164 protein-coding genes, 4 tRNA genes and 1 riboswitch (2 of these 169 running past the window's edge) are annotated in these 230,686 nt (G+C 56.8%); of the genes, 55 read left to right on the top strand and 113 right to left on the bottom strand.

Going from position 1 to position 230,686, the window contains the following annotated elements:
- From zntB to lpxL, 6 genes are all read right to left on the bottom strand, one after another.
- On the bottom strand, window positions 1-137 hold the start of the coding sequence (gene zntB / locus LC059_RS02020) for a zinc transporter ZntB (protein WP_226702161.1). 832 nt of this gene lie to the left of the window's left edge; the window shows 137 of its 969 coding nt (coding positions 1-137); the start codon lies at window positions 135-137; its stop codon lies off the left edge, out of view.
- A gap of 13 nt (window positions 138-150) precedes the next feature.
- On the bottom strand, window positions 151-1,026 hold the full coding sequence (locus LC059_RS02015) for a D-hexose-6-phosphate mutarotase (protein WP_226702160.1): 876 nt from the start codon (window positions 1,024-1,026) through the stop codon (window positions 151-153).
- 68 nt (window positions 1,027-1,094) lie between these two features.
- Entirely contained in the window at window positions 1,095-1,868 is a 774-nt protein-coding gene (locus LC059_RS02010) for an MBL fold metallo-hydrolase (protein WP_226702159.1), read from the bottom strand.
- Window positions 1,869-1,886: 18 nt separating this feature from the next.
- A complete protein-coding gene (bamC, locus tag LC059_RS02005; protein WP_226702158.1) occupies window positions 1,887-3,059 on the bottom strand; it encodes an outer membrane protein assembly factor BamC in 1,173 nt (390 codons plus the stop codon).
- A 117-nt stretch (window positions 3,060-3,176) separates the two neighbouring features.
- Window positions 3,177-4,052: a 4-hydroxy-tetrahydrodipicolinate synthase gene (dapA, locus tag LC059_RS02000; protein ID WP_226702157.1), complete on the bottom strand. Its 876-nt coding sequence runs from the start codon at window positions 4,050-4,052 to the stop codon at window positions 3,177-3,179.
- Between the two features lie 137 nt (window positions 4,053-4,189).
- Window positions 4,190-5,215 carry an LpxL/LpxP family Kdo(2)-lipid IV(A) lauroyl/palmitoleoyl acyltransferase gene (lpxL, locus tag LC059_RS01995; RefSeq protein WP_226702156.1) on the bottom strand — a complete coding sequence of 342 codons (1,026 nt, stop codon included), beginning with the start codon at window positions 5,213-5,215 and terminating at the stop codon, window positions 4,190-4,192.
- A gap of 277 nt (window positions 5,216-5,492) precedes the next feature.
- Between lpxL and LC059_RS01990 the strand changes: the two genes are divergently transcribed.
- Genes LC059_RS01990 through LC059_RS01980 form a run of 3 tightly spaced genes read left to right on the top strand, consistent with a single transcriptional unit; the run spans window position 5,493 to window position 8,986 of the window.
- On the top strand, window positions 5,493-7,118 hold the full coding sequence (locus LC059_RS01990; RefSeq protein WP_226702155.1) for a CoA transferase: 1,626 nt from the start codon (window positions 5,493-5,495) through the stop codon (window positions 7,116-7,118).
- A 3-nt stretch (window positions 7,119-7,121) separates the two neighbouring features.
- Window positions 7,122-8,441, top strand: coding sequence for a carbohydrate porin (locus tag LC059_RS01985; RefSeq protein ID WP_226702154.1), 1,320 nt, complete (start codon window positions 7,122-7,124; stop codon window positions 8,439-8,441).
- A 20-nt stretch (window positions 8,442-8,461) separates the two neighbouring features.
- Complete coding sequence (locus tag LC059_RS01980; RefSeq protein ID WP_226702153.1) at window positions 8,462-8,986, top strand: hypothetical protein; 525 nt, start codon at window positions 8,462-8,464, stop codon at window positions 8,984-8,986.
- 84 nt (window positions 8,987-9,070) lie between these two features.
- Here the strand turns inward: LC059_RS01980 and LC059_RS01975 are convergent, their stop codons facing one another.
- The 3 genes from LC059_RS01975 to fabV all read right to left on the bottom strand — a co-directional run bounded on the left by LC059_RS01975 (window position 9,071) and on the right by fabV (window position 11,805).
- Entirely contained in the window at window positions 9,071-9,301 is a 231-nt protein-coding gene (locus LC059_RS01975; protein ID WP_226702152.1) for a DUF2789 domain-containing protein, read from the bottom strand.
- 166 nt (window positions 9,302-9,467) lie between these two features.
- Complete coding sequence (locus LC059_RS01970) at window positions 9,468-10,511, bottom strand: NADP(H)-dependent aldo-keto reductase (protein ID WP_226702151.1); 1,044 nt, start codon at window positions 10,509-10,511, stop codon at window positions 9,468-9,470.
- 115 nt (window positions 10,512-10,626) lie between these two features.
- Window positions 10,627-11,805, bottom strand: coding sequence for an enoyl-ACP reductase FabV (gene fabV / locus LC059_RS01965; RefSeq protein WP_226702150.1), 1,179 nt, complete (start codon window positions 11,803-11,805; stop codon window positions 10,627-10,629).
- Window positions 11,806-12,248: 443 nt separating this feature from the next.
- Here fabV and LC059_RS01960 point away from each other — a divergent pair, with 443 nt between their 5' ends.
- The gene (locus tag LC059_RS01960; protein ID WP_226702149.1) at window positions 12,249-12,662 is read left to right on the top strand and encodes an acyl-CoA thioesterase; all 414 of its coding nucleotides are present in this window, start codon (window positions 12,249-12,251) and stop codon (window positions 12,660-12,662) included.
- Window positions 12,663-12,748: 86 nt separating this feature from the next.
- On the opposite strand, the gene LC059_RS01955 is transcribed toward LC059_RS01960, so the two are convergent.
- Window positions 12,749-13,606: a universal stress protein gene (locus LC059_RS01955; protein ID WP_226702148.1), complete on the bottom strand. Its 858-nt coding sequence runs from the start codon at window positions 13,604-13,606 to the stop codon at window positions 12,749-12,751.
- Between the two features lie 199 nt (window positions 13,607-13,805).
- Window positions 13,806-15,314, bottom strand: a complete 1,509-nt coding sequence (locus LC059_RS01950) for a SulP family inorganic anion transporter (RefSeq protein ID WP_413231529.1) — start codon at window positions 15,312-15,314, stop codon at window positions 13,806-13,808.
- Between the two features lie 553 nt (window positions 15,315-15,867).
- Between LC059_RS01950 and LC059_RS01945 the strand changes: the two genes are divergently transcribed.
- From LC059_RS01945 to LC059_RS01920, 6 genes are all read left to right on the top strand, one after another.
- Window positions 15,868-17,148: an efflux RND transporter periplasmic adaptor subunit gene (locus LC059_RS01945; RefSeq protein ID WP_226702147.1), complete on the top strand. Its 1,281-nt coding sequence runs from the start codon at window positions 15,868-15,870 to the stop codon at window positions 17,146-17,148.
- A gap of 76 nt (window positions 17,149-17,224) precedes the next feature.
- Window positions 17,225-17,926, top strand: coding sequence for an ABC transporter ATP-binding protein (locus LC059_RS01940; protein ID WP_226702146.1), 702 nt, complete (start codon window positions 17,225-17,227; stop codon window positions 17,924-17,926).
- An 11-nt stretch (window positions 17,927-17,937) separates the two neighbouring features.
- Window positions 17,938-19,251, top strand: coding sequence for an ABC transporter permease (locus LC059_RS01935; protein WP_226702145.1), 1,314 nt, complete (start codon window positions 17,938-17,940; stop codon window positions 19,249-19,251).
- Window positions 19,252-19,278: 27 nt separating this feature from the next.
- Window positions 19,279-20,490 carry an ABC transporter permease gene (locus LC059_RS01930; RefSeq protein WP_226702144.1) on the top strand — a complete coding sequence of 404 codons (1,212 nt, stop codon included), beginning with the start codon at window positions 19,279-19,281 and terminating at the stop codon, window positions 20,488-20,490.
- 73 nt (window positions 20,491-20,563) lie between these two features.
- Window positions 20,564-21,910 (top strand): sigma-54-dependent transcriptional regulator, encoded by a 1,347-nt coding sequence (locus LC059_RS01925; protein ID WP_226702143.1) that lies wholly within the window; start codon window positions 20,564-20,566, stop codon window positions 21,908-21,910.
- The gene (locus tag LC059_RS01920; RefSeq protein WP_226702142.1) at window positions 21,910-23,241 is read left to right on the top strand and encodes a sensor histidine kinase; all 1,332 of its coding nucleotides are present in this window, start codon (window positions 21,910-21,912) and stop codon (window positions 23,239-23,241) included. Before LC059_RS01925 ends, LC059_RS01920 begins: the two co-directional genes overlap by 1 nt.
- Window positions 23,242-23,266: 25 nt before the next feature.
- Here the strand turns inward: LC059_RS01920 and LC059_RS01915 are convergent, their stop codons facing one another.
- The 7 genes from LC059_RS01915 to LC059_RS01885 all read right to left on the bottom strand — a co-directional run bounded on the left by LC059_RS01915 (window position 23,267) and on the right by LC059_RS01885 (window position 32,684).
- Window positions 23,267-23,674 carry a hypothetical protein gene (locus tag LC059_RS01915; RefSeq protein WP_226702141.1) on the bottom strand — a complete coding sequence of 136 codons (408 nt, stop codon included), beginning with the start codon at window positions 23,672-23,674 and terminating at the stop codon, window positions 23,267-23,269.
- Between the two features lie 105 nt (window positions 23,675-23,779).
- Window positions 23,780-24,040: a hypothetical protein gene (locus LC059_RS01910; RefSeq protein ID WP_226702140.1), complete on the bottom strand. Its 261-nt coding sequence runs from the start codon at window positions 24,038-24,040 to the stop codon at window positions 23,780-23,782.
- Window positions 24,041-24,099: 59 nt separating this feature from the next.
- Window positions 24,100-24,369 (bottom strand): hypothetical protein, encoded by a 270-nt coding sequence (locus LC059_RS01905; protein WP_226702139.1) that lies wholly within the window; start codon window positions 24,367-24,369, stop codon window positions 24,100-24,102.
- A 318-nt stretch (window positions 24,370-24,687) separates the two neighbouring features.
- Window positions 24,688-26,322: a dihydrolipoyllysine-residue acetyltransferase gene (gene aceF / locus LC059_RS01900; protein WP_226702138.1), complete on the bottom strand. Its 1,635-nt coding sequence runs from the start codon at window positions 26,320-26,322 to the stop codon at window positions 24,688-24,690.
- A gap of 27 nt (window positions 26,323-26,349) precedes the next feature.
- Window positions 26,350-29,019: a pyruvate dehydrogenase (acetyl-transferring), homodimeric type gene (aceE, locus tag LC059_RS01895; protein WP_226702137.1), complete on the bottom strand. Its 2,670-nt coding sequence runs from the start codon at window positions 29,017-29,019 to the stop codon at window positions 26,350-26,352.
- A gap of 651 nt (window positions 29,020-29,670) precedes the next feature.
- Window positions 29,671-30,270 (bottom strand): class GN sortase, encoded by a 600-nt coding sequence (locus LC059_RS01890; protein WP_226702136.1) that lies wholly within the window; start codon window positions 30,268-30,270, stop codon window positions 29,671-29,673.
- A complete protein-coding gene (locus LC059_RS01885) occupies window positions 30,270-32,684 on the bottom strand; it encodes a marine proteobacterial sortase target protein (RefSeq protein ID WP_226702135.1) in 2,415 nt (804 codons plus the stop codon). Before LC059_RS01885 ends, LC059_RS01890 begins: the two co-directional genes overlap by 1 nt.
- 231 nt (window positions 32,685-32,915) lie before the next feature.
- Here LC059_RS01885 and LC059_RS01880 point away from each other — a divergent pair, with 231 nt between their 5' ends.
- On the top strand, window positions 32,916-34,367 hold the full coding sequence (locus LC059_RS01880) for a DUF1254 domain-containing protein (RefSeq protein WP_226702134.1): 1,452 nt from the start codon (window positions 32,916-32,918) through the stop codon (window positions 34,365-34,367).
- A gap of 65 nt (window positions 34,368-34,432) precedes the next feature.
- Here the strand turns inward: LC059_RS01880 and LC059_RS01875 are convergent, their stop codons facing one another.
- Together LC059_RS01875 and sbcB are read right to left on the bottom strand one after the other, a co-directional pair.
- On the bottom strand, window positions 34,433-35,449 hold the full coding sequence (locus tag LC059_RS01875) for an aspartate carbamoyltransferase (RefSeq protein ID WP_226702133.1): 1,017 nt from the start codon (window positions 35,447-35,449) through the stop codon (window positions 34,433-34,435).
- 116 nt (window positions 35,450-35,565) lie between these two features.
- Entirely contained in the window at window positions 35,566-37,017 is a 1,452-nt protein-coding gene (sbcB, locus tag LC059_RS01870; protein ID WP_226702132.1) for an exodeoxyribonuclease I, read from the bottom strand.
- A gap of 143 nt (window positions 37,018-37,160) precedes the next feature.
- On the opposite strand from sbcB, the gene argS reads away from it, so the two are divergent.
- Window positions 37,161-38,897, top strand: coding sequence for an arginine--tRNA ligase (argS, locus tag LC059_RS01865; protein ID WP_226702131.1), 1,737 nt, complete (start codon window positions 37,161-37,163; stop codon window positions 38,895-38,897).
- A gap of 28 nt (window positions 38,898-38,925) precedes the next feature.
- Here argS and LC059_RS01860 read toward each other — a convergent pair whose 3' ends face one another.
- Both LC059_RS01860 and LC059_RS01855 read right to left on the bottom strand, forming a co-directional pair.
- Entirely contained in the window at window positions 38,926-39,144 is a 219-nt protein-coding gene (locus LC059_RS01860; protein WP_226702130.1) for a DUF2007 domain-containing protein, read from the bottom strand.
- A 236-nt stretch (window positions 39,145-39,380) separates the two neighbouring features.
- A complete protein-coding gene (locus LC059_RS01855) occupies window positions 39,381-41,150 on the bottom strand; it encodes a diguanylate cyclase domain-containing protein (protein WP_226702129.1) in 1,770 nt (589 codons plus the stop codon).
- 446 nt (window positions 41,151-41,596) lie between these two features.
- Between LC059_RS01855 and gcvP the strand changes: the two genes are divergently transcribed.
- Window positions 41,597-44,488: an aminomethyl-transferring glycine dehydrogenase gene (gene gcvP / locus LC059_RS01850; RefSeq protein WP_226702128.1), complete on the top strand. Its 2,892-nt coding sequence runs from the start codon at window positions 41,597-41,599 to the stop codon at window positions 44,486-44,488.
- A gap of 65 nt (window positions 44,489-44,553) precedes the next feature.
- Here gcvP and LC059_RS01845 read toward each other — a convergent pair whose 3' ends face one another.
- The 4 genes from LC059_RS01845 to purU form a co-directional block, all read right to left on the bottom strand.
- Window positions 44,554-45,288: an MHYT domain-containing protein gene (locus tag LC059_RS01845; protein WP_226702127.1), complete on the bottom strand. Its 735-nt coding sequence runs from the start codon at window positions 45,286-45,288 to the stop codon at window positions 44,554-44,556.
- Window positions 45,289-45,379: 91 nt separating this feature from the next.
- The gene (locus LC059_RS01840) at window positions 45,380-46,270 is read right to left on the bottom strand and encodes a hypothetical protein (RefSeq protein ID WP_226702126.1); all 891 of its coding nucleotides are present in this window, start codon (window positions 46,268-46,270) and stop codon (window positions 45,380-45,382) included.
- Between the two features lie 144 nt (window positions 46,271-46,414).
- Window positions 46,415-46,819, bottom strand: a complete 405-nt coding sequence (locus tag LC059_RS01835) for a hypothetical protein (RefSeq protein ID WP_226702125.1) — start codon at window positions 46,817-46,819, stop codon at window positions 46,415-46,417.
- An 18-nt stretch (window positions 46,820-46,837) separates the two neighbouring features.
- Entirely contained in the window at window positions 46,838-47,674 is an 837-nt protein-coding gene (gene purU / locus LC059_RS01830) for a formyltetrahydrofolate deformylase (RefSeq protein WP_226702124.1), read from the bottom strand.
- Between the two features lie 121 nt (window positions 47,675-47,795).
- Between purU and pepQ the strand changes: the two genes are divergently transcribed.
- From pepQ to LC059_RS01815, 3 genes are all read left to right on the top strand, one after another.
- Window positions 47,796-49,100 carry a Xaa-Pro dipeptidase gene (gene pepQ / locus LC059_RS01825; RefSeq protein ID WP_226702123.1) on the top strand — a complete coding sequence of 435 codons (1,305 nt, stop codon included), beginning with the start codon at window positions 47,796-47,798 and terminating at the stop codon, window positions 49,098-49,100.
- Between the two features lie 185 nt (window positions 49,101-49,285).
- Complete coding sequence (locus LC059_RS01820) at window positions 49,286-51,199, top strand: acyltransferase family protein (protein ID WP_226702122.1); 1,914 nt, start codon at window positions 49,286-49,288, stop codon at window positions 51,197-51,199.
- A gap of 331 nt (window positions 51,200-51,530) precedes the next feature.
- Window positions 51,531-53,576, top strand: a complete 2,046-nt coding sequence (locus LC059_RS01815) for an amidohydrolase family protein (protein WP_226702121.1) — start codon at window positions 51,531-51,533, stop codon at window positions 53,574-53,576.
- 142 nt (window positions 53,577-53,718) lie between these two features.
- On the opposite strand, the gene metE is transcribed toward LC059_RS01815, so the two are convergent.
- Complete coding sequence (gene metE / locus LC059_RS01810) at window positions 53,719-55,953, bottom strand: 5-methyltetrahydropteroyltriglutamate--homocysteine S-methyltransferase (RefSeq protein WP_226702120.1); 2,235 nt, start codon at window positions 55,951-55,953, stop codon at window positions 53,719-53,721.
- Window positions 55,954-56,082: 129 nt separating this feature from the next.
- Between metE and LC059_RS01805 the strand changes: the two genes are divergently transcribed.
- Both LC059_RS01805 and LC059_RS01800 read left to right on the top strand, forming a co-directional pair.
- Window positions 56,083-57,027 (top strand): LysR family transcriptional regulator, encoded by a 945-nt coding sequence (locus LC059_RS01805; protein ID WP_226702119.1) that lies wholly within the window; start codon window positions 56,083-56,085, stop codon window positions 57,025-57,027.
- 34 nt (window positions 57,028-57,061) lie between these two features.
- Window positions 57,062-57,610 carry a cytochrome b gene (locus tag LC059_RS01800; RefSeq protein WP_226702118.1) on the top strand — a complete coding sequence of 183 codons (549 nt, stop codon included), beginning with the start codon at window positions 57,062-57,064 and terminating at the stop codon, window positions 57,608-57,610.
- A 69-nt stretch (window positions 57,611-57,679) separates the two neighbouring features.
- Here LC059_RS01800 and LC059_RS01795 read toward each other — a convergent pair whose 3' ends face one another.
- The 5 genes from LC059_RS01795 to LC059_RS01775 form a co-directional block, all read right to left on the bottom strand.
- The gene (locus LC059_RS01795; RefSeq protein ID WP_226702117.1) at window positions 57,680-59,437 is read right to left on the bottom strand and encodes a DEAD/DEAH box helicase; all 1,758 of its coding nucleotides are present in this window, start codon (window positions 59,435-59,437) and stop codon (window positions 57,680-57,682) included.
- Between the two features lie 290 nt (window positions 59,438-59,727).
- Entirely contained in the window at window positions 59,728-60,978 is a 1,251-nt protein-coding gene (locus tag LC059_RS01790; RefSeq protein ID WP_226702116.1) for a capsule biosynthesis protein, read from the bottom strand.
- A 214-nt stretch (window positions 60,979-61,192) separates the two neighbouring features.
- Entirely contained in the window at window positions 61,193-62,191 is a 999-nt protein-coding gene (locus LC059_RS01785; RefSeq protein ID WP_226702115.1) for a phytanoyl-CoA dioxygenase family protein, read from the bottom strand.
- Between the two features lie 60 nt (window positions 62,192-62,251).
- Complete coding sequence (locus LC059_RS01780; RefSeq protein WP_226702114.1) at window positions 62,252-64,330, bottom strand: capsular polysaccharide biosynthesis protein; 2,079 nt, start codon at window positions 64,328-64,330, stop codon at window positions 62,252-62,254.
- The gene (locus LC059_RS01775) at window positions 64,321-65,316 is read right to left on the bottom strand and encodes a glycosyltransferase family 1 protein (protein WP_226702113.1); all 996 of its coding nucleotides are present in this window, start codon (window positions 65,314-65,316) and stop codon (window positions 64,321-64,323) included. Before LC059_RS01775 ends, LC059_RS01780 begins: the two co-directional genes overlap by 10 nt.
- A gap of 380 nt (window positions 65,317-65,696) precedes the next feature.
- Between LC059_RS01775 and LC059_RS01770 the strand changes: the two genes are divergently transcribed.
- The 4 genes from LC059_RS01770 (at window position 65,697) to LC059_RS01755 (ending at window position 68,641) form a co-directional block, all read left to right on the top strand.
- The gene (locus LC059_RS01770; RefSeq protein WP_226702112.1) at window positions 65,697-66,584 is read left to right on the top strand and encodes a hypothetical protein; all 888 of its coding nucleotides are present in this window, start codon (window positions 65,697-65,699) and stop codon (window positions 66,582-66,584) included.
- Window positions 66,585-66,621: 37 nt separating this feature from the next.
- Window positions 66,622-67,800: a hypothetical protein gene (locus tag LC059_RS01765; RefSeq protein WP_226702111.1), complete on the top strand. Its 1,179-nt coding sequence runs from the start codon at window positions 66,622-66,624 to the stop codon at window positions 67,798-67,800.
- Window positions 67,801-68,007: 207 nt separating this feature from the next.
- Window positions 68,008-68,343, top strand: coding sequence for a type II toxin-antitoxin system RelE/ParE family toxin (locus tag LC059_RS01760; protein WP_226702110.1), 336 nt, complete (start codon window positions 68,008-68,010; stop codon window positions 68,341-68,343).
- Entirely contained in the window at window positions 68,333-68,641 is a 309-nt protein-coding gene (locus LC059_RS01755; RefSeq protein WP_226702109.1) for an addiction module antidote protein, read from the top strand. Before LC059_RS01760 ends, LC059_RS01755 begins: the two co-directional genes overlap by 11 nt.
- Window positions 68,642-68,651: 10 nt before the next feature.
- Here LC059_RS01755 and LC059_RS01750 read toward each other — a convergent pair whose 3' ends face one another.
- The 19 genes from LC059_RS01750 to gltX all read right to left on the bottom strand — a co-directional run bounded on the left by LC059_RS01750 (window position 68,652) and on the right by gltX (window position 94,177).
- Complete coding sequence (locus tag LC059_RS01750; protein WP_226702108.1) at window positions 68,652-70,385, bottom strand: SLC13 family permease; 1,734 nt, start codon at window positions 70,383-70,385, stop codon at window positions 68,652-68,654.
- A gap of 43 nt (window positions 70,386-70,428) precedes the next feature.
- The gene (locus LC059_RS01745; protein ID WP_226702107.1) at window positions 70,429-72,708 is read right to left on the bottom strand and encodes a glycosyltransferase family 2 protein; all 2,280 of its coding nucleotides are present in this window, start codon (window positions 72,706-72,708) and stop codon (window positions 70,429-70,431) included.
- Window positions 72,709-72,791: 83 nt separating this feature from the next.
- Window positions 72,792-74,096: a hypothetical protein gene (locus LC059_RS01740; protein ID WP_226702106.1), complete on the bottom strand. Its 1,305-nt coding sequence runs from the start codon at window positions 74,094-74,096 to the stop codon at window positions 72,792-72,794.
- 815 nt (window positions 74,097-74,911) lie between these two features.
- A complete protein-coding gene (locus tag LC059_RS01735; RefSeq protein WP_226702105.1) occupies window positions 74,912-75,601 on the bottom strand; it encodes an alpha/beta fold hydrolase in 690 nt (229 codons plus the stop codon).
- A gap of 13 nt (window positions 75,602-75,614) precedes the next feature.
- On the bottom strand, window positions 75,615-76,475 hold the full coding sequence (locus LC059_RS01730; protein WP_226702104.1) for a WcbI family polysaccharide biosynthesis putative acetyltransferase: 861 nt from the start codon (window positions 76,473-76,475) through the stop codon (window positions 75,615-75,617).
- Between the two features lie 46 nt (window positions 76,476-76,521).
- On the bottom strand, window positions 76,522-77,214 hold the full coding sequence (locus LC059_RS01725; RefSeq protein ID WP_226702103.1) for a sulfotransferase family 2 domain-containing protein: 693 nt from the start codon (window positions 77,212-77,214) through the stop codon (window positions 76,522-76,524).
- Window positions 77,214-78,215 carry a hypothetical protein gene (locus LC059_RS01720; protein ID WP_226702102.1) on the bottom strand — a complete coding sequence of 334 codons (1,002 nt, stop codon included), beginning with the start codon at window positions 78,213-78,215 and terminating at the stop codon, window positions 77,214-77,216. Before LC059_RS01720 ends, LC059_RS01725 begins: the two co-directional genes overlap by 1 nt.
- 28 nt (window positions 78,216-78,243) lie before the next feature.
- Window positions 78,244-82,497, bottom strand: coding sequence for a glycosyltransferase (locus LC059_RS18030; protein ID WP_226702101.1), 4,254 nt, complete (start codon window positions 82,495-82,497; stop codon window positions 78,244-78,246).
- Window positions 82,498-82,639: 142 nt separating this feature from the next.
- Window positions 82,640-83,746, bottom strand: coding sequence for a dTDP-glucose 4,6-dehydratase (gene rfbB, locus LC059_RS01710; protein WP_226702100.1), 1,107 nt, complete (start codon window positions 83,744-83,746; stop codon window positions 82,640-82,642).
- Window positions 83,747-83,853: 107 nt separating this feature from the next.
- Window positions 83,854-84,723 carry a dTDP-4-dehydrorhamnose reductase gene (gene rfbD / locus LC059_RS01705; protein WP_226702099.1) on the bottom strand — a complete coding sequence of 290 codons (870 nt, stop codon included), beginning with the start codon at window positions 84,721-84,723 and terminating at the stop codon, window positions 83,854-83,856.
- Window positions 84,724-84,734: 11 nt separating this feature from the next.
- Entirely contained in the window at window positions 84,735-85,283 is a 549-nt protein-coding gene (rfbC, locus tag LC059_RS01700) for a dTDP-4-dehydrorhamnose 3,5-epimerase (RefSeq protein ID WP_226702098.1), read from the bottom strand.
- Window positions 85,284-85,386: 103 nt separating this feature from the next.
- Window positions 85,387-86,301 carry a glucose-1-phosphate thymidylyltransferase RfbA gene (gene rfbA, locus LC059_RS01695; protein ID WP_181254005.1) on the bottom strand — a complete coding sequence of 305 codons (915 nt, stop codon included), beginning with the start codon at window positions 86,299-86,301 and terminating at the stop codon, window positions 85,387-85,389.
- A gap of 150 nt (window positions 86,302-86,451) precedes the next feature.
- On the bottom strand, window positions 86,452-88,083 hold the full coding sequence (locus tag LC059_RS01690) for an SLBB domain-containing protein (RefSeq protein WP_226702097.1): 1,632 nt from the start codon (window positions 88,081-88,083) through the stop codon (window positions 86,452-86,454).
- 33 nt (window positions 88,084-88,116) lie between these two features.
- Window positions 88,117-89,319, bottom strand: coding sequence for a hypothetical protein (locus tag LC059_RS01685; RefSeq protein WP_226702096.1), 1,203 nt, complete (start codon window positions 89,317-89,319; stop codon window positions 88,117-88,119).
- A 5-nt stretch (window positions 89,320-89,324) separates the two neighbouring features.
- Entirely contained in the window at window positions 89,325-90,020 is a 696-nt protein-coding gene (locus LC059_RS01680; protein WP_226702095.1) for an ABC transporter ATP-binding protein, read from the bottom strand.
- Window positions 90,017-90,808 carry an ABC transporter permease gene (locus LC059_RS01675; RefSeq protein ID WP_226702094.1) on the bottom strand — a complete coding sequence of 264 codons (792 nt, stop codon included), beginning with the start codon at window positions 90,806-90,808 and terminating at the stop codon, window positions 90,017-90,019. The genes LC059_RS01680 and LC059_RS01675 overlap by 4 nt, the downstream gene beginning before the upstream one ends.
- A gap of 463 nt (window positions 90,809-91,271) precedes the next feature.
- Window positions 91,272-91,347 (bottom strand) — tRNA-Ala (locus LC059_RS01670).
- Between the two features lie 184 nt (window positions 91,348-91,531).
- The gene (galU, locus tag LC059_RS01665) at window positions 91,532-92,443 is read right to left on the bottom strand and encodes a UTP--glucose-1-phosphate uridylyltransferase GalU (protein ID WP_226702093.1); all 912 of its coding nucleotides are present in this window, start codon (window positions 92,441-92,443) and stop codon (window positions 91,532-91,534) included.
- Window positions 92,444-92,701: 258 nt separating this feature from the next.
- A complete protein-coding gene (gltX, locus tag LC059_RS01660) occupies window positions 92,702-94,177 on the bottom strand; it encodes a glutamate--tRNA ligase (protein ID WP_226702092.1) in 1,476 nt (491 codons plus the stop codon).
- A gap of 260 nt (window positions 94,178-94,437) precedes the next feature.
- Between gltX and LC059_RS01655 the strand changes: the two genes are divergently transcribed.
- The 5 genes from LC059_RS01655 to LC059_RS01635 all read left to right on the top strand — a co-directional run bounded on the left by LC059_RS01655 (window position 94,438) and on the right by LC059_RS01635 (window position 98,973).
- Window positions 94,438-95,130, top strand: a complete 693-nt coding sequence (locus LC059_RS01655; protein ID WP_226702091.1) for a glycerophosphodiester phosphodiesterase family protein — start codon at window positions 94,438-94,440, stop codon at window positions 95,128-95,130.
- Window positions 95,114-96,322, top strand: coding sequence for a glycerol-3-phosphate dehydrogenase/oxidase (locus LC059_RS01650; protein WP_226702090.1), 1,209 nt, complete (start codon window positions 95,114-95,116; stop codon window positions 96,320-96,322). The genes LC059_RS01655 and LC059_RS01650 overlap by 17 nt, the downstream gene beginning before the upstream one ends.
- Before the next feature lie 151 nt (window positions 96,323-96,473).
- A complete protein-coding gene (dusA, locus tag LC059_RS01645; RefSeq protein ID WP_226703165.1) occupies window positions 96,474-97,469 on the top strand; it encodes a tRNA dihydrouridine(20/20a) synthase DusA in 996 nt (331 codons plus the stop codon).
- Between the two features lie 72 nt (window positions 97,470-97,541).
- A complete protein-coding gene (gene tal / locus LC059_RS01640; protein WP_226702089.1) occupies window positions 97,542-98,486 on the top strand; it encodes a transaldolase in 945 nt (314 codons plus the stop codon).
- 25 nt (window positions 98,487-98,511) lie between these two features.
- Window positions 98,512-98,973 (top strand): TerB family tellurite resistance protein, encoded by a 462-nt coding sequence (locus LC059_RS01635; protein WP_226702088.1) that lies wholly within the window; start codon window positions 98,512-98,514, stop codon window positions 98,971-98,973.
- A gap of 40 nt (window positions 98,974-99,013) precedes the next feature.
- Here LC059_RS01635 and LC059_RS01630 read toward each other — a convergent pair whose 3' ends face one another.
- The 7 genes from LC059_RS01630 to hrpA all read right to left on the bottom strand — a co-directional run bounded on the left by LC059_RS01630 (window position 99,014) and on the right by hrpA (window position 108,697).
- Entirely contained in the window at window positions 99,014-99,562 is a 549-nt protein-coding gene (locus LC059_RS01630) for an STAS domain-containing protein (RefSeq protein WP_226702087.1), read from the bottom strand.
- A gap of 367 nt (window positions 99,563-99,929) precedes the next feature.
- Window positions 99,930-101,138 carry a PP2C family protein-serine/threonine phosphatase gene (locus LC059_RS01625; protein WP_226702086.1) on the bottom strand — a complete coding sequence of 403 codons (1,209 nt, stop codon included), beginning with the start codon at window positions 101,136-101,138 and terminating at the stop codon, window positions 99,930-99,932.
- The gene (locus LC059_RS01620) at window positions 101,122-102,108 is read right to left on the bottom strand and encodes a VacJ family lipoprotein (RefSeq protein ID WP_226702085.1); all 987 of its coding nucleotides are present in this window, start codon (window positions 102,106-102,108) and stop codon (window positions 101,122-101,124) included. The genes LC059_RS01625 and LC059_RS01620 overlap by 17 nt, the downstream gene beginning before the upstream one ends.
- 136 nt (window positions 102,109-102,244) lie before the next feature.
- Window positions 102,245-103,048, bottom strand: a complete 804-nt coding sequence (locus tag LC059_RS01615) for a DUF2063 domain-containing protein (protein ID WP_226702084.1) — start codon at window positions 103,046-103,048, stop codon at window positions 102,245-102,247.
- A gap of 43 nt (window positions 103,049-103,091) precedes the next feature.
- Complete coding sequence (locus tag LC059_RS01610; RefSeq protein ID WP_226702083.1) at window positions 103,092-103,976, bottom strand: DUF692 domain-containing protein; 885 nt, start codon at window positions 103,974-103,976, stop codon at window positions 103,092-103,094.
- 93 nt (window positions 103,977-104,069) lie between these two features.
- Window positions 104,070-104,399: a hypothetical protein gene (locus LC059_RS01605; RefSeq protein ID WP_226702082.1), complete on the bottom strand. Its 330-nt coding sequence runs from the start codon at window positions 104,397-104,399 to the stop codon at window positions 104,070-104,072.
- A gap of 398 nt (window positions 104,400-104,797) precedes the next feature.
- A complete protein-coding gene (hrpA, locus tag LC059_RS01600; RefSeq protein WP_226702081.1) occupies window positions 104,798-108,697 on the bottom strand; it encodes an ATP-dependent RNA helicase HrpA in 3,900 nt (1,299 codons plus the stop codon).
- Between the two features lie 156 nt (window positions 108,698-108,853).
- Between hrpA and LC059_RS01595 the strand changes: the two genes are divergently transcribed.
- Entirely contained in the window at window positions 108,854-110,335 is a 1,482-nt protein-coding gene (locus LC059_RS01595; protein WP_226702080.1) for a peptide MFS transporter, read from the top strand.
- A gap of 179 nt (window positions 110,336-110,514) precedes the next feature.
- Here the strand turns inward: LC059_RS01595 and LC059_RS01590 are convergent, their stop codons facing one another.
- The 10 genes from LC059_RS01590 to dnaX form a co-directional block, all read right to left on the bottom strand.
- Entirely contained in the window at window positions 110,515-111,696 is a 1,182-nt protein-coding gene (locus LC059_RS01590; RefSeq protein ID WP_226702079.1) for a vWA domain-containing protein, read from the bottom strand.
- Window positions 111,697-111,769: 73 nt separating this feature from the next.
- Window positions 111,770-112,615 (bottom strand): AAA family ATPase, encoded by an 846-nt coding sequence (locus LC059_RS01585; protein ID WP_226702078.1) that lies wholly within the window; start codon window positions 112,613-112,615, stop codon window positions 111,770-111,772.
- Between the two features lie 197 nt (window positions 112,616-112,812).
- Complete coding sequence (locus tag LC059_RS01580) at window positions 112,813-113,493, bottom strand: YEATS-associated helix-containing protein (protein WP_078084697.1); 681 nt, start codon at window positions 113,491-113,493, stop codon at window positions 112,813-112,815.
- A gap of 302 nt (window positions 113,494-113,795) precedes the next feature.
- Window positions 113,796-114,161: a hypothetical protein gene (locus LC059_RS01575; protein ID WP_226702077.1), complete on the bottom strand. Its 366-nt coding sequence runs from the start codon at window positions 114,159-114,161 to the stop codon at window positions 113,796-113,798.
- A 111-nt stretch (window positions 114,162-114,272) separates the two neighbouring features.
- A complete protein-coding gene (locus tag LC059_RS01570) occupies window positions 114,273-114,725 on the bottom strand; it encodes a YcgN family cysteine cluster protein (RefSeq protein ID WP_226702076.1) in 453 nt (150 codons plus the stop codon).
- A 9-nt stretch (window positions 114,726-114,734) separates the two neighbouring features.
- Complete coding sequence (locus LC059_RS01565; protein ID WP_226702075.1) at window positions 114,735-115,025, bottom strand: YcgL domain-containing protein; 291 nt, start codon at window positions 115,023-115,025, stop codon at window positions 114,735-114,737.
- The gene (rnd, locus tag LC059_RS01560; protein ID WP_226702074.1) at window positions 115,025-116,161 is read right to left on the bottom strand and encodes a ribonuclease D; all 1,137 of its coding nucleotides are present in this window, start codon (window positions 116,159-116,161) and stop codon (window positions 115,025-115,027) included. The genes LC059_RS01565 and rnd overlap by 1 nt, the downstream gene beginning before the upstream one ends.
- Entirely contained in the window at window positions 116,161-116,763 is a 603-nt protein-coding gene (gene recR / locus LC059_RS01555; protein WP_226702073.1) for a recombination mediator RecR, read from the bottom strand. Before recR ends, rnd begins: the two co-directional genes overlap by 1 nt.
- 87 nt (window positions 116,764-116,850) lie before the next feature.
- A complete protein-coding gene (locus tag LC059_RS01550) occupies window positions 116,851-117,201 on the bottom strand; it encodes a YbaB/EbfC family nucleoid-associated protein (protein ID WP_226702072.1) in 351 nt (116 codons plus the stop codon).
- An 81-nt stretch (window positions 117,202-117,282) separates the two neighbouring features.
- A complete protein-coding gene (gene dnaX / locus LC059_RS01545) occupies window positions 117,283-119,463 on the bottom strand; it encodes a DNA polymerase III subunit gamma/tau (RefSeq protein ID WP_226702071.1) in 2,181 nt (726 codons plus the stop codon).
- Window positions 119,464-119,797: 334 nt separating this feature from the next.
- Between dnaX and LC059_RS01540 the strand changes: the two genes are divergently transcribed.
- The 11 genes from LC059_RS01540 (at window position 119,798) to LC059_RS01490 (ending at window position 143,245) form a co-directional block, all read left to right on the top strand.
- A complete protein-coding gene (locus LC059_RS01540) occupies window positions 119,798-120,325 on the top strand; it encodes an RNA polymerase sigma factor (RefSeq protein WP_226702070.1) in 528 nt (175 codons plus the stop codon).
- 447 nt (window positions 120,326-120,772) lie between these two features.
- Window positions 120,773-121,852 carry a FecR family protein gene (locus LC059_RS01535; protein WP_226702069.1) on the top strand — a complete coding sequence of 360 codons (1,080 nt, stop codon included), beginning with the start codon at window positions 120,773-120,775 and terminating at the stop codon, window positions 121,850-121,852.
- A gap of 136 nt (window positions 121,853-121,988) precedes the next feature.
- Window positions 121,989-124,886 carry a TonB-dependent receptor gene (locus LC059_RS01530; protein ID WP_226702068.1) on the top strand — a complete coding sequence of 966 codons (2,898 nt, stop codon included), beginning with the start codon at window positions 121,989-121,991 and terminating at the stop codon, window positions 124,884-124,886.
- A gap of 335 nt (window positions 124,887-125,221) precedes the next feature.
- Entirely contained in the window at window positions 125,222-128,083 is a 2,862-nt protein-coding gene (locus tag LC059_RS01525; protein WP_226702067.1) for a TonB-dependent receptor plug domain-containing protein, read from the top strand.
- A gap of 261 nt (window positions 128,084-128,344) precedes the next feature.
- Window positions 128,345-131,431, top strand: coding sequence for a TonB-dependent receptor domain-containing protein (locus tag LC059_RS01520; protein ID WP_226702066.1), 3,087 nt, complete (start codon window positions 128,345-128,347; stop codon window positions 131,429-131,431).
- Window positions 131,432-131,881: 450 nt separating this feature from the next.
- Window positions 131,882-134,839 (top strand): TonB-dependent receptor domain-containing protein, encoded by a 2,958-nt coding sequence (locus LC059_RS01515; protein WP_226702065.1) that lies wholly within the window; start codon window positions 131,882-131,884, stop codon window positions 134,837-134,839.
- Window positions 134,840-135,058: 219 nt separating this feature from the next.
- Complete coding sequence (locus LC059_RS01510; protein ID WP_226702064.1) at window positions 135,059-136,534, top strand: sulfotransferase; 1,476 nt, start codon at window positions 135,059-135,061, stop codon at window positions 136,532-136,534.
- A 78-nt stretch (window positions 136,535-136,612) separates the two neighbouring features.
- Window positions 136,613-138,580 (top strand): alpha/beta hydrolase family protein, encoded by a 1,968-nt coding sequence (locus LC059_RS01505; RefSeq protein ID WP_226702063.1) that lies wholly within the window; start codon window positions 136,613-136,615, stop codon window positions 138,578-138,580.
- A 73-nt stretch (window positions 138,581-138,653) separates the two neighbouring features.
- Window positions 138,654-139,217: a flavodoxin family protein gene (locus LC059_RS01500; protein ID WP_226702062.1), complete on the top strand. Its 564-nt coding sequence runs from the start codon at window positions 138,654-138,656 to the stop codon at window positions 139,215-139,217.
- 60 nt (window positions 139,218-139,277) lie between these two features.
- On the top strand, window positions 139,278-139,862 hold the full coding sequence (locus tag LC059_RS01495; protein WP_226702061.1) for a MarC family protein: 585 nt from the start codon (window positions 139,278-139,280) through the stop codon (window positions 139,860-139,862).
- Window positions 139,863-140,311: 449 nt separating this feature from the next.
- Complete coding sequence (locus tag LC059_RS01490) at window positions 140,312-143,245, top strand: TonB-dependent receptor domain-containing protein (protein WP_226702060.1); 2,934 nt, start codon at window positions 140,312-140,314, stop codon at window positions 143,243-143,245.
- A gap of 115 nt (window positions 143,246-143,360) precedes the next feature.
- On the opposite strand, the gene LC059_RS01485 is transcribed toward LC059_RS01490, so the two are convergent.
- Window positions 143,361-144,587 (bottom strand): tetratricopeptide repeat protein, encoded by a 1,227-nt coding sequence (locus LC059_RS01485; protein ID WP_226702059.1) that lies wholly within the window; start codon window positions 144,585-144,587, stop codon window positions 143,361-143,363.
- A gap of 87 nt (window positions 144,588-144,674) precedes the next feature.
- Window positions 144,675-145,838 (bottom strand): tetratricopeptide repeat protein, encoded by a 1,164-nt coding sequence (locus LC059_RS01480; RefSeq protein WP_226702058.1) that lies wholly within the window; start codon window positions 145,836-145,838, stop codon window positions 144,675-144,677.
- Between the two features lie 243 nt (window positions 145,839-146,081).
- Between LC059_RS01480 and LC059_RS01475 the strand changes: the two genes are divergently transcribed.
- Complete coding sequence (locus tag LC059_RS01475) at window positions 146,082-147,623, top strand: peptide MFS transporter (protein WP_226702057.1); 1,542 nt, start codon at window positions 146,082-146,084, stop codon at window positions 147,621-147,623.
- A gap of 157 nt (window positions 147,624-147,780) precedes the next feature.
- Here LC059_RS01475 and LC059_RS01470 read toward each other — a convergent pair whose 3' ends face one another.
- The 10 genes from LC059_RS01470 to LC059_RS01425 all read right to left on the bottom strand — a co-directional run bounded on the left by LC059_RS01470 (window position 147,781) and on the right by LC059_RS01425 (window position 158,384).
- Window positions 147,781-148,605, bottom strand: a complete 825-nt coding sequence (locus LC059_RS01470; protein ID WP_226702056.1) for a sulfite exporter TauE/SafE family protein — start codon at window positions 148,603-148,605, stop codon at window positions 147,781-147,783.
- Window positions 148,606-148,712: 107 nt separating this feature from the next.
- Window positions 148,713-150,830, bottom strand: a complete 2,118-nt coding sequence (pnp, locus tag LC059_RS01465; protein ID WP_226702055.1) for a polyribonucleotide nucleotidyltransferase — start codon at window positions 150,828-150,830, stop codon at window positions 148,713-148,715.
- 227 nt (window positions 150,831-151,057) lie between these two features.
- Window positions 151,058-151,327, bottom strand: coding sequence for a 30S ribosomal protein S15 (gene rpsO, locus LC059_RS01460; RefSeq protein ID WP_226702054.1), 270 nt, complete (start codon window positions 151,325-151,327; stop codon window positions 151,058-151,060).
- Between the two features lie 108 nt (window positions 151,328-151,435).
- Entirely contained in the window at window positions 151,436-152,386 is a 951-nt protein-coding gene (gene truB / locus LC059_RS01455) for a tRNA pseudouridine(55) synthase TruB (protein WP_226702053.1), read from the bottom strand.
- Window positions 152,386-152,793 (bottom strand): 30S ribosome-binding factor RbfA, encoded by a 408-nt coding sequence (gene rbfA, locus LC059_RS01450; protein WP_226702052.1) that lies wholly within the window; start codon window positions 152,791-152,793, stop codon window positions 152,386-152,388. Before rbfA ends, truB begins: the two co-directional genes overlap by 1 nt.
- A 116-nt stretch (window positions 152,794-152,909) precedes the next feature.
- On the bottom strand, window positions 152,910-155,735 hold the full coding sequence (infB, locus tag LC059_RS01445; protein ID WP_226702051.1) for a translation initiation factor IF-2: 2,826 nt from the start codon (window positions 155,733-155,735) through the stop codon (window positions 152,910-152,912).
- Between the two features lie 139 nt (window positions 155,736-155,874).
- Complete coding sequence (gene nusA / locus LC059_RS01440; RefSeq protein WP_226702050.1) at window positions 155,875-157,377, bottom strand: transcription termination factor NusA; 1,503 nt, start codon at window positions 157,375-157,377, stop codon at window positions 155,875-155,877.
- Window positions 157,378-157,469: 92 nt separating this feature from the next.
- Window positions 157,470-157,943 (bottom strand): ribosome maturation factor RimP, encoded by a 474-nt coding sequence (gene rimP / locus LC059_RS01435; RefSeq protein WP_226702049.1) that lies wholly within the window; start codon window positions 157,941-157,943, stop codon window positions 157,470-157,472.
- Window positions 157,944-158,178: 235 nt separating this feature from the next.
- Window positions 158,179-158,255: transfer RNA gene (locus LC059_RS01430), tRNA-Met, on the bottom strand.
- A 52-nt stretch (window positions 158,256-158,307) separates the two neighbouring features.
- Window positions 158,308-158,384 (bottom strand) — tRNA-Met (locus LC059_RS01425).
- Between the two features lie 387 nt (window positions 158,385-158,771).
- Here LC059_RS01425 and LC059_RS01420 point away from each other — a divergent pair.
- Window positions 158,772-160,871, top strand: coding sequence for a TonB-dependent receptor (locus LC059_RS01420; protein ID WP_226702048.1), 2,100 nt, complete (start codon window positions 158,772-158,774; stop codon window positions 160,869-160,871).
- Between the two features lie 12 nt (window positions 160,872-160,883).
- Window positions 160,884-162,047, top strand: a complete 1,164-nt coding sequence (locus LC059_RS01415; RefSeq protein ID WP_226702047.1) for a PepSY-associated TM helix domain-containing protein — start codon at window positions 160,884-160,886, stop codon at window positions 162,045-162,047.
- Window positions 162,048-162,147: 100 nt separating this feature from the next.
- Here LC059_RS01415 and LC059_RS01410 read toward each other — a convergent pair whose 3' ends face one another.
- From LC059_RS01410 to LC059_RS01320, 19 genes are all read right to left on the bottom strand, one after another.
- Window positions 162,148-167,334, bottom strand: coding sequence for an OmpA family protein (locus tag LC059_RS01410; protein WP_226702046.1), 5,187 nt, complete (start codon window positions 167,332-167,334; stop codon window positions 162,148-162,150).
- Complete coding sequence (locus LC059_RS01405; RefSeq protein WP_226702045.1) at window positions 167,334-179,174, bottom strand: DUF11 domain-containing protein; 11,841 nt, start codon at window positions 179,172-179,174, stop codon at window positions 167,334-167,336. The genes LC059_RS01410 and LC059_RS01405 overlap by 1 nt, the downstream gene beginning before the upstream one ends.
- A 315-nt stretch (window positions 179,175-179,489) precedes the next feature.
- Entirely contained in the window at window positions 179,490-180,869 is a 1,380-nt protein-coding gene (locus LC059_RS01400) for a TonB family protein (RefSeq protein WP_226702044.1), read from the bottom strand.
- Between the two features lie 9 nt (window positions 180,870-180,878).
- Entirely contained in the window at window positions 180,879-181,454 is a 576-nt protein-coding gene (locus LC059_RS01395) for an ExbD/TolR family protein (protein WP_226702043.1), read from the bottom strand.
- On the bottom strand, window positions 181,451-182,062 hold the full coding sequence (locus LC059_RS01390; RefSeq protein WP_226702042.1) for an ExbD/TolR family protein: 612 nt from the start codon (window positions 182,060-182,062) through the stop codon (window positions 181,451-181,453). Before LC059_RS01390 ends, LC059_RS01395 begins: the two co-directional genes overlap by 4 nt.
- The gene (locus LC059_RS01385; RefSeq protein ID WP_413231527.1) at window positions 182,062-182,841 is read right to left on the bottom strand and encodes a MotA/TolQ/ExbB proton channel family protein; all 780 of its coding nucleotides are present in this window, start codon (window positions 182,839-182,841) and stop codon (window positions 182,062-182,064) included. Before LC059_RS01385 ends, LC059_RS01390 begins: the two co-directional genes overlap by 1 nt.
- A gap of 254 nt (window positions 182,842-183,095) precedes the next feature.
- A complete protein-coding gene (locus tag LC059_RS01380; protein ID WP_226702041.1) occupies window positions 183,096-183,416 on the bottom strand; it encodes a hypothetical protein in 321 nt (106 codons plus the stop codon).
- Window positions 183,416-184,003 carry a tetratricopeptide repeat protein gene (locus tag LC059_RS01375; RefSeq protein ID WP_226702040.1) on the bottom strand — a complete coding sequence of 196 codons (588 nt, stop codon included), beginning with the start codon at window positions 184,001-184,003 and terminating at the stop codon, window positions 183,416-183,418. Before LC059_RS01375 ends, LC059_RS01380 begins: the two co-directional genes overlap by 1 nt.
- Window positions 184,000-187,230: a tetratricopeptide repeat protein gene (locus LC059_RS01370; RefSeq protein ID WP_226702039.1), complete on the bottom strand. Its 3,231-nt coding sequence runs from the start codon at window positions 187,228-187,230 to the stop codon at window positions 184,000-184,002. Before LC059_RS01370 ends, LC059_RS01375 begins: the two co-directional genes overlap by 4 nt.
- The gene (locus LC059_RS01365) at window positions 187,223-189,340 is read right to left on the bottom strand and encodes a tetratricopeptide repeat protein (RefSeq protein ID WP_226702038.1); all 2,118 of its coding nucleotides are present in this window, start codon (window positions 189,338-189,340) and stop codon (window positions 187,223-187,225) included. The genes LC059_RS01370 and LC059_RS01365 overlap by 8 nt, the downstream gene beginning before the upstream one ends.
- A gap of 2 nt (window positions 189,341-189,342) precedes the next feature.
- The gene (locus tag LC059_RS01360; protein WP_226702037.1) at window positions 189,343-189,861 is read right to left on the bottom strand and encodes a hypothetical protein; all 519 of its coding nucleotides are present in this window, start codon (window positions 189,859-189,861) and stop codon (window positions 189,343-189,345) included.
- A 374-nt stretch (window positions 189,862-190,235) separates the two neighbouring features.
- Entirely contained in the window at window positions 190,236-190,793 is a 558-nt protein-coding gene (locus LC059_RS01355) for a molybdenum cofactor biosynthesis protein MoaE (protein WP_226702036.1), read from the bottom strand.
- A complete protein-coding gene (gene moaD / locus LC059_RS01350; protein ID WP_226702035.1) occupies window positions 190,750-190,998 on the bottom strand; it encodes a molybdopterin synthase sulfur carrier subunit in 249 nt (82 codons plus the stop codon). The genes LC059_RS01355 and moaD overlap by 44 nt, the downstream gene beginning before the upstream one ends.
- Window positions 190,995-191,486, bottom strand: coding sequence for a cyclic pyranopterin monophosphate synthase MoaC (gene moaC / locus LC059_RS01345; protein WP_226702034.1), 492 nt, complete (start codon window positions 191,484-191,486; stop codon window positions 190,995-190,997). Before moaC ends, moaD begins: the two co-directional genes overlap by 4 nt.
- Before the next feature lie 33 nt (window positions 191,487-191,519).
- A complete protein-coding gene (moaB, locus tag LC059_RS01340; RefSeq protein WP_226702033.1) occupies window positions 191,520-192,035 on the bottom strand; it encodes a molybdenum cofactor biosynthesis protein B in 516 nt (171 codons plus the stop codon).
- Window positions 192,036-192,216: 181 nt separating this feature from the next.
- Window positions 192,217-193,200 (bottom strand): GTP 3',8-cyclase MoaA, encoded by a 984-nt coding sequence (moaA, locus tag LC059_RS01335; RefSeq protein ID WP_226702032.1) that lies wholly within the window; start codon window positions 193,198-193,200, stop codon window positions 192,217-192,219.
- Window positions 193,185-193,323, bottom strand: a riboswitch (molybdenum cofactor riboswitch). Its footprint overlaps the gene before it by 16 nt.
- Before the next feature lie 191 nt (window positions 193,324-193,514).
- Window positions 193,515-194,990: a pyruvate kinase gene (gene pyk, locus LC059_RS01330; protein WP_226702031.1), complete on the bottom strand. Its 1,476-nt coding sequence runs from the start codon at window positions 194,988-194,990 to the stop codon at window positions 193,515-193,517.
- A gap of 109 nt (window positions 194,991-195,099) precedes the next feature.
- Entirely contained in the window at window positions 195,100-196,419 is a 1,320-nt protein-coding gene (locus LC059_RS01325; RefSeq protein ID WP_226702030.1) for a glycerate kinase, read from the bottom strand.
- A gap of 145 nt (window positions 196,420-196,564) precedes the next feature.
- A complete protein-coding gene (locus LC059_RS01320; RefSeq protein WP_264189096.1) occupies window positions 196,565-197,869 on the bottom strand; it encodes an NCS2 family permease in 1,305 nt (434 codons plus the stop codon).
- Between the two features lie 183 nt (window positions 197,870-198,052).
- On the opposite strand from LC059_RS01320, the gene LC059_RS01315 reads away from it, so the two are divergent.
- From LC059_RS01315 to LC059_RS01305, 3 genes are read left to right on the top strand one after another with little or no spacing between them, the layout of a single operon-like run.
- On the top strand, window positions 198,053-198,772 hold the full coding sequence (locus LC059_RS01315; RefSeq protein ID WP_226702029.1) for a YebC/PmpR family DNA-binding transcriptional regulator: 720 nt from the start codon (window positions 198,053-198,055) through the stop codon (window positions 198,770-198,772).
- A 12-nt stretch (window positions 198,773-198,784) separates the two neighbouring features.
- Entirely contained in the window at window positions 198,785-199,024 is a 240-nt protein-coding gene (locus tag LC059_RS18080) for a T6SS effector amidase Tae4 family protein (protein ID WP_226702028.1), read from the top strand.
- The gene (locus LC059_RS01305) at window positions 198,991-199,410 is read left to right on the top strand and encodes a hypothetical protein (RefSeq protein ID WP_226702027.1); all 420 of its coding nucleotides are present in this window, start codon (window positions 198,991-198,993) and stop codon (window positions 199,408-199,410) included. Before LC059_RS18080 ends, LC059_RS01305 begins: the two co-directional genes overlap by 34 nt.
- A 177-nt stretch (window positions 199,411-199,587) precedes the next feature.
- On the opposite strand, the gene LC059_RS01300 is transcribed toward LC059_RS01305, so the two are convergent.
- Window positions 199,588-201,765, bottom strand: coding sequence for a M3 family metallopeptidase (locus tag LC059_RS01300; protein WP_226702026.1), 2,178 nt, complete (start codon window positions 201,763-201,765; stop codon window positions 199,588-199,590).
- Window positions 201,766-202,132: 367 nt separating this feature from the next.
- On the opposite strand from LC059_RS01300, the gene LC059_RS01295 reads away from it, so the two are divergent.
- The gene (locus tag LC059_RS01295; protein ID WP_226702025.1) at window positions 202,133-202,948 is read left to right on the top strand and encodes a metallophosphoesterase; all 816 of its coding nucleotides are present in this window, start codon (window positions 202,133-202,135) and stop codon (window positions 202,946-202,948) included.
- 102 nt (window positions 202,949-203,050) lie between these two features.
- On the opposite strand, the gene LC059_RS01290 is transcribed toward LC059_RS01295, so the two are convergent.
- From LC059_RS01290 to rlmE, 7 genes are all read right to left on the bottom strand, one after another.
- Window positions 203,051-203,136, bottom strand: a tRNA-Leu gene (locus LC059_RS01290).
- A 34-nt stretch (window positions 203,137-203,170) separates the two neighbouring features.
- Window positions 203,171-203,599, bottom strand: a complete 429-nt coding sequence (secG, locus tag LC059_RS01285; RefSeq protein WP_226702024.1) for a preprotein translocase subunit SecG — start codon at window positions 203,597-203,599, stop codon at window positions 203,171-203,173.
- Window positions 203,600-203,655: 56 nt separating this feature from the next.
- A complete protein-coding gene (gene tpiA / locus LC059_RS01280) occupies window positions 203,656-204,396 on the bottom strand; it encodes a triose-phosphate isomerase (RefSeq protein WP_226702023.1) in 741 nt (246 codons plus the stop codon).
- Between the two features lie 163 nt (window positions 204,397-204,559).
- A complete protein-coding gene (gene glmM, locus LC059_RS01275; RefSeq protein ID WP_226702022.1) occupies window positions 204,560-205,915 on the bottom strand; it encodes a phosphoglucosamine mutase in 1,356 nt (451 codons plus the stop codon).
- 63 nt (window positions 205,916-205,978) lie between these two features.
- Entirely contained in the window at window positions 205,979-206,821 is an 843-nt protein-coding gene (gene folP / locus LC059_RS01270) for a dihydropteroate synthase (protein ID WP_226702021.1), read from the bottom strand.
- Between the two features lie 93 nt (window positions 206,822-206,914).
- Entirely contained in the window at window positions 206,915-208,825 is a 1,911-nt protein-coding gene (gene ftsH, locus LC059_RS01265) for an ATP-dependent zinc metalloprotease FtsH (RefSeq protein WP_226702020.1), read from the bottom strand.
- 129 nt (window positions 208,826-208,954) lie between these two features.
- On the bottom strand, window positions 208,955-209,575 hold the full coding sequence (rlmE, locus tag LC059_RS01260) for a 23S rRNA (uridine(2552)-2'-O)-methyltransferase RlmE (protein ID WP_226702019.1): 621 nt from the start codon (window positions 209,573-209,575) through the stop codon (window positions 208,955-208,957).
- A gap of 94 nt (window positions 209,576-209,669) precedes the next feature.
- Here rlmE and LC059_RS01255 point away from each other — a divergent pair, with 94 nt between their 5' ends.
- Window positions 209,670-209,975 carry a YhbY family RNA-binding protein gene (locus LC059_RS01255; protein ID WP_226702018.1) on the top strand — a complete coding sequence of 102 codons (306 nt, stop codon included), beginning with the start codon at window positions 209,670-209,672 and terminating at the stop codon, window positions 209,973-209,975.
- A gap of 100 nt (window positions 209,976-210,075) precedes the next feature.
- Here the strand turns inward: LC059_RS01255 and LC059_RS01250 are convergent, their stop codons facing one another.
- From LC059_RS01250 to LC059_RS01225, 6 genes are all read right to left on the bottom strand, one after another.
- Window positions 210,076-210,864, bottom strand: coding sequence for a rhamnogalacturonan acetylesterase (locus LC059_RS01250; RefSeq protein ID WP_226702017.1), 789 nt, complete (start codon window positions 210,862-210,864; stop codon window positions 210,076-210,078).
- A gap of 69 nt (window positions 210,865-210,933) precedes the next feature.
- Window positions 210,934-212,964, bottom strand: coding sequence for a hypothetical protein (locus LC059_RS01245; protein WP_226702016.1), 2,031 nt, complete (start codon window positions 212,962-212,964; stop codon window positions 210,934-210,936).
- Between the two features lie 179 nt (window positions 212,965-213,143).
- Window positions 213,144-214,541, bottom strand: a complete 1,398-nt coding sequence (gene pntB, locus LC059_RS01240) for a Re/Si-specific NAD(P)(+) transhydrogenase subunit beta (protein ID WP_226702015.1) — start codon at window positions 214,539-214,541, stop codon at window positions 213,144-213,146.
- Window positions 214,542-214,553: 12 nt separating this feature from the next.
- Window positions 214,554-216,095, bottom strand: a complete 1,542-nt coding sequence (locus LC059_RS01235; protein WP_226702014.1) for a Re/Si-specific NAD(P)(+) transhydrogenase subunit alpha — start codon at window positions 216,093-216,095, stop codon at window positions 214,554-214,556.
- Window positions 216,096-216,761: 666 nt separating this feature from the next.
- Window positions 216,762-217,652, bottom strand: coding sequence for a molybdate ABC transporter substrate-binding protein (gene modA / locus LC059_RS01230; RefSeq protein ID WP_226702013.1), 891 nt, complete (start codon window positions 217,650-217,652; stop codon window positions 216,762-216,764).
- A 28-nt stretch (window positions 217,653-217,680) separates the two neighbouring features.
- On the bottom strand, window positions 217,681-218,298 hold the full coding sequence (locus LC059_RS01225; protein WP_226702012.1) for a molybdenum cofactor guanylyltransferase: 618 nt from the start codon (window positions 218,296-218,298) through the stop codon (window positions 217,681-217,683).
- Window positions 218,299-218,557: 259 nt separating this feature from the next.
- Between LC059_RS01225 and LC059_RS01220 the strand changes: the two genes are divergently transcribed.
- The 8 genes from LC059_RS01220 to LC059_RS01185 all read left to right on the top strand — a co-directional run.
- Window positions 218,558-219,790: an alginate export family protein gene (locus LC059_RS01220; protein ID WP_226702011.1), complete on the top strand. Its 1,233-nt coding sequence runs from the start codon at window positions 218,558-218,560 to the stop codon at window positions 219,788-219,790.
- Between the two features lie 5 nt (window positions 219,791-219,795).
- Window positions 219,796-220,398: an ANTAR domain-containing response regulator gene (locus tag LC059_RS01215; RefSeq protein ID WP_226702010.1), complete on the top strand. Its 603-nt coding sequence runs from the start codon at window positions 219,796-219,798 to the stop codon at window positions 220,396-220,398.
- Window positions 220,399-220,452: 54 nt separating this feature from the next.
- On the top strand, window positions 220,453-221,544 hold the full coding sequence (locus LC059_RS01210; protein ID WP_226702009.1) for a CmpA/NrtA family ABC transporter substrate-binding protein: 1,092 nt from the start codon (window positions 220,453-220,455) through the stop codon (window positions 221,542-221,544).
- Window positions 221,545-221,962: 418 nt separating this feature from the next.
- Window positions 221,963-223,429 carry a NarK family nitrate/nitrite MFS transporter gene (locus LC059_RS01205; RefSeq protein WP_226702008.1) on the top strand — a complete coding sequence of 489 codons (1,467 nt, stop codon included), beginning with the start codon at window positions 221,963-221,965 and terminating at the stop codon, window positions 223,427-223,429.
- A gap of 208 nt (window positions 223,430-223,637) precedes the next feature.
- Window positions 223,638-225,359, top strand: a complete 1,722-nt coding sequence (locus tag LC059_RS01200) for a protein kinase domain-containing protein (protein WP_226702007.1) — start codon at window positions 223,638-223,640, stop codon at window positions 225,357-225,359.
- 314 nt (window positions 225,360-225,673) lie between these two features.
- Window positions 225,674-228,202: a nitrite reductase large subunit NirB gene (nirB, locus tag LC059_RS01195; RefSeq protein WP_226702006.1), complete on the top strand. Its 2,529-nt coding sequence runs from the start codon at window positions 225,674-225,676 to the stop codon at window positions 228,200-228,202.
- A 223-nt stretch (window positions 228,203-228,425) separates the two neighbouring features.
- On the top strand, window positions 228,426-228,782 hold the full coding sequence (gene nirD, locus LC059_RS01190; protein ID WP_226702005.1) for a nitrite reductase small subunit NirD: 357 nt from the start codon (window positions 228,426-228,428) through the stop codon (window positions 228,780-228,782).
- 33 nt (window positions 228,783-228,815) lie between these two features.
- A protein-coding gene (locus LC059_RS01185) for a nitrate reductase (protein WP_226702004.1) crosses the window boundary here: on the top strand, window positions 228,816-230,686 show its 5' portion. 841 nt of this gene lie beyond the right edge of the window; only the first 1,871 of its 2,712 coding nucleotides appear in the window; it begins with the start codon at window positions 228,816-228,818; its stop codon lies off the right edge, out of view.

The raw sequence follows: 230,686 nt of genomic DNA, 5'->3' as shown, positions 1-230,686 counted from the left end.
ACATCGCCGTCGGTGTAATCCATATGTACCCACAGGTGCCCCTGGACGGGCTCCCAGGCTTCCACCTCTGGCCAGGTGAGGCGACGGCCGCGGCCATTACCATCCAGCAGATATGCGTGAATAAGACCGGCGTTCATTGCAGGCCCCCGCTCAACGACTCAATTCCAGGTAAGCACCGGCGCTCTCGCCGGCGCCCAGTTGCCAGCTATCCGCGAATGCGTTGCCATGCTCCACACACACGAATCCGCTGTAATAGGGGCCGACATCTTTCAGTGTGGCGGCAAGCTCGGCGCCCGGGTTCCAGGTAATGACGGTATGGCAGTTTTCGCTGCGCGCGCGAATGGGGTTGGGGGTAACGATGGTCTGCTCCGCAGGTGCCTGCTCGAATACCCGATCCACTTCTCCGGGGAATCGCTGGGGGCCTTCGAGTCGGTCGCGGTCGAAGCCGCGGGTCTTGTCCAGGTATTCAACCCCGGAAAGCCCGTCCACCTCCACGTCGGCAACATCGGCGACCGCAAAATAGCTGTGCAGCGCCCAACTGTATTCGGCGGCCACGTCTGCGGTATTGGTCAATTCGAGATTAAAAGAGAGAGACTTGCCCAGCCCGACCTTCAGCGCACATTCGAAGCTCGCCTCGAACAGCGCATCCCCCGGGTGCTGGTAGCGAAATTCCAGCACCACGGTACCGTCCGCCCGTTCCTCGAAACTGCCCAGCTCCCACAGCTGGTTGCGTACCAGCCCGTGCTTGGGCTTGCCGGGATCAGTGCGATTTTCACCGAACCAGGGCAGGCACAGGGGTACGCCGCCGCGCACTGCCGCCCCCGGCTCAAAAACTGCCGAGGGGCTAAGCCACAGCAGTGGCGCGCGCCCCGTGGCGGTATATTCAAGTACCTGCGCCCCCTGCAGTGCGATCACCGCACGACACAAGCCGGTTTCCACCACCAGAAGGTCCAGGCCAGGTTTGCCATAGAGGGCGCCCGAGTCTGTGCGAGTGAGACAGGAGGGTAGTTGGTCGAAGGCTGCCACGAATTGAAACTCCGTTTCCCAGTTTTTCATTGAGGCCGGCAACGGACGTCGCAGCCCCGGAATGGACTCTACTCTGCCTTTTCGATCAGCAGCCAGTCAAACCCTTCCTGCTGGCAGGCAAAAATACAGTTGGCGGCACGGGCGGCGGCATCGGCGAGGGCCGCCTGTGCCAGTTCAAGACTATTGTTCTTTTCACTAATGTGAGCCACCACAAGGTGCTGCAAGCGATCGCTGCCCACCCGTTGCAGGAATCCCGCCGCCTGCTGGTTGCTCAGGTGCCCATACGCACCGCCCACCCGGCGTTTGAGCGACGGTGGATAAGGCCCCTGGGCGAGCATCTGCGGATCGTGGTTGGCTTCCAGTACCAGCGCATCACAGTCGCCATAGTGAGACTCCACGTGCGGCGTGATGGTGCCCAGATCCGTCAGTAGCCCGAGGCTGCTGCCGCGGCTGCGGAATACAAACTGCGCAGCCTCACGGGCATCGTGGGGCACGGCCACCGGTGTTACCTGAATATCCCCCACCGAAAACGGCTGATGCCCCTCGATGAGATGTACCTCTGGCAAGGTGCCAATATCCCGCGCACGCAGGGTACCCGGGGTCAGGTACACGGGTATCCGGTGTTTGCGGGCAAAAGGCCCAACGCCGCCCATGTGGTCACTGTGTTCGTGGGTAACGAGGATTGCGGAGAGATCCGCGGGAGAGACACCGAGCCGCGCCAGGCGCCGCTCGGTTTCCTTGATGGTGAAACCGCAGTCCACCAGAAGACAGCAATCACCGGAAGCGACCAGAGTGCCGTTGCCCTTACTACCACTGCCCAGGGAGGCAAATCTGATCGCCATGCTCGATAAAGTCCGCCGTCAGATCAGGTTCTGGCGGATGGCCATCAGCAACTCGGAGGCTTTGGCCCGCGACAGCGGCAAACCGCGGGTGCTGCGGATCCGTACCTCGATAGCGTTGTCCACATTGCGCAGAACCACGAGATAACCGGGAATGTTACTGTTGGGCGCGCCGCCCAGCCCCTGCATGTTCGCAAACAGCGCAGGCTCAGCGGTGGAGCTCATGTCGATATTCGCCAGTACCTGCTGCAGGCTGTAGGCATCAGCCGCTTTGGCCTGCTTGTCCTCGCCACCGGAACCCCAACCGGAGAACCAGCCGTCCTCATCGTCAGCCAGCTCACGCTCCGAGTCATAGGTGACATAGAAGACACCGATATCCGAGTCTTCCTTGTGCAGACGGTAGGCGCCGGTATTCAGCGCGTGGCTGACCGTAGCCCAGGCGCGGTTCATCGCCAGATCCAGTGCGATATAGGGTTCTTTGCCCGCAGGCTCCATGACCTGCACCTTGACCTTGCCACCGCCGATGGCCTGGGCCACCAGGGAGGCAGCGGCGCCGGTAGAGTCGGTCGCCAGCGCACTGGACATTTCATCGATCATCCAGCCCTCGCGCTCGGGACTGGAGGACTGGGCCGGCCAAATCACGGCGGCACTAGCGGGCGCCTCCATGGGCGCGGAGAGGTGGCGAACGTGAATCTCGGTAGTGTCTGGCTGCACCCCGGACTCAACCTGCAGGCGGTACTTGTCCTTGGTATCCGGGTTCTCACCAAAGGTGAGCCAGGTGGTTTCCATGGTACCCGCACCGGCATCGGACATGGCCAGTTGCAGCCCGGTGGTGCGCAGGAAATAGTGCAGTTGCGGCCAGACTTCATCCGGCGGCTGATTGACCAGTACCCAGCGGCGGTTACCCAGTTTCTGGATTTTCACCCGATCCAGGCCAACGTTGACCGACAGCGCCTGCGGGCGCGGCACCACGAATTCACCGCGGTCGACTTCGCCGCTGATCTGCGGCACTTCATAGAGTTCTTCCTGGTGCTTGGAGGTAACACCCTCCGGCATCTGCAGCGGCGGCAGGCTGTCTGCCAGCTGGTAGTCGTCACCGCGGTCGCGGAAATAACCGTCTTGGCCAAAGATGCCACAGCCACTCAGGGTGGTAACCGCAGCGCACAGCACGGCTCCGGCGGTAAAATTTCTCATTATTGGTACCTTGTCGAATCAGTCCCGATCGCAATTATTCTGATGGGGCTTTGGCCGTCTGGCCGGGGCACCCTTTCTGCAAAAGCCGCCCTCGAAAGCCGAAAAATGATTAACCTGTCAGAGCACGCCTGCACTGCGCAGCGCATCGCGCACCACACCGTGGTGCTCGGGTGACAGTACGGTGAGTGGCAGGCGAATACCGCTGTCAATGCGGCCCATTTCTTTTAGTGCCCATTTCACCGGTATGGGGTTGGACTCCACAAACAGCGTTTTGTGCAATATGTCGATACGCTGATTGATCGCACGGGCGGTTTCGGCGTCGCCGGCCAGTGCCGCTTCGCACATCTGGGCCACCGCCGCCGGCGCCACATTGGCCGTCACGCTGATATTTCCGTGACCGCCGAGCAGAATCAGCTCTACCGCTGTTGCATCGTCACCGGAGTAGACCGCAAAACCTTCCGGGGTCAGCTCAATCACTTCGCGCGCGCGCTCCAGATCGCCGGTGGCTTCCTTGATGCCCACAATGTTGCTCACCGCGGAGAGGCGTTTTACGGTTTCCGGCAGCATATCCACAGCGGTGCGTCCGGGCACATTGTAGAGGATCTGCGGGATATCGACGGCTTTCGCCACAGTTTTGAAATGCTGGTACAGCCCTTCCTGGGTCGGCTTGTTGTAGTAAGGGGTCACCAACAGGCAGGCATCTGCGCCACACTTAGCCGCAGTGGCGGTGAGTTCGATGGCTTCGGTGGTGGAATTGGCGCCGGTACCCGCGATCACAGGAATGCGACCTGCGACCTGATCGACCACACGGCGGATGACCTCAAGGTGCTCGTGCACGTCGAGCGTGGCTGACTCGCCGGTAGTGCCGACGGCCACCAAGGCGCGGGTGCCCTGCTCTATATGCCACTCCACCAGCTCATGCAGTTTGTCCCAGTCGAGGCTGCCATCTGCATACATGGGTGTGGCCAGTGCCACCATACTGCCGGAAATCATTGCAACTCCTTCTCCAGCCGGGCGGATGCCGGCCTGTACCGCCAAAAAATGAATGCGGTATGTTACTGAGCGTGCCAGTTCGATGCCAGCGCAAAAAACTCATCCTGCCACATGACACCAAACAGGTCACAAATTGATCACTTTTTGCGCTTTTTACGCCGTCTCTTGCGCGGTGGATAAAAGCTCTCCTCCCCTTCCGGGCGCGTCTTGAAACGGCGATGCACCCACATATATTGGGACGGATTCTCGCGCAAGCGCGCTTCCACAAACTGATTGACCAGCACGGCGTCTTTCAGTTCGTCACCGGAAGGGATTTCCTCAATGGGAGGGAAGACCTTCACGTGATACAGGCCTTTTTCCTCCAGTCGGGTCACCGTGTAGGGGACCACCTGGGCGCGGCCGACACGGGCAAAGCGTGAAGTCCCGGTCACGGTCGCGGCGGGAACACCGAACAGCGGGGCGAACACCCCCTGCTTGATACCGTAATCCTGGTCCGGTGCGTACCACACAGCACGCCCCTTCTGCAGGGCGCGCAACATGCCGCGCACATCCTTGCGCTGGAATACATCGGCATCTTCCCCGTGGCGCTCGCGGCCCTTGCGCTGCATATAGTCGTACACGGGGTTCTTGTGGGGGCGGTACATGCCCGCGACCGAGTGGCTCATGGAAATAAACGCCGCGCCGATTTCCAGCGTGGTGAAGTGCATCGCCATCATCACAACCCCCTGCCCGCGGCTGTGTGGCTCCTGTAGGTACTCCAGCCCTTCGATGGTAAAGCGCTTGCGCAGCCAGCGGCTGGAGCGGAACCAGGCCATGCCGGTTTCCATGATCGCAATGCCGTTGGATGCGAAATTGCGGCGCAGCAGTTGCTCGCGCTCTTGCGCGGACAGTTCGGGGAAGCATAGAGCCAGATTGCGCTCGGCAATGATCCGACGGCTGGTGGCAAAGCGCAGCATCAGCTTGCCCAAAACGCGACCGATCGCCATCTGCCAGCGGTAAGGCAGCTGTGACACAAGGGCCCAGAGGCCAAAGAGGAACCAGTTCAGCCAGTAACGGGGATGAAGCAGGGCAATACGAAAATGCGGTTTTTCCATAAATAGCGGGCAGCTGCGGTGGGAAAGCGGATACCCGGAAGCCAGAGCGCCGGGTAGAAAACGGCGCATTATAGCCGCGCCCGCCGCCTCGAGGGTACTCCCCGAGCATTAGCACCTCCACTAAGACCTCTGCGGCGCTTCCCATAGGCTTTGTCCGGCTTCCATACACCCTCCCAATGACGCCATATCCGGGCGGGAACATCGTAAAGTCTATGCAGTAGAAGCTGGTGACAGCTTTCGCAGCAACACCAGCGGTACCACCCGTTTGAGCCTAAGTTTAAGTTTAGCCTGCGGATTCGCTCTGCCGGCATGCGCTCGACCGTTAACCCGCTCAAGATGGTTCTCCATGCATAGAAGCCGCAGGCAATTCCTCCGCTCTACTGCCGGTGCTTTTCTCTCAACGGCCCTTGGCAGCCAGTTCGCCCCCTCTGCACTTGCCCGCTCCATTAGCGCAGCGCAAGACGCCAGCGCTAGTGCCGTTACCGATGACTTCGATATCGATCAGGCCTTTGCCGCATTCATGCAGGACCTCGGGCGCAGCGCCGACGATGCCGGCGGCACTGTCACCTTTACCGGCCGCGACCCGATTTTGCGCAGTCATTTCCGTATCGGTACCTGTATGGCCCTGCCGGCCATGGCGGCCGCCGTAGGTGCCGCCGCGATTTGGAAAGCGCGCACCGGCGAGAGCCAGGACTTGAAGGTCGATCTGCGCGAGTCCGTTTACAACATCAACCCAATCATCGGCATGGTGATGCAACAGCGACAGAAAATGGGCGCGCTGCCGGCCGATGATGTGATCGCCAACAGCATTACGTTCGTGCCTTCGGTCAACGGTAAGCTCTACCAAGCGCCTCTGGGTCTGGACAACCCCATGTCCTTCATACCCTTCGAGACCAAAGACGGCCGATATATGAACATTACCGGCATATATCCGCACCTTTATCATCGAGCGCTTAACGTACTGAATGCCCCGCCTGATCGTGCATCCATCATTCAAGCGGTCAAGCAATGGGATGCCGAGGCGTTGGATCAGGCACTGGCCGACGCCGGTGCTGTGGCGGGTATCCACCGCACCGCAGAAGAATGGCTGGCAACCCCCGAGGGCAAGTACCTCGCCAATAAGCCACTGATTGAAATCGTGAAGGTCGCCGATTCAGATCCGGTGCCATTCACCGAAGACCCGGAGCAGCCGCTATCGGGAATTCGCTGCCTGTCACTCACCCACGTGATTGCCGGTACCACCGCGGCGCGCACCCTCGCGGAACAGGGGGCCGAAGTTCTGCAAATCGCTCGCGATCAGTCGTTCGAACACGAGGCACTGGTAACCGATGTGAATGTGGGCATGCGTTCCGCGTGGCTCGACCTGCGCACCCCCAAAGACAAACAGACCCTGATGGCGCTGCTGCCCAAGGCGGATGTATTTATCGAGGGGTTTCGCGGCCGCTCCATCAAGAATCTTGGGTTTGCGATTGAGACAGTCGCCAAGAAACGCCCCGGTATCGTGTACCTCTCACTGCGGGGCTATAGCTGGGATGGTCCCTGGAAAGACCGCGCCGCATTCGACATGGAAGCCGTCACGGTTACCGGATACACCATGGCGGAGGGTGACGGTAAACGGCCCCAGTTTCCACCCACGTTGGTACTGAACGACTATATCGCCGGTTATCTCGGCGCCGCGGGAATCACCGAGGCGCTGCGGCGTCGCGCCGAATCCGGTGGCAGCTACCACGTGCGCATAAGCCTTGCCCGCGCTGCCATGTGGTACAAGAGCCTGGGCATGTTCCCCAGCAAAGAGTTCGATGCCAAGTCCCCCGAGCACCGCATGCAGCCGCCGGAAATCCTCACGGCCGATTCCCCTTACGGCGAGGTGCGACGCCTGGCACCACAGGTAAAGTACTCGAAAACCCCGGGGCGCTGGCGCGAGCCTTTGGTGAGTGTGCGCGGCAGCGATTTGCCACGCTGGGAGACCTGAGCCATGACAATCACCGGTATAGTGCCTATTCCTGCAACACTAATACTTGCTGCACTGCTGGCCACTACCGCGGCGCACGGCGAGCAGCAAACAGGCTCTGTTGCGGAGGAGACTCTCTACGGGCAGGCGGAAAGCGACAGCGAGAAACCGGACCTGCTCGACGGCACTCTTTCCGCAGGTGGCGACCTTGAAGAGATCGACCGCCCCAAGAGCGGCCGGCTGCGCTTCCCTACCGGGCTGCAAAACTGGCTTCAGACCAAGCAGCGCTGGCAAGAAGAAAAAGGCTTTTCCATTGGAGGCTCTTACCAGATTCTGGGGCAGAACTATTCTGACAGCGTGATTGATGAAGACAGCTCAGTGGGGCACAAGTTTACCCTCAATCTGGGCTTCGCCCTCACCAATCGCGGCCAGCCCAACGCCCTGCAATTCGATGTGGCTATCGAAGACCGGCGCCCGCTGGGCACTGAGCTTGCTCCTCTACAGGCCGGATTGGGGGCGGGCTCGATTGTGCCCACTGCCGCTACCTGGGGCGACTTCGAGCTGGGCATTACGCAGGCGTACGTTCGTCAAAATCTCGCGGAAAATCGTTTTCAGTGGACCGTGGGTAAGGTGTTCGCGCCCAACTACATCAACGCCTACCCATTTTTCGATGACAACCGCCAGTTCCTCAGCCAGACCTTTTCCACCAGTCCAACGATTGCCACCCCCCTGCGCGGCTTTGGCGCCGTCGCAGCGGCCTACCCCAGCGAACACAACAATTTCTATATCCTCTCCGGTGTCTATACGGCGCTCAGCGACGACACCGGCGTCACCGTGGATGACTTTTTCAGCAAAGACGAGCGCTTCTACCATGTGCAGCTGGGGCGCAGCGCCCTCGCGCGCAGTCCCACGCCCATTCATGCCCGCGGGCCCACGGATACGGACAACCTCAGCGTCGACATCTGGTATCGCGACGCACTGCAAGACGGCAGCCCCCGCGCCTACGGGATGGCATTTAACTGGAACCAGCTGATCGGTGAAAATCTGATGCCGTTTGTGCGCGGCGGCTGGTCGGAAGGATGGTTTGTGGACCGCAACCTGACAGTCGGCATGGGGTGGAAACCCTGCGCGGATTACTCAGACCTGTTTGGGATCGGCATCGGCTGGGCGCGCCCCGAAAATGACATCCTGCGCAGCCAGACCACAGCGGAAATTTTTTACCGCTTCCATCTCACACCGCAGTTTGCGATCACACCGGCAATTCAGGTGATCAAGGACCCATCCCTGAATCCATCAGAGTCCACGTTATGGACCGGTGGCCTGCGATTGCGCCTGGCGTTTTAAGTGACTGGGGCGAGGGCGTCATGGACGAGAAACACAAGGAATTATTAACGCTGGAGCGCGGCGCGCTGATTGCCGACATCATCGGTGGTGTCGCCGTCGTAATATCCATTATTTACCTGGCGTACCAGGTTGGCGAGAACACAGATGCACTAAAAGTACAGACATCGCAAGCTTTGCTCGAGCTACATATTCAGCGCGCAGCCTGGTATCAGGATCTCGAGCATGCAGAATTGATGCTGCAGGGAGATTCCAAGCCGTCTACCCTCTCGTCCGCTGAATGGGCAATGTATTCAAAGGACAAAGCGACCGCCTTTAATCTGTGGGAGCAGGCAAATTATGGCTACCGGCTCGGTGGTGTCGATGAGGAGCAATGGGCGAGCTGGGATCGCTACTTTGCCTATTCGCTCTGCACACCAGGGACACTCTATTTTTGGGAGATAGAACGTCACGCCTGGGGGGAACCCTTCCAGGAACACATTGACAAGCAATTGGCGAACTGCAAGCAGGCCTCTAAAAACTCTTCATCCAGAGGCAAGCCAGAGTAGTACCCAGGGCTTCTCGTGCATCGACCGCCCCCAGGCTCGCCATCACACGTCGCGGCAATTACCCAAAACGGTTTTCAACACAAGTTAGTGACGCAGCAGCGCATCCAGCTCGTCCACAACTTCACACCAGTCGGAGTCTTCCACAATCGCGTCGCGCAGAAACTTGCGCTGGCTTTCGCTCCAGAACTCGGCCCGCGCCAGCTTTTCCTCGCCCGACAGGTGGTGACGACTCAGGAAGTCCTCGATCGCCGTATCGTCGGAGCCGAGCCCCAACTGGGCAAACAGATCATTGATGGTGTGATGTCCCGTTTCCATTGCGTTTCCCCTTCTTTACGAACATTGTTCCGCTGGCGTGATATACCGCGGCCTGCATTCCAGTATAGATAAGCCGGCGCCAACCTGACTCGGTTTACGAGTCACTTTCCGGTTGCCGCTCGGCTCGTCGGCACACCATTTGGAATGCCGGCGCGAGGGGAGGAATTCAAGGGGCGGGATTGGGATTTTTGTGGTGAATCTCGCCAATCGCGGCCATTAATTCATCACTCAAGGTCAACTCCCCACTGGCTATATTGCTCTTCAATTGCCCCATGGTAGTTGCACCAATGATATTGGAGGTGACAAACGGTTGCTGGGTGACGAATGCCAGGGCCATCTGCGCCGGATCCAGGCCGAACTCCCGGGCGAGGTGCACGTACTGCTCGGTCGCACTGACCGCCCGCTCACCGGTGTAACGCTGGAAGCGCTCGAACAGTGTCAGGCGCGCGCCCTCGGGTTGAGCACCGTTCAGGTATTTTCCACTCAGGGTGCCGAACGCAAGCGGCGAATAGGCCAGGAGCCCACATTGCTCGCGAATCGCCATTTCCGCCAGGCCCACCTCAAAGGTGCGGTTGAGTAAGCTATAAGGGTTCTGGATGGAGGCCACGCGCGGCCTGTTGCCGTGGGCAGCGAGACGCAGGTAGCGGTGCAGGCCCCAGGGAGTTTCGTTGGAGAGCCCGATATGGCGAACCTTGCCGGCTTTGACCAGTTCCTCCAGCGCCGCCAGGGTTTCACTGATATCCACACCATCATCATCGCCGTGCTGATAGCCGAGCTTGCCAAAAAAGTTGGCCTGGCGCTCCGGCCAGTGCACCTGATACAGGTCGATAACGTCTGTCTTCAATCTCGCGAGGGAGTCGTCACAGGCCTTCAGGATCTGATCCCGGTCGAGTCGGGGGCCGCCACGAATGTGGCCAACACCGGAATTAGCCGCGCTGCGCCCGGTGACCTTGGTGGCCAACACCACGTCATTGCGTTTGCCAGTTTTCTGCAACCAGTTGCCGATAATTTCTTCCGTGCGCCCATAGGTGTCCGCCTTTGGCGGCACCGGGTACATTTCCGCGCAGTCAATAAAGTTGACGCCGTTGCCGGTGGCGTAATCCAGCTGCTCGAATGCCTCGGCCTCGCTGTTCTGCTCACCAAAAGTCATGGTACCCAGGCAGATTTTACTGACCATGAGTTCGGTCTTGCCGAGTTTGCGGGTTTCCATTTTCTTCTCCTGCAAAATTTGCGGCTTCATTATGCCGGTTTAACGCAAGTCTTTCAGGCACAAAACAAAAACGCCGGGCAATTGCCCGGCGTTTTATAAGTCAGCAGATCACGGCTTATTTAAAGTCCGCCTCCACCAGCGGGCTGGTTTCGGCTTCGTAATCGACACCGTTTACACCAAAGCCAAACAGCTTCAGGAAGTCGTCGCTGTAGCCTTTGTAATCGGTCAGCTCAAACAGATTTGCCTCGGTCACTTCCGGCCAAAGTTTTTCAATCTTGGCCTGGGTTTCCGGGCGCAATTCCTTGTCATCCATACGGAAGCGGTTGGTGTCGTCCAGGCGCGGGCTGTCGGTGTACAGACCTTCGGTGTAAAGGCGGTACAGCTGTTCGATACAGCCCTCGTGGGTGCCCTCTTCCTTCATCACCTTGTAGACAAGAGAGATGTACAGCGGCATGACCGGAATGGCGGAGCTGGACTGGGTGACCAGGGCTTTCAATACCGCAACGTTCGCGCTGGCACTGCCGCTGTCGCTGATAGCCTTGGCGGCACGATCCAGGTCTTCTTTGGCTTTGCCGATGGTGGCATGGCCATAGATCGGCCAGGTAAGTTTTTCACCGATGTAGGTGTAGGCGACGGTCTTGCAATCGTCCGCCAGCACGCCGGCATCGCCCAGGGCTTTCATCCACAGCTCCCAGTCTTCACCACCCATGACTTTGACCGTGGCTGCGATTTCTTCTTCATTCGCAGGGTCAACGCTGATATCAGAGATTTCCAGCTTGTCGGTGTTGAGGTTCTTGGCGGTGTAGGACTTGCCAATAGGCTTCAGCACGGAGCTGTACAGTTCACCGGTTTCCGGATCGGTACGGCGCGGCGAAGCGAGGCTGTAGATAACCAGGTCGATCTTGCCGAGATCCTGTTTGATCATGTCGATGGCCTGGGCCTTGATCTCATTGGAGAAGGCGTCGCCATTGATACTTTTGGCATACAGGCCGGCCTTGTGGGCCTCTTCCTCAAATGCGGCTGAGTTGTAGTAACCAGCAGAGGCGGTGCGCTTGTCCGTCGGCGGCTTTTCAAAGAAAACGCCAAGGGTTTTTGCACCGCAACCGAAAGCGGCGGTAATACGGGAGGCGAGGCCATAGCCGGTGGAAGCGCCGACAACCAGGACGTTCTTAGGGCCGTCTTCGATGGCGGGCTGGGATTTGATGTATTCGATCTGCTCGCGCACGTTGGCGGCACAGCCCTGCGGGTGGGCATTGGTACAGATAAATCCGCGTACTTTCGGCTTGATGATCATGCCGGGCTCTCTCCGTTGGGTGATTCTTAATTAATGGGACCGCTAAAAGCCGTCGCGAGCCGGACACCGTCAGGCGCACGGGCAGCAGGTTTTCAGTGGTACCCAGGCCGACTGACCGGCCATAAAGCCGCACATTCTAAAGGCTGTTGGGGGTAACGCCCATAGTGACAGATCACGGTTGTGGAGATTTGTGGCCAGAATTTCCGGGTTGGCGGCCAGTTTAGCCAATCATCTGCCTCTGCCACGCCCCCTCATCGTGCGCGCCGCACAAATTTCGAGCGAAATTGACTGAAATTGCAGCGCCAGTCGCTCCGAACGCCTCCGAAACCCGCGAATTTTTTGCCTTTCACTCGCTGGCACAGTTAATGCAAAACCTCCTGTGGCAGCGCGACGGAACGCGGGGCCCTCTTATTTTTTATGGAAAAGCAACGAGGTAATCTCTCATGAAGTACTACTCACGTCATTTCGTTAAACCCGGCGACCTGAACCCAGCCCAACGCCTGTTCGGCGGCCAGGCCCTGGCGTGGATAGATGAGGAAGCGGCTATTTTCGCGGGCTGCCAGATGGGCACCGCAAACATCGTGACCAAACTGATGTCAGAAATTGATTTTGTCAGCTCGGCGGTGTGTGGTGACGTGGTGGAGTTCGGGTTCGAGGTGACGGGTATTGGTCGCTCGTCGCTTACCGTGCACTGTGAAATGCGCAACAAGCAGACCCGGGAACTGATTGTGCGGGTTGAGCGGATTGTATTCGTGGCGCTGGATGCGGAGGGAAAGCCCACGCCGCACAAGAAGGCCGGTATGTCGGTGGCCGAGGCCGCCAACTCTTCTTCGGAGGTGAGCAAGCTGGCCAGCTAACTTTGCGACGCTCCGCGTAAGCAAAAAAGCCTGTGGCTCTGTCTACATTCAGAGGCACAGGCTTTTTGAATTACGGGTCGTGCGCGTTAGCGCAGCAGCAATAATGGCTGGTTGGTTCCCAGCAGCATCTTCGCGGTCACGCTGCCCAGCAGTAAATCGCGCAGTTTGTTGTGGCTAAAGGCCCCCATCACGGTGAGGTCGATATCATGTTCCTGCTGGTAGGCAATCAGCGATTCCACCGTCTTGCCCTGCAGGTTGGCACTGATCACAGAAATCCCGCCATGGCCCAGAGCCTCGGCGCCTTCCGCCAACACAGACTCGGCACCGTCCCCCACATACACCAGGTGACACGTCACCTGTTTGAACACCGGGCTGGTAGCCACCATATCCAGCGCCTTGCGGGCGGACTCACTGCCGTCATAGGCCAGCATAATTGAGCGCGGCGTCTTGAACTCCCGGTTGACCACCAGAATCGGCTTGTGCAGAGAGCGCACGATCGACTCCAGCTGTGCCCCCAGGCCCTTGTTAGACTCCGCGTGCTCCTCGCCACGGATCCCGAGCACCAACACCCGAATATGGTCCTCCAGCTCCACCAGCGACTCGATCAGGCTACCGTGTCGCTGGCAGGTAACCACCCGCTCCGCCCCCGCCTTCAAAGCCCGCTCCCGCGCACCTTCCAGCATTTGCCGCCCCTGTTCCAGAAGCAGCTTTGAACGCTGCTGCTCCAGGCTGGTCAGCTCTTCCAGCAATTCTTCCTGGCTGCCAAGCCCAATACTCCCGGACAGGTCCGCCACGGCAGGCGTGGAGACGCGTTCGATATTGTGCAGGAACTTTATGGGGGCAGACGCGCGATTGGCGATCCAGGCGGCGTAATCACAGACAGCACCACTGAAGCGGGAGCCATCGATGCAGGAGAGTACTACGGGGTCTTTCTGTTCGGTCATTTATTATTTTCTCTCGTTATCGCAGGTCACTTTCAAAGTATAGAAATCAAATGCGAAGCTCGAGTGCCGGGGGAGGGATTTCAAAAGCGTCGGCGACAGGGACGTCGCCGACGCAGCGTACAGGGATGTATTTACAGCGGTTTTGAAATCCCTCACCCGGTGCTCGAGCGCCACGGGACCTCAAAAAAGAACCCTGTACTTAGTGCCCCCCCAGCACCTTCTCAATTTCTTCCGGCTTATCGTGCACACCAAAGCGGTCAACGATCGTCGAGCTCGCCTCATTCAGGCCAATCAGCTCAACTTCGGCACCCTCTCGGCGGAACTTCACCACCGCCTTGTCCAGAGAGTACACCGCCGACACATCCCAGAAATGCGCCCGGCTCAGGTCAATCACCACCTTGTCCAGCGCCTCTTTAAAATCAAACGCCGCTACAAACTTGTCCGACGAATTGAAGAACACCTGCCCCACAACCTTGTAGGTCCGGCAATTCTGCTCCTCATCCAGCTCCGAGCTCACATACATAAAGTGGCTCACCTTGTTGGCGAAGAACAGGGAAGCCAGCAGCACACCCACAAACACGCCAAACGCCAGGTTATGGGTAAACACTACCACAATCACCGTAGACAGCATCACCAGATTGGTCGACAACGGCAGCTTGTTCAGATTGCGGATGGAACCCCAGTCAAAGGTACCGATGGAAACCATGATCATCACGGCCACCAGCGCGGCCATCGGAATCACCGCCACCCAGTCACTCAGGAATACCACCAGCGTCAACAGGCCCACGCCTGCCACCAGGGTAGACAGACGGCCGCGACCACCGGATTTCACGTTGATTACGGACTGGCCGATCATCGCACAGCCCGCCATTCCGCCGAGCATACCGGCACCGATATTGGCAATACCCTGGCCCTTGCACTCGCGGTTCTTGTCACTGTTGGTATCGGTCAGATCGTCCACGATGGTGGCGGTCATCAGGGATTCCAGCAGACCCACCACGGCGAGTCCCGCTGAATACGGGAAGATAATCTTCAGGGTCTCAAAGTTCAGCGGTACATCCGGCCACAGGAAGATCGGCAAGGTGTCCGGCAGTTCACCCATATCACCAACGGTGCGGATATCCAGCCCCATCACTACGGCGACCGCGGTCAGAACGAGAATGCATACCAGCGGAGACGGCAGGATTTTGCCCACCACCGGTACGTAGGGGAACAGGTAGATGATGCCAAGGCCCGCAGCAGTCATGGCGTAAACATGCCAGGTGACGTCGGTCAGTTCGGGAAGCTGGGCCATAAAGATAAGGATGGCCAGGGCGTTGACGAAGCCCGTGACCACGGCCCTCGAGACGAAGCTCATCAGGCTGCCGAGCTTGAGGTAGCCGGCGATGATCTGCAGCACCCCGGTTAACAGGGTGGCCGCGAGCAGGTATTGAAGCCCGTGCTCTTTGACGAGCGTCACCATCAACAGGGCCATGGCGCCGGTCGCGGCGGAGATCATGCCCGGACGGCCACCGACGAAGGCGATGACGACGGCGATACAGAAGGAGGCGTAGAGGCCTACGCGGGGGTCGACGCCGGCAATGATGGAGAAGGCGATGGCCTCGGGGATGAGGGCCAGAGCGACCACGAGGCCGGCGAGCACGTCGCGGCGGATGTTGCCAAACCAGTCGTTCCTGGTGGACGACAACAGGGTGTTGGAGAACTGCATAATCAGGGGAGCCTGTCTGGGATACTGACTTGAGAGTCTTTTTCGAGTCCGATTTTTCAGCCGTAAATCGGGGCGCGGATTCTAGCATCTTGGGGGGGCTGGCTAAAGAACACCCAAGTGGTTTAGCGCACGGATGCAGCTTCGTGGCGGCGACGCTACCGTGTGTAGCTTGGTGAGACACGCCGTATACCCATCCATGGGGGCTCGGCTGCGGCCGTCCTGGCCGCAGACGGTCTCACCAAGCTACACCCGGCATCGCCGCCTTAGCACCTGGCTCATTTACATTTTCTGACATCTCGTGTCGCACTTCCCCACTCCTGTCCGGCCCTACGGACACGGCCTGTCCGGACACTTTTTCCGGACACCTCGCCCTACATCCAAAAACTTTATAAAAATTTATTTTCCTTACTTATCAACGACTTAAGTGAGAAAACCACCTTGGCACGGCAATTGCGATAAGGCCCCTGCATCCAGAAAATCCACTTTGCATCCGGGGGATAAAACACCCGCGTCACAGTGGCAGAAGAACAGATTTCAAGAACTTGGGAACAACATGATCAGAGATACCTCCGGGCAGGACGTCCGACTCGCGCCACAGAGCCCGTGGAAGAACCCGCGCCTGTTGAAGCGCGCAGGCCTTGGCATTGGCGCCGCGGCTTTCGTGGTTTGGGGGCTGATGAGCTGGCAGAGCACCAATGCAGTGGATGCGAGCCTTTCCCTGTCGCGTATCAACATCGCGGCAGTGGAGCGCGGGGACCTGGTGCGGGATCTGGTGGTACAGGGGAAGGTGGTTGCGGCCAACAGCCCTACCCTGTTTAGCCCGGCGCAGGGGATCGTGAAGTTTGCGGTGAAGGCTGGTGATGCGGTTGAGCAGGGGCAATTGCTGGCGGAAGTGGACAGTCCGCAGTTGCAGAACCAGCTGGCCCAGGAAAGCGCCCTGTATAACAAGCTGAGCGTGGAACTGGCGCGGCAAAAGATTCAGGCGAAGCGCCAGCGTCTTGAGAATACCCAGAAGGCGGATCTCGCCAAGGTGGATCTCACTGCGGCCCAGCGGGAGCTGAAGCGCGCGGAGCTTTCCATGGAAAAGCAGATCATCTCCCAACTGGACTTTGAAAAAGCCAGTGATGACCTGGCGCGTGCGGAGCTGGAGTACAAGCAGGCGGTACAGAATGCCCAGCTGGAAAACGAAGCCCTGGCGTTTGAGACCCAGACCCTTGAGTTGCAGGTCTCCCAGCAGAAATTGCAGATGGAAGAGCTGCAGCGCAAGGTGAACGAACTGCAGATCACCTCCCCTGTCGACGGCACCATCGGCAGCCTCTCAACCACCCAACGCGCCGCTGTCGCCGCTAACGCACCATTGCTCACCGTGGTGGACCTCACCAGCTTCGAGCTGGAAGCCGCCGTACCGGAAAACTATGCCGATGACCTGGGTCTCGCCATGGCGGTGGAAATCAATATGGGTGGCAAAAAACTGCCCGGTGAAATCACGGCAATCGCCCCCGAGGTAATCGATGGCCAGGTGATTGCCCGTGTGCGTTTCACGCACCAGCAGCCGGAAAACCTTCGCCAGAACCTGCGCCTGACCGCTCGCGTTCTGCTGGAAAACCGCAGCGATGTAATCCTGGTGAAGCGCGGAGCATTCATTGACCAAACCGGAGGTCGCTTCGCCTGGAAGCTCAACGGTCAGCAGCAGGCGGTGAAGGTGCCAATCACTATCGGTGCGCTGGGGTTAAACCAGGTGGAGATTGTTTCCGGCCTGAAGGAAGGCGACCAGATTATCACTTCCTCCGCTGATGCCCTGGAAAACGCGCAGATTGTTGCACTGCAGGAATAGAAAAATACATCCGTAATAAAACTGCTCAATAATTTTCAAAAAACGATATTTAAAATCAACGACAAGGAAATTCACCATGCTGAAAATGCAAAATATTCGTAAAAGTTATCGCTCTGACACCATCGAGACTCATGCACTCAGAGATTTCAGCCTTGAAGTCAAGGAAGGCGAATTTGTTTCCGTTACCGGACCCAGTGGCTCCGGCAAAACCACCTTCCTCAATATTGCGGGCTTACTCGAAACACCGACCGGTGGTCAGTACTTGCTGGATGGACAGGAAGTGGGTGGACTATCCGACCGCGACCGCTCACACCTGCGCAATGAAAAGATCGGTTTTATCTTTCAGGGCTTCAACCTGATCCCCGACCTCAACCTGTTCGATAACATTGATGTGCCCTTGCGCTACCGCGGCTTCAATGCAAAAGAGCGCCGCCGCCGCATTGAAAAATCCCTCGAGCAGGTTGGCCTCGCTGCACGGGCCAAGCATTTGCCGGCGCAGCTCTCCGGTGGCCAGCAGCAGCGCGTGGCCATTGCCCGTGCGCTGGCCGGCGAGCCGCGTTTCCTGCTCGCGGATGAGCCCACCGGCAACCTGGATTCCCTGATGGCCCGTCAGGTGATGGAGCTGCTGGAGTTCGTCAATGAATGGGGTACCACCATCATCATGGTGACCCACGACCCCGACCTCGCCCGTCGCGCGCATCGCAATATCCAGATCGTCGATGGACAGGTATCCGACCTGCGCCAGGTTGCGCAGCACAAACAATCAGCGATCGCCTGAGGAGACCAGCCATGTTTGGATATTACGTTTCCCTCGCATTACGCAGCTTGCGGCGTACGCCGGTCCTGAGCGCGCTGATGGTCGCGGCAATCGCCGTCGGTGTCGGCGCCGCCATGACCACCCTTACCCTCAATTACATGATGTCGCGCAACGCGCTCGCCGAAAAAGACAGTGTGCTGTATGCAGTACAGCTGGATGGCTGGGATCCGCACGAAGCGGCGGACAACCCCAGTGAAATGCCCTGGCAGCTCACGTACCAGGACTCGGTGAACCTGCTGCGCTCGGACATCCCGTCGAAGCAGGTAGCGATGCACCGCTGGGGTGGACCGATTTCATTGGAAAACTCCGACGTGCGTCCCTTTAACGCGGACTCCCGTGTCACCAGCCGCGATTTTTTCGCCCTATTCGATGTCCCGTTCCTTTTCGGCGGCACCTGGTCGGAAGAAGCGGACCAGAGCCCGATTCACCAACTCGTGCTCACCAGTGAAACGAACGACAAGCTATTCGGTGGGGAAAACAGCGTAGGCCGCACCGTTAACTTCAACGGAGTACCCTTCACCGTGGTTGGTGTTACCGAGCATTGGCAGCCCAGCCCCAAGGTGCACGATCTCAACAATGGCCACTTCAACAAGTCGGCAGAAGTGTTCCTGCCATTTGGCCTGCACCGGGCATTTGAGATTTACCCCTGGGGCAACACCAACGGCTGGAAGTCGGAAGAAATCACCAGTTACGAAGACCGCCTCAACAGTGACATGGTGTGGCTGCAGTACTGGGTGCAACTGGATTCGCCCAAACAGGTAGAGGCCTACCGGGACTTCCTCACCGGTTACATCCGCGAGCAGAAGGAGCAAGGCCGCTTCCCCCGCCCGCTAAAAATTGGCCTCAGTAAGCCGTCTGAATGGCTGTTGCTCAATGAGGTGGTTGACGGCGATGACCGAATGCTGAACTGGTTGTCACTAGCCTTCCTGCTGGTGTGCCTGGTCAACGCCGTTGCATTGCTGCTGGCGAAGTTTCTGCGCAAGGCACCGGAAGCCGGTGTACGCCGGGCGCTTGGCGCCAGCCGAAATGCGGTATTTAGCCAGCACCTGGTGGAGAGCGCCTGTGTCGGATTGCTCGGCGGGCTCGCAGGCATCCTGCTGACCCTCGCCGGCTTGTCACTGATTCGACAACTGCAGATGGGTTATATGGATCGCGTCGCCTCCATGGACTGGACCATGATGCTGGCGGCGATCGGCCTCGCGGTGCTTTCCAGCTTGCTGGCGGGCTTCTACCCCGCCTGGCGTATCAGTCGGACCAATCCGTCCATCTACCTGAAAACCCAATAACACGGCGCAAGCAGAAAGGAAAATATCATGTTGGAACTGCGACCCATTCTATCGGCGCTGTGGCGCCACAAAGTCTCAGCGCTGCTGATTGCATTACAGCTTGGGCTCACTCTCGCTATCGTCAGCAATGCGCTGGTGGTAATCAGCGAACGTACCGAGCGCATCTCGCGGCCAACCGGTGTGGCCGAAAATGAGATTGTTACCTTCAACTTTATGGCGATCCCGAAGGACTACGATATGTACGACGCCTTCCGCCAGGACCTGGATATGATCCGCGCGTTGCCGGGCGTGGCCAGCGCCACCATCAGCAACCACGTGCCCCTGTCCGGCAGCGGTTCTGCCAGTGGTTTCTACACCGAGCCGAACAAAGAAACCGGCGCGATGGGATCCAACTACTACACCGTAGATGAGCACTTTGTCGACGCGCTGGGTATGAAGCTGATTGCTGGCCGCGGGTTTTACCCGGAAGAAATCATGCAAATAGACCCCAGTAGCAACGATCGACCGAAAGTCTCCGTAGTGACCCAGAAGTTTGCCGACGACCTGTTCCCGGAGAGCGATGGCAATGTGCTGGGCAAATCTTTCTTCCTTGGCGGCGACGACCATCCGATTGAGATTGTCGGTATCGTAGAACGCAACCTCGGTCCATGGCCAAATTCCTCTATCGCCGGTCGCGGTGCATTTTATCCCGCCATTACTGACCGCTGGTTTTACTATATCGTGCGCGCCGAACCGGGGCAGCGCGACGAGGTGCTGAAGCTGGTTGAAGAGAAACTGGCAGAGCGCGATGGCAACCGCGTCATCAACGCAAATACAATGGAAGAAGAAAAGGCGCAGTACTTTGCGGGTGACAACACGATGATCAAGGTGTTGAGTGGCGTTATCGTCCTGCTGACATTCATTGTGGCCCTGGGTATCGTCGGCCTTACGGTATTTTGGATTACCCAGCGCCAAAAGCAGATTGGCGTACGCCGTGCACTGGGCGCCACCCGCACAGCCATTAGCCGCTATTTCCTTCTGGAAAACCTGATGATTGCAGCCACCGGCATCGCCTTGGGTACCGCTGCGGCTCAGATATTTAATGGCTTCCTGGTGAGAGAATTCGACCAACCTGCACTGCCGGTTTCAGTCACCGTCTTCTGCGCGCTGGGATTACTTGCCGTAAGCCTCGCCGCCGCTCTGGTTCCGGCACTGCGCGCAGCCAATATCTCTCCTGCAATGGCGACACGCAGCGTTTAAAGCAGGGTACACTTGCACCTCCACCGAAACGGGCGCATGCGCCCGTTTCTCACATGCAGCCAAGACCTAAGCTATGGATAAAGTTCTTGTCATCGACGACAACACCGGCATTATCACTGCCCTGACCCTGTTGTTGTCCCTCCACGATATCCAGACCCTTTCCGCCATTACGCCACAAGCGGGCTTACAACTGCTGCGGGAAAACCCGGATATCAGTCTCGTCATCCAGGACATGAACTTCACCGCCGATACCACCTCCGGTGAAGAGGGGCGAGCGCTGTTTTTTGCCTTGCGAGAGATACAGCCCGATATCCCCGTCATCCTGCTCACCGCCTGGACCCAGCTGGAAATGGCGGTGGAACTGGTCAAGGCAGGTGCGGCGGATTACGTTGGCAAGCCTTGGGACGACAACAAACTCATCGCCACCATAAAGAACCTGTTGGAACTGCATGACTTGCAGCAACAGCAGCGTCAATCTCAAAACCGGGCGCAGCAGGCTCGCGAGCAGCTGCAGCAGCAGTTTGATCTGCAGGGAATCATCTACCGCAGCCAGAGTGTGCAGACACTGCTGGAAATGGCCACCCAGGTCGCCCACTCTGATGTGCCGGTGCTGATTACCGGCCCCAACGGTGCCGGCAAGGAGAAAGTTGCCGATATCGTCCAGGCCAACTCCAGCGTGAAAGGCGGCCCCTACATCAAGGTCAACGTTGGCGCGCTGCCAGAAGAACTGATGGAAGCCGAGCTGTTTGGGGCTGAGGCGGGAGCCTACACCGGTGCCGGTAACAAGGTGCGCCAGGGGCGCTTTGAAGCCGCCGATGGCGGCACCCTGTTTCTCGACGAAATCGGCGAGCTCTCCGCCAGTGGCCAGGTAAAATTGCTGCGGGTCCTGCAGACTGGAGAATTCCAGCGCCTGGGCAGCAGCCAGACCCGCAAAGTGCAGGTGCGAGTGATCAGTGCGACCAACAGCAACCTGCAGCAGATGATCAGTGATGGCAGCTTCCGCCAGGACCTGTTTTACCGACTGAATGTAATTGAACTGAAACTGCCACCATTAAGTGACCGCCCAGAAGATATACTGCCGCTGGCCCGTAGTTTCCTAACGACTACCGGCAAACAACTGGGCCCGCAAGCACAGCAAAGCTTGTTGCGTTACAGTTGGCCCGGCAACGTGCGCGAACTGCAGAACGTAATGCAACGGGCTGCAGTTCTGACCAGAGGCGATACTATTGAAGAGGGTACTCTGGCGCTGCCGGAAGATGCTCAACTTAAAGTGCCAGACCTAAACTTCGAACCGAGCCGCGAATTACTGGAGCAGACACTGGCCAGCTGCGATGGCATCATTGCCCAGGCCGCGCGCGAACTTGGATTAAGTCGTCAGGCCCTGTACCGTCGCCTGGATAAATACGGAATTCCCTACTGATGCCCCAAGGCCCGAGCCCGAAAACCTCCATCGAGGGAAAGCTGTTTGCCATCGTCATGCTTGCGGTGATTTTGGGTACGGGAATACCGTTTGGCCTTTTACAGCTGGGTGCTAATCCGATACTTGCATGGAGTGCCGGTATGTTGCTTGCACTCATCCTGGCCTTTGCGTTGTTGCGTCCCCTCACCCGTAACCTGAATCGCGCCCTGCAAAGTCTTGAGGGCGGCCTGTTAAATTTCCGTGACGGTGATTTTTCCATTTCCCTTGCGCTGAGGCGCAATGATCAGCTGGGACAACTGGCGGAACTCTACAATGAGGTGGGAGAAATACTGCGGCGCGAGCGGGCGCATGTTCACCAGCGCGAACTGCTGCTGGACACGGTGATCCAGAGCTCACCGCTGGCGCTGCTGTTAATCGATCACAGCGAACACATCATCTACGCCAACACCAGCGCACGCCACCTGCTACACGATGGCAAACCACTGCAGGGGCACCGGCTACAAAAGATTCTTCCTCTCTGTCCTCCGGAACTGGCACAGGCGATCGAGCAAAGACAAGACGGACTCACCAGCTACCTCGACGGTGAAAGCAGCCATACCCTGCATATCAGTAACAGCACCTTTGTGCTGAATTCACAAAAGCACCGGTTGATATTGCTGAGAGAAATGACCCGGGAGCTGACCCGGGCAGAAGTACAGGTGTGGAAAAAGGTAATCCGCCTGATTAGCCATGAACTCAACAACTCCCTCGCGCCCATCTCTTCCATGGCGCACAGCGGAAAATTGCTCTCGGAGAAAATCGATTCACAGCAGCTCGCGGGTGTTTTCGATGTGATTGCAGACCGTTGCCGGCACCTTACGGAATTTACCCAGGGTTATGCCCGTTTTGCCAAGCTTCCGCCCCCCTCTTGCGAGGAGGTAAACTGGTCAACTCTGGTGAAACACCTTCAACCACTGCACCCGTTTGCCTTAAAGGGCGAACTGCCATTGCGACCAGGCTATTTCGACCCGGCGCAAATCGAGCAGGCACTGCTGAATCTGTTGAAGAACGCCTCCGAGTCCGGCAGTAAAAAAGAGGACATCACACTGCAGGTCGAAACGGACCCGCACGGCCAGTTGCTGACCATAGCGGATCGCGGCGTCGGCATGAGCGATAAGGTACTGGAGCAGGCACTGCTCCCCTTTTACTCCACAAAACCACAAGGCGTAGGCCTTGGGCTTGCCCTGTGCCGGGAAATCGCGGATGCGCACGGCGGGCAAATCCGGCTGCACAACCGAAGTGAAGGCGGGCTGCAGGTCAGCCTGTGGCTGCCGTGGCCAGACTCCCGCTAGCAGGCACGATCCGCACACGTCCGGGTCAGGCATCCACTCCATGGCAACGCAGGCCTTCACTGTATATCCAGCACTGGCCCCCCTCGGGGCAGGGCGCATCCATCGCCACCGGCGAAGTTCCCGCGGGGCATTGGGGTATGTGACCTGCGGTGCACCAGGCGCCGGTATCCAGTTGATAGCAGACCGAATCATCCATCAGACATGCATTCGCAGTTTGCACCTGGGTATCACCGGCAAAACAATCGCGTGGGAAAGCTGGCATCAGGTTCGCCGGTAGCGGTGGCTGGTAGTAGGTGGCAGGCATTCCGGTGAGATCACACCAGAAGCCATCCAGGCTCGCGGTATTTTCCAGCCTGTCACCAGTATTGGCGCAGCCTGCCGACATGGCGACGGCAAAAGTACCCAGCAGTGAGAAGATCAGGCGCAGTTTCATATCACGTCCTCTGTGACAGATGATTCAGGTTTCCATACCCGCACCCGCTTCCCTGCCCACACCGCCGGCCGATATCCTGGCCGGGCGCTACGACGGGCTTCTCATTTACTTTTCGTAAACGATACAGCGGCGTCCGCCGGAGATTTCATAACATTGGGCGGTGGCCGGACAGATAGAACCGGGAGCCAGTTCTTCCGCATCACCGGGGCAACCATCGTAGTTTGTCTTCTGCTCCGCATGTACTGGCGCGCGGGGAATAGGTGCACTGTTAGGGTAGACCACCTGATCGCGCACGCTGCTGGTACCACAGGCAGAAAGCAGCGTCGCTGCCGCTACCAGTGAAAAAATAGTGACTCGTTTGCGCATGTGAACTCCTTAACAATCACTCCTGGTGCCAAACCAGATACGGTTGAGATTCCCGAAGCTCAATAAACCCGCATTACCGGGAAAAACCAGCAGGCGGATCCCACCTTACTGCTTTCAACATCCATTGAACATTGGCGGCTGGCCGCGGGTGGAGCCGCCGTATTCGGAAGATAGTTACCCACTTCGACAAAGTCCGCACTCTGACTCTTGTCATCGGGGTTGAAGAAGAATGGATCGTAACTGTTTTCGTTTTCATACGGTACGAAGATACAACCCTGTAAACACAGTGTGGTGCCTAACACCACAGCTGCAATCCCTGTGCGGTTCATGGCTCAACTACCTCGCAACTTGAACACTGCCTGACCACTGCCGGGAAGTCCGATCTCCCGGTTTCCATACACTCATACTTTCAGTTTAGCGCGCAGGAAGTGTTCGACGACGCTGTACACGATTTAACCAAAATTAAATGCGCGTCAATCAACGTTGCCCGCATTTTGACGACAAAGCCGGGGCGAAGGCGTATTTTTTGCCCGAAAAACGTGAAACTCTTTGCGTGATCGACGTAAAAATAATCGCGCAAAAAAAGCGCCGATGGGAACCCCATCGGCGCTTATTACGACGCTTCCTGTAGATTGAGCGTCCGCAGATTACAGCAGGAGTCGACGCACGTCGGCCAGCACGCCAGCCAGGTAGGTCAGGAAGCGACCCGCGTCACCGCCGTTCACAGCGCGATGATCGTAAGACAGCGCCAGTGGCAGCATCTTGCGCGGCACGAATTCGCTACCGTTCCACTCCGGGCGAATCGCGAGTTTGGAAACACCGAGGATGCCTACTTCCGGCGCATTCACGATCGGAGTAAAGCCGGTGCCACCAATGGCGCCGAGGCTGGAGATGGTGAAGCAGGCGCCCTGCATGTCGCGGGGCTTCAGCTTGCCGTCGCGGGCGGCAATCGCCATAGCGGTCGCTTCTTCTGCCAGCTCGTACAGGCCTTTCTTGTCCACGTCACGGATTACAGGAACCATCAGGCCTTTCGGTGTGTCCACCGCCATACCAATGTGTACATAGTCCTTCTTAACGATGTGCTCGCCATCATTGTGCAGGGACACGTTGAAGCTCGGCACTTCACGCAGCGCTGCGGCCGCCGCTTTCAGCAGGAAAGGCACCGGTGTCAGCTTCACACCGCGCTTGTCGGCTTCCGCTTTCATCGCCTTGCGGAAATCTTCCAGCTCAGTGATGTCGGCGTCGTCGAACTGGGTAACGTGGGGTACGTTCAACCAGTTGCGGGACATATTGGCCGCGGTCAGCTTGTGGATCTTGCTCATCGGCTCGGTAGTGACCGGGCCGAACTGGCTGAAATCAATCTCCGGCATTGGTGCAATACCGATACCGCCGCCAACACCACCGGTCGCGCCACTTTCCGCCTTCTTCACCTGCTCCTTGATATAGGCATACAGGTCATCCTTGGTCACACGACCACGCGGGCCAGACGGCTTGACCTTGTTCAGGGTGACACCCAGCTCGCGGCCCAGTTTGCGCACGGCGGGGCCGGCGTAAACTTCGGCGGATGGGGTGTGATCGCGCTCTACGTGCGGGTCGCGTTTCGGTGCTTCCTGTGGAGCCACAGCTTCACTGGCCGGCGCTGCGGCCGGGGCCGGAGCAGGTGCCGCAGCGGCGGGAGCGGGCGCCGCCCCGCCAGAGACGGTTTTGATCACACCGATCACATCACCGGAGGACACCTTGTCGCCTTCCTTTACGGAGATGGAGACAATGGTGCCGGAAGCGGAAGACGGTACGTCCATGGAGGCCTTGTCGCCTTCCACCACAATCAGGGCGTCGCCCTCTTCCACGCTGTCGCCAGCGGAAACGGAAATTTCAATCACGTCCACGGCATCGGCACCGCCGAGGTCGGGAACGACAATTTCTTCTTCCTTTTCTTCACCAGCGGCAGGGGCGGAGGCCTCTTCTGCAGCCGGCGCCGGTGCGGGCTCTGCCGCCGGTGCGGGGGCAGCTTCTTCTGCCGCTTCGCTACCGGCATCGTCGCCCGCGTCGGTTTCCATTTCGCCGATAACGTCGCCTTCGGAGACCTTGTCACCTTCCTTCACGGAGATGCTCAGGATCTTGCCGGCAACCGGTGCGGGGACGTCCATGGAGGCTTTGTCGCCCTCCACCACAATCAGCGCGTCCTCTTCCGCCACCGTGTCACCCACGGCAACGGCGATTTCAATTACATCTACCTGATCGGCGCCGCCGAGATCAGGCACTTTAATGACTTGTTTTGCCATGTCTTGCCTTCCTTTTTTCAGCGGGCCTTAAACCAGACGCGGGTTTACTTTTTCCGGGTCAATGTTCAGTTTCTTAATGGCGTCGGCCACTTCAGAAGCTTCGATCACACCCTGATCCGCCAAACCTTTCAGTGCAGCGATGGTCACGTAATTGCGGTTCACTTCAAAGAAGCGACGCAGCTGCTCGCGGCTGTCGGAACGGCCAAAGCCGTCGGTACCCAGTGCGATCACGTCGCCGTCGATAAACTCGCGTAGCGGCTCAACGTAGGCGCGGATATAGTCGGTGGAGATAACCACCGGCGTCTCGTTGCCCTCGAACTGCTCGCCAATCCAGGATTTGCGCGCTTCTTCGGTCGGGTGCAGCATGTTCCAGCGCGCCACGTCCTGAGCTTCACGGGAAGCTTCGGTGGCGGAGGTCAGGTTCCACACGTCGGAGGTCACACCGAACTGGTCGGCCAGAATATCTGCTGCGGCAAGCACTTCGCGCAGGATGGAGCCGGCACCCACCAGCTGCACGTGCTTCTTCGCAGCCTTGCCTTTGCCCGGCTTGCGGCAGTTGTTTTCCAGCTTGTAGATACCGCGGATGATGCCCTCTTCCACGCCCTGCGGCATTTCCGGCTGCAGGTAGTTTTCGTTCTCGATGGTGACGTAGTAGAAGATATTCTGCTGTTCTTCGTACATCTCCTTCAGACCATGGCGCATGATCACCGCCAGGTCGTAGCCGTAAGCCGGGTCGTAGCTCTTACAGTTCGGAATGGTGGCAGACAGCACGTGGCTGTGACCGTCCTGGTGCTGCAGGCCTTCACCATTCAGGGTGGTACGGCCGGCGGTGGCACCGATCAGGAAGCCGCGCGCCTGCATGTCGCCCGCCGCCCAGGCGAGGTCGCCGATGCGCTGGAAGCCGAACATGGAGTAATAGATGTAGAAAGGCACCATCGGCACGCCGTGGTTGCTGTAGGCAGTCGCCAGGGCCATCCACGCGGACATGGCGCCGGCTTCGTTGATGCCCTCTTCCAGCACCTGGCCCTTCTTGTCTTCCTTGTAATACATGATCTGGCCGTGGTCGACCGGGGTGTATTTCTGCCCCTGGGAGGAGTAGATACCCAGCTGACGGAACAGGCCTTCCATACCGAAGGTACGGGCTTCGTCCGGCACGATGGGCGCCACGTTCTGGCCCATCTTCTTGTCTTTCACCAGCACGGACAGCGCGCGTACGAACGCCATGGTGGTGGAAATTTCGCGGTCACCGGAGCCTTTGGTCAGAGCGCTGAACGCGTCCAGTTCCGGGATTTCCAGCTTGGCCACTTCGGTAGTGCGAGAAGGAACCGGGCCGCCCAGTGCCTTGCGGCGCTCGGCCATGTACTTCATTTCCGGGCTGTCTGGAGACGGGCGGTAATAAGGTACTTCTTCGATTTCCTTGTCGGTAATCGGAATCGCAAAGCGGTCGCGGAAGCGTTTCAGTGCTTCGGTGTCCATCTTCTTGACGTTGTGGGTATCCATCGCGGCTTCGCCGGCGGCGCCCAGGCCGTAGCCTTTTACGGTCTGCGCCAGGATCACGGTGGGCTTGCCCTTGCTCGCCATGGCTTCGGCGTAGGCAGCGTATACCTTGTACGGGTCGTGGCCGCCGCGGTTCAGCTTCATGATCTCTTCGTCGGAGAAGTCCTGGACCATCTCCTTGAGTTCCGGGTATTTGCCGAAGAAGTGCTCGCGGGTGTAGGCGCCACCGTTGGCCTTGAAGTTCTGCATCTCACCATCGACGGTCTCGTCCATGACTTTCTGCAGCAGGCCTTTCTCGTCTTTCTCGAACAGCGGATCCCACAGGCGACCCCAAAGGACCTTGATCACGTTCCAGCCGGCACCGCGGAATACGCCTTCCAGCTCCTGCACGATCTTGCCGTTACCACGTACCGGGCCATCCAGACGCTGCAGGTTACAGTTAACCACGAATACCAGGTTTTCCAGCTTCTCGCGGCCAGCCAGGGCAATCGCGCCCAGGGATTCCGGCTCGTCACACTCGCCGTCGCCCAGGAATGCCCACACCTTGCGGTCGCCGCGCGGGGACAGGCCACGTGCAGACAGGTAGCGCATGATGTGCGCCTGATAGATCGCTTGGATCGGGCCCAGGCCCATGGACACGGTGGGGAACTGCCAGTATTCCGGCATCAGCCAGGGGTGCGGATAGGAAGAGAGACCCTTGCCGTTCACTTCGCGGCGGAAGTTGTCCAGCTGCTCTTCATCGAAGCGGCCTTCCAGGTAGGAGCGGGCGTAGATGCCCGGCGCGCTGTGGCCCTGGAAGAAAATCAGGTCGCCGCGCTCTTCCCCTTCGTTACCGCGGAAGAAGTAGTTAAACGCTACGTCGTACAGGGTCGCAGCAGAAGAGAAGCTGGCGATGTGGCCACCCAGGCTGTCGCTGTTGGAGTTGGCGCGAACCACCATGGCCAGCGCGTTCCAGCGGATCAGGGAGCGGATACGACGCTCCATAAACAGGTCGCCCGGCATACGCTTTTCCGCTTCTGGCGGAATAGTATTGCGGTACGGGGTGGTGATGGCCGCCGGCAACTGAACGCCAGTGTTGGTGGCGCGGTCAGACAGCTGCTTGATCAGGAACGCAGCGCGCTCCTTGCCGCTGTGGCGGATGACCGCCTGCAGCGCATCCAGCCATTCCTGCGTTTCCTGAATGTCGGTTTCTTCGTGCATCAAATGCTCCTCGGCGAATATACGACGTCGAGTCGGTGTTTTTATGGTCAGAATTTTTTGCTGCGCAACAGTACCTCAAACACCGGGATTTCCCCCGGGTTCCGTGTCCACGTTCGCCAAATCGCCATCTGAAATGGCGGAAAAGCAACGAACTGTGGTCAACGTTTCCATAAAAAGCGAAAACGGGAGGGACTGCGCGACCTGAATACCGCCGGCCATAGGAGCCCGTTATGGGGCTCGTTAATACCGGCTCGACTTTGAATTCGGCGTTGAATTCTCGGCCCGTCAACTGTAGGGCGCGCGCCTTGCGGCGCACAGGGATGCCCTCAATTAACCGGCTGCAAGTGCTTAAGCGGGGGCGATTGTAGTATTACTACAAACGTTTTTCCAGACAGGACGATTAGTAACAAATAAAACCAATTTGTAAAACAATTATTTGCCAATTGATGGTTTTAGCGAAATATATAGCGGATAAAGCGGTTATTTTTGTTACATAATCGAGTCCGGAATGGCACATCTGGTCACGCTAATTGGCGTTTAAGGCACAGGGGAAACACTAAGGAAGAACAGCCGTACCAGGGGTATTTGAGACCAGCAGACTTCCGCATTGAGCAAAACCGTCCACAATCGCAGTCGTCGATCGATAACGAGTTACAACTGCACGGTCGATGCCACATCGACATAATCCGCGTACACCAGGTACCGCAGGGGGCCGCGCGCACTTACCGCATCAAACGGGTAACAGGTCACCAGTAACAGCCCTGGCACATCGGCAACGGGCAAGCGGTCCGTTTCACTGTTGACGACTTTTGCCCCCCTAATCCGGTAGAAGTGCCAGCGTCCATGTCTATCCTGCAGCTGAATCACCGTACCCTTCGTAAGAGCGCCGAGATTGCGAAAATGGGTATCCTTGTGGGCGGCGATCACTGTGGTTCGGGGCTCATCCAGATTGCCGGGTTCGCCGGAGCCCGTGAGCAGCCCCGGCCCGAATGCCAGTGCCTGGCCACTGGTTCCGTGCAATACCGTCAAAGGCTTTTCTTCCCCCAGCTTCAGCTGTGCTACCGGCCAGGTATCCGCCCAGGGCCAGGGCTTTTGCGTCTGTCCGCTGGCGAGCTGATGCTGCCATGAATCACTGATCAGGTACTGCGCCACTTCCGCCTTGAACAGCAACCAGGCACTACCACCGAGCTGCCAGAGGCCGATCGCGAAACACAGTGCAGACAGCCAGGTGGCAATTTTTGCCGGGTGCATCACCGCGACACTCCCGAACGATAGCCGTTGTTGATACAAGCGTTGCGGCGGCGCATATCCGGAATCACTGTGCGCAGCCAGCGACGCAGTGAGCGCTCGACATGGGCAACGCCCTTGCGCACAAGCCTCCAGCGAGTGAATAAAGAAGCCACCACTTGCGGGGTGCGCTGCAGCAACCGCAACAGCCCTCCGAGTGTGAGCAAAATCGCCGCGAACAGCATCTGCCCATAGACCCCCGTGGCAGTGGATGGATAAGTGAAGGACTGCATAACCTGCCCACGGGCAACAGCATTGGGTACCGGGCTCGACTTAAGGGATTCTGACTGCGGGCGCACCGGTGTTTCTTCCACTGCAACAAAGCTGGTGTAGGGGCTGGCGAGCTGATAGCCGAGTGCCAGGCCGAGGATATTCTCGCGCAATGGGTCGAGCGCTTCGGGATCGCTTAGCGGGCCGCGTTCGCGCTGCTCGTCACGCAGCGCGGCAATTTTTTCCCGCGCCCACAGGCTGCCGATACCTTTTCCGGAATCATCCACCGCAATCGCGCTCAGGGACAGGCTGCGGGAAAAGCGCTTACCGGCAAGGCGACCGCTAATGACAACTTCGCCACTGGCGCTGCTACCAAGCGCATTGCCATCGGTTCTGGCGACCAGGCGGATAGGCTCACCGCGATACAGGTCCGGCAACCGCTTGGGATAGGACTCCACTTTCACCCCCTGCGGCCATTGCACCTGCAGGTCAGTCACCAGCGGACTCTCCAGCTTTTCAAACAGCGCGCCCATTTTTGCCTGCACTTCCGCGAGATCGCCAATCTGTACAAAGCTACCGCGGCCGTACTGCGCCGCCTTGGTCATAAAGAAACTGTTGGGTGCGGAACCGATGCCCACGGTAAACAGGCGCGTCTCACCGAGGCGTTGGCGGATGAGTTCAAACAGGGCCCGCTCGTTGCCCACAGAGCCATCGGTAATAAACACGACCTGCCGCACCAGCGTGCCGGCCTGGTGATCCAGCTGTTGCGACAGAGCCTCCTTCAGCGCCGGCGCCATCTCAGTACCACCGGTGGCCTGCAGCGATTCCACCCAGCTGCGCGCGCGCTGAATATTGTCCGAAGTCGCAGCGGTTGGGCGCGGAAAGAAGCTGCGGTGGTTGCTGTTGAATTCGATGATATTGAAGCGGTCCATCTGCGTCAGGCGTGACAGTGCCAATAGCAGGCTTTCCTTGGCCTGGCGAATAGAGTTGCCTCCCATGGAGCCCGACGTATCCACCACATACACTACTTCGCGGGGCAACTTGCGCGCGGCCAGGCTCTCCTGCGGCGGCAGCAATAAGAGCTGCAAATACTGCGCACCGGGCTCAGCTGGCATTGCCGATTGCTCGGCGAACAACGCCGCGGACGGCATGGATGAGGTCTGCGGACGCCAGAAAAGCGCAAAATCCCGGTCCATGGGAGCCGCACCATGTTTCAGGCCAACCCGGTAATGATGATTTTCCTCGCGGCGGAAATTCACCTCGTGGTAGGGGCTGTGTATATCCGCAAGTGGCAGTCCCATCCCAAGGTCAACACGGATTTTCATCTGATGACTATCTTGATCACCAACTTGATGGCTCGCGATCTCTGCTAGTGGCATCATCACCGGCGAAATCTGCTCCGCGTCCGGCACTTCATTGGTGGGTAGTGACCAGCCGTGCGCATTCAGTGCAACGGATTGCGTTGAAGCGGCCGGCGCCCCCGGCATATAGCGCGGCGTGAGCGTAGTGGGCAGACGCAGGCTGAACTGGCCGCTGTCAAAACGCAGAGTCTGCAGGTAGCGAACCTCAACCGACACCTCCTCACCCGGTGCGATATTGGCAACGCGACTGGTAAACAGGTTCGGACGCTGCTGTTCCAGCAGCGCCGCACGCTTACCCTCCTCCCGCGCCTTTTTATAAACCTTCCTGGCCTCCTCCCGCTCGCGCACCTTGCCGACGATGCGGCGCTCACCGACCACAATCTCCATACCATTCACAGCGGCATTCTCCGGCAGCGGCAGCACATACACAGCCTCCTGCCATTCATTGCTGGTGTTGCGGAACTGCTGCGCGAGTACTACCTCGGCAACCAGTCCACGCACGCGGATATCCACCTCTGTCCCCAGATGAATCGCCGGAATATATCGGCCGGGCTCACCGCTGCTGAACAACAGGTCGCCACTGCCGGACTCATCCATGCTCACAGTTTCGAACTGCGCGGCATCGGCAGCTTCCAGACTCTGAGCGCGGACGCCAATGGCTGCAAACAGCACCGCGGCAGCCGTGACAATCAACAGTAACCAGCTGCCGCCACGATTTTTGCGATAGCGGCGGCGATAGTATTCATCGCTCGGAAGGATCAACAGATCGCGCTGGATACGCGGCGGGTGGAAAAAGGGACGGTTCACAGAAGCCTCCAGACCATTAAGTTCTGAAGGCATTAAATGAAAACAAGCTGGCGCGGGGCGGGCGGAATTGCGGCCCTTTCGAGATCAAAAATGGCGAAATGTGGCAACGGCTGAGAGGACGCGGAAGAGCAGTAGATGGAACGCGATAACCGCCAGACTACACTTGGCGAAATTCCGTGGCCGCAACGCCGTTGGGAAACCGTCTACGCGTAGAATATCTCGGAGGTTACGATGGATACATCGTTCACCCGTGGCACTACTAAGCTTGGCCTGATACTAGCCACGCTCCTTTCCGCATTGTGGGCCACAATCATCAGCGAGCGACCGCAGGCCGAAGATTGGCCCAGTGTCGACGAGGCTCGCAAAATTGGCGAAGAAGGCTTTATTTACGGCCTGCCAATCGTGATGAATTACTCGATCATGTACGAGTATGCCATCAACAAGAACTCCGGCCAGTTCAAGGCACCGTTCAATAACCTCAACAACGAGGCCCGGGTATTTACCTATAAGGACACCACGGTTGTCACCCCCAATAGTGACACGCCCTACTCCATGGTTTGGTTGGATTTACGCGCAGAGCCCTTGGTGATCTCCGTACCGAAAATAAACGACAAGCGTTATTACTCAGTTCAACTGAATGACGGCAATACCTTCAATTACGGCTATATCGGCAGCCGGGCGACGGGCAACGAGGCCGGCAACTACCTGATCACCGGCCCAGATTGGAAAGGAGAAAAGCCCGACAGTATCGACAAGGTATTCACTGCGGGCTCGGATTTCTCCCTCGCAATTTTCCGTACACAGCTGTTCAGCCCGGACGACATGGAAAACGTGATCAAGATCCAGGCCGGCTACAAAGTACAGCCGCTGTCTTCATTCGCTGGCATGGCAAAACCAGAGCAGGCAGCCAAAATCAACTTCCCGGCAATCGACAAGCAGTCCATGCAATCCAGCTTTTTCAAATATCTGGACTTTGCCATGCAGTTCAATGCCCCGTTTACAGACGACCGGGAAATCCGGCAGAAGCTGGCACGGATTGGGGTGGGGCCGGACAAAAAGTTCTCGTTCGATGAACTGCCTGACGACGTGCAGCAAGCCGTCATGCAGGGGGCAAAACAGGGCGAGCAGAAAGTGACCGAGGCAGTACGGAGTATTGGCACCAGAATGAACGGCTGGCAAATCAGCTCGCCCGCCGGCTCACAGTCATTTTACAGTGGCAACTGGCTGCTGCGCGCGGCCGCTGCATCCGCCGGTATTTATGGCAATGACGCCGTCGAGGCCACTTATCCCATGACCAGGACTGACAGCGAGGGAAACACTCTCGATGGCAGCAAGCACAAATACACCCTGACATTTGCCAAAGGCCAACTGCCTCCGGTCAATGCTTTCTGGTCAGTCACCATGTACGACGGCAAAAACCAGTTGCTGATCAAGAATCCGATTGACCGCTACCTGATCAACTCGCCGATGCTATCGAACATGAAGAAAAACGAGGACGGTTCGGTCACCATCTATATCCAGAAAACCTCACCGGGCACTGATCGGGAAGCCAACTGGCTGCCGGCACCAGATGGCCCTATTTACCTGGTGATGCGCCTGTACTGGCCGAAAACCGGGGATCCCTCTGTGCTGCCACCGGGAAAAGGCAGCTGGAAGCCACCGGGTATCCAGGTCGCGGACTAATCCCCCGATACCTGCATCCACAAAAAAGCCGGCAACACTGCCGGCTTTTTTGCGTTTCTCGGTTGCTAGACCTGATTGCGTCGGGTCTGCCAAGTAATCGGGCGCGCGTACTGGTCCACCTTGTCGTCGACACCAAGCAGCATCGCAAACAGTGCCATCCTCACCAGCAGGCCATTATCCGTCTGACGGAAAATCGCCAGGCTGGGGTGCTCATTCAGGTCCGAATCCAGTTCGTTGGCCTCGGCGCGGGAGTCCCGCGGCAGCGGGTGCATGATCACCGTGTTGGGTTCCGCGTGGCGAGTGAAGATGTCACGGTTCAGGCGAAAGCGGCCGCGATAGCGGTCGGCGTCGGCCTGGGATTCGAAGCGCTCCTCCTGAATGCGTGTGGAATAGACGATATCCACATGCTTGATCGACGGCTCCAGCTGATCGGTGATGGTTACCTGATGCCCGGCCTCGCGCAGTTTCTCCACCACTGCCTCAGGCATTGCCAGTTCGCCCGGGGATACCAGGACCAGTTGAACGTTCTTGAACAGGCACAGCAACTTGCACAGGGAGTGCACCGTGCGGCCGTGCTTCAAGTCACCGATCATGGCGATGCGGAAATTGTCGAGGGAGCCGCCCTTGCCCTCCAGTTCCTTGCGGATGGTGTAGAGGTCGAGCAATGCCTGGGTCGGGTGCTCATTGGCACCGTCGCCCCCATTCACGATGGGCACCCGGCTCGCGGCGGCAAATTCCGCTACGGAGCCGGCCTGCGGGTGGCGCATACAGATAATGTCGGAGTAACCGGAAAGGACCCGTGCGGTGTCATACAGGGACTCCCCCTTCGCCAGTGAACTGGCCGAGACACCCACCGTCTCGCGTACGGTGCCGCCAAGCAGGTTGAAAGCGCACCCGAAACTTACCCGGGTGCGGGTGCTGGGTTCGAAAAACATATTGCCGAGAATCGCGCCCTCGAGAACCCGGGTGACTTTCTCCCGGCGGGCGTAGGGAACCATGGTGTCTGCCACGGAAAAAATACGGTCGATGTCACCCCGTTCGAACTGGCTGACAGAAAGGATATTGGCGCCGATAAAGTCCATTGTTTCTCCACTACTTGAGCCGGGATCGCCGGCTGCTTTACCGGGCCGGTATTCTACGCGCGCGGCTGCGGGTGGAACAGTCGGAATTGAGGGGCTGGCTCCTGTGAAGACAGCGCTTACCCCATCAGCGCGTCACCCCAGGCTTCCAACTGATCCAGCAGCTCACTGCGCTCGGGGAACTCCTCCCGCATGCGCGCGATCTCCTCAAAATACGCCTCCATAGTGATGCTCGCCCCAAACGCCGGATCCGTGAGGCGCTGGTAGCGCCACTCCTCCCAGCGCTCCCGCTCTTCTTCATTCAGCGTTTCCGGGAAGTTGCGCGCCCGCAGGCGAAAGAGTAGTTCCGGCAAGCGCGAATCGGAAAACGGCACCTGACCGGCGATTGCCTCGGGGCCCCGGCTGGCCAGGGCGCTGTGCAGCTGACGGCAGATATCGCGGTCGGCGTCATTCATAAAGCCATCGTAGAGGCGCGCCTCCACATCCTTGGCCGGAAACTCACCATCCAGGAAGACCTTGTGCAGTTTCTCCGTCAGGTCCAGCCCCTTTAACGCCTGCCAGTTGGTCTCGCAGGCCGCCTTGTCTATCTGCAGGTCGGCGGCGCGCTGGTCGGACAGCATATTGGCCGGCGCCAGCACCGGGCAGCGGTTCATATGAATCAGTTTCAGGCCCGCCGGCAGCTCACCGTCTGCCAGCTTGTCGCGGGCGGTATACAGGCGCTCGCGCAGCGCCTCGGCATCCAGGTCGAGAATCGGCTGCGGGTCCATTGCCAGGTTGGCACAGATGACCGCGTTGCGATTGACCGGGTGCATGGCGAGCGGGAGAACATAGGTCAGATGGCCATGAGTGGCCGGCACCTTGCCGGAAATATGCAGCAGCGGTTTGCGGTCGCGGGGATTCAGGAGCTTGGCGACTTCCTGCTTGCGGCGCAGGTTGTATACATAGTCATACAGTTTCGGCTGCCGGTCTCGAATCAGGCGCGCCATATCAATGGTGGCGCGCACATCGGAGAGTGCATCGTGTGCGCCCTCGTGACTGATGCCGTTGGCGGCAGTGAGCTCCTCCAGGCGAAAGGAAGGAACCGTCTCTCCAGCCGGTGTTTGTCGCTGTGGCCACTCGATACCCTCGGGGCGCAGCGCATAGGTGAGCCGCACCATATCGATAATATCCCAGCGACTGTTACCGGACTTCCACTCGCGCTCGTAAGGATCCAGCAGGTTGCGGTACAGGGTATGACGGGTGACCTCGTCGTCAAATCGCAGGCTGTTGTAGCCCACTCCACAGGTGCCCGGCGCCCCCAGCTCATCGAGTATCCGCTGGATAAACTCAATCTCTGGCAAGCCCTCGGCGAATGCCTTCTGCGGCGCCAGCCCGGTCACCAGCGCCGCCATCGGCTGCGGCAGGCAATCACTGGCGGGCCTGGCGTAGATCATCAGCGGCTCGCCCACGATGTTGAGATCCTCATCGGTGCGGATACCGGCAAACTGGGAGGGCTTGTCCGCCCCCGGATTTACCCCCCAGGTTTCGTAGTCGTGCCAGTACAATGTGGTGCCCGATGCGGTGCCAGCCATGATTCCCCTCTCTATTCTTTTGATCGCGCGCCATGTTACCCCAGCTCGGTAAACTCGCGCAGGTTGCAATGCCCCCACCGCCCATTAAAATCCCGCCTTCTTCTATATTGTCCAAGACCTCCAATCCGGATCAACGCCCATCTATGAATACTCGCCAGCAGCTTAACGACATCTTCCAGGCCGCCATGACTGCCGCCGGCATCCCCGCCGAATGCAGCCCCGCCGTCGCCCCGGCCAAAAAAGCCGGCTTTGGTGACTACCAGGCCAACGGCGCCATGGCCGCCGCCAAAAAGGTGGGCAGCAACCCCCGCGAGCTGGCCGCCAAGATCGTGGACAACCTGGGCGACCAGCCGATGATCGAGAAGGTCGAGATCGCCGGCCCCGGCTTTATCAACATCCACCTGAGCGAATCCTGGCTGGCAGACACTCTCGCCGCGACCCGCGCCGACGAGCGCCTGAACATCGCCAAGGTGGAAGAGCCGCAGACCGCGGTACTGGATTACTCCCACCCCAACCTCGCCAAAGAGATGCACGTGGGCCACCTGCGCACCACCATCATCGGCGATGCCCTCGCCCGTCTGTTGGAATTCCAGGGGCACAAGGTCATCCGCCAGAATCACATGGGCGACTGGGGCACCCAGTTCGGCATGCTGCTGGCGCACTTGGCGGACAAGATGGAAGACCAGGATGCCGAGGTTGCGCTCAAGGATCTGGAAGTCTTTTATCGCGAGGCCAAAGTCCGCTTTGACGAAGAGGACGGCTTCGCCGACCGCGCCCGTGAGTACGTGGTGAAACTGCAAGGTGGCGATGCCGACTGCCTGAAGCTTTGGCAGCGCTTTATCGACATTTCCATCAGCCACGCAGAAGAGATCTACGACAAGCTGGGCGTCACCCTGCAGCGCTCCGACGTGTACGCCGAGAGCCAGTACAACGATGACCTGCCGGTGCTGGTGAAAGACCTAATTGACCGCGGTATCGCGGTAGAAGACCAGGGCGCCATCGTCGCCTTCCTGCCGGAAATGGCGGATAAAGAAGGCAACCCCAGCGTGGTAATCATTCAGAAAAAAGGTGGAGGCTACCTCTACGCCACCACGGATCTGGCCGCCATCCGCTACCGCGCCAATGTGCTGAAAGCGGACCGTATCCTGTACGTAGTTGACGCACGCCAGTCCCTGCACCTGCAGCAGGCCTTCACCGTTGCGCGCAAGGCGGGCTACCTCGCCGACGAGCAAACACTGGAACACTGTGCCTTCGGCACCATGATGGGTAACGACGGCAAGCCGTTCAAAACCCGTACCGGCGGTACGGTAAAACTGGCCGAGTTGCTGGACGAAGCGGTGGAGCGCGCCACGGCGCTGGTGGCGGCAAAGAATCCGGACCTGAGTGAGGAAGAGCAGGCCGAGATCGGTCGCGTGGTGGGTATCGGCGCGGTGAAGTACGCCGACCTCAGCAAGACCCGCACCAACGACTACGTATTTAACTGGGATGCCATGCTGGCGTTCGAAGGCAACACCGCTCCTTATCTGCAGTACGCATATACCCGCGTGCGCAGCATCTTCCGCCGTGCCGGTGTGGATCCGTCAGAACTGAAAGGTAACATCGTACTCGGCACCGACGCCGAGCGCGCGCTGGCGATCAAGCTGAATCAGTTTGGCGAGGTGCTGGACCAGGTAGCCAAAGACACTTTCCCGCACGTGCTGTGCACTTATTTGTACGAGCTGGCAAGTGCCTACATGGGCTTCTACGAGGCCTGCCCGGTACTGAAAGAAGGTGTGACAGAAGAAGAGAAGCAGAGCCGCCTGCAATTGTGTGACCTGGTTGCGCGCACGCTTGCTACCGGCCTGGGCCTGCTGGGTATCGAGACCCTTGAGAAGATGTAACAAGGGAAAAATGTAAAGACTTGCTCGATCAGGCGCTTTCCCGGGAGAGCGCCTGCTGCAAAACTTGCTGGGCGTTGGCCAATTCGGAATCGCGAATTAGCCAGAGCTCGGAGTTCCAGTCCAGCCCGCCCTGGGCAAGTTCTACCCGGGTTTTCTGGGTCAGTACGGAGTAACCCGCCGACTCCAGTAAATTGCGCAGATAACTACCGAGAAGCTGATCGTTGGTGGTGTAAATTTTGCTCGCCATGGTGCGACTGGTTAACCTTTCTAAACCGGGCTTTTGACCCGGCCTGCCCGACACTGTTGATATTACAGCGACCTCTTTTTCCTCCCGCCGACTCTTTAACCGAGGGTATGTCGGTAGAGAATTCGCGTGCAGGATTACTATTTAAAGATAGTCCACAGAGGCGGGGCGAACCGGCAAAACACGAAAAATTCGTCCAGCGCTTGAGGCAGAACGCGCCAAAACCATGGCAGCTGCGGCTAGCGCAGTTTTGACGTGACGAGTTCAAATGGCGTGCGCACTCCCTTGCTGGGGGTAACGCCGGGAATAGTGTGATTGGGAGAGGTTGTGGGCGGCTCGGAGAGGGTCGGGAGATCGGGGGTATAAAGCTGGTATTTGTTTTTGCCATGGCGTTTGGCGTGATACATCGCCATATCCGCCTTCTGCAGAATAAGTTCTAGGGTTTCAGCCGTTTCATCGATAGCGACAACCCCGATACTCATGGTCACCGCCACCAGGCTATCTTCAATTTTTACCGGCTGTGCCACGGTATTAAGCAGTTTTTCGGCAAGAATCCGGTAGGCATCCGGCTCCTTGATGTCCCGCACAAATACACAAAACTCATCGCCACCAAGCCGCGCAACGATATCCCCGCAGCGCATCACACTCAGCAAGCGACGTGCGATCACCAATAACAGTTCATCTCCGCCCTGATGCCCCAGAGTGTCATTGACCTGCTTGAAGTCGTCCAGGTCGATAAAAAACAGATACCCCCGCTCGGGCACTGACAGAGGCTGGTGCCGCGCCAGATCCAGATAGAATTCCAACTGTTCCAGCAGGCTATAGCGGTTGTCGAGGCCAGTCAGACTATCGTGCATGGCGATCTGTTCCAGCTGCGCGGTCTTGCGGCTCACCATATCATTCATGTCTTCCAGCTGGTCACAAACCGTAAGCCCGGTGTTGTCCAGCACATCCAGTTCGTCAAACTTGTCCAGCGACTTTTTCACCGGGCGGATCAACTGACGCGCATCATTGAAACGGCCATTGGTCAGCAGAGGCAACGCCTCGGCAAGACGACGCAGGCGCACGATCGGACGCCACAGGGTTCCAGCCACCGCGGCACTGAAAATCAGCGCGCCGAGTACCGAAAACAAAAGGAGTAATTTCACGGACTCGTCGATGTGCTCGACCTGGCTTGACACATCTTCGACGAAAACAAACTGCGCACCGCGATCGCCAACATCCAGGCTCATAGTGCGAATATCGAACTGGCGATTACCCATCTCATGGGCACGTGAGCGCTGCAATTCGCCGAGCGTGGACACCTCGCCCGACACCCGGGTCAGCAAAGGTAGTATCCGTTCACTGGAGGTCACTGACAGTACTTCCCGGTGCCAGCCCGTCAGGTACCGGCTGCCCGCCTGCTCCGGTGCCTTATCGCGTACCGCAGACAGGATACCGATGTCTGAACCGGTCATTTCGCGAAAGCGCCGCAGCTGGTTTACCAGCGCCCGGTCCACCTGCAGAACGTAGTCACCGCCACGAGCACGCATGGGCACCGCCAGGCTTTGCACGCAGGTGTGTTCGCAGTGCACCAGCTCCAGCGGTTGACCTCGCAACAGAACCTGGCTGACCTGCTCCGGGCTCAGCGCACTGTGCGGGGAGCCCCAGCTCAGCATGGGGTCGTTCCCAGCGTCATAAACCTTCAGCGCATGCAAGTCCCAGCTCTGCTGCAACAGCTCCCACTGCCGGTCCATCGCCTTGCGCAATTCATTCCGCGAGGAAATCCTGCCCCGAGGACTGAGCGCAATCAGCTCCGCCAGTCGCGCCAATTCCTGCTGTGACTGCTGCAGCAACCCGGATATCTGGAACTGGAAATTGAGATGGCGATGCTCGCGGCTTTTCGCCAGGAGTGACTGAAGACTGCCGCTGCCCAACAGAATAAAGAAAAGGCACATTGCCACCACAAGTAGCAGTGCAAAAAGGCAGGCCTTGAAGCGCAATGAGCTGAGTTTGGCCGTTCGCAACACGATTAAGCCCCGATCTCCTTGGGATTTGCCGTCGCCGCCTGAGGGATGTACGGGAGCCACCCGGCACCCCTTGAGGCCAGTATCACGACAGGGATCCTTCCCTCGTCATATCGTTATTCGACCAGTATGGCGCACATCTGTATTTTCGTTTGTCGAGTCCGCCGCCACACAGAATAAAATAACGCCAGACCAGGTAAAACAGGATATATGTCACATATCCGCCCCGGATGCAGCACAGATTTGACCTGTATTCGCTTCAATTGCCCGCAATCACGACGGTTGCTAAGATGCGCGCCGGCCGGGGCCAGAAGCCCCCTTTCGACGGCCTACTTTGCTATTTTTTACCGGTACTCTGTTTCTAAAGTGTCGTTTCAACGCGTTTCGACCGCAGGTTTCCACAACAGACCGCCGGCAACACATTCAGTGTTTATAGGAATCCAACCACCATGACCCAGCCTTCCCTCAAGCAGTTGGAACAGCACGACGCCTTTATCCGCCGCCACATCGGCCCGGACGCCGCGCAAACCCAGGCCATGCTCGACACCCTCGGTGTCGCCACCCTGGACGAACTGATTGAAAAGACCGTCCCCGCCGCCATTCGCAAATCCGACGAGCTGAACCTGGCGGACGCGGTAGACGAGCAGGAAGCGCTGGCGGAACTGAAAGCCCTGGCGAGCCGCAACAAGATCTTCCGTACCTTTATTGGTATGGGATACCACGACACCATCACTCCCAACGTGATCCTGCGCAATGTGCTGGAAAACCCGGGCTGGTACACCGCCTACACCCCTTACCAGCCGGAAATCGCCCAGGGCCGCCTTGAGGGCCTGTTGAACTTCCAGCAAATGATCATGGACCTCACCGGTATGGAGCTGGCCAACGCCTCCATGCTGGACGAAGGCACCGCCGCCGCGGAAGCCATGGCCATGTGCAAACGCCAGGTTAAGCGCAACAAATCCAATATCTTCTTTGTGGACGCGGACTGCCACCCCCAGACCATCGCGGTCGTACAAACCCGCGCCGAGCACTTCGGCTTCGAAGTGAAGGTGGGCAACCCGGAAACCGAGCTGCCGGAAGAATTGTTCGGCGCCCTGTTCCAGTACCCGGGCTCTACCGGTGTAGTGCGCGACCTCACTGACCTGATTGCCAAGGTACACGACGCTGGTGCCCTGGTGACCGTTGCCGCTGACCTGATGAGCCTGGTGGCACTGAAAGCTCCTGGCGACATGGGCGCAGACGTGGTTGTGGGCTGTAACCAGCGCTTTGGTATCCCCATGGGATACGGTGGCCCCCACGCCGGTTTCTTCGCCTTCCGCGAAGCCTACAAGCGCTCCGCACCGGGCCGCATCATCGGCGTATCCGTGGACAGCAAGGGCAAACGCGCCCTGCGTATGGCCATGCAGACCCGCGAGCAGCATATCCGTCGCGAGAAGGCCAACTCCAATATCTGTACCTCCCAGGTACTGCTGGCCGTGATGAGCGCCTTCTACGCGATCTATCACGGTCCCGACGGCCTGAAGACCATCGCCGCACGCATCCAGCGTCTGACCGATATCCTGGCCGCCGGCCTGAAAGAAAAAGGCCTGAGCCTGACCCACGACAGCTGGTTCGACACCCTCACCGTATCCGTGGGCGACAAGCAGTCTGCGCTGTTCGACTGCGCTATCAAGGCTGAAATCAACCTGCGTAAAGTGGGCAGTGATGCCCTCGGCGTGAGCCTGAACGAAACCACCACCCTGAAAGATGTCTCCGAACTGCTGGATATCTTTGTTGGCGGTGACCACGGCCTGGACCTGGAAAAAATCGACAGCGAGCTCGCCGCCAAGGGCGTTGCCGGCGTACCGGCCAGCCTGCAGCGCGCAACGGAATTCATGACCCACCCGGTGTTCAACACGCACCACTCGGAAACCGAGATGCTGCGTTACCTGAAGACCCTGGAGTCCAAGGACATTGCCCTGAACCACAGCATGATTCCGCTGGGTTCCTGCACCATGAAACTGAACGCCACCGCGGAAATGATCCCGGTGACCTGGCCGGAATTCGGCAAGCTGCACCCGTTTGCCCCCGCCGACCAGGCGCAAGGCTACCGCGAGATGTTCAAGCAGCTGGAAGCCATGCTGGCAGAATGTACCGGTTACGACGCCGTGAGCCTGCAGCCGAACGCCGGCTCCCAGGGTGAGTACGCGGGCCTGGTTGCGATCAAGAAATACCTGGAAGCCAAAGGCGAAGGCCAGCGCGACATCTGCCTGATCCCGGCTTCGGCCCACGGCACCAACCCCGCCTCCGCAATGATGGTGAGCATGAAGGTGGTCGTGGTTGCCTGTGACAACAAGGGCAACGTGGACGTTACCGACCTGAAGGCGAAGATCGAAGAGCACGGCGACCGCATCGCCGCGCTGATGGTCACCTACCCGTCCACCCACGGTGTTTTCGAGGAAGGCATTCGCGAGATCTGCGAACTTATCCACAACGCCGGCGGCCAGGTATACATTGACGGCGCCAACATGAACGCGCTGATTGGCGTGGCGGCACCGGGCAAGTTCGGCGGTGACGTATCCCACCTGAACCTGCACAAAACTTTCTGTATCCCCCACGGTGGTGGCGGCCCCGGTATGGGCCCGATCGCCGTTGGCGAACACCTCAAGCCCTATCTGGCCGGGCACCCGGTAACCGAAGTACCGGGCAACGATCCGGTCAACGGAACTATTTCCGCTGCGCCGTGGGGTTCCGCCAGCATTCTGCCGATCAGCTGGATGTACATCCGCATGATGGGCAAACAGGGCATGAAGCTCGCCACCGAGACCGCGATCCTGAACGCCAACTACGTGGCCAAGAAACTGAGCGAGCACTACCCGCTGCTGTACAAGGGCAGCAATGGTTTTATCGCCCACGAGTGCCTGATCGATCTGCGCCCGCTGAAGGAAACCAGCGGCATCACCGAGGAAGATATCGCCAAGCGCCTGATGGACTTCGGTTTCCACGCGCCCACCATGTCCTTCCCGGTCGCCGGCACCCTGATGATCGAGCCGACCGAATCCGAAGCGCAGGAAGAGCTGGACCGCTTCGTGGAGGCCATGGCAACCATCCGCCAGGAAGCGGAAGACGTGGCCAGCGGCAAGTACACTGCAGAGGACAACCCGCTGCACAACGCGCCGCACACCCAGGACGATGTAATGACCGATGAATGGACCCACGCCTACAGCCGCGAAGTAGCCGGTCGCCCGGCGGCGTGGCTGAAGCACCACAAGGTGTGGCCGGCGTCGAACCGTATCGACAACGTCTACGGTGACCGCAACCTAATCTGCTCCTGCCCGCCGGTTGAGAGCTATATGGACTGATTGATCAGTCTGCGAGAAACAAAAAAGCCGGAGCACTGCTCCGGCTTTTTTGTTTTACTGTTTTTTCACTGGGGAATCGCCGGGCGATTCCGGTACCAGTGATTGACCCGTAAAGTCAGACCGATAATCGCAATACTGATCGCGAGTGTCACAATGCTCAGGTGCTCACTACTCAAGGCTCCGAAAAAACCCACCTCCGGCACAATTCCCGTATGCCGGTAACTGGCCGCGGCCATGCCGGTGTAGTGCATACCACAAACCGCCACCCCCATGATCAACGCACTGCCCACCTTTTGCCAAAAGCCGTGCAGGTGGAACGCCATCCACAGGGCGGCGAAGGCGGCAACCACAGCAATCACCACGGAAATAATCAGGATATTGAGGTTGTACTCGATGCTGGCGGGCATCAGCATCGCTTCCATGCCCATGTAGTGCATACCCGCAACGCCAACCCCCATCAGAATGGAAGTCGGGAGAAGTTTGTCGATGGTGAATTTGCCGGTGCCAACAATGGCAAGACCGCCGGTGCAGGCCGCCACCGCAATCACGACAGATACAAGTGTCTCGAATACATCGTAAGACATGGGCATATGGGACTTCATCGCCATCATACCCACAAAATGCATCGACCAGATGGCGCCACCGCCCATGGCAAGGCCCGCAAACGCGATGGCGCGCCGGCGGTCTGCCTTTACCACCGCCTCCGCAATGCCCGTTACCAGTTGCAGTGCGGCGAACGAGCCGAGCACAGAAATTACATAAGAAAGGGCTACCAGCGGAAGGCTGTACTGATCGAGCATTTGGATTCCCCCTGAATCGGTCTGCGAACACATAAAATCAGGGGGTTGTTACGGGCCTAATCAGGTGACGGATCAGTTCTAGAATCTATGCTTATTCACAATTAGCTAAATCATCCTGGCAAGCATACTCTTGCATCGCCAATGCCAGCGCGTCGAACAGCGGTGCCGCCCACTCCCTACCAGCCTCGATAGAGCCCGCCCGCGCGACAATATCGATGGCCCGCGACACTTCCATGATGGTCACCGTGGGACCGTACTCCGCTGCGCGCTCAATCAGAGGGTGCCAGGCCGCGGAGGAGCCCTCCACATCCGAGTGCCCGCCCCGCACGCGCGCACCGCGGTTGCCCAGAGAAACTCGTTCGTAGAAAGGCGCGATGTGGCGCTGGATCAGATTTTCCCAGGCGGTATTGCGCGGGTTAGTGCCGGTCACCAGCATCTGTGCACCGGGCAAAGGGTTCTGGACATTGGGATTATGCGCATCTGCGGTCAACAGAACTGTCTGCACTCTTCGGTTGCCCTTGTGCAGCCCGGCAATGAAATGCTCGAACGCCTGGTAGCCGTCGAGGTTTTCCCCGAAATCGGTAATCGAAGGGGTAAAAACCACAAAACCCAGTTTGCACAGTCGCTGCGCCATTTCCGCCTGGGTGATCAGGTTCCACTGCTGACCGATGGACTGACCATCGACCATTGCACCAGGCATCATGCGGCCGGGCTTGGTGTACTGCATGGGTAGCACCGCAATGGGCCTGTCCGTATCCACCTTGATCGCGGCAACGTCGGCGTGTGTCCAGTTCTCACCCGTATAGTTGAACTGAACTCGATAGCGCCCCTCCCCCTTCGCGAAGGAAAGTGCCCGCCGTTCATCGACAATTCGAGTGGGTGGGAGAAGCTCACCACAGGCGTCGGTGTCGGAAAACGCCGAGGTCGGCAGGCTTGCAGATAGGCTGCATAACAGCGCAGCCAGGCAAAATAGGTTTTTCATGGATCCCCTTCAGCAGGTGGGACAAGTAGACTCGGCCAACAATGACCAAAGCCTAACAGTCGCGCGAATGGCGATGCCAGATGGGATTTATCGCGCCGGCCGATGGAAGATTCAACCAGAAAAACCGGTAAAAGCTATTCGCGGTTAAAGCTTGGCCGCATCGCGGCACTCGCCGCGCACCTCGCCACCGAGCTGTGACACTACGCGGTCAATGACAAAATAGCCATCGCGACAGAAGCCGGTTTCCTTTAATTTCAGCTCCAGGGCGTAATCAAAATTCAAACGCTGTCCTCGACCGGGGCGCGCCCTGTTCAGATCCTGCTGCCGCACCATGCCGCTGCGCATGTTGGGACTTTCGGTATATGGACCGCGAAGCTGTGGCGCGGCCATTTCCAGTGTGTAGGTGAAACGCTTGGAACCATTGGCTGCGATTTCGGTATGGAAGGACTCCTTCAAGCCCGGATTTGGGGCCGTCGGCTCACTGGCACAACCAGTCAAAAACAGAGCCATGGGAATCGCAAGGTAGGTCAAAGGCAAACGGTTGAGCATCTCTCCCCCCAAATAGCGTTATTTAAAAACCACGGTGCGGTTGCCATGAATAAAGACCCGCTCTTCCAGCACAAGTTGCAATGCGCGGCTCAATACCTGCTTTTCCACATCGCGCCCGGCGCTAGCCATGGATTCGGCGGAATAGCCGTGATCAACATGGATCACATCCTGTTCAATGATTGGCCCTTCATCCAGATCGTCGGTCACAAAGTGCGCAGTAGCGCCGATGATTTTTACCCCGCGCTCGAACGCCTGCTGATAGGGCTTGGCACCGATAAAGGCCGGCAGGAAGGAGTGGTGAATATTAATAATGCGCTTTTTGTAGTGGGCGACAAATTCCGGAGTGAGCACCCGCATATATTTGGCTAGGATCAGGTAATCCGGCGCGTAGCCATCCACCAGCTGCATCACCTGCTCTTCGTGCTGGGCGCGCTCCAGGTCTTCCGCCGGCAGCCAGTGAAAGGGTATATCGAACTTTTCGACTAACGGCTGCAGATCTTTGTGGTTGCCGATGACCGCGGCAATCTCAACGTCCATAGCGCCGGAATAGCATTTCATCAGGATATCGCCGAGACAGTGTGCCTCTTTGGTAACCATCAGCACCAGGCGCTTGCGCCCGCTGGCCACCAGCTTACGCTCGGCCCCCTCCGGCAACGCCATGTCCAGGTCTTCCAGCAGGGTGGCATCGTTGAAATTGCCCTCCAGGGCGGTGCGCATAAAGAAGCGGCCCTGGGCGCGATCGACGAACTCGTCGTTCTTGGTAATGTTCAACTGGTGCTTGTAACAGATGTTGGTGATCTTCGCGATCAAGCCTTTGGCGTCCGGGCAATCCGTCAGTAGTATCTTCTTTTCCATGGACCAAAATCAGACTAATTGTTCAGAAGGCTGACTATACACTATGTGCATTCGTGCACCTGCCCCGCAGGTCATTTTTCAGACAGCCTCGGGGTAAAACCGGGATAGTATCGGGAGAATTATGGACAAGCACCTTTTCAGTGAACACCTGGCCACCCTGCGCAAACGCTACGACGAGATCCTCGAGCAGTGTGGCTTCGATACCCTAAACGTATTCAGCGGCGCTCCCTCGGTACAGTTCCTAGACGACAATTACTACCCGTTCCGGGTAAACCCTCAATTCAAAGCCCTGGTACCGGTCACCGATAACCCTCATAGCTGGGTCATTTACCGCCGTGGCCAGAAGCCGAAATTGCTGTTCTATCGCCCGGTGGATTTTTGGCACTATGTCCCGCCCGCCCCCCAGACCTTCTGGAGCGACGAGTACGATATCGAACTGCTGGCAAAGCCGGACGAAGCCAAGGCCTTCCTCAGCGGTGAAAACGCAGCCTTCATCGGCGAGACAGCGAGACTGGAAGGCTGGGATATCGGCCAGCGCAATCCCCAGCACCTGATCGACCGCCTGCACTGGGACCGCGCCTACAAGACACCCTATGAATTCGAGTGCCTGCGAGAAGCCAACCGTATCGCGGTTCGTGCGCACAAGGCAGCGGAGGAAGCCTTCCGTGCGGGCGCCAGCGAGTTTGAGATCAACCTCGCCTACCTGAAATCCGCCGGTCAGGGTGAGAACACCATGCCCTACGGCAATATCGTGGGCCTGAACGAACACGGAGCCATACTCCATTACACCCACCTGTCGACAGAACAACTGCCGGAGGCCGAGCGCCGCAGCTTCCTGATCGACGCGGGGGCCGACTGCAACGGTTATTGTGCTGACATCACCCGCAGCTACGCCTATCGCGACGGGGAATTTGCAGACCTGGTCAGCGCAATGCACGAGAAAGAGCAGGAGCTGGTCGCCGGTCTCAAGCCGGGCGCCTCCTACGTCGACCTGCACCGGGACTGCCACCACAAGGTCGGCCAGTTACTGCAACAATTCGGCGTCATTAAAACCTCGCCGGAAAGTGCGGTGGAATCTGGCCTTACCGGCACCTTCATGCCCCATGGCCTGGGTCACTTCCTCGGACTCCAGGTACACGACGTCGGCGGGCACCAGACCGCACCGGAGGGCGGCACCACCCCACCCCCGAGTGAATACCCCTTCCTGCGCACCACCCGCACCATTGAGGAGAACCAGGTCTTTACCATCGAGCCCGGCCTGTACTTTATCGAGAGCCTGCTGGCGGAGCTGAAAGAATCCCAGCTCGCCGATGAAGTGAACTGGGACAAGGTGGAAAAACTGCGTCCGTTCGGCGGGGTGCGTATTGAAGACAACGCGATTGTGCACGCGAACCGCGTGGAGAACATGACGCGGGACTGCTACTGACCTGCATATTTCCCTGACCAACAAGTCAGAGCACTTTCCCCCTGGAGCGCGCGATAACCATCGTGCGCTGCCGCCTTTCTTTTTGCGCCCCCGAGAGTGTTGGCTATTTCCTAGACGACATTTGCCGTTGTCGCTAAAATCATCGCCTTTTGCCTCCCCGGCATCGCAACCGGTCCTGCAGACAAATGGCTCCCAAAAGCTTTCGATTTGATATCAACGGCCTCCGCGCCTGGGCTGTCCTTGCCGTAGTCCTGTTTCACTTTGATCCCGCATGGCTCCCGGGCGGTTTTGCCGGGGTCGATATATTTTTTGTGATTTCCGGTTTTCTAATGACCGGCATTATTTTCCGGGGCATAGAGAACGGCAGTTTCAGCCTGGCAAAGTTTTATCGCGACCGGGCCGCCCGACTCATTCCCGCCCTGTCGGTGCTGTGTGGCTTGCTTCTGATTTTCGGAGCGGTGTTTCTGTACCCCACCGACTTCGAGGTGCTGGGGAAGCACGTCTTCGCGAGTCTGGGCTTTTTCTCGAACTTGGTTTACTGGCAGGAAGCGGGTTACTTCGATGTCGCTTCACACGAAAAGTGGTTGCTGCACACCTGGTCCCTCTCCGTTGAGTGGCAGTTTTACATCCTCTACCCGCTGGCCCTGATTAGCCTCTCCCGGTTCTTGTCACTCAACAAGCTGCGATGGTTACTGTTAGTCGGAACCCTGGTGGCCTTCCTGTTCGGCTGCCTCGCAAGTTACCAGTGGACCAACGCCGCCTACTTTTTGCTGCCCACCAGGGCATGGGAAATGATGCTGGGCGGCCTTGCCTTCGCCTTCCCGGTCCGTTTTTCGCCGAAGAAAAGCATCGCGCTGGAAGTCACCGGGTTCGCGCTCATCGCTGTCTCGATTTTGGCCATCGACAGCGAAACCGCCTGGCCCGGCTACCTCGCGGCCATCCCAACTATTGGAGCCTACCTGGTCATCGTCGCCCATCGCCAGCATAGCCCGCTAACCAACAACGCGCTATTCCAGCGCATTGGCAAACACTCCTATTCCATTTACCTGTGGCACTGGCCAATCATTGTGTTCGGCCATCATTTCGACCTCGACAACTGGTGGATGGTCGGCCTTCCGCTGTCTTTTTTGTTTGGTTGGCTGAGCTACCGCTATATTGAATCCTTCAAGATCAGCGAACGCTCAAGGTTCAGACGGGCGCTGATCTCGAAACCCACCTGGTCTGTGCTCGCGCCCGGTACCCTGGGTATGCTGGTGTATGCCACCAACGGCGCCGGCGCCATGCTGCCGCAGCAAATTATCGACCTGCAGCAGATGGCAAACTCCAGCCCCTATCGCGACCGCTGCCACGTTTCCGAGTACCAGGCACCGGAGGCGTCCTGTGCCTATTTTGCGCCCAAAGTAACCTGGGCCGTACTGGGGGACAGCCACACCGTGGAACTGGCCTACGCCCTGGCGCAGGAATTGAAAAAAAACGGAGAGGGGCTCAAGCACTTCAGCTTCTCCAGCTGCCCGCCGTCCTTTGGGCAGGGGGCCGATTTCAGCCGCTGCTCTGGCTGGTATGACGAGGCCGTCGCGTACATTGCGGACAATCCGGACATTACCCATGTGGTCATCGCCCACCGCTGGTCGTTGGCGCTCTGGGGTGACAATATCGACAGCTACCCCGAGGTACCCGCCCAACAGGCTTCGTCAACCACACGGGCGATAGCGAGCGCCATCGATGAGACCGTGCGCGCGCTGTCCAAAACCAAGGAACGGGTCTTCGTGATGTACCCAGTCCCCGAGCTCGGCGACAAGGTGCACGACCTGATCTACGACGCACACAGGCAGGATGCGCCGCTTGATCGGATCCGGGGTACCACGCTGGATTACTATCAGAAGCGCAACAAATTCATCCTCGACCACTTCGACCGTGCCCGCTACCCGGAGAATGCCCGCTTCATAAAACCGGCAGACACATTTTGCGACAGCACCTATTGCTACGCGGTAAAAGACGGGCAGACACTGTATTTCGACGATGATCACCCGTCCCTGACCGGCGCGGGGATACTCGCAAAGCAAATCCTGTCGGCGGAAACACTCGTATCAAGGAACTGACAGCACCGTAGGAGCCTGCCCTCCAGGCGGACCTCAAGGAATCCCAGCTGACGGATGAGGTGAACTGGGACAAGGTGGAAATACTGCGGCCGTTCGGCGGGGTGCGTATCGAAGACAGTGCGATTGTGCACGCGGACCGCTTGGAGAACATGACGTGGGGCTGTTACTGAGCCAGTTTCCAGACGGACAAGCTCCCGTCCTCTAATGTCATAATTGGCACAATTGGTGGCGTAATTTTTTTTGCCAAATCAAATTACGCACACCAATGCTTGTTTTGCTTTTCATTTGATTTCATTCTGAGTCCGCACATAAAAACGAAAGGACTCATACCGTGAAAATCCCTACTTTTCCCGCGCTCTTCGTTGTAGCCCTTCTGGGTACCGCCACCTCCGTATACGCCGAAACCCTTGAGTATGTTTTCTACGACAAAGAAGGGATCGCCGGAAGCGAGATCATCCAGCGAGACGGCAATCAGGTTACTGGTCAACTCAAGCTTGGATGGAATAACCGCCGCCTTAATCTCGACGAAACCTTCACCATCGGCGATGGTGAAATCCCTGAAAAAATTACCATTGAAGGTATCAGCCCGTTTGGTGCCCCGGTGTCCGAGAAGTACTCGATAGACAACGGCTTGGCCAAATGGAACAGCACTGACGAAAACGGCAGTGCAAAATCATCCACGGCACAGTTTTACGTACCTAAAAATGCCACGCTGGGTCTCGACATGCAGCTGGTCAAAGTACTGCTGAAAGATGATGATCGAACAATTGACCTACTTCCCCAGGGGCAGGCCACACTAAGCGAATTGGATCAGCTTACAATCAACGAGGGGGATACGGAATTAACCCTGCGCCTGTACGCCGTATCTGGGATTTCCTTTACCCCCGAACTGGGCTGGTACGATGAGCAAGGTAACTTGTTCGCACACGATAGCGGCGGCTGGTTTGCGATACTTCGTAAAGGCTGGGACAAATCCCATCTGGAGGTACTGAAAGAACGTCAGGTAAGCGCCGCAGATAAATATCTGAAAGACCTTTCAAGTAAACATACGTTGCGCTCTGACAAACCGATATTGATCAGCAACGCCGACCTGGTCGACGTGGAGTCTGGCCGTATTCAGAAGAATAAGCACCTGCTAATAGAAAATGGCAAGATCACGCGCATCAGCAATGCGCCTATACGCATCCCCGGTATAACCCAGGTCAACGCCAGCGGTCTGACCATGATTCCCGCCCTTTGGGATATGCACGGCCACCTCTCCCTGCAAGATGGGATTTTGAATATGGCGGCGGGCGTGATCAATGTGCGGGATATTGGCAATACCCACGAAAATATCATGCGGATCGAGGAGCTTTATGAATCCGAGGCCGTGATCGGAGGTAAAGTTTTTCGCGCAGGTTTTATGGATCGTGAAAGCGAAAATGCCATGCGTCTCGGAAAAACGGCCACCAGCCTGGAACACGCCAAGGAAATCGTGGACTGGTATGCCGAACACGATTATATGCAGATCAAAACCTATAGCTCGATGGAACCGGAATGGATAGCTCCACTTGCAAAGCATATCCACGACAAAGGATTGCGCCTGTCGGGGCACATTCCTGCATTTATGACCGCTGAGGAGGCGGTAGACGCGGGGTTTGACGAGATCCAGCATATCAATATGCTGTTCCTCAACTTTATGGGGTCAATAGACACCCGTAAGAAACTTCGCTTTACCGAAGTCGGGGAACACGCACATGAGCTGAACCTCGAAAGCAAGGAAGTTGCGGCTTTTCTCGACAAGCTCTCCGATAAAGGGGTAGTGGTTGACGCCACCACCACCGTATTCAGCTCCATGCTAAAGCGAAGGGCAGGCGAAATGGATCCGGAATACGCCAGTATCGCCGATAACCTGCCGATCAACGTACGCAGACAATTTGTAGGAGCGGAGCTCGACATAAAACCCGAACACCAGCATGACTACGACCTGTCTGCCAAAGCCCTGCTGGACATGATGCGCAAACTGCACGAGCACAAGGTGCCCATGGTAGCCGGCACCGATGGCCTGCCCGGCTTCACTTTGTTGCGTGAGCTCGAGCTGTACTCCATGGCGGGTATACCCAATGCCGATGTGTTACGCACCGCAACCGTAGTTCCTGCACAAGTGGTGGGCACGCTTAATTCTAGCGGCACAATTTCTGTGGGCAAAAACGCCGACCTGGTATTGCTCGATGGTAATCCGCTGGAGGACATCACTGCGCTGCGCCGTACGGCGCTGGTTATTGAGGGGCAGAACCTCTACCGGCCGGATGCACTTTACCAGGCAATGGGGATCAAACCATTTCATGAGTCATTACCGGTCAACCTGGGAAAATCGTCCGATATCGCGGCGCAATAAGACCAATCGCGATACGGTAAAAAGGTAGCAAAGTTAATCACGCTCCTACGAGTGAGGTAGGTGCGCTTCGCTTACCGACCCTACGGGACTGTTCTGTAGGGAAGATGAAACAAGCGTAGCGCATCCACCGGTCGCGCCGTGATCAGACGATTTCGGCACGCACAGTCCGCGCCGCTTCCACCATATTCAATAACGCCGATCCCACCTCTGCCCAGTTGCGAGTTTTCAGGCCGCAGTCCGGATTGATCCACAGTTTCTCTTTTGGAATAACCTTCAGCAGCTCGCGGGTGCGCTCCACCAGCTCCTTTCGCTCCGGTACATTGGGCGAGTGGATATCGTAAATACCCGGACCGATTTCATTCGGATATCCGCCCTGCTCACCGGCAAAGGCCTGTAACAGGCGAAGGTCGGAACGGGCGGACTCGATGGTAATGACATCCGCGTCCAGCGCCACTATCGCGTCCATGATGCTGTTGAAGTTGGAATAACACATGTGGGTATGAATTTGGGTTTCCGCTTTCACCTCACTGCAGGTGTAGCGGAAGCAGCCCACTGCCCAGGCAAAGTAATCCTCATGGCCGGAAACACGCAGGGGTACGCCCTCGCGCAGTGCCGGTTCGTCGATCTGGATAATACCGATACCAGCCGCTTCCAGGTCCAGCACTTCTTCGCGCAGCGCCCTGGCGATCTGCAGGCAGCTCACAGCCCGTGGGATATCTTCGCGAGGGAAAGACCAGTTAAGGATTGTGACTGGGCCGGTGAGCATGCCTTTTACCGGCTTTTTGCTCAGGCTCTGGGCGTACTCGCTCCACTGTACAGTCATTGGGTTAGGGCGGGAGATATCGCCGGCAATAATCGGCGGTTTTACGCAGCGGGAGCCGTAGCTCTGCACCCAGCCATTTCCGGTGTGGATAAATCCATCCAGCAGCTCGCCGAAATACTCCACCATGTCATTACGCTCAGCCTCACCATGTACCAGCACATCCAGACCAAGGATTTCCTGGCGGCGGATGGCTTCGGCGATTTCCGCGCGCAAATGCGCGTCGTAATCCTGCTGAGAAATCTCCTGGTTGCGAAACAGTTTACGCACCTGGCGCAGCACATCCGTTTGCGGGAAGGAACCAATCGTAGTGGTGGGCAGAACTGGTAATTGCCAGCGCTCCTGCTGCACCGGCACGCGCTCCCGGTATTTCTGTGCGCGCCAGGTGTTGTCCAGCTCGGCGCGAACATCTGCCTCGCTGCGGCTCGGCGTTTTCTCTACTTCAGGCAATTGTTCGGCACCCGCCTCAAAAGCCTGCTTTAGAGTATTCAACTCATCCAGTTTCTGGCGGCTGTAAGCCAATTTCTGTTTGTCTGCGCCCGCCATTGTGGTTTCGGTTTCCAGGTCTACCGGGCTGTGCAGCAACGAGCAACTGGCGGAGAGCCACAGACGCCCGCCAAGTTTTTCAGATACTGGCTGTAAAACCCGTTGCCAATGCGCCAGGTCAGTGCGCCAGACATTACGGCCGTTCACCACGCCTACAGAGAGCACCTGATCGTCACGCAGTGCGGCTATTGCCGGCTCCACTTCCTGCGGTGCGCGCACTGCATCGATATGTATACCGTCTACGGGCAGGCGAAATGCCAGTTCAAGATTCTCCTCGAGCGGTGAAAAATAGCTGGCAAGCAGCAACTTGCTACCGCTGGCTTTTGCCAGAGAATCATACGTGGGCGCAAAGGCATCACGCCACTCGGAGGGTAAGTCCAGTCCAAGGATGGGCTCATCAATCTGGACCCACTGCGCGGCAGCACCGGCAAGCTGTTCCAATAGCTGTACGTAACAGGGCAGCAGTTTCGGCAGCAGATCCAATGCGTTGTCCACACCCCGTCCGAGCCACAAATAGGTCAACGGGCCGATCACCACCGGCTTGACGTTATGACCAAGGCCCTGCGCTTCTCTCACCTCCGCCAGCAACCATTCAGCATCGAGGGTAAAGGACTGTTCCGCACTGAATTCCGGCACAAGGTAGTGGTAATTGGTATCAAACCATTTGGTCATCGCACTGGCGGCTACCGGTTCGCCGGAAGGCGCGCGACCGCGGGCTAGGCGAAAGTACTGATCGAGTTTGTTTTCCGCAGCGCCATCCGCGAAACGCTCGGGCACAACACCGAACATCAGCGAGTGGGTCAGTACCTGATCGTACCAGGCAAAATCTCCCACCGTGGTCAGCGCAAGGCCTGCGGCCTGCTGCGCCTGCCAGTTCTTGCTACGCACCTGTGAGCCCGCGGCCAGCAGTGCCTGCTGGTCGATATCCCCTTTCCAATAAGCTTCCTGTGCCCGTTTCAGCTCGCGCTGCGCACCGATGCGCGGGTAGCCAAGAATATGTGTTTGCGCCATGCCCTTCCCCAAATCGTTTGCCGCCCGGCACCATCTGCACCAGGCCATGAATTTCGGGGTTGATTCTGAGGGCGTCGTGATATTCAATCAATTTCATACTTTTCACGAAAAACATGAATATAAATAAAGATGATTGAATTACGACATCTTAGGGCACTGACCACACTGCGCGAAACCGGCAGCATGGTGCGCGCCGCCGAGCGCCTGCACCTGACCCAGTCCGCCCTCTCCCACCTGTTCCGGGAAATGGAAGACCGGCACGAACAGGCACTGTTTGTACGCAAGTCCCGTCCACTGCGCTTTACCAGCGCCGGGCTGCGCCTGCTGCAGCTGGCGGATGATGTACTGCCGAGAGTAGCCGTTGCCCAGCGGGATATCGCGCGGCTTGCTTCAGGTCAGGCAGGGCGGCTGAATATCGCCATCGAGTGCCACAGCTGTTATCAGTGGTTGATGCCGACCCTCGACACCTATCGGGACGATTGGCCTGAAGTGGAGCTGGATCTATCCAGCGGCTTCCACTTCGCCCCCCTGCCAGCGCTGGTGCGCGGAGACCTCGATCTGGTGGTCACCAGCAACCCGGACGAATCCCTCAAGGGCATTCATTACGAGCCCCTGTTTAGTTTTGAAATGTGCCTGGCGGTCAACCGCAAGCACGCGCTGGCAAGCAAGAAATGGGTGGAGCCACAGGAGCTGGCAAACGAAGTGCAGATCACCTACCCGGTGGAGCGGGAGAGACTGGATATTTTTCAGTATTTTCTTGACCCTGCCGGTGTCGAGCCGGACTCCGTACGCACCGCAGAACTGACAGTAATGATGGTACAGCTGGTGGTCAGCGGACGTGGTGTGTGCGCACTCCCTAACTGGGCGCTTTACGAATATTTACAGAAAGGATTGGTACAACAGCTTAGACTGGGGAAAAATGGCCTGTGGAGTACGCTCTACGCGGCAGTGCGTGAAGAGATGCTGGATCAGGCTTTCCTACAGGATTTTTTCTCTACTGCCAGAGATACCTGCTTTGCCAACCTGAATGGCGTGCGCGCTGCCGCAGAGCAAACTCAGGCCCACAATGAATAACGTAGAAATTGAAACAATACAGGGGAATCACCCAATGACATCCACGACCGATAGCTGGAGCAAAGCCCTCAAGACACTGCACTGGCTCATTGCCTTTTTCATCCTGTTTGCCTGGGCTTCCGTGGAGTTACACGAGTTTTACGAACGCGGCGACCCCATGCGTGGCTGGTGGATGGTGTTACATTTCTCACTCGGCTTTACAGTACTATTTCTTGGGATGTTCCGTCTGTATTACCGTGCCACCCACGGTCGCCCGAGCCTCTACGGCGGCAGCTTCCAGAAGCCAATTTCGCTTCTGGTACAAAGCCTGATGTACGTAGTCATGATCGGTATGCCCCTGACCGGCCTGCTAATGCGCCAGTTTGCCGGCCGCGAAACCACTCTGTTCTGGCTGTTTGACCTGCCATCATTTGTAGAAAAGAACACCGATCTGGCCAAGCAACTGGCTTTTGTGCACAAGGAATTTTTGTGGAATGCATTGCTGGTATTGCTGGTACTGCACATTGGCGGAGCGCTGTGGCACCACCTGATCACCAAAGACAACACCCTGCGACAGATGCTGCCGTTTGGAAAAACCCGGTAAGCGAGATACCAATCTCCGGATACAAAAAAGGGCGCTGAAAAGCGCCCTTTTTTGTTTTACGGTATGGACTTAATCGCGCGGCTTCTTCGGCTTGCGCTTTTTCGCTGTAAACGGCTTGTCGCCCTTACCGCTTCCGCCCTGTTCGGAATACTTGGCAATGTTCATCGGTCGACCGTTGACCCGCACTTTCTTCAGGTGATTGAAGATTTCCTTGGGCATACCTTCCGGCAAGTCCACAGTAGTGTAGTCTGGGTAAATCTCGATGCGACCGATGTAGGAGCTATCCAGGTCCACCTCATTGGCGATGGCACCAACAACGCTGCCCGGACGTACGCCGTGGTCACGGCCTACTTCAATACGGAAGCGCTCTTTGCCTTCGTCGGGCGGACCAACGTGTTTCTGTTTATCAAACGGTTTTTTGTCTCGCTTGTTGCGCTTGCGGTCATCTCGATCGTCAAAACGGTCGCCGCGATCCTTGAACTCCTTCTGCTTTGGCTCGCGCTCGTCCAGCAACAGCGGCTGGTCGCCCTGGGCCATGGCGGCGAGGGCGGCAGCTACGTCCAGCGGATCCACCTCGTTTTCCGACAGAAACTGATCGACCAGATCGCGGAAGGGTGCCAGATCGCTGTCGCTTCCCAGAGTATCGGTAATACGCTGGCGGAATTTTTCCATACGCGACGCATTTACCGCCTTGGCGGTGGGCAGTTCGAGGCGTTCGATCGGCTTTTTGGTGGCCTTCTCGATAATCCGCAGCATACGGCGCTCACGCGGTGCCACAAACAGAATCGCATCACCCTCGCGCCCGGCGCGGCCGGTACGACCAATACGGTGGATATAGGCCTCGGTATCGTACGGGATGTCGTAGTTAATCACGTGGCTGATGCGTTTTACATCCAGGCCTCGCGCGGCCACATCGGTGGCCACCACGATATCCAGCCGGCCTTTTTTCAGCTTGTCGATCACCTGCTCGCGCAGGTTCTGCGCCATGTCACCGTTCAGCGCAGCACTGGCAAAACCGCGCGCGGCGAGTTTGTCGGCAATCTCCACAGTAGCGTTCTTGGTGCGCACGAAAATGATGGTGCCATCCACAGGCTCCGCTTCCAGAATACGGGTCAGCGCGTCCATCTTGTGCAGGCCGCCCACCGGCCAGTAACGCTGGCGGATGGTATCGGCAGTCTTGGTTTTCACCTTGATTTTCACGTCCACCGGGTTGTCCAGGTGGTCGCGTGCGATTTTGGCGATCTCGCGGGGCATGGTGGCGGAGAAGAGCGCGATCTGGCGCTCATCGGGAATCTGCTCAAGTACCCATTCCACGTCGTCGATAAAGCCCATGCGCAGCATTTCGTCGGCTTCGTCGAGAACCAGAGTCTTGAGGTTGGACAGGTCCAGGGTGCCCTTTCGCATGTGGTCCATCACCCGGCCGGGGGTGCCGACGACCAGCTGCACACCGCGCTTCAGTTGCTGGATCTGGCCGCGGTAGTCCGCGCCACCGTAGATAGGTGCAACGTGAAAACCCTTGAGGTTAGCCGCGTAGGACTGGCAGGCCTCGGCCACCTGGATGGCCAGTTCGCGGGTTGGTGCCAGCACCAGAGCCTGGGGGCGCTTGCTTTTCAGGTCGAGGCTCGCCAGCAGGGGCAAAGCAAATGCCGCTGTTTTGCCCGTTCCTGTCTGTGCCTGGCCCAGTACGTCGCGGCCTTCCAGCAGTGACGGAATCGTCTGCGCCTGGATGGGGGACGGGGTTTCGTAGCCAAGCTTGGTGACAGCGTCGAGAATTTCAGCGGGCAGGCCCAACTGGTCAAAACCAGTGGCCGTGGGAGTATCGGTCATATTGGAGTTCACTTGAATGTATCTAAAGGCCGGGCCGGGCGATGTGGCCCGCAAGGGTAACCATAGCGCACGGCAGAGGATTGCTGGGCAAGGCGAAGAAGCCCATTAATAGCACCGGCTATTTCAAGCTTATTCAACTCAGAGACAGGAGCCTGTGGCGAGGAGGTCTGTTACCCAATACATCTGATGTCCCGCTCGGGGCCGCGCATTGGCGGTGGAGACAAAAGGCTGCGCAGTCTACCAGTTTGGCGGCAGACTGCCAGTTTATTTTTTGATCGAAAGGAGACTCGTCAGGCTGCGAGGTACTCTTCCTCGTCCGCAATCTGTGGAAGCGGGCGCTCGATACCGGATACCAGCACAGGCGCCATGCGCAACCAGGCTTGCTCGACCGCATGGTCCATATCCTTGAAGAAGCTGCCGTCCAACTGGGTACGTTCGTAAAGATAGGTGCGGAACTGGCGGAAAAGTTGCGAATCCACCGGCTGAGCCGACTGCCAGAACTCGCTGAGCGCCCCCTGGTGCGTCAACCCGCGCTGATTGTAGAGCGCGCAACCAAGTGTAATGGTTGGCAACTTGTGCAGCAGTCCGGAAATACCCACCGTGCTGTTGATGGTAATCAGCCCCTTGGCGTGTTTGAACAGCGTTGGCAGGTGCAGGTCATGGCAGTAAACAATACGCCCGGACACCTTGTGCTCTCGCGCTAACCGGTTAATCAGCTTGCCGTAGTGACAAAAACCACGGTCCATCGGGTGGTGTTTGATCACCAGCAACTCGTTCTCTGCCGCGCCCTGGGCAAAGGAGCGGACGACCTCGGCAATGGAGTCTTCGATACTGTCGTAAGCGGAGTGCTCGCGGATCTGGAAATCGTCCTGGGTCTGCAGCGCGTAGAGATAAAACTCGCCGTCGTGACGCTCCACCAGTGCGTTGAGGTATTTCCGCTGGGTCAGCTTGTACAAACCCTTGCGGTAAAAACTTTTCAGCCAGCAGATACCTTCCTGCACGCAGTTGCGCGGCCGGTGATGGCGGTAGCCGGAAAACTCGCGGCGGAAGAAGCAGGAAGTGACGTAATAGGCAATGGCGAACCAAGCGCGCTGCCAGAAGGTCTGCCCGATATGCACCTTGCCGCTGCGGCCGTGCGGCTGGTAACGCTGGACCGCCTCCGGGCTCCAGTCGATGCCAGAAAAGCCATTGACACCACCCTGCTCAAGGGTGACAAAGTCCGGGCGGAGGTAACCCTCTTCAAACGCCCAGAAAGAAACCCCCTGCTCATCGCAGATGGCGCGGGCTTCGCGGTGGTAATAACGGCAGTCGCCATAGACAACCACAGCGCGGATATCGTGCTGGCGCAGGTAACCGGCAAAGTACTCCGGCCAGCCTGCCTGGCCACCGGAATAGCTCAACTGACGATCGGCCCACCCAAACAGGCGGTCCCCACCATTAAAATTGATCTTGTGTGTTTCCAGACCACGCGCGGAAAAATACCGGGCGCAACGCGCAAAGAAAGGACCATGCGGCCCCTGCAAGAATACGACCCCTGACATTAATCCCCACTTAGCCCCACGACAAAAATTGCCGCCCCCCGGGCCACTACAAGTGTGCAGGTAGCCCCTGCACCCCCAATTAAGTACTTACGACCAAATACGGCCTAAAAATAAGCAAAATACGCCAAAAAATGTGAAAGACAGCGCATAACTGGCGCAGAATCATACAGAATTACAAGTCACTTGTCTTCCTATACTGAGCCGCTAATACGCACTATCTGCTGAATTTTCCGCCAAAGTTCCTCTGCTCGCCACTGACCAGCTTGGCGCGATCCAGCTTTTGCAGAACCTTGGACCAGCCCCACTCAAATGCCCGCGCCGTGGACTCTGGCCACAGTGTAAACAGCGGATTGAACGGGTTATCCCGCGCCTGCATCCACACCGTCATGCGGTGGGATTTCTCCGCCGCTTCCCCACGTCGGTGAAAGCCATATACATTCGCCACCACCAGCGTATTCGCCGGCACATGAAACACTTTCGGCTGAAAACCCATTTCCTGCAGGTCTTCTGCGCTCACCCTGAAAGAGCCATCCCAGTACCTGGCCGGATCCCGAGCGTCGCCGCGCTTACAGGCCTCCAGGCTCTGCCGGTACTCCCACTTCAGGCGCCGCCAGCTCAGGCAGTGGGAACCGGGCACATACTCAAAGGGCCCGTTGCTGTTGTCGGTATCATCAAGGTACAGCCAGCCCTTCACGCAAGGATGAAAGGTATCTGCGTGCATATCCCGCTGCGGATCCGGGCGCGGTACTACATTGGCGTGGTTACAGAGGTTTTCCACGTAGTACAGCGGCCGTCGATTTTTGGACGAGCAGTAACGCATCAGCCGGTCGAGCCGCGGGCTTTCAACCAGCGCCCGCATTGCGGGCATCCGGCCCCGCTCGGCCCCGGTAATGAACACCCGCTGGGTCAGCGTGGTGCCCTCGACAAACTCCCGCACATTTCCTTCATAGCTTTGCAATTCACGCGCCAACTTGTCGAACTCAGCGTCAGGAAGGAAGTTATATTTGAGGATAAAGCCGTGTTTGCGGAAGTGGCGCCGGTCTTCAGCAGGTACCAGCGGTGACAGCAGCAACAGTCGGAAGCGGAACAGGCCATGGGCAAATACGACGCGCAGCACATGCAGGCCAAAGCGGTTCAGCCAGTAACTACCGATGATGGGATTGTTCTTGAAGCTTTTGCCCCAGGACACCAGCTCGAGGAGCCATTTGGGCAATAGATAGAACTTCTTTATAAATCTTGAGCTCACGTACGACGAAACCGTGATGTTGTTGGATTAGCGCCTGAAAAACCGATTGCGCACTATACGGTAAAGCGCGCGTCGCCACCCAACCTGTTCCGCATTTTTCCTTTTTTCATCCAGTATTTGCACCGCAGTTTCAACATCCACGATGTCACCACTTTGTGGATCCACATACGTCGGGTACAGAATCAGTGTCGCCGCCACCAGTTCATCCAGTGTGCGCTTACGACCACGTGCCCGCAGACAGCGGCGCACTGCGGCGAGTTCAGCCAACGCGCCCGGTGCACCTTTATTACCATCATCATCGCCACTGAGCAGGCGATCCTCGCTCAGGCCCCAGCCTGCATAAAATGGCAGGCCATAGGTCACCACCTTCACCCCGCGCAGCAACGCCTCAAACCCACTGAGAGAACACAAGGTGTGCACTTGGTCCACCCGCGCCAGCAAGGTCGGCATCGGGATATCCGTAACCATCTGGTCATACAGCTCGCCAACGTCGCCAGCCAATGCCCCCACACGCCCACCGGCCAGCACATCCGGGTGCGGCTTATAAATGATGTGCGCCTCCGGGTTTGCCCGGCGCACCTGCTCCAGCAGCTGTCGGTTACTTTTAAGCCATGGGGAGCCGTGGGCGATGGATGCATCGCTCTCCACCTGCCCCGGCACCAGAATGACAGTGCGATCTTCAGGCAGAGCGAGCTCTGACGCCTGCCCGCCCACGTTGTACTTGCTCAGCTGCCGGCTAACCAGCAGCTCCCGCAGCGCTGCCGCTCGGGCGCACAGCTCAGAATCGAATTCTGTGCTCTTCAGAATTGACTCGAGATCAGAAGGCCGCGACGCATCGTAATAAATACCCTGCCCATCCAGCACCAGGGACAGAGGGCGCACCAGGTCCGATCCCAGGCCCACCGAGCGCAGGAATCCGTCTTCCAACCGCCACAGTGGCAACCGCGCTTTTTTACAGGCCGCCACCAACGACTCTGGCAAACTGCTGGCCCAGGCCACAACCTGAGTACCCTGCGGACAATTAGCAACGGCGTCAGACTCTAACCCGGCAAACTGCATCCGCTGCGGACGCCCGAGAAAATCGGGTACAAAGCCCCGCTTCCAGGGAGAAAAACCAAGCCCCAGCCAGGGCCCGGCCACTTGCTGGCGCCTGCCCCTCTGCTCGGCAATCAGGCGGATGGTATCTTCCAGCTCACAGCGTTTGCCGGTGTAGGGATTGATATAACGGCAATAGCGCAGGTAGGCAGCGGCGAACACCTGCTCCAGTGACCGGTTTTGCCCGCGCCGCGCACAGGTCTGCGTATCCTCTGTCAGTCCCCAGCCCGCAAAGAATGGCAGCCCGAAACAATGCACCGGCTTGCCGGCCAGCAGCGCGTCAAAGCCGAACTGACTGGTGGCGACATAGACTTTGTCCACCGCATCCAATAGCGCCCAGGGAGAAATATCCTCCGACCACACACGGCAGTTATGTAAGCGCGCGGCATCCAGCAGATACCCGCGCTTCTTGCGAGCAATCACATCCGGGTGCACCTTGACCACCACCTCCGCACCGGGATTGTCGGCAATGGCCGCTTTCAACATGCGGGTAAAACTCGACGCATCGGCACCACCGTAGGTGATCGCCGCATCGCCAAAGGTCTGGTCAACGACCAGTACTCGGGGGCGCTCATCCGGCCAGATGACGGGGGTATCCGGAGCACAGTTGTATTTCGACAGGCGGTGCTCTCGCAGTAGCTCGATACCGTTGCGGGCACGCGCCAGCTCTTCGCCCGAGAAATCTGCCGCAAGGATCAGGTTCTCCAGGTCACTCGGCGCGGTCGCGTCGTAGTAAATGCCAGTGTGATCAACGATCAAGCTGTGCAGCGGTGCACCCTGCACACCCAGCCCATAGGAGCGCAGAAAGCCATCTTCCAGGCTGACAAACGGCAATCCGGTCTCGGCGGCAATCTTGCGCGCGCGTGCCGCCGTGGGCTTGCGCCCCCAGCCGGCGATATGGGTTGTTCCCTGAGCCGGACGCCAGGCAAACCAGTAGCTGGATGCCTCCAACAGGGCGTCAAGATAGGGAATCCGCTTCAGGCCGCGGACACAGTAACCGACTACAGACACGTGCGAGCCTCATTCAACATCTGCTTGCGAACACTTCGGTCCGCGGCCAGCTGCAGGATTGCGTCCGCCCAAGTCCCCTGATCCATTGGTAATAGCAAACCATTTTCCCGGTGGCGCACCACCTCCCCATACACAGGCCCGGCCGCGTATATACCCACGGCCCCGGCCAGAGTAATGTCCAGAAATTTGGTGTGGGCGCGGGCGCGGTTAAATGGGCTATTCAATAGCGGCGCCAAGCCGATACTGCGGCCGGGGCGCCGAAGCAGTGACTGATAAGAATCCCACTTCATTGGGTGCAATACCTGCACACGGGGTAACCCCTTGAATAAACGGTTAACGCTGCTGTTGCCGATCACTTCGAACACAATGCGCTCGTCTGCGGCCAATACCCGCTCAATTACCGAGCGCAGCCATTTGAGATCCGCACCGTGGGAGGCAGAGCCGTGATAGAACACGGTAATCGGCGCAGAGTCAGAGAAGTCCACATCTTCCCGCTCCAGCAACGGCAGTAATGCCGCAGGGACCTGTGGTGCCAGCAACTGCGGCTGCCACTCGGAATAACGCTGTTGAAGATACGGGGTAGACACCAGCAGCTTCGCACCCATTGCACGCAACCACGACTGATGCCGCCAGCTCAGGCGCAACAGCTTCCATTGATAGCGCAACGGCATACGGGCAAAGGAAGACCAGCTGAACAGGTCGTCGTCCATAAACAAGTGCACGCCCGCAATTTCATAGCGGCTGGCAGTAATCAGGCGGCGCCATGCATTGGGGATATAGCGGACGAACAGCACCTGGGCACCGCGAAGCGCGCCGGGTTCCGGCAGCTCCGCAAACCCGCGGCGCTCAACGGAATGGCCCTGTGCGTGCAGGAAAGGCAGCACGAAATAGTCGGAAGACGGGTTGGCGTTTTCCTCGACCACGATCCAGTGCGCTGCCTGTGCAGGGGAGGCAGCAACTATCTGCGTATTATCACTGTCTATCAATTTATTAATTCTTCGGGTCGGGCGTAAATAGGCAGCAATTATGCCAAAAGCATCCCCAAAGTGCTCTCTGCTTCGCCCCCGGATTCCATATAAATTGATACAAACAGGGCTCACAACTCAGCCGGGCTAAAGATGTGTAGGCCAACACTGACCGGTCAAACTCCAAAGTTATACTCCCAAAAGTAGAAAGTGGGCATATAACTCGCACCGCCACCTTCACGGTGAAATCAGACCGTCCAAGTTGCACGAAGGTGCCTGCTTTTCTTTCAGAAAAGACTCCAATTTGCACCCTACTCCGTTGAATCCACTCGGCCTCCCCGGTAGCATTTCCACACATATTAAATGGAATATCGCTGGCCCAAGGACGGCCCTGGAAGCCCATGCTGAAAAGACTCTTCGCCTCCCGCAAGCACCCCTACATTCCCGGCCTCAACCTCCCGGAAAAAATCGAGATCGATTTATCCGGCAGCAAGCTGACCATGTTGATGCCGCCGCATTCCAACTACCAGGGATTTGCCGGCAAAGAGCCGCCGGAACGGGTGAATATCTATGACAACGGGGAGTATGTCGATGATAGTCCGCTACCGGAATGGCAACGTGAAGGAAAGTCATACCGAAGCTTATTGAACCGCCGGTGGGAGCTTTACGGCCCGCCTTGGCGCGACAGACCATATGGCAACATCCAATTTGATGTCAGTATCTCGCGTTACGATTCCCTGCCCGAGGGCATGAGCGCGTTCAACCCCAATCACTTCGAACAGATGGCCATGCGCACTCTGTGGTTCACTGGGCCAGCACAACCCGATATGGGCAAATTCCGCTCGCCAATCAACTGGAAAATGGATACCAGAGAGTCCGGCTCCCCCTGGCTCTACTATGAATACCAGCCCGACTACTCCAACAACCCGAACCCGCCACCGGAATTTATGCACACCTACCGGGGCGGTTGCCTGCGCACCCCGCTGGACGATCACTACTACCTGAATTTCGGTTACAGCTACCTTGGCTACGCCCCGATAGAAATCTGCCTGAAACACATGAATGCGCTGACTAGCAGGGTGCTCAGTTCGGCAATCCTGGAGCTGGGGCCAACAGCAAAAAGAAAATTAGCGGAGGCCAAGCGCAAGTGGCCTAGCGCCCCGATCAACAGAAACCGCGAGCCGGAACCCTGGATTTACCCGGAATGGCGCGACGGTGACGAAGACACGGGCGAGGATCATATCGTGATCCTCAAGCCCGGCAGCCCACCACCGCCCCTGACCCCCTAATCAACTTTTCCCATTACATCAAAGACAAGGAACCGTCATGCAAGGTGAAACCAAAACATGGAAGCTGATCATCGGTCGAGACAGCCATAACGTCAGCCGTAGAGTATATATCCTGCACACCCAGCAAAAGAACTGGCAAAAGATCTTGCGCGATCAGCAAGGTAATTACTACCTGACCAGCGTCGCCAGAGCTGTTTACTCTCTCAGTGGTATTGCTGTAGGGCGTAAACTCCGAAGCGAAAAGCTGGTCTTCGATGGGGCAGCTATCCACTACGAACTGGACGGTGACGGCGATGTACTGATTATTGGCCTCGAAGTTAACAGTGACTACAAGCCAGAGCGAGGCCAACAAATCACGGGACTCTATGAGGTGCGGCGCTTAGAAAATAAAGATGGTAGCCACAAGTGGACGACTCGAGGTGAAGCGAAAACCAAGATGGCCCTATCCCACCGCTGGAACAACTCCCACTATGCCGCAGTAAGTGGCAAGTTCGACAGCAAGGAAGACGCTGGCAGTCTGCTGATCAATCACATCAGCAATGCCTACCGAGCCGGAGTAAAAGAACACGAGATTCACCGCCCAAACAACCACTACTCCCTCTACTGGCAAAACGGCAACCACAAAAGCGACCGTCAGAGAGACCATCTGGTGTCCCTGGTACAACAGGCCCTCGCAGTCGGCGCCCGGGTAAACTGGCTGGTGCATGGCGAAGGCGCAACCACCTTTGTCCGCGCTATGCAGGTGCTGGAAAACCGCCTTTCCCCCGCGCCTGTCGCACCCGCGCGAGAAAAAGAATTGCGCGAAAACCTCAAGCTGCAAAGCATCTTTTTCTCTAACCCCCGCGGCAAGGACACAGGCCGGGGAAAACTGGAAGCATTGAGTAAGAAAGTGGGCTTCGATTACCTGGACACCAACATCAATCCCGGCGATGTATTTCACAACCCGGACGCCCGCAGCGCGGCGCTCGGCAAAGGTGGAGGTTTTATCGGCGCTGTCACCCTGAGCGGTGCCGCCGGCACCCTGGGTGCCGAAGATATCCTGAAGAGTTTTGCTCAGGCCGTGAACGCCGACACCGTAGGCTGGAGTGCCGCGACACTGGTTGCGGGTTATCTGGTGGTGCGCGACAAAATAAAAGTGAACAGCGGCTACGCCCGCAACCTGCCCGGATTCTTCAGCAGCACCTTCGGGAATGGCAACCAGCGCTGGGTGGGTTGATACCACCCGACGTGGAAGATCGCACTCAATCGCACCGCGCAAATTCTGATCAGGAGGTGGCAGAAGAAGAAATGCCACTGACCACACCTTCACACCTGGAATACGCTGGCAAAGTGGGACCAATCAGTCACCCGTGCTTTATAGCGGGCCAGCCAAGAAAATACTTGCAATTAGTATCCTTCAGGATACACTTCAGGTTAGGTGGACATGACAAACACGATCAATGAATACACCGACGAACACGGTAAGAGCCCTTATGCCGACTGGCTAAGGGAGTTGCGTGACCCAAAAGCGAAAGCGAAGGTCATCATGCAGGTCGATCGTATGGAGTTGGGATTGTTCGGTGATTCTCAACCGATCGGCGCCGGACTCAGCGAGCTGAGAATCCACTATGGCCCTGGCTATCGTGTGTATTATGGCAAGGAAGGGCAGCAGATCTACCTGCTGCTCTGTGGTGGCGACAAGTCCACGCAATCAAGTGATATCCAGCAGGCAAAAATCTACTGGCAAGAACACAAGCGGAGGCACCCGGATGGCGCGTAATGTCAGAGCGACACACAATGAGCACCTGCGCAACCCTGAAGTCGCGGCAGAATACCTGAGCGAAGCGCTGGAAGAAGGGAATGCGGCCGAGATCCTGATGGCGTTACGTAATATTGCGGAAGCACAGGAAGATGGTATTACCGGCCTGGCAAACCGCTCCCATCTGGGCCGTGAAAGTATGTACAAAATGCTGTCAGCAAGCGGAAACCCAAAGCTGTCCAGTTTTACTAAAGTAATTCACGCCCTAGGACTGAAGTTAAGAGTTGAAACCGACACAGCCCCCCACAAGGCAGCCTGATGCAAGGCGCTTAGGCAGAAAACGGGAAGACCAGCGGCAACATTATCAAAACAGTGATTGAGTAGGCGAACGTCAACGGAAGCCCGGCGCGCACGAAATCCCGCAGGTGGTATCCACCCAGGTTCTGCACCATCAGGTTAGTCTGGTAGCCAAATGGGGTGAGGAAGCTGGCGCTGGCCCCATAGGCCACCGCCATCACGAACGGCATCCAGCTTACGCCGAAGCTCTCCGCCAGGCTCCAGGCCAGGGGAAACGCCAATGCCGCGGCGGCATTGTTGGTCATCAGCTCGGTGAGCGCCAGGGTTAAAAAGAACACCCCGACCAGTGCAAGGTAAGGGCCGCCCCCCTGCACCAACCCGCGTAATCCTTCCGCTAGCGCGGTTGCCAAACCGCTCCCGGAAAAAGCCTCAGCCAGTACCAGGGCGCTGGCGATAATCAGCCAGATCTGGAACGGGAAGCGGCGCTGTAACTCGGTGGTGCTGACAATACCCAGCGCGATCATCCCACCCAATAACAGCACCAACCCCTTCAACAGGGAAAAATACCCCATGGCGGCACCGGCCACCATGCCGATGAACCCGAGGCCCAGCAGCCAGCTGTCACGGCGGGAGAGCTCGCGCTGTACCGCGTTGCCGCTGACCACATAAAAATTCTTGTCGATATTGCGGTGATGCTTGAAGTCCGGTCCCACCGCCAGCAAAAGGGCATCCCCGGCCTGCAATCGTTTTTCTCCCAGCTTGCCCGACAGACGGTCACCACCGCGACGCATGGCTACAACAGCCGCATCAAAGCGGGTACGGAACTGGCAGCTTTTCAGGGTCTCCCCAACAATGCTGGAACTCGGGGTTAGTACCACCTCAATCATATCCAGCTCGAGCCGCTCGTCTTCCAGCGCAAACTGGTGCAAACCGGGAATATCCTGCAAACGGCCAATATCCCGCACATCGCCACTGAAAATCAGCTTGTCGCCGGATTTGACGATCTCCGTCGGCGCCACCGGACTGATGGTGCGCCGGCCGCGTACGATCTCCACTAGGTACAGTGTCTCCAGCTGCCGCAGCCCGTTCTGCTCTACGGTTTTACTATCGAGCGGAGAGTCCTCCTCCACCTCGGCCTCCAGCAGGTATTCGGTGATCGCCTCCTGTACACCGCGGCCTTCGGGCAGCAGGCGATTGCACAGCAACAGTACCACCAGACCCACTGCCAATACCGCCAGCCCTACCGGCAGAAAGACAAAGAAGTCCAGCCCCGGCTCGCCGCGATCCAGCACGAAGCTGTTCACAATGAGGTTGGTGGAGGTACCGATTAAGGTGAGCGTGCCCCCGAGAATGGCGGCATAGGAGAGGGGAATCAGCAGCTTTCCCGCAGGGTAGCGGCGCTGCTTTTTAACACCAGAAGCCAGCGCAGCAACCACCGCCGTATTGTTCAGAAAGGCCGAGCTAAGAGCCGTTGCCGCCGTGAGCCGCATCAGGCTACCGTTCAGAGAACCGTTTATGAGGCGATCGGACACTAACCTCAGCCAACTTGCTTTTTCCAGGCCGACGGATAAAAGCATCAGGGCAATCAGTGTAACGAGGCCCGGGTTTACTGCTTTCTGCAACACTGCTTCAGCAGGAACCAGTCCCGCTACAAAACAAACAGCTGCACCCGACGCGAAAACCAGAGACGGCCGGGTACGGGTAAAGATCAGAAAGGCTATGATCGAAAAGAAAATGCCGGCGACCGAAAACTGGCTAAGCGTCATAACTTTGCAACAATCGCTGCCTCGAGATTCATGTGAAAGTGCATCATGCTAAGGAGAAGTCTTCATGAATTAGCGTAAGGTTCGGATTATAAGCAGGATCAGAATCGAGCTTTGGCCCCCACTGCTTGCGCATATACTCAGCCTCTTTCTGAGCACGCAGTCGCTTAGTCAACGTGTCATCAGCACCTCGAGAGACAGACTCATGGTGGTAGAGTTCAGCAAAGGGGGTCCAAAGGTTTCGGAAGCCAACCTCGCGAACTCGCATACAAAGATCGACGTCATTGAACGCGATGGCCAAGTTTTCAGATTCCAATCCTCCAACTTGGTCGAACACCGCCTTTCGTATCACTAAGCATGCACCTGTCACCGCTGACAAATTCTGCACCAAATTTAACCGCGAAAAGTATCCAAAATCATTTCGTCCGAAGTACTTATGAGCGTGCCCAGCAACACCACCAATACCTAGGATTACGCCCCCGTGTTGGATTGTGTCATTGGGGTAATACAACTTGGCACCAACACAACCGATCTCCGGACGGCAAGCGTGAGAAACCATTTCTGATAGCCATTCGGTATTGATTGGCTCTATATCATTGTTGACCAGAGCCAATAATTCGCCCCGGGCCTTTGTAGCACCAAAGTTATTGATGGCCGAGTAATTGAATGAGTGGTTCCAGCGATGCACGCTCACGCGAGGATCGGCGCTCATGCGTTCTAGATACTCGAGGGTTTTAAGACAAGTGGACTGGTTGTCCAAGATCAGGACCTCGAAATTAGGGTAGCTGGTGCGCTCGAGAATTGCATCCAAACAGGGCTTGAGTATCTCGTAGCCATCACGTGTCGGAATCAACAAACTAACAAGAGGTTCTGGCACCGGGATCGGGTAACGTATCCTGTAGGTGTTGGGCAATCGCCCCATTTCAGCCTTAGCACCAGGAATACTCGACTTAACTAGGTCCCTTAAGCCAGCCAAACCTGCCGCTCCCGTGTATGACTTGGCTTCTACCGACTGCGCCGTGGATCCGTTGCAAGACCGCCAGTGATATAAAATTCTCGGTATGTGAACAACGTTCCTAGAATCCAGATAAGGAAAACACCGGAGCAAAAGATCGTGGTCCTGACTACCCTCAAATCCTAAACGAAAACCTCCAACACGACGAACAAGTGACGTACTAAAAACGGCCAGATGACAGATATAGTTTTGTGACAAGAGTAGGTCAGGATTCCAAGCAGGCTTGAAATGAGGCTCGAAACGCTCCCCACTTTCACTGACCTTGTCTTCATCACTGTACAACAACTGCGCGCCAGGATTTACTAATATTTCACTGACGACACAGTGCAATGCGAAAGGTGCCAGAAGATCGTCATGATCCAAAAGAGCAACGTACTCACCACTGGCTAACTCAAGAGCGCTGTTACTGGCCGCCGAAATATGACCATTCTCTATCCGCTCTACGAGCCGAATACGGTTATCCTTCTCTACATACGACCTCAGGCAACTAAATACCTCAGGGTCGGAAGAGCAGTCGTCCGCGATACAAAGCTCCCACCGACGATATGATTGTCGAATTACAGATTCAATACAATCACGGAGATAGCTTACATCTGAATTGAAGGTAGGCAATAACAACGAAATCAGTGGCCCTGCGGGAATTGACTCGCACTGCAGCACATTCCGCTGTAACCGCTCTACGTTCTCGATCCAGTCAAGATAGTCCCGGCCACTTCTTAACCGGACAAAGGTGTCATCATAATGCGCCAGCAGCAAGCGCCATTGTTGCGTTTCATCTCTTGCACTACTGCGAATCAAATTTACAACTTCTGTTTTGTGTCGGCCTCGGTAGTGACGACTCATATTTACGAGACGCTGCGCCAAACGATCATAGGCAAACCAAGGAGCTAGGCGAATCAAATCAAAATGCGACACGGTGAATTGCCCCACAGACTGCATTGGCGAAAATCGAGTCGCCACGACCTTGCGAGGTAAAAACACGAGGCGCTTTGCGACCCTCCCAGATTTCACAGGAACAAGTACAGTCTTAGACGATCCTAAGTTACCACCAAAATCGAAGGAAATATTAGAATCACAAACTCCCTGATCATGCTCTAATTCAAGCTCGAGCATGTACCAACCTGCCAACAACTGACTACCAATCACACAAAATTGGGCTTCTTCACCTTTAGCTTCCCAGTGAAAACTAGAATTACCATCCTTACCCAGCATCTCTCGAGCAGCAGGCAGCAGGGCTTCAATGCCACCGCTAGGGTGCAGCCGATTCAAAAATCGGGCTCGAAACAAATTCCTCAAAAACCCAAACAACATAAAGCTAATTCTTTAACGAACAACAAAAAAACTCAACGCTTTGAAACGAGTACGATAACGGAGTACGAAACACGAAATAAAATTCAATTTACGGAATACTGATCGCAAATTGAAAAAACCCGATCGTGAATTTTGGCTATACCTTTGCCGGCAGGCCGCAATCGACGGGCAACATCAATAAACTGTCGCGCATCATCGATCCGTCCTATACGCTCAGAAAACAAAGCCAACTCACGAAGGATATCGGCCTTTCCAGAATCATCCGAAATACAAATACTCACCTGCCGACGAGTCAGGCTCCCTGCGCCTATCTTGGGCACGGAAAACGGAACACCCAGCAGGTCAGCTAACTTATACAACGAGTAACTACTATAATTTACTCTCGAGACCTCCGCCGCCACCAGAGGCCTCAACCTTGCCGAAAACTCTTCGTGTCCAAGCACATAACTCGCGACAGAGACCAAGGCCTCAAGTGGATTGGAATACGAAGACTCTGATTGAACACTAATACCACAACGTGATTCAAAAAAGCCCTCCGGGCAAAATTCTAAGACGCTTTCTTTCATGTAGCTATTTGTCCCTCGAAACTTATCCAGAAGTGCGTCAAACTGAGATTCAGACAACGTAAAACCACAACCTTCTTCACTTAGAGAATCATCAGAATATTTCTGAAGGGCCCAGTCTATCTTATGCGCCAGATCATGATGCTCCTTTGGCAAAACGTAATTCAGCAACCTTTTCATCTCAAGTGCAGAGCCTACGTAACTAGAATTAATCCGGCGCTCTTCAAGGCGAAAACTTGGAAATATATCTTCGGGGACTCCTATTAATCTAAGGAAGTCGAGTTCTATCTTCCTTCCCAAAAAGGCCTTCTTGCTATAAGGAAAAACCGTTAAATTATCCGAGCCAAAGCAACTAATCCACCGTCTAAAAATTTCACCGGAAACACCGTGAAGCTGCGTACCTAACTGTTGCTCAACGTATTCCTCAAGAGTCGAAATTGCATTATGCCTTTTAATCACCTGACAGTAATTCGAAATTACAGCCTCAACTGGAGATCGGAAGTAAGCAACCACCCTCACCTTCAGGTCACTGAACAATTCCCGCAACAATTCAGGCTTACCAAAAAAAGACTCACCAGACAACAACAAGCAGAGATTTCTCCGAGATGCCTCGTCCAACCATTCTGAAACCAAGTCACGAGCCTCCTCGACAGCACCTTGAAGCAAGGCTACGCCAAGCCGCACATGACCACCGGAAACTCCATTCGGGTCAAGGGAATGCTCGGGATAATAAAAACCAGCGCCCGCCAATTCTTCGCGATTCCCCAAGCAAAACTTTTGAATTGCGGATGACCCTGCTTTAGGTGCGCCAATGTGCAATAACACGTCATAAACCTGATCACTCTTGGGCTCAGCACTCTTACGTATTTGCTTCGGCTTCCTCAGCAACCTCATGAATCTAAAAACAGAACCGCTCAACTCAATTAACCTCACAACAGCGCGCAACAAATAAACCTTCACAGATCGGGCAGCATCAAAACTTGCCGATCCCGAAAAACCTGCAAAACAATCAACTCAAAGGTCAACCGAAAAATTTTCAGCACTCACAGAAAAATCTGTTAACCTCCGAGCCTCTCCGAAACGCAACTCCAAAATTTCCGTTAAGCAAGGTCCACAAATAGCCACGGGCCACGAACTAAAACCGGAAGAACACTACAAATGGAGCACAACCAAAAAAATGAATATTTTCGTCATCACCAAAAAAACGGTGCCAAAACTTCTCTACCTAAAAACAAAGACTAGAGCACAAGTCGGAGCAAGCTCAAATAGGCGCATGAAATCAGACTAAAATACGGCCAAGATAAAATTTCAGCATCCAATCATTCAAACTAAAAGCTATTTGACCAACTCCACCCATGAACTCCATATGCGCCACATGCAAATGATGGTGAAATCTCTAGATTCAAAAATAAATTAAAAAACCAACATGGAACACATTAAAGCGCCCTCAACACACGGAGTGAGCTTCAAGTTTTCGAATGTCCAACCACACACCAACATTCGACCAAACTTAGAAAACCAAGTTTAAACCATTAGTCTATTACACGTTGATGAGGCCTGTCGAAAACCCAAAGCTAGCCGAGCAATCAAAATCCCGGTTAATATTTCGCCCCGAAGCAACCTCCACAGGGAAACAAAACTCAATCTTCACATACCCCCCCAAACTCTCCCGCCATTATCTCCGGCAATTTACCTCGCTGCTTCAACAGCTTCACAACATCATGACCTCCACCTGATATCGTGTGGACGAACACTCCCTCAACGCCATCGAGATACTTAGCATGCGCCATATCCAACCGATCATCAGATGATACGTATATAGATACATTTCTTCCAGGCCTGCTTTTTTTCATCATCAATTGGCGCAAATCAAAAATGAAATCCTTAGCCGAAACGCTCCGATAAACTTTAGTCAATTGAGCCGACCATCGACTATCACCATGCGAATCTCGAAGCTGAGGCTCGATGAAAGTCTGAGGCGCGAATGCAACTACAGAACCAGTACCGAGCAGCTCAGAAAACATCATTGCTGCGTACCCCCCCATAGAATTACCAATCAAGAAGACATTACTGGGGGATATGTCGGCAATCATTTTGGACATAAAAGAAACGACCGATCTCAAGTCTTCACCGACCCCAGGCATTCCGGATTGGTACCACGCCTGTCGAAAGTCTCGAAAAAATACTTTATTATGCGTAAGAATCTTCGAAGCATTGTAGAATTCAAATGGGGGCATGGATATACCCGCAGAAATCCCACCGAAAAAAATGTAAAGCGAATCGGAATCAGGGACCAATTCCAGATCAAATGATTTTCTCTCGGACAGCACACAAAACCTCAATTCAGGAATTTAAAAAATTTTTCTTTTTGCCAAGCATCGACATCAAGAATCCTTTTTCTTGAGACGAATAAATCCTATAGTTATATTCAACCATGTCAGCTAAATCCACATTCTGCTCGCCATTAACACCTGAAATAAACTCGAATTTCAAATCAAGTGCCGCCTTCACAAATGGATAGATTGGCGCCTGTATTTCGTCCAAGACATCTAGCAACCTCATCGATTCCGTAGATATTTCGAGCAACTGACAAATTTGATCGCAGACCTCTTTTACGACTGAAGCTGCGGGGTTATTGAACTGGTGAAAAAGCTTTTGAGATCTATAGTTAGAGCGAATAAACGATGATATTTTAACATCACAAGCAAGCCTTTCCTCACGCGCAGCAAGCGCATCTATCGATTGCACGCAGGCTTGAGAAACATTTTCAGCAGCAAGGCACTCCCCCTCTTGAATAGCAGTTACCGTTTCATCCGCCGACAAACCGCTCAAGTAACTTTTCAGAATAAAATAGTCATGCACACCATTAAGCGCCGACTTAACCCCAGGCATTGACGCCATAGTAGGAAAATATCCATCGAAGTACATTGACGGAAAAGTAATCGCCCGAGAACTTTCACTCAAGAAATTTACAATGCGTCTAGCACACAGAGGACCAAACTTATTTTCATCAATTATTGGTTGATATACGACCAAATCACAATGGGTTAGCTGACCAGCGTAGTAATGTTGCCTAGAGGGGTCAATGAGATGAACTGGAGGAGTTCGTACATATTCATATTCCCGACAAAAATGCATATTAGTCTGCAAAGTCCTAGCAACGGCCGCAGACTGGCAATTCGCTACAACTGTAAAAGTTTTCATTCAAGCTATACTCTCATTCATATAATCAAAAGTCAGTCAATGCGAACTATAGGAACTCTCTCATAGCTCGTGAATATAGCTCCAAATCTAAATAAATAGAGTCATAGACTAAGGGTCTAAGATCTTTGGAAAAAATAAAATTAGCATGTGACTTCTTTGAAACATTCTCTTTGGCCACCTTAATTGGGCGACCAAAAACACTTGAAAACTTTCTTTCGAAATCCTCCATCCTCTCCACAAAACCAACAACTTTACAGCTGCCAAGATTGGATAGAGCAAGGTCGAGAATGTCTTCATCACTAAATTTAGCCAGCCTATCCCTTCCATACTGGTTGTGAGAGCTTGCCAATTGGTAAGCTTGGCAATTTTCCCTACCAACCAGTATTCTTCCCTCATTAGACTGAAAGAACTGTTGTGGCGACATCCCACGAACAGCCTCGAAAACACCAGCAGGGTCGACTTTTGGCACTCTATTGTGCCAAAAATTAAATAGAGAATTGATTCTTGAGACAGGGTCCCGCATCACAGTAACTACATCTGCATTCATCTTCTTTGCGGTATCAAAACCAACATGTGCAGCATAAACGTGAGAACTCAATCCCCGAGCCAATTCTCTCCGCACCTCATCCTCGAAAATCAGTTCCGAGCAAGCCTTATCAGAAAAAGCATCGAAGATGGCTCGCTTAAGTGCGGATCCAGCTGTTTTACTTATATGAAGAAATAAAATCGGCTTCGTCATTACTTATACAACCTTACGAGTAGTGCACCAAGAATTTCTATAACGTCTTCGGCGTCTAATTTGAGACTCTTAAGGTCAACCGAAGCGCTGGAAACCTCGAGATCAAACTCGTGCCCGGCAGGCAAGTATGTTTCCATTAGCATATAATTTTGGTTGGAAAAATAATCTAACACTTCTTTACAGACCGAAGGATCAAGTAAAGAATGCACAGAACCTGCTGATGCACGTCCGTACTTGGCGCTATTCCTCACCACTTCGTCTGTTAGAGCGTGCGAAGGAGAAAACTTATTCAGTAAAATAAGAGCTTTAATCTCCTTAGGCGTAGGACTGACATTGACGACTTCATTTTGAATTTCCAGTCCGTCCGTATTTCCTATGACCGTCTCTACAAAGTCACCAGCCAATCCTTTTTCATGCTTACGGGCCACATCAAAATTTCTGACAATCACATTTCCAAGTCCGAGCACGCTTTCGAGTTGCTTCGTAAATGCGAAGTAATTCAGGAAGCCGACATTCTTATAGCTTGCTTTTATAAAGTCCTCAGGGTAATCGACACTCCCATGCCGTTTCACTCTCTGCATATACCCCGACATCAAAAATTGGTCCTGCCTCCTTACATAGTAGAAGTACCGAAGCTCTACACCTAACTTATCGCAGAACTCCTTTAGCTTTAGAACAGAACTTGCAGGTATATTTGTGAAAAACTCGGAAGAAACCACACCCACTTCTGCACGGCTAGACTTAACTTTTGCTTGAAGTTCACGCAGTAGGTTATCGTCAGGATCGTGAAAATATGCCTCGTGGCCTTCATTCAAAAGTGACCTAGAAATGAGTGCGCCATTACCTGAAGTAATCGCGCCAGATTTCCCAGATTCGAACTCACCCACATTAAAATAGTCAATAGACAGGTCTAAAAGTTTGTCACGGTTCTTCGCAAACATTACCTGGATTGCACTTGATCCATTTTTGGGCATCCCAGCATGGACAATAAGCTGCTTCATCAAAATATACTCTTCTAATAACTCAAATTTAGTGCTGCAAAGTATCTTCAATCAACCTTTCCCAATCCGGGAAAATTGAATTTAGCTCATATGTAGCGGCGTTAGCTACTGCATTTCTACCGAAGAAAGCCCGCAAATCCTCATCAAGAATTAGCTTTTCAAGGGCTTCCGAAAACTCACGAGCAATTAGATCTTCATTCAGCGCATCGATTAGGAATCCATTTTCTTCTTGGCGAATAAGGACATTTGGTCCATTACAATGTTTGAGCCCCACACAAGGCAGTCCATTCTGTTGCGCCTCCGCAACAACGATTCCAAACGCTTCAAATTCAGATGAAATAGCGAATATCGAAGCGCTTCTATAGCACTCCCCTATGTTCTCCGACCTTCCCTTCAAAATAACTCGGCCCTGCAACTGCAAATTCTGTATTTGCTGCTCCAACTCGCTCCGCAACTCACCCTCTCCATAGATGTGCACACTCCAATCAGGATAACGATCGGACAGAAGTGAAAATGCTGAAACGAGACGATCCATTCGCTTCTGTTCAGCCAAGCGCCCTACGGCAATGATTACCTTCTCACGGCTTGCTCTCCGCTCCACTCCATCGATTGGTTTTACGAAATTCGGAATGACGCTCACTTTGCTAATTAATGAATCTGGCAGCGAACGCTTGAATTCGTCCAAGATTAGATGAATTGCACTTGCCTTTTCAAAGGTTTGTATTCTCTTTTCCTTATCCCACCACAATTCAACAATCTTTTCTGGGTCATTGTGTTCTGACACCACCACCGGAATTCCTGTGCCGTCGGCAGCTGCCACGACCGGTTCAAACAACCATTCCGAAAGCATCGGAATAAAAATATCCACACCCGAAAAAATCATGTCCGAGCGCATTGCTGCTATAGATGCTTCTTGTTCGTGCTCGTTAAATATGGGCTTAAGAGCGACCGATTGATATAGCGGGTAAATCGGCCTATCACCACCCCAAGAGCGGCAGTATATGGTCACTCTGTATCCATTTTCGACCAATTTATTTGTGAGATCAGCCGCTAAACGCTCAATTCCGCCTTTCGAAAAAGTCATCCCGTGAACGTATAACCCGACATGTGGTTTGCGTATTTTGGGCCGCGCATACTGAACCAAACCCGCACGATCAAAGACGTCTTCCTTTTTAGAGCCTTCATGCTTGAACTTGAACCGATCCCACTCAGCGTCGATAACCGCGGCAACACGGTTGATAGCACGTCGGCTCATGGGGAAATTCTCGAACACGTATCGTGCAACTTTGACCCGCTCATCAAAATAGGTTTTTGTTCCCTCTATCTTGTGAACTGCAGATGCAGAATGCCGCCTAAAGTAGTTTTTTGCGTTGACATCGTAAGCAATTTTCCCGCCCTTCATGGTGCTCAGGTATACGTACCAGTCTCCACACATCTTGAAGTTACCAGCTTCGAGCAAAATCTCGTCCCTTAGCATTGCCTTGCGCACGAGGAGGCCACTTGCATTGACAAGCGTACAAACTGCTCCAAGCTGCTCTTCCACCTCGACAAAACCGTCGTTAATGTAACTCTTTTCAAATTTACCTGGATAAGCACCATTCAGGTACGGGTCAAGGGCAGCCTCCTGAAGCTCGCCGCCCTCATTTATAATTTCAGTCTTCGCGGAAGCGATAGACATCATCGGGTCATCAAAATATGGAAGTAGTGTTTCAAGGAAATTGAAGCTACAAGTATCGTCACCTTCGGCAATCCAAACGACATCTCCACGGGCAAGCGACAACCCCTTTCGCCACTGCTTAAATGGCGAACCGGAGTTAATATCGTTATGAGAAAAGAATACCCGGGGATCCCCTGAGTATTTATTCACTACCGCCACAGTATCATCGACGGAACAGTCGTCCATCAATATGACTTCGATATCCTTCACAGACTGATTCAGGATAGAGTCAACACGCTCTTCAGCAAATTTGGCATGGTTGTATAACGGAACTACAACACTTACTGCTGGCTTGTAGCCAGTGTTGGCAATGATCGCTGCAAAGATATTCAAACACTGCTGCTCGGCAGTATATTTGGCAAATACTCGAGATTTCGCAGTTGCCCCCAGAAGCCTCCTTGACTCGCGATCAATAACAAGCTTAGTGATTGCTTCGACAGCGCTCGAGACCTGCATTTTTTTGACACAAACCCCTGCATCATCTTTAACGAATGCAGTGATTCCAGTTGCCTCACTAAAGCACACCGTAGGTACTGAGTGCTGAGCAGCCTCCATTACCACCAAGGGAAACGGATCTTCACGGGAAGATAGAAAGAAGATATCTGCCGCAGCGAGAAGTTCGTTGGCATTGCTCCTCGAGCCAATAAACTTGATTTGCTTCCGTTCTTTCTTGGTCAGTGACGAACTAATATCTGCCAAATCCGGACCATCGCCGATCCACAGGAATTGACACTCTTCTGGAAAGTCCCGCAGAATCTCGCGAGCAGCCTCCAGGAAAAGATCCGGCCCTTTCCTCCAGTAAACTGTCCCGCAGCCAGCAATCACTACGGCAGATTGTGAAAGACCCAATTCCTCACGAACCGATGTTTTAAGTGCATCCGAAGCTTCATGTTCAGCAGCCACAGGACGAATAAACGCGGGGACTGTGGTAATACTTGTAGTCTCGACACCATGAACTTGCATAAGAGCATCGGTTGATGCCGGCGAGGCGGAAATCCAGTGCGTAGTAACCGGCTTCAACTCTTCAAATGCATCTATGTTTTCATCAATTACCTTTTCCATTTCATGGATATGCGTAACGATATCACCAGCAACGGTAAGCTCACATTCGCTTAACATTTTAAAGAAGCGACCCGAAACTACCGTATTGATATAGACAAATTCGAAGTCGTCTCGGATGAATTCATTGAGTTCTGATGCATTATCAACACTATAATTTGGCAATACATGCATATCTGCGTACTGCGCATATTGATTCGCGACCACGCCGGGGCTCAACAACAAGACTTTAATATGTCTGTCGGTGTTTTCATAAAACCACTTGACGACTTCAAGCAGAACAATCTCAGATCCAGCCTGGATGCCATCATGCCCTACAAATAGCAGAGGCTTCTTTATCGTGGATCGAGCATTTTTCTCTGGCGCTGTGCCTAGTCGCCCCTCGGAGAACCCGAAATCGATATAGTGCTGAAACGGAGAGATATTCGAAGCCCGGACATCCGCATTAATGCTCTTATAGAACTTCGGGCAGAAATGAGCCTGAGGGCGTCGCCCCTCAATCTCGCCATGGCACTTATAGTGCTCATACGGATCAATGCCAGACTGCGCAACATCTGGGTTTTGCTGTAGATAGTAAGCTTCGTCGAAATATATCGCCTCATGAGTTGACGAAGCCGTTTGATTGGCATCGTCCCTCTCAGGTTCAGAACATAAAGCTTCTCGTCCCTCTTGGAACCCAATATCACGGTAGTGATCGAGAGCTGACACACCGGCTTCAGCGACATCACTGTATTGTTTTGAATAAAATTCCGGGTTAAAGAATTGATTTGGCCAACGACCTTCGGCCTCTCCAAATTCATAATAGTGCGACTCTGGATCAAGGCCTGCCTCTCGAACATCCGGATTTTTTTCGAGATAGAAGTCAGGATCGACGCGACACTTACTATGCTTGCTCAGTGCCAATTGATTCTCTCGAAACATCTCTTTCTTCAGGCTATTGTTCGGAAAGCGTTTCTCGCTCCTGCCAAATTCAATGTAGTGCGAAAACGGATTCAGGTGAAGCGATGCAACATCCGAATACTCTTCAAGATAGAACTTTGAATCAAACCAGTCGTTTGGATTCCGCCCTTCATTTGCCCCAAACAAAACATAGTGAGCATGCGGCGGAATCCATGAACGAGAAACATCCGGGTATGCTTCGAGATAGTAAGCCTCGTCAAATTCACTCGCAATTATGCTGCATGCATCGACAATATGCTGATTATTTTCGACACCGAAATGACGGAAAACAGCAAGACTAACGCTGCGATTTTCTCTGTAAAAGCTCTTATCAGAAACAAACCTTTGCAATAGCTTTTCGATGCCCACGCCAGGATATTTCTTCGATAGCTCTCTCAGAGAGACATCAGGCCTAGGGTCGAAGTCCAAGCTCAGCTTGTAGCAGGAGAAGTGCTTATCCGGATTTAATTGACGCAAATGTGACCCGTATGCTGCGCGATAAAAATCTCTATCAATCAAACCTTTTAACTTGTAAGTATCGTAAAACTTAAACACTTTCGCGAGCACTAGCACTTTCCCCGAAATTCAAATTCATAACTCATCATTGTGCTCCGAAACCTATTACTAAGCCCCTTCACACGCCCCCTAAAATTTTTTAAGAACTACCCTTATTAAAACTACACTTTTAACTGTGAGTTAAATTTGAACACTACTTATTCCTGTAGTGACTGTTGATCCAATCTTTGTAAGTACCATCCATTACTGCAGCCCACCAGCTCTCATTTTCAAGAAACCACTGAACGGTTTTGGCGATACCACTGTCAAAGGTTTCCTGTGGCTGGTAGCCCAGCTCTTCATTGGATTTCGATGGATCAATGGCATAGCGACGATCGTGGCCAGCGCGATCGGTCACATAAGTAATCAGGTCCGTAGATTTACCTTCCCGGACCTTGCCGGCAAGGGGGAAACGGTCAGCCAGTTCCGGCTTCTCGGCAAAGGCTTTGTCCATCAGGCCACAGATCAGTTTGACAATATCGATATTGGCCCACTCATTAATGCCGCCGATGTTGTAGCACTCGCCCAATCGGCCCTTTTTAATGACCAGATCAATGCCGCGGCCATGATCTTCTACATACAACCAATCACGAATCTGCTGCCCGTCGCCATAGATGGGGAGTGGCTTGTCGTGCAAGATATTGGTAATGACCAGCGGAATGAGTTTTTCCGGGAAGTGATATGGCCCGTAGTTGTTGGAGCAGTTGCTGGTGGTGACCTTCAGGCCATAGGTGTGATGGTAGGCGCGCACCAGGTGATCAGAGGCGGCCTTACTCGCAGAGTAAGGACTATTCGGCGCGTAGGGCGTGGTCTCACTGAAGGCCGGGTCGGTTGGCCCCAGCGTGCCGTACACCTCGTCGGTGGATACATGGTGAAAGCGGTGATTCTCTTTGTTCAGCCCTTCATCGAGCCAGACCTTCTTGGCAGCCTTTAGCAGGCTGTGGGTACCAATGATATTGGTCTCTATAAAGGCATCCGGGCCGGTGATCGAGCGGTCTACATGACTCTCTGCGGCAAAATGCACCAGAGTATCGATGTGGTGCTCTTTAAGTAGCGTCTCTACCAAGCCGGTATCGCAGATATTGCCGTGGCTGAATACAAAGTTCGGGTTTTCTGCCACAGGGTCGAGGTTGGCTTTGTTACCAGCGTAGGTGAGTGCGTCCAGTACCACCACCGTGTCTTGAGGGTAAGCTTTCATCCAGTAATGGACAAAATTGGCGCCGATGAAGCCGGCACCGCCGGTTACTAGCAGGTTGCTCATTTTTCGCAGTTCCGTTGGTCTTGGTTCCCGGGTGAGCCGGAATGATCAGTTTTGAATTTGATTTCTTGGGGGGCATTGTCATGCCCGGTTCGCCTGCAGGCAGGCTCCTACAGCTTGTGCGGGTCTAGCACAGCCCTCAGAACTTGGCGCCAGTGACTCAGCTCTACACCGGCTTCTTTTGTTAACCGGGTTTTATCCAGCACGCTGTAGGATGGGCGTGTCGCGGGGGTCGGGTAGTCGCTGGTGGCAATTGGAGCTATTTGTACTTGGCGGTCTTTCTGTAGTAGGCCGGCGGCTTTGCCTTCTTCATAAATAGCGACGGCGAAGTCGTACCAGCTGGCGGCTCCGGCGTCAGTGCAGTGGTAAGTACCCTTGGCCTCTGGGGTTTGGGCCAATGCGAAGAGGCTTTTCGCCAGAGTTCCGGCCCAAGTGGGTGTTCCGATCTGGTCGGCGACAATACCGAGTTGGTCGCGTTCGCTCATCAGGCGCAACATGGTTGTGGCAAAGTTGCCGCCGTCACGATCGTATACCCAAGCAGTACGCACGATGATCGCCTCCGGAAGAATGGCTTCGACCGCCTCTTCGCCACGAGCTTTGCTTTCGCCATAGACGCTCACGGGTTTGCGGATATCTTCTGGCTGGTACGGTTGTGAGTGCCTGCCGTCAAACACAAAGTCGGTAGAGACGTGGATCAGGCGGGCACCGAATTCGCGGCAAGCAAGCGCGAGGTTTTCTGGCCCGCGGGCGTTGATGGCGTGGGCCTGCTCAACTTCAGACTCGGCTTTGTCTACGGCTGTGTAGGCAGCGGCGTTAATGACGACATCCGGCTTTGCCTCGCTCAGGACAGATAAAACCTTTGCTTTATCGGCAATATTCAGAGTGTCGCGGCCATGGGCAATAACCGTGACACCGGAGGGCGCCTGCTTTTGGAGTTGCTGGCCTAACTGGCCATTTTTACCGGTGATCAGAACCTTCATTTTTTACACCATTAACCAAAGACAACGGCGTCTTTCAGGAGTTTGCCTTCAGCGTCTTTGGCGGAGAGCTGGGGCGGCTCGCCGTTGACCAGGGGCCAATCGATACCGATTTCCGGGTCGTCCCAGCGCAGCGAGTGCTCGTACTCTGGTGCATAATAGTCAGTGCACTTGTAGACGAACTCGGCGGAGTCGCTTGTGACATAGAAACCGTGGGCAAAGCCTTCCGGGACCCACAGCTGACGTTTGTTATCTTCATTCAGCAATACGCCCACCCACTGACCGAAGGTGGGAGAGCTTTTGCGCAGGTCTACCGCCACATCGAACACTTCGCCGGCGGTCACGCGGACGAGCTTGCCCTGGGTACTTTCGGTCTGGTAGTGCAGACCGCGGAGGATGCCCTGGCTGGACTTGCTGTGGTTGTCCTGCACGAATGTGCGCTCTGCGCACTCACGGTTGAAAAAATCCTGACGGAAGGTTTCCAGGAAGAAGCCGCGCTCGTCGCCGAAGACTTTGGGCTCGATGATTTTTACATCGGGGATTTTTGTTTCTATTACTTTCATAACTATCTCTTTTTCGCCTGGCAGATTTTTGCGTCCTGCAAAATCTGCATTTCCGCCATCCATGGCGGTCACAACAGGCTCCTACATCGTGTGGCCGAGCTTTTTAGCGAGAAAAGGCGTGGTCGGTTTTGGATTCGGCGAGAATTTGCATCAGGTATTCGCCGTAGCCGCTCTTGATCAGGGGCTGGGCCTGCTTCTCCAGAGTCTCTGCGTCGATAAAACCTTTGCGGAAAGCTACCTCTTCGGGGCACGCGATCTTCAAACCCTGACGACGCTCGATGGTCTGCACAAACTGCGCGGCTTCCAGCAGATTGTCGTGGGTTCCAGTGTCCAACCATGCGGCACCGCGCCCCATCAACTCTACATTTAAGCTGCCCTGCTCCAGATACATACGATTGAGATCGGTAATCTCCAGCTCACCACGGTGGCTCGGCTTAATTTCTCGCGCTAGGTCACAGACTTGACTGTCATAGAAGTAAAGACCAGTCACCGCGTAATTGGACTTGGGCTGGGAAGGCTTTTCTTCGATGCTGATCACTTTGCCATCACGGTCAAATTCGGCTACGCCATATGCGCGCGGGTCCGCAACGTGGTAACCAAATACGGTGGCGCCCTCGGTGCGCTGATCCGCATTCTTCAGCACTTCGCTAAAGTGCTCGGCATAATAAATATTGTCTCCCAACACCAGTGCGCTGGGGTTGTTGCCAACGTGTTCGCGACCAATCAGGAACGCTTGCGCCAGGCCATCCGGGGAAGGCTGCACTGCGTATGTAATGTTGATGCCCCACTGGCTGCCATCTTCCAGCAGCTTCTGAAACAGGCATTGCTCTTCGGGAGTGGTGATGATGAGAATATCGCGAATGCCCGCCATCATCAGCGTAGTCAGCGGGTAGTAGATCATCGGTTTGTCGTACACCGCCATCAGCTGCTTGCTGACGCCTTTGGTCAGTGGATAGAGCCGAGTACCTGACCCGCCGGCCAGAATTATTCCTTTTCGTGACGAAGTTCCAGTTTTCATTCATTCCCCCAAGTAAAATTTATTTAAAGTTGGCCGAACACTGCGCAGCAATTTTAGGGCCAATTTTTTTACATTCTGCGCCGCACAGTGCCTTTCGCTGTTCAGCTGGCCCGAGCTATCCCCGGGCCGCCCCCTATCAGCACCCAGATCCTAGAAAGACAACACCGCTGCGGTACCGACGGCAATACGGTACAGAATCTCCGTGACATCCTTGGTGACCTGTAGCTCACTCGCCTGAATTTTTGGCATGATCATGATCTCATCGCCAGGGCGCAGCACGCCCTTGAGGCGATTATCAAACTTACTTTCCTTGATACGACTGATCGTGCCATCCATATGCAGCACCACCAGCTCGTCGGTATTCGCATTGTTTGAGAAGCCGCCCGCCAATTCGATGTAATTTTCTAGGGTATTGCGCTCATCAAATACCAATGACGTGGGGAAAACCACCTCGCCAACCACGGACACCGTGGAAGCGCGCAAAGGAACGATCAGCGAGTCGCCATCCTCCAGCAACATTTGCCCCGCATTGGCATTGTTGGCCAGCACCACCTGCCCGCGCGGCTGGGCGTTACGCGCTTTGGATATAAAGTTCTGGATCATAGACGCAGTGTCCTTGATCGATGCCTGGTCTGCGGTGGTTGTGGGCTGGCGGGTCAGCGCCTCCATTTCCAAGGCATCCAGTGAGCGCTCCAGTGCAACCTTCTGTTTTTTTGCCACACTTTTGCGGTACAGCTGCAGAGCGAATGGATCGGCGTTATCCCGGTAGCGCAACTTTTCCAGCAGGTCCTGCAGAGTGGCACCGTAGGGCAACACATACGCGGCCGGCCCGTTTACTTCTCCGCTCACACGCACCGAGATACTGCTGACCTCGCTATCACTCACCAGCTCCACATGGGCACCGGGATGCAGTGGCGTACTCAGCGCTTCTGCCAGCGGGAGGTAGCTCGCCTGCTGCTCGTTGTCAATCACTTGGGTAATGCGCGCAAAGTTGGCTTGCGGATCAGGCTTCGCCACCAGCAGCATCTCGCCGAGATGGGTGGACGGCCCCACAAATTCGATCTGCCCGGACTCCTGTACCGCGCCCTCGACACTGATATACCCTTGGCGCGGGCCAACGACAATGGAATCCCCATTGCGCAATTGCAGAGCCGGCATCTGCCCTTCCACCAAGAAGCGATACAGGTTGACGCGCTGCAGCTCTTTGCCCTGGCGCAGTACCTTGATATCGATGTAGCTGCCACTTTCGCGGTTAATACCGCCCGCACTGTCCAGATAGTACAACACGGAATCCGATGAGAATCCGGGATATAGGCCCGGGCTTTCCACAAACCCAGTCACAAAGACTTTCACGGGCTGGCTGGCCTCCAGGTTGGCGTAGGCCTGCACATTGCTCTTGAACACCCGCTTTACATGTCGCAACACGAAGTTATTGAGCTCACCATTCTCAACCCCGGCTACGTGTACCGGCCCCACTTCCGGAATAAAAATATTGCCTTGGGCATCCACCGTCAGCACCGCGTTAAAGCTGTATGCACCCCATAATTGCAGGGCAATCTGATCGCCCACGGTAACGCGGTAGCCTCCATTAAACCCACTGAACGGCTGGTCTTTAAAGGCGCCTTTGAACAGGGACTCGCCGAAGACGGGAAGATGGCCTCCCGTAGCAACTTGCAGCCGGTCTTTTTCCAGCTGTTGGGTATCCAGTGCACTGGCACTGGCACTGAGCCCGGTGGCCACAAGCGCGCTGATTACCCAGCGCTTTATCAATGTTTTTGTCATAACGTTTATCAAATCTGGAATTGAGTTTTCCGCTTACACTCGGTGGTCACGAATACTGGCGACCAGCATTTTGCCAATGCCGTACAGCAGTAAGAGAATCACCGCCAGGCTCGCAAGGTTGTACAACTTGTGTGGATACTCTGCGTCTTCTGCAATGGACGGCTGACTTATCACCATTAAATGTTTGAGCTTGCCAGAGGCCTCCATGCGTGCGGTTTCCAGTGCCGCGAGTGATGCCTGATAGGCATCCATGGCAAACTGCAGGTCCAGTTGCAGATTTTGGAAATGAGCATTGAGACTGTTAAGGCGCTCTTCTCCGTCTTCTTCGGTTACGCCGACAAGGCGCACCTTTTCTACTTCGATTTGTTGTTGCAGTGAGCTGATCTCCGCCTGCAGAGAAACTACCTGAGAAGAATCCGAGTGCAAATAAGTTTTTGCCGCCGTAAGCTTTGCACGAAGTTCGGCGAGTCTGGCCTCCAGCCCTTGGATAATCGCGCTAATACCTTTGGTCAGCTCTTCCGGGCTGACGACCTGATTGCGGTTCTGGAAGTCCAGGATATTTTGCTTGCTCGTGCGCAGCTTGCTTTGCGCAAGCTCCAGTTCACTGCGCACAAACGATACCTGCTTGTCAGCGAGCTGATTGCTGATGGCGTTGACAAAATCTTCCGATTTACGGATCACCGTTTCCACCAGCTGTTGAGCAAACTCGGGCTCGAAAGCCTGCATTTCAATACTGATAATACCGGTGGTTTCATCGTGCGCCACCGCAATGTGTGCACGATAGAATTCCAGGTAGTCTTCCTGCGAGGCATCCGCGGCAAGCCGCGAGAACAAATCGTATCCATCACTTTTGAAATATGTGGCGAGCCCCAGCTCCTCGTCCAGATACAGGGCCATATCCAGGGACTGGATATAGTTCACTACCAGGAAGGCATCTTGGTTATCACTCCCCATACCCGGCACCAGGAATCCGAGAGAGGACGACATTCCCTGATTGCTGCTGTTGTCTTTTACGATCAGCTGTGTGGCGCTGACATACCTGTCTGACACCCACAATAGGTAGTAGCCACTAACCAGCAGCAAGGGCAACACAACAAACAGTGCTAGGCTGCCCCAGCGGCTGGCGCGCGCAGGAGCTACACCAGTACTTGCCGCTGACAGCTTCCGCAGTATTTTTTTGGCCGTATTGGCCGCTTTTTTCTGGCTGGCCGCCGGTACTTTTTCTACTGATTCCATAATTCTTACTTTTGTGCGCCCACAGAAGCTTGCGCAGGTTTGGGGATCCCTTGCTGGTAGAGGGCAATCGCCTCTTGAACGGTATCGAATATCTGCAGGCCGGACGGGCCGAGATAAATTCCAACGTCACAGTTCTTCTTCAGCGTCGGCATACTGTGGGCGACGATGATAAAATTGGCCGATTTGCGTTTTTCAGCGATTACTTGCTCGCACTTGTGCTTAAAGTGCGCATCACCCACTGACATCACCTCATCCACCAGGTAATAGTCGAAATCCACTGAAATGCTCAGGCCAAACGCAAGACGAGAGCGCATACCGGAGGAGTATGACTTCACCGGCGCATCAAAGTAGTCACCGATCTCGGCAAACTCCTGCACCCGGTCCAAAACCTTGCGCTTGGAACCACCCCAGATTCCGTGAATACCACAGATAAATGCCGCATTTTCACGCCCGGTCATACTGCCCTGAAAGCCGCCGGACAAACCCATAGGCCACGAAATACGCTGGTCAGTAATCACCCTGCCGGAATCTGGGTAGTCAATCCCCCCCATAATGCGGAGCAAGGTGGACTTACCAGCGCCGTTGCGCCCCAGAATGCCGATATTCTTCCCTTCTGGAAAAACCGCATTCACATTCCGGAACAGTACTTTGCGGCCTGCCGGAGTCTTGAAGGACTTGGTGAGATTGCGCAGCTCGATCATTGGCTGCGCACCAGATCGCGCCATTGACTGCGATAAACCAGCAGACCAAATGCGAGCATGACCAGTGAACTCGTGGCCAGGTACGGCAAATCCGCGAACACGCCATGATAGCTCGCGAACAATCCTTCACGGGTCAATTCGATCACATGTAGTAACGGATTCCAGGAGAGGTAGCCGTGATACTCCTCCGGCACCTGTTCCAGAGAGAAAAACACCCCGGAGATAAAGTACAGTGGGCGCACAATCATTGGGGCGAACTTGGCAGCCTCCGGAAATTTCGTCCCTACCACACACATCGTGAGACTGACTCCCAGGCAGAAGCAAAAAAACAGCAGATTGATGCCGATCAGCATGAGAAAATCGTTGAAGCGTGCGGTAACGCCGAACCAAGCGAGGATGGCCAGCAGCGCTACCAGACTGAACAGGTAGATGGCGAATTCCAGTAGCACCCGTGTGAGCACCGCATCAAAGGGGCGCAATTGGCGATAATTGAACAGGCCACGGTTGGACTCTACCGCGGCCACACCTTTGCCAAAGCAATTACTAAAAAAAATGAAAGGCGCAATCCCGCCAAGCATAAATAACGCGGTGGGGATACCCGGGTAGAACTCTCTCCCCATGAAGCTGAAGATGGCCGCCAGCAGCATGATGTGCATGGCTGGCTCCAGCAGAACCCACGCGTAACCAAGACGCCACTTGCCAAAGCGGGTCTTCATTTCGCGGATCAGTAGCGCGCGAATGACATCACGCTGAATCTGCCATGGGTTACGTTGAACGACCGGGTGCATGCACTTCTATTTTCTTTTTATGGACACCCATGCAACAGCAGCCGCAGAGCCCCCCGAGATTGAAATCTTTTACTTTTTTTGAAGTCCGTCTCAATTTCAGGCCGGTTTCACATAGAAAATGTGACGCAGATCCGTGCCAAGGCGCGCGAAATTCTACATGACTTGAGGCTGAGAATCACCTGTAACTCAATTACAAGCGATTACAGCGAGCCCGGCATCACAAAGAAAAAAGGCCGCATCCTTTCGGGTGCTTGTGCGGAGGCCCCGTTGGAACCCGCAGCGGAACTCCAGTTCATTTGCGCGGGATGATTCGCAGGCTTTGCCTGCTCACCCCTTCGGGGTCGCCTTTCGGCGCTCTGCGTCGCCTGCGGCTCCTTGTGAACCGGGGCTATGCCTCGCGCCCGGGCAGTTCTGCCAAATACAAAAAAGGCCGCACTCGAGTGAGTGCGGCCTTTTTTGTATTTGGTGGAGCTAAGCGGGATCGAACCGCTGACCTCAACACTGCCAGTGTTGCGCTCTCCCAGCTGAGCTATAGCCCCAAAGTTGCTTTCCTGCTTAGGTTTCCCCCGAAAGCGAGGCGCATTTTAACAGCGCGCCTGCACCTGTCAACCAGAAAAAACAACTTTTTAATCAAATAGTTAGAGCGTTACCGAGGACTGCGCCCCGCCACTCTTTTTGGATGCCGGGTCAGCCGCTGGCCCCACACCCACTCTGGTTCCTGCATCAGGCGACGGCTTCGACGCGCGGCCTCTGCTCGGTCAGGAACTCCTGCAAGCCATCACCGATATCCGGGTGATGCAGACCGTATTTGAACTGGGCCTTCATGTAACCCAGCTTGTTGCCGCAGTCGTGGCTGTGACCGACGATCCGGTAGGCATCCACGCTCTGCAACTTAAGCAGCTCATCGATGGCATCGGTCAACTGGATTTCGCCACCAGCGCCCGGCTGGGTTTGCTCCAGCAGGGTCCAGATTTCTGCCGGCAGTACATAGCGACCCACTACCGCCATGTTGGACGGGGCGGCATCGACGCTGGGTTTCTCGACCATGCCGTCGATTTTGGCTACACCGCCGACTTTCAGGTCTGCACCCAGGCAGTCCACTACACCGTATTTACTGACTTCTTCCCACTCCACAGACTCAACCATGATCTGGCTGGCACCGGTCTGCTCGAAATTGCGCACCATTGCGGCGAGGTTGGTGTTGGTGAGGTCTGACGCGTATTGATCCACAAGTACGTCTGGCAGGAGCACAGCAAACGGATTATCACCCACAACCGGGCGCGCACAGGCGATGGCGTGGCCAAGGCCTTTCGCCTCGGCCTGGCGTACGGAAATTACGGTGACGTCGCGCGGGATGATTGCGCGCACCTCGTCCAGCAGCTGGCGCTTCAGACGGTTTTCCAGCTGGGCTTCCAGCTCGAAAGAGGTGTCGAAGTGGTTGGTGATGGCGTTTTTACTGGCATGCGTCACCAGCACAATCTCTTTGATCCCCGCTTTTACCGCCTCACTCACTACGTACTGGATAAGCGGCTTGTCGACGATCGGCAGCATCTCCTTCGGGATGGCCTTGGTGGCCGGCAACATGCGGGTCCCCAAACCCGCTACTGGGATAACTGCTTTTTTAACTGTGGTCATAGTTATTTCCTTTTTTCTTTAAGTTACTTCCGGGTTTACTCCATAACCCGGCAACCCCTAAACCTTGCGGGATTCTACAGGCGAAATGTGATATTTGTCACATACCGCACCTAGTTTGCTACAGATTGTTTCATTTTTAGCCGAAAAGTGCCGGAAGCATATGACAAATAGAGAGGCAATAAAAATGCCACTCTTGATGATGGAGTGGCATTTCTTTGGCTGTGCGCGTCCGTAGGACTCTGTCTGTAGGTGGGAGAATTAGCTTAAAGAAGCGAACTCCTTTTCCCAGCGCTTGAGCACCTTCTTGCCAGCGCCGCCGAGCACATCAATTGCCTGGCGCAGTCGGGCGCGGCTGAGGTCCGGGCCCAACAGATCCATAGCATCCATCACCGAGAAGCTGGCGGTGGTGCCACTGATAGCCACGAACAGGGGCGCGTTGAAGTCCTTGAGCTTGATTTCCATTTGGGTGGAGAGTTCCTTCACCGCGGCAAAGATGTTGTCTTTGCTCCAGCTGCGCAGGGCTTCCAGCCGCCACAGGGTGAACTGCAGCAACTTCTTCTGATCGTCCAGCTCCAGGTTGTTGCCTGCAAAGCTGTTTTCGGTCAGCGGTAGCTTGCCGGCAGCCAAGAAGCTCACCAGGGGCATAAAGTCGCCGAAGGTTTCCATACGGCCCTTGGCCTGCGGCAGCACCTTGAGCAGGTTTTCGCGGTTCAGCAGCCAGCTCTGAAGGCGGTCGGCCAGCTGCGCGTCTTCCAGCTCGCGGATCCACAGGCCATTCAGCCAGCTGAGTTTCTCCACATCGAATACCGGGCCGCCGAGGGACACGCGCTGGATGTCGAAGTGCTTGAGCATCTCTTCCAAGGTGAACTTCTCGCTTTCGTCGGGCATGGACCAGCCCATACGGCCCAGGTAGTTCAGCAGTGCCTCGGGCATGAATCCGGCGCGCTGGTAATAAAGAATGGAGGTAGGGTTCTTGCGCTTGGACAGTTTGGTCTTGTCCGGGTTGCGCAACAGCGGCAGGTGGCACAGCACCGGCATGTCCCAGCCGAAGTATTCGTACAGCAGTTTGTGCTTGGGCGCGGAGTTGATCCACTCCTCGCCGCGCAGTACGTGGGTGATCTCCATCAGGTGGTCATCCACCACGTTGGCCAGATGGTAGGTCGGCATGCCGTCGGATTTGAGCAGTACCTGGGCGTCCACCTGGGCCCAGTCGATCTCGATGGCGCCGCGCAGCAGGTCTTCCACCACGCAGGTGCCGCTTTCCGGCACATTCATACGCACCACGTAGGGCTCACCCGCGGCCTTGCGCTTTTCTACTTCTTCCGCTGGCAGCGCCAAGTCGGAGGGCTTGAGGGTAGCCTTGCCAGACTCCTGTAATTGCGCGCGCAACTGGTCCAGCTCTTCCGCGGTGCGATAACAATGGAACGCGTGACCTTTGGCGACCAACTCGTCACAGTACTTTTTATAGATATCTCCGCGCTCACTCTGGCGATAGGGACCATGGGGCCCGCCCACATCCGGGCCTTCCTGCCAGTCGAGTCCCAGCCAACGCAGGCTGTCCAAGATCGCCTGCTCGGACTCCGGGGTGCTGCGGACCTGGTCGGTATCTTCAATACGCAGCACAAACTGGCCACCCTGGGCCTGGGCGAAGCACTGGTTGAACAGGGCGATGTAGGCGGTACCTACGTGGGGGTCACCGGTAGGGGAAGGAGCAATACGGGTTCTTACGGTCATAAGTCGCCTGGATAGGGTTGCTGGATAGAGCTGCCTGGAGTCAATTGGCAGGTTTTGAGGCGCGGCATTATATCGCCGGGATCCAGGAGCGCACAGGGGGACGAGCACAGTTCACTGGATAGCCACGAAACTGGCGGCAACTTTCGGCCCGAACCCGCTTGCAACACCACCGGTAACTACTATTTTTTCAAGTAGAGATCTCGCTGTACTCCTCCCCCCTACCCACACAATAAGGCCAGGCCCGGCAGGAACGCACTTCGATGTTGATTGCGCATTTAGGCGACAAAATTCACCACCCGGAAAACACCCTCGCCGCGTTTGAGGCCGCCCACGGCCTTGGCGCCTGCGCCATTACCACCGAAGTGCAGTTCAGCAAAGAAGGTACGCCCTGGTGCTGCGCTGGAGAGGGAATGGACTTCGCCCAACTGGGCGTTTCCACCCCGTTGCACCTGCTGAAAGACCGGGACCTCAAGGCGCTGCCGCTCAGCAGTTTCCAGCAGCTGGTGGACTGGGCCGGTCGCCACCGGCATCTGGAGTGGTTCGTGGAGCTGAACCCGGAAACCCTGTCACATATTGGTGCAGAAGCCGCCATACGGCGCTTGCGGGACGAGATTTCCGGCTGTACCGATGCTTTTGTCGTCCTCACTTCCGACCTGCGCAGCCTGCGCCTGGCACGTAACCTGGGGTTCGACCTGGTCGCCCTGCGCATGCCCAGTGTTGCCAGCTGTCTTTCTGCCGAAGTCGTTACTCTGGCGCCAGATTTTCTATTTATCGACCACGCCAGCGTGGACTGCCAAGAGCTGCCGCCCGGTCCGTGGCAGTGGGTGGTGCATGAGATCAACACTGCACAGGGCGCGGTGCAATGGCACCATCGTGGTGCACACCATATCCTGACAGGAAATCTGCCGCTGCTGATGCGCTGCCGGGAGGCCAGCAATGTCTACGGAATATGATGTCCTGGTGGTAGGGGCCGGTATCCAGGGCGCAGGGGTTGCGGAGGCCCTGACCGCAGCGGGCTACCGCGTCGCTATTCTCGAGCAGGAGTCGGTGGCTCACGGCACCTCTTCCCGCTCCTCAAAACTGATTCACGGCGGGCTGCGCTACCTGGAGAGCGGACAGTTCTCGTTAGTGTACGAATGCCTGAAGGAGCGCCGCTGGTTGCTGGCAAACAAGCCGGATCTGGTGCATATGGTGCCCTTCCTGATCCCGGTCTACCGACACAGCCGCCGCCCCAGCTGGAAAATACGCCTGGGCCTCAGCCTGTATGCCCTGCTTGCCGGTCTTTTTTCTTCCAAAGCGCGATTCCGCACAATAAACCTTCACGATTACGATGCGCTGTGCGGACTCAATAGCGACGACCTGCTGGCGGTGTACCGCTATTACGATGCGCAGACCGATGACGCCGCACTCACCCGCGAGGTAATCCAGACCGCTACCCGCGACGGCGCCGAACTGTTCTGCCCGGCGAGCCTTGTGGGGGCGGAAGTCACCGACAAGTTCGTGCGTGTGGACTACTTTCACGAGGGCAAACTCAATACCCTGCATTGCCGCGCGCTGGTGAACTGCTCTGGCCCCTGGATTGAAGAGACCAACAGCAAGTGCACCCCCAGAGCCAAATTGCCGCCACTGGAACTCGTAGCCGGCACGCATATTCAGGTCCCGCTGAAGCTCGCCAACAAGATCTTTTACGTCGAGGCGGAAGACGGCCGCGCTGTATTCGTGATGCCCTGGCAGGGGGAAACACTAATAGGCACCACCGAGCGGCCCTACCACGGTGACCCGTCCGAAGTAGCACCGACACTGGAAGAGAAGGCCTACCTGCTGCGAACCCTCAAGCAGTACTTCCCCGAGACCCGCCCGCTACAGCTAAGCGAGCTGAGTGACGCCTGGGCCGGACTGCGGGTATTGCCCCAATCCACTAGCAATCCCTTCTCCCGCAGCCGCGAGACCATGATCTGCTGCGACAACCCCAAGCGCCCGCGCATTGTGGCGGTCGCCGGCGGCAAACTGACCAGTTACCGGGCCACGGCGCGCAGTGTGGTGAAAAAACTGCGCCCGCTACTCAATATCGAGGAAGACTGGTCGCCGGCCCACACTGAGCAAGCAGCCAATTCACCCGAGCACGCGAAGGAGCGCAATCTCTGACACCCTACGATTAACAGCGCCGGCGCCCTTTGCGTCCGCCTCCCATTAAAGGCATGAGACCGGAATGCGCACGTTATCTTGTTATACTGCGCGCAGTTTTATCGCCTGATCGCTGTTTATGTCCCAGTCTCCCCACACCTCGCCCGCACCAATGCCCAGTACCGCAGGAACCGCCACGGCTGTATCTCACCGCTTTTGCACCGCCCCGCTGATGGATTGGAGCGACCGGCACTGCCGCTATTTTTGGCGCCAGTTCAGCAAGCACGCACTGCTATACACAGAAATGGTCACTACCGGCGCCATCCTGTTTGGCGACAAAGACAGCCACCTGAATTTCAATGTGGAGGAGCAGCCGGTGGCACTGCAGTTGGGCGGCAGCGATCCGGACGACCTGGCGCGCTGCGCAGAGATTGCCGAGCAATGGGGTTACAGCGAGATCAACCTGAATTGTGGCTGCCCCAGTGACCGGGTGAAAAAAGGCCGCTTCGGCGCCTGCCTGATGGCGGAGCCGGATCTGGTGGCGGAGTGCCTGGGTGCAATGAAAAGCGCGGTGTCCATACCCGTAACGGTGAAACACCGGATCGGCATTGACGATATGGAGGACTACCCGGGTCTCACGCGGTTTGTCGAGGCGCAGGCGAATGCCGGTATCACCACCTTTATCGTGCACGCACGCAAAGCCTGGCTGAACGGACTGAGCCCGAAAGAAAACCGCGAGGTACCACCACTCAAGTACGACATGGTGTACCAGCTGAAGCGGGACTTTCCCCAGCTCGAAATTGTCCTCAACGGCGGCATCAATACACTGGATGAGTGCCGCGAGCATCTCCAGTTATTAGATGGTGTTATGCTCGGACGGGCGGCGTATCAAACGCCAACGCTGCTCGCGGGTGTGGACGCGGCGCTGTTCGATGGTGAGCCCGGGCCGACTCCGGCGCAAGTCATTCACAACATGCTGCCCTATATCGAGCGGGAAATGTCCCGCGGGCAGAGGTTGAATCATATTACGCGACATATGATGGGGCTGTTCCAGGGGGTGCCCGGGGCTCGACGCTTCCGCCGCCACCTGAGTGAGCACGCACATACCGCAGGCGCCGGGCCAGAGGTACTGGAGCAGGCGCTGGCGCTGGTGACAGACGCCGCGTAAAACACAATATAAGGCGCCGCCATAGCGTTTTTGCAAGAATTCTGAGCTTTTAACGATAAGGACATGGGGAAGATGAACAAACTGGACCAACTCAAACAACGCAGTCTGGTGGTGGCGGATACGGGCGATATTGAAGCCATTCGCCGCTATCACCCGCAGGATGCCACCACCAACCCGTCGCTGCTGTATAAGGCGGCGCAACTTCCCCAGTACGCGCAACACCTGAAAGACTCCCTCACCTGGGCCGAGCAGAAAGGCGGCGATGTCATCGCCCTCGCCTCGATGAAACTGGCAGTCGCCATTGGTTACGAAATTCTGCAGATTGTGCCCGGAGTGGTATCCACCGAGGTAGACGCACGCCTGTCGTTCGATACCGCCGCGAGCATCGAATACGCACGTCAGCTTATCGCCATGTACCAGCAGGCTGGTGTGGAGCGCGAGCGGGTTTTGATCAAGCTCGCATCCACCTGGGAGGGCATCAGCGCAGCCTCGGTGCTGGAACGCGAGGGTATCCACTGCAACCTGACGCTGCTGTTCAGCCAGTGCCAGGCGGTTGCCTGTGCGGAAGCCGGTGTCACCCTCATTTCCCCGTTTGTGGGCCGTATTCTCGACTGGTACAAGGCCAGCACCGGGCGTGATGACTACACTGCGGAAGACGACCCCGGCGTGCTCTCGGTTGCCAGTATTTACGAGTACTACAAATCCCGCGAGTACCCCACCATCGTCATGGGTGCCAGCTTCCGCAATACCGGAGAAATCGAGGCGCTGGCCGGCTGCGACAAGCTCACCATCAGCCCGCAGCTTCTCCAGGAGTTGCAGGACGACAACGGCACCCTCGCCGATGGCCTGCAAAGCGACATTGCCAGCCAGCCTCGCCCCACCAGCGCCATGCAAGAGCCCGCATTCCGCTACCAGCTGAATGCCGACGCCATGGCCACGGAAAAACTGGCGGAAGGCATCCGCAACTTTGTCGCGGACCAGGTGAAACTCGAGGAGTTACTGCAGCAGTCGCGCTAACACCACCGGAACAAGGAGCCCCAGCATGCTGCAACAGATTCGCAAATTGTTCGACCAGATCGGCCGCGGGGAAAGCGTGGAAGTGCGCACGGAAAAAGACGTGCGCATGATCAGCGCCGCACTAATGGCGGAAATTGCCACCGCCGACCAGAAAGTGGACGATCGCGAGCGCACCGCGCTGGTGCGTTTGCTCCGTGAGCACTACCAGCTCGACGAAGAAACCGCCAGTAACATGGTGGAACAGGCGCTGACCGACCGCCATGAGGCAACCTCACTGTATGAGTTTACCCAGACAGTGAACGAAAACTTCAGCGAACGGGACAAGTACCTGCTGATAAGACAGATGTGGGTGGTGGCCTTTGCGGATGGGGAAATCGATGCGTTTGAGGAGCACCTGATCCGGCGCGTGGCGGAGCTGATCTACCTGCCCCACGGGTTGTTTACCCGGGCGCGTGCCGAGGCCAGGGACGGCGACCTAACCCCGTAACAGGGATCCGTCTCACAGAGAGATGACCTAGCGGAAGATGTCAGTGATTGGCCGCTGACTTGGGTTGATGAGCGGTTTCATGGACGGAGCCCTGAACGCTCTGTTCACTTTCCAGCGCATGTACCAGATCGCGGAAAGTGGCTTCATTCTGCTCATTCATGCTCATCAACACACGATGCGCTTCCAGCACCATCTCTCGTGCAGTGTGCTCATCCGGGGTATGGCAGGTGAGCGGCGCAGGCTCCGCCTGGTAGGCGTCGTTATCCGCATCGTTGGAAATATCCATCAGCTCTTCGAATCCCATGGAGTCCAACAGGTGCAGAAGACCGCGGTCCTCACACAGAACCAGGGGCTTGCCACCGTTGCACTCGGCACTGCGGAACGCGATTTTCGCCATCAGCCCCAGCGTTGTGCTGTCCACGCCCTGGGTCTCGTGCATGTCGAAGACCACACCGCGGAATTCGCTGTGGGAAAACATCTTGTCGATAAAGCTATCGAAAGATGTACACAAGTTGAGGCGCACATCGCCCACCAGTTTCACCACATAGATGCCCTGGTGGTCGCCAACCATTATCTGCCCGGACTGCATAGTAACCTCAAGCGCTCCCTGCTCTTGTCCCGAGCCAGGGGCGAGATGGATGATTTGCGGCTTGTGGCCGCGGCACAGTTCCTTGTGCAAGCCTAGCCCAAAAGACACTGAACCAATGATTCAGGCGATAGAGCAAGAATTGGGCGGAGCTTACTCCTGCCCAACGGCACTGACAAGACCAGTGTGAACCAGTTAACAGGTGTGACCGGAAAGTCCGGTGTTTTATGTTTCCGGGCCATCCGTCCACATCAGAAATGTCGGTTCACGGGGGCAGTTTCCGATACTAATAATGAATATCGCATGAATGGCGTCGGAGGCCACCTCGCTGGCCGACAGCAAAAATATTGCAGCAAAAAACGGGCCGGATTCAGCTTTTTTGCTCGTCCTGGCGCAAGGTGAGAATGGTAATGTCGTCGGGGAAGGATTCCGCAGTGTCGACCTTGAGCGCCGCACACAGGCTATCGAGGTCACCGCGGCTGCGGTCGATCTTCTGCAGCAGGAGGTCCTCTTTCTGCAACAGGTCGCCGGGCAACAGCTCCAGAACACCATCGGAACAGGCCACCAGGCGCCAACTCGCCGGCAGGCTGCAGTGGCGCACTTCCCAGCCGCCGTGTTCGAACAGCCCCAATGGGCGCCCTTTTCCACTGAGCCACTCGGCACCACCACTGGTGACCAGTGCCGGCATGGGCACCTGCCCGGCCACCGCGTAGTGCAATTGGCGAGCGCGGCTGTCCACCACGCCCACAAACATGCTGGCATGTTTGTCTAGCCGAGTGGCTAGCAACTCGCGGTTGATCATTTCCAGAATTTCGGTGAGATCCTGGTCCAGACTGTTCAACTGGCTGAACAACGGCCGCTCACGCAGCAGGTGCATGATGCTGTGCTTGATCAGCGCAGTTACCAGCGCAGAGGACACGCCGTGACCTGACACATCCACCAGGTAAAACGCGACGAAGCGCTCACCAAACAGGCCGTAGTCGATAAAATCGCCACTCAAGTACAGGGAAGGCTGCAAGCGATAGGCCGCCTGTATCCCGGCCGGATATTCGTAGGGAGTACGGGGCAACAGGTGCTGCTGCAGTTGGCGACCAGCCTGGTGGTCTCGCTGTAACAGATCGACGTGTTCCTTCAGCTCGCGGTTGCGCGCCTCCAGTTGTTCGCGGTATTTGCGGTTCTCTGCGGCGAGATCCCGCGCTTCCATGATCCGCGTTACCGCGTGGTCGATTACACTCTCGTCGGCGATGGGCTTAAGCAGGTAATCACTCGCCCCCAGACGCAGTGCCTGCACCACGTCGTCTACCTCGCTGTTTGAGGCCAACACCACGACCGGGGTGTCCGGTGAGAGATGCTTTACCTTACGCAGGACTTCCAGCCCACCCATATCCGGAAGATGCAGGTCAGTAATAACCAGCTGATATTTTTCCGGTGTGAACTTGCCGACAGCCTGGACACCGTTGTCCAGCACGGTGACGGTATAGCCGAGCCGCTCGAGGGCGCCCTGTACCAGCCCGCAGGCTGGGGACTCGGCATCGATCAGAAGAAGAGTATTACGCTCGCAGTCAGAAGTCGTATTCATCCAGGTCGCCGCCGAAATCGTCTTCCTGCTCGCCGTCATTGATCAGGAATTCCCGCCGCTGCAGATAGGCGTCGCGCATCAGTACATAGCGATCTCCCTGCAACAGAGATTCCGCCTTTAACAGGCTCGCGCGGGTTTGAATCAGGTCGAGGGCTTTCAGCGTGTTTTCAACGGCGCTATCGTCCACGTAGCTCAACGGATTGGTATACCAGTCCACCACGACGGCGGGCGCATCCCGCACTGTGGAAGGCCCCCAGAAAGGCACCACAACGTAGGGGCCGGAAGACACGCCCCACACCGCCAGAGTCTGGCCGAAGTCCTCGCCGTCGCTGCGCTCCAGCCCCATGTGCTGAGCCACATCAAACAACCCTACCAGCCCAACCGTGCTGTTCACCAGAAAGCGACCGGTATCGTTGCTCGCCTGCCCCCACTTCCACTGCAGGACGCTATTCAGGACATTGTTGATTTCGCGCAGGTTGGAAAAAAAGTTGGAAACACCGGTTTGCATGAAAATCGGCGTCACCTGACGGTAGCTCACCGCCGCGGGCTTCAGAAACCAGCGATCCGCCGTGTCATTGAAGCGGAACATAGCGCGATTGAACCCCTCCCAGGGATCGCGATCTTCCGGCTCTTCCGCACTGGAAAACTCGTCGGCCGGGTCGAAGCCATACTCGTCTTCGAGTGCAGAACCAAAGTCGCCTTCGAGTTCGGAGCCAAAGTCGTCTTCGAGTTCGGAGCCAAAGTCGTCTTCGCTGGCGCCAGAATCATCGCCACCTTCAGCATTGGACGCGGCGCCTTCGGCATCGCTGGTGGCCGCAGGCTGTGAAGATTCAGCAGGCTGTGAAGAAGTCGTTGCGGGCACCTCGTCGGGAAGTTCCGCAAATGGATCTGACGCATCCTGCGCCAACGCCAGAGGGGCTGACAATAAGGCGGTCAGTACCCAGGCAGTGAAGTGTGTACGCTCAAGCAATTCCCTGCTCCTCGCGAGAAATAATCGATTGTTCAAACCAGAATCTGTTTTTCCGTTTTCGAGATATTACCACTGGCCGCTTAGCCAGCATAGCAGCTGGCCGTTTTGGACAAGACAGCTGGCAGCTTTGGATGATTTAGGCTGTGGGCCGGAAGCCGGCGATTATATCCAGGCTATGCAGCCTTTTCAGGATGTCAGTACCGAATTCGATAAGCTGTTCCGGCTGTGGATGCTGGATATCCCTGGCAAGGGTTTGCAGCACTTCCCTACCACTGGGAAGCTGGCTTACCGCATCCGCCTCCCCTGAGCCAGCGTGGGATTGTATCAGCGACAGCAGGTGCGAGGTGACGGCATTGGCCTCAAGGAACGCGACCTTGTCAGCGCGGTTTCGATACACAACCAAAAATGAAGGTGTTTGCGGTGCCTCGACCGGCTGGAAAGCCGGGCCTATATGATGCACCGGAAACTGATAATTTAAATTCCATGCCAGCGGCGAGGCGACCGGCGCCCAATTCAACACCTGCTCATCGGTATAGTCACGAGCCAGGTCTGCGGGGAACTCCGCTTCACTCACATCCAGCGCCAGCTCTACCCACTCGTAGTGCGCAAGCTCCAGCAGAAAGGGCGGGTCCAGCTCACTACCCGCACTATCCGCTCGTTCAGACTGCAAATACTGTAAAAACTCTTCACTGATCTGCAGAAAATACGGGCTGTGGGACTGATGCCGCTGAACAAAGTCCCGCACCATGGCGTGCCAGCGCTCATCGTCATAGATACTGCGCAACACTGGAAAGCCGCTAGAGATAAACGACTCAATGTTGTTGTAAATCAGGTCTCGGTAGATCCCCATACGGCGATCTTCAATCTCCGCCGGTGCGGCCACGGATTCCGGCGCTCGCAGATGTGCGGCAAAATCGCCCTGCACGGACTGGAAACTCACACTTTTTCCCGCGGCTATTTCATTAACTCTCTCAGAGGTTTTCTCAGCGGCCATACGCCACCTCCGGTGCATCGCGCTTGTCACCGTTTCCAGTTTCCAAAGCCTTCACTGCGCTTGCCTGGAATTCGCGGATACGCTGCACCTCCTCACATAGCTCCGGCAGCGGGGGAATATTGAAATCCCGCTCCAGCAGTGTGGGAATTGGGCCAAATACCTCATAGGCGCGCTGCAGCAGCTGCCAAACCGGGTCGATAACCGGTGCCCCGTGGGTATCCACTTTCAGGTCTTCCGCTTCATCAAAGTGTCCTGCCACATGGGCGTAGCGAATGCGCTCTGCCGGCAGCCCCAGCAAAAAGGACTCGGCGTCATAGCGGTGATTGATGGCATTGACATAGATGTTGTTGACGTCCAGCAGCAGATCGCAATCCGCCTCCTGCAAGACCGCGTTCAGAAATTCAAGCTCGGACATTTCCTGCCCGGGGGCGGCATAGTAGGAGACATTCTCCATGGCGATGCGCTGCTCGAGAATGTCCTGCACCCGCCGGATACGACCGGCTACATAGTGCACCGCTTCTTCGGTAAAGGGGATCGGGAGCAGGTCATAAAGATGCCCGTGCTCGGAGCAGTAACTCAGGTGTTCGCTGTAACAGCGGATATCGTGCTCGCGCATAAACTGCTTGATGGCACGTACAAGGTCTTCGTCCAGCGGATCGGGGGCACCAATCGACAACGAGAGGCCATGTATGACAAATGGGAAACGCTCGGTGAACTCGCGAAACCAGCGACCGTAGCGCCCGCCAACACCAATCCAGTTTTCCGGGGCGACTTCGAGAAAATCCACCTGCTCGGGCGAGAGTAATTCACCCATCATGGAGCGCCGCAGGCCCAGGCCGGCGCCCTGCACCGGATATTGGTGTGATTCACGCATTGTCCCAGTTCCTCATGTGTGAAGCCCGGCGCGAGGCCGGGCTATCGAAGGCAATCACTTGATGATCACAAGGTGATTACTGGCAACCGGCGATCAACCGCCGCACTTACCCTCACCACACTTGCCTTCTTTCTTTTTACCTTCACCACATTTGCCTTCGCCGCACTTACCTTCTTTCTTCTTACCTTCTTCGCCGCATTTACCTTCGCCGCACTTGCCTTCTTTCTTCTTGCCTTCTTCGCCGCACTTACCTTCGCCACACTTACCTTCTTTTTTCTTGCCGTCATCGGCCATTTTCAGGTTGTAGCCGGCAGTCAGTTCGGTCGCAGTGAAAGGGTTGGCGGTCGCGGCGGTGCTCACGGCAGCGGAAGCAATAAAGGCAGCACTAACGGCGGCCGCGATCGGCAGGTTCTTCTTGTTCATGATCGATCTCCTGTTGAAAGTTCTGAATTTCAGGGTTGTGAGGCTGTTCACATCACCTTTCTGTAAGTCAGGTCAATTGAATCCACATCACGATACGCTCAGGGCGCGGAAAACGCCGCTCCCGGATTATAGTCCCCCGGGATTGCATTGCCCTTATTGTAAGACCAGTGGTTCATAATTCAGGTTCAACCGTTCTTTATGAACTGTGATTCAGGTCCGCAAAGGGCATATCAGCTGCGACTACCTATCTGTCGCAGCTGCCCGCACTTTCTTACAGTCAAAACTGACATAAGAATTCTGTGTACGAGAGAGTGTACGAGGAATTATACGAAGGAGCCGAGTTACAGGATGACTGACCAGCGCTGTCATGACCGCTTGCCTCCCAGTCGTCTGCAACATCAGTAACCTAACTCAGTCCAAAATTTGCGCAGACGCTTGATAGAGACGGGCATCTGGGTTTTCAGTGTTTGCGCGAACAGGGAAATGCGGAACTCCTCCAGCATCCAGCGGTATTCCACCAGCGCGGGGTCCCCGGCCATCAGCAGCAGATCGGTCTTGCTGGCGAGCGCCTGGTATGGCTCTTCCGCTTCCTGGAATTCAGATGTGAGGCGGCGATCGCGGTTGGGATCCAGCGCCGCTTTTTCCAGACGAACCTCGATGCCTTTTAGATAGCGCCCGTACTGCCGCAACATCTCAAGCGGCGTGTGGAATAGCACCCCGCGGTAGAAGAGACCACCAAGCTGGCGATTGATATCCCCCACCGCCATGGCCACAGCGAGATTTTTCTGCTGCTTGATCTGTTTGCGCAGGGGCACCAGCTGTGCGAGAGCCTTTACCAACAGGTCGCCGATCTCCTGTGCGGTGCCTACCAGCTTTTCCCGCTGTTCCAGAGCGGCGAGAAATTCCGCCTGAGTGCGCGGCCAGTTTTCATCCGCCCAGAAACATTCGCGCACCGCAGCCATCAGGATATCGTCCGCAACGTCCTCCCTGCGCCCCAAGTCCGCGGCACTCAGCCCAAGCTCCTTCCCTTTGAGCAATTCCTTACGCAGGTACTTTACCGGCTCCGGCAGGTGCAGAATGGCAAGGCGGCAGATACCGGCGCGGGTGTAGCGGCTGGCTTCCTCGGGGTTGTCCAACAGTTTCAGGTCGACACTGTCTTTGTTGGCAATCAGTGCGGGATATGCGCGCACCTTCAGGCCACCCTGATCCAACTGGTAGGTTGCTGGCAGATCGCCGAAATCCCACTCGGTGATGCCCGCGCGTTCGAAATCGTCACCGGCGCTGGCCAGCTCCTGCTGTACGCGGTCGCGATAGCGGGCCTGCAGGATGTCCAGGTCCCGATCCTGATCCAGCAACTGGCCTTTCTCGTCCAGTACCTGGATATTGAAGCGGTAGAAATCCTCTACCCCCTGCTCTGCCTGCAGCCACGCCTCATCCGGCAACTGCTGTGCGGTCTGACGCTTGAGCTCATGGGCCAGCGCCTGCCAAAGCGGCGTATCCCCGGGCTGCATGCGCGGCAATGCCTTGTCCACGGCGGCGGGTACTGGCACAAAATATTTGCGGTACTGCTTGGGCAGGTTTTTAACCAGGGCAATACATTTATCCCGCAATATGCCGGGCACCACCCACTGCAAACGTGCCGCCGGCACCTGATGCAGGGCACCGACCGGAACCTGGATGCTCACACCGTCGTCGATGCTGCCGGGCTCAAAGTGGTAGCTGAGTGGATACTCGATTCCACCGCTGGTAAGGGAGTCCGGGAACTGCGCTTCACCCACGTGGGCGGCATCCTGCTGCATCATCAGGTCACGGGGCAGGAACAGCAGCTCCCGATCCTTTTGTTCCGCCTGCTTGCGCCACTTTTCAAAGCCGGCCAGGTTAACCACTTCGGCGGGTATCCGCTCATCGAAGAAGCGGTACACCACCTCGTCGTCCACGACGATGTCGCGCCGGCGGGACTTGGCTTCGAGATCTTCCAGCTCCTCGAGCAATGCTTTGTAGTGCCGGAAAAACTTGCCCTTGCCGCGGTAGCGCTGCTCCACCAAGGCCTCGCGAATAAATACTTCACGCGCGACAACCGGATCCAGCTTGCTGAAGTGAATGCGCTGCTTGTCCACCAGCACCAGTCCATACAGGGTGACCTTTTCAAATGCCATCACTGCGCCGGAGCGAGGATTGTAATGGGGTTCGAAATAATTGCGCTTTACCAGGTGTTCAGCACACCCCAGCACCCAGTCGGGCTCAATCTTGCCCACGGTATGCGCAAACAAGCGGCTGGTCTCCAGCAGCTGTGCCGCCACCACCCAGTGTGGCGGCTTCTTGTACTGACCGGAGCCGGGGAAAATATGGAAACGGCGGTTGCGACAGCCGAGAAACTCTTTGTTCTCGTCACGCACGCCAATATTGTCCAGCAACCCAGGCAGAATCGCCATGTGCACATTGGCGTAGTCCGCGGGCTCCTTGTTCATTTTCAGGTCAAGGTCGCGGATCGCGAGACGCAGCTGGTGATGAATATCCCTCCACTCGCGTAAACGCAGCCACGATAGGAAGTTTTTCTGACACCACTTGCGCAGCTGGTTCTGGCTCAGCTCCTGGCGCTGGGCCTCATAGCCATCCCACAGATTGACCAGACTCATAAAGTCCGACTGTTCGTGCTGCCACTGTTTGTGCTTTTCATCGGACGCCTGGCGTTTTTCGGCAGGTCGCTCGCGCGGGTCCTGCACGGCAAGGGCACTGACGATGATCAACAATTCGCGCAGGCTGCCAGCCGGGCCGGACTCCATCAGCATGCGGCCAAGACGCGGGTCCAGCGGTAATCTCGACAAGGCGCGACCAAGCTTGGTTACCTGGCCCTTACCATCGACGGCTTTCAGCTCCTGCAACAGGTTATAGCCGTCGTTGATCAGGCGCTGGTCCGGCGGGTCCACAAACGGGAAATCGCGGATATCGCCAATTCGCAGCTGCAACATCTGCAGGATGACCGCAGCAAGGTTTGTGCGCAGGATTTCCGCATCGGTAAATTCCGCGCGCTGCAGAAAATCGTTTTCTTCGTACAGGCGGATACACACACCGGCACTGACTCGGCCACAGCGCCCCGCACGCTGGTTGGCACTGGCCTGGGAGATGGCTTCCACCGGCAAGCGCTGAATCTTGCTGCGGTAGCTATAGCGGCTGATGCGCGCGGTGCCCGGATCGATCACATAGCGGATACCGGGCACGGTGATAGAGGTCTCCGCCACGTTGGTGGCGAGTACGATTCGGCGTCCTTTGTGCGGCGCAAACACGCGGCTCTGTTCGGCCAGACTGAGGCGGGCATACAGCGGCAACACTTCAAGGTGCGGCAGCTGCGCATCGCGCAGGGCCTTGGCGCACTCGCGGATCTCCCGCTCGCCGCTCATAAATACCAGAATATCGCCACCGCGCCGCGGTGAGGATTTCTCCTCGTGCAGCAGCTCTTCCACGGCACCGATGACCTGCTCATTCAGGTCGGCATCGCTGTCGGCCGGTGGGCGGTAGTGGATATCCACCGGATAGGTACGGCCGGATACTTCGATGATTGGCGCATCGTCGAAGTGTTTTGAAAACTTCTCCAGGTCGATGGTGGCTGACGTGATGATCAGCTTCAGGTCCGGGCGCTTCGGCAGCAGGGTTTTAAGGTAGCCGAGCAGGAAGTCGATATTCAGGCTGCGCTCGTGCGCCTCGTCGATAATCAGGGTGTCGTAATGACTTAATAGCGGGTCGCGCTGGATTTCCGCCAGCAGGATACCGTCAGTCATCAGCTTAATATGGGTGTGCTCGGTGCTCTGGTCGGTAAACCGCACCTGGTAGCCAACAGAGTCGCCCAGCGACTGCCCAAGTTCTTCGGCAATTCGATTGGCCACCGTACGCGCGGCAATCCGCCGCGGCTGGGTGTGGCCGATCTGACCGAAGATACCGCGCCCGAGCTCGAGGCAGACTTTGGGCAACTGGGTAGTTTTACCCGAGCCAGTTTCGCCGGCGACCACCACCACCTGATTGGCGGCGATCAGCTCGGCAATTTCCTCCCGCCGCGCCACCACCGGCAACCCTTCCGGCCACTCCACTTTGGGGAGTTTCTGCTTGCGGGCTTCCGCCAGCGCCACAGACGCGGCAATCCGGGTCTCCAGCTGCGCCAGCATTCGATCCGCAGGCTTACCCTCTTTCAGCCGCCGGCGGGCGTTCTTAAGGGTGCGCTGCAGGTCGAAGCGGTCGCGCCCCATGCACTGGGGGAGCAACTGCTCAAATTGCTGCAAATTGGGCTGGGCGGGCTCTCGACTCATATGACTGCTTATTCAGGGTAAAACGGCAAACCGGCGATTATACCTGCTGGGGACTACCGGGGTCTGTCCCTAAACTTGCCCCCGGTACGCCTGACCTATACTCAGGTCATCGGCGCGTATTACAACCCCGCCGCGTGAATCCATTCAGGAGTCTCCATGCAAGACCTCAAGCCAAAGCCCCCCGCCACTGCCGGCGAGATGATGGGACACCCCAAGGGGCTGTTCCTGCTATTCGGCACAGAGATGTGGGAGCGCCTCAGCTATTACGGCATGCGCGGCATCTTCGTGTTCTACCTCACGTCGGCCGCGGCCGCTGCTGCCTTTGGGTGGGATGCGCTTTCCGACACGGAACTGCAGTCCAAGGCACTCAGCTATCTCGGCACCTACGCCATGCTGGTCTACCTGACGCCGATCCTCGGCGGCTGGATGGCGGACAACGTGTGGGGGCAGCGGCGCTGCATTATGTTCGGCGGCTTCCTGATGATGCTGGGGCAGTTTGCCCTCGGCTTCCCACACAAGTGGCTGCCGGATGGCACCGAGATTTACGGTCTTTGGTTGGGGCTAGGGCTGATGATTATCGGCAATGGCTTCTTCAAGCCGAACATTTCCACCATGGTGGGCGACCTCTACGAAGAAGGCGACAAGCGCCGGGATACCGCATTTACGATTTTCTACATGGGGATCAACCTGGGTTCGATTCTCGGCTATCTGGTGATCGGCTGGATCGGCGAGAAGGTGGATTACCAGCTGGCATTTGTGGTCGCCGGTCTCGGTATGCTGCTGGGCCTGATCCTGCAGATGACCCAGGCGGACAAGATGCTCGGGGAAATCGGCAACCAGCCGTCGGCAAAACTTGGCCTCAAGCCCAATCTGAGCAGCGATGAGAAAAAACGCCCGCTGACCCTGGAGGAGCGCGACCGCATCAAGGTAATTCTGGTCCTCGGTCTGTTTACGGTAATTTTCTGGGCGGGATTTGAGCAGGCGGCGGGGTCAATGAACCTGTTCGCCAAGTACAACACCGACCTGCATATTTTCGGCTTCGAGATCCCGGCCAGCTGGCTGCAGATGGTCAACCCGCTGTTCATCATCATCCTTGCACCCATTGTGGCAAGTATCTGGGTGGGCCTAGGCTCGCGCGAGCCGACGTCACCGGGGAAATTCAGTCTTGGTCTGATCTTCCTCGGGCTTGGCTTTCTTGCGATGGTGGGTGCGGCGATGCAGATCGGCGACTCCGAAACTGCGAAAGCAAGCCCCTGGTGGCTGGTGGTGGCGTATATCTTCCACACCATCGGTGAGTTGTGTCTGTCGCCGATCGGCCTGTCGATGGTGACGAAGCTGGCTCCGCTGCGTTACCTGAGTGTGATGATGGGTTTGTGGTTCGCGTTTATCGGTGTTGCCAACAAGGGTGCGGCAGAGATCGGTAAGCTGGTGGGCGAAACGGGTCCGTTGGCGACCTTTGGTGGCGTTGCGGCGGCGGCAATTCTTGCCGGGCTGATTCTGTTCTTTATCCGCGAGAAGCTGGTGGACTGGATGCACGGCGCGGAGGAAGAGCACACCGTGGTGAAAGACACCACCAAGGAAGAAATCGGCATCACCGCCGACCACGATGTGGCGCCCCAGCGGAAATTTGGGGAGTAGATTTCTAGAGCCCTGAAGACAATCTGTAGCGGCCAAGTGCCGGGTGGAGATTTTCAGGACCGCTGTGAATACATCCCTGTACGCTGCGTCGGCGACGTCCCTGTCGCCGACGCTCCTGAAAATCTCCACCCGGCACTTGGCCTTCGCATTAAAGATCGGCACTCCGAACCGATAGCTTTTTACCGCCCCTTTACGAGGTAGGCAATCGCCCTATCCAGCCCCTCAATCGTCATCGGGTACATATGCCCGTTCACCAGTTTCTGGGTCATTCCCGTACTGGCGGTGTACTGCCAGTACTCTTCGGCTGTGGGGTTTAACCAAACAAGTTTTTCGTAGGTATTGGTAACTCGCTGCATCCAGGCCGCGCCAGGCTCTTCGTTCATGTGTTCTACACTGCCGAAGCGACTGGTGATCTCATAAGGAGCCATGGCGGCGTCGCCGACGAAAATCACTTTGTAATCTTTGCCGTAGGTGCGCAACACTTCCACCAGAGGGGTGGATTCTGAATAGCGGCGGTGGTTGTCTTTCCACACGTGCTCGTACACAAAGTTGTGAAAATAGAAATATTCCAGGTGCTTGAACTCACTGCGGCAGGCGGAGAAGAGTTCCTCACACTGCTTTACGTAGGGATCCATGGAGCCGCCGACGTCGAAGAAGATCAGAACCTTCACCGCATTGTGGCGCTCGGGCACCATTTTGATATCCAGCAGGCCGGCGTTGCGGGCGGTGGAGCGAATGGTGTCATTCAGGTCCAGCTCTTCCGCAGCGCCGGTGCGCGCGAACTTGCGCAGTTTGCGCAGGGCAACCTGAATATTGCGGGTGCCGAGGCTGATGCTGTCGTCCAGGTTGCGGAACTGGCGCTTTTCCCAGACCTTGGACGCCGACTTGTTGCGACTCTGGCCGCCGACACGAATACCACCGGGGTGATAACCGCTGTTGCCGAACGGGCTGGTGCCACCGGTTCCGATCCACTTGTTGCCGCCGCTGTGTCTTTTCTTCTGTTCCTCGAGGCGTTTCTTGAACTCCTCAAGCATTTTCTCAAGTCCACCCATGGACTCGATTTTTGCCTTTTCTTCCTCGCTCAGCTGCTTCATGAATTCCGCACGCAGCCAGTCCTCAGGGATCATTTGTTCAAGGATATCGTCGAGGGTTTCCAGGTCTTTGAAATAAGCAGCGAAAGCGCGGTCGAACTTATCGAAGTGCTTTTCGTCCTTCACCAGGCAGGTGCGCGCGAGGAAATAAAAGTCATCCAGATTGGCGTACACCAGTCGCTGCTGCAGAGCTTCCAGCAGCGATAGCAGTTCGGTAATAGACACCGGTAACTGGTAGCGACGGAGATTGAGGAAAAACCCAATAAGCATACTAATGGTTCGACGTTATTCAGGAGTTGGGGAGAAGGTGCACCCGGTAGCGGCGCCGCCACATAATCAGAGCTTAGCGCCCTTCCCGACGCGCCATAAAAGCGAGACGCTCCAACATATGCACATCCTGCTCGTTCTTAAGCAAGGCGCCATAAAGCGGAGGAATCGCGGAAGTCGCATCGCGATTTTTCAGAACGTCTTCGGAAATATCGTCTGCCATCAGCAGTTTCAGCCAGTCGATCAACTCAGAGGTAGACGGCTTTTTCTTGAGACCCGGCACCTCGCGGATCTGGAAGAAAATATCCATCGCCTCCGACACCAGTTGGTGCTTGATCTCCGGATAGTGCACATCCACGATCTTCTGCATGGTCGCACGGTCGGGGAAGCTGATGTAATGGAAGAAACAGCGGCGTAAAAACGCATCCGGCAATTCCTTCTCATTGTTCGACGTGATGATCACAATCGGGCGCTGCTTGGCAGTGATGGTCTCGCCGGTTTCGTATACGTAAAACTGCATACGGTCGATTTCCACCAGCAGGTCGTTGGGGAACTCGATGTCTGCCTTGTCGATCTCATCGATCAACAGCACTACCCGCTCGTCGGCCTCAAAGGCCTCCCACAGCTTGCCCTTCTTGATGTAATTGCCGATATCGTGCACCCGGTCCACCCCCAGCTGGGAGTCCCGCAGGCGAGATACCGCATCGTATTCGTAGAGGCCCTGCTGGGCCTTGGTGGTGGACTTGATATGCCACTGGATCAGCTTCAGGCCCAGGCTGCTCGCCACCTCTTCCGCCAGCAGCGTTTTACCCGTGCCCGGCTCACCCTTGATCAAAAGTGGACGCTGCAGGGTCACTGCGGCATCCACCGCCATCTGCAGATCGTCTGTGGCGACGTAACTGTCGGTTCCGGTGAATTTCATGATCGCTCCGATATCGCTCAATTAGCCTGAAGATCGAAAACAATCATGGTAAAGGATGCCCACAAGGGGGCGAAAGGCGGAATCGGTCAGATTGGATGACGCTTGAGGGCGGGGGCAGGGATATTGCGACCAAACCATAACGATGGGTCACAAACCGGCAAATCTCGAGCCCGCCCTACCGGTGACTCAACAAAGGGTCAGGCTACTTGCGCGCGGCGACGGCGCACCACCTGGCGGCCCTTGTCAGTGATATACCAGCGGATACCCAGGTGACTGTGGATTTTGCCAACCATCTCCAGCACCAGCAGGCTGTTGAGGGCGCGGGCCACGGAATTGGTTTCCATGTTCCCCTCCTGCACCATGCCAGCGAGAGAGCGGAACACACAGTCGCCGTTATTCAGCAGGCTCAGTACATGCAGGGCGTTGTCATCCAGCTTGCGGATCTGGTTGAAGTCCAGGGTTGGGCCCTGATCCGGATCACCTTCGATCTCGTGCTCCAGCAGCGGCATCATCTCCAGCTGCATCGCGCGAATCTCCTGCTCCAGGTTTTCTACGCGCGCACGGGCAATGCTGGCATCCCGCAGCTGACGGCGCGCGGCGTTAAATACAAACATGCGCGAGGCGATGGCGGCGAGCAGGCAGTAACCGGTGAAAATCAGCAAGCGGGAAGGATCACCCTGGATTTCGATCAACAGATCGCTCTGGGTGAACTTGAGGAAAATGGGCACCATCAAAGCCCCGCACAGGCCCATGATCAGGCAACGGGCCAACCCTGCGGGATCTTCCTCGGTAAACAGCATCTGATAGTAGTTGACCAGGCCGCCGAGGATACCGGAGACCAGCATGACCGCGGTCAGTATTAGCAGGTGATCGAGCATCCCTGTCCCTTTATTTCATGCACTGCAGGCACTGCTTAGTTTGGTGCTCTGTTTGGTGCGTTTTTCTTCGGCTTCCGGGCCGTTTCCGGGTGCATATTGGCTTGAGTGCCATTGGGCGCCGCAATGGCAAATACTCCGCCACCCAAAAATCGCAAAAGAAATGGCGGGGGAGATTACTGCGGGCTCTATTAGATATAGCAGTTAGCTGGATGATCGGAAGCTGCAGGACGCAGCAGAAGAGAGGAAATGGCGCCAGTTACCGCTTGCGCGACACCCTGGCGCTGAATCAAAGATATGGACAATCAGTACTGGTCACTCTCGGTCATCGGACGATCTTTGCGGCGGCGTACCATCAGCATGACGATGCCCACAATCAGCATTACCGCAAACGCTCCTCCGGCAGCAAATACCAGGCTTGCCGCCACCTCTGGTGTGGCCCCCTCTTCCTCAAACACGGTCTGGTAAACAAACAGCGGCAGTATCGGGGTCAGCGGCCCCGCTGGATCAACCCCACGAGCCGGCACCATTAGTACAGTGGCCGCTTCCAGCAACAGCAGGTTGCGCACCCAGGACCAACTCCAGTTCCGCATAAACCACCACCCTGCGGCCAGCAGGATGACCACGCCACCGGCGTATATCGCCCAGGCCATTTTGAACTCTTCTGCCATGCTTTTTCTCTAATTCCCTTGCGCTTTCTTGTTTAACGTATTGGCTTTGCTTATTTACTTCTATTGTCGCGGCTTTGACTGAACAGCGGTTGAGCGGTCAACCATTCAAGATCACTCGTCACCCACCCAGGTGACGATGTAATCTTCGTAATCATCCGGGTGCACTTCCGTCTCACTGACGACCTTGTCCTGCACAGAGATACCGGCCTTGTGCACACTGTCGGGGTCACCGGAAACCAGCGGGTGCCATTCCGGCAGCTGCCCACCTTGAGCGAGTATCCGATACGCACAGGTAGACGGCAGCCAGGTAAACCCGGCGGCATCTTGCGGTGTCAGCTGGATGCAGTCTGGCACCTGTTGTTTGCGGTTCGGATAGTCGCTGCACCGACAGCTGTGCGTATCCAGCAATTTACAGGAAACGCAGGTTGTGTATACCTCACCGGATTCTTCCTCTTCCAGGCGATGCAGGCAACAGCGGCCACAACCGTCACAGAGGGATTCCCACTCTGCGGCCGTCATCTCCGCGAGGGTTTTGCGCTGCCAGAAAGGCCTTTGGCTGACCACGGTATTCGATCAGCCTCGCGGCAACTTGCTGTTCTGCGCGGCAATCGCCCGCATTTCATCGTCGGCCACCGGCGGCATCTGCAGATAGTAGCCCTGATCCTGCACCGCGTGCATGACCTTTTCCACATCCGCGCGAGCAAGTTTGCGCTCAGCGGTCAACAACATGGTGGTAACGTGCACTGGCTTGCCGAACAATTCCATCAGCTTCTCCGGCACACCTTCGAGGCCCTGCTGCTTTTCCACATACAGGTACATTTCATTTTCCCGCGGGCTGCGGTAGATATCACACAGGACTTTCACTAGCTATTTCTCAGGGATTTCAGTTCTTCAAGTAGAGGCTCACCAACGATGGCACGGCGCCAGCCGGTCAGGCGGCCCTCCAGCTCAGGCGTTGCCGCCTGCACCAGTTGTTCAAGCTCTTTTTTGCGCACCAGAATCTCCGGCGGCAAACCCGCCGCTTCCGCCAGTGCATTGACCTTTTGGCGCAGAAGCTTCAGCACCTCACCTTGCTCGCGATTCAGTGGCTGCGGCAGGCGTTGTGGCAGGTCATCACGCTCACTGGCGCGGGCGATGATCTCCAGCAGGGTATCGCCGTACTTGCGCAGAGTTTTACCCTCCAGGCCGGGCTGCGACAGCGTCGCCAGGTATTTGGACATGGCCTGGGCCAGGCTCATGCAAACATTTTCTTTCAGCAGGTGATTGCGCGGCATATTGCGGGCGCGCGCTTCGCGCTCACGCCAGGCACACAGGTCCTGTAGCACCGCGAGCTGATTCGGGCGCAGTCGCCAGGCCCCTTTGACCTTGCGGTAATACAGTTCCGGGGCCTCCGGCGCTTTGGCAGCCTCGACAACGGCCCGACAGTCTTCCCGCAACCACTCCAGGCGTTCCTGCTCACGCAGTTTTTTCAGCAGCAAGGCATACACCAGCGGCAGCCACGCAACATCCAGTGCCGCGTAGTTTTTTTGCGACTCGCTAAGCGGGCGCTGTAACCAGTCAGAGCGAGTCTCGCTTTTCGGCAGGTCGATCTGCAGCAACTGGTTTACGGTGGCCGCATACCCCAGACCGGCACTCATGCCGGAAATTGCTGCGGCAATCTGAGTGTCGAAGATGGGCTCTGGTACCGCCCCGAGAAGACGATCCAGTGTCTCCAGGTCTTCGCTGCAGCTGTGCATGATCTTCACCACGCTGGTATCCAGCAGCAGCGCGCGCAGGGGCTCGAGATCCTCGATGGCGAGATTATCGATAAGGTAACAGGACTTGCCGTCCCCGAGTTGTACCAGCGCCGGCAGCGGATAAAACGTGCGGCTGCGCATAAATTCCGTATCCAGCGCGACCGCACCCTGGGTGCGCAGGCGCTCGCACAATTCTTTCAGTGCTTCACTGCTATCGATCCATACCGGTGTCGTATCAACCGAAGAAGTTTTCAGGTCCGTCATCACAACACCGTGCGGCTGTTAAAGGCGTGCGCCAGGGTACCGCCATCAATATATTCCAGCTCGCCACCGATCGGCACGCCGTGGGCAATGCGGCTCACCGATACGCCTTTGGCGCGAGCGCGCTCAGCAATAAATTGTGCGGTTGCCTCCCCCTCTACTGTGGGGTTGGTGGCGATAATCAGCTCACTGATACCACCGTCTTCCTTTTCCCCCAGTCGCTCGCCAAGGAGATCCAGGCCGATATCCGCCGGGCCTACGCCATCGATGGGTGAAAGGTGGCCGTGAAGAACAAAGTACAGGCCGTGGTAATTGCCCGCCTGCTCGATGGCAAGCACATCTGCCGGTGTTTCCACCACGCATAGCAGTGTGTGATCGCGGCGTGTGTTGTTGCACAGGGAGCAAATATCCTGCTCCGTTAATGTACGACAGCGGTTGCAGCGACCGACCTTTTCCACTGCCTGCTGCAGGGAACTGGCAAGTAGCCCAGCCGCGTCGCGATCCTTTTCCAGCAAGTACATGGCCATACGCTGGGCAGACTTGGGGCCGACACCGGGGAGGCAGCGCAGAGCGCGGATCAGGTCTTCAATCAGGGGGCTGAACATAGTGTGCGTTGGGCCAAATAGTTGACGTCAGGTCGGGAAAAGAAAAAGGCCCTTACCGGGCCCGGATAGTTAATGTTTGGGCCGGTGTTAGCCGAAGGGGAACTTGAAGCCTTCCGGCAGGTTCATACCGGACGCCAGGCCACCCATCTGCTCTTTCTGCAGCTTCTGGCTGGCCTCTTCAACACGGCGCACAGTGTCGTTGACCGCTGCCGCCAGCAGGTCTTCCAGCATTTCCTTGTCTTCACCGAGCAGGCTCTGGTCAATATTCACATCCACTACATCGTGGCGGCCGTTCATGGTGACCTTGATCATGCCGGCACCGGACTCTCCGGTAACACGCAGCTCGGTCAGCTCTTTCTGCATCTTCTCCATGCGTTCCTGCATCTCGGCCTGCATTTTCTGGGCCTGCTGCATCAAATCGCCCATACCTTTAATCATGAAATTCACCGTTCATTCAATGCGTTTAATATTTTTTACGAGCCGGGAGGGTTCGCACTCCCGAACTGCCAGTCTGCGGGCTTACCCGAGATATTCCACCGATTCCGGCACCAGCTGCGCACCCAGCTCTGCCTGCAGATCCTGCACGACAGGATCTTTATTCAGCGCATCGCGGGCAGAAAGCAGTTGCGCCTCTTTGGTAGCGGCAATCAGTCGTGCGGGAGTGCCGCCGTGTACTTCACCCACCTGGATATGGACCGTGACCGGCTGACCGAAAAAGTCTCCGAGAACATCGGCCAGGCGACGCTGATGCCCTTCGTCATACAGACTGCTGAAGGACTGATCCAGGGTAAACGACAGTATATTGTCCTGTCGCCCGAGCAGCTCCAGGTGCGAGGCAATGGAGTGAAGGATACCGGTCACCCCCACCTGCGGGTACATCGCCGGCCAGCTGCCGGGGGACAGTGCGTCCAGACGCGCAGCTGGAACCGCAGCGGGTTCCTGCACCGCTGGGCGTGATTCTTCAGGCACTGCGCCAGCGACGGCGGTCTCGCGCTGAAATGGCTGACTCGGCGTGGATTCCACTTCCGCTACCTGCTGGCGAAGAAGCTCGCGCATGGCCGCTCGGTCACCCACCTGCGCCGCGGGCGCTGCCATCTGAGCCGCGGGCACTGCCATCTCAGCTTCAGCTACTTCCGCCGCCATCGCCTGTGGCGCCGACATGCCAGCGGCTGGTTCGTTTTCCAGCGGCTGTCGCTCCACCGATTGTTCTTGCGCGGGCTCTTCTGTCCCTGCCCCAACTTCCAGGGGACTTTCTTCCACCAACACGGCCGCTTCCGCCACAGGAGACTGTGGCAACCGGTCAGTTTCAGGCTTTTTTACAGGCGATTCCTGTGCAGAGTGTCGCGGCGCGGGATCTTCCGACCAGGGCGGCGCGTCATCTGCTGGCGCCTGTTCACGCACTTCCTCAGGATAGGATGGCTGTACATTCGCCGGCTGCGGCTGAGGTTCTGCTGCGCGCTCTACCGGCGCGTCCGTCACCGGCCCCGGTGTCGCAGGTATCTCTCCGGACTGAAGTTGTGGCGAAGGCGCGCTTGCGCCTTGCTGACCTGCACCTTGTTGATTGGCGACCTGCTGATTCGCGCCAGACAAGCTGGCGGTAGGAATATTGGCCACACCCTGCGGTTTGAATGCGAGCATGCGCAACAGTGCCATTTCAAAGCCACCGCGGGGATCCGGTGCCAAGGGCAGGTCGCGACGGGCGAGCAACGCCATCTGGTAGAACAGCTGCACATTTTCCCCGGCCATGGTGGCCGCGTGGCGCTGCAGCAACTCGGCATCGCCGAGTGCATTGTCAATGGCTTCCGGGAGTACCTGGGCGATGGCGATGCGGTGCAGAATAGCGGCGAGCTCTGCCAGCGCCGCACTATAGTCCGGCGCCTGCTCGGACAGTTCGTTTACCGCGGCAAACAGCGCAGACGGATTCTCTTCCGCCAGGGCCCGGACCAACTTCCATACCAGGGTGCTATCCAGAGTGCCGAGCATGGCCCACACTTCACCCTCACTGATTTTGCCACCGCCGAAGGCGATAGCCTGATCGGTGAGGCTCATGGCATCCCGCATACTGCCATCCGCAGCGCGGCCAAGATGCCAGAGCGCAGCCTCTTCAAACGGCACCAGTTCTTTTTCCAATACAAAGCGCAAGTGCTCTACAACGCGCTCCGGGCTCATATTCTTGAGATTGAACTGCAGGCAGCGGGACAGGACGGTCACCGGCAGTTTCTGCGGATCCGTGGTGGCGAGCAGGAATTTGACGTGGGGCGGCGGCTCTTCGAGCGTTTTCAGCAGTGCGTTGAAAGAGCTGTTGGACAGCATGTGCACCTCATCGATGAGGTACACCTTGTAGCGCCCTCTTGTCGGCGCATACTGAACGTTTTCCAGCAACTCGCGGGTATCTTCTACCTTGGTGCGGGATGCGGCATCTACCTCGATCAGGTCGACAAAGCGGCCGTCGGCAATCTCGGTACACACGGAACACTGGCCACAGGGTTCGGAGCTGACGCCAGTTTCACAGTTCAAGCACTTGGCCAGAATCCGCGCGATGGTGGTCTTCCCCACCCCCCGGGTACCGGCAAACAGGTAGGCGTGATGCAGGCGATTGTTATCCAGGGCGTTGATCAGGGCCTGTAGCACATGCTCCTGCCCCACCATCTCCCGGAACAGCCGCGGCCGCCATTTGCGCGCCAGTACTTGATAACTCATTCGCTCTCCGCACCTTTCGGTGCCATGTTTTGTCTAGGGTGTGTGCCGGTAGCGGCATACAAGAAGGCGGCCATTATACCGGCATCAACGCGCAGGAATAGAGACCTGCCAGTGGACCCGCTCCATGCCTGACCCTCCCGCCCCATCGCATCGGGGTAGAACTACCCGCCAGGCTGCGTCATCTCATCGTGTCAAAACGACCACTCGTCGATTGCTGTGCGCTTGTGTTATAACTTCTCGCAGCTCGACACCAATGCTCCTGACCACCGCCTGAAATGGCCGTGCACTGAAAACAACAATCACAACGAGCGCTGTACGGGGATTCCACCGACTGATGAATAAAGCCCGGAAGACACTTCTGGAGAAGCTGTTTGCCGACCACGGCCAAGCACTGGTGCGCTTTGTCACCCGCATTGTGCGCAGCACCGAAGACGCCGAAGACATTGCCCAGCACGCATACCTGCGCCTGCAGAAGCTCAGCGACGAGAAAGACCTCGAGAACCCCCGTGCCTACCTGTTCCAGATCGCCAATAATCTGGCGGTAGATCAGCTGCGTCGCGGCAAGCTTCATCTCGACTACGTAAACCAGCAATTGCCGGCAGAGGGTGCCACGGCGACCGACGACGATCACGTCTTCCACCAGTCCCCCGAGCGGGTTCTCGCCGCACGGCAACAATTGCAGGCCATCCACGAAGCAATGGACAGCCTGCCCCTAAAGTGCCGCCAAGCCTTCCTGTTACACCGAAGCCGCGGCCTGTCCTACGCCGAGATCGCCCAGGAAATGAACATTTCGGTCAGCAGTGTGGAGAAGTACATTCTCCAGGCCCTGAAAGCGTGCCGAAAGAAAGTCGGAAACTTATAGGTCGCTCCCGCATCTCAACACTGTCCACCAGACGTCACATAACCTTCGCCCTGCGGGCGTATGCTGACGCCCCCTGCGTGAACTCGCTCCCCCCCTGAATGTGACCTTGAACAAGTTTGGCGCAACCAGGCAACTGAGCGCACCGCCTTGCAGCAAAAAACAATAAATTTGTTTGAGGGGCCCCGGAGATCGTTCGTCTTACATATGAGCAGCGGCATCCAAGTAAGAAATAGCGGATCCCGCGGACAATATGTGCTAAATTTTGCGGAGATTTATCGCAAATATTGCACACAACAGATAGAGAAGTTGATTTGAACGCCATTCCTTAGCACCATATTGGTGCGCAAGAGCTGCGAATGGCGTCGGTGAGTGCCGCAAGACACTAATCCTTCAAATGACAACTCTGACAGGCAGTCAAACAGGTTTCGAAAACAAGGTATTAGTGCGGTGAACCCTCAGGAAGTACAAAACGTACCAACGGAAGACAGGCTGGATCAGGCGTGCGCCTGGATCGCTGCCCTGCGTTCCGACGCGATCAGCCCAGCTGACCGCCGCGCTTTTGCCGCCTGGATGGCCGAATCCGCTGCCAATCGTCAAGCCTTTGATGAAATGGCCGAGCTCTGGGGTGACCTGGGCGCACTCTCTCATATGCCCCTGGATACACTGTACCCGGAAAGCGTACCTAGCGCGGATTACCGCACCTCTTCGAACTCCGCGCCAAGCAAGTCCCAGACTCGCGCCCGCGCGACGACTTCTGCAACCGACAACGCCGGCTGGAATCTGCCCCAGTGGTTGATGGGTGGAAGCGCCGTAGCGGCCTGCCTGGGTATTGCCCTGTGGATTGGCAACCAGTGGTTGCAACAGACGCCGGTTCAGCAACAGATGTACGCCACTGCCGTTGGCGAGACCCGTACTGTCGCGCTGCCCGACGGCTCCGAAGTCAAACTGAACACCAACTCCGAGCTGATCGTCAATTTCAGCCGGGAAGAGCGCCGCACCCAGTTGCTGCGCGGTGAAGCCTACTTTGATGTCGCCCGCCAAACCTCTCGGCCCTTCACCGTGGCCGCTGGCAGCGCAAACATTCGCGTGCTGGGAACCCAGTTCAACGTAGAGCGCAATCCGGAAAACACCCGGGTTTCCGTGACCGGGGGTACCGTGGCAGTGAGCGAAGCCCGTACAGCCCGTGGCCTGCAGCCGGAATCAGTCAAGCTGACCCGCAACCAGAAAGTCAGTGTTTCTAACAGCGGCCTGTCCGATGTGAGCCGCACCTCCGCGGAAGAGGCGCTGGACTGGACCCAGGGGCAACTGGTGTTCGATGAAACCCCTCTAGAGGAAGCCCTGGAAGAGCTCAACCGCTACCTCAAGGTGCCTGCAGCCGCCGCCCCCAGTGTTAGCGACCAAACCCTATCCGGCACTTTCGAACTGACTGACCCGGAAAGCACCCTTTCTGCCATTGCTACCGCACTGGATCTCGAGCAGGATCAGAGCGATCCCAACCTGACTCTCTTGTCACCCAAGCCTAACTAAGATATAAAACCTGCCTTGGGTGATCGATCTTTTTTTAGCCAAAAGCTCGGCGATCACCCTCACCACAACATCAAACAGTAAGAACTGCTGTATCCGGTGCCTGATCGCGCTGGATTCGCGGGTGGGATGAGCAGAATTGAATTTCCGGCATTGGGCGGCACTGTCGTTGACTGGCCTGCTGGCACTCACAGAGAGTGCCGCTGCTGCCTGCCCGAAATCCGGGGTTCAGGTGTCCGAGGGGCCCCTTTCCCGCGCTCTGATTACCCTTGGCCGCCAGTGTCGTGTGTCCCTTGTGGTTCAGGACCAAAGTGCGTCGTCTATTTATACTCCCGAACAGACCCTTGAAACGCCCGACGGCAGTATCGCCCCGGCGCTGCGCCAGCTTCTTGAAAAGACACCACTGACCTTTACCCATACCGGTACCAATGCCGTTGCCGTGGTTGCACGGGGCGATGACGCCAGCGCCGGGGACAATGGGGAGCCACCTTTGCTTCCGGCCGAGGAAGTTACCGTTACCGGCCGCAACCTGACCGGTAGCCACCTTCGCCACCTGAAGTTAGACAGTTACGCCCCCATTGACGTGCTCGCACAGCCGGAACTGGAAATCACCGGCGCGCAGACTATATCCGAGCTGCTGAAATTCCTGCCGGCGGTCTCCGGCAATTCAACCAGCACATCGGTAACCAACGGTGGCAATGGCACCGCCACGGTGACATTGCGCGGCCTTCCCGCCAGCAACACACTGGTACTGATCAACGGCCGTCGCATTGTGAGCAACGGTTTTGGTGGCGAGGCAGCCGACCTCAACACCATCCCCCTGTCGGCGGTAGACCGTATCGAAGTGCTGAAAGACGGAGCCTCCGCGGTGTATGGCTCCGACGCCATCGCCGGTGTAGTCAACATTATCCTGCGCCGGGATTTCGACGGCCTCTCAGTGAACACCTACTACGGCCAGGCCGAGCGCGGAGACCAGCAAACCAACTCCTACAGCGTGACCTGGGGCGCCGGCGACGATGAGCGCCACCTGATGTTCAGCCTGGCGCACTACCGCCAGAGTGAGATTTTCAGCCGCGACCGCGAACTGTCAGCCTCGGCCGACAATCGTGCACGCGGCGGCACAGACCTGCGTTCATCCGCTTCACCGCAGGGTTATATCGCCCTATCCGACACCGTGGTCACCAACTCGGGCGATGGCTATGCTCCCTGGACCACCGAAGACCTCTACAATTTCCGCGAGCGCACCTCGGCACTGGTCCCTTCCGAGAGACAATCCCTTTACATCGCCGGCAATCAAAGCCTGGGCGAGGCCGCAGAGGCTTTTGCGGAAATCATGGCGGTGCGGACCAGGTCCGAGTCCACCATGGCCGCCACCCCGGTTTTCACCCGCTTCGACAATGGCGACCTGACGATTGCCGCCGACCAGGTTTACAACCCATTCGGTGAAGAGATCAAAGATGTGCGCAAACGCGTGCTGGAGCTTGGCCCCCGAATTCAACACAACGGAACGGACACCTGGCGCTTCAACACAGGCCTTAAAGGGTTCGTGGATGACTGGCAATGGGAACTGACGGCGGCCACGCACTACACCCAGGCTCGCGAACGCCTTACTAACCTTATTGACCCGAACCGACTCTCCGCCGGGCTCCAAGGTGTCAGTCATTGCAATACGCAAGTCGACTGCGTCCCCGTGAACCTTCTGGGCGCTCCTGGCAGCATCGATCGGGAGCAACTGGATTTCATTCGCGGAGAAAGCCGCGTTAACGGCGCCAGTCGGATGACGTCCCTGACCTATGTCGCAAACGGTCCCCTCGGGCAGACTCACGCCGGCGATATTCTCGCCGCAGCAGGTGTGGAAATTCGGCGCGAAGCGATCGATTTCGCTTCTAATGACGCCAACGGCTTATCTTTTATAGGCGGCGCGGCTTCCGGCTCCGCACAAGGGGAACGACTGATCGGCGAGGCATTTGGAGAGTTTTCCGTGCCTCTGAAGGCAAATTCCCTGTGGCTCGATGGCGCGGTGCGCTACTCCGATTACAGCGACTTCGGCAATACAGCCAACCCAAAAGTAGCATTGCGCTGGCGCCCGATTCCGTCACTCCTTCTACGCGCCAGTTATGCCACCGGCTTCAAGGCACCGACCCTGGTGGACATGAACCAGACCGGCTACCAGAGCCAAGAGTTTCTGTTCGACCCCTGTACCAACAGCAATGCCGATTCGCTGCCGGGCTGCAATGGCCGAGCGGATCAGTCCCGAATTCAGTACCTGACCGAGTTTGGCGGCAATCCAAATCTCCAGCCGGAAACCTCGGACAACCGCTCCCTCGGCATCGTGTGGACGCCAGGAGACTATACCGGCTTCCACATCAGCATGGATCTGTTTGATATTCGTCAGAACGACGTGATCGACACCAGCCCCCAGTACCTGATCAACCAGAACGCAAACAATAATCTGTTTGCCAACCGGGTGGAGCGGGATGATGAGGGTGATATCACCCGAATAGTCGCCACGCGGCTCAACATTGGCGCGCGGGAAGTCCGCGGCATCGACGCCAGTCTGCGCTACCAGCATCAGTCCCGCGAGCTGGGGCTGATCCGCTGGTCCATGAACGGCAGCCACATGGCCAGCTACCTCAACCAGCTGGCCCCAGGCAGCCCAATTGAAGACCTGTCTGGCACCTTTGTCGACTCCGCCAGTGGCGGCGCCGGCTCGCTGCCGGAGTGGAAAGCCAACACCGGCATTTACTGGCAACGCGGCCGCTGGGAAGGCGGATACACCATTCACTACGTCAGCGATCTTCGGGAAAACTTTACCCTGAACAATCAGAGTGTGACGCGAAAAATCGACAGCTGGTCCACTCACGATTTTCAGATTGCCTACGGCGTACCCAGCGGCTTCCGTTTCGCGCTGGGGATCGACAACCTGCTGGACGAAGCACCACCCTTTGCCGCCTCCGCATTCAACGATAACTTCGATGCCCGTACCTACGACCTGACCGGCCGCTACTGGTACAGCACGCTCAGCTTCAATATGTAAAGCAACCGCTGCCAATCGATTTCACAATTCCCCCTTTCCCACCCTATTCTGATTGCTGAATTTCCGTATCAGCGGACACTCCAGCGGCAAATCCTGTGTCGCGCACTGCAGGCATCCCAATAAAAACCAGCGCACACGCTGTTCGTATTTCTCTCCTTTTCTGACGTCACATTTGGCACAACCGAACCAAAGGCGCAATTTCATTCACCAATAACCTTGAATGAAGAAAAATTGTTCTAGGGTTGATAGCAAGCCTCTGTTGATAGAAGTGAGCAGTTGTCAGGGAGGGCATGGCCATATTCGGCGAACATCACCGGTATCAGGAGAGGTATACCATGGACAAAACCCGTCTTTCTCGGGCAATCAAGGGCGCGATCGCAGCTGCCGCCGTAACATCCAGCTTTTCTACCGTTTCTATTGCTCAGGATGCACAGGCGCAGGTTGAGGAAATTGTTGTAACCGGTTCTCGCATTCAACGTGCGACGGACGCCAATAGCGCCACCCCTATCAGCGTGTTCGATGCTGCCGCTCTGGAGCAATCGGGCCAGACAACACTGGAAGACTTTCTGCAGAACATCCCTTCCATGACCGGTGGTCAACTGGGCTCTTCTGTGAACAACGGCAGTGGCGGTCTCTCTACCGTATCACTGCGCGGTTTGGGCTCATCCCGCACACTGATCTTGATGAATGGTCGCCGCCTTAGCTCCTCCGCAGGCGCTACCGGCGTGGTCGACCTCAACACCATACCCACTTCGATTATTGAGCGCGTTGAAATCCTGCGCGACGGTGCATCGACCATTTACGGTTCCGACGCCATCGCCGGTGTCATCAACATCATCACCAAAAAAGGATTCGAAGGCGCGGAGTTGACCTTTGACTACGGCTCTTCGACCCATGGTGACGGCGACGAATACCTGGCGGCGATGACCATCGGTGCGTCCAATGATCGCGGTCACGTGATGCTCAACGCCCAATACACAAAGCGTGAGGATATTTCTCAATCCGAACGCCGTTTTTCTGAATGTCCGCTACGCGAAATTGGCGGTAACATCGTATGTGGCGGCAGTAGCTTTACAACGCCAGCCCGCTTCTCTCCCACCGCCAACACCAGTCAACTGATTGTCGATCCGGACACCGGGGTGGTGCGTCCTTATAGCACTGCCGCCGATGCCTACAACTTCGCCGAGGTGAGCTACCTGGTAACACCGCAGGAAGTGGCCTCCATGTACGGTTACGGCACCTACGAGCTGTACGACTGGAAAGATGTGACAACCATTAACGGCTTCAGCGAGCTCTCGTTCGTCAACCGCCGGTCCGACCAACTGCTTGCCGCGGAGGGCACCTTCTGGGGCCCCAGAGTGCCATCTACCAGTCCATTCTTTCCGGACTCTGACCTTATTCCAGCGGGTTCAGATGTAACCATCGGGCGCCGACTCGAAGAAACTGGCGGCCGCGCATTCTCTCAAGACCTCAATACCTGGCGCGGCGTGATTGGCTTCGAAGGCGAGTTCTGTAATGAGTGGACCTGGGACCTTTCCTACAATTATGCGCGCTGGGTGGACTCTCAAATCGACCGCGGCCGCGGAAACACCCTGCGGTTTGCCACCTTGCTGGGCGCAGTGGAGCCAGTTTATGAAACCGACGCGAACGGCGACCTGGTACTTGACGCAGACGGCGCGCCCATAGAGATAGGCACCGTACCTGTTGGGCCGGCCTGCGCCGACGACCCGGAATGCCCGGGACTGTGGAATCCCTTTGAAGAGGGCACTCTTACCCAAGAAATGCAAGACTACGCCCTTGTCACCAGCTCACCTGTGGAGCGTTCCACCCTGCGCAGCGTTCAGGCCAACCTGGTGGGCGACTTTGGTGAGTGGAGCCTCGCCAGCGAAGCACCCGCCTGGGCGGTGGGCTATGAGTACCGCACCGAACGGGCGGAAATAGTACCGGATGGTGCCGCGGAAATCGGCCAGATTTACTTTGTCAGTGGTGATGCCTGGGGTGGTAATTACAGCGTCGATGAATTCTACGGCGAGGTGCGCATCCCCATCCTCGATGGGCGCCCCTGGGCTGAAGTGCTGGCTGTAGAGGCTTCTTTCCGTTGGTCAGATTACAACACCATTGGTGACGACACTACTTTTGGTGCGGTAGTGGAATATGCTCCATTGGATCAACTGCGCTTCCGCGGCACCTACTCAGAAGGCTTCCGTGCGCCGGGGCTCGACGATCTCTTCCTGCCACCTACCGTGTCGGCGGAAACCTACGCCGACCCCTGTAATGAATATGGCTCTGAAGACGATGCCAATGTGCAGGCCAACTGCCTCGCAGATGGCTTTGCACCGGGAACCGAAATTCCCAACGATCAGGCAACAGGCTTGTTCGGCGGCAACACAGAACTGAAAGCGGAGAAATCCGAGAGCTGGACTCTAGGGGTTGTGTGGACGCCGACCTGGACCGATGACCTAGGCTTCACGGTCGATTACTTCAATATCAGTATTGATGACGCCATCGGCACCCTCACCACCAACACCATTGTGCAAAGTTGTTACGAGAGCCCGAACTTCAGCTCACCATTGTGCGGCCTGATCACTGGTGCAAACGCGGTTGGTAAAGCCCCCTCTCCGGTGGCCCCCACACGACGTGATGCTGATGGCAACATTGCCGGTCAGCTGTTGAACAGCCAGAACGTTGCCACCTTTGAGACCTCTGGTGTCGACCTCGGCTTCGACTATAGCATCAGCGCCGGTCCCGGCCTGGTTACTGTCAACGCCACAGCGACTTATCTACATGAGTGGAAATACCGCGGTAGCGCCGAAGACCCCACCATTGATCTCGCCGGTTACTACGGTGCAGACCCTGTGACTACTGCAATCGTCGCCTTCCCTGAATGGAAGTTCTACGGCACTGTAGGCTACGAGTACGACTGCTGGAGCGCTTTCACTACCGTGCGCATGCTCGGCGAGGTAGATGACTTCGACCCATCACCCGCTGACCTGGTGACTCACATCGATGCCCACTGGTATCAGGACGTGAACTTCAACTACTTCCGCTGGGAGAACATCACCCTGACAGGCGGTATCCGCAACGTCTGGAACCAGCAGCCCCCCTATGTCAGCAACAACGATGACATGAACACCCTGATGAGAAGCTACGACACCGTCGGCCGCTTCTTCTACGGAAGCGTGACTCTTCAGTTCTAAGCCTGATTTACCTCTCCTTCAAGCCCCGCCATTTTGGCGGGGCTTTTTTATGATCGGTCCAGCGCCGCCCACCCTGTACACTAAACCTGACAATCCTGCCATACGATCACGCATGAAATTTGTAACTTTTTGTTGAGGGAAGCGCCCTCCCATCCGTTAAGTGATCGTTGGGAAAGGAATGACCACTTGGGGGTAGTCATTTCAGTCAATCGCCAAAATTGGCAACACACTATAAGTCCAACAATAAAGAGAGGATATACAATGAAGAAGAACCTCCTGTCCATGGCCGTCAAGAGCGCACTTGGGCTCTCCGCTGTAATGCTCGTCCCATCCATGCAGGCTTTTGCACAAGAAGAAGCGACCAATCAAGACATCGAAGCTGGCGAGGTAATGATCGAAGAAGTCTACGTTACCGGCTCTCGTATCGCGAAACCTGACCTGGTCACCACTCGTCCGATCACATCCGTCGACTCCGAGTACATGAAGGAGCGCGGTATTACCAACGCGCAGCAGGCTGTAGCCGACCTTCCAGGTGTATTCGCAGCGGCCTCGCCGATTATTGGCGGCAACACCGCGGCTGCGTCCCAGGGGGTGGGCCAGCGCACCATCAACCTGTACGAATTGGGCTCCCAGCGCACCCTGACTCTGGTTAACGGCAGCCGCTTCGTATCCAGCAACTCGCCTTTCGGTGGCGCCTCTAACCCAGGCTCTCAGGTGGACGTGAACAACATTCCGGTATCCCTGATCGACCGCGTAGAAGTCGTAAAAGTAGGCGGCGCTGCGGTATACGGCGCTGATGCCGTTGCCGGCGTTGTCAACTACATACTGAAAGACGACTACGAGGGTGCCGAGCTGACCATCGATAACCGTATGATTGGCGGCGACCTGGGCAATGACACCTCCATCCGCGGCCTGATTGGTGGAAATTTCGACAATGGCCGCGGCAACATGGTTGTATCTGTCGAATACAACAAAATGGATAATATCCGCGCGGCGGATGTGCCGAGCCTCAGCGACGACTGGAGCGGCTTCCAGCCTTTTGAGGATGACCAGGTAGCTGGTCCCGATGGCGAGGTATTTGCAGGTCAGACTCGCCTCTACCCGGCACCAAGGGCTGGCGTGCTATCAAACAGCGGCCTGATCACTCCCGGATCTCTCGCCGTGACCAACCTCGGTATTGGCGCCTGGAGTGACGGCAACTTCTACCAGTTCGACCCAACTGGCTCCGGTGGTATCGTCGGCTTCGACGGTGGCACCCCACTTAACAATCAGGTGTGGGCTTCTGGTGGTGACGGCCTGAATCTGTCCGAGGCCAACTCGGCTCAAGAAGGCTACGAGCGCTGGAACATCACTGCCATGACTAACTATCGGCTGGCAGACAACCTGAACTTTAGCGCGCAGATTTTTTCTAACTCTTCCCTGGCAGAGAACCCCGGTTACCAGGCCGCGCACTACAGCTCTGGCATTTTTGGCGGCCTCGGTGCTGCCATGCAGTTCAATACCAGCAACCCCTTCCTGACCGACAGCGCTCGCGCACAATTGGAAGCTGAGCTGGGTGGCCCTGGCGACTTCTACATTCACAAAGCCTGGACGGGTCTCGGCGTGCGCGAAATCAGCAACGAGTCTGAAACCACCAGTTTCCGCTTCGGCTTTGACGGCGATTTCCAGCTAATGGGCGAGGAATGGACTTGGGATGCCACCTACCAGAAAGGCTGGAGCACCATCAGCTCTAACTCTAAGGCACTTGACGATGCCAAGTTCTTGGCTGCACTGGACGCAGGGATCAACCCCGAGACCGGTGCTGCTGACTGCCGTTATAACTATGAAGATGGTTATGGGGACAACCTGGTCAATCAGGGCCTTGGCCTGGTTTCCGATGACCACCCACTGGGCAAAGTCGGTGACTGTGTCGCACTCAACCCGTTTGGCGAAATTTCTCCTGAGGCATACAACTATGTGATGTATAACACCATCGGCAATAGCCGTATGGATCAGGACATCTATAGCGCATACACCTCCGGTGATCTGGTACAGCTACCCGCCGGCGGCCTGGGAATGGCACTGGGTGTTGAGCACCGCACAGAAAAAGCGGCGTTCGCTGACGATGGTACCGGCTCCATTCAGGGCCTGACCGACGCCAGTCTCGAGGGTGAGTACGACACTACCGATGTGTACGCGGAAATGTACGTGCCGCTCGTATCCGAGGATATGGGCTTTATCGGCCTCAACTCCCTGTCGCTGGAGACGTCCTTCCGCAGCATGGATAACAGCCGCTCTGGCGAAGACGACTCCTGGGCCGTTGGCATAAACTACCGCCCTGTTGCAGACGTAATGATCCGCGGTAACATTCAGGAGACGGTACGAGCCCCTGCGGTAACCGAACTGTTCCTGCCTCGGGTTGAGGTTTCAGAGTTCGCCAGCGACCCCTGTGATGCACAGTTCATTACCAGCGGCCCCAACCCTGAGGTGCGCCAGGCCAACTGTGCCGCCGAAGGTATCCCAGCCGACTTCAGCGGGGTATCGAAGAATGCCTCCCGTCGCGGCTTTAACGGTGGTAACTTGGACCTGCTGAATGAACAGGCGGAGAGCGCCAACATCGGTATCGTCTACACCCCATCCTGGGCTGACGGCCTGGCGATCAGTGCCGATTATGTCGAGATCGATATCAACGATGCGATCGTGAACTTCACCCCAACTGAGATTATGGAAGCCTGTTACGACTCCACGGACTTCCCAAATCAGTTCTGCAGCATGTTTACGCGTGAAGCAGACTTCCAGTTGCCCACCAACAACGCGTTTGACTCCGGATACGTAAACGCTGCCTTGCGCAGCCTGCGTGCCATGGAGTACACCATCTCCTATGAAAACAGCATCAACGAAATGCCATTCATGGACAGCCTGCTAGGCAACTTCGATGCCGGCTTCCTGAGTGCAGATCTGCGTATGTACAATCTGAAGAAGAACGCGACCTCCAATACCGGTTTTGACCTGACCGACTCCACCGGCCAGTACAACAACCCGGATTGGCGTGGTGATCTGCGCATTCGCCATGAGATTGGCAACCTGACCACTCTGGTTGACTTCCGATACACTGGCCGCGGAGACCGCAACACAGAACAGGCTGACCCTCTGCAGTACCTGGACCAGAACGGTAACCCCTACAGTGAGCTGCCCAGCCGCACGCTGATCAACCTCGGCGTGAACTACAACCTCACCGACAAGACCACCGTTCGCATGTACGTAGACAATGCCACAGATTGGGAGCCAGCTCCCATCGAGCTCGGCGTAGGATCCCCGCGCTGGACCTACGGTCGCTCGTATACTCTGGGCTTCAATACCGCATTCTAATTTGAGATATTGACCTTGAGCTTAAACCCAGCCTGGAAACAGGCTGGGTTTTTTAATGAAATCCATCGAAGTGCAAGGTTGGCATGAGAGCCCCAACTTCAATTCCCCACTATATAACCTAATCAGTGGCGCAAACGTGGCTAACAAAGCTCCGCCTCCAGCTCTAAACCTACCTACATCTCCTCCAGGCCCTGCCAGAATGACGGTGCTTTTTTGATCTACCCACCACCCGCGCATAGCCCTAAAGTCTTCACCCCGCCCACTCACGCCAAACCTCCCAATACTGACATTCCATTCCGCACAGAATTTGTAACTTTTTTTTGAGGGAAGTGCTTTCCCATCCGTTAAGTAATCGTTGGGAAGGAAATGACCACTTGGGGGTAGTCATTTCTAAACACGCCAATCTTTGGCAAAAACATCATAAATCCAACGATCAAGAGAGGATTTACAATGAATAACAGCTTTAAGAAAAGCTTGATTGCACTGGCAGTGAGCGCGAGCTTCTGCGCGCCGGTATTTGCCGCTGACGATACTCGCGGCTTCCTGCGCGGTAACGTGAGCGACATCGCCGGCACCAGTGTCGAAGGCACTTCCATCACTATCACCAACCGCGACCTGGGCCTGACTCGTACCGTACAGGTAGACGCAGACGGCATGTACCGCTTCCCTGCCCTGGTTACTGGCACATACGACATCGTAGTGAGCCGTGACGGGCAGGTTGTTACCGAGCAGAAGGGCGTTGTCGTTGGCCTGGGTGGCAAGACCCAGCGCGATATCGTTCTAGGTGGGGATAGCACCATCGAAGAGCTGGAAGTCCTCGGCAAGGTGACCACCATCGATACCAGTTCTGCGGTCAAGGACTTTGTTGTCAACACTGACGAACTGACCTCGCGCGTACCGATTGCTCGTGACCTGACGTCTGTGGCGCTGCTGGCACCTGGCACCCAGGCCGCAGACCGCACCTTTGCAGCCAACAACCACGATGAAGCCTCCATTTCCATGGGCGGCGCTTCCGCAGCGGAAAACGCCTGCTTCGTAAACGGCCTGAACATCACCAACTTCCGTAACGGCCTCGGCTGCAGCCAGGTTCCCTTCCAGATGTTCGAAAACGTCCAGGTTAAGGGCGGTGGCTACAATGCAGAATTTGGTCGTGCCATCGGTGGTGTAATGAACGCCACCACTAAGCGCGGTAGTAACGAATTCGAGACCGGCATCAACTTCTACTACGAACCCGACGCCTTGCGCTCCGATTCTCCGAACACCTACGCCGCCTACAACGACGAAGATGAGCGCAGCAGCACTAATGTGGATCTTTGGGCGAGCGGTGCCATTATTCAGGACAAACTGTTCTACTATGCCCTCTACTCTCCCCAAAAGCGCGAGTCCGTTGATGCAGGCCTGACCCGTGCCTACAAAAGTGAGTGGGATAATGACTTCTGGGGCCTGAAACTCGACTACATCATTGCCGACGGCCATACCCTCGAATACACCGGCTTCGACGACACCCGCGAGGAAGTAGAGACCACTTACCTCTACGACCGCGACGCCGGCGGCTTCGGTGACGAAGTGGGCGAGACCACCTACTCCCGCGGTGGTGAGAACCACATCTTCAAGTACACCGGCATCATGACCGACTGGATGACCTTGAGTGGCCAGTACGGTATCAACGAATATGCCCGTACCGATGCCGGTGAGCTCGATGGCAATCCGCTGATCATCGACCAGCGCAGCGGCACCGCCCTGTCTCTGGGCAACTGGGGCAACTCCGTGCCCTCAGCTGCAGACGACGAGCGTAAAGCCTGGCGTATCGATGCTGACTTCTATGTCGGCGACCACACTATCCGTGCCGGTATCGACAGCGAGCTGAATACTGCTGTTGACTCCACCATGTACTCTGGCGGCATCTACTACCGTTACTACGAAGCTGACGCAAATAACAAGTATGTTGCTTCCGGCGACCTCAATGCCGGTGACGAGTACGTGCGTGTCCGTAATCTGCAGGGTGGCGGTACCTTCGAGACCGAAAGTTCCGCATTCTACATCCAGGACGAGTGGGCGGTTAACGACCAGCTGACCCTGCACTTCGGACTCCGCAACGAATCGTTCGACAACAAGAACGCGGAAGGCCAATCTTTCATCAAGATCGATGACCAGTGGGCTCCGCGCCTGGGCGTTTCCTTCGACCCAACAGGTGACTACACTTCCCGTGTATACGCCAACTACGGCCGTTACTACATCCCGATTGCAGCCAATACCAACATCCGTATGGCGGCAGCCGAGCTGTTCACGGAGGATTACTACGTTCTCAACGGCCTGAACACCGACGATACCGCCATCTACGATCCGAGCACCCTGTTCGACAGCTCCGTATTTGGTGACGGCACTGTGCCCGACACCCGCTCTGTACTGGACGAAAATATCGAACCGATGTATCAGGACGAGCTCATTGTCGGCTACGAATTCAACCTGAACGACGAGTGGAACCTGGGCGTGCGCGGTGTATACCGCGACCTGAAGAGCACCATCGAAGATATCGCGATTGATGCCGCAGTTATCGACCACTACAACACCAGCGGTACTTGGGACACCAGCAAGTCCGGCACCTGTAGTGACGGCAATGGCGGTACCCGCCCCTGTACTGTTGAAGACGTGTTCAGCGGCTTCCACCAGTACGTGCTGACCAACCCGGGCGCTGACATGTCTGTATACATCACGGAAATGGACGAAACCGTTTCCCTGTCTGCAGCACAACTGGGCTACCCGGAAGCGAGCCGTACCTATAAGGCGCTGGAGTTCACCTTCGACCGCGAGTGGGACGGACAGTGGATGATGGGCGGCTCTTTGGTACTCGCAAGCCTGAAGGGTAACCACGAAGGCTACGTGAAGAGTGACAACGGCCAGGACGACGCCGGTATCACTACCTCCTTCGACCAGCCCGGCCTGACCCAGTACTCCTACGGGTACCTGCCCAGCGACCAGCGCTGGACCGCTAAGCTGTGGGGTAACTATCGCTTCGAAAATGGCCTGTCCCTCGGCGCCAACTTCGTGGCGGAAGACGGTCGCCCGGTCAGCTGTATCGGCAACCACCCAACTGACGTGTTTGCTGAACTGTACGGTGCCGAGTCTTTCTACTGTGGTGGCGAGCCTTCCGGCCGTGGTAAAGCTGGCCGCACCAGCGACACTTACAACATCGACGTGGCAGCGCAATACACTGTCGGCATGGGCAATGGATCTGAAGTAGTCCTGCGTGCTGACGTGTTCAACCTGTTCGACTTCGACACAGAAGTGGAAGTACGCGAACTGGGCGAGCTGGACAATGCGGGAACCCAACCGGACCCGAACTTCCTGAAGCCCACTTCCTACCAGTACCCTCGTAGCGTACGCCTGAGCGCTAGCTACAACTTCTAAGTCAAGCTAGGTATAGGTAGAACTCAGCCCCGGTCACATGACCGGGGCTTTTTTATTTCCGAGAGCAATCGATTTATACTCCCCAAGGCGACGAGTCATCAGCAACGCGCCTACCCAGCAGGAAGCTCATCTGCCATTTTGTGAATGAATACCGAAGTGCCGGGACGAAGCTAGAATGACGCAAAATTAGTTTCACGTAACATCAGTATTGGAGATTCCGTGCGCATTGATAATTTAGGCGAGACCCTTTCCATGATTGCCAAAGCCGCTTCCGTCGGCGACCGGAAATCCGCGGTTTCAATGCTATATAAACTATTTGACTTTAATTCGACCAGCAGCAAGCTCACCCACTTTATCGCCAATACTGCCGTTTCCCTAGGCGAATTCTCTCTCGCTAGCAGCGCCGCACTCAAACATCTGAACGCAGGGCCCGATAACGTTGAAAATCTACTGAATTGCTGTGCAATTCTGGCCGAGTGCGGCCAGTTTGACCAGGTAACCAAACTACTTGCGCCAGCCCTGGCCCGCAAAACAGTGCACGGTGCCGTGCAACACCTCGCCGGCACGATATTCCAGCAGCGGGGTATGCGTGACCAGGCTCGGGAATTACTGCTCAACTCTCTGTCAAAAAGTAACGATACCCGTGGCATAACCTGGCTAACCCTGGCTACCAGCAGTGACTTCGCCCAAGATGAGGAACTGTTTGCTCGAATTGTTAAAGCAGAAGGTCCGATTGCCCGCTCGCCAGACAATAACAAAATTCCGTATTACTTTGCGCGCGGTAAAGCAGAACTGGATCGGGGGCTTTACGATCAAGCTTTCGATACCTTTTCCACAGGCGCAAAGCTTGCGCGCAAATTGACTCCCTACGACGCTGACGCTGAGCAACAGCTCTACACTAGCATCACTCGCAGCGCCCGCGGCGCTCGGGAACCCGTAAAACGTTCCTTAACAAACGATTCGACCGAGACCAACCCAATTTTTATTGCCGGTCTTCCCCGCTCTGGAACTACCCTGCTGGAACAAATCCTAACCAATCATGAAAAAATTCTAGACGGCGGCGAATTCGGTGGTATGCGCTGGGCGACTATGCAATTTGGCGGTGTTACTAAGATACCCCTTGGCGACTCACACCCATCCACAGGGACCACAGCGCCTTTTGGTGAGATCGCCAATCTCTATCGGGATATTACAGCACAACGCTATGGTTCCAACGGCATCACCGTTGACAAATCCATCAACAACTCTCTATATCTCGGAATTATTACCAACGCTTTCCCGGATTCACCAATTATTCATATTGAACGGAGCTTTGAAGATATAGCCTGGTCATGCTTCCGCACATGCTTTAACCGGGGCAATCTCTGGAGCAATTCACTCAACGATATTGCCAACCATTTTGAACTCGAGCGGCAGCTGATGGCAACCTGGAAGAACTGCCTGGGCGATAGAGTTTATACCGTGAACTATGAAGATCTTGTCCGGGAACCGGAAACGGAGATCCCACGCATTCTGGATGCCTGTGGACTCACACACAGTGAAGCTGTGTTTAAGTTTCATGAGTCAGAAAGGGCAATTACAACTTCAAGCACTCATCAGGTTCGACAGCCGCTTTATCAAACTTCAGTATCATCATCCTCGCATGTTAGACATAGGATGGGTGAGTTTACTAAGGTGTTTGGCAAGAAGAATTAGCGCCGCCCAAAACGTTTAGTAAACATTCTTTTCAAGGGTATACTTGACAAAAAAACGATAACCACAAGGAAGCAGAATATGCGTATTTTAATGTGGACTTACCTAGCCCTAGCGCTCATCATGGCTCCACTGCCGGCTTTGGCAAACCAGCTCACCGCCGAAAGCTTCAGCGCAATGCCGATGATTTCTCAACCTACAATTTCGCCAGACGGTAAACATATCGCCGCAATACTGAATAGTGACGGTAAATCTCTGATTACCATTTCTCCGTTTGGCTCCGAAGACACATGGGTAGTAGCCGGCCTGGAGGAGGAAAAATTCAGGGTCGACAGTATCGACTGGGCAAGTAACGACCGCATATTGGCAAGCATTTCACAACCCAAGAATCTGAGCGCATATGGGCGAAAAATACGCGTACGCATACCAGCCCTGTTCTCTATTTCGATCGATGGCAAGTCCAACATTGAACTAAAGCGCAAGGGACGCCCCAGCCATGAGTTCGACATCTATCGCATGGCACCGAGACTGCTTACCACACTACCTAAGGACAAAGACCATATTCTGGTAGAGCTTGCAGACCCCCGTGACAATTACTACTCCTCCGTTTTCAAGGTAAACATCAATAACGGAAAATTCGAGAAATACCTCCCCAACAGCCTCCGGATATTTTCCTGGGGGGTGGACCGCAAAGGGCAGGTACGCCTAGCCTTTGGCAGGGACCGGGATCCTGAATCGCGCAAGGTGCATGTGTACTTCCGACAAGATAACGATGCAGACTGGGATCAAGTAGCCAGTTTTGACTCCTTCAAGGAAGACAGCTTTTACCCCATCCAGTACGAAGAGGAGTCACACTCGCTGATAGCCTTCAGTAACCGCGAGCTGGGCAAGGACGCCATCTGGCGCTATGACCTGGCGAAAGGAGAGTTTACTGAACTCGTTGGCGAGGCACCCGGGCAACTGGATGTGGAAAGCGCCCTGTACGTACGGCACGAAGATACGCTTGAACTGGTCGGGTTCAGCTACATCGATAATTTTGTAGAGAACAGGTACTTCGACAAAAACAGCGACGCCGAGGACCGGCAGATCACCAGTCTTTTCCGTAAACAGGGGCTATATGCCCATATGACAAGCCGCGATGAATCCGGTGATCGAAACATTTACTACGCGGTTTCCGATAACTCTCCCGGCAAATATTACCTGTTTGATCGCAAGGCAAAATCCCTCAGCTTCTGGTACAGCAAATATCCACAGCTTGAAAACCAGCCGCTACAAAAGGTAGAACCCTTTACGTTCAGTGCCCGTGACGGCATGCAACTGCACGGTTACCTCACCCGCCCAACCAATGTAACGGATGCCCCACTCGTGGTATTTCCGCACGGCGGCCCCGCCGCCCGCGATACCCAGTACTTTGACCCCTGGGTACAGATGTTTGTGAATAGCGGCTTCGCAGTCCTGCAGGTCAACTACCGCGGCTCATCCGGCTATGGCGAAGACTATATGACGGCCGGCTATAAGGAGTGGGGAAAAGCGATTCAGGATGATGTCATGGATGCCGTCACCTGGGTGGAAAACCAGAAACTGGCAAATACGAAGAAATCCTGCATCGTAGGTTCCAGCTTCGGGGGCTACATTGCCCTTGTCGCAGGATTCAAAACCCCGGAAAAGTTCAATTGTATCGTCAGCCTTTCTGGCATCAGTGATATTCGTTCAATGATCAGCTATGACCTGACCAGAGGCTTCAACAAATATTACGAAGAGATGGTGGGCAATATTCACTCTGCTGAGGATAGTAAAGACATTCAAGCCAACTCTCCGATTAACTTCGTGGATTCCTTTGAATCGCCGGTGCTACTCATCCATGGAAAGGCGGATACCCGAGTAAGCTATCACCAGTCTCGCGAACTGGCTGACAAACTCTCTTCAGCGGGCAAAGACGTCAAGCTAACCCTTTTTGATCACGGCACTCACCATTTCAATGAGGCCGGCAATCGCCTGGCGGCGATGAAGGAAGTCAACGAATTTCTTGAGCGTCACCTTAAAAAGTAATCATTATGCTGGGCGGAAGTAATCCACCCCCGATGCCGAGTGACAGATTTAATTCCACCGGAGCAAAACGGCGTTGACGCGAATCGCTGTTGTTTATTTTACCAAAACAGACATTACCGGCTCCCTTGCGGAGTCGGTAGCAACTGGCATCAACAGTGTGGAGGGGGCTGAGTCCGCTAGTATCAAAATTAATAGTCGTGATATCGTTCACGGCCGCTACTATAACGAGGAGGTTCTTTCTCTCGTTACAGCATGCAATGCGATCATATTCGGCTCACCGACCTACATGGGCGGTGTCTCAGCGCAGTTCAAAGCGTTTATCGACGCGACGGGTGACTTATGGGGGCGCCAAGCATGGGCGGGTAAAATCGCTGCGGGCTTTACCTGTGGCAGCGCTGTAAACGGAGATCAGGGCGTCACCTTGCAGTACTTGGCCACCCTGGCCGGACAACATGGCATGCTGTGGGTTGGCCTCGACGTTATACAAAGTCCATCCATCAACCGGCTCGGTTGCCAACTAGGAGTAACGGCCCATGCCCCCGATGGAGCCGCTCATTCTGCCGACTTGCGAGCTGCGCGGTACCTGGGTGCTCGAGTAGCGAGGGAGGCCTCGCGCCTGCAGATATTTCATCAGTGACCTATAACTGGGTTACACCTAAGCCAATACCCACACTCTTATACGCTAGCTTCCACCCCTATGGATACATTGACCGCCTTCCTCACTCTCCTCTTCGTCATGGACCCCTTGGGCAACATCCCGGTGTTCCTCGCCGCTCTCAAAAACGTACCACCGAGACGCCAGCTCTACGTGATCATGCGCGAGCTGATATTTGCATTGATTGTGCTGCTGGTGTTCCTGTACGCCGGTCGCTTTGTGCTTGCCTGGCTCGGGCTTTCTCAGGAGGCGATTCGTATCGCGGGGGCAATTATCTTGTTCCTGATTGCCATCAGAATGGTGTTCCCAGTGGAGGGAGGGATCATGGGAGAGCGGTTAGAGGGCGAGCCGTTCTTCGTGCCGCTGGCTGTGCCACTGGTCGCGGGCCCTTCCACGATGGCGATTCTGATGTTGATGACCAACAGTGAGGGAGAACAATTGTGGAATTGGACACTGGCACTGCTCGGTGCCTGGGGTGTATCCGCAGTAATATTGCTGGCGTCATCTCCGCTGGCGAAGCTACTTGGTAACCGTGGCCTGATTGCCGTTGAGCGTCTGATGGGGATGGTACTGGTGATGCTCGCCGTTCAATTGTTCCTGGATGGTATTAAACAGAGCCTAAACTGACGAAGCTCACAGTCTGAGAAAATTAGACAAAGTATTCATTTTTTTATTTTCCTCTGGAGGCCTCCGCTGCCTCCAGAACTTTACCCCAACCCGAAAAGTTCTGGCCGGACAAAGCTCCGCAGACTAATCGACCCACCCCGATCTGGCTACATATCAACCAAAATTTTCGTTATCTCATATCTCTAAGATGTGAGATTAGCGAATTTCATCCTAATAAAAACAACTTGCCAACAAGAATTTTGCCAGAAAGACGCCAGAATCAATAAACCAACACTTTGCAGTGTTCGAAATTCAACCGTAACGATCACAAACCAAACAAAAGGTCTAAATGAGATGAGAACACACAAAGACAGTTTAGTTCCACAAATGGATGACATCCTTTAAAGTCAGCAAGCACTAAAAATATACCTACAAATAAAAGTGCCTCTAAGTACATAAAGGATGCATTTATGATCAAGACCAAGTTGAGTATCGCCATCGCGACTTTCAGCGCATTCGCAGCCGCCAGTATTTCCGCTCAGGAAAACGTATCTGGCCAGGCCATAGAAGACGCGCTGTTGGTTGAAGAAGTCGTGGTGACAGGCTCTCGAATTGCGACCAACGGCCTGAATAGCCCGTCTCCGGTACAGGTTGTCGGCTCTGCCGATATCGACAATGCCGGTGTTGCGAACATTCAGGAGCTACTGCTGAAGAACCCGACCTTCGGCAGCCCGACTATCAGCCGCACCAACTCTAACTTCACCCTCTCCAGTGCCGGTGTTTCCACCGTAGACCTGCGCGGCCTCGGTGAAGACCGTACTCTGGTACTGGTCGACGGCCGCCGCTTTGTTTCCGGTGTACCTGGTAGCTCCGCGGTCGACATGAACGTGATTCCTGCGCAATTCCTGGAGCGTGTGGAGATCATGACCGGTGGCGCCTCGTCCCTGTACGGCTCTGACGCCGTTGCCGGTGTTGTAAACATGGTTTACAAAAAGGACTGGGAAGGCGTTGAGTTCGAAGTTAAGAGCGGCGAGAGCTTTGAGGGTGATGCGGCTGAAACCCAGTACAACCTGACCCTCGGCGGCAACATCGATGGCGGACGCGGTAATGTCATGGTGCACGCGGCCTACACCGATCAGGGAGCACTCTACTCTGCTGATCGCGATCGTTCCGCTAACGATATCGCCTCCCTCGGGGCATATGTCACCGGCAACCCGGACGATTTCTTTACCGCGATTGAACCCTTCTACTCCAGCTACAGCCCACAGGGCCGTTTCTACGCTGGCGAGAGCCAGTTCACTTACGACGCCGACAACAACCTCAAGCTTGGCTTTGACACCAACGGCGCCGAAGGTCCTGCAGACGGCTTCAACCGCAACGCCTACCGCACCATCGCCGTGCCGACCGAGCGCCGCCTGCTGGCCTCGCGCGGCAACTACGAAATCACCGATGGTGTGAACGTGTTTGTCGAGGGCACTTATGCCTCCAGCCAGACCAGCACTCGCCTGGAGCCTTTCGCGCTGGCATCCGACGATATCTATGCAGTGGACGGCTACGTGCCGATTGAATTCCTGGATCCAAACAATCCGGGCAGCACCATCCGCAACCCGCTGGTTGCCGATGAGATCTACAACGCAGCGGTCGACGAAAATGGCGATGGCCTGAAGGATATTTTCTTTACCCGCCGTATGCTGGAAGTTGGTAATCGCGGCAACACGGCTGACCGTGACACCTTCCGCGTGGTCACTGGCTTTGACGCCGACCTCGCAGGCAGCTGGAGCATGGACGCCTATTACACCTATGGCCAGACCAAGGAAGCTCAGGTTTCCGGTGGCCAGGTCAACGTCCTGAACTTCCGCAACGCACTGGAAGTCATCGCCGACGAAGATGGCAACTTGATCTGCCGTGATGAGCTGGCCCGTGAACAGGGCTGTGTCGCAGCGAATATCTTTGGCCATGGCGCAATGAGCCAGGAAGCCCTCGATTACGTCACCGCACCGGGCATGCTGGCGACCTTTGTCAGCCAGGAAGTAGCGGCGGTGAACTTCACCGGTGAGTTGTTTGACTTGCCAGCCGGCCCTATCGGCATGGCGACCGGCCTCGAATACCGTGAAGAGTTCTCCCGCAGCGAGTTCGATGCCCTGCAGCAGGCTGGCCTGAATGCGGGTAATGCGATTCCTCGTGAAGAAGGCGCGTTCGACGTTGCCGAAGCCTACGTCGAAGTCAACGTACCCTTGCTGTCCGGTGCCTTCCTGGCAGAGGACCTGAGCCTGCGCGGTGCCGTCCGTGCATCTGACTACTCCACCGTCGGCAGCACCCAGAGCTGGAACTTCGGTGTCGAGTGGGCGCCGATCTCTGATGTCCGTTTCCGTGCGATCAGCGCTCAGTCTACCCGCGCGCCGAACATCACCGAGCTGTTCAGTGCACCCAGCCAGACCTACCCGAGTGTTCAGGATCCGTGTGAAAACGTAACCGCTACTTCTAACGGTGCAATTTCCGAGGCATGCCGCGCCGATGAAGGTGTAATGGCTAACATCATCGAGAATGGCAAGTTCACTCTCAGCCAGTCTGACAAGCAAGGGGTCAGCGGTTACACCAGCGGCAACCCGGAGCTGCAGGAAGAAGTCGGCAAGTCCCTGACTGTTGGCGCGGTCATTACTCCCGATGGCATCCCGGTACTGGAAGACTTCTCTTTCACCGTTGACTACTTCAACATTGAAATTGAAGACGCCATTGTTTACACGCCGCGCCAGTTCATCCTGGATCAGTGCTATAACGGCGGCGACACTTCCTACTGTGACTTTATTACCCGTCGCCCGGAAAATATCGGCCCGAACAACGCCGGCTCACTGGAATACGTGGACACCCTGTCCGACAACACCGGTGAACTGGTTACCGAGGGTGTGGACCTCACTGTCGGCTACGACAAAGACCTGGCAGATTTCGGTCTGGCCGGCTACCTCAATGCCAAACTGTCGTACACCCACGTGCTCGAGGGCTACACCACTCCTGTACCTGGCGGGGAAAAAGACCAGTTTGCCGGGGAAGTTGGATCCGCCAAAGATAAGTTCTTCCTGAACCTGGGTTACGCCATCGGCGACGTCAATGTTGCCTGGAGCACCTCGTTTATCGGCAAGTCCTATCTGGATGACAGCTTCATGAAGGCCTACGGCCTGCAACCTGAAACCGTTGGCGTCGACGCAATCGCGTACCACGACCTGAACGTCAACTACACCCTGCAGGACAAGTACGAGCTGTTTGCCGGTATCTACAACCTGACCGACGAAGAGCCGCCGATGCTGATCACCGGTCTGCCCGGCAGCGACACCGGTACGGAAACCGATGCAGGCACTTACGACGTAATCGGTCGTCGTTACCAAGTGGGCTTCCGCGTAAACTTCTAAGTTTTCCGGAACTTGCCACTATGCGGCCAACTGCCCTGTATATAGGCGGTTGGCCGTCGAAAAGCGAGCCCCTACGGTGGCTCGCTTTTTTTATACGTCAGCTTTCTCGCTTCACTCACAGTGTTGAGATTTGACGCAATTCACTCAATTCCTGTTCGTACCTACTCTTGATATTCTGATCATTAATCAGGCTAAATGCCTTAGTCAGGTGTTTTTTCGCCGCAGTGTACTTGCCAAGTTGAAAATGGGTTTTCCCAAGCAAAAAGTGTATACGGTGGTCATCGGTGCTGTTGTCCAGGGCGCGGTTCAGGGTTGCGAGACTCGCGCGGTAGTTGCCGTTTACATAGCTATCTTTGGCATCATAGTAAAGAACATGTGGATGAGCTGCTTCCAGACTGCGGGCCCGTTTGTGAAACAGAGCCGCCATTTCTTCGTTTCCGGTTTCTCGGTAAAGCCGGCCCAGGCTACTCAGCGCCATCGTGTTTTCAGGGTCAAGCTGCAGAGCCAGCTGGTAAGATTGTTCAGCTGCTTTCGGCAAAGCATAACGCTTATACAGCGCTCCCAAATTAATCCAGATATTGCTGTCGCCCGGTGCGAGCTGCAGAGCCTTGCGAATCAACTTAAATGCATAGAGCCTGTCACCACCTGCACGCATCACCTCCATCGCCCGGTTGCTGTAATACTGGGAGAACGCGGCTCGATCGCTGATTCGGTATTGATACATGGTCGAGTCATAGTCCGCGAGACCGAAATCAACGACTTTGCGGCCGTAGGGCACTTCGGCCACCATATTTATGTGCCGGTAGTTGACGAAAGTCTGCCCGTCCTCGAATTTTCGGAGCTGTGGTGTTTCCACCTGATTGAAATAGGCATCAATACCCATCTCCCGGGTCAGCGAGACCAATAACATGGTTACTGCCAGGCAATTTCCCGTCTGTAACTCAAAGGTTTCAGCTGCACTCAAAGTGGTCTGTGCATCGTACTCAACGACAAACTGATCTCGATTAAACCGGCTCACGAGTTCGCGCCACCGCACGTCCAAGGGCGCGCCCGGAGACAACTCTTCCAGAAATTCGGTCATTGAAGGGCTGACAGACAACAGGCCTTGCTCAGGCAAGTCTTCCTTATCAAGTGATCGGTCAAATATCGCCCGGCCACTTAACAGGTATTCCGCATCGATTTGTGGAGCACCAGACTGAAAGGAATTCTTTGAATCCGTTGGCTGTGGCGCGCTCTGGGAAACGCATGCGACCAAACCAAAAGAGCAAACAAAAAATAAAATCCGCAAAAGCATAAATCCCGCCCGACAATCCTGTGTTGGCGCGGAAATTAACAACTTCACCAGGTCACGAAAACAAGTTATTGAACCAGGTCACAACAATTACGTTAGACAAGTCACAATTGCCTGTTCGATGAGCATATTGCAGAATTAACGATCTACGTTTCGTATTAAATATTCGAGCTTCCGACTATACGCTGACGTTGTAGAGGCATTCTGGGCCAGTGATAAGGCTACTTTTATATGCTCTCGGGAAGCGCGATATTCACCCAGACGAAAGCTGGTAAGCCCCATCAAAAAGTGAAACCGGTGGTCGTCTTCGTACTGCCAGATAGCCCGCTTTAACTGCCGTTTCGCGCTCTTATAGTCCCCGTGCTCATAGGCATTGCGCGCCTGGTAATACAGGTAATAGGGGTTTCGCTCACGGTGGTATCGGGCCTTATCGGCGTAATAGTCCGCCAGTTCGTGCCGCTGCTGTTTTCGGTAGAGGCGCTCAAGGTTACTTATGGCGATGGTGTGACTAATTTTGAGTCGCAGCGCCTGCTGGTAACTCTGCTCGGCCGCGGTGAACTGCCGATTGCGGCTGTAGAAGGCGCCGAGATTGGCCCAGAGGTCGGCGTCCCCGGGCTTCAGGTCCAGCGCCTTACGCAGATACCGGAATGCCTCGCGCATACTCTCCTGCTGCATTAACTCAAGACCGCGGTTGCTGTAGTACTGGGCAAACGCTTCCGTATCCGAGAGTCGGCGCTGGTCGTAGACGGGGTCGTACGCCTCCAGATTGAAATCCACCACACGGCGGCCGCGAGAACTTTCGCTCACCATATTGATATGGCGGTACACCACGAAGGTCTGAGACTCATCATGCCCCCACACCGGCGGGACCTCGACTTGGTTAAAGTAGGCATCCGCACCCAGCTCCCGGGTCATGGCCACCATCATCACGGTGAAAGCCATGCAGTTACCGACTTGCTGGCGAAAGGTCTCGCCAGCGGTGAGTGTTTTGTCCGCCTGGTACTGCACGGTAAATTCGCGCTCTTCGAATCCCTCTAGCAGAGCCCGCAGCCGTTGCTGGGGACTTGCGCTCGCGGCGACCTGGGCAAGATAGGCGCGTATCTCCGGTGCCAGGCCAAGAATATCGTCTTCCGGAAGTTCCGCGCTTTCCAGGGGCTGCTCAAACAGGGCCCGACCAGAAAGCAACCAATCGACATCTACTAATCGACTCGCCTCTGGCGGGGTGCCGGCACAACCGGCCAACAATAGCGCTACCATGGCCGTACAGACTATGGTCTCCCTCGGCAGAAATCGCTTGATCAAACTGCTATATGACCGATTGATTCCTGGCAGTCCAGAATTTTGCGGGGTTTTCACGGTTATTCTCCCCATATCGTGTTTCGAATCCCTGATTTTCCACAATTCCTGTCGTGCAGGAATACCTTTCGCAGGCTCATTTCCTGTTTCACCTGTAACCATTCGCCAGTTTCCGGGAGCGCTGTTACACTCGGGAAGGTCTCTATAAAGCTATAACACGCTAAAGCTATAACAATCGGAACAACTGATATGTCGTCACAGCTACAACAAAACAGCGATGGCTTCTTTGGCCATCCCAAAGGGCTCTCCACCCTGTTCTTCACCGAAATGTGGGAGCGGATGAGTTACTACGGCATGCGGGCCCTGCTGGTCCTGTTTATGACCGCAAGTCTGCAGGAAGAAGGCCTCGGCTTTACCGTCGCTGCTGCCGCAGCCATTTACGGCCTGTATACCGGTGCGGTGTACTTTCTTGGCCTCCCCGGCGGCTGGATTGCCGACCGTCTGCTCGGAGGTCAAAAGACCGTCTGGTATGGCGGTATAATCATTATGTGTGGCCACATCGTGCTGGCTATCCCCAACGACAGTACTTTCTTTATCGGCCTTATGCTGGTCGCGTCCGGTACCGGCCTACTGAAACCGAATATCAGCGCATTGGTCGGCCATCTTTACGCCTCTGACGACGTGCGCCGCGACAGCGGCTATGCCATCTACTACATGGGTATCAATCTCGGCTCCCTGATCGGCTACTTCATTTGCGGTTACTTTGGCGAGAGCATCGGCTGGCACTGGGGCTTCGGAGCCGCTGCCGTCGGTATGGCAGTGGGCCTGATACAGTATCGCTTCACCATCGGTAACCTCGGCAACGCCAGCCTGATGCCTGAGAACCCCATGTCTGCCCAAGGCGCCAAACGCGCCTGGCAAGTGATTGGTGCAGTGGTCACACTAGCAGCAGTTGTTGCCGGCCTGGCACTGACCGGCAAAATCACCATCAATCCGGTGGTGATTGCTCAGTACGTGGCCATCGTCTTCACCCTGACTTTCTTCGCCTACTACGGCTTCATCTACTTCGCCGGTAACCTCACCGACAATGAGAAGAAGCGCATGTGGGCACTGTTCCTGGTGTGCCTGGCTTCGGCCTGTTTCTGGTCCGGCTTCGAGCAGGCGGGCTCATCCCTCAACCTATTTGGTCGCGATTTCACCGAGCGTATGATTGGCACTTTTGAAATCCCGGCTTCTTGGTTCCAGAGCGCCAACGCCTTCTTCATCATCGTACTGTCACCGTTCTTTGCCGCCCTGTGGATCAACCTCGGCAAGCGCATGATCACGCCGTCTTACAGCATGAAATGTGCGATTGGCCTGATCATCATGGCGTCCGGCTTCCTGGTCATGTTCTTTGCTGCCCAGTACGCCGCGCAGGGCCTGAAAGTCGCCCCCATGTGGCTGATTACGACCTACTTCCTGCACACCGTCGGTGAGCTGTGCCTGAGCCCGGTGGCACTGAGTGCGGTCAGCAAACTGTCCCCGCGCCGCTTTGCCGGCCAGATGATGGGTGTGTTTGTACTCACCTACTCCATCGGCAACATCATCTCCGGCCTGCTGGCAGGTAACTTTGACCCCGAGAATATCCAGCAGCTGCCGAACCTGTACCTGCAGATCGCCCTGTTTAGCATTGGCATCGGCATTATCCTGGTGCTGATCGGCTTTAAGTCCAAGGTCTGGGAAAAAGGTGCGGAAGAAGACGACCACATCGAGCCCGTAGAGCCCGCCGAGGCCACAGGCAAGGCTGTCTGATCTAGTCTTCAGCCCCTCCATAAAAAGGCCGCTGCGGGAAACCGCAGCGGCCTTTTTTTTGTGTTTTGTGAATCGCTTTGTAGGAGCATGCATGCAGGCGAACGAGGCGTGGTACGGAGCGGTTCGCCTGCAAGCAGGCTCCTACAGTAACGGTGTGTTAGTTAACGACCACTGCGTAATTCAGCCAGATAAACCGCACACCGATAATGAATAACAACCCGGCAAAGCAGTTCTTCAGCAACTGCGGAGAAAGCCTGTGGGCCAGCAGTGCGCCAAGGCGCGCGAAAAAGGTACTGGCCAGGACAATGCCGAGAAACGCGGGCCAGTAGATATAGCCACTGGTCCATTCGGGCAGCTGCGGGTTGTTCCAGCCCTGCACCGCAAAGCTGAGCGCCCCGGCAACTGCAATGGGCAGGCCACAAGCCGCCGACGTCGCTACTGCACGCTGCATCACCACATGGCAGCGGGACAGGAAAGGCACAGTCAGTGAGCCCCCACCAATCCCGAAGATGGCGGAAACCCAGCCGATAAACCCGCCGGCGACCGACAAACCCACCTTGCCAGGTACTTTCTCACCATTGGTGGGTAACGGGCCCTTGCGCAGGCCATCCAGCCACATCTTGCCCGCGATGCCCACGGCAAATACACCGATCAGCAACTGTAACCAGGCACCGCTTAGCCAGTCAGCGGTCACACCGCCAATCCAGGAGCCAAGCAGAATACCCGGCGCCATGGCAGCGACTATTTTCCAGTCCACCGCGCGTTTGCCATGGTGGGTGCGAACAGAACTGATGGAGGTGATGATGATAGTAGCGAGCGAAGTGCCGACCGCCATGTGGGTGAGAATCTCAGGCGCGATGCCCTGGGCGGTAAATACCAGCACCAGAGCCGGCACAATGATCAGCCCTCCTCCCACACCGAACAGACCAGCGATGGTGCCAGCTCCTATACCCACCAACAGGTAAATCAATAAGACTTCCACTGCGCGCTCCCCTTCCCCTGATTCTCAACTTTTTAAAAGCAAAAAAAACGGTGGCATATAGCCACCGTTTTTGTATGCCCGCAAGCGGGCCGGAAACCCGGGAGGTATTACTCCTCGCCAGTGGCCTCATCCGCTTCCGCAGCGGCGTCGGCATTGGCTTCCTTGATGGACAGCTTGATGCGGCCGCGCTGGTCTACGTCCAGTACCTTCACTTTGACCATTTGGCCTTCGCTCAGGTAGTCGGTGACCGCATTGACGCGCTCTTCAGCGATCTGGGAGATGTGTACCAGACCGTCTTTGCCCGGCAGGAAGTTAACGAATGCGCCGAAGTCGACGATGCGTACAACCTTACCTTCGTAGATGGCGCCGATTTCGGCTTCCGCTGTGATTTCCTCGATGCGGGTAACCGCGGCTTCCAGGCTCTCACCGTCTTCACCAAATACCTTGATGCTGCCATCGTCTTCAATGTCGATGGAGGCACCGGTTTCTTCGGTGATGGAACGGATGGTGGCGCCGCCTTTACCGATCACGTCGCGGATCTTGTCCGGATGGATCTTCAGGGTGGCGTAGCGCGGAGCGTTCTCGTTCACTACAGAGCGGGATTCGCCGATCACCTTGTTCATTTCCGCCAGGATGTGCAGACGGGCGTGCAGTGCCTGCTCAAGGGCGGTTTCCATGATCTCTTCGGTGATGCCTTCGATCTTGATGTCCATCTGCAGCGCAGTGACACCGGAAGCGGTACCGGCAACCTTGAAGTCCATGTCGCCCAGGTGGTCTTCATCACCCAGGATATCGGTCAGAACCGCGAAACCATCGTCTTCCTTCACCAGACCCATGGCGATACCGGCTACCGGTGCCTTCAGCGGTACACCCGCATCCATCAGGGCCAGGCTGGAACCACATACGGAAGCCATGGAGCTGGAACCGTTGGATTCGGTGATCTCGGAAACCACACGCAGGGTGTAGGGGAACTCTTCCGGGTTCGGCAGTACTGCCGCGATACCGCGGCGGGCCAGACGACCGTGACCGATTTCGCGACGACCGGTAGCACCTACACGACCCGCTTCACCTACAGAGTAGGGAGGGAAGTTGTAGTGCAGCATAAAGTAATCTTTACGCTCGCCTTCGAGGGCGTCGATGATCTGAGCATCGCGGGTAGCACCCAGAGTGGAAACCACCAGTGCCTGGGTTTCACCACGGGTGAACAGTGCAGAACCGTGGCCCTTCGGCAGTACGCCAACTTCTACGGAAATCGGACGTACGGTTTTGGTGTCGCGACCGTCGATACGGGGCTCACCGCGTACAACAGCGCCGCGCACGGTTTTCTTCTCTAGCTTGCCGAAGTAGCTTTTTACGGTGCCGGCATCCAGCTCATCGGTGGACAGGGCTTCGGCCGCTTCGTTGCGCAGCTCGCCCAGACGGGTGGTGCGCTGCTGCTTGTCGGTGATCTTGTAGGCTTCAGCCACCTTCTCACCGAACTGGGCTTCCAGAGCGGATTTCAGCTCTTCGTTCACTGCTTCCGGCTGCCAATCCCAGGTGGGCTTGCCAGCTTCAGCTTTCAGCTCTTCACAGACTTTTACAACTGCCTGCATTTCCTGGTGCGCAAACAGTACCGCGCCCAGCATGATGTCTTCCGGCAGTTCAGCGGCTTCGGATTCCACCATCAAGACCGCGTCTTTGGTACCGGCAACAACCATGTCCAGCTCGGACTCTTTCAGAGCCGCGTAGCCTGGGTTCAGGATGTAGCCGTCTTTTTCGGTGTAACCCACACGCGCAGCGCCAATCGGACCAGCGAAAGGAATACCGGATATGGACAGTGCCGCAGAGGTACCGATCATGCCGGCGATATCCGGATCTACGTCTTTTTCCGCGGACAGAACGGTGATCATCACCTGTACTTCGTTCATGAAGCCGTTCGGGAACAGTGGGCGGATCGGACGATCGATCAGGCGGGAGGTCAGGGTTTCTTTCTCTGACGGGCGGCCTTCACGCTTGAAGAAGCCACCGGGAATCTTGCCGGCCGCATAGGCCTTTTCTACATAGTGTACGGACAGCGGGAAGAAGCTCTGGTCTGGCTTGGCTTCTTTGGCACCGACAACGGTACACAACACAACGGTTTCACCGATGGTGACCAGCGCTGCGCCAGTGGCCTGGCGTGCGACGCGTCCGGTCTCGATGGTGACCTGATCTTTTCCGTACTGGAAGGTTTTGGTTACTGGATTCACTAGACTCTTTCCTGTTTCCTTACGGCTGCTGGCCCATTCCAACAGCCCCTACAGTTGTTCGCCCACAGCCAACCTCCTACGAATTGATTTCTGTAGGAGCCTGCCCTGCAGGCGAATTTGCCGGACCTTTTCAGCGGGCCCGGCATTCCCGGAGTAAACATCACACCCCGGAGAATTCAAATTCTATAAAGAAGAATGCCCGCCAGAAGGCGGGCATTCTCAGGGTCTTAGCGACGCAGGCCGAGCTTGGCGATCAGCTGTGCGTAACGGTTCAGATCCTTGCGCTTCAGGTAGTCCAGCAGCTTACGACGCTGGTTTACCATGCGGATCAGACCACGACGGGAGTGGTGGTCTTGCTTGTGAGAAGCAAAGTGACCCTGAAGCTTGTTGATGTTGGCAGTCAGCAGGGCTACCTGGACTTCCGGAGAACCGGTGTCGCCTTCAGTTTGGCCGTGCTCTTTCAGGATGGCTGCTTTTTCGTTTGCAGACAGTGCCATAACGAATTACCTCGTTCGTAACATGCTTTGAACATTCGGCTGGCCCGTGCATGTTTACAGACCAGCTAATGGTTTACCTTTATTCGCCTTCGAACAGGCTCCTGCAGGTTATTTTACCAGGCGGCGCGGGGCGACCCGTCCGTCATCAGTAATCTCTCCAACGCCTAGAAATTCACCACTTTCCAGGAAGAGGCGCACCATATCACCTTCATCGCCCAAGCGATAGACCTGCAGATCCATTACCGGCTGGCCCTGACGCAGATAGTAACCCGTGTCGTCCGAGAGGATCATTTTGGGCAAGCCAGATGCGGGGGAATCCGCCGGAAGCAGGTGGTGGTCCAGCTCTTCGGCGCGACCGTCACCCCGCTCTTCGGTCAGCTCATCCAGGGTGACCGAGTCGTCCTCATGGTATGGGCCGGCGGCACTGCGGTGCAGTTTTTCCACAAAGGCCCCTACCCCCAATGCTTTGCCCAGATCTTCCGCAAGGCTGCGGACATAAGTGCCCTTGGAGCAGTGCACCTCAATCTCGGCCCGGGGCAGCTTGTCCGGAGAGTCGGCTGCCGGGGTAAAACTGAGCAGCTCGTAGGAGTAAATCTCTACCTGACGCGCCTCCCGCTCCACCTCGATGCCCTGGCGCGCCAGCTTGTACAGGGGCTGGCCTTTATGCTTGAGGGCAGAATACATGGACGGCACCTGGCTGATGGTCCCGCGAAAATCCGCCATGGCGTCACGCACCTGTTGCTCGGTAATTCCGGAGGCATCAGTGGTAGCCACCACATCGCCATCGGCATCGCCGGTTTCGGTGGTCATACCGAAGCAGAAGGTACTGCGGTAGCGCTTGTCCGCATCCAGCAGGTACTGGGAGAACTTGGTGGCTTCACCGAAACAGATGGGCAGCACGCCAGTTGCCAGCGGGTCCAGCGCACCAGTGTGGCCGGCGCGGTTGGCGAAAAACAGGCGTTTGGCTCTTTGCAGGGCGTCGTTGGCGGAGATGCCTGCGGGCTTGTTCAGCAACAGCACCCCATCCACCTGCCGGCCCCATTTTGGTCGGCGGCCCATCAGTCGTTGTCTTTCTCGCCAGCGTCGTCGCTGTCGCCAGATTTACTCTGATCGGACTTTACCGCCTTGTCGATCAGCGCCGAGAGGTGCTGGCCGCGCACGGAGGTTTCGTCATAGCGGAACTGCAGACGGGGGATAGTTCGGATCTGGATCTCCTTGGCGAGCTGGCTGCGCAGGAAACCTGCGGCCTTGTTCAGCGCCTCCATGGAGATATCGATCTTGTTGCGGTCGTCCTCGCCCACCAGGGTCACAAACACCTTGGCGGTGGTGAGGTCGCGACTCACTTCCACATCGTTGACATTGACCATGCCAACCCGCGGGTCGCGCACTTCGTGCTGAATAAGACGGGCCAGCTCGCGGCGCATGGCGTCGGCTACCCGGTCTGCACGGTGGAATTCTTTGGCCATTTTTTACCTATTCAGAATAGCGAATCGCCTGTAGTACAGGCTCCTACAGAAAACATTGTAGGAGTCTGCCCTGCAGGCGAACACTGGAACCCGGCTTGCGCCGGGGAGACGGTCGATTACAGCTCGCGGGCTACCTTGACGATATCGTAGACCTCAATCTGGTCGCCCGGCTTGACGTCATTGTAGTCCTTCACGCCGATACCACATTCCATACCATTGCGGACTTCCTGTACGTCGTCTTTAAAACGACGCAGGGATTCCAGCTCGCCCTGGTAGATTACGACGTTGTCGCGCAGTACACGGATCGGCTTGTTACGGTATACAACACCCTCGGTGACCATACAGCCCGCAATCGCGCCAAACTTCGGCGAGCGGAATACGTCGCGCACCTGAGCGATACCAACAATCTCTTCGCGCAGCTCCGGATCCAGCATGCCGGACAGAGCCTGCTTCACTTCGTCCAACAGGTTGTAGATCACGCTGTAGTAGCGAATTTCGACACTTTCGGTCTCGGCCAGCTTACGCGCAGCCACATCGGCACGGGTGTTGAAGCCGATAACAATAGCACCAGAGGTCAACGCCAGGTTGATGTCGTTTTCGGCAATGCCGCCAACGCCACTTGAAACCACATTGACGGAAACTTCTTCGTTACCAATCTCGGCCAGTGCCGCAAGGATCGCCTCGAGAGAACCACGCACATCCGCCTTGATGACAACCGGCAATACTTTCCTCTCGCCCGCTTCCATGTCCGCAAACATGTTTTCCAGCTTGGCAGCCTGCTGGCGCTGCATACGCTCGCGACGCTCTTTGTCGGCGCGCTGCTCGGCCACTTCACGGGCCTTTCGCTCATCCGCAACAACCAGGAATTCATCACCAGCATTAGGCGTGGTGTCCAGGCCCAGCAGCTCCACCGGAGTAGAAGGACCGGCTTCCTTGACGGATTTGCCCAGCTCGTTGGTCATAGCGCGCACGCGGCCGTAGCTCTGGCCCGCCAGCACAATGTCACCGCGCTTCAGCTCACCATTTTGCACCAGCAGGGTGGCAACCACACCACGGCCTTTCTCCAACCGGGATTCGATGACCACACCGCTTGCCGGCACCGATACTTTGGCCTTCAGCTCGAGCATTTCAGATTGCAGGGAAACTGCTTCCAACAGTTCGTCGATACCCTGACCGGTATGGGCAGACACTTCGATAAACTGTGTGTCGCCACCCCAATCTTCAGGAATCACGTCTTTCGCGGCCAGTTCGTTCTTCACGCGGTCGGGATCAGCGGATTCCTTGTCGCACTTGTTGATCGCCACGACCAGCGGGACGCCAGCGGCCTTGGAGTGCGCGATGGCCTCTTCCGTCTGCGGCATAACGCCGTCATCGGCGGCAACCACCAGAATCACCACGTCGGTGGCCTGGGCACCGCGGGCACGCATGGCGGTAAACGCGGCGTGTCCCGGGGTATCCAGGAATGCAATTTCGCCCTGGCTCGTTTTCACCCGGTAGGCGCCGATGTGCTGGGTAATACCACCAGCTTCGCCGGAAGCCACTTTGGTCTCGCGGATGTAATCCAGCAGGGAGGTCTTACCGTGGTCGACGTGACCCATAACGGTCACTACCGGCGCACGGGATACTTCTTCGCCCTCCACGCTCTGGGACTGGGCAACCAGCTTCTCTTCCATTTCGTTTTCAGAACGCAGCACCACGGTGTGGCCCATCTCTTCCACGATCAGGGCCGCGGTGTCGCGATCCAGGCTCTGGTTGATGGTGACCATTTCGCCCATTTTCATCAGGCGCTTGATCAGCTCGCCGGCCTTGATATTCAACTGCTTCGCCAGATCGCCGACGGTGATCGTCTCGCCCAGTTGTACTTCGTACACTTGCTTTCCTGTCGGCTTTTTGAAGCCGTGTGTGTTCTTGACTTTCAGCGTCGGGCGAGAGAGCGAGCGCGTGCTGCGCTTCTCGTCGTCGTCGCTATCGAAGGCTTCCAGTGCAGCATCGTACAGAGAAGTCTTGCTGGACTTCTTGGGACCACTCTTGCCGCGACGGCTGCGACGCTTGCGCGGCTCGTCATCATCGCGCGTGTCATCCGCTTCTACTTTGCGGCGTAACCCGGGCTTGGCGGCGGTGGTGGTGGTGGTCTCAGTTGCTGCTGGCTTCTTCTTGGCCTGTTCTGCGCGCTCTTTCTGTTCTTGCTCAAGACGTGCGCGCTCAGCTTCAACGCGGGCTTTTTTCTCTTCCAGCTCAGCCGCTTCGCGCTCGTCGGCTTTCTTACGGCGCTCCATGGCAGCAATACGCATGGCTTCGATGTCATCGACGTAAGAAGAACGGATGGGTGCCGGCTCGGGCTTGGGCTTGGGCTCAGGCTTGGGTTCTGCTTTGGGCTCAGGCGCTTCAGCCTTCTCGGATTCGGCGGAGGCCGCAGCCTCTTCGGCCTTGGCTTCGGCTTCCTGCTTCGCTTTGGCCGCTTCTTCGGCTTCCTGCTTGGCTTTGGCCTCTTCTTCAGCGCGCTTGGCTTCTGCCTCGGCGACCTCTTGCTCGGCACGGGCGCGATCGGCGGCAGCTTTCTCCGCTGCAGCCAGCTCTTCCTCAGCCTTCTGCAGCGCAGAAGTATCCAGCTCGGGCTGCTGCTCTTCGGATTCTGCGCGTTTTACGTAGGTGCGCTTCTTGCGGACTTCCACATTTACGGTCTTGCGGCCGGTGCCAGATCCGGTCTTGAGCGTGGTGGTAGTTTTGCGCTTGAGGGTGATTTTGCGAGGCGCTGCGTCCTCTTCCCCTTTGCTGCTGCCGTGACTGCTTTTCAGGAAGTTGAGCAGGACCTGCTTCTCTTCTGCAGATACGGGCGCATCCGCTGAAGTGTGGGGCAAACCCGCCTCCTGCATCTGCTTGAGCAGACGCTCTTCGGTGGCACCAACCGATTTGGCGAGTTCGCTAACTGTTACTTCGGCCATTCTCTCTCCTAAAAATTCGCTTGTGGCGGAGCAGCATCAATTCATTTGACTGCTCCACCCTTGGCCTGCTCGGCAGGCAATTCGGGGCGCGCACATCACAACAGTGCGCGGGGCCGGGCTTGCGCCCGGCACTCGGGCATCAAGCCTCTTGGTCACTGTCGTCGGCGAACCAGGGTTCGCGAGCTTTCATGATCAGTGCGGCGGCACGTTCCTGGTCCACGCCTTCAATGTCCAGCAGATCGTCTACCGCCTGCTCAGCCAGGTCTTCCATGGACGCTACGCCACGGCTGGCCAGCTGGAACGCCAATTGACGGTCCATGCCTTCCATATTCAGCAGATCTTCCTGCGGCTCGGAAGCGTCCAGCTCTTCTTCAGAGGCCAGCGCCTGAGTCAGCAGGGCGTCTTTGGCGCGGGCACGCAGTTCTTCGGCGATTTCCTCGTCGAAGCCCTCAATCGCCAGCATTTCTTCCAGCGGTACATAGGCCACTTCCTCGAGGGAGGTGAAACCTTCGTCCACCAGAACGCCGGCAACGTCTTCATCGATATCCAGGCGCTCCATGAAGACTTCCATGATGCTGCCGGACTCAGCTTCCTGCTTGGCCTGCCAATCTTCAACGCTCATCACGTTGATCTGCCACTCGGTCAGCTCGGAAGCAAGACGCACGTTCTGGCCGCTGCGGCCAATAGCCATGGCCAGGTTTTCTTCCGCTACCGCCACGTCCATTGAGCCTGCATCTTCATCCACCACGATGGACTCGATTTCTGCCGGAGCCATGGCGTTGATAACGAACTGGGCGGGATTGTCGTCCCACAGCACGATGTCTACACGCTCGCCAGACAGCTCGTTGGAAACCGCCTGAACCCGTGCACCGCGCATGCCAACACAGGCACCGACCGGATCGATACGACCGTCGTTGGTGTTAACGGCAATCTTGGCGCGCAAGCCGGGATCGCGGGCGGCACCCTTGATCTCGATCACCTGTTCGGAAATCTCCGGCACTTCAATACGGAACAGCTCGATCAGCATTTCCGGGCAGGAGCGGCTCAGCATCAGCTGCGGTCCGCGGGCTTCCGGCTGAATCTCCAGCAGAATTGCGCGAACGCGATCGCCAAGGCGGAATATTTCACGGCCAACCAAATGATCGCGAGGCAGGCGCGCTTCGGCGTTGTTGCCCAGGTCTACCGCGATAAAGTCACGGGTGACCTTTTTCACGGTACCGCTCACCAGCTCACCAACGCGGTCGCGATATTCGTCAACGATTTTGGCGCGCTCGGCTTCACGAACCTTCTGCACGATTACCTGCTTGGCAGTCTGTGCAGCGATGCGACCAAACTCGACGTTTTCCACCTGCTCACGGTAGACATCACCAGCCTTCAGCTCGGTGTCTTTTTCGTGGGCTTCCTCCAGCGTGAACTGGGTACCCAGCTCCGCCAGGGTTTCATCGTCTACCACTTCCCAGCTGCGGAAAGTCTCGTAGTCGCCGGTGCGGCGATCGATGATGACCTCGATGGTGGAATCTTCGTCGTAGCGCTTCTTGGTGGCCGTTGCGAGGGCCGCCTCGATTGCCTGGAAAATAATATCCCGGTCAACGCCTTTCTCGTTGGAAACCGCCTCGGCTACCAGCAAGATTTCTTTGTTCATGCAGCTGCCTCTTCAAAAACGCTACGTGCTTGCTATTCAATGCTTCGGTGAGCGCGATCAAGCCTGCGCTACCGGATACTTCTGCATTGCCCTTACTTCTTTCCACCCTCGAACTGAGGGACGATATTCGCTTTCTCGATACTGTCGATCGGTAACAGGTACTCATTCTCGCTGTCGATGCGCAGGACAATCTCGTCCCCCTCCACACCAGCCAGCAGACCGCGCCATTTGCGCTGGCCGTCCAGCGGCATGCGCAAACGCAGCTCAACCTGGGCACCGATATAACGCTGGTACTGCTCGAGTTTATACAGCGGCCGGTCCATACCCGGGGAGGAAACCTCCAGGGTGTACTTGCTGCTGATGGGATCTTCCACGTCCATGACCGCGCTCACCTGACGGCTGACTTTTTCACAATCATCGACGGAGATGCCGCGCTCGGCATCGATATAGATGCGCAGCAGGGCATTGCGACCGTGAGTCTGGTAATCGATACCCCACAGCTCACAATCCAATGACTCGACCACCGGAGCCAACAGCTCTTCTAAAAGTTCGCGTTTGCTTGCCATATCACCACTTTGGCCCGGAGACCGCCCGGGGCAGATGAGCAACGGCATTCGCTCGTTGCAAAAACGAAAAATGGGCAGCGAAGCTGACCCCACGGTCCGAATGAGAAACCGCGGCGCCGACTCCCGGCCCATTCGGATGGCAAACCGAGATACTCTCGTTTGCCGCAGATACGAAAAAGCCCCTAACAGGGGCTTTTACTGCGTAGTCACACATCATCAATGTGCCTACAAAATTTGGTAGCGGGGGCAGGATTTGAACCTACGACCTTCGGGTTATGAGCCCGACGAGCTACCAGGCTGCTCCACCCCGCAACAACTCTAGGGTTTGGCGACCGCTTAAACCTCATTAAGTATAAGCAGAATTTGGTAGCGGGGGCAGGATTTGAACCTACGACCTTCGGGTTATGAGCCCGACGAGCTACCAGGCTGCTCCACCCCGCACCAACGACCCTGGAAGCCGCCCCTGGTAAAGATCGGCTTCCTGCGGTGGGTTGCCCCAACCGCTCAGAGGCTGCGCATTCTATTGACCGCCCCTCTGGGAGTCAAGTCACTTTTGGCATTTGTTCACACAGAAGGTCGATCCTGTGTTTTGCACGAGATCAACCGCCATGCCTGCAGCCCAAAGCAGGCATAACGGGCTAACAGCAATTGATATAGATTCTCATTTTCTTTATTATCGCGCACAGATTATGGCAGGACGCAGACAGCAACTGCCGCAGGATACAAGCCTCTTCCCAAGGGAGCACGGCGCCAGCCGTCAATCCCCCGACCGCTTTGGCATCCTCTTTAACAACATTCGCGATAACAGCACCCAATAAGGAGCACAGCATGCGCTGCCTGAAGACCACTCTCGCCCTGGCCATAGCCGCTGCCAGTACAGCCACTCTCGCCGCGGAGTCAGAACCCCGTATAGAGGAAGAAGTAGTCGTCACCGCCAGCCGAACCGAAAAGCCCCTGAGCGCAATCCCCAACACAGTCACCCTCATCGATCAGCAGGAACTGGCCAGCCAGATGGCAGCCACCAGCGACCTGTCCACAATCCTCGGCAACCTGATTCCGAGCTTCTCTCCTAGTCGCCAGAAAATGACCAGTTCCGGTGAGAGCCTGCGCGGGCGTAAACCGCTTTATCTGATCGACGGCGTGCCCCAGTCCAATCCGCTGCGCAACGGCGGCCGCGACGGTCACACCATCGATCCACTGGTACTAGAGCGCGTAGAGGTGATCCACGGTGCCAACGCCATTCATGGTATGGGCGCTTCCGGTGGCATCATCAACCTGATTACCCGCACCCCCAGTGAAGAGTTCCAGCAGAGTGTGAGGGTAGAGACCGCGCTTCAGACCGAAGACATGGGTGAATCGGCAGGCTATAACGGCAGCTACAGTGTTTCCGGCAAGGTCGACGCAGTCGATGTACTCGCGAGCTTTACCTATCGCAACAGCGGTGTGGGCTACGACGCCAATGGTGAGATTGTCGGTTTCGACAATACCCAGGGCGACACCATGGACAGCGAAACCACCAATGCGTTTATCAAGACCGGCTACAGCTGGGATGATCAACGGATGCAGCTGACCATCAACCGCTATCTGGTGGAAGGCAACAACAACTGGCTGAGCGTGGATGGCGATATCAGCGAAGGCATTGCCACCACCGCGATCAAGGCACCGGTTCCCGGGGATGCGCCATCCAATGAGGTCACCACAGCCAATCTGCAGTACACCAACGAAGACCTGTTCGGCCATAAGCTCCGCGCCCAGATCTTTTCCCAAGACTTCGCCGGTACTTATGGCGGCGGCGCGTTTGCGACTTTCCAGGACCCGGCGTACGGCGAAGACATTTTCGACCAGTCCCAGAACAACTCGGAAAAGCGCGGCCTGAAACTCACCCTGATCAAGGACGATATCGCTGGTAGCGCCATCAGCCTTGCCTACGGTGTGGATCTACTGCAGGACGAAACCTGGCAGCAGCTGGTACAGACCGGCCGCGCCTGGGTGCCGCCCACAAAATATAAGAGCTCTGCGCCTTACCTGCAGGCAGAGTTCAGTGGCATCGACAAGCTGACCATCACCGCCGGCCTGCGCCACGAGCGCTCCGAGCTGGACGTGGATGACTTCACTACCCTGGCATCCTATGGCAGCCAGTTCGTAGAAGGCGGCAATCCGGAATTCAGCGAAACCCTGGGCAATATCGGCGCGACCTACGCACTGGCCGAAGGTCTGCGTATTTACGCCAACTACTCCGAAGGCTTTTCCATGCCGGACGTCGGCCGGGTGCTGCGCGGTATCAATCAGCCGGGCCTGAGCGCGGAAAGCTTTCTTGAGCTGGAGCCGATCCTGACCCAGAACCACGAACTGGGCCTCGACTTTAATAACGAACAGTTCGGTGCACAGATTGCGCTTTACTCCTCGGATTCCAACTTTGGCCAGCGTCTGGCGCTGGGAAGTGACGGTGTCTACAGCGTGAAGCGGGAGAAAACGGATATCGACGGTGCCGAAATGCGCGGCCAGTGGTTTGCGACCGAAACCGACACTCTGGAAGTTCGCTATGCCTACACCAAAGGGCGTTACGACTCCGACCAGGACGGCAAGGTAGATACCGACCTGGACGGCCGCAACATTTCCCCAAACCGTGTGAATCTGAGCTGGGCGCGCAACTGGACAGAAGACTTCAGCACCCGCCTGCAGGCCAACTGGCTGCTGGACCGCGACTTCGAAAACAGTACCGGTGAAGTCACCACCGAGTTCGACGGCTACGCCACCATCGATGCCAGCGCGCAGCTGAAAGCCCTGGGCGGCGAGTTCGCACTTGGCCTGCAGAACCTCACCAATGAAGACTACTTCACCTACTACTCCCAGACTGCGGGCAACGACGTGCGCAACTTCAAAGGTCTGGGGCGCAGCGTGAACCTGTCTTACTCCAAGGTATTCTGATCAGCCTCGTTTATGCGCAAAACGTTTTTCATTCTGCACAAGTACGCAGGCCTGACCCTGGGCCTGCTGCTTAGCCTGATCGGCATAACCGGCAGCCTGCTGGTGTTCGACCATGCGCTGGATGAAACCCTTGCGCCAGAGACCGTTACCTTCACGCCCTCTTCCCGCCCGGCCACTTACGCGGAGGTTTTTGCTTCCGCCCAGGCAGCCGTCCCGGGCAACCCACTGCCCAGCCGCCTGATGACCCAGCGCCAGCCGGGCAGTCCACACGTGGTGCGCTTTCCCACCCCGGAGGGCGCGCCCGGCCCCATCGAGGTCAGTGTTTCACCCACCGACGCCGAAGTACTGGCGGTTCGCGGCTGGGGCACCCCCGAGTACACCATGACCTGGCTGTACCGCCTGCACTACACCCTGCTGGCAGGCAAAAACGGCAAGACGGTGGTGGGCTTTATGGGCCTGTTGCTGATGGTGTTCTGTATTACCGGCGCGGTACTGTGGTGGCCCAAGCGAAGCAAGACTGCAAAAGGAAGGTGGAAGCGGGCATTCAGCATTTCCCGTAGCGGCAACCGCTTCCGTTTTTACTTTGACGTGCACAAGGTGTTCGGAATTTACTTTTTGCCGCTGCTGCTGTTGACCAGCTTTTCCGGCGTCACCCTTGTATTCCCGTCCCAGGTGGAAACAGTGGTCGGCGCCCTGTTCAAGACAGAACCGCGCCCGGCCCTGCCGCCATCGCGAACCGACAAGGGCACCCCCATCACCGCGGATGAAGCCGTCGCAATCGGCCAGGCCGCATTTCCTCGTGGCGTACTCAAGCGTATCTACCTGCCCCGCAATGCGAGCGACAGTTACGGTCTGACCTTTCGTGCCGAGGGAGAAGTCTGGAGCAATTACGGGGCCAGCATTACACGGGTGGACCAGTACAGTGGCGAACTGCTGATGACACAGGACGTAACCGAAATCCCCCTGGGCAACAAAATCCTGCGCTGGCAATTTCCCCTGCACAACGGCGACGCCTTGGGAATTGTCGGCCGCTGGCTGATACTGATCGCGGGACTGGTGCCCGCACTGCTATTCGCAACGGGTAGTTACCTGTGGTGGAAGAAGCGCCGACTGCGATTGCACAAGGCCGCGCCTGCAGCACCAACAAGGTCGATCGATCAGGCGACCACCGCCTGACCCGGCCGCGGGTAATGCGACCAGGTAAACGACACTACCGAGTGACCATTTAAGAGCTTGGTAAGAGCCCGGCAAGAGCCCGCGGCGCAGGCTCGTCCCTTTAGAATTTCCCCACCATATTGATAAAGACACCCTGACTGTCGTAATCCAGATCCGTCAGGTCGTCGGAGAAGTCGGTGAAGTTGTAGCCGATACCCGCCTTGAAGTTGCGCCCCATCTGTCGATACAGCGCCAATAGAGCACCGCTTTTGCGGTCGCCGGCATCTGGCAGGTCGAGCAGGCGCCCTTCTATGAGCAGGTCCCACTTGTTGACGAAGTGCCAGTCGGCGCGCAGTACGTACAGGTTCGCGGTACTGTCGAAGAATTCGGGGTTATCCCGCTCCATGCTCAGCTGGCCGAGGCGATGGGCGTACTTGGCGCCGATGGTCCAGCGCTGGGTAAGATCGTAATTGGTGTCGACCGAGAAGATATGGCTCTTCTGCACGAACTCGATGGCACTGCTGGTGCTGTTCGAGGTCACCAGCACCTGATCCGTGGTGGGCACATTGTAGAAGTAGGTGTACTTCAGCAACGTGTTCCAGCGGTCGTTGTACACCGGGCGATAGGCATAGCCCATCACGCCCTCGGTGAACTTGCCATCGTAGAACTGCCCCTGGGAACTCTGGCTGTCGGAGTAATTCAGTTTGCCGACCAAGCGCCAGTCCGGATTGATCTGGTAACTCAGGGTATTTTTCAGCAGCCAGGTTTTGCGTTCATTTTCCAGCACGCTCTGGAGATCGTCGTCGGTGCCTGTGCCCGATAGCGCCTGCATATTGTCCACACGGTATTCCACCGCACTGGACAGGCGCAGATCGCCGTCGTTGAAGCCCATGCTGGCGCCCATGGCGCGACGCTCGGTTTCCGCGCCGGTGCGCGGGTCTTCCAGGGTACCTGCTTCCAGGCTGGTGCCGTAATTCCACTTGTCGCTGGGTGCCAGATCCACGCCGAGTGCATGGGTAAGGCCTGTGGACACATCCCCGTGGGTGTAGCGCTCTTCTCCGTAGATACTCGTGGTATCACTGAAGCGGCTGCGGAAACCGCTGTTGAGGTTACCCTTGCGCGCGCGCACGCCGGTGTCGGTGCGCTCGTTGTCGAGGGTGTAATTCAAATAAAGGTTTGTGCGGTCCGTTACCAGGAAATCGGTACCCAGGCGCGCGGCGGTACCGGTATCCCCACCGGAAAGTTCGCTGTCGAGAGTCAGGCGATCGCTAACCCGGTAGGCGCCGCCGAAACCGACACGGTTGTTTTCATCCCGGTTACCAGACAACTCTGCCGTGCGCTGTACAAAACCAAAGGCGCTCCAGTCCGTTCCGGAATCATAGCTGGCCTGCACCGCCACATCGGTACGCTCGCCCTGCTTTTGGGTGATCGGCACAACGGGCGACAAGTCCTCGCGGGAATCGGAACGGGCCGCGGCGGCGAGACGCCAGCGTTCGCTCAGACGGTAGCCCAGCTCTACATCGGTGGCTTCGGTCTGCAGCCCCTGCTGCTGTTCACTGGTATCGGTTTTCAGGCCCACATCGAAACGCTCGCCGATGGGAACATTCACTGCGGCACCGTACTGTTCGGTTTCCCGGTTGGCAAGCTGGCCGGGTGCCGAGAAACCGGCATCGCGCTGCTGTGCATAGACGGTCGCGGAACCACGCGCACCTTCGAAGAAATCCCCCACCTGCATGGAGGCTTCAAACTTGCTGGCACCGGCCTTGGCGTTCGGGTCAAACGCGGACTGATCAAGACTGTTTTCAAAACCGCCCTGATTGAAACTGTAACCGCCATCGAGTGATGACAGGCTGTCGAGGGTATTGCCCTGGCTTTCCGCCACCTCCATCTTCATCCAGGTACCGGCAGTTTTGCGCAGGGTGAGATCCACACCGCTCAGGGACGATTCATTGTCTTCCTCATCCTGCTGGGTGGAGCTTACCCCCACGCGCACATGATCGCCTGCCCAGTAGTGGGCACGACCACCCACGGCCAGCGTGTCGAGATCGTCGAAGCCCGGGGTGTATTCATAGCGGGCCACCAGGTACTGCGGGTTACCGTTGTAGGAGCCATCCTGCACGATCAGGTTGTCGTTGGCGATAGCGGACAGCGGGCGGTTCAGCAGGATGCGCCCCTGAATGTAATCGACATCATAGTCGATCACCGGGGTGAGGTTTTTCACCCCCAGCACAATGCCGGAGTTTTTATCCCGCACTTCTACCCGCAGGCGCTCCGACCCGGTGAGGATATCCTGGTGACGCATATAGTAGAGGGAGCCACCGGTCCCGCGGAATTCATCGCGGCCGGCTATGGTCCCAGGCTCGGCACTGAAGGCATCGACCTGGAAACGTTTGTCGCCGAAGTCGGTGACATCATCCGTTTCAAAATGGAAATTGGCCCCGTAGAGCGCACGGTCGATATGCGCCAGTTCGTTATCGGTATACGACGCGTTGAAATTCCCCCACAGGCCGTAATCGTCGTAGTTCTCCAGTTTGATATAGAACTTGCCGGAGGTGGGCGCATCTTCCACTACGGTGGAGTCATCCCCGAAGGTCGGGTAATAAAGGTCACTGTCCAGACGGCGGAAGAGCGAATCCGGATTTTTTTCCATAAAGTTGGTAAACAGATCCTCTACCGGCCCCTCTTCCGTATCCGCGCTGGCGGAGAGGCGCCAGCCATCGCCGAAACTGCCACTGGTGTAGAACGCCAGGCGGCCATCGTAGCTGGCGGAATTGTCGTAATGGGTTTCGTCACCGGTGACCAGTGCCGCCGGTCCGTTGGTATCGTCTCGGGCGATGGTGAGGTCGGCGATGCCCACGGTAAACCAGTCATCGCGGGTGAATTCCAGGTCCCGCAGGAACAGCTCACCATTGCCTGCGTCATCCAGCACCGCCACTTCCACGGTGTGCAGGCCCTTGGCAAAAATTTCTTCGGCGACAAAATCGCCACTGCCACTCACCGGAACCTCGTGCCCCGCCAGCCACACGCTGTGGTTTGCCGGGATGTCCGAGCCATTGACCAGCACCGCATTGCCATTGACCGGAATATTCTGTTCAGCGAGGCGGTTTTCCCCGTAGCCCACCAACAGCTCTTTTTCCGTCGTGGTTTCCTGCAACTGCGGCTCGAAATTATCCACCAGCCACAGGGTCTGGGGGCGGGTCTCGTCGAAACGCTGCTTCCAGTCGTATACGCGCAGCACGTATTTCAGTTTTTTCAGCGGTGCCTGGTATTCCTCAAACGCCGCATCCCAGCTTCCCTCGCCATTCTGGTCCAGGGTAACCACAGCAAGTGGCTCGTCGCGCAGGGACTGTTCTTCTTCAAAAATGCGCACTTCCGCGCGAGTGATGAAGGACGGGTAGTTTGTGTAGCGTTTGAACTGTACCCGGCTATCGACAATTTCTGTTTCCGGGTCATCCGCATAACGGATGGTACTGGGGAAAGCGGTGACGTTCAGACGCGGTTGCATGGCCTGATTGTCAAAGCGGAACTGGATATTGGCATTCTCCAGCGCCACGTCAGTGCAGCGCTGCAGGTCCGCGGAATTCTTGTGCGGGTCGTACTCGGGGGCACCATCCACAGTAATACGCATCAGGTTCAGGGCGTAGGGGTTGTGGGCCTCGGCTTCTTGCTGAATCCGTTCGATTTCCAGGCGGTCCTTGTCTGCGAGCACAGCGAGTTCGTCGTACAGTACCTGTACTTCTACCCGCGCGCCGTCCATGTGGATAAACCCGGTCTGCACCACGTCTTTGGATTCCACAAAGCCGCGGCCTTCGAATTCCACCTGGGCGTCATCGAGATCGAGGTGCTGTTGCACCGCACGCATGGTTTTCTCCGCCCGCGCCGCAGAAAGGCCGACATCGTCGCCATAGACCATCGCCTCACGGCGCTCCATGCGCTGGTTATCGCTGTAACCGATAAAGCTCAGACGCACATTCTGCTTGCCCGCCACTTCGTCCATCATGCGCTGCATCTGCGCCAGCTGTGCACCGGATATCTGCGGATCGCCGCTATCCAGGAAAATAGGCTGGATATCACCTGTGGGAGACTCGTGGGCAATGGTAATGGTTTCCGCCGCGGCAGATTCCGGACAGGCTTGCAGGCCATCGGCCGCAGTTTCCAACAGGTCGTCGTACCAGAACTCCACTTCCACGCGGCGGTTCAGCGCGCGCCCTTTGGCGGTGTCGTTGGCGGCGATGGGCTGACTGGAGCCCTTGCCGCTACTGGTCACCATGTATCCCGGGAGGTTCAGCTGGTCGGCCACCGCCAGCGCCACCCGGCGCGCTTCGGCGCGGGACAATGCCATCTGGTCGTCGTAGAGTTCGGCGGGACCTTCCGGCAGCGGTTTGCCATCGGTGTGACCGACAAAGTGGATGGTGAGGTTAGGCTTCTCCACCAGGGTGTTGCGCACCTCCTGTACCCGGCGCACAAAGCCTGCGGGCAGGTCCACCTGGCCCGGCTGCAGGCGCAGCGGAGAAACCAGGTTTTTCAACCGCGCGCGCTTGTCGGAGCCGGCGGTATAACGGAGTTTACACACGGTTTCCTGGCGGCAAACCTGAACGCGATTGAGCTGTGCCGCCTCGGCACGACGCTGGGCGTCGCGAGCCTGCTGATCCAGTTCGAAATAGCGCAGCGTCACATCCACACGACGGTTCAGCTCGCGCCCTTTTTCGGTGATATTTTCCGTCAGTGGCTCACTGTCGCCGCGACCTTCAAACCGCACGGCGTCTTCCGGTAACTCCAGCGCGGTTTGAAAATATTCCGCAACCTGTCGGGCGCGCGCTTCGCTAAAGGCGACTTTATCCAGCGGCTCGGCCTGCCCTGCTTCCAGTTCTTCATTCAGCTCTTCATTCAAAGGATCACTGTCTGTGTGCCCCGTGAAAATCAGTTGCAGTTCGTGCGCGCCTTCAAGCCCTGCAAGTTTTTCCCGCAGCTGGGTAACCAGCTCCGGCGCGATCTCGTCGTCAACTTCCCGGTAAAGCAGCGGAGGCAACACGTTGCTTTCCACCACCGGCTCTTCCGGATCGATAAAGACCTCGGCGTCCTGTACCCACAACTGGCCGGCGGCCGGAATCAGGGTGGTCTCGGTATTACTGCCGAGCGGCTTGTTGGTGTAATCCCCCGCACTCTCCATTTCGGCGATTTGCGGCGAGAGACCGGGGATTTTCTGCCACCAGGAAATTTCGCGGTCATTCGCGTCCTGTGCCAGCGCTGCGGTACTCGCGAGCGCGGCAATGACTAATGCCAGCTTATTTTTTGAAGGACGGAACATCAGCGAGCTCCTCCCTGATCATCACTTCCGATCATTCGATTCACACTGCGTTTTAGCCCGTCCAGCACACCGCCGCGTTCGGGCGGCGCGCCACGGCGCCAGAAAATCTCGGTTTCAATATTAAGTGGGTAACAGCAATCCAGCGCCGCCCAGTCTTCTGCAATCCGGGCCTTGATTGTTTCAAGGCGCGCGTCTACCAGTGCGGGATCCTCATTCTCCGCCAAGTAAGACAGGCGCAGCACCGAAGGCGCCTCCTGCAGACGCTCCAGCAACAGCTCAGTGCGTGAGTGCCACTGCGGACGCAACTCGGTGGAGCCCGGCTCGAACACGGCTTCTGCGAGATCCAGACGCACTACACGATGCAGGCTGGTACCGAAGTTGAACTCCAGCATCTTGCCTCGAGTAGCGCGCTGTACCCGCGGGTTTTCCGTGGTCAGGCGGTAGCCGCTCGGCAAGCTGCGATCATCCAGCTTCAATACAAAGTTAGAGCCACGATCCGGGTTCGGCACTGCGGCACAGGTAATATGGAAACGACCGTGCGCGTCGGTGGTTGCCCTCAGTCCCTGCGCCGTTACTACCCGCGCACCGGCCACACCGCCTTCGCCACTATCCTGATAACCGTTCAGGTTTTTATCGTCGTACACCTTGCCGATAACATCGGTGCAGTCGAAGGTCGGATCGGGTACCACGCGCACTGTAGCGGAGGCTTCGCCGGAAGCCTGCTGTCCGGAAAGTTCGTTGAACATGCGTGCGCGGTTGATGTATTTACCCTCGCCCACACCGGAACCCACGACCAGCAGCAATTTCATGGTGCGGGTCTGTTCGCCTTCGACGCGCAGGTGCGGCCACTGCAGTTGCAGGCCCTCCACGATCGGCTCCAGCGGCTCACCATCCAGGTTCGCGGAACCGGCCACATACTTGAAGCCCGCCGGGAAGTAATCCACAAGCTGCAGATCCGTGAGCGGCACTGGCATGGTGTTGCTGAAAGTGATGGTGTAGGGCACCAGCTGGCTGCGAGTCACATTGGTCATGGCCGAGGTCTTGGTCAGCGCCAGCGCGCCCTCCAGCAACGGATCCAGGGCAATATGGTTGTTGTACAGCTGGCTGCTGCCCGGCTGGTTGGTATCGTCCAGATTCAGGCGCAGGTAGTAATCCGTCTCACTGGAACGGGCATCCATGTCGATGGATGGCGGCAGTGCTGTGAGCTGGATTTCACAGTGATTCGGTGTGCCGGGAATCACATCGGCGGCACTGCCCAAACAGGCACTGACATCGAAGCTTCCGGTCTCACTGCTGGTCTGCGGCGGAATGATCTGGGATGGGCCAGACGTATAGTCATCGTTAGGCACTTCCACGTCGATCAGGTAATCCATATTTACCGCGCACGCAGCACTGCTGAAGTTCAGGTCGAACTTGTAGTAGCCGCCCGACAACGTCACCTGGTTCTGTTGCGCCGGGTCCTCGAAGCAACTCTCCGGCACAGCCTGGCCACTGGAGGCCTGAAGCATACGCACGCGAGCACCTGCCACCGGTGCACGAAGTACGGAATCGTAGATCACTCCGTTGGGGGTAATCGGCAGGTTCAGGTTTTGCGGGTTGGCGCCAGAGCCTATGTAAATATCTCGGATATTCTGCGGGCCATTGGTGTAGTCAGAGCTCGCCATACCCAGAGATGCCGTGGACTCCACCGCGTTGGGTGCCAGATAGCGCAGCGCGTAACTGGCACCCGCCAGCTCAGCGCCCTCCATATTCGGCACAAGGCCGGCAAACTGGAAGTAGCCGTTTTCGTCGCTCTGCACGGTTTCCAGCAAGCCATTGTTGAAATACAGCTCTACGGTCCAGTTGCTCAGCTGACGCTCTTCACTGTCCGCGGTTTCACTGAAATTCACGTCGTGCCAGAGGTAACCAGAAAGGTTCGCAATACCCGGAGTACCGCCAATATCGATGGCCACCGTGGCCTCGTTATAGGCCGGCGGGTCATTCCATTTCACCTGCGCGGTGTTCACCACCGAGTAGCCCATTGCCAGGTTTTCGCCCAGCTTGGCTTCAAAGCGCAGGGTAATGGATTCACTCGGCTGCAGGTCACCGTAGTTGGTGCTGTAGTCGACGGTAATCAGCGAACCATCCACCATCACACCATCGGGCTGGCCATTCAGGCGCGCGGAATCTTCAACGTAAGTGAGCACACCCTCACCGGCCACCAGCAGGTCATCGTAAATAGTGACGAGGCTCGCGGGCACGGCGCTGATATTGGTCACGCGCACGATGTACTCAAGCACCTTGCCGGGCTCGGCCGCGCCACCGCCGATAACCGCCACTTCTTTGATGATGGAAAGCTGCTGTGCATCGCCAACTACCACTTCGGTAGGCTGGGCACCGTTGCTGCTGTTGCCATCTGCGTCGGTCAGGGTCAGCGGCAGTTCCAGGCTATAAATATTGCCCTGGTTGCTGATGATGGTGCCGCGTTCGGTATCCGCATTCACCATCACATCAAACACGATGGTGGCGGTCTGCGCGGTGGTAATGACACCCAACCCTTCTGTCGGCAATGGCGGCGTGAGGTCTTCACTGCTGATGGGAATGCCCGCCACCAATGGCGATTCGTCGCCATTGTCGGCCACGGCAAAACCATTCAGCAGGGTACTACCGGCCACATAGGTGGTGTATTCGGGCACCAGGTCCACAAGGCGCGCTTCCGTGGCATCCTTGCCGCCCATGTTGGCAACCGTGATGGTGTAACGCAGTACATCTTCCGGATCGACAATGCCTGCGGTCATATTGTCCACCACCAGCTCGACGGTTTTCTGTGCGCGGATCAGCGGCACATTACCAACGATGTCGATAGTAGGATCATCGGCCAATTCGGTGGTCGGATCGTCGGAGGGTTGCTCATCCAGCGGAATATTTTCGCCACTGGTATCTACGCCCGCGCCAACACCGTTGGCAAAGCCCTGGTTGGAAATTACCGTGCCGTCGTTGACGTCATTGATGGTCACATCAAAGGTGATGATCGCGGTCTGGCTGCCGGTACCACTGGGGTCGGCCAGCAACACGCCAACATCCGCACCGGGCGACTGAATTACCAGGGGCTGGGCCAGCGGCGTACTGCCATCCAAATCGTCCAGCACCGCACCGTTCAGGGTGGTGGAACCGGCAACGTACATGGTATTGGCCGGCACCTGGTCGCGCAGGCTGACCTGCTGCATGTTTTCATTGCCCGTATTCGCCACACGCAGCGTATAGCGCAGGGTATCACCGGGCATCAGGCTGTCGGGCTCACCGGTGAGATCCTCGGAGGTTTTCTCCAGCTTGAACAACGGCGCGGACTCGACGACGACTCGGGTTGGATCTTCATCGCCCGCCACTTCCGGGTCTTGCAGCCCGTTGATATTGGGATCGTCACTGACGAAGGTAGACTGACCGGGCAATTGCAACTGCGCCTGGTTCAGCACCGCGGTGCCGTTATCAATCACCGGCGCCAGCTGCACCTCAAATACGATCTCGATGCTGTCACCGGCTTCGCCAGCGGCCGCCAGGTTCAGCCCTCGAACATCCAGTAGCCCGGATGCATTGGTGCCACCCGCAGCATCGGTAGCACTGCTATCCGCGCCCGCTGGCAGGCTGACGATACTGAGCGTGCCAGACTGGAACGCCACCGCCGGATTGAGGCTGCCCAGGTCATCGGTTACCGCGAAATCCTCGACACTGACATCTTCTTCGTTGGTCAGGGTTAAGGTGTAGCGCAACAGATCCGCAGGCGAAGCGTTGATCGCCGGGCTTTCCGCGCGCGTAATGTTTTCCACCGATTTATAGAAGGCCACACGGGGCACCTGTGCGGTGGTCGTGAAGGCATCTTCGAAATCCACCACGCCCGGGGTACCATCGGTCAGTACACGATCGTAGACCCGACGCTGGTCAATATCCGCAGACAGGCTGTACCACTGGGTAGCGCCGGCAATATTTGTCAGCACCGCATTGTGGGTGGTGTCTGCATCCAGGTAGGCATCGTACGCGAACTGCAGGTGATGCTCGGCTGGCAGCGCCCCCGGGAGATCGGCAGAACCCATGACGGTCACTACGAGGGTACAGCTGTCCACATCGTAGCTGGTGGTGAATTCGCTGCCCTCACTCAGGGAAGCAACGGCATTGCCACCCGCATCGAGGATGTCCGCGGTGAAGTTTTCTGGAGGCGTGGTGCACATGCCGCCGGCTTCACCACCATCACTCTCTTTCGGCAGAATATCCGTCAGGGTCAGCTCAAACGCGTCACCCATACCAGCGTTGTAGACATCCAGAACAAAGCGGCCGGGGAGCCCCGCCTGCACATTGGCCGGGCCGGTTTTGTCCATCACCAGGTCCGGCTCGACGATGGTAAAGCTCACCGCATTGCCGCCACCCGAGAGATTGCTGCCGCCCTCTTGGTAGGTGAAATCCGCGGCGTTAACGATTTCCGTTCCCGCCACCGCCGTGGCGACATCCGCGACGCGCGCATAAACATCGATTTCCGCCACAGTGCCCACTGCAATGGATGCAATGTCAAACGTAAGCGTACCCGCAGCCTGATCGATCACGGGGTCGAAAGCTTCACCGTTCAGGGTCGCGCTCTCGAAGGTCATTATCTCGCCCAAGCTGTCGAGGGTATCGATCACCTGTGCATTGCGCAGCGCCACCGCATTGTTGGCAACACCCGGTACGGTGATGCGATATTGCACCAGCTCACCGATAGACGCGGTGCCATCAGCGGGAGAAATCAGGGCTTTTACGAGCGGCTCCACCACCGCCGCCGCTGTGCTCATGGCGAAGGGCACCGGCAACTCCACCGGCCCATATTTCTGGCCACTGGCATTTGGCAGTGACCAGTACTGATCGACCGCGAACGTATTCACCCAGGACTGGTCACCGCCGACGTCCTGATGGAAACCGATGTCGAAATCAATATCCACACAGAGACCGGCGGGCACCGGCGTGTTCAATACAAACACCATGTCGCCACCACGGGCAGCGGGCGCGGTGTAGGTATAGTCGCCATCCACCAGCGGCGTGCCGTCGATACTGACCTGCACATTGGCAATGGAGGTTTCATCCATTTCCATCGCCAGGGTATCGGTCAGCTGCAGATCGTAGGCCGGAGCATCACCACTGTTACAGGCGTGCAGGCGGAACTGCATGACGTCGTTGAGCAGATCGATATTACTGTAGGGGTTGGGTTTTCCGCTGCGCTCGGTTTTCTCCAAGCTGTCGATCACCGGCTGCAGCAGTGAAATCACCGCGCTGCTCTCCAGAGTGTCACTGCCGTAGGTCAGTTGCGCGGTATTGGTGAGCTGCTGCGCAGGCAGGTGCTCGATACCATTGTCTTCCGCAGCTTTTACCCGGTACTCGATCACCAGCGGCGCGCTGGCGGTGAATTCTCGGGTTACATCGTCAAGTACCCAGTCGATGACGCCTTCCGCACCCTGAGCCGGCACCGCACTCGCGGGAATATCCGCGTAATCAAACCCATTGCCCGCCGCGTAGGGGGCACTGGTATCCCCGTTGATACTTACAACACTGTCAAACACCATGCCCGCTGGCAGGGTGTCCTGCACCGCCACTGCCGGGGTAGTGCCGGCTTGCAGGCTCAGTTGCAGGCGATAGGTAACAAAATCCCCCACGCGCAGAGTGCCGATATCGGTTTCCGTATCGGTATCCTCTGCCACCGTTTTTTCGATAGCGGTATTGTCGTCGGTGATGATGCTCGCCTGTACCGGACCCACGCAGTAATCGTCCGGTTCTGTGACCGTCGGGCAGCCATTACCGTGACGCTCAAACACAGACTCGCCGGCAACATTCTCGTTCAGCGAGGTCCAGTCGAGGGTAATGCTGTTGTTGATGGGGTTGCCGAAAACGGAACGCACCTGGGCGTGATACACCAGCACCAGTTCACTGCCCTGCGGCAGGTCGAGGCTGTTATCGCCGTTGCCTTTACCCCACACCAGCGGGCCGAGGGGCGCACCAGTTGGCACCGGATTGAAGCCGGCAACATCGGCACCGTCGATCTGGGCGGTAACGGTAAAGCTGTCGTCCAGTTGCAGTTCCGGCGGCAGAGTATCCACCAGGTTCAGGTCGAACGCATCCGCGGTCGAGGCGCCATCATGGCGCACACGCACGGTGTACTCGAGCACATCGCCACCCAGTGCGGGTTGTCCGCCGTTGGTGAGATTGGCCACCTCTTTTTCCAGCAACAACAACGGCTCCACCACGGTGATGGCAGGCGCGTTTGCGGTAAGGGTTTCTGCCGCCCCCGTCTCCGGGTTCAGGTAGCTCAGTGTTGCACTGTTGACCAGGCTGTCGCCGGCGTCGGTGCTGGTGTCGTTATTGACCCGTGCGAAATACTGGATGCGAATGGTTGGCGTAATGTCGTTTACCGTCACATCGTCTTCATGTGCGGTATCCACGGTACCGATTTCCCAGGTCGCAGTACCAGGCGCTGTGGTGCCGTCTGCGGGGAAACTGGTAAATGCCGCTTCCGAGGGAACCTCACCATTGATGGCATCGATACCAATAAATTCGTAGGTGATGTCGTAATCACTGTTGTGGGTAAGCGCAAACTCGGTGCCGTTAGCATTCAGCGAATCGCTAATGGAAACCTCTGTGCTGATCCCTTCCGGCAGCTGGATTTCCAGCTGGAAATGCTTGTGCGCACCGATGGTCGGCACCACGGTATCGTCCAGATCCGTCTTGCTGAATGTCAGCGGCAGAACTTCGGTTTCGGCATCCGCGGTCGTTTCGTAATCATTGATCGCATCGGAGGGATCGTTCGGCAGCACACCAATACGCATACCGTCGATATCGCCATCGTTACCGATAGCGCCGCCGCTGTTCAGCGCGACATCAGTGCCGGGCAGAGACTGCCAGCGTGCCTGAATGGTATTGGGCAGGATTTCGTGGGGGCCAACATCTTCATTGACTTGCACTTTGAAGGTGAACGAGCGGGATTCACCTGCGGCGATGGCGTAGTCGGTATTGGCGCGATCCCAGCCGAAAATGGGTGCATTGGTATTTACACCATCGTTATCGCTATCGGGAGGATCGTTGCCGCCGATTTCACCCACGTAGGTATACTGACTATCCACAAGGTCATCCAGCACCTGCAGATTGTAGGCGGTAGCGGTTCCGATATTTTCAGCGGTCACAGTGACCGTGAGAATATCACCCGCATCAGCGTTGGAAACATCAAAAGCCTTCGTCAGCGTGACTAGCGGCTCGCCAATCTGCACTTCCACCTGTCCATAGTCGAGGCTGTGATCGGTGCCAGACTCGTCACGCCATTCCAAGGTGGCATTCGTAGTCGGCACGCCGTTGATCAATGACGTCCCATCGTTATTGTCCGCGCTATTCTGCACTCGCGCGGTAAACTTCAATTCAAACGTATAGCGAGTCGGGTCGCGATCTGCGGATGGATTGGAAAGTACTACATCCCCAAAAGACCACTGCACCTGGTTATCAGTACAAACTGGCGTTACATCTCCCACATCGTTGAGATCCGGACGCTTGAAGCCCGCCGCGGTCCAGGGTGCGTCATTGCTGAGGTCGATGGTGGGCGCGTCGGTACAAATTAACCCAGCCGGCAAATCATCGGTTACCGTAAGTGCGCGCAGCTGCGCTACCGGAAGTTCGGCAGTGAGCGTATATTCAATTTCCTCGCCAATTTTGACTTGCTGAATACCGCTAGCTGCCAGTGGCGTATCCGATAGACGACTAATCGTTTTTGGTTCGGTAACGGGCTCACTGAAGGTGATAGAGGCTTGCGCTTGTGTATCGGTATCTCCGGTTGCGGGATATACACGCGCGCCGCCGAGTTCACCACTGCCCGGCGTCACTACGGTCTGACTACCATGATCGTTATCACTACTACCTTCCAGGGAATCGTAATAGGTAACTTCCACGTTGTTTGTCAGTGTTTCAGCAGGGGCGATTCGATCGTCCGGATCCACGCGATAATACAGGTGCACGCTTTCGCCCGACTCCAGGCGGCGCAGACCTGCGCCATCGGCACCCTGGGTATGTGAAAAGGTAATGGTTGTCTCATTACCATCGTTCATCACGTTACCAACAATCTGACCTTCTTCACCGGGCTCATCGATAGTGCCGTCGCTGTCATTGTCGATCCCGTCGCTATCCAGATCTTCAATAAACAGCAGGTCCGGGAGGGTATCGACAACGGTCAGGTCATACACAGGCGGTCGAGGATGGCCATCCGCACTGCCCTCACTGGTGACAGTCAGGCGATAGATGTAGTCATTGGTGGTCACTGCACCCTGGTAATCGTCGGTCCAGCCAGCACCACAGGCACCGGTTGCCGCATTAAAATCAGACGCCGCACAGATTTCTTTCACCACGTCGATCTGCGGCTCGGTAACCACCACATCAACGCGACGTATGGGCTCTTTCGGGTAACCAACGGTTTCGCCACCGCCGTAGCTACCGAATTCGTACTCTTCCCAGATCCCCGTGTTGTTGTTGAAGAAAACCCCTTTGAAAGAAGAGTCGAGCACGTTGGCGCTGTCACTACCGTGGAGGTTCGGGGCCGCGCGGTCATTTTGGCTTTTGTTCAGCAAACGGTTGGTATTGTTGATCGTGAACCACTGATCAATATCAATAACGTAGTCGCTATTAGGCGCACCGCTAAAGCCAGATGCCTCGGTACCAGTAAAGCGCCAACCAAACGGAGTGAGCTCACCCAGCACAGAGGTAGACGGGTCGTTGGGTGCCTGGGTGGCACCGGCGATTTGTGACGTGACCAGCGGCGCGGTGCTCGAAATATAACCCTGCCCGTCCGGAATCAGATCCAGCACCTGGATATCACGCACCCCGATAAAGTTGAAGCCGCGTGAATCAAAACCAAACCAGCCGCCGGTCTGGATACGCACGGTACACTCTTCACCGATCTGCACGTGTTCTGCGGGCTTGGTCTGTCCGGGGAAGGTATCGGCCGCCGCACGGGTCACGGCCGCGCTGTTTTCATTACAGACCCCGAGATCCGGCAGCCCGCCAAAATTTCCTGAGCCGGTATCCCCGGCGGTTACCTGGTCTTTCTTCAGGTTGAAGCCGATACCGCGCGACCAGTGCGCATCCAGGGAATAGAGGTTGCCACGATCCACTTCACCATCCGTGCGGACATTGCCTGTGCTGCCCGGTATCGGGAACCACAGGGGGTTACCGTTGGCAATCGCCGTGGGATTATTCACGGTTACAGAGGCAATACTGCGGTTGCCGCCGTTATTTACCTGATTGACATTCACTGTCGGGGCGTTGACCTGGGTAGCAGCAATGGTGAAATCACTGAGGGTGAAAATTTCGCCCACCACATCCGCACGGAACGTAAGGTCATCCGCAGTAATTCCCGCGGCATCCAGGGTCTTGTTAACCTCAAAATTGAACGTCGCACTACTGCCCGCAGCCAGCGCCGCATTCAATTGTGCGCCCGTGGGCTGGCACTGATATACGGTACCGTCGCTCGGCAGCAACATGTGCATCTTGTTGACTTCATCGGGGGCGGGATTCACCGCCCACACCTTGTAAGGATCCGGATGCCCCATCGGACGACCATTGCCGTCTGTGCTGGTCGGGGAAATAGGGGTCACTGCACAACTGAAGCCCGCCGGCGCCGAACTGCTGACCACATTAATGGTCGCACCGAAACTGATATATACGCGGAAATCCCGCGCCTCATCGCCGCCCCGGTTGGTCAGGGTAACGGACAGCGGTGTCGTCTGGTTTCGATCGTTGGTGAGAATGAACGTCGGCTCGTTGATGTTTACATCAAGTTCCTCCGGGGAAAAATCCACCGGTGTGCCAGCGTCATTCGCGGCAAAGGTATCGTTCCGCCCGTTGCCGGTCATCGTGGATTGCAATACGCCTTGTGTATCACACAGGGTTTTGACCTGCACTTCGAGGGTATTATCCAGTGCCGAGAAAGGGCTGAGGTCCGGATCGGTTTTCTCAGAAGGACGCTGGTAGAGATTGGTAAAATCGTTTTCTTCCAGAACGTCCAGATCAGCGGCGCGGTCGAAGTAGTCCTGATCTTTCATGACTACCGCAAAGCGAATCACGATCACGTCACCGTGACGCATCAGGCCAGTGCTTTCTTCCGATTGATCGAGGTCAGAGTCGCTAGAACTGCTAAGTAGTTTGAATTGTGGCTCTGAGTTGTTGAGGTAATCGCTCTCGTTGCCAGAAGTGCCCGGAATCGGACCGTTGGCATTGACCCACTCAAGGGTATCCACCCGCCCCTCATAACTGCCATACAGGGAGAACGCATTCTCCAAGGTCGGAGCAAAACTCGGATCCACCACATATTCACTGGGTAGCTGATCGCGCAGATGCCAGGCCATGCTCGAGTCGAACCAGACGGTACCGCGGCCTTCGTTGCGCAGGGTAATGGTCATCAAGCCGCGCGTGCCTACTGGACCATTGCCGGTGATACCGGTCAGCTGACGCTCTACTTGCAGCGCATCGGCGCCACCGTTCAGACCGTAGTAGGTGTCCAGCAACGCCGTCTCTGTCTGGCCGGAGGCAATACCACCGGGAGGCGCTTGCACGGCACAGCCGAACTGCACATCTTCGAAACTGTTGGTTAATCTTCCGGCGGTACAGGAGCCATCATCGTGAATCTTGCCGACTACGTAGAGGTTGATATTGCCACCCGTGCGAATATCGATGGCGTCTGTGGAGGTACCGGGGGTTACCGCATCCACGGTGGCCGCATAGGGCGAAGGGATATTGTCGTTATGACCAAAGGGCGCACCCAGGTCCCAGTTACTCAGCACCGCACCGGTAACCGCATCGGTGGCCACACAGCTTGAACCACCCGGCAGGGTACCGTTCTGGGCCGCGATCGCATTCGCCGCCGCCGCCGTAGGACACACATAGTTCGCGTCCATTACATCCGCACGACTCAACAAGTCGTCAATCCGCAGATCCTGCAGCGGCGCGTCGCCGGTGTTTTCTACGTTGATTCGCCAGACGATGTCATCATCGTTGTGTCCGAAAACCTGATCACTGCGGGTGCCTTCACGCTGGCCACTGTCGTAGTTCCAGCCCTGCTTGTTGAGGGCAATGCCCGGCTGGCGGATATCGACGCCGGCGCTGTGCTGGCCGTCGGGGCGATCGTAGTTCTGCCAGAAATCGGTAGGGAAATTATCCGGATCCTCGGACCCATTACAGCGGTTCCCGCCGCAGCCGTCATACCAGGTATTGTCACTGCGGAAGTTTTCGCGTTGACCGGGATTATCGTTACAACTGTCAGCCATTGCGTAGCTGATGGTAGCGGTGGCCTGTGGGGTGGTGTTGTACAGGTCTTCCGGAGAATTGGTCGGGCTGCGGTGCACCGGGATACGCAAGGTAACGGTATTGCCCGGTGGCAAATCCGACATACCGTTGACAGAAATGGTGCTGTTACCACTGAGCGTTCCGCCCAGCGGCAGTGTTGCCGCCACACCGGTATAGAGCTCCAGACCATCAGTCAGCTCGATAGTCAGACCACCGGAATTGCTGAAATTGAGCGACGGGTTCGATGAGCCGTAATCGGCATTGCGGCGGGTTTGGGTGCGCGTATCGCCATTAATGGTGACCACGCGAGTTTCATAGGGCTGATCGCCATCAGAGGCATTAGTACCGGCACGATAGGGGTTGGTAATCTGGACCTCTACGTAGCCATAGCTACAGAAATCACAGTAACTGTTCTGCACGGTGACCAGATTGGAAGGCGGGTTCTGCTCGCCGACCACACACATATTGGTATACGCAGCAAATACCTGCCCCGACGACAGAAATAGCGCAACTGACAGCAGCCACCGCACTGAGTATCTCAGTGCTGCAAGTGCATTTCTGAATGATTTTCGCCCAGTTACTTCAGACTTCATCGCGTTCCGCTGCCAGTGAAATTTATTATTTCGAGAGATGCCGCACAGGCGGCGCTACCGGAGAAGGGACCGGTCGCGGAACTTTATTGAAAGGGGGGAATCGGCACCGTGAAACAAGTCATACTTGCCGCGCCGTAAGGGGAACTTTTTCTACGTTTGCCAAACAGTTCTCAAGTAAAGCTAAGGTAACTTCTTAAGAAATGGCAGAGCCACCCAGGGGGAGTCCCTGGGTGGCTACTTTTTGGACTGCCGTCAGGCTGCGGGCAGGAAGTCGATCGGGTACAGGATGGTGATGGTCGGCACACCCTCCTTGGGCCCGAAGTTGAACCGCTTCACACGGTCAACAATCTTGCTGTCCAGCGTGGGCGAGTCCATATCACTGTTTTCGACCTGTGCCAGCGACACCGAGCCATCAGGTTCAATGGTGATCTTGAGCACCATCTTGCCCTGCAGCGCCGGGTTGTTTCGCAGCTCGCGGTTGTAGATCCGGTACAGCGCCGACTTGTAACGGTCGAACACGATCTGGATCTCTTCGTCGGTACGCGACGGCCCCATGCCATCACTAAGCGGCCGCTCTTCACCGGCGAAGTCACCTTCGGTACCGATGCCACTGGACACCCGCGAGAAGCTCACCCCATCGAGTGACGTTCCCACACCGCCAGCGTTGCGGCTGAGTGCGGCGGTATTGATACCGTCGGAGCCGGATTTCGCGGCTGCGGTAATGAGCGAGCGCTGACTCCGGTTTTCCTTTTTACCTGTCGTACTGAGCTGGGTCTGCTGCCCCAGACGCTGGTCGAGATCATCCTGGATCAACTCCTGGAAGTTGTCCTTGAATGCCAGGACACCCGCGCGCTCAACCTTCTTGCGCACCTGCTTTTTCTCCACATTGGAGGGCTTGGGCTCTTCCTTGGCAATTTCCTGCTTGGGCTTCTCAGGCTCTTTCTTTTTCTCTTCCGGCTTTTTCACCACCTGCTCGGGCGGCGGCTTGGGCTTGGTTTTCTTCTCCAGCACCAGTTTGGCCAGGCGCTCAGGCACCTCTACCACCTCGTCCTCATCCGGTTCCGGCAACTGCCAGACATGGATACCGAAGCCGAGGAAAAACGCAACCAGCAGACACGCGAGCAAGCTGCGGCGGAAGCGCCGCTCATCGTCGCCATTGGTGTTCCACGGCATGATGGCGTTGCGGAAGGCGTTATCGCCCAGCTCACGGGTGACTTCGTATTCGTAATGAACATCCTCTTCCGCCTGGCGAATCTCACGGAACTCCGCATCCAGATCAAAGAGGTCGTCCCGGCAGTCTTCCATCTTGTCCTGGATCTTGCGCTTGCGCTCAAGCAGCAAGTCCAGGTTTGCGTGGTAGATGCTGACGGTTTTCTGCAGGCGATGGATCAGCGCCTTGGAAGCATCCTGCTTATAGTGCTCCGCCCAGAACAGATCGCCGGCACCGGCGTCTTCAAGCTTTCCGAGGCGATCGGAAATCTCATCGAGCAGCTGGTGCTTGGCCTCATCCTGACGCAGCGAATCCAGCTTGCCATCAACTTCGCCGTACTCACCTTCGAGTGCAGCCAGCTGCTGGCGTACTGCTTCCTGCTTCGCTGTCAGTGCCTGTTTTTGTTGATGAAAATTATTCACAAAGGCTCACTAACTCTGAGATGCTTTTTGAATCACCGCCAGGGAAATTCGCGTGTATCCGGCGTTGGTGCAGCTGGACATGACCTTCTTCAATATTGCGAACGGCACCGTGCGGTCCGCGAGGATATTCACCTCCGGCGGCTCCGCCAGTAGTTCCGCCATGGCTTCGCTCACGTCTTCACCGGCTGCGGCGCGCTCTGCGAGTACGGCTTTGGCTTCTTCCAGCTCAGTCTCTGCCATGGTCACGGCTTTACCGACTTCCTGCACCATCGCTTCCTGGATCGCTGCCACCACCAGCTCTTCACTCTGATAAAGATCTTCGGTCTTCATCACCGGCTTGGCTTCGATCAGGACTTCGTCGTGGGTCACCATGAGGGTAACGGTTTCCCGCGGTTTGGATTCAACCACCGAGTCCGGCAGGGTAATAACCTTGGGTGCTTCGATGGCTTCATTGCTGGCACTGTTGGTCAGCAGGAAGAACACCAGAATGGTGAATACATCCATCAGCGAGGTGAGGTTCATGCCGGACGTTTTGCGCTTGCGGCTGCGCGCCATGCGCTTCATGCGTCTGCTTTCACGTTTCATGGCGCATCCCCCAGTGAAATATCGGGAAAGAGTTCCAGCGTTTCCGGTTGGGCTTCAGGATCCGGCTGTGCGCCCTCTTCCACTTTGGGCATGACCTGGGCACTGCGCACCGCATCCATAATGCCGACGAGGTGTTCGTAGGCCACATCCTGTTCCATCAACAATGTGGAATCCGTTTTTTCCGGATAGGACTCTTTGATTCGCAGCAAAAACTCGCGCAGCTTGGCCAGGTCGTAGACTTCTTCCGTGGGCGGAATAATCGGCAGACCATTCTCATCAGCCGGTACTTCCGCTCCGGCACCACCTTCACCAGCTGTAGCAGCCGCGGCTTCCGCGCCCTCTTGCTGGTTCAGATTTGGAAAACGCGCAATTACCTTGTCGCCATCACTGATTTCGAGCACTTTCTGCCGAACGACCACTTCCAGGGTCACTCCCGGGTCTTCCGCTCCGCCCCCGGCTCCGGTGGGCATATTGAGCTCCAGAATAGTGACCCGGGAAAACACTGCGGAAACCAGCAGGAACGGCACCAGCACAACCATAAGGTTCAGGAATGCGGTGATATCCAGTTCCGGGGCTTCTTTTGTTCTACCGTGACGCCTGCTTCTCATTACGCGGATTCCGGTTTGGTCACTTCTTCAGTAGCAGAGGCCGTTTTTTTCTGGGCCTGCTGGGTTTGCTGCACGTCGCGATTCACGGGTTTGCCAGACTTCGGTTCAGCGACCTTTTCTTCCTTGGCGGCATCGCTGCGGCGGCGAGTACCGGAAGACATGATGTTAAGTGCTTTCACCGAGACCATTTCGAGGCTGTCAACGATCTGGCCGGTAAGGGAGTTAAGCAGCGCATGCACGATCAGCAGTGCGATACCCACCATGAGGCCGAAGGCGGTGGTGTTCATCGCCACAGAGATACTGGCGGAGAGCAGGTCTGCTTTTTCCGCGGGGTTGGCGTTGGCTACGGCGGTAAAGGCTTCGATAAGGCCCATAATGGTGCCGAGCAGGCCGAGCAGCGTGGCGATGTTGGAGCCAAGCGCAACGTAGGGGGTACGCTTTTCCAGCTGCGGGATGCTCTCCATGATGCTTTCTTCCATGGCGATCTCGATGTCTTCGCGACGGCGTACGGCGCCCTGACGTTCGAGGCCCATGGCGAGCAGGCGGCCTACACCGGTGTTGTCGTCTTTGACGAGGTTACGTGCGCGGTCAAAGTCGCCGGTGTTCAGTACGGGTTGTACCTTTTCCCAGGTGGCGCGGTTGGTACTGCGTTCGTAGACGAGGCGGATATATCGCTCAATGGCGACCGCGGTGCCGAGCGCGAATACCACCAGAATGGGGTACATGAAAATACCACCAGTCTGAAAAAACGCGATTACGCTGTTAAAGAAATCCATCATTTGCCCTCTTGGTTTTCTTTCTCGGTTCCGCGGTTCTTTTCCGCTTTACCTATAGGTTTTTACTTCGTTGCTAGCTTTTTGAGCTCTATTTAGAGCCCGGTGGCGGCGCGGCACCGGGGGCGAGTTTTCAAAACCGCCATAAATACATCCCTGTAGGCTGCGTCGGCGACGTCCGTGTCGCCGACGCTTTTGAAAACTCGCCCCCGGCACCCCGCCTTCAATTCTGGCCTGGGTACTTCGTTAGCTTTTGGTTCTCAGTCTTCTGTAAGACTGAGTTCGTAAAACTCAAGCTCTCGCTCAAATACTTCCTTATCCAGTGGCTGCAGGCTCGGATCCAACAGGCTGGAGTTCAAGCCGCTCTCCACCCCGACTTCGGAGCTTTTCCAAGGCACGATGTAAAGTGACTTGGGCGCCTCCTTGTTACCGATAATGGAGATACCAGACAGTTCTTTTACTTCGCTGTCGACCTTCTTTTGTGACTCTTTGCTCTCTTCCTGTGCATGCGCCAGTGGCTGCACCAGTAGAAGGGCTAGCAGGGAGAAACCGATCGACTTCGTGAATATTTTTGCTTTCATCAATTGGCCCGCCGTTTCAGGTCAGCCACCCAGATGGAGACTTTGGGGTCTTCAGGTTCATATTTCAGGTACTGCTGGAATTGTGCGAGTGCACAATTCACATCCTGGAGGTAAAGGTCACACAAGATGCCGAGATTCTTGATCAGCGGTAGGTGTTCCGGGTGTAGTGCGAGCGCGTCGTTGTAGGTTTTGCGGGCTTCATCAAAGCGGCCCTGGTGGCGGTAGAGTACGGCCAGTTCGTTACTGGCGACCGGATCCAGGGGAGCTGCGCGAAGCGCCTCGAGGAACGACTCTTCCGCATGCTTTTCGTCGCCCATTTTAAAGTAGGCAATACCGAGATTTACGTAAGGCGCGGACAGTCGCTGTTCGCGTTCTACGACGCTCTGCAAAAGCTCGACGGCTTCCGGGTAGCGTTCGCCCTGCAGGTATTCCACCGCCTGCAGGAAGTCCCGGTTAACGCCGCCGGCGACCTTGACGTTCATGGGGTCAACCGGGCGGTTGGAGGTTTTGGGGCCGCTAGCACAGGCGCTGAGTAGCAGCACCGCGATACAAGCGAAGCCGGTTAGAAGACGCTTGGTGATAATCATCCTTTGTCTCCCTCGGTTTCCGTCTCCGCCAATACTGTCGGCTCGGCGGCTTCAGCCTTCTCCGGTTCTTTCTCTTCCTCTACATCCGGTACCGGCACTATCGTCATGACGATGTTGTGCGCATCTTCCGGGCGGTCATAGCGGGCGGGCACGAGACCGGCGAGCTGGCCGATACTTTGGCCTACCCAGCGGTTGTAAATGCCGGCTGCCATAAGATCGATGTTTTTCTCGTGTACGGAAATGGCGCGCTCTTCGAACGGATAGATCTGCTCTTCCAGCGCCAGCTCGTACTCTTCGAGCTCCATCGCATTCAGATTGGTGGGACGCTCGGAGTCCTTGAGGGCTCGGCTGAAGTGCAGGTAGATTTCGCCCAGATAGAAAGTGGCGGCTGCGGTGACGTCTGCCACCTGATAATCGATGAGGTCGCTGAACGCGCTGACGGCAGCTTTCATGCGCGTGCGCTTGTTGTTGAGGTTGCGCTCCAGCGGAGCGACCAAGGCGATCTCTTTGAAGGCATCAAACTTGGGCTCGGCCAGCTGCAGTGCGGCGCTACCGGCCAGATAACGCGTGCGGTCATTGCGCTCGTTACCACCGCGCGCCTCGATGCGCACCATTTCTTCCAGGGTATTGAAGTAGGCCTTGCGGTTGCCACTGTTGTTGTAGATATCGGCAATACGCTGGCGGGTTTCCAGCGCCGGCTCCATGGGGTTCGGAAAGAGCTCAACGTAGCGGTTCAGTACAGCAAGCGCCTTGTCGTAGCTCTTGGCTGCACCGTAAAGGTCCGCAGCCTGGGTGAGCGCTTCACGACGCACGTCTTCATCATCGGATTCGCGTTCGATACGCTCGAATTCTGCGCCGGCCAACAATAACTGGCCGCTTTCCTGATAGACCACCGCCAGCTTCTTGGTGACCTCTTTCTGCAGATCGTGCTGGGGATGGTTCGCACGGAATGCCTTGAGCACATCGGCGGCACGCGTCCAATTTTCCAGCTGAATCAAAGATGCGGCAGCGTCGTACTCGGCGGTGGCGAGAATGGATGCCCCCGGTGCCGCGTTGCGAATGCGCAGGAAGTGCTCGGCGGCGGCCAGGTGATCTTCAGCACGACGGGCCACATCGCCCTGCTGATAAATGGAGCCAGCCAGGTTATCCACCAGGTCGGCGCGATCCTTGGCATCGGCGGCGGTCATGGCGAGGGCCTGGCGGTAGCCGGCCTCTGCGTCGGTATAGGCTTCAGTATCGAACGAGGCGTGGGCCACCAGCAGCCAGGCAGAGCGGCGAATCTCGTGCTCTGCAGCGGGGAACTTCTCCAGCAACAGGCGGCCATTCTGGATGGTTTCGGCAAAGCTCTTAAGCTTGTATAGATCATCCACCGCGCCCAACAGAATCTGTGGCGCCTTTCCATGCTGCGGGAAGGTTTCAGCAAAAGTCAGGGAAGAGCGGATGATCTCTTTCTGTATGGCAGTCTTCTGTGCGGTGCTGCTTTTTGCCAGATCATTTTTCAGGTGCTCGCGGTAGGCAAACACCGCCGCGTAGCCGGCCTCACTGGCGTTTTCATTGATTTCATGACCGGTGTAATGGTACGCGGTGCGCTCGTACTCCTGTGCGGCGTTGAGGAAATCTTTGTTCTCAAGCATCAGGCCCGCGAGCTGGTAATTGATTTCCGGTGCCTTGGGTTGATCCGCAAACGAGCTCAGGTAGCGGCGGTACCAGTGAATGGCCTCCGCGTAATTCTCTCCGCGCTTCTTCGCGAACTGCTCGTCTTTCGGCTTCACATTCTGGTAAGCCGCGTGGTAGTGGCTCGCGAGGTCAATCAGGTTGGCCTGCAGGAATTCCACCACTGTGGCGTATTCCTGGATATCGAATACGGTCCAGTATTTGGCCTCCAGCGCATAGGTATTCGCGAACTCTTTTTTCGCCTCAAGCACCAGGCGTGGGAAGCCGCCTTTCTGGTAAATCTCGATCACGCGAATGGAGAAGTCCGGAGACACCCGGTGCAGTGGGTTGCGCTCTACGAAGGTGGTGTAGGACTTTGCCGCATCCTGGTAACGACGCTTGTCGAGATAGTATTCACCGAGGTGGCTATAGACGTAGGACTCATAGTCCCGCGTCCCCTTACGGGTAAAGTAATCGACAATGGATTCCGCACCACCCAGGTAGGAGAAGCTCAGGCTGATTACGCGGAAAGTGTCCTCGATGTGCTTGCGCTCGGTCTCGTTCGACTGCTGTTCAAAGTCGTAGCCCTGGGACACCTTGTGATCAAGCATGCGTACGAAGTCGTCCAGTGCCATCTCGTACATGTCCTGCTTGAACAGGGCCCAACCGCGCTTGTATATCGCCAGTTCGAAGAAGCTGGAGGCCACGCCCATGTCGATCACGCGACCGTAGGATTCTTCCGCGTCCAGGTATTTCTTGCGGGTAAAGTAGTACTCGCCGAGGCGGAAATAGGCCTCATCGAGATGGCGAGAAGCGGGATATTTGGCAACCAGCTGGCGCAGGATATTGACTGCCTCTTCGATCTCCCCGGTTTCCTCATAGGCGCGGGAGAGCTGGTACATCACCTGGTCGTTGCGCTCGTAGTGCGGGTACTGCACCAACAGCTTTTGATACAACGCGATGGCCTCGCGGGCATTGGCAGCGAGCAAAGCGTCGGGGTTGTCGCCGGGCAGGGAGCCATCGACCTCCCCTCCCTCAATCGCCACCGATGCGGTCGCGCGGGCTTCAAAGTCTGCCTGGTTTTCATCACTGGCGCGGGCCACGCCCTCCAGCGCGACCTCGGTAGCGGGAGCTGCTGTCGTAACTGCAGCGGATTGCGGTGCATCCAGGTTGACCTGGCCTGCTGCTGCTTTGCGTGCGGCAGCAGCGGTAATCGCAGAGGTGACATCTTCCTCGGAAAGAATGCGCGTCTCGGTCGACGAGGAGTAAGCGCCCTCTTCCGCGCGGTGTGCCTGCTTGATTTTCAGGTCGGCAATACGGCGGATGGCTTCCGGCGTGAGGGCCGTCTCCGGGGTTTCCTGCAGGTATTTCTGATAACTGGCGAGCGCTTTTTCCAGGCTACCGTCAATCCGGGTTTCCTGAATTTTGATATCCACTTTCTGCAGGCTGCCGATGGTGCCTCCGCTGTTGCTGGCGCAAGCGCTCAACAACAGTGCCGCGGAAGCCGCAGACACCAGGGCAACGCGGCTGAAATTCAGGCTGAGCCGATTCTTGGCCATTTCGCGATTACGCATCGTCCGCACCCTCCGAGCTTTCCACTTCAGGCTCTGAATTTTCCTGATCCGGCGCTTGCAGTTCGGGCGGATTATCAGTGGGCAAAGGCTCGCCATCCGGGTTCACAGCAGGTACGTCCTGATCAGGCTGGACCTGCTTCAATTGTTCCACCTGCTCCTGATACTGCTCAACTTTGCGCTCGTCTTCGCGCCGCTCTTGCAACTCGTTGGCCCGATCGTAGCTATCAGCAAGGGCAAAGCGGGCCTTGATCTGATAACTCTCCAGTTGTGCGCGGCGCTGATCCAGTTCGTGAATCGCGAGCTGCTCGAGCATGCTGCCCTGGCGTGCCATCAACTGGTCAATGCGATCCTGTGCACGATGCAGCCCGCCGCGCAGGCTGGCAATCTGGTCGGTGTAACCCTCATAGCTGTGGGTAGCCGCCTGACGGGTACGCACATAGCGCTGGTAGGTCTCCTGCAGCGTGGCGATCACACCGTCGAGTTCCTGCAGGTTCTTGTAGGCTTTGGTCAAACGGTCATCGAACTCGCGGGACAGGCGGAATTTCAACACGCCCTCGAGACGCGCGATACGCTCTTCAGTCTCTTCGCTGTTCAGGCTGGGATTGTAGGCAAGGATTTCGCGGACCTGCTCGAGAATCAGGCGCGCTTCGGTTTCGCTGCTTTTTGCCAGTAATTCCGGGCGGCGGTTCACCAGCAGATTGTCGATACGCGCGGCCAAGCGCTGCCGCTGCTCCAGTCGCATCTTGATGCGGGCATCGATCTGGCGGAAGGTCACATCGAGGCCGGGAAGGATCGGCTCGTAGTAGCTGCGACGCAGGGCGATGATTTCCTCGAACGCCTCCAGGCTCTGTAGCCAGTCGCGGTTGCGTTCGAACAGGCTGTTCAGGTCCTGGTAATTACGCAGGAATTCCTGGTAGTCGTTGGACGCCATCAGGTCGAGCAGGTAGTGCGTTTCCGGGGCATCGGGCAGCTTGCGCAGCTCCACCACCCAGTTCTTGACCTGGCTCGCCTCTTTGCGGCGCAGCGCCTCGAGCAACCTGCCCTCGCGGATACTGGTAATGGAGTCAGTAAGTACATCCACCTGTTCGCCGAACAGGTCCAGCGCCTGGCCGTAGTTCACCGCTGCGGTGCTGTGTACATCCAGTTTGCCGTAGGCGTAAGGCACCGCCAGCATGGCCTCGTGCACGGCCGCGTCGGTGGGCCGACGCTCTTTCAGCATCTGCCAGGGCACCAGGGCGCGATCGTAGCGCCCCGCGTTGGCCTCTACCCAGCCGGCACCCAGTAGCGCCTGATCAGAAAAGGGGCCGGAGAGCTGCACGCGATCAAAGTAATTGCGCGCGCGGTCGTACTCTTCCGCCTTCATCAGCTGGTTGCCCAGCAGCAGATTGGTTTTGTCCTGCAATGCCTGCTTGGCATTGCCACTGCCAGCATTGCGGCCGAGGCCATCGAGTACCAGCACGCCCTTTTCGGTTTCGCCGGCTTTCAATAGCGCGATACCCAGGTTGTACTCCACAAAACCCTGCAGGGACTTTTCCCCTTTCAGGTCTTCCAGCAGTGCCACTGCCTCTTCGAAACGGCCAAGCTGCATATACACCCGCGCCCGCAGAAACTGCTCATCGGCGCGCACCCGCTCGGGCACTCGCCCCTGGATCAGCTCTAGTGCATGCAGGGCATTGGCGAACTGCTGCTTCTGGTAATGAATTTTTGCCAGCCGGTACGCGGCCTCATTTTTGATCGGCTGCGCCACATTGCCCTGCAGCACCTGCTGCATCGCGCGACCGGCCTCCCGATGCATGCGGTAGGAAAGCTCCAGGTCACCCACGGCAAATTCAGCCTGACCGAAATGCACACTGAAGGGGTCAAGCTCGGGATCGTCCAGCAGGCGGTGCTGCTGAAGCTCCGTGTCCAGCCCTGAGATAGCATCGACGTAATTGTCCTGGTAGGCATTGAACAGCGCCTCACCAAAGAACAGGTCCTTGAGCTCATCAGTATGCAGCGCTCCCGGGTCCAGGGGCGCTTTGGCCTGCACAGGAATACTGTGCAGCGAGCTGAACGCCGACACACTCGCGAGAGTAACGCCGGCGATTGCACAGGCCAGACGGGGGAACATGCTTACCAGTCCTTGAAATTGATGGCGGACTGGTTGCCAGCGATCTGGATCTCAACGAATTTTGGACCCACTGCTTTTTCCACACTGTAACTGGCAGTCGCACGGTACTCTTTACCCGCTTTCGACTTGCCCATATAACTCACTTCCAGTGGGTGCGCGCCGGTCTGCACATTGGCGGTGTGGATTCGCTGCACACCGCCCTGCTGCAAGGCTTCAATTTCGCGGTAGGTATACAGGTGGTGGGCGACGACCTGGTTGCCCAGCTTCACTTCGACGGACTCCAGGCTGAATTCCTGGCTGTTGGGCAAGGAGATAAAGAGTGCTACCTGGGTATTGGAGGGGAAGAGTAGCTTTTCTTCCAGGCGGTTCAGTTCGGAAGTCAGGCTGATAACGTCCTTCTTAACGTCCTGAATCTGTTCATCGAGCCCGCGAATTTCCTCGCGGCTGACATTCTGGGCATTTACCAGAACGGACAATGACAGCAGCACCGCTGATGCCAGAGTGATCAGAATTCTGCACATATCCCTTAAACCTCAAACCCCGCCCTTGAAATTAGTTGCCAAGGTTTATTCTTAAAATATCCAACGAACGTCGGAGTGACAGCCTTAGCCGGGCAGATTGTATTGCAACCGGCCTATGGGGATATGTGAGGCGCTTCAAAACTCGCGCAGAGAGTTGGAGAAGAATTTTTTCTTAAAATTCAAAGAGAAAGCGAAATAATCTCGATAATGTGACAGGTATCACTACCACCATGCGATGAGAGGATGTGACACAACACTCAAAGTAGCGCGTATTTCCAGAATCAGTTCAAATTTCATACGCGGCCATAAGATGAGCTAACGAAAGTACTCAGGCTTACAAGTAGTGAGTGCTCACACGCTAACGGAAAATCTGCTTACCATTTCTTCAATGCTTTTTCGTCGCTGCTGCGGGCCTCTACCCAGGTGCCCAAGTCGCCAGGCTCACCCACTTCTTTTTTCCAGAAAGGGGCACGGCTTTTGAGGAAATCCATAATAAAGGCGCAAGCATCCAGCGAGTCCTGCCGGTGGGTGGAGGTCGCACCTACAAATACTATTTCCTCGCCGGCGTTCAGCGGGCCGTAGCGGTGGACAATCCTGACTCTCCCGAGCGGCCAACGGGCTGCGGCCTGACGGGCGATGTCGGTAAGTGCTGACTCCGCCATACCCGGGTAGTGCTCAAGCTCAAGCACGGTGACCGACTGGCGACCGCCAGTCTCGTCGAGCGACGCTTCAGGAAAGCCGAGCAAAGCTGTCGGGGAAAAATCCCGCACATTGCCAACAAACATACTGGTGGCACCATCGGAATAGTTTTCATTGCGCAGGCGACTGTACTCGACACCGGGATCAAAGCCTTCCGCCTGCACAGAAACAGAGATATCCACAGCCACTTCAGCCTCCGGTGACAGGCGGGAAGAAGGCAACCTCGTCGCCATCCTGGATCGCAGCATCCATGGTGGAGAGTTTCTGGTTGAGCGCGACCTGCAACTGTTCGTTACTGAGGGCGCTCTGCCAGGTTGCGCCCTGCTCTGCCAGTTTGCTGCGCAGCTGTGTCACGCTGGTCAAACCCGCCGCTTCGATTTCCAACCCATCCCGCTGTAACTGCTCGCGCAGGCTGGCGAAGAACAATACCTTGATCACGAGCTTTCCTCCGCGCTTTGCGGCGTCCAGTGGCCGCGCTTGCCGCCGGTTTTTTCCTGCAATTTGGTAGGGCCGATCACCATGGCGGGGTCGACGGCCTTGCACATGTCGTAGATAGTGAGAGCGGCAACACTGGCAGCGGTAAGCGCTTCCATCTCCACGCCGGTGCGGCCGGCGAGGCGGCAGTAGCTGGAAATATTGACGATATTGGCAGCCTCATCCAGTTCGAAATCCACCTGTACTTTGGTGAGCGCCAGCGGGTGGCACAACGGTATCAGGTCGGCGGTTTTCTTGGCGGCCTGGATACCGGCGATGCGGGCAGTGGCGAGCACGTCGCCCTTTTTGTTGTTGCCGGCTTTCAGTTGCGCAAAGGCTTCAGCGGACATAGCGATGGCGGACTGGGCGCGGGCGGAGCGGTCGGTGATGTCTTTGTCGGTGACATCGACCATGCTGGCTTCGCCCTGTTGATTGAGGTGCGTGAGGGTCATGGGGTTACTTTTTTGCTAGTTGCTTTGAGCGAATTATTTTGAAAGGTAGCCCACGAAGTTACAGGGCATATGGCTGGCAGTAAGCTGCTCCTGTAGCAGTTTTGTCCAGCCGGTTTTGCAAGCACCGGTGGAGCCGGGCAGACAGGCGATGAGGGTGCGGTTGGCGAGGCCGGCGAGGGCTCTGGATTGAATGGTGGAGGAGCCGATTTCCTCATAGCTTATGGAGCGAAACATTTCGCCGAAGCCATCGATATGTTTATCGAATAGAGGAGCCAGAGCTTCCGGGGTTGAGTCGCGGCCTGCAAAGCCGGTGCCGCCGGTGGTGATGATGACCTGAACTTCCGGGTCGGCGATCCAGGCGCTGACTTTGACGCGCAGGAGATATTTGTCGTCGATGACAATGGCTTTGTCGGCGAGGTTGTGGCCGTCTGCTTTCAGGGCCTCTACCAGGTAGTTTCCGGAGGTGTCGTTTTCTTCGGTTCTAGTGTCGGAGACGGTCAGGATGGCGATGTTGAGTTTTTGATTTGGGTCTTTTGGGGCGTGGCTCATGGTTTTTGTGCTCTGTTCTTGGTTCTGTGGCGAGCGGTCATCGGGTGAAAGGTTTCAGGACCGCTGTGAATACATCCCTGTACGCTTCGTCGGCAACATCCCTGTTGCCGACGATCCTGAAACCTTTCACCCGACGCCCGCTCTTCAATTCTAATTTTTGTACTTTGTTAGCATTGAAGAATTACCCACCAATGATGGATAAGTTTTGGGTTCCGCCTGTATTTCCCTGCTGCAGATAGTGGCTCACCTCTTTGTTGCCGATCAGTGCCCTCACTTTTGCTGCCAGGGTATCGGCATCGCCGTTGCGGATGGTTTCGCGCAGGTCGAGACCGGTATCGCTAAACAGACACAGATGCAGTTTGCCTTGGGCGGAGATGCGCAGGCGGTTGCAGCTGTTGCAGAAGTCTTTGCTGTAAGGGGTGATGAGACCGATGCGGCCCGCGTAGTCGGGGTGGACATATTCGCGGGCGGGGCCGGCGTCCAAGGCTCGGGGCAGCAGTTGCCAGCCGGTCTCAATCAGCTGTTGTTCGATGTCGCTGCCGCGCAGGTGGTTGCTGGCGAAGTAGTTGCGGTTGTCGCCGGTCTGCATGAGTTCGATAAAGCGCAGGGTGACGGGGGTGGTTTTTAGCCAGTTTAGAAATTGGTGCAGGCGGGCCTGCGCACCATCGCTGAGCAGGACGGCGTTGACCTTGGTCTGAACGCCCAGCTCCAGTGCGCGGTCGATACCTGTACGGATTTTGGGCAGGCAGTCGTGGCCGGTGATCTCGGCGAATTCACGGTCGTCGAGGCTATCGATGCTGATGTTGAGCTGGTCGAGGCCATTGTGGTGCCAGCTGTCGATGACACTGGGGAGTTTGTAACCGTTGCTGGTAACCGCCACGCGCCGGATGCCAGGGGTGGTTTTGGCGTTGTGGATGAGTTCCGGCAGGTCTTTGCGCAGGGAGGGTTCGCCGCCGGTCAGGCGCACTTTCCGGGTGCCCAGTTGGGCGAAGGCGCGGGTGACGGTGGCGGCCTCGGCGACGCTGAGGTCGGGGCCTTTCGGGGTGGCCTGGTAGCCGTCGGGCAGGCAGTAGCCGCAACGGAAGTTGCAGACATCTGTGACCGACAGGCGCAGATAGTAGAAGCGACGGCCGTGACCGTCCTCCAGAATTTCGTTTTGTTTCATCACCTTTCCAAATACGGGAGGCCGTTCGGTTTCCCTTGCGACCCTGGCGGGCTGGCTATGCCGCCCGCGGCCAGAACCCCATATCAGTAACTTAGGGATGCTGGCTCGGTGTAATGTTCAACTTCGATCGTTATTTGAGCTGGTAGCGCTCGTGGCACTGCCCTCTGTTCAAGGTTGGCTTTTCTAAAATGGACTTCGCTTCTGCAGAATACCGCATTATCGTCCCGCTTCTACCGGGGAATGCAATTTTGCCGCCAAGCCGCGTGGCAATCTGCGCCACACAATACTTTGCCAGTGCCATCAGAGCCCGACAATCACATGACTTCGAGAATCTTGAGCGTGTTGGTGCCACCGTGTGACTGCATGAGATCCCCCCGAATCAGGATGACATGGTCACCCTGCTTGACGATGTCTCGCGCCTTGAGGGTGTCCAGAGCACGCTGGTTCAACTCGCGGTCCCCCTCCTTTTCGCCGGGCACAAACAGCACCGAAATCACGCCACGGTAGAGGGCCATGCGGCGCTGCGCGATGGGGTCGTGGGCGAGGCCGACAATGGGCAGGCCGGAGCGGATTCGGGAGGCGATCAGCGGGGTGTAACCAGTCTGCGTCATACAGGCAATGGCGGTGACACCTTCCAGGTGGTTGGCCGCGTACATGGCTGACAGGGAAATGGTCTCGTCAATACGGGTAAACCCCTGGTGCATCCGGTGGCCGGATTCTTGTGCCGAACGCTCCCGCTCGGCGCCCAGGCACAGGCGGTGCATCGCTTCCACCGCCTCGACCGGGTAATCCCCAGCTGCCGTCTCTGCCGACAGCATCACCGCATCGGTGCCATCCAGCACCGCATTGGCCACGTCAAACACTTCCGCGCGAGTGGGCAAGGGAGCGGTAATCATTGTTTCCAGCATCTGGGTGGCGGTGATCACGGCGCGATTGAGCTGGCGGGCGCGCTTGATCATGCGCTTTTGCACGCCTATCAGCGCCGCGTCACCAATCTCCACCCCCAGATCGCCGCGCGCCACCATCACCGCCTCGGAGGCGAGAATAATTTCGTCGAGGATTTCGTCTTCGGCTACCGCCTCGGCGCGTTCAACCTTGGCGACCAGTCCGATGTGTTTACCGCGCTCCCCCAGTAATTCACGGGCCTCCTGCATGTCTGCCGCGCTGCGCGGAAAAGATACCGCCAGGTAATCCACACCGATGTCGATGGCAGTCTTCAGGTCGGCCCTGTCTTTGTCGGTCAGCGCGGCGGCGGACAGGCCACCGCCCTGTTTGTTGATCCCCTTGTTATTGGAGAGCCGCCCACCCACGGCAACGGTGGTCAATACATGGCGACTGGTGACCTGCTCCACGTTCAACACAACGCGCCCGTCGTCCAGCAGCAACACATCCCCTGCGGTTACATCCTCGACAAGTGCCTTGTAGTCGCACCCCACGCGTTTTTCATCGCCGTCGTTGGTGTCCAGCGCCATATCCAGCACAAAGGATTCACCTTCTCGCAGGATGACCTGGTTTTCTCGGAAGCGCGCGATGCGGATTTTCGGTCCCTGTAGATCTCCCAAGGCCGCCACGGTCCTGCCCTGTCGATCGGCGATCTCCCGCACCTGTTGCAGACGGCGACGGTGGTCATCGGCGGTACCGTGGGAGAAATTAAGCCGCACTACATCCACACCCGCACTGATCAACTTGTCGAGCACACCGGGCTTGTCACTGGCCGGCCCCAGGGTGGCGACAATTTTCGTACGACGCAGTGGGTTAGCGGTGCGCTGGCTGGCGGGGATCTGGGTCATTGGACTCTCTTTGACTTTCTGTATCTCTAGCTCACCGACAATATGTGACCGGAGAGCGATGTTATAGACACAGCTTAGCCAGCAATCTCATCCTGAACCGAGCGCAGCGCTACTTATCCACATGAGGAAGTATCAGAATTGCGCGGAAATCGTTGACATTGGTTCTGGTGGGCCCGGTCACTATCAGGTTATCCAGTTCGGCAAAAAAGCTGTAGGCATCATTGTTGGCGAGGTAATCGTCAGGGTTCAACCCCTGGGATTGCATCTTGCCCCAATCATCCGGCGAAAAAAGCGCACCGGCATTATCTTCAGAGCCATCGATACCGTCGGTGTCGATGGCGAGGCCGTATATTCCCGGGGCGCCCTTCAGGGCTTTGAATAGCCCGAGTAAATACTCCACGTTGCGGCCGCCGCGACCACTGCCGGTGACAGTGACACTGGTTTCACCGCCAGACAGAATCAGCAGCGGCCGAGTGGTTTCCGGCTGGCAATCCAGTGCCAGTCTGCCGTGTTCTGCACCCAGCTTCCGCGCCTCCCCTTCCAGGTTGTCACCCAGCACCCGGACATCAATGCCCGCAGCCTGGGCGGCTTCACGCGCGGCTTCCAGCGCGTCGGCAGCCTTTGCCAGTATCAGAGAGCTGTCACCGGAAAACTCAACGTCATCGGGTTTGGGACCGGCATCGGCGGACGCCAGATGTTCCTTTACCTCCGGCTCCAGGTCGATGTTGTAACGCTGCAGAATTTCCAGCGCATCGGCGGGTGTACTGGTGTCCGGCAGTGTAGGGCCAGAGGCAATCAGTGTGGGATCGTCGCCGGGTACATCGGAGATCAGGTAGGTAACTACGCGCGCGGGGTGAGCAGCAGCCGCCAGCCGGCCGCCTTTGATGGCCGATAGGTGCCGCCGTACGGTGTTGATCTCGCGGATGGGCGCGCCGCTGCGCAACAGCGCGCGGTTTATAGACTGCTTTTGCGCCAGCGTCAGGCCCGGCGCCGGCAGGCTCATCAGCGCGGAGCCGCCACCGGAAATCAGAGCGATTACCAGGTCGTTTTCTGTAAGTCCGGCAACCGATTCAAGCATTTTGCCGGCCGCCTCTTCACCGAGCCGGTCCGGCATCGGGTGCGCCGCTTCCAGCACCTCGATACGGGTACAGCGGGCGCCGTGGTCGTAGCGGGTAACTACTAGTCCTGCCAGCCCCGAGAGATCCGCCTGTGGATACTGCTGCTGCCACGCCCGCTCCAGGGCAGCAGCCATGGCCGCGCTCGCCTTGCCGGCTCCCACCACCAGGGTCTTGCGGCCAGGAGTGGGTAGATTGGCGGGCATCAGGTTGTCCGGGTGTACCGACGCCACCGCCAGTTCTGCGAGGCTGCGCAGCCATTGAGACAAATCAGCGGGATTGGTATGGGTATGGATTGGCGGTAACGGTTTCAAGTGTTCTGCTCCCCGGTTCGGCGTTGCTCTGGACTTTCCGTACACACTGTTAGTACACCGTGTTATTACACCAAAAGTATCCTGCAAAATCGGTTCCCACCGCGAACGCCGTCAATGGGCCCGCACCCCGAGCCCCCCTTCAAAATTAGAGAAATGCAAACTTGGCCAGGAAAACCGCGCTGAGGATGTACAGGCTCAGGGACACCTGCCGGTGCTGCCCGGTGCACAGCTTGAGCGCCGTATAGGTCAAAAATCCAAGGGCGATGCCGTTGGCGATGGAGAAGGTCAGCGGCATCATGATCATGGTCACCACCGCCGGAATCGCATCGGTGAGATCATCCCAGCGAATCTGCGCCATGCCGCCCATCATCAGCATGGCCACATAAATCAGCGCACCCGCCGTCGCGTAGGCCGGAATCATCCCCGCCAGGGGAGAGAAAAATACACACAGCAGAAACAGCACCCCCACGGTAACCGCGGTGAGCCCGGTTCGCCCGCCGGCCTCAACCCCCGAAGCGCTTTCGACAAAACTGGTTACCGGTGGGCACCCAACAAACGCACCCAGCACGCTGGACGTACTGTCTGCCTTGAGCGCGCGCGGCAGCTTTTCGATGGAGCCATCCGGCTCGATCAGCCCCGCCCTGTGCGCGACCCCCATCAGGGTGCCGGCGGTGTCGAAAATATTGATAAACAGAAACGCGAGGATCACGCTCACCATACTCAGGTCCAGTGCACCGCGTATATCCATCGCCATCCAGGTGGGCGCCAGGCTCGGTGGCGCCGAGACCAGCCCCTTGTACTCCACCTCGCCGAGCGCCAGACCGATAAGCGTTACCACCAGGATACTGACCAGAAAAGCGCCGAACACGCGCCAGTGACTGAGGGTCGCAATCAGCAGGAAACACAGCAGCGCCAGCAGCGCGGGCGGCTCGCGCAGGGAGCCGAGTGCGAGCAGGGTGGCATCACTCGGCACTACAATCCCCGCGGACTTGAGGCCAATCAGGCCGAGAAACAGTCCCACCCCGGCCCCCATGGAATAGCGCAGACACAGGGGGATGCTCTCCATGATCCACGCGCGCACCCGCGACAGGCTCATCAGCACAAACAACACGCCGGCAATCAGCACCGCGCCCAGCGCCACCTGCCAGCTGTACCCCATCTCGCCAACCACGGAATAGGCAAAAAACGCGGCAAGCCCAATGCCCGGTGCCAGCCCAACGGGCCAGTTGGCATAAAAGCCCATCAACAGGCAGGCCACCGCGCTGCCGATGCAGGTGGCCACAAACACCGCGCCGAGATCCATACCGGTATTGGCCAGCATGTTTGGCACCACGAACACGACATAGGCCATGGTGACAAAGGTCGTCAGCCCCGCCATCAGCTCCTGCTTTACGCTGGTACCATGGTCGCCCAGGGCGAAGATGCGCTCGAGAAGATTATTTAGCTGCAATGCAGGCTCCTCGGCCGAAGGGGTAAAAGGTTAGAGGGTCAAAGATTCGGAGTAGTACCTATTGTGGCCCAGCCTGGGGCTTTCGGGCGGTTTTCGGTCGGATTACGTCCCGCTTCTCATCCACCCGGGGCACCAGTAAAATCGCCCCTTTATCGGATACCAGAGATACCGGAGCACCACCCCATGGGCCGAGCCTACCAGAACCGCAAAGAATCAATGGCCAAGACCTCGAACATGAAGGCCAGGGTCTACAGCCGCTACGGCCGCGAGATCTACGTGACCGCAAAATCCGGCGGAGTCGACCCCAACGGCAACCTGGCCCTGCGCAGCCTCATCGACCGCGCCAAGAAAGAGCAGGTGCCCACTCACGTGATTGAAAAGGCCATCGACAAGGCCAAGGGCGGCGCCGGTGAAGACTTCTCCCGCGCCCGCTACGAAGGCTTCGGCCCCGGCGGTTGTATGGCCATCATCGAATGCCTGACCGACAACCCCAATCGCACCTTCGGTGACGTGCGCCAGGCCTTCACCAAAACCAAAACCAAGATCGGCACCGAAGGCTCCGTCAGCCACAGCTTCGATCACCTCGCCATCCTCGTGTTCAAACACGACGACGAAGAGGCGGCTCTGGAAGCATTGATGGAAGCGGATGTGGATGTCACCGACATCGAGAACGAAGACGGCAAACTCTCCGTATTCGCCCCGCACACCGATTACTTCAAGGCCAAACAGGCGCTGATTGAAGCCTTCGGCGATATCGATTTTGAAGTGGACGAGATCCAGTTTGTGCCGCAGACCTACACCGAGGTGACCGGGGATGATGTGGCGCTGTTTGAGAAGTTTTTGAATATGCTGGAAGACCTGGAGGACGTGCAGGCGGTTTATCACAATGTGGAGAATGTGTAGCTAACTACTAACTTGAGCCACCTCTCCGGGGAGCGAATTAAACCGCTCCCCCTCTCCCAAACTCATAAAAAACCAAAAGAAATCTCCTTTACAGATAAAAAAGGTATCCTCGTTTTCGAGGTTGACCAATGGAGCGATGCTTCCGGCCATGCCACCGTCTGGAATGGGAACGCCTGTTCTGACAAATGCTATTTTCCAATTTCCAAAAAGGCTTACCTATGGGAACTCAAAAGCAAGCATTCCTCATTTTGAGCATCTGTATAATTTCTGCCTGTAGCAAGAGCACTGCATCAAATCATCAAGCGATAACCAAAGAAGCTCAAGATTTTCGCAAGTACGCCACCGCAATCTGTCTAGGTACATCCTTTCCCGAGGCAGCAGTGAAGTCTGACGCCAATCGCTCAGCCAATGCGTATTTAGGCAACGTCGATCTCAAAGCGTACGAATCCCTGAGAGGGCAATTGAAAGGTTGGAAACCAAGCCGATTCGTCACCAAGAATGGCCCACAAGCAGCGATTGCCCGGTGTATGGAATTTTCAGAATCCGATGTAGTGGCCAAGGTTTTCCAGCAGTTTGATCCCTGCAAGAATCAGGAAGCCTGGCTCGATGAGACAGAGTTTAAGACACAGTGCAAATAATCACTTGCGCGTAGAGGGTGCCGAGAAAAAGCACGCAGAAGCGGGCCTCATAGCGACTAACTAGTCCCAAACAAGCTTTGGAATTATCGTGCAACCTCCACGAGGTGGTCTGGGGCTCCCACGCCAAAGTTGATCAAATGGCGCAGGAGCCCACTTATGCTACAGAGTCCAAGCTAGCTATTTCGCCAGCAATCCCCGCCGAACAAGCAACGCATCCACACTCGGCTCCTGCTCGCGGAAGTCGATGTACGCTTCCATCAGGTCCGTACTGTTACCGACAGCAAGGATCGCATTGCGGTAGCGGTCGCCGTTTTCGCGGCTAAGACCGCCCTCTTCTTGCAGGTACGCGAAGGCATCCGCGGCAAAGACTTCGGTCCACAGATAGGAGTAGTAGCCCGCGTAATAGCTGTTGGAGAAGATGTGGCTGAAATAGGTTGAGCGATAACGCGGCGGAACCGCCTGCAGGTCGAGGCCATATTTTGCCAGTGCTTGCTTCTCGAAGGCCTCATGGTCCTCGATCTTGGTTCCGGGCGCGATGCTGTGCCATTCCATATCCAGTAGCGAAGCCGCCAGGTACTCGGTGGTATCGAAGCCCTGGTTAAACTTGTTGGCTTTCAGGATTTTTTCCAGCAGCTCTTGGGGAATCTGCTCATCCGTCTGGTAGTGCCGGGCATAGTTCGCCAATACTTCGGGCTCGATACTCCAGTCCTCGTGGAACTGGGACGGGAACTCCACAAAGTCTCTAGGGGTAGCGGTACCGGCGAGGCTCGGATACTTCACGTCAGAGAACAGGCCGTGCACGGCGTGGCCAAACTCGTGAAACAGCGTGCCCACTTCACCGAAAGACAGCAACGTCGGCTGGCCTTCGGCCGGCTTGGGAATATTGAGCGCGTTGTAGACTACCGGCTTGTTTTTCAGCAGGTGGCTCTGGGTGACGATCTCGTTCATCCAGGCCCCGCCATTCTTGCCTTCACGGGCATAGGGGTCCAGGTAAAACAGCCCGACCGGCGTTTCGTCGGCATTGAAAATTTCGTACACCACCACGTCCGGGTTCCATACTGGAAGATCGGTGCGGGGCTTCGCAGTAATGCCGTACAGCTTTTGCATGGCAAAGAAGAGACCATCTTCAAGCACCCGGCTCAGCTCGAAATACGGCTTAACCTCGCTTTCATCCAGGTCGTATTTCTCGCTCCGCACCTTTTCGGAGTAATAAGCCCAGTCCCAGGGCTGCACCGTAAACTCACCACCTTCCCGTGCGATCACGGCCTCGATGTCAGCGGTCTCCTGCGCTACTCGCTCGACCGCCTTGGGCGCCAGATCGCCGAGGATCTTGAACACCGCCGCCGGCTCCTTCGCCATACGCTCATCAATCACGTAAGACGCCCAGTTCGAATAGCCCAGTACCTTGGCCTTCTCTGCGCGGAGCTCAGCCATCCGCCTGGCCAGCGCCCCGTTCTTGTCCTTCAGACGGTGGGCGGAGGTCTCCCAGATCTGCTGACGCAGCTCGCGGTTTTCCAGACTGCCCAAGATAGGCTGACGGGTGGTATTCACCAGGGAGATCATATAGCCCTGTTTGCCCGCCTCTTCTGCCGCGGCAGCCAGGGAGCTGATTTTGTCTTCCGACAGGCCTGCAAGCTGCTCCTTATCCGACACCAGAATGACATCATTCTTGAATGACCCAAGAATATTGTTGGAATACTCCGTGGACAGAGTGGAAAGCTCGGTATTAATGGTGCGAATCTGGGTCTTTTCGTCTTCTGAGAGCTTTGCGCCCGCGCGCACGAACTGCTTGTAATAGTGATCGACCAGTCTCTGGTCCTCAGCACCCAGCTCGGACTTCTGCTGATAAATTTTCTCGACACGGGAGAACAACGCACCGTCGAGGAAAATATTATCCATGTGCTCGGTCAGCCGCGGCGCTATCTCGCTCTTGAGCTCCTGAATCTTTTCGTTGGAATTCAGCGCAGACGCATTGAAAAAGCTACCGGTTACCCTGGTGAGCAACTCGCCGGAAGTTTCCAGTTTGACAATGGTGTTGTCGAAGGTCGCCGGCGCGGGGTTCTCTTTGATCGCCTGAACTTCAGCCACACTCTCCTGCAATGCAGCCTCAAATGCTGGCAGGTAGTGCTCCACTTTGATCTTGTCGAACTCGGGCGCCTGATATTGCAGCGGGCTTGGTTTCATCAGGGGGTTAGAGGCAACTGCCATTTTCGCTGCACCAGTCTCAGCTTCAGGCGTAGACGCTGCCTGTGAAGCAGCTTCGGCAGATTCCGTCTGAACGGTCGATTTGTCGTCAGAACAGGCACCGATGGTCAGACTGGCGCCGATCGCAATCGCGAGTAAGGACTTTCGCATGGTTTCTCCAATTATTATCTGTTGTGTGTACAGGGGCTCCCGGGTCTATACAACAACCCACGCGGACAGCTTCATGCTCGACCTGTCGGCAAAGCCCCTGAAAACGGGTAAAGCCAATGTGAACTCCAGGTCAGACTACCGCAAAACGCCGCAATAATCTGCCAAGGGCCAACATCAACGCCTGCCACTGCCCATGCAGGGATCCGGCCAAAGTGTGTGTACTCCAACCAAGGCAACTAATCACGTGACATAAGGCAAGCCGTAAGAGGAAGCAAAGGCAACACTGGGCTCAGTGATCGCCGCCCTAACCTATTCTTCAAAAACCTCATTTCGACAAACCAGCAAGTAACTGCGCAAAATTCAACCAGTGTCTATTTACAGGAAAATCAGCCGAAACCGTAGCGGGCGGGATTTCGTCGTCGGCGACGTCCACGGGCACCTGCAACAACTCCAGAATCAGCTCGCCGCACTGGCATTCGACGCCACTATCGATCGGCTCTTCTGCCTGGGCGACGTTGTGGACCGGGGCCCCGATAGCGTGGCCATGCTGGATTTTATCGACCAGAAAGCCGTCTTCAGCATCCTGGGCAACCATGAGGCGATGATGATCGCCGGCTTTGAAAGCAACGCAGATGTGCCGCTGCACTTTAGCAATGGCGGCGAATGGTTTTACGACCTGAACCGCAGCGAGCAGAGTCGCCTGGTCGACAAGGTCCGCCAGTGGCCCTGGGCGATGGAGGTTGATACCGGGCACGGTACCGCAGGACTGATCCATGCTGATGTGCCTGAGAGTAACTGGGAGATGGTTCAGAAGCTGACAAAGCTTGCCAGTCAGTCATGGGGAGAAGGTGCGCCAATGTCTGAGCCATATATCGCGACTGCAGCTCAACCGTTGCTGTGGAACCGCAGACTTATCCGGCACCTGTATCGCGAGATCATCGGCTTGGAGGATGGGAAAACGACGAAGGCGGAGTGTGCGCATGAATTCCAGCAATGGGAATCAAAGGTGGCAGGTACCAGCGCGCAGCAGCGTCGCCCTTTTCACGTAACCGGGGTCGGGTCTGTGTACCTCGGACACTCTTATGTGCCAGTTGCGACGCATATCGGCAACTGCCATTTTCTTGATTCTTTTCGGGGGGAGACCGGGGAAGAGTTGGGTTTGACCTGCATAAGCGGAGCTTGAATAAGGGAAATAGCCAGGGATACCTCTCCCGAAAACACAAAAGCCCCGCAATGCGGGGCTTTTGGAAGGATGCCGAACATATGAAACGTCGGGCTTTCAATGTGGTGCCCAGGGCGGGACTTGAACCCGCACGAGCATAGCTCACTACCCCCTCAAGATAGCGTGTCTACCAATTCCACCACCTGGGCAAAAACTTTACAGTTTTTGATTTAGCCTTTCGGCTTACTGAGGCTGCTCCTCAGTTTCTGCTTCTTCACCAGCTTCTGGCAGTTCCGCCTGAGGGGCTTCTTCTGCTGCTGGCAGGTCGCCTGCGGCCGGGGCTTCTTCCTGAACTTCAGGGATGTCGCCTTCGGTCGCGGCCGGCTCGCGGGATTCTACTGCTGCAGGAACCTGCGGCATACCGTCGACTGCCGGTGCTTCATCGCGGCTGGCGAGGATGGCCAGGCCGAAGCTGGTGACGAAGAATACCGTCGCCATAATTGCAGTCAAGCGGGAAAAGAAATTTCCGCTGCCCTGGCTGCCGAATACGGTGTTAGACGCGCCGGCACCAAAAGAGGCACCTGCTTCCGCACCCTTGCCCTGCTGCATCAGGATCAGACCGATGATGCTCAGTGCAGTGAGGATGTGTACTACTAATACCAGTTTTTCCATTGTCCAGAAAACCTGCTTTCGGGCGTGTGCCCTTGCTCAAAAGTTTGTTGCTGCGCTCAATTCGCGGCGCAGCAAATCTGTATAAATTCTTCTGCCTTCAGTGAGGCTCCGCCTACCAGTGCGCCGTCGATATCCGGCTTGGCAAACAGCTCTGCGGCGTTGGCCGCCTTAACGCTGCCTCCGTAGAGGATCTGCGTCTTGCTACCCGCTTCGCCGAGTTGCTGGCGAATGAACTGGTGCACTTCCTGCGCCTGCTCCGGGGTGGCGGTTTTGCCGGTGCCGATGGCCCATACCGGCTCATAGGCGATAACAGCATTCTGCCAGGTATCTGGCAAACCCAGTGCCACTACGGCCTGTATCTGCTCAGCTACCACTTCCAGGGTTTTGCCGGCTTCCCGCTCTTCGAGAGACTCGCCCACGCAGAGGATCGGGATCAGGCCTGCGCCCTTGGCTGCGGCGTACTTGGCGGCTACCAGCTCGTTATTCTCGCCATACAGGCTGCGACGTTCCGAGTGGCCTACGATCGCGTAGCGCGCGCCGAAGTCCAGCAGCATCTCCGCGGAGACTTCCCCGGTGTAGGCACCGGAGGGCTGCTCGCTGAGGTTCTGTGCCCCTAGCATTACCGCCTGGCCAATCTTGCCTGCGACGACACCCAGATAGGGGTACGGCGGGCAGATCACCACTTGGCTGGAACACTCGCCGGACTCCAGTCCGGTGTTCAGCTCGACCAACAGTTGCTCGGCGAAGGCTTTGGTGCCGTGCATTTTCCAGTTGGCAGCTACCAGGGTTTTACGCATGGGTGCTCCTCCAAGGGGCGCAAATCTTAGCGGTATTGCCGGTAACATACAACCAGCGTTTCCGGATATTTATTGGTTTTTCGATCGTTTTTCTATTTATGAATCAAGGGCTTCCGGTGGCTTTCGTTTAGCGGGAGAGCAAACGGTAGCCACCGGGGGGGCATCAGGCGTTGCCGACGCGCTCGACCACCCTGGCAATGTCGCCCGCCAGTTGTTGGACGACCTCGGGGTCTTTGCCCTCAACCATGACCCGGATCAGGGGTTCGGTGCCAGATGGGCGCAGCAGCACGCGGCCACTGCCGGCCAACTTGGACTCCACCTCGGTCACCGCACCCTGCACATCGGCGTGATCCAGCACACCGTCGCGGCTGGCGAGACGCACGTTGATCATGTGCTGGGGCAGCATTTCCATTTTGGCGGTGAGCTGGTGCAGCGGTTCGCCAAAGTCGCTCACTGCGCGGAGCACCTGCAGGGCGGAGATGATGCCGTCACCGGTGGTGGTGACATCGGTACAGACGATGTGGCCAGAGGACTCGCCACCCAGGGTCCAGCCGTTCTTGTACATCATTTCCAGTACGTAGCGGTCGCCCACTTTGGCGCGGGCAAAGGGGATCGCGCGGTCTTTCAGGGCCAGTTCGAACCCGTAGTTACTCATCTGGGTACCCACCACGCCGTTGCAGCCACCGAGGAACTGCTGGCGGTGAATGGCGATCAGGAACAGCAGCTGGTCACCGTCGATCAGGCTGCCGTTTTTGTCCACGAACATCACACGGTCGCCATCGCCATCAAAGGCGATACCCAGGTCGGCGCCGCGCTCAACAACCGCTTTCTGCAGTTGCTGGGGCTTGGTGGAACCGCAATCGAGATTGATGTTTTCTCCATCGGGCTGAACACCGATAGCGTGCACCTCGGCACCCAGCTCGCGAAACACCTTGGGCGCGATGTGGTAGGTGGCGCCGTTGGCACAGTCGAGCACGATATTGAGCCCTTTCAGGGAGTAGCGCCAAGGGGTGCTCGCCTTGCAGAATTCGATGTAGCGGCCCACGGCATCGTCGATGCGCCAGGCCTTGCCCAGGTCTTTGGCTGTCTCCATGGGCAGATCGAGGGCCGCTTCGATATCCGCTTCTACCTGGTCCGGCAGCTTGCTGCCGTCGGCACTGAAGAACTTGATGCCGTTGTCCTGAAACGGGTTGTGGGAGGCACTGATCACGATGCCCGCCTGGGCGTGGAAGGTGCGGGTGAGATAGGCAATGGCCGGAGTGGGCATGGGGCCCAGCAGACCGACGTCGACACCGGCGTTGATCAGACCGGCTTCCAGCGCCGCTTCAAACATGTAGCCGGAGACGCGGGTGTCTTTGCCGATCAGGATACGGCTGCGGCCGCTGCCGCCGGTACCTTCAACACGGGCGCCGAGCACTTTGCCGGCGGCGTAGCCGAGGCGCAGCATAAAGTCCGGGGTGATGGCCCCCTCGCCTACATGGCCACGGATGCCATCGGTACCGAAATATTTTCTTGCCATGGTACTTCTCTTTTTCTGGAGTTGGGCAGGCTTAGCGCTGCCCGACCCACGGTCTAAATTTGGTCACGCGCAGTCTACAAGCTGGCGCATTTTAAGCACATCTGCGGTCGCTGCCACATCGTGTACACGAATGATGTGGGCACCGCGCTGGGCGGAGAGCATCGCCAGCGCCAGACTGCCCGGCAGGCGCTCATCCACATTGCGGTCCAGAAGGCGGCCGATCATGGACTTGCGCGACATGCCCACCAGTAGCGGAACACCGTCCGGCGCCAGTTGCGTGAGATTGCGCAGCAGCGCCAGATTGTGCTCGTCGTTCTTGCCGAAGCCGAAGCCCGGGTCGTAGATCACCCGCTCGCGGGCGATACCGGCGTCGATGCAGGCCTGTAAGCGCTGATCGAGGTACGCGCGCACTTCGGCCACCACATCCGTATATTCGGGGTTGGACTGCATGGTACCGGGTTGCCCCTGCATGTGCATAAGGCACACAGGTAGATCCGTCGCGGCCGCCGCCTCAAGCGCGCCGGGGCGAGTGAGCGCTCGCACATCATTGATCAGGCCGGCGCCCACAGCGGCAGACTCGCGGATGACCGAGGCGGTACTGGTGTCCACGGAAATTACTACATCCAACCGCTGGCTGATGGCCTCTACCACGGGCACAACCCGCGCCAGCTCTTCCTCTTCCGTTACTGACTCTGCACCGGGGCGGGTGGACTCGCCACCGACATCCAGAATAGCAGCGCCATCGCGCACCATCTGCTCCGCCCGCTGCAGCACCAGGTCGAGATCCAGGCCACCGCCAGCGTAATAGCTGCCGCCATCGGAGAAGGAGTCGGGGGTAGTGTTGAGGATACCCATCACCTGTGGGGTGGAGAGGTCCAGGGTGCGGTTGCCGCAGTGTATCTTCATAAGCGCTTAACGTTGCTACAGTCCAAAACAAAACGGGCCCGTGGGCCCGTTCTGCGTCAGTGTGTTTACACACCCATCAGGCGATTACTTCGGTTAGTGGCCGTTGACCGGGCCACCGACCGTGCTGTCACCGTCTTTCGACTTTTCATCGGTTTCGGAGACATCGTCCGCCGGACCGCCGCCGGAGTAGTCGTTGTCGTGCCAGTCGCGGGGCGGACGTACCTTGCGGCGGGCCATCAGATCGTCCACCTGCTCGGCATCCAGGGTTTCGTATTCCATCAGCGCGTCTTTCATCGCCTCCAGAATATCGCGGTTGTCCTGCAGCAGTTTTTCCGCGCGCTCGTAACAGGTGTCGATGATACGGCGCACTTCCTCGTCAATCTCGTTAGAGGTCTTGCCGGAGATGGGGTTGCCATGGCCGGGCTGGCCACTCTCATCTTCACCGTAGTGCAGCGGGCCCAGCTTCTCGGACAGACCCCACTTGGTAACCATGTTGCGGGCGATGTCGGTGGCGCGCTCGATGTCGTTGGAGGCACCGGTAGTGACACCGTCCACCCCGAGGGTCATCTCTTCCGCGATACGGCCGCCGAACAGGGAGCACAGCTGGGATTCCAGCGCGCGCTTGCTCAGGCTGTACTTGTCTTCTTCCGGCAGGAACTGGGTAACACCCAGCGCGCGGCCGCGAGGAATAATGGTGACCTTGTGCACCGGGTCGTGCTCCGGCACCAGGCGGCCAATAATGGCGTGGCCGGCTTCGTGGTACGCGGTGTTGGTCTTTTCCTTTTCGTTCATCACCATGGATTTGCGCTCGGCACCCATCATGATCTTGTCACGGGCGCGCTCGAACTCATCCATGCTGACCATGCGGCGGTTGGCGCGGGCGGCGAACAGCGCAGCCTCGTTTACCAGGTTGGCCAGGTCGGCACCGGAGAAGCCGGGGGTACCGCGGGCAATGGTCTGCGGGTCCACATGCTCTTCCAGTGGCACCTTGCGCATGTGCACTTTCAGGATCTGCTCGCGGCCGCGGATATCCGGCAGGCCGACAAATACCTGGCGGTCGAAACGGCCGGGGCGCAGCAGCGCGTTGTCCAGTACGTCCGGGCGGTTGGTGGCGGCGATGACGATTACGCCTTCGTTGCCTTCAAAACCGTCCATTTCCACCAACAGCTGGTTCAGGGTCTGTTCGCGCTCGTCGTGACCACCGCCGACACCGGCGCCACGGTGACGGCCAACGGCGTCGATCTCATCGATAAAGATGATGCACGGAGCCTGCTTCTTGGCCTGCTCGAACATATCGCGCACGCGGGACGCACCCACACCCACGAACATTTCCACAAAATCGGAACCGGAAATGGAGAAGAAAGGTACTTTTGCCTCACCGGCAATGGCCTTGGCCAGCAAGGTTTTACCGGTACCGGGAGGGCCCGCCATCAGTACGCCGCGGGGAATGGCACCGCCGAGACGCTGGAATTTGGACGGGTCGCGCAGGAATTCAACCAGTTCCTGGACGTCTTCTTTCGCTTCATCCACACCCGCCACGTCGGCAAAGGTGGTCTTGATCTGGTCCTCGCCTAATAGACGCGCCTTGCTCTTGCCGAAGGCCATGGGGCCGGAGCGGCCGCCGGCGCCGCCCTGCATCTGGCGCATAAAGAACATGAAGACGGCGATAATGATCAGGATCGGGAAGCTGGCCACCAGCAGCTGCTGCCAGATGCTGGGAGATTCCGGCTCACGGCCATTGAACTGTACGCCGCCGCGCACCAGCTCGTTGGTGAGCTCGTCGTCAATGATCTGGGGCTGAATGGTCTTGAAACGAGTGCCGTCGGCTTTTTCACCGGTAATGACCAGGCCGTCCACCAGTGCGCTCTTGATCTGGCCGGACTGCACGTCCTGCACGAACGCGGAATAGCTCACGGACTCATCCCGGGATTGCGGCTTGAAGTTCTGGAAGACCATCAGCAGCACCGCAGCGATGATCAGCCACAACACCAGATTCTTTGCCATATCGTTCAAAGGGTTTGCCCTCGTTGCCTGTGCCCGGAATGCCTTCCAGGCAGCTTATTCCATTTCACCCAGTATAGGCGGGGAAGATCGTAAATCTGTCGCCCCGGTCATCGGGGACTGTATCAAAATTCAGCCCTTAAAGCCGCGCGCTACGACATAGACTTCGCGGGAGCGGGGACGGGATGCACCGGGTTTGCGGGTAACTACAGTCTGGTATTGACTGCGGAGGTCGCGGATCAGTTCATCGAAACCTTCACCCTGGAACACCTTGGCGACAAAGGCACCACCGGGTTTCAGGGTCTGGCGCGCCATATCCACCGCCAGCTCCACCAGATACATGGAGGCCGGCTGGTCCACAGCGCGCACACCACTCATATTGGGGGCCATATCGGAAATCACAAGGTCGGCGCGTTCTTCACCGAGCTTTTCCAGCAGCTGGTCGAAGACTTCCTGCTCGGTAAAGTCGCCCTGTACAAAGTCCACCCCGGCAAGGGCGTCCATCTCGAGGATGTCCGATGCAAGAACCCGGCCCTTGTGGCCCACCAGTTCTGCGGCCACCTGGGACCAGCCGCCGGGGGCGGCACCGAGATCCACCACGGTCATGCCTGGTTTGATCAGGCGGTCCTTCTCCTGCAGCTCCTGCAGTTTGTAGGACGCGCGCGAGCGGTAGCCCTCTTTCTGGGACTGTTTGACGTAGTGGTCGTTGAAATGTTCACGCAGCCAACGGTGGCTGCTCTTTGATCGGCCCATCAGTTACAATACATCGCTAATTTCTGGGGTTGTCCGCGCAGCTTGGCCGCGCTTGCTTACCCGAGTATGGGTTAATTTAAGGATGGAGTATTGTATGCCTTTAACAGCCGACCGCAAAAAAGCCTTGCGCACCCGCGGCCACAGCCTCAAACCAATTGTCACCGTAGCCGACAAAGGGCTCACCGAGGGGGTGCTGGAAGAGCTTAATCGCGCCCTGGAAGATCACGAGCTGATCAAGGTGAAACTGGCCGTCAACGACCGCGATGTGCGCCGGGAGCTGATTGCCGAGCTGTGCGCGCAGAGCAAATCCGAGCTGGTACAGGAGATCGGCAAGATCGCGCTGATCTTCCGCAAAGCCGAGAAGCCCAACGCGCGCCTGTCCAATCTGCTGCGCCCCTGATCCTGCCAGGCGCTAATCAGCCCTGATCAGCCCCATACCGGGCCGGACAACTGCCCGGCCCCGTGTTCTTGCGACTCTCCGCCGTGCGTAAACATGAAACTCAGTATTTCAACGCCATGTGCTTGGAGTCCGCTTTACGCAGGCGTTCGGTAAGCGGGTGCTTGCGCTTGCGCAGCTCCGCCAGCACCAACTGCGCCACTTCCCGCGCACCCAGCTGGTTCAGGTGGGTATCGTCGCGCACCCCCACCGGGTAATTGGGATGCATGCCCGGCGCGATATGCATAAAGCGCAGCGCACTGTCGCGGTCGCCCATAGCCTGGAAGTACTCCCGGGTCACCACTTCCATATCGATAAATTCCACCTTCTCGCTCTTCGCCACGTCCCGCACCAGCGGCGCATAGGGGTGGGTGTGCTTGATGGTGTTGTCACCATCGAAGTAGCGGCGGGTGATCGGTGACATCAGGATAGGCTCGGCGCCGGCACCGCGCACATCGCGGATAAAGCGGGACAGGTTGGCCTTGTACTGCTCCGGGGTGGTGTAGCGGTCTTTCTTGTGCTCGGACTCGTCGTTGTGACCGAACTGGATGATGACGTAATCATCTTCTTTCAGCTCGTCCATGATGCCCTTCCAGCGCCCTTCCTCGATAAAGGTACGGGTGCTGCGGCCATTCATGGCCCGGTTTTCCACCTTGATACCATCGTCAAAAAAGACAGCAAAGGGCACACCCCAGCCGGTTTCCGGATAGTCTTTGACCTCCTTGATCGACATGGTGGAATCGCCGGCCATGAACACAGTGGTCTCCGAGTCCGCCGCTGCCGCTGCACTGGCCAGCGCCAGCGTACTGACAGAGACTACTCGCCTGATAGTTTTCACTAACGTTCCCGTCATGGGCTACATCCTTCTCGTTTACTTCTTATATCTATTGCTAACGGTTACTGCTTACGGTCGCCTACGCAATTACTTCGACGGAGTCGGTGGGATAAAACTCCGCGGGAGTCCAGTGGGCATCGGAGCCGGGCGGCTCGGCACTGGTGCGGCAAAACGCAACGGCGCTGCGGTGCCGGCACAGGATGGATCCAGGTTCTGCCCCCAACCCTCACCGGCGCAGAGTGCCTCGGGCACAACGGACTGCAGGTGGGCGTCCGCCACGGACCAGGCCTCCGGCAGCAGTCCCTGCACGGCGACACTGGCACGGGGGCGAATTCGAATAGAGCCGATGCGCCCGCGCTGCCCTTCCGACACACGATAATCATCCGCCGAAGTGGGATAGAGGGGTTTGTTGGTAACCGCAACATCCCGCTCAATACCGTAACGAAGGCTCATCATGACGGCCTCGAACAGCATGGCAGTATCTTCCCAGGGACTGGTGTAGCTGTAAAAATCGCTAGCAGTATCCGGAAAGAAAAATCCGGAGATATCATCCGGGGAATAAAACCGCTGGGTGGCGGTTGCTTCTACACCGCGGTAACGCACATCGGCGAGATCAAACAGCTCCTGCGATTGCGGAGGGTTGATCGCGCTCACGGATTCATTCACCAGCGCGCCTTTCTGCGCCTGGGAAAAGAAAATATCACTGGTATCCAGGCCGCTATTGATCTTTGCCTGTGACATAGCGTCATTGGCGTGAGCCAGTTCGTGGTACATCAGTGAGCCCAGGTCTGCCTCCAGCTCACGGAACGGTCGGCTGTCGCGATTGGCCGGGTGGTAACCGTAAAACACGTAGTCATTGTTTTTTACGTAACGCGCCGGGGTCACGAAGTTGAGTTCGGAACTGAAGCCACTGCGGTAATCGGGAACCTCACTGATCACATCACGCTCTTGCGGTGTCAGCCACAGGCTGTCCGGGTCCAGGTGAATGGCACCGGTCAACGACCAGTAATAGGACGGGCGCACATCGCTGGAGATCACCACGGCGGTCACCGAGCGCAGCAGACGGGCAAAATCACTGTATGGGTCCAGCTCCGTCAGGAATCGCTCAAAGCGCTCCCCCATCCAATCGTGCGACACCAGCACGTGGTCCATGATGTCGTCCACCGTGGGCGAATTGGTGTACATGCCAATCACTGGCAGCTCGCCGAGGGTACACAGGTTCTCGTCGCTCAGCTGGTTGGAGTAAACACAGTCCGCCAGATAGTCGCGATAGGGACTGTCGTCGCGATAGGTGTAGACATTGTTCAGCGCCAGCGATTTTGCGCAGTAGTCACCGTCGCCATCGCAATAATATTCGCTGGTGATTTCCGGGCGATCCTGAACCACCACATAGGCAATATCGGTATACGCACCCGTAGTGGTTTCCAGGGTGGCCTGGATGGTAATCACCTGGTCTCCGGTGACTTTGGGGGCGGTGACAAAGAGTACCGGCTCCTCAGAGTCGTCGGTTTCCAGGATGGCGTCTGGCCCCGAAAGCTGAGCAAACGACCAGGTCGGATTGCTACCGCTCAGCTGGCTCGCATTCAGGCGTAAAGAAAATTGCGCGCCCTCACTCACGGCGCGATCGGCCCGCAACTGCACCCGGGAACCGGTGCTGCCGGCGCTGACCGAAATATCAAACGTTTCAACCTGCTGCTCGCCTTCGCTGTTGCTCGCGGTAAGCTGAAAGCTGTAATTGCCCGAGCTTCTCGCATCAAAGCTGATACCGGCAGTACCGTTGCCTGCCAGAGGCTCCACGTTGGGCCCCGCCAGTTGTTCCCACTCGAAGCGGGTGTAGCCCATCTCCGAAAGGCTGCCGACAATACCCACCGAGTCCCCGACTTCTGCGGTACTGTCACCACGCAGGGTCAACAATGAAGGCACCTGCGTAATCGGCGGTGTACCTGTGTCGTTATCTGCGCCACCGGAGCCACCCCCATCGCCTCCACCGCAAGCGGTCAGCACGGAGAGTGCGAGCACACCCAGGGGAGCGCGAATCAAGCTGTGCGACAAACAACGTGACACAAAGCCCTGGCGGGCAAATTGGTGGTTCGGAGAGCGTCGGGAAATGGCTGGCATAGTCGACTCTTTTTATATTTACTATTTTTGTAAGTACTCTGGCGCCATAGGTTACCATCGGTCTGACCAATGAGCGACACCAGAGCCATCCTTCTCGGCAACGCTCTGTCACAGTCAAAAAAAAGCGGCCACCTTGCGGGGCCGCTTTTTTTGAGTGGCTTGCTGTTGCAAGTGCAGGATCAGGCCGGGTTCAGTTTGCCCAGCACACTCTGCAGGCTCTCTTTCGCATCACCGAAGAGCATGCGCGAGTTGTCCTTGTAGAACAGCGGGTTGGCCACACCGGCGTAGCCGGAAGCCATGGAGCGCTTCAACACCACAACTTTTCCAGCTTTCCAAACTTCCAGTACCGGCATGCCGGCGATGGGGGAACCGGGCTTCTCCACCGCGTCCGGGTTGACGGTGTCGTTGGCACCGATCACCAGCACCAGGTCGGTCTCCGGAAAATCGTCATTGATCTCTTCCATCTCCAGCACGATGTCGTAGGGCACATTGGCTTCCGCCAGCAGTACATTCATGTGCCCAGGCAAACGGCCAGCGACCGGGTGGATGCCGAAACGTACGGTCTTGCCAGCCTTGCGCAGCTTGTCGGTGAGATCACTCACCGCCTGCTGGGCGTGGGCGACCGCCATGCCGAAGCCGGGCACAATCACAATATTCTTGGCCGCCTTCAGGTCGTCTGCCAGCTCGTCGTGAGTGGTGGCTACCGCTTCACCTTCCACTTCGTCGCCGCCGCCCGCCACTTCACCGTCGGAACCGAAACCGCCCAGGATCACACTGATAAAAGAACGGTTCATGCCGCGACACATGATGTAGCTCAGGATGGCACCGGAGGAACCAACCAGCGCGCCGATCACGATCAGCAGATCGTTGCTGAGCATGAAGCCGGTGGCCGCTGCGGCCCATCCGGAGTAACTGTTCAGCATCGAGATCACTACGGGCATATCCGCACCGCCGATGGCCGCGATCAGGTGGATCCCCAGCAGCAGCGCGATACCGGTCATCACCAGCAGGTTGATGATAGTGGCGTTGCTCACGTCCGCCGGGATGAACTGGGCCCCCAGTACCACACAGATCACCAGAGCGATCAGGTTCAGCCAATGGCGCGCCGGCAGCATCAGTGGCTTACCGGATATCAGCCCCTGCAACTTGCCGAAGGCAACGATGGAGCCGGTCAGGGTGATAGCACCGATGAATACACCGATAAAGATCTCGGAGTTGTGCACGATATGCGCTGCACCCTCGAGGTTGATACGCGGATCCAGATAACCACCCCAGCCGATCAGCACTGCGGCCAGGCCTACAAAGCTGTGCAGTAACGCAACTAGCTGCGGCATGGCGGCCATTTCGACCTTGCGCGCCAGATGGATGCCAATCACTGCACCCACGCCCATGGCGATAGCCACCGGCAGGTAAGCGCCAGAGGTAATACCGGCCACAGTGGCAATGATGGCAACCGCCATACCCACCATGCCGTAGTAATTACCGCGACGTGCGGTTTCGTGTGCGGACAGTCCGCCGAGGCTCAGGATGAACATCACCGCAGAGAACAGATAAGCCATGGAAATTACGCTATTCATGTCTCTTTCTCCTTAGCGACGGAACATTTTGAGCATGCGGTGGGTAACAAAGAACCCACCGAAGATATTGATACTGGCAAACAGTACCGCGATAAACGCCATGACAGTGACAATGAAGGAACCGGTGGCTCCCACCTGCAACAGGGCACCGATGATCACGATGCCGGAGATGGCGTTGGTCACACTCATCAGCGGAGTGTGCAGGGCGTGGGACACATTCCAGATCACCTGCCAGCCGATAAAGATGGACAGAACAAACACGGTAAAGTGGGCAACAAAGTCCGCCGGTGCAGATTTACCCAGTGCCAGCAACAGCGCACCGGCCACCGCCCAGAAGGCCACCAGTGACAGCGGCGAAGACTTCTTCTCCGGCTTCGGCTCCACCTGGATCTGTGGCTCCGGCTTTTTCTGCTGGGGTGCTGCAGAAATTTTCGGTGCGGGCGGCGGCCAGGTGATTTCACCTTCTTTCACCACGGTAGCGCCGCGGATCGCCTCGTCTTCAAAGTTGATATCGATCTCGCCATTTTTTTCCGGCGTCATATCGGTCAACAAATGGCACAGGTTGGTGGCGTAGAGTGTGGAGGACTGGGTGGCCGCGCGGCTCGCCAGATTGGTGTAACCGAGGATGGTCACGCCGCTCTTCACGACTTTCTGATCGGCTTCGGTGAAGTCGCAGTTACCGCCCATTTCTGCGGCCAGATCCACAACCACGGAACCGTTGGCCATGGTTTCCACCATATCTGCAAGCCACAGTTTCGGTGCCGGCTTGCCGGGGATCAGTGCAGTGGTGATGACGATGTCCACTTCCTTGGCCTGCTCCCGGAACAGGGCCATTTCTGCATCGATAAACTCCTTGGACATCTGCTTGGCGTAACCGCCAGTACCGGAGCCGTCTTCCTCGATTTCCACAGTGAGGAATTCCGCACCCATGGACTCTACCTGCTCGCGTACTTCCGGGCGGGTATCGAAGGCGCGCACGATGGCACCCATGCTCTTGGCGGTACCGATGGCGGACAAGCCCGCAACACCGGCGCCGATCACCAGCACCTTGGCCGGTGGAATTTTACCGGCGGCTGTAATCTGGCCGGTGAAGAAGCGACCGAACTCGTGCGCCGCTTCGATCACCGCGCGGTAGCCGGCGATGTTCGCCATGGAGCTGAGTGCATCCATCTTCTGTGCGCGGGAAATACGCGGAATAGACTCTACCGCCAGCGCGTTGATGTTTTTGTCCGCGAACTTCTTCAGCAGCGCTTCATTCTGCGCGGGCTTCAGAAACGCGATCAGGGTGGCGCCGCTGGGAATCAGCTCCAGCTCGTCATCGTTGGGCTGCTGTACTTTCAGTACGATGCCAGCCTGGCTCAGGCACTCCGCCGCATTCGCACACAGCTTGGCACCGGCCTGCTCATATTCGGTATCCGGGAAGCTGGCTGCTTCACCGGCCCCCTGTTGGATGACAACGTCAAAGCCCAGCGACTGCAAACGCTTCACGCTGGCTGGCGTTGCCGCGACCCGCGCCTCGCCCGGCGCGGTCTCCTTTGGTATGGCAATAATCACCGTTTGTGCTCCCGTTAAAAATTTTTTCGTTGTTATTTAGCGCTCAACAAAGTTCTGTATAAAGCTCCGAAATGCGCCGACCCGGTTTTCCGGATCATTTTGTACCGCTACGATTTAATCCCGACTCCATTTAATCCTGAACAGCCGATCCCGTCATCAGGGTCATCGGATTTTGGCGTGAAAGAGATCCCTTTCGAGAAATAACTTTTTCCCGAAAAAATTAAATCCGTTTTGGCAGGACGATGAATTAAAGAGAATAAACCGGGCTAACGGAAATAGAGGATTCTTATTACTCGTTTAGTGGAATTCTATTAAAAATGCGGGAAATCGATCAAAAAACAGCACAAATAGTTGCCAGAGTAACGAAAAACCCGCTCACCAACATGACTATGCTGCCATTACATTATATTGGTCACGCTAAATCAACTGACGCCAAAGTTGTCGACTTATCCAGAAAATAACGGCTCGCAGTTCATATAAAAGAATATTTAATTAGGTATTCCAAATCGTTTATTTATATAAGCGCGAAATAATAACGCTTTGCTATGGAAATAATTCAGCATTGGAATAGGTATCAATTAAAACCATTTATAGTGACAAATAAATTTGGCTTATATTGAAGCGATTTATACTGAAACTGACCGAGCTGCGCGCTGATTTTACGGATTAAGGCCTCGACTCAGCGGACAGCTTGAAAGAAGCTTTCACCGGCAGGAAACCCAGCCCCTCGAGTTGTTGCTGCACGGGTTCGGACTGAAGGTACTGTAGCAGGCGGATGGCAAGGTCCCGTTCCCGGGTGTTCCGCAGAATGACCATCTGTTGATGAATGGGCGGGTGAAAATGGGCCGGGATACGCATGAACTGCCCCCGGCTCCCGGCCGCCATTGCCTGCCCGTAAGGAATCAGCCCCATCTCCCCTTGCCCCTCTTGCAGTAGAATCTGCGCGTGGCCCGCATGGCCCGCGTAAATCACCCTTCCCCGCAGCCGCGGCCACAGTCGCAGCTTTTTCAGCATACGTACCGCCGCATCGCCATCCGGCGCCAGTTGTGGATCCGCCACCACCAGCTTGTGTTTGCCCCGCCCCAGCAACAGGATCAGCTGACGCGGGGTAAGCGCGGATTGCGTGTTCGCGAGCTTGGTAGTAAGAGTGGAGAAGCCGGAGGACTTATCCGCGTAAATCGCCCTGCTTACCCACAGGGCCAGCTGTCCGCGGGCGTAGGGTTGGCGGCTGGCTGGGATGGTAAATCCGGCCTTTTCCAATAGGACTGGTCGCGCGCTATCCGCGGAAAGAAACAAGTCGAAGGACTCACCGGCACGAATCTGGCTGTACAGCAGGCCGCTGGCACCGGCAGTGACCTTGAGACGGCAACCACACTGCGCTTCGAAGTCCCCTCGCAAGGCTTCCACTGCCGGTTGAAAACCGGCGTCGACCGCGAGGCGCAATTCTGGGGGCTGGCGCAGGCCACAGCTTCCGAGTGACAGCAGAAGCAGTACACACAAAAGACAGCGGGACAGGAACCGGAGTTGCAGGCTCGCTGCGAGTTTTTGCCGCACCATGGACAACTACCTCCCTGTCCCCGGAACTCTATGTCAGACGCCGAAAGTCCTCCGGCCGGTTTACGTTCAGGTGCCAGTCGCCTTCCGGCACCGGCAGCTGTATACAGCCGAGATATCCGAACAGCGCGCGCATGGAAGCAATGGCGTTACCTGTGGCCGCAGCATTCAGGTACTTTCGGCTGCGGTCATTCAGCGGCAGCCAGCAGGGCAGGTAAAAGTCACCAATACACACCGCCTCTTCCACCGCCTGTCCAGCCACGCACAACTGCCCAAGCACGGACGGGCTCAGCAGTGGCATATCCACCGGTACGACGATCAGGCCGTCACAATCCAGCTCCCACTGGTCCAGATGCCGGGCGATGGCGTGCAATCCACCCAACGGCCCTGCGGTGGGAACACGATCGGGCACACCGCCCGGGCGGGCGCCGCTGACCAGTGTCGGCAGCAACTCAATACCTTCCGGTGGCCGCAGGGCGTCAAATACACTTTTGGCCTGCTCCAGGAGCGTACGCCCATTGGATAATTTTAGCAGCGCTTTGTCTTTTCCCATGCGGCTGGACTGCCCACCGGCCAAAACCACCGGGCAAACGCGTTTGAGGCCCGATCCTTGGCCACCACGACTGGAAAACTGGGATTCCGCGGTCATCTCTCTACATCAATTCCTGTACAGCCAATATGCACCACCATGGCGCGCACGCACAGCATCTCGCACCCGGAACGAGCAAGCAACTGCCAGTAGACAATCGTCTCTTACCAATAGGACCCCGCTTTTCAGCGCCTCTACTAGATTGGAAATAATTGGTACGAGTTTTGATTGTTCAAATGCCACAGGCAACGAAGCCCGGCAGCACAATCTGTGCCGCCGGGCTTTTTTTATGCCTGCGCAAAATAACCGGGAGAGCGTTATGCCTTCAAGCTCGCAACGAGCACAGCAATCTATATGCCTGAGTTTGGTCGCCATAGCAACGATTGCAGCGGCCACTCCCTGGACTGTGCTGGCGGAGGAAAATATCGCGCAACTGCCAGGAGACATGATCCGCAACAGTAAGTTTGGACTGAATTTCCGTCCGCGCTATGAGCACGTGCGCGATGTAGCTTTCCCCCATCATGCCACCGCAGGCACCCTACGCAGTCGCGCCACCTGGACCAGCGCCCGTTGGGACGGCTGGGAATTGCTGCTGGAAGGCGACAATGTCACCTATATCAGCAGCGAAAAATTCAACAACACCGAAAATGGTAAAACCCAGTTCCCGGTGATCGCAGACCCTGACTATAGCGAAATAAATCGCGTCCAGGTCAGCTATGCCCTGAAACAGGGGCTGTTCACCCTGGGGCGCCAGCGTATCAACTACGACGACCAGCGCTTCATCGGCGGCGTGGGCTGGCGGCAAAATGAACAGACCTACGATGCCTTCCGCGCCGAGTGGAACTTCAATGACAAGGTGTCCCTTGATTACACCTATATGTGGAACGTTAACCGAATATTTGGTCCAGACGGAGACGATGCCAATATCAGCGGACCGGTAAACGCGCTGGAGATAGATTACAAAATTCACCCCAACCACAACCTTAAGGGGTTCATTTACAGCCTTAACTTCCACGATCAGGAGCAGTTGGCCAGTGCCACGGTCGGCGCGGAGTGGTCAGTAGACTGTGACAGTTACCGGTGGCACCTGCGTGCCGCATCGCAAGGTGATGTCAGCGAAAACCCCTACAGCTACCAGGCGCAATACTACAATGCGGAATTCGGCACCAAGCCGGTACAGAAGTACAAATTCACCGGGTTTATGGGAACGGAGTGGCTCACCGGCGATGGCCAGTGGGCCTTCCAGACCCCACTGGCCACACTGCACAAATTTCAGGGGTTTGCCGACAAGTTCCTGACCACACCAGCGGAAGGTATTCGCGACTATTATGCTGGCGGCTCAGTAGTCGTTTCTGGCATCAAGTTTGCAGCTACCGTGCATAAATTCTACAGCGATCGCGACAGCCTGGACTACGGCAACGAACTGGACCTTGTCGCGACCTACTCCATAACAAAAAATATCGATCTGCTCGCCAAGTACGCCACCTACGATGCTGACGAATTCAGCAGCGATACGGACAAGTTCTGGCTGCAGTTCGATCTGAAGTTCTAAGTGCGATGACGACAACACCTGTCACACCCCCTGTCAGTATCTTGCTGGTAGACGACCAGCCAGAGCGCGCCACCATGGTGGCTGGGCAGCTTACCGCCGCCGGCTATAACCTCCTGGCGCAACTATCCAGCGCCGAGGGGCTACTATTCCAGGTGGAAAAGCACCGGCCGGATATTGTGCTGATCGATATCGAATCGCCTGATCGCGACATTCTTGAAAGTCTCTCGGTAATCAACCAGCACAACCCCACACCGGTTGCGATGTTTTCCGCCCGCGGCGGGGCCGACTTTATTACCAGTGCCGTGGAGGCCGGGGTGAGTGCATATATGGCTGAGGGCCTGTCTGCAGAGCGGGTAGCGCCGGCCATCGAAATTGCCATGGCTCAGTTCCGCAGTTATCAGCAGCTGCGCCAGTCTCTCGCACGCACTCAGCAGCAGCTGGACGAACGCAAGGTGATTGAGCGGGCGAAAGGTCTATTGATGGCCCGCAAAAACATCAGCGAACAGGCCGCCCATCAGACGCTAAGAACCCTGGCCATGAACAGCAACTCCACCATGCGCAATGTGGCCGAACAGATCGTCACACACCTGCAATCGCCAGTGAATTAGCGTCACCCCCGTGTGAACATGAATTAATAAATTGAAGAATTCGAGAGTATTACCGTGAGCAGCCTGCAAGCCGAGAAGCCAAACCTCAAACTCCTTTACCTGCGTCTGACCGACAGTGCGCCCCTGATCATTGCCCACGAACTTGGCTACTTTGCGCGTTACGGTCTGAACGTGGAGCTGCAACGGGAAACTTCCTGGGCCACCTTGAGAGACAAACTGATCGGTGGTGCCGCGGATGCGGCGGCAATCCTTGCCCCCGTACCCCTCACCCTCAACCAGACCCTGCCCAGCTGTGAAGAACAGCTGGTGAGCGGACTGATCCTCAGCTGTAATGGCAATGCCATTACCCTTTCCCGGGCCCTCTACGAATCCCTGAACATTTCCGCAGCCGAAGACGCTTCTGAGGCACCGGATATCGGTGCCGCACTCAAGTCCTTCATGCAGACCCGCGCAGACAGCGATGCACCGCTGACCTTTGCCAGTGTTTATCCCTTCGCCAGCCACACCCTGCAACTGCGCCACTGGCTCGCCAGCGCGGGTATCGATCCAGACAGAGACGTGCGCATAGTAGTTCTGCCACCGGAGCAAATGGTCGACCACCTGCGGCGCGGCGATATCGATGGCTACTGTGTGGGCGAGCCCTGGAATACTCTCGCCGTGCAGGAAGGCATCGGTGTGATCGCCACTCCCAGTAATGCCCTGATGCCGGCAATGCCGGAAAAAGTCCTGGCCGTGACCCGCAGCTGGCACGAGACAAATCCGGCAACCCACCTGGCACTGCGAGCTGCCCTGCTGGATGCCTGTGGTTGGCTCAGCGACCGCGGCCAGCGACGGGATGCGATCGCCATTCTCGCGCGCCCGGAATACCTGGACCTCTCGCAAGCGACCATTGCCGCCTCGCTTAATGACGAACTGATAACCTCCAGCGACCACACTCCCATAGCCAACCCCGGCTGGCACCTGTTCGCCCACCCGCAAACGGAACACGGCCGCCCAACCGAGCAAAAAGCCCGCGAACTGCTCGCATTATGCAAGGAGATTGCGCAGGTAGACGGAGGCAGCGCTCAGCTGTTCCGCTCGGACTTGTATCAGCAGACGCTGGACTTTATGCGTCACCGGCAGCTCGACAGCACGAGCACGGTCTAGCGCCGCCGACCTGCGCCCGCTGTCGGTGCAAAAACCTGCACCGAATAGTCATGGCACACCAAAACTGTGCGCCCCCATATGTGATGTGGCTGTATTTGAACTGCCGGTTGGTCATGTTTCGCTGTATTTGCCCTGCATGCCCAACGCTACAGCACAGCAATGCACAGGTTTCGAGCCATCGCTCACTAATCGCACCGGCGTGGCACAAAAATTGAATAACTAAATCGCAGACACAGCTACGTTAAAGAGCCCGAACGAGTTTCCGGCTACATCGAGTTAGGCCACATCGAGTTAAAAGGACAACGAAGTCCACCGGCGGCAGCCAGGTTGCCCCGTGGGCTTTTTTTATGCCCGCATTTTGGGACCTTGCCGCAACAAACCCAGGCTGATCCAGAATACAAACTGACGGGATACTCTTATGTCCAGTGATTCGTTAAACCTATTCTCCTTCAAGGGGAAAATCCGGGTGCTACACCTCACCTGGATTGCTTTCTTTATTACGTTTTTTACGTGGTTCAATCATGCACCGCTTTTGATGGCGATTGCCGACAGTCTGTCTCTGACTTCCGAGCAGATTAAAACCCTGTTGATCCTGAATGTGGCACTGACGATTCCCGCACGGGTAATCATTGGCATGCTGACCGATAAATACGGTCCGCGCCTCACATACTCTCTACTACTCGCCCTTGGCAGTATTCCGTGTTTTATTTTCGCCCTGGCGGACAGTTTTACCGCAGCGGCCATCGGCCGTTTTCTATTGGGTTTTATCGGCGCGGGCTTTGTCATTGGGATCCGTATGGTTTCGGAGTGGTTTCCGGCCAAGCAGCTGGGCACTGCCGAGGGTATTTATGGTGGCTGGGGCAACTTCGGTTCCGCTGCCGGTGCCATGACCCTGCCCACCATTGCACTGCTGTTTGGTGGTGAAGACGGTTGGCGCTATGCCATCGGTATTACCGGGGTGATTGCGCTGGTGTATAGCGTGATTTACTTCCGCTCTGTTACCGACACCCCGAAAGGTGGCACTTACTTCAAGCCGAAGAAAATCGGCGGTATGGAGGTTTCCAGCCCGTCTGACTTCGCTCTGCTGTTGCTCATGAAGGTGCCGATGTACGCGGCACTCGCGCTACTGACCTGGAAGCTGTCTCCGGCGGGTGTGGGTATGCTGGCGATGCCGGTAGCCGTGGTGATCTATATGGCTCTGGTGGTGCTTTATGTGTTTGATGTGAAGAAGTGTTACGACATCAATAAAGCCATTTTCGTGAAGCTGCCAGAGCCCATTCACCGCTATAAATTCAAGCAGGTGGCGGTGTTGAACATTTTGTACTTCGCTACATTTGGTTCCGAGCTCGCGGTTATTTCCATGCTGCCGCTATTTTTCTCTGAAACCTTTACCCTGGATCCGGTGAAGGCGGGTCTGCTGGCTTCGGCCTATGCCTTTATGAACCTGATGTCACGTCCGGCGGGCGGTATTATCAGTGACCGTTTCGGACGCAAGAGCACCCTGCTGATTCTGACGGCCGGCCTGGCACTGGGTTACCTGACCATGAGTATGATCGACAGCGAATGGCCGCTGTATCTGGCGGTGGCGGCGGCGATGGCGTGCTCTTTCTTTGTGCAGTCCGGAGAGGGCGCGGTTTTTGCAGTGGTACCGCTGATCAAGCGTCGCCTGACCGGGCAGATTGCGGGTATGACCGGGGCTTACGGGAATGTGGGGGCGGTGTTCTACCTGACCGTGCTAAGCATGGTCTCGTATCAGACGTTCTTCCTGGTGATTGCGGGTACGGCAGTACTTGGGTTTGTTACGCTGCTGTTCCTGGAGGAGCCGGAAGGACAGATGGCCGAGGTTATGCCTGACGGTAGTGTTTCTCTGATTGACGTAGCCTGAATCTCTATTTCTGTCGTGCTCCGGATTCAGCTCCGGAGCGCCGGGTACTGGTAAGCCTTTACAGGACACGCCGTTAACCCATCCATGGGGGCTTGGCTGCGAGATCCCTCTCGCAGACAGTCCTGCAAAGGCTTACCAGTACCCGGCTTTACATCAACCTTCAAATTACTAGCCACCTATTTTGAATATCACCTGCGAAACCAACATTGTGATCCACTCCGATCAACAGGCTTCCAATTCCGAAAAACTGGAATTTGTTACGGCAACCGATTGTGGTCAGCGTACCTACAACGACGATGCGGTGGCGGTATACCGGGCGAGCGGTAGTGAGCGGCGCTACCGGGGTTCGCTGGCGGCGATTGCGGATGGGGTGGGTAGTGCGGAGGCTGGAGGTGCGGCAGCGCGGGCGGCGGTCAGTGGGTTTATTTCCGACTATTACAGCACGCCGGATTCCTGGTCGGTAAAGCAGGCGGCAGCGAAAGTACTGCAGGCGCTGAACAGTTGGCTCTATCGGCAAAGCGGCGGTGCAGATGAGGTTCAAAGGGGCTGGTTGACGACTTTTTCGGCGGTCGTGCTGAAGGGAGCTACGGCACACCTGATTCATATTGGGGATTCGCGAATTTATCGGCTGCGTGATGGGCAGCTGGAGTGCCTGACCCGGGATCACAGCCGCACCCTGGGGCCTGGGCGGACGTTCCTGGGGCGGGCGTTAGGCATGGATGCACATATCGAGGTCGATTACCGGCAGGAGCCTCTGCAAGCGGGCGACCTGTTTTGTGTAACAACCGATGGGATCCATGATTTCCTACCGCATAAACAGTTCACACAGTTGCTTTGTGAACATCAACTGGATGCAGCGCAGCCACTGCTGGCAGCGGCGCTGGAAAATGGCAGTCTGGACAATCTCAGCCTTGCGGTGTGTCGGGTGAATGTATTGGACGCACCAGAGGCAGACGATCTGGTACGGGCGACAGGTGATCTGCCATTTCCCCCACCACTACGGCCGGGAAACAAGATCGACGGTTACGAGGTACTACAGGAACTGCATGCAAGTAGTCGCAGTTACCTGTACCTGGTAAGGGATATGGAATCCGGTGCGATGCGCGCACTGAAGGCGCCATCGGAAAACTTTATCGATGACCCGGCCTATATTGAGCGGTTTATCGCCGAGGAGTGGACCGGGCGCAGGCTCGAGCACCCGGCCATCGTCAAGGTGTTCCCTCCACGTGGGGAGCGCAGGTTCCTGTACCACGTGATGGAGTATGTCGATGGTCAGAATCTGCGACAGTGGATGCAGTTGAACCCGCATCCGCCGCTGGACCAGGTGCGCAATCTGGTACAGCAGCTGGTGAGCGCCCTGCGCCGACTGCAGCGCCTGGAGATCGTACACGGCGACTTGAAGCCGGAAAACATCATGGTGGATACCGCCGGCCGTTTGAAGCTGATCGACCTGGGGGGAGCCAATGCGGCAGGATTGCAGGAGCTACTGCGCTATCAGGACAGTGCACCGCCCGGCAGCAAGAATTACTGCGCGCCGGAATATTTTATGCGGGACGCAGCCGGCCACCGCTCGGATATTTTCTCTCTCGGGGTCATCACCTACGAATTGCTCACAGGGCACTACCCCTATAAGGAGCGATTTGGCAGCAATCCCTACCACCTGAAAAGCTACGCGAACATGCGCTACCTCAGCGCCTGCCAGCACCGGGAAGATCTCCCCGAGTGGATTGACGGAGCACTGAGACGCGCCTGTGCGCCGGCCCCACGAAATCGCTATCCGGCACTGTCGGAATTCGTGCAGGACCTGAACACGCCGAATAGCAACTTTATCAACAAAGAAAAGCCACCACTAATGGAACGCAACCCGCTGCTGTTCTGGCAGGTGGTCGCCGCGCTAGCGATACTCTCGCACCTTTTATACTTCCTTTAGTCCAAATTTTCCGTACTTCAACACTCTTTGCTCCTCAATGAGGCAAAAACGCAGCCGACGCACCAACTTGCTACAACTCACCATGCCAATTCAACAGTGAACTGCCCATAACCTGCGGTCTCGCCCCTTTTATCGCCAGGTTTATGGATTGGCACAGAGATTGAATACCTTTAGTCACAATCCGAAATTCTTTTAGCAAGGCAACGGCGCCTGACACTCTTCGACAGAAGAGGGATGCCCGTGCAGCCTTTCGCTTCCCCGGCTCCCCGATGCTTTTCTTCTGTCGAACTGATCAGGTTCAAATGGCAGAGATTATGGTTAAGCAAAAAATTGTCGTTATCGGCAACGGCATGGTGGGGCACCACTTCCTGGAACAACTTGCAAATCGTCCCGAGCGGGAACTGTTCGATGTGCTGGTATTCTGCGCCGAACCCCGCCCCGCCTATGACCGAGTCCACCTTTCCGAATACTTTGGTGGCCGCACCGCCGAAGACCTGGCCATGGGCAAGGTAGAGCAGTACCGGAATTGGGGCTATGACCTTCGCCTGAACGATTCCGCCGTCAGGGTCGACCGCGAAAACAAAATCGTGACATCCGCCAGCGGTGCTTCCGAGGCTTACGATCACCTGGTGCTGGCTACCGGCTCCTATCCGTTTGTGCCGCCAATTCCCGGCCACGAGCACGACAAGTGCTTCGTTTACCGCACCATCGAAGACCTCGACAAGATCCAGGCCGCCGCCGAAGATGGCAAGGTGGGCGTGGTGGTGGGCGGTGGTCTGCTGGGACTGGAAGCGGCCAACGCGCTCAAGCAACTGGGCCTGGAAGCCCACGTGGTGGAATTCGCCCCCGGCCTGATGTCCGTACAGCTGGATGAAGGCGGCTCCAAACTGCTGCGGGAAAAAATCGAAGCGCTGGGTGTGACCGTGCACACCAGCACCGCCACCGAGCTGATCAAGGAGATGGACGACGGCCGCCTGCGCATGCGCTTCAGGGGCGACAAGTCTCTGGATACTGACCTGATCGTGTTCTCCGCGGGTATCCGCCCGGAAGACAGCCTGGCGAAATCCGCCGGCATCGAACTGGGCGAACGCGGCGGTATTGTGGTGGACAACCACTGCCGCACCTCCGACAAGCATATTTTCGCCATCGGCGAATGCGCGCTGTTCAACAACTTTATCTTCGGCCTGGTGGCCCCCGGCTACACCATGGCGCGCACCGCTGTTTCACTGCTGTGTGGCGAGGCGGCAGAATTCAACGGCGCGGATATGAGCACCAAGCTGAAACTGCTGGGCGTAGAGGTTGGCTCTATCGGCGATGCCCATGGCCGTGCGGAAGGTTCCGCGGCAATTACCTTCGTCGACGAACAGACCGGCGTTTACAAGCGCATGATTACCGACAGCGCGGGCAAGAAGTTGCGCGGTGCGGTTCTTGTGGGCGACACCGGTGACTACGATACCCTGCTGCAGTACCACCTAAACGATATGGATCTACCGGAACACCCGGAGCAATTGATCCTGCCGGCGCTGGACGGCGCCGCCCCGGCGCTGGGCGCAGACGCACTACCAGACACTGCCACCATCTGTTCCTGCCACAATGTGAGCAAGGGCGACATTGTCGGTGCGGTTCAGGGTGGCTGCTGCTCTGTGGATGAAGTCAAAGACTGCACCAAGGCCGCTACGGGCTGTGGCGGCTGTTCCGCACTGCTGAAAAATGTGGTGGATACCGAGCTGGCCGCTCTGGGTGTGGAAGTGAACAACGACCTCTGTCCACACTTCCCCTACACCCGTCAGGAAATTTTCCACATGGTGCAGGTGGAGCAAATCAAAACCTTCGACGAGCTGTTGCACAAGCACGGTTCTGGTAAAGGGTGCGAAATCTGTAAGCCCACGGCCGCTTCCATCTTCGCCTCTCTGTGGAACGAACATATCCACAAGAAGCCCCACGTTGGCCTGCAAGATACCAACGATACCTTTATGGCGAACATGCAGAAAAACGGTACCTATTCCGTGGTTCCGCGCATCGCCGGTGGTGAGATCACACCAGAAAAGCTGATCGTGCTCGGCCAGGTAGCGAAGAAATACGATCTGTATACCAAGATCACTGGCGGACAGCGGATCGACCTGTTCGGCGCGCGCCTGGAAGAGTTGCCGGAAATCTGGCGCGAGCTGACCGATGCGGGTTTCGAGACAGGCCACGCATACGGCAAGTCGCTGCGCACCGTTAAGTCCTGCGTTGGCAGTACCTGGTGCCGTTTCGGGGTGCAGGACAGTGTGGGCATGGCGCTCGCGGTAGAGAACCGTTACAAGGGCCTGCGCTCGCCGCACAAGATCAAGATGGCGGTTTCCGGTTGTACCCGTGAGTGCGCGGAAGCCCAGAGCAAGGACATCGGTGTAATTGCCACCGAGAACGGTTGGAACCTTTACGTTTGTGGTAACGGCGGTATGCGCCCCCGTCATGCGGATCTGTTTGCGACGGACCTGGATGATGTGACGCTGATTAAATATATCGACCGGGTGTTGATGTTCTATGTGCGTACGGCGGACAAGTTGCAGCGGACTTCGGTGTGGCTGGAGAACCTGGAGGGAGGTCTGGATTACCTGCGTGAGGTGGTGATCGAGGACAAGCTGGGTATCTGTGAAGAGTTGGAGCGCCAGATGGGCAATGTGGTCGGCACTTACCAGTGTGAGTGGAAGACTGCGATCAATGATCCGGAAATGCTGAAACGCTTCCGCCAGTTTGTGAACACCGACGAGAAAGACGAGAAAATCGTATTCGTGGAAGAGCGCAAACAGCGTCGCCCCGCCACCCAGGAAGAAATCGTCAAGATTGCCGAGCCGGCATAGTTTTCAGTCTGGGACCGGTGGCGGCGGAGCACCGGGTTTAAGGTTTCAGGACCGCTGTAAACCCATCCATGGGCGCTGCGGCGGCGACGTCCTGTCGCCGACGCTCCTGAAACCTTAAACCCGGCGCTCCACCTTCACATATACCTTCAGTGACCAAAGTACTAGCAAAGAATTATGCATTATTAATCCCTCTACTCTTGCCATGAATATGTGGAGAACCAGAATGAGCGAAGTTGCCATAACCCGCACCGAGTGGCTGCAAGTCTGCAAGCGATCAGACCTTGTAGCCAATTCCGGAGTGTGTGCTCTTGTGGGCGATCAACAGATTGCCCTGTTTTTTTTACCCGAACAGGAACCCCAGCTTTACGCCATCGACAACTGGGATCCAATCGCCAACGCCGGTGTCATCGGCCGCGGCCTTGTGGCGGAAATCGATGGTGAGCTGACCGTGGCCTCGCCGCTGTATAAGCAGCATTACCGCCTAACCGACGGCCAATGTCTGGAAGAGAGCGATATCAAGCTGGCTTCTTTCCCGGTGGCCTTTGATGGCGATTATGTGCTGATCAAAATCGATCAGTAGGTTCCGGAAATCACAAGATACAAGCAGTGAAAAATGGCTTTAACAGAACTGTTCTCGGCGCGTAGGTCCTGCACCACCTGTCCTTACTGCGGTGTGGGTTGTGGGGTGGCGGCGACTCAGGAGCTGCAACCCGGTATTGACGAGCTTGGCGAGGCGGTTATTCGCATTCAGGGGGACGAGCAGCACCCAGCGAACAGGGGCAAGCTGTGTGTCAAAGGCTCATCTCTGGCGGATACGCTCGGCAACCATGGACGTCTGTTGAAGCCACGTCTGCACGGTGAAGATTGTGATTGGGAAACGGCCCTGGATTATGTCGCGTCGAGGTTTCGCGAGACGATCGATGAACACGGGCCGGATTCGGTGGCGTTTTATCTTTCCGGGCAGTTGCTGACGGAGGACTATTACGTTGCTAACAAGCTGATGAAAGGTTTTATCGGCACGGCCAATGTCGATACCAATTCCCGACTGTGCATGTCTTCAGCAGTAGCTGCGTACAAGCGCGCTTTCGGCGCGGATGCGGTGCCGTGTAACTATGAGGATCTGGACGAGGCGGAGCTGGTAGTACTAATCGGTTCCAATGCGGCCTGGACTCACCCGATTCTGTTCCAGCGAATGCAGGCCGGAGGTGCGAAGCTGGTGGTGGTTGACCCTCGCGGCAGCGCTACCAGTGAAATGGCGGACATGCACCTGGCGATCACGCCGGGCAGCGATGCGGCGCTGTTCAATGGCCTGCTGCACTACATTGCAGAATTCGGCGCACTGGATCAGGCATTTATCGACGGCCATACGGAAAACTTTACCGACGCCCTTTACACGGCCGCTGAGTGGACGCCAGAAAAGGTGGCGGATTACTGTGGCGTTGAGCTGGAGCAATTGCTCGAATTTTACGAGCTATTCGCCAACACTGAAAAAACCATCAGTTTTTATTCCCAGGGCGTCAACCAGTCCAGTACTGGTACCGACAAGAACAACGCCATTATCAACTGCCACCTGGTAACCGGACGTATCGGCAAGCCAGGCTGCGGTCCCTTTTCTATCACCGGCCAGCCCAATGCGATGGGCGGACGTGAGGTGGGTGGGCTGGCGAATATGCTGGCCGCACATTTGGATTTTACCGAGGACAATATTGATCGCGTCGGCCGCTTCTGGAATGCCACAAAGATGGCACGGGGGCCGGGGCTGAAAGCGGTGGATCTTTTCAATGCGGTGGAAAGTGGCCAGATCAGGGCGGTGTGGATCATGGCCACCAATCCGGCCGTCAGCATGCCGGATGCACGCCGTGTGGCTGCAGCCCTGAAAAAATGCCCCACGGTGATCGTCTCTGATTGTGTGGCGAATACTGACACGGCCCGGTGTGCCGATCTGCTGTTGCCCGCAACCACATGGGGCGAAAAAAACGGTACCGTCACCAATTCCGAGCGACGGATTTCCCGGCAGAAGAGCTTTCTCCCCAAACCAGGTCAAGCCCGCCACGACTGGGAAATTATCTGCGACGTGGCCCGCCGCCTCGGCTTTTCCGAGGCCTTCAATTTTTCAACGCCTGCGGAGATTTTTCGCGAGCACGCGGCCCTGTCCGGATTCGAAAACAACCAGGAACAGGCCCGCCGCGCCTTTGATATTTCCGCGCTGGCTAATATCAGCGACCAGCAGTACGACTTCCTCGCCCCGGTGCAGTGGCCGATCAACGCATCCAACCCCGATGGCACTGCGCGGCTGTTCAGTGAAAGTGAGTTTTACACTCCCAATGGCCGCGCGCGCTTTATCGCCGTGGATCCCCAACGCCCTGAACAGGAAACCCGCGACGAATATCCGCTGGTGCTGAACAGCGGACGTTTGCGAGACCAGTGGCACACCATGACCCGCACTGGCCGTGCCCGTAAGCTGCTCGACCACAGCGAAGCGCC

Source organism: Microbulbifer elongatus (assembly GCF_020524885.1).
In the GTDB taxonomy this organism is placed as follows: domain Bacteria; phylum Pseudomonadota; class Gammaproteobacteria; order Pseudomonadales; family Cellvibrionaceae; genus Microbulbifer; species Microbulbifer elongatus_A.
Note: the sequence above shows the minus strand (reverse complement) of the source record. Positions and strands in the feature narration are given on the sequence as shown.

Coding starts and splice junctions, on each gene's coding strand:
- LC059_RS02010 (WP_226702159.1), bottom strand. CDS start 1,868: ATGGCGATCAGATTTGCCTCCCTGGGCAGTGGTAGTAAGGGCAACGGC.
- bamC (WP_226702158.1), bottom strand. CDS start 3,059: ATGAGAAATTTTACCGCCGGAGCCGTGCTGTGCGCTGCGGTTACCACC.
- dapA (WP_226702157.1), bottom strand. CDS start 4,052: ATGATTTCCGGCAGTATGGTGGCACTGGCCACACCCATGTATGCAGAT.
- lpxL (WP_226702156.1), bottom strand. CDS start 5,215: ATGCGCCGTTTTCTACCCGGCGCTCTGGCTTCCGGGTATCCGCTTTCC.
- LC059_RS01990 (WP_226702155.1), top strand. CDS start 5,493: ATGCATAGAAGCCGCAGGCAATTCCTCCGCTCTACTGCCGGTGCTTTT.
- LC059_RS01985 (WP_226702154.1), top strand. CDS start 7,122: ATGACAATCACCGGTATAGTGCCTATTCCTGCAACACTAATACTTGCT.
- LC059_RS01980 (WP_226702153.1), top strand. CDS start 8,462: ATGGACGAGAAACACAAGGAATTATTAACGCTGGAGCGCGGCGCGCTG.
- LC059_RS01975 (WP_226702152.1), bottom strand. CDS start 9,301: ATGGAAACGGGACATCACACCATCAATGATCTGTTTGCCCAGTTGGGG.
- LC059_RS01970 (WP_226702151.1), bottom strand. CDS start 10,511: ATGGAAACCCGCAAACTCGGCAAGACCGAACTCATGGTCAGTAAAATC.
- fabV (WP_226702150.1), bottom strand. CDS start 11,805: ATGATCATCAAGCCGAAAGTACGCGGATTTATCTGTACCAATGCCCAC.
- LC059_RS01960 (WP_226702149.1), top strand. CDS start 12,249: ATGAAGTACTACTCACGTCATTTCGTTAAACCCGGCGACCTGAACCCA.
- LC059_RS01955 (WP_226702148.1), bottom strand. CDS start 13,606: ATGACCGAACAGAAAGACCCCGTAGTACTCTCCTGCATCGATGGCTCC.
- LC059_RS01950 (WP_413231529.1), bottom strand. CDS start 15,314: ATGCAGTTCTCCAACACCCTGTTGTCGTCCACCAGGAACGACTGGTTT.
- LC059_RS01945 (WP_226702147.1), top strand. CDS start 15,868: ATGATCAGAGATACCTCCGGGCAGGACGTCCGACTCGCGCCACAGAGC.
- LC059_RS01940 (WP_226702146.1), top strand. CDS start 17,225: ATGCTGAAAATGCAAAATATTCGTAAAAGTTATCGCTCTGACACCATC.
- LC059_RS01935 (WP_226702145.1), top strand. CDS start 17,938: ATGTTTGGATATTACGTTTCCCTCGCATTACGCAGCTTGCGGCGTACG.
- LC059_RS01930 (WP_226702144.1), top strand. CDS start 19,279: ATGTTGGAACTGCGACCCATTCTATCGGCGCTGTGGCGCCACAAAGTC.
- LC059_RS01925 (WP_226702143.1), top strand. CDS start 20,564: ATGGATAAAGTTCTTGTCATCGACGACAACACCGGCATTATCACTGCC.
- LC059_RS01920 (WP_226702142.1), top strand. CDS start 21,910: ATGCCCCAAGGCCCGAGCCCGAAAACCTCCATCGAGGGAAAGCTGTTT.
- LC059_RS01915 (WP_226702141.1), bottom strand. CDS start 23,674: ATGAAACTGCGCCTGATCTTCTCACTGCTGGGTACTTTTGCCGTCGCC.
- LC059_RS01910 (WP_226702140.1), bottom strand. CDS start 24,040: ATGCGCAAACGAGTCACTATTTTTTCACTGGTAGCGGCAGCGACGCTG.
- LC059_RS01905 (WP_226702139.1), bottom strand. CDS start 24,369: ATGAACCGCACAGGGATTGCAGCTGTGGTGTTAGGCACCACACTGTGT.
- aceF (WP_226702138.1), bottom strand. CDS start 26,322: ATGGCAAAACAAGTCATTAAAGTGCCTGATCTCGGCGGCGCCGATCAG.
- aceE (WP_226702137.1), bottom strand. CDS start 29,019: ATGCACGAAGAAACCGACATTCAGGAAACGCAGGAATGGCTGGATGCG.
- LC059_RS01890 (WP_226702136.1), bottom strand. CDS start 30,270: ATGCACCCGGCAAAAATTGCCACCTGGCTGTCTGCACTGTGTTTCGCG.
- LC059_RS01880 (WP_226702134.1), top strand. CDS start 32,916: ATGGATACATCGTTCACCCGTGGCACTACTAAGCTTGGCCTGATACTA.
- LC059_RS01875 (WP_226702133.1), bottom strand. CDS start 35,449: ATGGACTTTATCGGCGCCAATATCCTTTCTGTCAGCCAGTTCGAACGG.
- sbcB (WP_226702132.1), bottom strand. CDS start 37,017: ATGGCTGGCACCGCATCGGGCACCACATTGTACTGGCACGACTACGAA.
- argS (WP_226702131.1), top strand. CDS start 37,161: ATGAATACTCGCCAGCAGCTTAACGACATCTTCCAGGCCGCCATGACT.
- LC059_RS01860 (WP_226702130.1), bottom strand. CDS start 39,144: ATGGCGAGCAAAATTTACACCACCAACGATCAGCTTCTCGGTAGTTAT.
- gcvP (WP_226702128.1), top strand. CDS start 41,597: ATGACCCAGCCTTCCCTCAAGCAGTTGGAACAGCACGACGCCTTTATC.
- LC059_RS01845 (WP_226702127.1), bottom strand. CDS start 45,288: ATGCTCGATCAGTACAGCCTTCCGCTGGTAGCCCTTTCTTATGTAATT.
- LC059_RS01840 (WP_226702126.1), bottom strand. CDS start 46,270: ATGAAAAACCTATTTTGCCTGGCTGCGCTGTTATGCAGCCTATCTGCA.
- LC059_RS01835 (WP_226702125.1), bottom strand. CDS start 46,819: ATGCTCAACCGTTTGCCTTTGACCTACCTTGCGATTCCCATGGCTCTG.
- purU (WP_226702124.1), bottom strand. CDS start 47,674: ATGGAAAAGAAGATACTACTGACGGATTGCCCGGACGCCAAAGGCTTG.
- pepQ (WP_226702123.1), top strand. CDS start 47,796: ATGGACAAGCACCTTTTCAGTGAACACCTGGCCACCCTGCGCAAACGC.
- LC059_RS01820 (WP_226702122.1), top strand. CDS start 49,286: ATGGCTCCCAAAAGCTTTCGATTTGATATCAACGGCCTCCGCGCCTGG.
- metE (WP_226702120.1), bottom strand. CDS start 55,953: ATGGCGCAAACACATATTCTTGGCTACCCGCGCATCGGTGCGCAGCGC.
- LC059_RS01805 (WP_226702119.1), top strand. CDS start 56,083: ATGATTGAATTACGACATCTTAGGGCACTGACCACACTGCGCGAAACC.
- LC059_RS01800 (WP_226702118.1), top strand. CDS start 57,062: ATGACATCCACGACCGATAGCTGGAGCAAAGCCCTCAAGACACTGCAC.
- LC059_RS01795 (WP_226702117.1), bottom strand. CDS start 59,437: ATGACCGATACTCCCACGGCCACTGGTTTTGACCAGTTGGGCCTGCCC.
- LC059_RS01790 (WP_226702116.1), bottom strand. CDS start 60,978: ATGTCAGGGGTCGTATTCTTGCAGGGGCCGCATGGTCCTTTCTTTGCG.
- LC059_RS01770 (WP_226702112.1), top strand. CDS start 65,697: ATGCTGAAAAGACTCTTCGCCTCCCGCAAGCACCCCTACATTCCCGGC.
- LC059_RS01765 (WP_226702111.1), top strand. CDS start 66,622: ATGCAAGGTGAAACCAAAACATGGAAGCTGATCATCGGTCGAGACAGC.
- LC059_RS01760 (WP_226702110.1), top strand. CDS start 68,008: ATGACAAACACGATCAATGAATACACCGACGAACACGGTAAGAGCCCT.
- LC059_RS01755 (WP_226702109.1), top strand. CDS start 68,333: ATGGCGCGTAATGTCAGAGCGACACACAATGAGCACCTGCGCAACCCT.
- LC059_RS01750 (WP_226702108.1), bottom strand. CDS start 70,385: ATGACGCTTAGCCAGTTTTCGGTCGCCGGCATTTTCTTTTCGATCATA.
- LC059_RS01745 (WP_226702107.1), bottom strand. CDS start 72,708: ATGTTGTTTGGGTTTTTGAGGAATTTGTTTCGAGCCCGATTTTTGAAT.
- LC059_RS01730 (WP_226702104.1), bottom strand. CDS start 76,475: ATGAAAACTTTTACAGTTGTAGCGAATTGCCAGTCTGCGGCCGTTGCT.
- LC059_RS01725 (WP_226702103.1), bottom strand. CDS start 77,214: ATGACGAAGCCGATTTTATTTCTTCATATAAGTAAAACAGCTGGATCC.
- LC059_RS01720 (WP_226702102.1), bottom strand. CDS start 78,215: ATGAAGCAGCTTATTGTCCATGCTGGGATGCCCAAAAATGGATCAAGT.
- rfbB (WP_226702100.1), bottom strand. CDS start 83,746: ATGAGCAACCTGCTAGTAACCGGCGGTGCCGGCTTCATCGGCGCCAAT.
- rfbD (WP_226702099.1), bottom strand. CDS start 84,723: ATGAAGGTTCTGATCACCGGTAAAAATGGCCAGTTAGGCCAGCAACTC.
- rfbC (WP_226702098.1), bottom strand. CDS start 85,283: ATGAAAGTAATAGAAACAAAAATCCCCGATGTAAAAATCATCGAGCCC.
- rfbA (WP_181254005.1), bottom strand. CDS start 86,301: ATGAAAACTGGAACTTCGTCACGAAAAGGAATAATTCTGGCCGGCGGG.
- LC059_RS01690 (WP_226702097.1), bottom strand. CDS start 88,083: ATGACAAAAACATTGATAAAGCGCTGGGTAATCAGCGCGCTTGTGGCC.
- LC059_RS01685 (WP_226702096.1), bottom strand. CDS start 89,319: ATGGAATCAGTAGAAAAAGTACCGGCGGCCAGCCAGAAAAAAGCGGCC.
- LC059_RS01680 (WP_226702095.1), bottom strand. CDS start 90,020: ATGATCGAGCTGCGCAATCTCACCAAGTCCTTCAAGACTCCGGCAGGC.
- LC059_RS01675 (WP_226702094.1), bottom strand. CDS start 90,808: ATGCACCCGGTCGTTCAACGTAACCCATGGCAGATTCAGCGTGATGTC.
- galU (WP_226702093.1), bottom strand. CDS start 92,443: ATGACCACAGTTAAAAAAGCAGTTATCCCAGTAGCGGGTTTGGGGACC.
- gltX (WP_226702092.1), bottom strand. CDS start 94,177: ATGACCGTAAGAACCCGTATTGCTCCTTCCCCTACCGGTGACCCCCAC.
- LC059_RS01655 (WP_226702091.1), top strand. CDS start 94,438: ATGTTGATTGCGCATTTAGGCGACAAAATTCACCACCCGGAAAACACC.
- LC059_RS01650 (WP_226702090.1), top strand. CDS start 95,114: ATGTCTACGGAATATGATGTCCTGGTGGTAGGGGCCGGTATCCAGGGC.
- dusA (WP_226703165.1), top strand. CDS start 96,474: ATGCCCAGTACCGCAGGAACCGCCACGGCTGTATCTCACCGCTTTTGC.
- tal (WP_226702089.1), top strand. CDS start 97,542: ATGAACAAACTGGACCAACTCAAACAACGCAGTCTGGTGGTGGCGGAT.
- LC059_RS01635 (WP_226702088.1), top strand. CDS start 98,512: ATGCTGCAACAGATTCGCAAATTGTTCGACCAGATCGGCCGCGGGGAA.
- LC059_RS01630 (WP_226702087.1), bottom strand. CDS start 99,562: ATGCAGTCCGGGCAGATAATGGTTGGCGACCACCAGGGCATCTATGTG.
- LC059_RS01625 (WP_226702086.1), bottom strand. CDS start 101,138: ATGAATACGACTTCTGACTGCGAGCGTAATACTCTTCTTCTGATCGAT.
- LC059_RS01610 (WP_226702083.1), bottom strand. CDS start 103,976: ATGCGTGAATCACACCAATATCCGGTGCAGGGCGCCGGCCTGGGCCTG.
- LC059_RS01605 (WP_226702082.1), bottom strand. CDS start 104,399: ATGAACAAGAAGAACCTGCCGATCGCGGCCGCCGTTAGTGCTGCCTTT.
- hrpA (WP_226702081.1), bottom strand. CDS start 108,697: ATGAGTCGAGAGCCCGCCCAGCCCAATTTGCAGCAATTTGAGCAGTTG.
- LC059_RS01595 (WP_226702080.1), top strand. CDS start 108,854: ATGCAAGACCTCAAGCCAAAGCCCCCCGCCACTGCCGGCGAGATGATG.
- LC059_RS01590 (WP_226702079.1), bottom strand. CDS start 111,696: ATGCTTATTGGGTTTTTCCTCAATCTCCGTCGCTACCAGTTACCGGTG.
- LC059_RS01585 (WP_226702078.1), bottom strand. CDS start 112,615: ATGAAATTCACCGGAACCGACAGTTACGTCGCCACAGACGATCTGCAG.
- LC059_RS01580 (WP_078084697.1), bottom strand. CDS start 113,493: ATGCTCGATCACCTGCTAATACTGACCGCGGTCATGCTGGTCTCCGGT.
- LC059_RS01575 (WP_226702077.1), bottom strand. CDS start 114,161: ATGGCAGAAGAGTTCAAAATGGCCTGGGCGATATACGCCGGTGGCGTG.
- rnd (WP_226702074.1), bottom strand. CDS start 116,161: ATGACGGACCTGAAAACTTCTTCGGTTGATACGACACCGGTATGGATC.
- recR (WP_226702073.1), bottom strand. CDS start 116,763: ATGTTCAGCCCCCTGATTGAAGACCTGATCCGCGCTCTGCGCTGCCTC.
- LC059_RS01550 (WP_226702072.1), bottom strand. CDS start 117,201: ATGATTAAAGGTATGGGCGATTTGATGCAGCAGGCCCAGAAAATGCAG.
- dnaX (WP_226702071.1), bottom strand. CDS start 119,463: ATGAGTTATCAAGTACTGGCGCGCAAATGGCGGCCGCGGCTGTTCCGG.
- LC059_RS01540 (WP_226702070.1), top strand. CDS start 119,798: ATGAATAAAGCCCGGAAGACACTTCTGGAGAAGCTGTTTGCCGACCAC.
- LC059_RS01525 (WP_226702067.1), top strand. CDS start 125,222: ATGGACAAAACCCGTCTTTCTCGGGCAATCAAGGGCGCGATCGCAGCT.
- LC059_RS01520 (WP_226702066.1), top strand. CDS start 128,345: ATGAAGAAGAACCTCCTGTCCATGGCCGTCAAGAGCGCACTTGGGCTC.
- LC059_RS01515 (WP_226702065.1), top strand. CDS start 131,882: ATGAATAACAGCTTTAAGAAAAGCTTGATTGCACTGGCAGTGAGCGCG.
- LC059_RS01505 (WP_226702063.1), top strand. CDS start 136,613: ATGCGTATTTTAATGTGGACTTACCTAGCCCTAGCGCTCATCATGGCT.
- LC059_RS01495 (WP_226702061.1), top strand. CDS start 139,278: ATGGATACATTGACCGCCTTCCTCACTCTCCTCTTCGTCATGGACCCC.
- LC059_RS01490 (WP_226702060.1), top strand. CDS start 140,312: ATGATCAAGACCAAGTTGAGTATCGCCATCGCGACTTTCAGCGCATTC.
- LC059_RS01475 (WP_226702057.1), top strand. CDS start 146,082: ATGTCGTCACAGCTACAACAAAACAGCGATGGCTTCTTTGGCCATCCC.
- rpsO (WP_226702054.1), bottom strand. CDS start 151,327: ATGGCACTGTCTGCAAACGAAAAAGCAGCCATCCTGAAAGAGCACGGC.
- truB (WP_226702053.1), bottom strand. CDS start 152,386: ATGGGCCGCCGACCAAAATGGGGCCGGCAGGTGGATGGGGTGCTGTTG.
- rbfA (WP_226702052.1), bottom strand. CDS start 152,793: ATGGCCAAAGAATTCCACCGTGCAGACCGGGTAGCCGACGCCATGCGC.
- infB (WP_226702051.1), bottom strand. CDS start 155,735: ATGGCCGAAGTAACAGTTAGCGAACTCGCCAAATCGGTTGGTGCCACC.
- nusA (WP_226702050.1), bottom strand. CDS start 157,377: ATGAACAAAGAAATCTTGCTGGTAGCCGAGGCGGTTTCCAACGAGAAA.
- rimP (WP_226702049.1), bottom strand. CDS start 157,943: ATGGCAAGCAAACGCGAACTTTTAGAAGAGCTGTTGGCTCCGGTGGTC.
- LC059_RS01420 (WP_226702048.1), top strand. CDS start 158,772: ATGCGCTGCCTGAAGACCACTCTCGCCCTGGCCATAGCCGCTGCCAGT.
- LC059_RS01415 (WP_226702047.1), top strand. CDS start 160,884: ATGCGCAAAACGTTTTTCATTCTGCACAAGTACGCAGGCCTGACCCTG.
- LC059_RS01410 (WP_226702046.1), bottom strand. CDS start 167,334: ATGTTCCGTCCTTCAAAAAATAAGCTGGCATTAGTCATTGCCGCGCTC.
- LC059_RS01395 (WP_226702043.1), bottom strand. CDS start 181,454: ATGAAACGTGAAAGCAGACGCATGAAGCGCATGGCGCGCAGCCGCAAG.
- LC059_RS01390 (WP_226702042.1), bottom strand. CDS start 182,062: ATGAGAAGCAGGCGTCACGGTAGAACAAAAGAAGCCCCGGAACTGGAT.
- LC059_RS01385 (WP_413231527.1), bottom strand. CDS start 182,841: ATGATGGATTTCTTTAACAGCGTAATCGCGTTTTTTCAGACTGGTGGT.
- LC059_RS01380 (WP_226702041.1), bottom strand. CDS start 183,416: ATGAAAGCAAAAATATTCACGAAGTCGATCGGTTTCTCCCTGCTAGCC.
- LC059_RS01375 (WP_226702040.1), bottom strand. CDS start 184,003: ATGATTATCACCAAGCGTCTTCTAACCGGCTTCGCTTGTATCGCGGTG.
- LC059_RS01370 (WP_226702039.1), bottom strand. CDS start 187,230: ATGCGTAATCGCGAAATGGCCAAGAATCGGCTCAGCCTGAATTTCAGC.
- LC059_RS01365 (WP_226702038.1), bottom strand. CDS start 189,340: ATGTTCCCCCGTCTGGCCTGTGCAATCGCCGGCGTTACTCTCGCGAGT.
- LC059_RS01360 (WP_226702037.1), bottom strand. CDS start 189,861: ATGTGCAGAATTCTGATCACTCTGGCATCAGCGGTGCTGCTGTCATTG.
- LC059_RS01355 (WP_226702036.1), bottom strand. CDS start 190,793: ATGGCGACGAGGTTGCCTTCTTCCCGCCTGTCACCGGAGGCTGAAGTG.
- moaC (WP_226702034.1), bottom strand. CDS start 191,486: ATGACCCTCACGCACCTCAATCAACAGGGCGAAGCCAGCATGGTCGAT.
- moaB (WP_226702033.1), bottom strand. CDS start 192,035: ATGAGCCACGCCCCAAAAGACCCAAATCAAAAACTCAACATCGCCATC.
- moaA (WP_226702032.1), bottom strand. CDS start 193,200: ATGAAACAAAACGAAATTCTGGAGGACGGTCACGGCCGTCGCTTCTAC.
- pyk (WP_226702031.1), bottom strand. CDS start 194,990: ATGACCCAGATCCCCGCCAGCCAGCGCACCGCTAACCCACTGCGTCGT.
- LC059_RS01315 (WP_226702029.1), top strand. CDS start 198,053: ATGGGCCGAGCCTACCAGAACCGCAAAGAATCAATGGCCAAGACCTCG.
- LC059_RS01305 (WP_226702027.1), top strand. CDS start 198,991: ATGGGAACTCAAAAGCAAGCATTCCTCATTTTGAGCATCTGTATAATT.
- LC059_RS01300 (WP_226702026.1), bottom strand. CDS start 201,765: ATGCGAAAGTCCTTACTCGCGATTGCGATCGGCGCCAGTCTGACCATC.
- secG (WP_226702024.1), bottom strand. CDS start 203,599: ATGGAAAAACTGGTATTAGTAGTACACATCCTCACTGCACTGAGCATC.
- tpiA (WP_226702023.1), bottom strand. CDS start 204,396: ATGCGTAAAACCCTGGTAGCTGCCAACTGGAAAATGCACGGCACCAAA.
- glmM (WP_226702022.1), bottom strand. CDS start 205,915: ATGGCAAGAAAATATTTCGGTACCGATGGCATCCGTGGCCATGTAGGC.
- folP (WP_226702021.1), bottom strand. CDS start 206,821: ATGAAGATACACTGCGGCAACCGCACCCTGGACCTCTCCACCCCACAG.
- ftsH (WP_226702020.1), bottom strand. CDS start 208,825: ATGGCAAAGAATCTGGTGTTGTGGCTGATCATCGCTGCGGTGCTGCTG.
- rlmE (WP_226702019.1), bottom strand. CDS start 209,575: ATGGGCCGATCAAAGAGCAGCCACCGTTGGCTGCGTGAACATTTCAAC.
- LC059_RS01255 (WP_226702018.1), top strand. CDS start 209,670: ATGCCTTTAACAGCCGACCGCAAAAAAGCCTTGCGCACCCGCGGCCAC.
- LC059_RS01250 (WP_226702017.1), bottom strand. CDS start 210,864: ATGACGGGAACGTTAGTGAAAACTATCAGGCGAGTAGTCTCTGTCAGT.
- LC059_RS01245 (WP_226702016.1), bottom strand. CDS start 212,964: ATGCCAGCCATTTCCCGACGCTCTCCGAACCACCAATTTGCCCGCCAG.
- pntB (WP_226702015.1), bottom strand. CDS start 214,541: ATGAATAGCGTAATTTCCATGGCTTATCTGTTCTCTGCGGTGATGTTC.
- modA (WP_226702013.1), bottom strand. CDS start 217,652: ATGGTGCGGCAAAAACTCGCAGCGAGCCTGCAACTCCGGTTCCTGTCC.
- LC059_RS01225 (WP_226702012.1), bottom strand. CDS start 218,298: ATGACCGCGGAATCCCAGTTTTCCAGTCGTGGTGGCCAAGGATCGGGC.
- LC059_RS01220 (WP_226702011.1), top strand. CDS start 218,558: ATGCCTTCAAGCTCGCAACGAGCACAGCAATCTATATGCCTGAGTTTG.
- LC059_RS01215 (WP_226702010.1), top strand. CDS start 219,796: ATGACGACAACACCTGTCACACCCCCTGTCAGTATCTTGCTGGTAGAC.
- LC059_RS01205 (WP_226702008.1), top strand. CDS start 221,963: ATGTCCAGTGATTCGTTAAACCTATTCTCCTTCAAGGGGAAAATCCGG.
- nirB (WP_226702006.1), top strand. CDS start 225,674: ATGGTTAAGCAAAAAATTGTCGTTATCGGCAACGGCATGGTGGGGCAC.
- nirD (WP_226702005.1), top strand. CDS start 228,426: ATGAGCGAAGTTGCCATAACCCGCACCGAGTGGCTGCAAGTCTGCAAG.